The sequence below is a fragment of the Mycobacterium spongiae genome (assembly GCF_018278905.1).
Lineage (GTDB): Bacteria > Actinomycetota > Actinomycetes > Mycobacteriales > Mycobacteriaceae > Mycobacterium > Mycobacterium spongiae.
On record NZ_CP046600.1, the window covers coordinates 2,304,244 to 2,534,929 of the forward strand.

Here is a 230,686-nt window from a genome sequence, read left to right on the forward strand (position 1 = left end):
CCCGGCCGCGACAGCGTCATACGCGGTCACCGATTGCATTGGTGCCCAAAGCGATAGCGCGTCCAGCACGTCGTCGGGAGCCGCCTTGCCGGCGAGCCAGGCGTTGGCCCACATCGACAGCGAAACACTGGGGCACCACATGGTCTCGCAGTGTAGTTGCTCGCCGCGGGTTAGCGGATCACGCGTATCCTGTGCGCATGCCCGTCGCGCTGATTTGGTTGATCGCCGCCCTGGTGTTCGCCGGTGCCGAGGCGCTGACGGGCGACATGTTCCTACTGATGCTCGGCGGCGGTGCGCTGGCCGCGTCGGTGAGCAGTTGGTTGTTGAACTGGCCGGTATGGGCCGACGGGGCAGTTTTCCTGATCGTCTCGGTGCTGCTGCTAGCGCTGGTCCGGCCGGTGGTGCGGCGCCGGCTGAACTCGGGCAAGGCACCGGTCATGGGCATCAAAGCTCTGGAGGGGAGAAAGGCCCTGGTGCTTGACCGGGTTGCCCATGATGAAGGCCGGGTCAAGTTGGACGGCCAGGTGTGGACGGCGCGTCCGCTGAACGAGGGTGATGTCTACCAACCGGGCCAGTCGGTGACGGTGGTGCACATCGATGGCGCGACCGCGATGGTCTTTGGGAGCGAGTAGTCCGTCTGCAACACACTGCGAGAAAGGAATCTTGGTGGAAGATGCAGCTGTGGGTCTAGTGTTTCTGGGCGTTCTGGTGGTGTTCGCCATCATCGTGGTTGCCAAATCGATTGCGCTGATCCCCCAAGCGGAGGCCGCGGTCATCGAACGGCTGGGGAGGTACAGCCGCACGGTCAGCGGTCAGCTGACCTTGTTGATCCCTTTCATCGACCGCATCCGCGCACGTGTGGACCTGCGTGAACGGGTGGTGTCGTTTCCGCCGCAGCCGGTGATCACCCAGGACAACCTGACCCTGAACATCGATACCGTCGTCTACTTCCAGGTCACCGTTCCCCAGGCAGCGGTCTACGAAATCAGCAACTACATCGTCGGGGTCGAGCAGCTGGCCACGACGACGCTGCGCAACGTCGTCGGTGGCATGACGCTGGAGCAGACACTGACCTCGCGGGATCAAATCAACGGCCAGTTGCGTGGCGTGCTCGACGAAGCGACCGGCCGCTGGGGGCTGCGCGTCGCCCGGGTCGAGCTGCGCAGCATTGACCCGCCGCCGTCAATTCAGGCCTCGATGGAAAAGCAGATGAAGGCCGACCGGGAGAAGCGGGCGATGATCCTGACCGCCGAAGGCACCCGGGAAGCGGCCATCAAACAAGCGGAAGGACAGAAACAGTCGCAGATCCTGGCCGCCGAGGGTGCCAAGCAGGCCGCGATCTTGGCCGCCGAGGCCGACCGGCAATCTCGGATGTTGCGCGCCCAGGGTGAGCGTGCCGCCTCCTACCTGCAGGCGCAGGGGCAGGCCAAGGCTATCGAAAAGACATTCGCCGCGATCAAGGCTGGTAGGCCCACCCCCGAAATGCTGGCCTACCAGTACCTGCAGACGCTGCCGGAGATGGCGCGCGGTGACGCGAACAAGGTGTGGGTCGTGCCCAGCGACTTCAACGCCGCGCTGCAGGGGTTCACCAGACTTCTGGGCACACCCGGCGAGGATGGGGTATTCCGATTCGAGCCATCCCCGGTCGAGGACGTGCCCAGGCACGCCGCGGACGGCGATGATTCCGATATTGCGGAGTGGTTCTCCACCGAGAGCGATCCCGCGATCGCCCAGGCGGTGGCTCAGGCCGAGGCGATGGCACGCAAACCCGTCGAGGGTCCGTTGGGGACGCCGCCAGGATTGACCCAGTAGCGGTTCGGCATGGGTCTGACGTCCTCAAGAACCTACGTGGCGTTGGCGGCGCTGCAGGCCGGCGACGCGGTGGCGTGCGCCATCGGGCTGCCGGTGATCGCCAAGGCCTTGGACGACCTGGAGGTTCCCGATACCGTCCGCCCGGTCCTGCCAGTGGTCAAGGCCGCCGCGGCGGCCGGTCTACTCTCGGTGTTGCGCTACCCGGCCCTGGCACGGCTGACGACGGCGATGCTGACGCTGTATTTCGTGCTTGCCGTGGGTGCGCACATCCGCGTGCGGGATCGGGTTGTCAATGCGATCCCAGCGGCGGCGTTTCTGACGCTGTACGCGGTGATGACGCTGCGAGGACCGGAGCGCGCCTAGGACAGGCGCAACTCGACGATCGGCACCGGTGTGCCAGTATCGGTGACTTCGGTGTCGAGGGTCTGCTCGAGTATCGGCTTGAGCTTCTCCCACGTTCCGGCGTGGCGGCTTCGGTAGGCGGCCAGCGTGCGGTCGGCTTCGTCCTGGTCGAGGATGCGTGCGGTCGCCGCTGTGGGCGCACTGCTGCCGGCGTACACGCGGACCTCGGGGTTGGCCCGGATATTGCGGAACCACTGGGCCTTTCGGCCCAAACCGGACGCGATGAGATACGTGTCCGGGTCGGGATGATCGAGAACTTCCAACACGGCGTAGCGGCGTGCGCCGCTCTTGCGGCCGATGTGCTCGAGCATGAGCAGCCGGGAGCCCAAGAGTGCGCCCGCGCGGGCTTTGTAGATCCAGATCGGCGTCCGCATCAGCGCTCGGGAGCGCAGCATCCGTGCTCCGGCCCTGGCGAAGAGCGATCGGGATTGTGCTTCTGTCATCGTGGACATTCTCGCATCCATTTCTTGAGCCAGGCTGCTGGCAAGCCGTCGCAGGGTCAGCACGGTGACCCGTTTTCGGCGTAGATGGGTTGCGGCGCCATCGCGGCGAACCGGTGCGGCACGAAGATCTACGAATCCGCCGTCAAGATATACGCGAATCGATCGATGTTATAGCGCTCGAGTACCAGCAATGATTTCACGAACTCCATAGCGCACCACGTTCCGCTCGGCCGATTGTGTGGCGGTGATCCGACCTTCCCGGGGTCGCACTGGTCCATCGGATTGGTCATGACCAATGGGGAAGGTACAGCGATGTCGTTTGTAGTTGCCGCGCCGCAGGCGCTGGCGGCAGTGGCTGAAGACTTGGCGGGCGTTGCGGCCTCACTGAGTGCGGCGAATTCGGCAGCGGCGTCACGGATCACCGGGTTGGCGGCGGCCGGTGCGGACGAGGTGTCAGCGGCCATTGCCGCGCTGTTCAGCGGACACGCCCAGACCTATCAGACGATCAGCGCCCAGGCGGCAGGGTTTCACGAGCAGTTCGTCCAAACTTTGACCGCCGGTGCTGGCTCCTATGCCAGTGCCGAGGCCGCCAGCGCTTCTCCACTGCAGCAGGCGCTCAACTTCGTGAACGCACCCACACTGACGTTGTTGGGTCGCCCGCTGATCGGCAACGGCGTCGACGGTGTCCCGGGCACCGGGCAAGCCGGCGGAGCCGGAGGGATCCTGATCGGCAATGGCGGGAACGGCGGGTCCGGCGCGACCGGCCAGGCCGGCGGGGCCGGCGGGGCAGCAGGGCTGCTAGGTATCGGCGGGCGCGGCGGTACCGGGGGGCTTGGCTTTGCCGGAGACGGCTCGCCGGGCGGCGCTGGCGGCGCCGGCGGGCTGCTGTGGGGCCCTGGCGGCGCCGGCGGCGCCGGCGGGAACGGCGGGGCCGGCGGCTCCGGTGGGAACGGCGGCAGCGGCGGGGCCGGCGGGCTATTCGGTTCCGGCGGCACCGGCGGCACCGGCGGCGTTGGGGTCAACGGGGGTAACGGCGGCACCGGTGGTCGCGCTGGGCTGCTCGAGCTGTTCGGCGCTGGCGGTTCCGGCGGCGCTGGCGGGACCGGCACCGGTGTCGGTAACGCCGGTGGTACCGGCGGCGCCGGTGGGGCAGGAGGGCTGTTCAGTGCGGGCGGCTTCGGCGGTGACGGCGGCTTCGGTCTAGACACCGCGTCCGGCGGGGACGGCGGCGCGGGAGGAGCCGCTGGGCCGTTGGGCCAAGCCGGAGGCGGTGGCGACGGCGGGAATAGCATCACGGGCAGCGGCGGTGACGGCGGCACCGGCGGTGCCGCCTGGCTGTTCGGCTCCGGCGGGACCGGCGGAGCCGGTGGGACAGTCTTCGGCGGCGGCGGGGACGGCGGGGATGGCGGGGCCGGCGGTAGAGCCGGCATGCTGACCGGCGACGGCGGGGCCGGCGGGGCCGGCGGGGCCGGTGAGAACGGCGGGGCCGGCGGGGCAGGCGGCAATGCCGGCCTGCTCTTCGGCTCGGGCGGAACCGGCGGAATCGGCGGTTCCGCCAGCGTTATTGGAGGCAACGGAGGGGTCGGCGGCCTGGCCGGGCTAGTCGGCAACGGCGGCGGTGGCGGTGATGGCGGCAACGGCCTAGGGGGGGTCGGTAACGGCGGGGACGGCGGCAACGCGCAGGTGATCGGCAACGGTGGTAATGGGGGCAACACCGGGTCGGGCTTCGGTGCGGCCACGCCTGGGGTGGGTGGCGCCGGGGGACTGGTGGGCGCTAACGGGTTCAACGGGTTGACTTGATAGTGGTCCTATCTGCCACCGCCTCGCGCAGCGCACCGATCTCGGCCCCCCACTGCGCGTAGACGCGAACTGACCGATGGATTTCACCGACCAAAGCCTCGCAATCTGTGTTGGCAACGGAACTCAAGTCCACGCAGCGGTCTTTCGGTTGCCGGCCCAACTGCAATCGGGCTAGCGCACCACGCTGAGCGTTATCCGGTTGGCCTCGCTCGATGTAGCGTCGCTGGCCCTTGGTCAGGAGGCAACGGAGGCGCGTGAGCTGGCTGGAACCGGGTGGGCGGGGTGGCGCCGGGCGAACTGTGGTGTCTGCCTGCGCTCTCGGTTGTGTCCAACCTAGGTGAACGCAGCAGCTTTGTACTGGCGCCACCCCACCGCCTCGACAGGCTCAGGCACGAGCCCCTGGGGTTGCGGGTGCCGGAGACCCCGGGTCCCCTTGTGCGGCTGGACCCTGCGTCGCAGGCGGTTGCCCCGGGGCTGGTGCGCCGGGGGGTGGGCCACCTGGGAAGGGGTTGGCTCCTGGCGGCGGGGGTGGCGGGGGTGGCTGGTGCGGTCCGCCGGGCATGGGTGCCCTTGGGATGACCGGTCGCGCCAGAGGCCCATCTGGCCGGCCCATGGGACTCATGTGCGATGCCGCCGGCCCGTGCGGCACGTTCGGCGGCGGGGGTGGTCCCATGACAAAGGCCCAGATGAAGAGGGCAGCCCCCGCGCTGGTCACTGCACCGGCAACCAAGCCGAGCAGTCCGGCGCCAACCACCACCGGGGTGGAGTAGCGACGCGCATGCCCGTGCTGGGCGCTCGGTGTCGGTGCGGCGGCTGCGGCAGCGCTCTGGTCGCTCGCGTGGGCGCCGCTGTTCGGGCGGAAGTCATTGTCTTCGGTAGTCATGCTGATCTCCACTTCGTTTCTCGTCGGCCTATTGCTGATCGGTTGTCGCGACCGTAGTGACCGAACTTGAAGTGGATCTGAAGAAATGCGCCTGCTTCAGCCTGATCTCAGAACAGCACGCTAACAATGGGGCCATGACCGATTGCTCGCCTACGGACCGGACCGACCGCAAGGCGATCGGCTCGGCCGTTCGCGGCCGGACCGATCAGTTCAGCGTCGGTGCGCCCCGGGTCCTCGTGGTCGAGGATTCCGAGACGATCCGTGAGATGGTCAGCGAGGCCTTGACCGACGTTGGCTACCACACCGAGGCCCGGTGTGACGGTGACGGGTTGGAAGACGCTCTGGAGGGCTTGCGGCCGGACCTGGTGGTGCTCGACGTGATGCTTCCCGGCCGCGACGGATTCGCTCTCATCGACGTCATCCGGGAGTGGAGTGACATCGGCATCGTGCTGATCACCGCCCGCGATGGCCTGCCGGACCGGCTGCGTGGCCTGGACGGCGGGGCCGACGACTATGTCATCAAACCGTTCGAGCTTGCCGAACTGGTGTCGCGCGTCGGTGCTGTGTTGCGGCGCCGGGGTCGACTGCCCCGCGTCATTCAAGCGGGCGACCTGATGCTGGATGTGGATTCTGGCGTGGCCGCGCGCGATGGACACCGATTAGACCTGACCGCGACCGAGCTGCGATTGCTGGCCTTCCTTGTGGAGCAGCGCGGCCGCATCGTCAATGCCGGCCAGATCCTCAATGCAGTGTGGGGCTATGACGCCTACGACCCGAACCTGGTGCAAGTGCACATCAGTGGGTTGCGCCGCAAACTGGAAGCTCACGGTCCGCGCATTCTGCACACTGTCCGCGGGATCGGTTACCGACTTCAGCCGCAGCGCGCATGACCACCTCCACAGCGGGCTCGTCGACCGCGGGCAACGGCGCGACACCGACGCCGTCGCTGCAGCGCCGGGTGACTCTGCTCGTGGTGGCGCTGTTGGCGGTGCTTCTCGTCGTGCTGGGTGTCACCATCGACGTCAGCCTCGGACTGTCGGCCCGCCGAAATCTCCACGACCGGCTGGTCGGCGCCACCTCGCGGGCGGACGCGCTGGCGGCGGTGCACACGTCGCCGGATCTGCTCGCCGCCGAACTCAACGGCGGCAGCGTGCGCGCGCTGCTGGTCACCGCCGACGGTGCCACCTACGGTGACCGCGGGATTAGTCCCGACACCACTGTTGGACCGCCGCCCGGCCACCCACCCCCGCCGCCATTTGGCCCGCCGCCGGGGCCGCCGCCACCACCGCCGCCACCGGCTCCTCCGCCGGATTCCACAGCGACCGTGGTGGTACACCCGTTGCCTGGGGGCAGTCGGGTGATCCTCGTTGCCGACACCACCCAGACCACCCAAGTGACCCGCCGGCTGCGGCAACTGATGGTCGGTGCGGGCCTGGCGACGCTGGCGGTGGCGGCGCTCCTCCTCGTCGTGGTGAGTCGAGCGGCGTTGCGGCCGTTGGAGCGGCTCACGACGCTAGCCAAGGACATCACCACTGGCGATCGCGGCCGTCGGCTGCAACCGGATCGCGCCGATACCGAACTGGGGCGCGCAGCCAGCGCGTTCGACGGAATGCTGGATGCGCTGGAAGACTCCGAGCGGCGAGCCCAGCAATCCGCCGACGCCGCGCGGCGCGCCGAAAGTGCCACCCGCCAGTTCCTCGTGGATGCGGCCCACGAACTGCGCACCCCGATCGCGGGAATGCAAGTCGCTGCCGAACAGCTTGCAGCCAGCGCCAGCCAGCACGAAGCTGACCCGGTGGCCCGCGGCCAGTACCGGCGGGCGAGCCTGTTGCACTCCGACGCACGCCGGGCCGGGCGGCTGGTGGCCGACATGCTGGATCTGAGTCGGATCGACGCCGGACTTCGGCTCGACATCCGCGACACCGACCTAGCCCCCATCGCCGACGCCGAGGTCCACCGCACCGCACTGTTAGCGCCGCAGGTCAAGGTCATCCGGACCGGCCTTTCGGCGCTGCAGATCCAGGCGGATCCGACCCGAGTGGCCCAGATTGTGTCCAACCTTCTTGATAACGCGCGCAGGTACACTCCGGCCGGCGGAGCCATCACGATTGACCTGCAGCGCACCGAGCGCGAGGCCCAAGTCACCGTCACCGACACTGGCCTGGGCGTTCCCGATGCGGAGCGCGATCGCATCTTCGAGCGCCTGGTGCGGCTCGACGCCGGGCGTGCTCGCGACCACGGCGGCGCCGGTCTTGGCTTGCCGATCGCCAGAGCCCTGGCCCGCGCCCACGGCGGCACCCTGGTGTGCCTTTCGAACGACGGCGGCGCGCGGTTTCGGCTCAGCCTGCCGCTCATTCATGGCTGACGACCTCTGCTGAGGCCGCGGCCGGACCCCGGCGGTCAGCCGTGGCGTCAGGTGGCTGTCAACCGGTGATTGCGGTCTGGCCGTGCGTCGTGCCGAGGTTGCGCTGCCGCCGATAGTGGCGGATCTCGAACACGAGCCCAGCCAGGCCGACGGATGCGGTACACAGCGACACGAGAATCAATAGGGGATTGGGGTGACCGGTGAGCGCATCGCCCAGGATCACCACCGCGGCCGTACCGGGGAGTAGACCGCCCACTGTGGCCAGTGAGTAGGGCAGGACCCGCACGGCCGACGCGCCGGCCGCATAGTTGAGCGCCGCGAACGGCACCGCGGGAATCAACCGCAACGACACAATGGGCAGCCAGCCACGCTCACGCAGGCGCTCGTCCAGCCGGTCTACCGCCCGATGGCGAACGAGGCCGTTGAGCCGCCACCCGGCCGCGCGCACCAGCAGCATCGCGAGCACCGCACTCGTAGTACTGGCGAGCACCGCGATGACGACGCCGAACACCGGGCCGAACAGCAGTCCGGCGGCCAGTGTGAACGCCGTGCGAGGTAGCGGTACCACCGTCGCGACGGTGTGCGCCACCAAGAAGGTCAACGGGAACCAGGGGCCGACCGACGTAGCCCAGTCGCGAAGCTGCACGGCTGTGGGCAGCGGAACCAGCAGCGCCGCCACCACCAGAATTGTGATTCCCACCACTGCCCCGACCGCCCGCGGCAGCGATACTCCGCGCGCGGACATAACGCACGCCGCGGCAATACCGCGCAGCGTGCCGCTAGTTTTGCAGATGGCGGGCGCCGTCACGCTTGCCAAGCGTAAGGGGTGAACATGAATATCGCCTTTCCTCGGGCTTGGTGTTTCGTCACAGTCAGGAGGCCGATCGTCGCACCGGGATGCGGCTGTTTGGGTCGTCATCAACTAACCTGATTAGCACGTGGCAATCCCGGAGCAACCCGAAGAAACGTTGCCTATTGCTGGGAAAATAGGAGCAAGCGGTGTCCGTTGACGTACCCGAACTCGCCGACCTAGAACAGGTTCGCGCGAGTTGGCGCACTGCGGTTGCCGGCGTGCTGTCGAAGAGCGCCAGGCGCGATGCGGCCGAGCTCGGAGAGCGACCTGAGCAGCTCCTGGAGACTCCGACCTATGAAGGTTTCGCCATCCGGGCGCTCTATACCGCATTTGACGAGCTGCCGGAGCTGCCGCTGCCCGGCGAGTGGCCCTATGTGCGCGGGGGACCGCTATGCCCCGCATTACGCGATGTCAGTTCCGGCTGGAAGGTGGCCGAGGCTTTTCCCGCTGCCGCAGATGAGACGGTCGGCGACTCCAATGAGGCGGTATTGGCGGCGTTGGGCGAAGGGGCCAGCGCGCTGCTGGTACGGGTGGGAGGCACGGGTGTAGCGCCCGGGCAGCTTGAGCGGTTGCTCACCGGGGTTTACCTGGAGCTCGCGCCGGTGATCCTCGATGCCGGTGGCGACTATGCGGCCGCCGCCGATGCGATGTTGGCGCAGCTGGCGCAGCTGGAGCCGGACCGGCGTACAACACTGTCGATCGACTTGGGTGCCGACCCGCTCTCGGCGAGCCTGAGCGGCCGGCCCGCCCCTCAGCTCGAGGACGTTGTTGCGGTCGCTGCCCGGGTCGCCGCCGATTCGGGTGTGCGGGCCATCACCGTCGATGGACCCGCCTTCCACAATCTGGGCGCGACCGCAGCCTGGGAACTTGCGGCCAGCATCGCGGCAGCGGTGGCCTACCTGCGGGTGCTCACCGAATCGGGGATCGCGGTCGGCGAGGCGCTGCGGCAAATCAGTTTCCGGTTTGCCGCCGATGACGACCAATTCATGACCATCGCCAAGATGCGGTCGGTGCGGCGATTGTGGGCTCGGGTCGCCGAGGTCGCGGGTGACCCGGGTGCTGGCGCGGCGATCGTTCATGCAGAGACGTCGCTGCCCATGATGACCCAGCGCGACCCGTGGGTGAACATGCTTCGCAGCACCCTGGCCGCATTCGGCGCAGGCGTCGGCGGCGCCGATACCGTGCTCGTGTTTCCGTTTGACGTTGCCATCCCTGGCGGACTTCCCGGCATGTCGACCGCCTTCGCGCGCCGGATTGCCCGCAATTCTCAGCTGTTGCTGCTGGAGGAGTCGCACGTCGGACGCGTCCTCGACCCGGCGGCGGGGTCATGGTTCGTCGAGGATCTCACCGAGCAGCTGTCCGAGCAGGCCTGGCGGCATTTTCAGGACATCGAGGCCCGCGGCGGGTTCGTGGAGGCGCGTGACTACGTGGCCGCCCGGATCGCCGAGGTGCAGGCTCGCCGCGCGGACGACATCGCGCATCGCCGCACCGCGATCACCGGCGTCAACGAGTATCCGAACTTGGATGAACCGGCTCTGCCGCACAGCGATCCGGGTTTCTCGCCCGATGGCACCGGGCGCCTCGTACGCTACGCCGCGGCGTTCGAGGCGTTGCGCGATCGGTCCGATAACTACCTGGCGCGCACGGGTTCACGTCCGCGGGTGCTGTTGTTGCCGTTGGGTCCGTTGGCCGAGCACAACGTCCGAGTGACGTTCGCGGCGAACCTGTTGGCGTCCGGCGGCCTCGAGGCTGCCAATCCCGGAACGGTCGATGCCACGGGTGTAGCTGACGCCGTTGCCCAGGCAGGAACGCCGGCAGGGTCACCGACCGTGGCGGTTGTCTGTGGCACGGACAAGCGGTATCAGGAAGCGGCCTCCGGTGTTATCGAGGCAGCAAGAAACTGCGGGGTTTCGCGGATTTATCTGGCGGGGCCGCAGCAAGCACTGGCGCCCGACGGCAACCGACCCGACGACTTCCTGACCGCGAAGATCAATGCGGTCGATGCCCTGTCCGATCTTCTCACCCGGTTGGGGGCCTAGCCACGATGACGACGAGCACATCGGCTATCGGCAGCTTCGCCAACACCCCGCTGAAGGGTGGCCACGCCGCACCAGCGCCCACCGCTTCCGCAGCGCAGCAGTATGTTGCGGCTGCGGCCGACGCGCACGGGTATGAGCCCGAGCAGTTGCAATGGCACACGCCGGAAGGCATTGAGGTCAAACCGATCTATGTCGGTGCCGATCGGCGCGCGGCGGAAGCCGACGGCTACCCGCTGAACAGCTTCCCCGGCGAGCCGCCCTACCTGCGCGGACCGTACCCCACGATGTATGTCAACCAGCCATGGACCATCCGCCAATACGCTGGGTTCTCCACCGCCGCGGATTCCAACGCGTTCTACCGCCGCAACCTCGCCGCCGGCCAGAAAGGGCTGTCGGTGGCCTTCGATCTCGCCACCCACCGCGGCTATGACTCCGACCATCCCCGCGTCCAGGGTGACGTTGGAATGGCCGGCGTGGCAATAGATTCCATCCTCGACATGCGGCAGCTGTTCGACGGCATCGACCTGTCGTCGGTGTCGGTGTCGATGACGATGAACGGTGCCGTACTGCCGATCCTGGCGCTGTACGTGGTCGCCGCCGAGGAACAGGGCGTGCCGCCGGAAAAGCTGGCCGGCACCATCCAGAACGACATCCTCAAAGAGTTCATGGTCCGCAACACCTACATCTACCCGCCGCAGCCATCGATGCGGATCATCTCCGATATCTTTGCCTACACCAGCGCCAAGATGCCAAAGTTCAACTCCATCTCCATCTCCGGCTACCACATCCAAGAAGCAGGTGCCACAGCGGATTTGGAGTTGGCGTACACCCTGGCCGACGGTGTGGACTACATCAAGGCCGGGCTGGACGCCGGCCTGGACATCGATCAATTCGCACCCCGACTGTCGTTCTTCTGGGGCATCGGGATGAACTTCTTCATGGAAGTCGCCAAACTGCGGGCCGGTCGGCTGCTGTGGAGCGAACTGGTGGGTGAGTTTGCCCCGCGGAACCCAAAATCCAGCTCGTTGCGCACCCATTCGCAAACCTCCGGCTGGTCCCTGACCGCTCAGGACGTGTTCAACAACGTGGCGCGCACCTGCATCGAGGCGATGGCGGCGACTCAGGGCCACACCCAGTCGCTGCACACCAACGCGCTGGACGAGGCGTTGGCGCTGCCCACCGACTTCTCGGCCCGCATCGCTCGCAATACCCAGCTGCTGCTGCAGCAGGAGTCGGGTACTACCAGGCCCATCGACCCCTGGGCGGGCTCCTACTACGTCGAGTGGCTGACCCATCAGCTCGCGCAGCGTGCACGCGCGCACATCGCCGAGGTCGCGGAGCACGGCGGCATGGCGGCGGCCATCAGCGACGGCATCCCCAAGCTGCGCATCGAGGAGGCTGCCGCACGCACCCAGGCCCGCATTGACTCGGGTCGCCAGCCCGTGGTCGGGGTCAACAAATACCAGGTCGTCGAGGATCAGGAGATCGAGGTACTCAAGGTCGAGAACAGCCGGGTGCGTGCCGAGCAGCTGGCCAAACTGAACGAGCTGCGGGCGAACCGGAACCAGCCGGCGGTCGACGCCGCATTGGCCGAGCTGGCGCGCGCCGCTGCGGCCCACGAACGTGCCGGCGCCGACGGACTCGGCAACAACTTGTTGGCCCTGGCCATCGACGCGGCCCGGGCACATGCCACGGTGGGGGAGATCTCCGACGCGCTGGAGAAGGTGTACGGGCGCCACCAAGCCGAGATCCGTACCATCGCCGGGGTCTACCGAGACGAAGCCGGAGGAGGTGGCAGCATCACCCCGCTTGCGGAAGCGACGCAGCTGGTCGAGAAATTCGCCGAGGCCGATGGTCGCCGACCTCGGATCTTGGTGGCCAAAATGGGTCAGGACGGTCACGACCGCGGTCAGAAAGTGATTGCTACCGCCTTCGCCGACATCGGGTTCGACGTTGATGTTGGATCGCTGTTCTCCACGCCCGACGAGGTTGCCCGTCAGGCCGCGGACAACGATGTGCACGTGGTGGGGGTGTCGTCCTTGGCGGCCGGTCACCTGACGCTGGTGCCGGCTTTGCGCGAGGCGTTGGTGCAGGTGGGCCGACCCGACATCATGATCGTGGTCGGCGGCGTCATCCCACCCGGCGACTTCGACGAGTTGTACGCCGCCGGGGCGACCGCCATTTTCCCGCCAGGGACGGTGATCGCCGACGCCGCGATCGGCTTGCTCGGCAAGCTCGCCGAGCGGCTGGGGTACACGCTGGACTAGTGGCTGCCCAGATTCCTCGCGCGAGCGTGATGTCACGGCGAAATTTCTTGCTGACTTTCGCCGTGGCATCACCCTCGGCGCGTTCCATCAGGCGGGCGAGGTGACCACAGAGCAACTAGCGGAGGCCATCCGCAACGGTGATCGGGCCGCCTTACCGCGCGCCATCACATTGCTGGAATCCACTCGCGGCGATCATCGCGAGCAGGCGCAGGAGCTGCTACTGGCGTTGCTGCCGGATTCCGGGAACGCGCACCGGGTCGGCATTACCGGGGTTCCGGGTGTGGGTAAGTCCACCGCCATCGAGGCGCTTGGCATGTATCTGGTCGAGCAGGGACACCGCGTTGCGGTGCTGGCCGTCGACCCGTCGTCGACTCGTACTGGCGGATCGATTCTCGGTGACAAGACCCGCATGGCTCGGCTGGCCGTCCATGCCGACGCCTATATTCGGCCGTCGCCGACCTCGGGAACCTTGGGCGGGGTGGCACGGGCTACCCGGGAGACGGTCGTTCTGCTCGAGGCCGCCGGCTTCGACGTGATCTTGGTCGAAACCGTCGGCGTCGGCCAGTCCGAGGTGGCGGTGTCCAACATGGTCGACACCTTCGTATTGTTGACCCTGGCGCGCACCGGCGACCAGCTGCAGGGCATCAAGAAGGGCGTGCTGGAGCTGGCCGACATCGTGGTGGTGAACAAGGCCGACGGGGAACACCTCCAGGAGGCGCGGCGGGCGGCCCGCGAGCTGTCGTCGGCAATCAGACTGATCTACCCGCGTGAAACATTATGGCGACCTCCCGTCCTCACGATGAGCGCCATGCAGGGGACCGGTCTCACAGAGCTGTGGGAGACCGTCGAACGCCACCGGCAGGTGCTGACCGACGCCGGAGAGTTCGACGCCCGTCGACGTGCCCAGCAAGTCGACTGGACCTGGCAAATGGTGCGTGACGAGGTACTGGACCGGGTGCTGGCAAATCCGGGAGTGCGGGAGAATCGCGCGGAGATCGAGCGGCAGGTCCGCGCCGGGGAACTGACCCCCACGCTGGCCGCGCAGCAAATTCTCAAGTGGTCTGGACTAACGGAACGGTAACTTGACGATCGCTTGACCATGGACTCTGTGAAATCCATGTAAATTTAAAAGGGTGAAGGTTGACATCCGAGTCGATCGCCGCGCGGTTTCGATCCGCGATGACCCTGACGCGGGCCATCGCATGTCCGGCGCGGCGGACTCAAACTTTGGTTGCGTCGTGCGTTTCTTTGCCAGCATGTTCCCCGCGCGCCGGTTCGGCGGGGGCGCGCTGGCCGTGTACCTCGACGGTCAGCCCGTCGTCGACGTGTGGACGGGCTGGTCGGACCTAAGCGGCGAGGTGCCCTGGGCGGCGGACACCGCGCCGATGGTGTTCTCGGCGACTAAGGGCATGGCCTCGACCGTCATCCACCGGCTCGTCGATCGAGGACTGATCGACTATGACACCCCGGTTGCCGACTACTGGCCGGAGTTCGGTGCTAACGGCAAGTCGGACCTGACGGTCCGAGAGGTGATGCGACACCGGGCCGGTTTGTCCGGCTTGCGCGGCGCCACCTGGGACGACTTGCTGGATCACGTCGTCATGGAAGACCGGCTCGCGGCGGCCGCGCCAGGCCGCCTGCTGGGCAAGCCGGCATACCACGCGCTGACCTACGGCTGGCTGCTGTCAGGGCTGGCCAGGGCCGTCACCGGAAAGGACATGCGCGTCCTGTTCCGCGAAGAACTCGCCGAGCCGCTCGGCACGGATGGTTTCCACCTGGGCCGACCGCCGGCCGGCTCGCCCACCCGGGTCGCCGAGATCATCATGCCGCAGAACATCGTCGGCAGCGGGTTGGTCAATGCGCTCGCCCAGCGGGTCGCCATCGGGCTGTCCGGCGGATACCGCTCGCTGTACTTCCCGGGCATGATCGCCGCCGTCCAGGGGGACATTCCGTTGCTGGACGCCGAGATACCGGCGGCCAACGGAGTGGTGACGGCCCGCGCGCTGGCACGGATGTATGGAGCGCTCGCCAACGGCGGCGAGATCGATGGCACCCAGTTCTTGTCATCCGAGCTGGTTGCCGGCCTGACTGGCCAACCCAGCCTCCAGCCGGACCGAAACCTGGGCCTGCCGATGCCGTTTCACTTGGGCTACCACAGCATCCCGTTCCCGAACGTGATGCCGGGATTCGGCCATGTCGGGATGGGTGGCTCGGTCGGGTGGAACGACCCCGCGACGGGGCTGAGTTTCGCGTTGGTGCACAACCGGCTGCTCACACCGCTGGTGATGACCGACTATGGCGGGTTCGTCGCGCTCTACCGCCTGATACGACAGGCCGCTGAGCGGGTCCGCAAGCGTGGATTCCACCCGGTGACCGAGTACGGGGCGCCGTACTCCGAGCCGGGAGCCGTCGCTGGCTAGACCACGGCGGGCACCTTGCGCTGCTGCCGCTGCGCGTCGCGCCCAGCTCACGATTGTGGCTCCGAAGCCGATGGGGATTACGAATCTTCCAGGCGAAAGCCGACTTTCATCGTCACCTGGAAGTGTGCGACCGCGCCGTCCACCAGATGGCCGCGAACTGACTCGACCTCGAACCAGTCCAGGGCACGCATTGTCTGGGCTGCTCGTGCCAGACCGTTGCGGATAGCCGCGTCGACTCCATCGGGCGACGTCCCGACAATTTCGATTACGCGGTAAGTGTGATCGCTCATGGCATCCCCTTAGATTGGCCGCGGCGCCAGGATAGCTCGTCGGACAGCTGCGCTGAGGGTTCGCCTAGCTCCGACGACCATGTGCAGCGGACGAGGGATCTTATAGAGGAGCTGTCGAGACGATGTCGACCGCCGCATCGGGCGCCCGGGGGCAATTCGGGGTCGCCGGCGGCCGTTGCAGCCCGTTACGGGCCAGGCCCGGACTGCTGCCGGGGTTGCCCTGGCGACCTGAAGACAGCGCGGGAACCTCCAGATGCTGCCGTTGGTACCTCACATGCGCCCAGAGTGAATCATGGAATTCTCCCCACAACGTCGGCGCTATCTGCGAAACTTCGTGCGACGGGCACACTGTGGTGCACAGTCCGGTGCCTAATGTGTCCAGAGCCCGGGTGGACGACGAGAGGACCCGGGGTCGATGCGGTTCTTGGGTCATGCGCGGCCTGGAATGCGAGATCGGGGAGGTCTTGACTGTGACCACTTGCGCGAGTCGGTCAATCACCAAAGGTGACTTCTTCGCGCTCGCTAGGAAGACGCTCAAGGTCGGCCTCGCGTCCGAATAGTCATGTATCACGTGGTTGAGATCACCAGGGCGCTGTGGACCAGGCTGCGCAGCGAATCTGAGCGCGAGTCCTACCGCGCAGCAGCGCGTTACCGTCGAGATGGCGACGCCTTGAGCTTCATTTGCGAAACCCACCAGCAGCTACCAGCGCAGCCGCCTTCCGATCGGCGTTCACTTGTTTTGTTCGCCCACTTTGATGCTCAGGGAATTGTCGATCCGTACGTCGTCCACTACCTGGAGGCGCTGCACCGGCTGGGAGCCACCATCATCTTCGTCTCGTCCTCGCCGACTCTCACACCAGAGTCGGTAGTTCCGATCCGGCCCCTTTGTGCCGGTATCTATACCCGCCGAACGCTCTCGCTGGACTTTGGCTCGTGGCACCTGGCGTGGTGCATTATGCGAGAGCGAGGCTGGTCACTGGATCACTTCGACCGCTTGGTCATCTGTAACGACAGTGTGTACGGTCCACTGTTTCCCATCGAAGAGATGTGGAGCTCGTTCCGTGACGCAGATATGTACGGCGCGATCGAAAGTGGCGTGCAGAAAACCCATCTCCAGTCCTTTTTCCTCGCTTGGGATCTCAACGCGCGCACCCGCAGCTTTCTGAACGACTTCTGGAATGACTTCCAATACGTCGTCGACAAGCTCGTTCTTATCCGGCGATGCGAGGTCGCCATATCCACGCGTGCGCGCAAGGCAGGCCTGCGCATCCGACCGTTTCTCTCCATCGACGCTGTCAGGGCAGCCTATGAGCTCTCGCCGAACCATCAGTGGTTCAACATGTTGTCGAGGACGGGATCTCTCAACAACACCATCTACTATTGGGACGGTTTGATTGAGCACCTCCGGTTTCCGTTCCTCAAAACGAGCCTGCCCCGGTACAACGAGCCGTGGCACGACTCGATGCAACAGCTGCGCGAATTTATCGAGCGCCACACCCCCTATCCGTACGATCTCATTCAGTCCAACGTCGACAGACTTGGCCTCGGAGAGGAAACCTGGGTTAGACCAACTCCGGCGCGAAGATGGATCGACGCCCACAGGGTGTGACGGCCGCTCAATTCACAGTGTCGGGGCATGTGTTGTAGAACCGGCGTCGTGGGGCGGCATACTGCCGTCGTGCATCGGTAGGTTCGGTCACCGCCTTGGATAGGGCACACAAGAGCACTCCACGACGCACTCAAAGATCTATCGGGCGTTGATTGATGCGGGCTTGACCGCGGGATCTTGCTCGCCTCACCGTGAGATGTCATCGCTGACGTGGCTGGTCACGACTGGTAGCGCGTCAGCAGGTCCGTCGACCTTGCCAAACGCGCCATAGGGTGACGGCGATCGGGTTACGATCTGGCTAAGCAGTGTGGCGCCGGGGGGGCCGGGGCTGGCGTGTTCGAGGGAGGGCGCGGTGTCGTATGTGTTTGCGACCCCGGAAATGCTGGCGGCGGCGGCCGCCGATTTGATGAACATCCGTTCCGCGATTGCCGATGCCAACGCCGCCGCGGCCGCGCTGACTACCGAACTCATGCCCGCTGCCGCGGATGAGGTTTCCGCGGCCATCGCCGGGTTGTTCGATACCTACGCCCAGGAATACCAAGCCATTAGCGCGCAGGCCGCCGAGTTTCACGACCGGTTCGTGGCGGCTGTCAACGCAGGCGCCGACGCGTATGCCGCCGCCGAGGCCGCCAACGCGCCCCTGCTCCAGCAGGCTCAGCAGGACTTGCTCAACGCGGTCAATGGACCGACCCAGGCGCTGCTGGGGCGCCCGCTGATTGGCAACGGCGCCAACGGCGGGACCATCGATGGGGTGGGCCAGAACGGCGGGGCGGGCGGGATACTGTTCGGCAACGGGGGTAACGGGGGCAACAGCACCAATATCGGTGTTCCTGGCGGCAACGGTGGCGCCGCCGGACTCATCGGCAACGGCGGGGCCGGCGGGATGGGAGGGCCCGGCGGCAACGGCGGACTCGGCGGCAACGGCGGGCTATTCGGCATCGGTGGTGCGGGCGGAATCGGTGGGCCGGGGACCGCCTTCGCCCCGGCCGGTGCGGGCGGGCCCGGAGGCCAAGGCGGGCTGATCTTTGGCACGGGCGGAGCCGGGGGAACCGGTGGAACCGCCGAAGACGGCAGCATTGGTTTCGGCGGCCCCGGTGGGCTCGGCGGCAACGCCCGGTTATTCGGCACCGGCGGGGCGGGCGGCGACGGGGGTGACAACCTCGCGAACCCTCTCGGCGTCGGTGGCCGAGGCGAGACCGGCGGCAATGGCGGCATCCTATTCGGCGACGGCGGCGCCGGGGGGAATGGCGGCGCCGGTGGCGCTGAGGACGGTCTGGGCGGCGCGGGCGGCTCCGCCGTCGGCCTTTTCGGCGGAACTGGCGGCGTAGGTGGCACCGGAGGCCCCGGCAACGTGACCGCGCCCTCGGGCAGCAATGCTCCGATAGCCCTCATCATGGGCGGCAGCGGGTTAGACGGCGGATCGCTACGCTCCGGGCTGCCGACACCAGAGTTCTTTCAAGGAGTTGTCGACCGATTCATCAACCCCGCGTTCCCGGGATTCAATCCGATTGGCCTGGCAACTCCGGAGCAGTACGCGCAGGTGACCGGGCTCTTCGACCTGAGCCCCGCCCAGTCGATTGCCCAGGGCGTCTTGGCATTGCAGACTGCGATCACGCAGACCTTCTCAGGACAAGACCTCGTCGTGCTGGGTTACTCTCAAAGCGCCACGATCTCCACCCTGGTGATGAACTCGCTCGAACAGCTTGGCATAGATCCCACGGCGTTGAATTTCACGCTGCTTGGCAATCCCAACAATCCCAACGGGGGTATATTTGCCCGACAATTCGGAATGCCGGGCGTGCCGGACTTCTTCACGCCCACCAACCCGAATACCCCATTCAGCACGGACATCTACACGATTCAGTACGACGGCGTTGCAAACTTTCCCCGGTACCCAATCAACCTGCTGTCCGTCCTGAACGCGGGAATGGGGACGGCCTTTACTCATCTGAGCTACCCGTCGCTGACACCCGAACAACTTGCCGGCGCGGTACAACTGGCAACGTCGCCGGGCTACATGGGTAATACCAACTACTTCATGATTCCGGCCGAGGTCCTGCCGCTTCTGGAGCCGCTGAATCAGTTGCAAAAGGCGTTGCCCATTCTCGAGCCGGTCGTGCAGCCGATTATCGATTTGACGCAACCCACCCTGAAGTACCTTGTCGATTTGGGTTACGACGATCCTTTTGCTCCAACGACGTACGCAGACGTGGTGACCCCTTTCGGGTTCATCCCTAATCTCGACCCCATTAACGTTCTGGCTGGCTTGAGCGAGGCGAACGCCGCGGGGATCAACGCAGCACTGGGTGACTTCGGTTTGCCACAGGTTGCGCATGCTCAGCTGCCCATATTGATGAACGCGCTGACACAGCTTGATCCGAGTTTGGCGCAAGCGTGGGGTGAAGCTCGGGCCGAATTCTTTGCAACCGCGGGTACCGATCTCGGCAACTTGCTCAACGATGTGACAGGTGGTGCAGCCCAGTCATGGGTGATCAACAACGCTCTCTATACCTCCGCAATCACGAACCTCATCGCGAATCCATCGTGGGTGAAGGCAGTCTTGGCGTCGCTGATGTGATGCCGCTAATGGTGCGGAGGATTGGTGGGGAAGTGGGCGGCGCGTGCGTGCGCCGCTGACCGCGAGTCGCGCGCCGACAGGCCGCCCAACCATTCTCCTCAGCCGCACCGCGGTGGGATCAGGCCGCAGATGCTAGCCTTCTCGCACGGAAATGACAGGCATGGTCAACGCGGCCTGGATGTAGGTTCCGAGTGTGTTGGAGCACAAAGTAAGAGCCGCCGATACGGTGCACGAGTTCAACGGGGTGGGTGTGATGTCGGAGAGCCAGGGTCCTACTTTATGTTGAGGGCAATCGCGACCCTTCTCAAGAAGACTGATCGTGAACGGTGGACAGACCCCCGCAGTTTCCACGCGGCCTGGGAGCCTCGGACAAAAAGAATTGCGGCTCTTATTCCGAACAACAGTCGTGTGATCGAGTTCGGGGTGGGCAAACGACTCCTTGAGCGCTATCTCGACCCATCGTGTACCTACACGCCGTCCGACATCGTCGACCGTGGGCCAGGCACGATCATCTGTGACCTCAATGGGAGACCTTTACCGGATCTCGGCGCAGATGTTTATGACGTTGCCGTACTGATCGGGGTGCTCGAATACCTGCGCGATCTTCCTTCGGTGCTGGATTGGTTGACGGGCTCGGTCAAAGTCTGCGTGGTGACGTATGCTCCCGCGAAGACCGGCGGCTATTCGCCCGGTGCCATCCGCGAAACAATCGATCGCCTGAGGCACGGTTGGATGAACAACTATCGAATAGAGGATATCCAGTCGCTTTTCCGCGAACGAGGTTTCGACCTGGCTCACGACGAAGACTGGGAGCAGCAACGGGTGCTTGTCTTTTCCCAGAGCCCCCTGGGCCAGTGGTAGGCTTCGGCGATGTTCGACGAGATGTTTGCTGGGGCGCTGGCTCGTCGTATTCGACGGGACGACCTCACCTACCTGAGCTACGTCAGCCTTCGCAGTCTCCGCAAGTCCGCTCGCGAAGTACGCAAGATCAAGGGTGTGGTTGTGGAAGCTGGTATCGCACTGGGCGGTTCTGGCATCCTCCTTGCGACTGAATTGAGCGACCACGACTTCCACGGCTACGACGTATTCGCTGAGTTTCCACCTCCGGGTCCGGACGACACACCGGAATCCCATGAACGTTACGAGGTAATCGCATCGGGCCAGGCCGAAGGTATAGGGCGCCACACGTTTTCGGGATACATGACCGACCTGTACGGCCACGTGTCGGATACGTTCGGCCGTTATGGCCTGCCGGTGGGTGACCGCATTCATCTGCATAAGGGCCGCATCGAGGAGACGCTCAAGCCTGAGTGGCCGATCGCGTTGGCCCACATCGACTGTGACTGGTACGACCCCGTGAAGGTGTGCCTAGAGCGAGTCACACCGCACCTACAACCCGGGGCTCGGGTGATCCTCGATGACTACTACTACTACGGCGGCTGTCGGAAGGCCACCGATGAGTTCCTCGAGAGCACAGCGGGATTCGAGATCGTAAGAGACAAAGGGCATCTGGTGCTGGGCTACAGCCCCGCCAACAAATAGTCGACAGAACGCACCTGCACCGCGCGGGCGGGCGGGCCCTTGAGTATGCGGATGCCCGGTCAGATCGGGTTCAACACCGCTGTCACCGATACGTGTGTCAAGCGACGGCAAGACCCAATTGACGTCCGAGAGCGGCGTACTCAGCTTCGAGCCGCTGGCGAAGATGTGAGACAGCGGCATGTGTCTTGGTCCTGATGTCTTCGGAGTCCGCCAGCGCATCGGCGACACGCTCGACTACCACGACATGGTTCACTTTGTCAGTGCGGATGAGCGAGCGTTCAGCATCAATAGAGAGCGCGAAGTCTCGGCACTTCGGTTGATACTCAAGTGTAATGAGAGGCGTATCAGAAAGAGATGCCAAGATGCCCGCGTGCAGCCGGGTGACGATGGCCACAGAACACCGACCTAGCTCCCGCGCCGCGGCGGCCGCATCGACGGGGTGCACAATCTCGGCGGCGATACCGTTGAGTGCGATCTCGGTCCAGCGTCTATCCTCCGGATTCATCAGTACCCCCACGAACCGATGACCTTGCGATGACAGTTGCTTCACAGCGACGGACATCTCCTCGGCCAGCCTGGTTGGATCATGTCCCCAAAGATCATCGCCGAACCCAAGGTTCACTCCGATGAGGCCATCTTCTGCAACCACCTCGGGTCGCGGGAGTAGCAATGCCGGATCGCCGGAAACCTTCACATCCAGCCCGATGTCGGACAGGAGTTCAGCACTTCGGGGTCCCCGAACGGAAACGGTGCGGAATTCCGAAAGTATTGGTGCCCAGTGCTTCAACTCGTCTTCGGCTGATCCGCTATTGCGTCCGACGAACACCGGGTCCTCAACGCCAACGCCAATGGCGTGGCTTCCGCAATTTCTCATGAGCGCCATGCCTCGATTGATCAGCCGCCTCCACTGGATCCTTCCAACGATGGTGCCGCCACCCACGACTTGCGTGGTGCGTCGTAGCGACAAATTCAAACCTGTTGCTAAAGATCGGATCATCTCTCTTCGGGAAGGCGGCAGATCGAGGAAGGTGGCTCCAGGAAGTTGCGACCGGACCGCATCGTAGATCGCGTCGTCTCCGAGGTTGCCCATGCGATGCCAACCCACATAGGCGATCAGGGGGGCCTTGTGCCCATCACGTCGCGGCGTCACGCTAAGAAGCACGATCCGGGTAGTGTCATTCCGCCTGCCTCTCAACAATATCGGGCCTCTCGGGCAATCGCAGGCGATGCCGTCGTCCCGGCGGTGTTAGTCTTCGGCGAAGGTGCGGGGCCGAACGGCAGCCAGTCGGCACCGAGAGAATTGCCAGCGTGAACGGTCTCACGGGATCCGAGTAACGGTTCTTTCGCCAACCAGGCGTCGTCGCGAATGCCGAAGCCAGGTGGGTGGTCACGGGCTCAACACCCCATGCCGGGTAGTCGATTCGATGTTGGTGCCCACGGTGCCGGCTCGTTTGTGCATCTTGGCGACGACGGTCACCACGTCGCTATCGGCTACTCGGCTGGCCATGTGGAGACTCTCTGGCGGTTGTCATGGATTGTCTCAGGCTACACGCGACCACCAGCGACCATTGCTGCCCTGTCGAGCCCGGGAATGGGCACCGACATACAGCGCAGCCGGACATGCGAGAAGTTTCCGACATACGACAACTCCCTGACGTGCCAGGAGTTGCTGCCTCTTGGGTGATGACAGCAATACGTACCGGCTCGGAAGCCGGTCTGTAGTTGAATGGGACCCATGCGGACCTTTGACATCCAACGCCGCGCCGAGCGCCTCCGTCGTCGCGTGTTGTTCATCGGCCCCGGTGAGTGCAACGTGTGCGGGAGTCGCGTCCGTTTCCAGAGCGTCACTGAGATCATCGGCGGCCCGCTGGCGGCACACGGTTTCCCGTACACGATGGACGAGTTGGAGACCCTAAACCACCGGCGGTACCTGTGTCCGGTGTGCGGCGCCGCCGACCGAGATCGCCTCTACAAGCTCTACATGGACCGTTTCCTCGAGCCCGACGGTGTTTGCCGGGTGGTCGACTTCGCCCCGTCGGCAGCTCTTTCGGCGTCTTTGCGCAGCCGTGCCGACCTCGAGTACCGCACCGCGGATCTGATGATGCCTGGCGTTGACGACGTTGTTGATATCACCGACATGCCCACCTACGCCGACGGCTCGTTCGACTTCTTCATCTGCTCCCACGTTCTCGAGCACGTCTCGGACGACAGCCGCGCACTGCGCGAGTTGTACCGGGTGCTGGTGCCCGGAGGACGCGGCATCATCATGACCCCGGTGGCACCCGAGGGCAGCTTCGACGAGGATCCCTCGGTCACCGACGAGGAGGAGCGGTGGCGCCGCTTCTGCCAAGGCGACCACGTACGGCTCTACGATCGCTCGACGCTGTGTTCGCGGATCCGGCAAAGCGGGTTCGAGGTCTCCCTTTTTGGGTCAAGCACGTTCGGCGAGGAGACGTTCGAACGGCACGCCATCGCGCTCAATTCGTGGCTGTACATCGCGCACAAGCCAGACACTGACGCAGTCTGACGGTCGACTTGCACGCCTAGCGTGCTTCACCGATTGGCGTTGGGCTACGCCGGGCCTTTGTGGTCTGGTTCTTGAGTCGCGCGGAGTAGACATCCATGTTCGCCCGTGCTTTCCACATTCGGTTGGAGAGCCTGCCCTTGAATTGCCGCCAGGGTGTGTCCGTCCGTTGGTACTGCAGGGCCAACATCGCAAGCCGTGGGTGGCGCGCGATGCAGTCGAGAAGCGCGGCGCGGCCTTCCGTGCCCGGTACTTTCGCGATCTCGCCGAGCACCCAGTCGCACATCTTGCCGACCACGTGCTCGCGCGCGGGGTTGCCGATGATCAGGTCGATGACCGCGTCGAAGGTTGCCGCATGCGCAGCACCTTGTGCCAGCCAAAACTTGGACGGGTTCATGAGCGCGTCGTACCACATGCCTTCGGCGTGACGGCGGTAGACGGCCATCGTCTCGGGCAGCATCGCAACGTCGCCGCGGACCGCGTGCCGCAAATGCAAGTAGTAGTCGAGCGGCATGATGTCTGCGGGGATGTCGTCGTAGCGGGGGAGCCGACGGTACATGACCGAGTTGGTCTGAATGAAGGCTCTCTCGATCAGGGCCTCCACGCTGAAGTCGTAATGCCATTCGAGCGGCGGGTAGACCACGTCGTCGGCCCGTCCGTCATCCCAGACCACCCACACGGGATGGAAGCACACGGCCGCCTCAGGATGCCGGTCGAGGAAGGCCACCTGTTTGCTCAGCTTCAGTGGATCGATCCAGTAGTCGTCTCCCTCGCACAACGCGAGGTATTCGCCACGAGCTGTCGACATGGCCCCGATGAGATTCGCGTTGAGGCCGAGGTTCTCCGGCCGGAAGATCGGCCGGAACAACTGCGGGTAGCGGTCCGTGTACTCCCGGATTATGGCCGGCGTGCTATCGGTCGAGGCATCGTCGGCGACGATGATCTCCACCGGAAAGTCGGTCTGTTGGGCGACAAAGCTGTCATAGGTCTGACGAACGTAGGTCTCCTGGTTGTACGCGGTCGACACGATGCTCACTTTGGGTGGGTTCGCGGCCGTCGTTTCGGGCACTGTGAGCTTCCTTCCTGCGCGGCGCAGTTCCTGTCGTCCGTCACGTGCGGGGCGGGTTGGGTCTCCCGCGCGCGGCGACCTGCCCCCAACGGCGCGGTGACGACGGGTCGCTGTGCTCAAGAGGTTTACCCGGACACCTGCTAGCAGCTCCCCACGTGCATCCGAGCAAATCACGGAATTCGTATCACAACAACCGGCGTAATCTGCGACACTTCCTGCGACGGGAAGGCCACGGGGGTAGCGCGTCCGGTACCGTTTCATCGAGAGCAGGGGAGCAGGCAAAACCGAACCGGCCCTCGATGTGCTGCGTGGCGCGATCGCGGCCCTTCCGGGGACGGGCACATGCCTGCAGCCGCCCAGTCCGGGCGCAGCTATTAGTGGGCCGAAGACTGGTAGTGATGGGTGACGTTAGTGGTAAACCGCCGGAGGAATCGATAATCCGACTGAACGTTGTAATCGAATCGTCGTGGTCGTAAAGGAAAACATGGGACACGCAACAAAAAGGCTCGTGCCTAAATCGGCAGTCGACCTCTATTATACACTAAAGTATGCTCCGGGTCGATTGAATAGCCGCCGACAGTACCGGCAGGCCGTCGCGGACAAATACGGAATCGAGATCGGTGGCCCGAGCCTGCTATTCAAAACCGTGCTGCCGCTTTACTCATCCGTTGGGAAGTTGGACGGGGTCAACTTCGCCACTGACACCGTCTGGGAAGGCCGGATCGCAGCAGGGGATGCCTTCAATTACTATCATCGTAAATCCGGCCGCCAATACATCTCCGAAGCAACTGATTTGAGTGAAATCGAGTCCGGGCGTTACGACTTCCTGCTGTCGTCGAACTGTCTTGAGCACGTGGCTAATCCCATCAAGGCTCTTGCGGAATGGAAAAGAGTGATCAAGGATGGCGGCGTACTAATCCTCGTTCTTCCCAACAAGGGTAGCAATTTTGATCATCGACGCCCGTTTACTCAATTCGAACATTTGTTGGACGATTTCGCGAAGGACGTCGGTGAGGATGACCTCACGCATCTGGATGAAATCTTAACGCTTCACGACCTAGCGATGGATCCACCGGCTGGAGATCTCGAACATTTCAGGCAGCGCAGCCTGAAAAACTTCGAGAATCGAACTCTTCACCACCATGTGTTTGATCGGCAGTTGATTGAACAAACGCTGAACCATGTAGGATTCCAGATTACGGATTTGACGACTACGCACACTGACTTCTTCGCGCTCGCCACGAAGAATCGGGAGCCCGGTCCCGTTTCCGAATAACTGCATGGGGAACACGTGAGATCGTGCGGGTTCGCCGACTGGCCGGTGCGGCGAAGATCCGGCGCGCCGCTCCTCGAATGTCGCGCGTTGCGTGGCCGGAGCCGGGCGTTGAGCTGCGCCTGCCAGTCGGCTGGTGGCGGCGTCGGCTTGACGTTTGGGTGCCCCGTTGGACGACCCGGGTTCTGCTCTCGGGAATGCCTGGCACTTGGGCGATTAAAGCTGCCGAGGTCGCCGGTGCGTCGGCGCGGGCCCTGCTGCTCGCCAGGTTGTGCGCCAGCATCGGGTCGGACTCTGCTAAATTTCGGGAACACGCTGCGCAGCGTGAGCTATTTTGTTTCAAACGAGCCGCGAGCCGGCAGTGTCGCATGATGGAGGGGAAAGTTCCGTTGGAATTTACTGATCAGTTGCAATTCACCGCTCACAATATTCGCCTTGACGACGGAACTTTTACGAAACCCGATTATCCACATTCGATGGAGGATTATCCCTATTGTAAATCGGCGCGGGGAATTTTGGAAACGGTGTTCCCGGGCGATCGGAGCCAGCTTCGGCTGGCCGACGTGGGCTGCTTGGAGGGGGGGTACGCCGTAGAATTCGCACGCCTGGGATTCCAGGTCCTCGGCATCGAGGTGCGTGAGTTGAACATTGCGGCATGCAATTACGTAAAATCAAAAACCAACCTGCCGAACTTGAATTTTGTTCAGGACAACGCTCTGAACATCGCTGACCATGGCGTGTTCGATGGCGTTTTCTGCTCCGGTCTGCTGTATCACTTGGACTATCCAAAGCAGTACCTTGAAACGCTGTCGTCGGTGACCAAGAGACTCTTGATTCTTCAGACGCAGTTCTCCCTGGTAAGTCGTGCCGACGCTGCGCTGAGATTGCCCACCAGGGTCCGATGGGTGTTCGACAGGCTAGTGCGAAAGTCTGTGCCGACACATTTCACCTTGTCGGCACCCAGTGTGCACGAAGGCCTTGGCGGCAGATGGTTCACGGAGTTTCACACCGATCGGTCATTCGGCAAGCGCGAAACTGCGAGATGGGCTTCGTGGGACAATCGTCGATCATTCTGGATTCAGCGCGAGTACGTGCTGCAGGCGCTTCGCGATGTTGGATTTGATGTCGTGCTGGAACAGTTCGATCATATGCAACCGGACATCGCGAAGAGTTTGCTCGGAGGCAGCTACCAATCGGACCTTCGAGGGCTGTTCATCGGCATCAAGACCGGCGATTCGACGGACGGCGCGGCGCCTACCGACATGGCCTGAACATTGAGGCAACGCGCTACGAGGTGGTCTTGGAATTGCTGAGCAGGGTGCGCTCCGATGCCGGGCGGGGGTACCGCTACCTGGCGGCCGTGCCCTACCGGGTCAGCGGCAATGCTCTCCGCTTCATTCGTCAAACCCACGAGGAGCTGCCACCGCGGCCTCCGCCGGATCGCCGCACCCTGGTTCTCTTCGCGCACTTCGACCCCCAGCGCATGATCGATCCATATGTCGTCTACTACCTGAAGGCGCTGCACGACCTGGGCGCAACCATCTTGCTTGTGTCCGGTTCGCCCAAGCTCAAGCCAGAATCCGTTGCCTCCATCCGTTCCCTCTGTGCGGGTATCTACACCCGCCGCACGCTGTCACTAGACTTTGGCTCCTGGCACCTCGCATGGTCCATAGTCCAAGAGCGTGGTTGGTCGCTCGACCACTTCGACCGTCTTGTCCTGGCAAACGACAGCGTGTTCGGACCGGTCCTTCCGCTCGAAGAGATGTGGCGTTCGTTCCACGGCGCCGACATGTATGGCGCTATCGAAAGCGCGGAGTTCGGCCTGCACTTGCAATCCTTCTTCCTGGCGTGGGACCTCAACCCGCGAACTCGCCGGTTCCTCACTGACTTCTGGAGTGAGTTCGAATACGTAGTTGACAAGGTCAACCTCGTCGACCGCTACGAGATCGGATTGTCCACGAGGGCACGCGAAGCCGGGCTGCGCCTGAAACCCTTCGTGTCCGTCGACAGCATCAACCCAACCTATGCGCGTTGCCCGAACCACCAATGGGCCAGCAAGTTCTCCAGCGAACCGTTCAACCACACGCTGTACTACTGGGACGGCCTCATCCAGCACTGCCGGTTCCCCTTCCTCAAGACAATCCTGCCGCGGCACAACGACCCCTGGCACGACTCCATGGCGCAGTTGCGCGAATTCATCGAGCTCTACACCGAATATCCCTACGAGTTGATCCAATCGAATGTGGACAGGCTCGGCTGCGGAGTCTCCTCCTGGGTCAAGCCATCCAGCGCGCCGGCTTAACAGTGGGTGGTGATGGCGGTTGACGGCTCGCTGCGCAACCAGGAGCTACACCATCATCCAACGTTGTTGGCGAGAGTCACGTTTGCCCGCGGGTTCGCGGCGGCGCTAGTCGGCGTCTGGGTAACGCGGCTCGTCTTTGAGGCGGTCCGTAACGAAGCAACTAGGTTGGTGGCCAACGATTTCGCCAGCGAGCGGATGCGGGGCGCGTTCTCGACATGCCAAAAGCGCATTGTGGAGTTGAAGTTGCCGCCGACCAGGGGCCCGATGACGAAGAAATCGGGCGTGGCCTCGAAGGCGTCGTTCACAAGGAGGCCGCGGTTGGTGCGGTTGGGGCGGCCAAGCTTGTTGCACATGATGCTGACGAGGAAGGGCGAGGAACACTCGTCCAGTTCTTCGAAACCGGCACAATTCACCACGGCGGCAAACGGCAGGGGGTGGGTATGTTCAGCTCCCTCAGCGCGGTAGCTCAGGGTGGCAATCGGTTGGCCGGGGGCGCAAGCATGCACGCGCACTACCTCGCCGGCGAGCAGGCTGAGCGCGTCTTGGGCGGCCAGTTCGTCGGTTGCCTGACGGTAGTCGCGTCCCGCTCGCCGCACCAGCTTGGTGAAGTTCATGCCGTGCACGCAGAAGAACTCCTCCTGCTGCGGCAGCGTCATCCGTTGCAGCACTTGCCCGATCAGGGCGCCGATCGCGTGGTGGCAATCGGCCAGGTTCAGTGAGCGTTTCTGGGCGGTACCCAGGTCGTCGCGGATCGCCGACATGAGATCCGCCGCGTCAACCGTTTCCGCGGAGAGCAGCGCACGAATCCGCGGGAAGCCGTATTCCGGCGGCTGATCGCGGATCAGGTGGGGAAGCGCGCCCGACCGCGAGATCACGGTGATGGAGTTCACCTGCTGGCGGATGCGCGCGTGGTGGCGCATGAGGTAGAGCACCTCGAGCGAGGTGGCGTTGGAACCCACCACGAGCACGTTGCGCCGTTCGAGCGGTTCGACCTTGTTCAGCGCTTGGCACAACTGTTCCAGGTTTGTCTGCGCGCTCGGGGAGTAGAAATCGTTGACGTAGGCGAACGGGGGCTCGGAATCGTCGGCGAGGATCGTCCTCGCCGGGGGGCTACCGATGGCGACGATCACTTTGGCTGCTTCGATCGCGGTTGGACCATGTCCGGCCGGGTTGAGCCCGATCACGTGGCGGCCGTCGGTGTACCGCGCGCTCGTGGCCTCGGCGCGGATGGTGACGATTTCGGCCAGCTCGCGCTCGGCGAGCTGAGCGATGCCGGCATCGACTTGTTCGGAGATGAAGTCTCCGAAGAGAAAGCGCGGCAGGTACAGCTCGCCCCAACGGCCAGCGTCCAAAGCCGCGCGGTTGTCGCGGATCCAGCGTTCGGCGGCTTCGCCGCCCTGCCGCCGGAACAAGGCCAGCCAACGCGGCTTATGGCGCTCTAGCCAGGCGATGTAGGAGGATCTTTCCGGTTCGTGGACGAATTCGTCGAGCTTCTGAATGGCCAGCGAGCCGATGCTGGAGCGCCGGCCATAGGGGATTCCGCACCACAACTGGTCGTCGCGCTCCACCACCGCGATGCGCAGCTTGCCGATCTTGGGTGCGGCGCTCAGTAGAGCCTCGGCCAGCTCCAGCAGAGTCATGGAGCAGGCGATCCCGCTGCCAATAAAGGCGATGTCGAAGGTCGCCGCAGCGGCCTGCTCTTGCGCTAAGACATCGATCGGTCGCTGCCGGTCGTCTTGTGTCGGATCGGTCAAATCTTGGGTCCGCCAACTGATCCGGGCGTCGTCGAGAAGTCGCTGTCGGGGCTTGCTCTTGTCGTCGGCCCCGTGGGCAGCTGGGCGCGCGAGCTCACCCGCCAGCTGGTTGCTGAGACACCCAGCATGGGCACGTCGGGCATCTGCAGCGATCCCACCTCATTAGCTCGACAGCCTCGTGGCGATTATCTCGACGCCGCGTGGCGCCGCACTTTAGGGAAGGCTAACATAACCTACCGGCATTGATAGGGGCGTGATGGATAGTCTGACTCGAGACGACATTGTGTGGCCGACCCTGTCCAGATTCCCCTGGTCGGCTTCCCAAGCGGATCGACCGCCGCGTGCGGCGATCCCCTTCATCCGTCCGAGCTTTCCCGGTCCGGAGGACTTTGCCGAGGACTTGCGCGAGATAGCCCAGGCAAACTGGTACACGAACTTCGGGGCAAAGGAGCAGCAGTTCGCGCGAGCCCTGGGCCGGTATCTCGGGCACGATCTGCAGGTTGCCACTTTCGCCAACGGCACCCTGGCGCTCATCGCGGCACTGCACGCGACTTTCGGACCTGGAACCCGCGACCGCTATCTATTGATGCCGTCATTCACCTTCATCGCCGTGGCGCAGGCGGCTCTGTGGGCCGGGTACCGTCCGTGGTTCATCGACATCGACTCCGATACCTGGCAACCAAGCGCGCGCTCCGCCCGTGCTGTCCTCGAACGGTCTCGTGACCGCATTGCCGGCATCGTGCTTGCCAACGTGTTCGGTGTCGGCAACCCCCGGATCGACATGTGGGAACATCTCGGCGCGGAGTGGGAGGTACCGATAGTCCTCGACTCGGCCGCTGGCTTCGGCTCGGAGTATGCCGACGGCGAGCGCGTCGGCGCACGTGGCCGCTGTGAGGTCTTCTCTTTCCACGCGACCAAACCGTTCGGAGTGGGTGAGGGCGGCGCACTTGTATCTCGCGACCCACGACTGGTCAGGCAAGCGTACAACTTCCAGAATTTCGGCTTCGCTGAGTCGAGGGAGTCTGTTCAGCTCGGGCTCAACGGAAAGCTGCAAGAGATCAACGCCGCCATAGGCCTGCGACAACTCGTCGGACTCGACCGCCGCAGGGCAAGCCGCCGAGCCGTTTTCGAGCGCTATCGGATGAACCTCACCGGCGCCGGCCTCCGGTTCCAGCCCAATGCCGAGGTTTCGGCGCTGTGCTTCGGCAGCGCATGTACCGTGTCGGTCGACCATCGTGCCGCGGTGCTCACCAGCCTGCGCGCAGACGCGATCGAGGCCCGTGACTACTACAACCCACCCCAGCACCGACACCCGTACTTGATGGCGAACCCCGAGTTGACAGCGTCGACGGACTTGCCGGTCACCGAGGACATTTGCTCGCGAGTCGTCTCGCTGCCGATCCACGACTACATGGCATCCGATGATGTCGCTCGAGTCGTTGCCGCGGTGGAGGAAGGCAGGACCCGGATTGCCTGAGAGCGCACCCAGGGCGACGCCGAAAGTCAGCGTCGTGTCGATCACCTACAACCACCAGGCCTACATCCGAGAGTCGCTGGACGGCTTTGTCTCCCAGATGACGGACTTCCCCGTAGAGATCATCGTCGCTGACGACGCCTCCACCGACGCCACGCCAGCGATCATCCAGGAATACTCGGACCGCTATCCGCACCTGTTCCGGCCAATCTTGCGGCCGAAGAACGTCGGCGTCCACGCGAATCTGACGGATGCACTGTCGGCTGCACAAGGTGACTATCTTGCCTTGTGTGAGGGTGATGACTTTTGGATCGACCCGCTGAAGCTCAGCAAGCAGATCGCCTTCCTCGACCAACATCCTCAGACCACGGTGTGCTTCCATCCGGTACGTGTGACCTGGGACGATGGCCGCGCTCAGGATTCCGAGTTCCCGCCGAACTTCCTGCGCCGCGACCTTAGTGTGGAGGCATTGATCGCGCGCAACTTCATCCAGACCAACTCTGTTGTCTACCGCCGCCAGCCTTGCTACGACGACATCCCAGCCGGGATCATGCCGGTGGACTGGTATCTGCACCTGCGGCATGCGGTCAGCGGCGACATCGCGATGCTGACGGACACGATGGCGGTCTACCGCCGCCACGAGCAAGGGATCTGGCACTCCTCCTATGCCGACCCCCCTAAGTTTTGGCGAGAGCTCGGTCCAGGCTTGGTCGCGACCCTCGACGCCATGCTGAGTCTGGTCGCCGGTAACAGCGTGCGGGAAGAGATCATCGGCGAGGCCGCCTACTGCGCGCTGACCGAGATCGCCAAGGTCCCGGGCGCCGAGGGCCGCGGCGCGTTGGCCGAATGCCTAGCGCGGCATCCGGGAGTCGCGAGTTTGGCCCTGCGTCACCGCTGGCGGCAGACGCCCTGGCGGCGACTCAAAAGCAGGCTCTCGGCTGAAGTTTGGGGCTGGAGGGCGCACGCGGATCTCTACGCCGGCCGGGTCAAGCACGAGGCGCGCCGGGCGCGGCAATGTCTCACGGCCCACAGCCTCTCGAGCTAGGCGCCCCGCGGACCGTCACGTCGCACAAGTCCCCGGTCTCTGCACCCTTTCCAGCGCCGCGGCGGCCGGAATCCGCAGGGGCGCAACCATCACGAGACAGCCTTGGAGTGCGACAAGACGTTGTCGCGCCATCGCCGGGCGAACGCGAATTCGCTGACGGGAGCTCGAGCCAATGTCTTTAGGCGCGTCGTCCGCTGCGGTCCAAACGCCACGACCCGTACCGGTGCGACCAACCAGGTTAGGGACCACCCGACTGTGGCGATGACCCGAACCGCCCTGGGCGACATCGGGTCCACGATCAGCCAGGTCAGAATGCGCAGCTGATCCAGCCAGTTCTGCCCAGATTTCACGATGCGCATCGATTCGGTGCTCACGGCGTGTGTGCGCACCGACAGTTCCTGTGGCACAAAGCACACCACCGATCTCAGCATCAGGCGATACCAGAAATCCAAGTCGACGAGCTGATAGATGTCGGTGCGGAAGGCCCCCGCTTCCACAGCCAGCCGGCGGCGAAACATCACACAGGTCGGTTCACCTATCCAATTTCCGGCACCGCCGCGCAGCGCCATCTGCGCGACCAACCACGGTCCGCGGTTACGGTCGCGCAGCCTCCAAAAGTGTTTGTGGGCGGGTCCCACCCTGCGTCGCCTGGGCAGGTTGTCGTCCTGTACCACCCGCCGAGGCGCGAAAGCCATCCCGACCGCCGGGTCGTCGAAGCACGGGGCGAGTGTCCGCAAGGCTCCGGGAAGCAGCCAGTCATCGCCATGAACGAACTGGATCAGTCCACCCCGAGCGAGTTCCAGGCACCTGTTGTGGTTCTGATTCAGGCCGAGGCGGGATTCATTGCTGATCAGCCGATCCTCTGGCCTGAGCATTCTTGACGCAATCTTGACGGAGTCGTCTGACGAGCCATCGTCGACGACCACCACCTCGAAATCGGCGCCTTCCTGATCCAGGATGCCGCGTAGACAACGTGCGATGGTTGCAGCGTTGTTGTACATCGGCACGCACACCGAGATCGTGGGGTGCGCCGGCGCATTGTCAACACCGTTGGCGCGCATCGCTAGCCTGCTCGATTCGTTCTTGGTCAATCAATTCGGTAGCGCTCCCGAACAACCAGGCAGCCTTGCCCATCGCTAGCCTTCCTGTCCTGCCCGCGAAACCGCCTCAGCATAGCCGTGCGTCGCCGGTCTGGGCGGTTGCCGGGTACTCAAGCTCAGCCGCGACTCCTCCGCTGGCGGGTGTTGTTTCCGCAGCTAGACGCGTTTTCTAGGGGTGCTTGGCGGGGGTCTCGGCGGTGCGCGCGTGATATTTGCCAGCCTGCCCGGGCGAGGCAGCAACTGTACCGACGTTTGGGCGCTACCTGGGCAAACAGCCCGGCCTGCGTGGCTGCGTTGTGCGCTGAGGTCGGGTGGTCTGCCGCGCAAAACAGCTGCTAGAACGCGAATGTGACGGCCACCACAACGCTGACCATCGTGGTTTGACTGCGTCCGCGTGGGTTGTCTGCTCGGGATCATCTGCGGCCGGCGTCGCGACGGCAATAACTCTCGCAAGTGTTGGTGTTGGTCAGATGAGAAAACTCTCCAATTCTTCAGTAACGCCACGAGATACGCTGTCCCCTAGTAGCGTCCCCAGTGATGTGGACAATGGTGCTGATACTCGGGATGGGGATGGCCGTCGATCCCGTGCGCCTAGGGCTGGCCGTGGTCATGGTTTCACGGCGCAGGCCTATGGTGAATCTGCTGGCCTTCTGGCTCGGCGGCATCGTGGCAGGTATCGGCGTGGGGATCGCGGTGCTGGTGGTGATGCGCGAAGTCGCGTTGGCCGCTATGGAAAACGCCACATCTGCGTTCTCCAGCGTCACGTCCGAGTTCACAATCATTACAGGCGGGCGTCTCTATATCGCCCTCGGGCTGTTCGCTCTGCTCGTTGTCGCAGTCATATCCGCGCGGGCACGGATCGCCACACGGTTATCGGAACCAGTATTTACGCCGGCGACATCGCCCGTGCCCGTTGGCGGCAATGCGGCGACCCTGGTTGAAGAGCGGCCCACAGCGGAACCCCCAGCGGAAGTGGAGGAGCCGCCCTCGCGGAATTTGTTTGCGCGGCTCGGGGCATGCACTCACGACATGCTGAACCGCGACCGGGCCTGGCCGGCGTTCGTCGTGGGCCTCGCATCGTCATTTCCGCCGTACGAGGGCATAATTCTGCTGTCCATCATCATGGCTTCGGGAGCCGCCGTCGGCACCCAGTTCAGTGCTCTGATCGTGTTCGTCCTGATCGTGCTGGCGGTCATCGAGATCCCGCTGGTCGGGTACCTGGCAATGCCGGACAAAACCCTAGCCGTGATGCTGCAGATCCAGACGTGGCTGCGGACCTATCGCCGGCAGATTGTCCAGACCATTCTCACTGTGACCGGGGTACTCCTTCTCGTTCAGGGTGTGCTTGCTCTCTGAGCTGCTCCTGCTATGCCTGGTTGCCGGGTGCTGCATAAGGCGTGGTGTCGGTGAGCCCCGATGAGGTCGGTGATCTGCCCTCAGCTCCGCTGATCTCGGTGTGTGTGCCGGCCTACAACAACGGCGCCACGATCGCGCGTTGTCTGCGCAGCATCCTGGATCAGGAAGGTGTCGATTTCGAAATCGTGGTGGTCGACGACGCGTCGTCGGACGACTGCGTCGCCATAGCCGCGACAATGCTCAGAGCAAACGACCGGCTCGTGCGCAACGAACCTCGTCTGGGCCTTAACCAAAACCACAACAAGTGCCTGGACGTCGCCTCTGGGAGCTTGATTCAGTTCGTCCATGGCGATGACTGGTTGCTTCCCGGTGCCCTAAGGACAATGGCCGCGTGTTTCGAGGATCCGACAGTCGGACTGGCCTTCGCGCCCCGGCGGGTGGAGACTGACGATCCCGGATGGCAAAGGCGGTACGGACAGGTCCACACCCGATTCCGGAGACTGCGTGAACGCAACCACGGAGCATCACTAGTCCGGCAGATGGCGTTGCGTGGTGCCAAGGACAACTGGATAGGTGAACCGACCTGTGTGATGTTTCGGCGCCAGCTGGCACTGGACGCTGGAGGTTTTCGCACGGACATCTTTCAACTCGTCGACCTGGATTTCTGGATGCGCCTGATGCTGCGGTCGGCCGTATGCTTTGTTCCCCACAAACTTTCGGTGCGCAGCCACACAACAGCGACGGAAACGACCCGCGTCATGGCAACTCGCCGGAATCTGCTTGACCAGCAGCGCGTTCTCACCTGGATGGTCGTGGACCCAGTGTCGCCCATCGGGATTCGTCTGGTCGCAGCCCTCTGGTGGTTGCCGGCCTGGCTGGCGTTGGCCATCGAGGTCGCCGTGCTGGGGCCGCAGCGCTGGCTGCATCTGAAATCTTTGGCCTTGGCTCTTTTTCGCGAGTTTCGCCATGCTCGGCGGTTCCGTGATGACAACGGCATGCGCGCGATCGTCAGTCGATGAAATTTGACGCGCATCGGGTGGACGGTGATGGATTCCTGAACGAGGCCCCGCAGATTCAGCGTCGGCAGCATCGCGGGTAACAGTGGGTCCAAATGTGCGAGCGCTCACGGTAGGGTGGTGGACCATGGGCGGTTAGTGTGACTTCGGGCCTTGGGGGGCTCGGGTCCGGGGTAGGTAGGGCTCTGATCGGGCTGTTGCAGCTTCGGGAATCGTTACGAGAACAATTCTTAGCGAAGGTAGTCTGATGTCCGTGGTTGCATCTTCACTGCCTGCTGTGCTTCGCGAACGCGCCAGCATGCAGCCCAACGACGGCGCGTTCACCTATGTCGACTACGACCAGTCGTGGGACGGTGTTGAACAGACTCTGACGTGGTCGCAGTTGTATCGCCGAACGCTGAACCTTGCTGTCCACCTCAGAGAACGCGGGTCGACCGGTGACCGGGCGGTGATCCTGGCCCCGCAAGGATTGGACTACATCGTTAGTTTTCTCGCCGCGTTGCAGGCCGGACTGATTGCGGTTCCGCTCTCGGTTCCTTATGGCGGTGCCCACGATGAGCGCACGACGTCGGTGTTGGCCGATACGTCGCCAGCGGTGATCCTCACGGCTTCTTCGGTGATCGACAATGTGTCCGAGTATGCGCAACCGCAGTACAACCAAGACGTGGCCGCCATAATCGAGGTCGATCGACTGGAGCTCGATGGACGGCTAGCGGGCGCCTCTCGGGCTGTCAATCACGACTGGCCGGATACGTTGTATTTGCAGTACACCTCGGGGTCGACGCGGACGCCGGCCGGTGTCATGGTCTCGAACAAGAATCTCTTCGCCAATTTCGAACAGATCATGTCGACTTACTATGGCGGCTACGGAAAAGTCGCCCCGCCGGGCTCCACTGTGGTGTCGTGGTTGCCGTTCTATCACGACATGGGTTTCATATTAGGACTTGTACTTCCGGTTCTGTCCGGAATGCCCGCGGTGCTGACCAGCCCGGTGGGGTTCCTGCAACGACCGGCCCGGTGGATGCAATTGCTTGCCAGCAACACTCTGGCTTTTTCGGCCGGCCCGAACTTTGCCTTTGACTTGGCTTCGCGCAAGACGAAAGACGAAGACTTGGAGGGCCTTGACCTCGGTGGCGTCCACGGCATTCTCAACGGCAGCGAACGGGTGCAGCCCATAACCCTGCAGCGCTTCATCGATCGGTTCGCGCCGTTCAATCTTGATCCCAGGGCGCTGCGTCCGTCGTACGGGATGGCCGAGGCTGTCGTGTACGTGGCGACCCTCAAGACGGGGCAACCGCCAAAGATCGTCAATTTCGATGCCCAGAAGCTGCCGGATGGTCAAGCGGAACGCTCCGAAAGTGACGGCAGCACGCCGTTGGTGAGCTACGGCACAGTCGATACGCAGCTGGTGCGCATTGTCGATCCCGACACCAGGGTCGAGTGCTCGGAGGGCGCGGTTGGCGAGATCTGGGTGCACGGCGGCAACGTCGCGTGCGGCTACTGGCGGAAGCCCGAGGAATCTGCGCATACGTTCGAGGCAAGCATTGTCAACCCGTCGCAGGGGACACCTGAAAGCCCTTGGCTGCGGACGGGAGATTCGGGTTTCCTGTCAGACGGTGAGCTGTTCATCCTCGGTCGCATCAAGGACCTGTTGATCGTGTACGGACGCAACCACTCGCCCGACGACATTGAGGCGACCATTCAGGGGATCACGCCGGGCCGTTGTGCGGCGATCGCCGTTCCCCATGATGGCGCTGAGAAGCTGGTTGCCATCATCGAACTCAAGAAGAAAGACGAGTCCGATGAAGAGGCAATGCAGCGCCTCGGTGTCGTGAAACGTGAAGTCACCGCTGCGATATCGAAGTCGCACGGGTTGAGTGTGGCGGATCTCGTTCTGGTGCCTCAGGGTTCGATTCCGATCACGACGAGCGGCAAGGTGCGCCGAGCGCAGTGCGTTGAGTTGTACCGACAGGACGAGTTCACTCGCTTGGACGCCTAGGCATTGAGTTCAACCCGGCAGGGAATTCAACCCGGTTAGGGGGTTGGGCCGATTCGACGAGGTACGGATTCAGGCTGGAGTCGCGGTCGTCGTGCCGTTAATCAGTAGACCTGGGACTCACGTGCGGCAGCGGTTGGTCAGGCTCGTGGTCGATCGGGTGATGACCGTTGCCGTTGGGGGTGGCCTTGTCGCCATTGGTGTCGCCATTGGTGTCGCCGTTGGTAATGCCGTAGGTTGGCAGGCCGGCGAGGCCGAACAGGGGCAGCGGGTGGCCGAAGAGATGATCGACCCGTTCGTTTCCGTTGCTCGTGGCGATTGTTGGGGAGTCCAATGATTCGCCCAGGTCGTAGACCGGCAAGTCGATGAGGCCGAACAGTGGCAGGGAATGGCCGGGAAGCCGGTCGATCAGATGCTTGCCGTCGCCAGTTGCCGCGCTGTGCAACTCACCGTTGGAAACTCCCCGCGATTGCACCCTGATCGTTGCAGCTTTCTCGGTTGCCTGCCCATTGGTTCCGGGAGTGGTCGTGGCGACCTGCGGCGCGGGCACCGGCGCCGTTGCCTTGCGGCGGCCGATGCTTTTCACCTGGTCTAGCCATAGGTTGGCTTTCGTCGCTAGCTTGCCCGGCTTGCCCTGTCGGTAGGGGTCTTTGCCCAGCTGTGAAGGCCACCAGTTCGCGCGGCCAATCAATGTGGTTAAGGCCGGTACGGTAACGGTGCGTACCAGGAACGTGTCGAGAATGATCCCGACCCCGATGGTGAAACCGGCTTGGGCCATCGTGGTGATGCTGGCCGCCACCAGGCCGAACATCGACGCGGCGAAGATGAGACCCGCGGACGTGATGACTCCGCCGGTCGATCCCACGGTGCGGATGACTCCGAACCGTATACCATGTGGCGACTCGTCACGGATACGTGAAATGAGCAGCATGTTGTAGTCCGCGCCGACGGCAACCAAGAGTATGAACGACAGTCCGGGCAAGCTCCAATGCATTTCCTGTCCCAATATCAATTGGAACACGACAGTGCCGATACCCAGGGCTGACAAATAGGAAATCAGCACGGAGCCGATCAAATATATTGGGGCAACAATAGCGCGTAGCAGAATAACCAAGATCATGAACACGATGATGATCGTCGCGATGACGATGAATCGCATGTCGTTGTTGTAGTAATCGCGGATATCCCGTAGCCCGGTCGGGACACCGGCCAAACCAACCGTGGCATCCGCGAGCTCGGTGTTCGGTCGCGCATCGTCGGCGACACGGACGATCTCATTGACCTGATCCATCGCCTCGGTGGTGGCCGGATTGAGCGCGCTCTGCACGAAGTATCGCGCCGCATGCCCATCGGGCGACAGGAAAATCTGGGCGCCCTTTTTGAACTCGTCAGTCCCAAAAACCTCGGGGGGCAGGTTGAAGCCCGCCATCGACGGCTTCTCCGCGTCGCGTTTGATCCCCAGCAGGAAGTCGGCTGCCTGGTTGAGCCCGGAACCCATATTCCTCACCTGATCAACCAATTCCTGCACGCCCATCGCCAATGCGGCGCTGCCGTCGGCGAGGGCATCGGCACCTTGTGACAGTTGTGCCAACTTGCCCGCAAGGCCGTTGACGGCGTTGAGGGTGGCGACGACTTGTTTGAGCTGCTGATCCAGAGTGCGCACCGTCTGGGCCAGCGTCTGGTATCCCTGCGTCTGTTGCAGGGTTACCGCAAGCGATCTGATGGCGTTGAGCACTCCCTCGTTTTGGGCCTGGACAATCGCCGCCAACTGGGCGCGCGAACGACGGCAGGCGGGATCGCTGTTGCATACGGGGCTGGAGTTGAGTGCCCTTACCATCGGGCTGGCCCAGACGGCGGTTTGCTCGGCATCTGTGACGGTCCCGCTCAGATCGTCACCGAGTGCCCGCATACGCCCGACGTACTGGGATGCATTTTCGAGTTGTTGGATTGTTTTGTCTCCGCCCATCAGGTCGATCATGGCCTGCAGGGTGTTTACCATCCCGCTAGAGCTGACGATGGCCCCCTTGACTTGGTCGCGTACCTGCGCAAGAGCGTCGGCCAACTGGTGCGCACCTCCGGTGAGCTGGTCCAGTTCAGCGTCGTGCTCCGAGACCTGGCTGAGCGCTTCGTCGAGCTTGCTGCCAACTTCACCTGCCTGATACGAGACCTTGGTCTCTTTCAGCGGTTCCCCGTTCGGCCGGGTCAGGCCCCGCACCATGACGATGTCGGGCATTTCGGCGATGTCGCGGGACATCATCTCGATGTCGGCAAGGGCGCCAGGTGTCCGCAAGTCGCGGGGAGACTGGATGAAGAGCACCATCGGAGTCAGTCCGTTCAGCGGGAAGTGGCGGTTGAGTGCCTGGTACCCCTGAACGCTCTCGACGTCTTGCGGCACCGTTTTGAGATCGTCGTAGTTGAAGCGGATCAGCCCGGCGCAACTGGCCAGGATGACAAGCACGATGAGACTGGCGACCAGATGGATCTTGGGCCGGCGCACGATGCGAATGCCCGAACGCCGCCACATACGAGTGGTGAGGTCGCGTCGAGGCTTGATCCAGCCGCGACGTCCGGTAAGTACGAGGATGGCGGGAAGTAGGGTTACCGCGCCCAGCAGCGACACCATGATGGCTACCGAAATTGCCGGGCCGACTGCCGAAAACACTTCCAGCTTGGTGAACACCATCGCGAGAAAGGTGACGGCCACGGTGGCCGCCGACGCGGCGATCACCTTGCCGATGGACATCAAGGCTTTCTTGACCGCCACGTCCGACGTCTCGCCGTGGCGCATATAGTCGTGGTAGCGGCTGATCAGGAAGACGGCGTAATCGACCCCCGCCCCGATCATGACCGCGGTCATAAAGACAATGGCCTGCATGTTCACGGCCAGGCCGAACTCGGAGAGCCCGGACAGTGTGCCCTGAGCTGTCGCGATGGACGCACCGATGGTGACCAGCGGTAACAGCATGGTGACCAGGTTCCGGTAGACCAGGATCAGGATGATCAGCACGCTGATGATGGTGCCGATCTCGATGATCCGCACGTCTGCCTCACCACGTTCCTGCAGGTCGTGCATGGTGGCAACAGGGCCGCTGAGATGGGCGGTCAGGCTCGTGCCAGCGACGGTTTCCTCGACGATCGCCTTGACGTTTTGGAACGCCACGTGCGTCTCGGGGGCCATCCCGGTGCCAGGAAACTGGATGGGCAAGATCCAGGCTTTGCCGTCCTCGCTGGCCAACAGCTGCTTCATCTCGGGGACTTCAAGGAAGTCCTGAACCGTCATCTTGTCCTGCGTGTCCGCGCGCAGGTTTTCCACCAGTTTGCGGTAGACGGCCTCATCGGCAGGTCCCAGTCCGTTCTCGTTGCTCAGGACGACCATCAGGAGGGAGGCGGCCTCGGTTTTTTCCTGGAAGGCCTCGCCCATCTTCTGTTGCAGGACCATCGACGGGGAGTCGGGGGGCAGCGGAGCCTGTTCGCGCTTTGCGGCTTGCACCTGCAGCGGTGGAAGCAACAGTGTCAGCGCGGCCGCGACCGCGATCCAGGCAGCGATGACGAGCAGGGGCCAGCGCACGACGAAACCGCCGATGCGGTCGAAGAGCCCCCCGGCTTTGGCTTCGTCGTGCCCAGCCACCCAACAACCGTACAAGCCAACCACGGAAAGCGTGGGGGAATGACGATTCCCGGATTAACCGTGATATCACCGTTACCTTCGCCATGGCTCACCACGTCAACGAATGAAACTGCTGGTCAAAAGGCTACAAGTGCGCGTTTCCGGTATCGACGGACGGGTGGCGGGTGCCGGGATCTCGCGTCCAATCACGTAGCTCGCCGATCCGAAACTTGCACGGGCGTGCTGATCTGGAGCCAGGCTTTGGGCGGCCTTCCGGCGTGCCTTGTGGTCTCATGCGACACTCTCCCCGTGGCTCTCAGATACCGCCTGCAGTCCAACCCGATCGTCGGGAAGCTCACCACGAAGTACTTTCTGCCGCTCGGCACCCGCCAGGTCGGCGATGACGTGGTGTTCTTCAACTTCGGCTACGAGGAAGATCCGCCGATGGCGCTGCCATTGGATCCCGCGGACGAGCCGAACCGGTATGGCATTCAGCTCTACCACCAGACCGCGAGTCAGGTGGACCTCACCGGCAAGCGGGTGCTCGAGGTCAGCTGCGGCGCTGGCGGGGGAGCGTCCTACATCGTGCGCAACCTCGGACCTGCCTCCTACACCGGCCTGGACCTGAACCCGGCCAGCATCGAACTGTGCCGGGAGAAACACAAACTGCCAGGCTTGGATTTTGTCCAGGGCGACGCCCAGAACTTGCCGTTTGGTGACGAAACCTTCGATGCAGTGCTCAATGTCGAGGCCTCGCACCAATACCCTGATTTCCCGGGCTTCCTGGGTGAGGTGGCTCGGGTGCTTCGCCCCGGCGGACACTTCCTCTACACCGATTCCCGTCGGAATCCGGTTGTCCCCGAATGGGAAGCGGCGCTCGCGGCTGGCCCGCTCAAGAAGATCTCAGAACGTGATATCGACACCGAGGCAAAGCGTGGTCTGGACGCGAATACCAATCGCTCGCAGGAGGCGATCGGTCGGCGCACGGCGCTCCTTGCGCGTTTGACCCGCTATGCCGTTGGCGTGTTGGACTGGGACCTGCGTCGTGGCGGCGGGTTTACCTACCGGATCTACTTGTTCGTCAAGGAATGAGTTGGCGCTGTTGGATTTGATTGCTCCGTGAGTTAGCCCATGAAATTCGTTGTGGCGAGCTATGGAACCCGCGGTGACATCGAGCCGTGCGCGGCGGTCGGCGTAGAGCTGGCGCGTCGTGGGCATGACGTGCGTCTCGCCGTTCCGCCGAATCTGATCGACTTCGTCGAGTCGGCCGGGCTCTCGGCGGTGGCTTACGGGAACAGGGACTCCCAGAAGCAGTTGGACGAGCAATTCCTCCACAACGCGTGGAAAATCCAGAACCCGATCAAGCTGCTGCGCGAAGCGATGGCGCCGGTCACCGAGGGCTGGGCGGAGCTGAGCGCGATGCTGACACCGGTGGCCAAGGATGCCGACTTGCTCCTGACCGGCCAGATCTACCAGGAGGTCGTTGCCAACGTTGCAGAGCACTTCGACATTCCGCTGGCCGCGTTGCATTTCTACCCAATGCGGGCCAACGGTGAGATCGCGTTCCCGGCGCGGTTGCCAGCTCCGTTGGTCCGCTCCACGATCACGGCCCTCGACTGGCTGTACTGGCGCATGACGAAGGGCGTTGAGGACGCGCAGCGCCGCGAATTAGGCCTGCCCAAGGCCTCGAGCCCAGCGCCGCACCGGATGACGAACCGCGGATCAGTAGAAATCCAGGCCTATGACGAAATGTGCTTTCCGGGTCTGGCAGCCGAGTGGCGTGGTCGGCGGCCCTTTGTCGGAGCGCTGACCATGGGCTTGCCGACCGACGCTGACGACGAGGTCGCGGCATGGGTCAGCGCTGGTACACCACCGATCTACTTCGGCTTTGGCAGCATGCCGGTCGGAACTCTCGCAGATCGGGTGGCGATGATCGGTGCCGCCTGTCGGCAGCTTGGTGAGCGGGCCTTGATTTGCTCGGGCCCACGTGACTCCACCGACGGGATCCAGCTTTTCGACCACGTGAAAGTAGTTCCCAGGGTGAACCACGCGGCCATTTTTCCCGCCTGCCGCGCGGTCGTCCACCATGGTGGCGCCGGCACCACTGCCGCCGGTCTACGAGCCGGGATCCCTACCTTGATTCTGTGGGTCACGTCCGACCAGCCGATCTGGGCTGCCCAGGTTAAGCGGCTGAAAGTCGGCCGGGGGAGGCGCTTTTCGAGTACCACAGGTGAATCGCTGGCGACAGACCTCAGAGCGATCCTCGGGCCGGAATGCGTAGCTCGAGCCCGCGATGTCGGCGCCCGGATGACCAAGCCCGAAGCCAGCATTGCCGCTGCCGCCGATCTCCTCGAAGACACCGCTCAACGTGGCCACGCTGGGCCGTCCGCGGAAGGACCTTCGGGACGGCAGAGGCCGGTGTAGGCTCCGCCTGTGTCACTACTGATTACGGTGCCGGTATTCGGTCAGCACGACTACACGCATGCACTGGTGGCCGACCTGCAGCGCGAAGGTGCCGACTATCTGATCGTCGACAATCGTGGTGACTATCCCACGATCAGTGACGAGCGAGTCACCACGCCGGGACAGAACCTGGGTTGGGCCGGGGGTAGCGATCTCGGTTTCCGAATTGCTTTCTCCGAGGGTTACTCCCACGCAATGACGCTCAACAACGACACTCGGGTTTCGAAGGGATTTGTCGACGCGCTACTCGACCCTCGCTTGCCCGGCGATGCAGGCATGATCGGGCCGATGTTCGATCTGGGGTTCCCGTACGCGGTGGCTGACAACAAGCCGGACGCCGAAGACTACGTCCCTCGAGCGCGATATCGCAAAGCACCCGCTATCGAGGGTACCGCGCTTGCCATGTCACGTGAATGCTGGGATGCGGTCGGGGGAATGGACCTGTCCACTTTTGGACGCTACGGATGGGGGCTCGACCTCGATCTTGCGCTGCGGGCGCGAAAAGCTGGGTTTGGCTTGTACACAACCGAGATGGCCTACATCAACCACTTCGGACGCAAGACCGCCAACACACATTTTGGCGGCCGGAAATACCATTGGGGCGCTAGCGCAGCCATGATCCGTGGGTTGCGACGAACCCATGGCTGGCCGGCGGCCATGGGTATCCTGCGAGAGATGGGCATGGCGCATAACCGCAAGTGGCACAAGTCATTTCCGCTTTCTTATGCCACCAGCTGTTAGGCAGCCGGAAGCAGGCCGCTAGGCGTACGTGCGCACCGCTTTCTCCAAGAGGTCGGCCGCCGTGGCCACAGCGACTGCCGGCGTGGTCATCTGAGCAGAGATTTCGCGAGCTCGGGCGACGTAGTCCGGCGCCAAGATGGTGCGCAGCTCGGCGAGCAGCGACTTACGAGTGATGTGGGTAAAACGTTTGGCCGATCCGACTTTCAGGCGGCGGACGGCAGCTGCCCAAAGTGGCTGATCCGCCACATCCCACAGAATCAATGTGGGTTTCCCGGCCCGCAGGCCGGCCGCGGTGGTGCCGGCGCCACCGTGATGGACCACTGCGCGACAACTCGGCAGAAGTGCTGAATAGTTGACCAGACCAACGAATTTCACATGCTCTGCGTGCTTGATATCGTCAGTGGCGTTGACGGGCGAAAAAACCAAGGCTCGCTCGCCCAGCTCTGCGCAGGCATCCGAAATCATGGCGAGGGTCTCGGTAGGCGATTGCACCGGAGTGCTACCGAAACCGAAGTAGATCGGCGGCGTTCCGGCCGCAAGCCATGACGCGAGGTCCTCGTCGGGTTCGCTGTGCCGGTCCATCGTCAGCGCGCCGACAAATGGTCGCTGGCCGTCCCACTCGGCGGCGAGTCCAGGGAACAGAGCCTGTTCGTAGGCCTGAATCTCGGGCGCTCGGCCCTCGGCGATCCGTTGCGCCGCCGGGGTCGACGTCGGTGGCAGGCGCAATGCACGTCGTTGCGTGGAATCGGCGTCCTTGCTGACGTACGAATACAGTCGCCAGGACCCCTTCATCGCCGATCGCATCAACGCGGGGCGAAGTAGCGGCGTCGGTATCCACGGAATGGCGAGTTGGCCGTTGACCTGTACCGGGAAATGATGCAATGCCGCCAGCGGGATGTCGTAGTACTCAGCGACGTTGGCGACCACGCCGTGGTATGTCTGGCCGGTCATCAGCAGGTCGGCGCCATCGGCAAGCGCAGTCAGTGTCGTGCCCATGTCCGCCCAGCCCTCGACGAAGAGTTCTTTGCCCGCGCGCACGAGGTTGAGTGGATTCTGAGCTTTGGTGAGGTTTCGAATGAACGCTGCGACCGCGTTTATTTGTTCGCCCGAGTCCGGCCCATAGGCGACGCCGTGCAGCCCGGCCGATTCGACGAATCCAACAAGGTTGGGCGGCAACGCCATCCGGACTTCGTGCCCCCGGCGCGCGAGCTCCACTCCTACGGCGGCACAGGGTTCGACATCGCCACGGGTGCCGTGGACTGCCAGGACAAATTTCATCAGCGCGACCCGGTCTCCTGCAGCGCGGTGGACACTGGGCTTCAGGCAGGTGCTGGCGCGTCGCCGTCGGCCGCCAACTTCTCGCACATGAGATCCGCCAGGCCCCGTACCGTGGTGTTGATATCGGTGGCGTTGATGCGGATTCCCGTTTCGGCTGCGACCCGGGCGCGCAGTTCCTGGCTGCTCAGTGAGTCGAGGCCGTACTCGGTCAGCATGCGGTCGGCGTCGATGGTGCGGCGCAGGATGAGGCCGATTTGTTCGGACAGGAGGCGTCGCAGCCGGCCGGGCCACTCATCCTCGGGGAGTTTCTGCAGCTCGGCGAGGAACTTGCTCGTGCCCGAACGGTTGTGTCCTAGTGATCGGAACTTCTCAGCGAACGGACTGTGCTGGGCGAACGCTGTCAGCCAGGGGGATCCGATGATCGGGGCGTAGCCACTGTAGCCACGGTTGTGGCGCAGCAGCGTCTCGAACGCATAAGCGCCCTCATCGGGACCAATCGCGCCGCCAGATTCCTCGGCGAACGTGGTGGCGCGCCCCACCTCGCCCCAGGCACCCCAGGCGATCGAGGTGGCCGGAAGGCCCTGAGCCCGGCGCCACTGCGTGAAAGCGTCCAACCAGCTATTCGCCGCGGCATAAGCACCCTGACCGGGCGAACCCACCAACGCCGCCGCCGAGGAAAACGAACAAAACCAATCCAACGGCTGTCCCACGGTGGCCTGATGCAGCTGCCAGGCACCATGCACCTTGGGCGCCCAGTCACGCTCGATCAGCTCATCAGTGATGTTCACCAAGGTCGCGTCTTCCACGACCGCGGCCGCGTGCAGCACCCCCCGCAACGGCAACCCGGTCGCCGTGGCCGCGGCCACCAACCTCTCCGCCGTGCCAGCCTGCGCAATATCACCGCACTCGACCACCACATCAGAACCCATCGCACGAACAAGTTCGATGGTTTCCAACGCCTTTTGACTCGGCGCCGAGCGCGAGCTGAGCACAATCCGGCCCGCGCCGGCCCCATCGTTCGCCGAGGCCATCTTCTCGGCCAAGAACAACCCCAGCCCACCAAGACCACCGGTGATCACATAGGACCCGTCACCACGAAAGACCTGAGCCTGCTCGGGCGGCAACACCACACTGCTGCGCCCGGCATGAGGCACATCGAGGATGAGCTTGCCGGTGTGCTCGGCAGCACCCATCACCCGAATCGCGGTGGCCGCCTCGGCCAACGGGTAATGCGTGGATTCCGGCATCGGCAACACACCCTCAGCGGTCAACCGATACACCGTGCTCAACAACTCACGCACCGCCGCCGGATGACTGGCCGCCATCAAACCCAAGTCCAGGCCGTAGAAGGCAAGGTTCTGCCGGAACGGGAAGAGCTCCATTCGCGTATTCGCGTAGATGTCGCGTTTGCCGATCTCGATGAACCGTCCGCCCAGGGCCAACAGTTTGAGCCCCGCCAGTTGCGCGGCGCCGGTCAGCGAGTTGAGCACGATGTCGACCCCGTAGCCATCGGTGTCCTGGCGGATCTGCTCGGCGAACTGCACACTGCGCGAGTCATAAACATGCTCGATGCCCATCGCGCGCAACATCTCTCGACGCTTCTGGCTGCCCGCCGTGGCATAGATCTGAGCGCCCGCCGCACGGGCGATCGCGATCGCGGCCTGCCCCACCCCACCGGTCGCCGAATGGATCAGCACCTTGTCACCAGCCCGGATCCGCGCCAGATCCTGCAGCGCATACCACGCCGCGGAGCTCGCGGTGGTCACCGCGGCAGCCTGGCCCTCGGTCAGCCCCTCGGGCAGCTTCGTGGCCAGGCGTGCATCGCAGGTGACAAACGTTCCCCAGCAACCATTGGCGGACATGCCCCCGACGCGGTCGCCGACGGTGAGTTCGGTGACGTCGGGGCCGACCGCGGTCACCACACCAGCGAAATCGGTGCCAAGTTCCGGTTGCTGCCCGTCGAAGGTCTGGTAGCGGCCGAAGGCGACCAGTACATCGGCGAAATTGATGCTCGACGCGCTGACCGCGACCTCGATCTGCCCCGGCCCCGGCGTCGCGCGTTCGAACGATGCGAACTCCAGGGTCTCCAGGTCGCCTGGGGTACGGATCTGCAGGCGCATGCCTTGGTCCGCGTGTTCGACGACCATGGTTTGGCGCTCGTCGGGCAGCAGTGGAGCCGGGCACAACCGGGCCGTGTACCACGCACCGTTGCGCCACGCGGTCTCGTCTTCCTCGGTAGCCAACAGCAGTTCCCGCGCCAACTGCTCGGCGCCTGTCGCGTCGTCCGTGTGGTCGGGAAGGTCACCGGGAAGATCGACGTGAGTGACCTTCAGATGCGGGTGTTCCATGCCGATCACGCGGAACAACCCACGCAACCCGCCCTGTTCGAGGTTGGCTCGATCGTCGGACAGCACCGTTTGGGCGTTGCGCGTCACCACGTACAGCCTTGGTATCTGGGCCGCGATCTCGGGCAGCTCACGGGCGATGCGCACCAGGTGGCTGACGTAGTCACTACCGCGAACCCCGGACTCGGCGTCCGGGTCGCCAGTCTGCGGCCCGGTGAGTACCACCACGCCGGTGAATCCGCCGGTCTCCAGCTGGTCGCGCAGCCGCGCGGCCTGGAGCGCGTGGTCGGTGCGTCGGGGCCATGCCATCGTGGTGCATTGCGCGTCGTGCACCTTCAGCGCGTCGGTCAACTCCGTGGCCACCAGTTCCGCGGCATCGCAGGTGCTGATCAACAACCAGGTGCCCGGCTCGGCATGGCTCGTCTCGGGCAGCTCGCGCTGTTCCCATTCGATGGTCAACAACCGCTCACCCAAGAGGCGATCGCGTTCGCTGGTCGCGGAGACGCCAGTGCCCATCCGCAGGCCGCGCACGGCCAATACGACCGTGCCGTCCTCGTCTAACAGGTCGAGATCGGCTTCGAACTCCGAACCGCACTCGGTCACGGTCGTGTGGCAGTACCTGGCATGGTGGGTCGGGCCGTAGGCACGCAGTCGGTGCACACTCAATGGCAACAGTGAGTTGCTGCTAGCGAGGTCGTCAACAGCGGGGTGTGCCGCCACCGATTGGAAGCAGGCATCCAACAGCGCCGGATGCACGCCATAGGCGCGCCACTGTGAGCGGAGCGGACCGGGCAGCGCGACCTCCGCGAGCAGCGTGTCGCCGGCTCCGTCGGCGGTGTGCACGTCACCCAAACCTGCAAAGGCCGGCCCAAGCTGGCGACCACGCTGGTCCATCCACTGTCGAACCTCGTCGCCGTCGACCCCGCGTGGATGGCTGGCGAGGAGATTTGCGATGTCTTTGACCGCTGGTTGGTCTGCTTCCTCGACAGCGTGCAGGACCGCGGTCACCTCCCGCGCATAGTTCCCGTCCTGGGTGGTCTCCACGGCGAAGGTGACCACGCCGGGTGCCTCGACCGTTGCGGTGGCGCCGATGGGGGTTTCCTTGTCCAACAACAGTGGCTTGTCGAAGCGGATGTCGCGAACTTCGCAAGCCTCGCCCACAACGGTGCGCGCTGCGGCCAGGGCCATTTCGCAGTACGCGGCCCCCGGCAGAACAGCCGCATCGTCTACGTGGTGGTCGGCCAACCACGGCAATGCCGCAGTACCGACGTCCCCCTGCCACACGTGGCGCTCCGGCTCCTCTTGCAGCCGCACGTGCGGCCCCAACAAGGGATGTGCCGGCACCATGGAAGTACCGCGTGCGCGCGAATCCTGATCGCTCGGGGTCAAGATCAGCGAACGTTGACTCCACATGGGCAGGGGCGCGTCCACCAAGCGGCCGCCGGGGTAGAGCACCGAGAAGTCCACCGCGGCACCCGCGGCATACAAATCACCCAGCAGGCCACGCAGCCCATGGGGCAGTGGCTGCTCACGCCGCATACCGGCCAACGCGGCGACCGGCATGTCGACGCTGCGGGCGGTCTGATCGACAGCGTGGGTCAGCAGCGGGTGCGGAGACAGCTCGGTGAAGACCCGGAAACCGTCTTCGACCGCTGCCTGCACCGCCGCGGCAAAGCGCACCGTCTGACGCAGATTGTCCGCCCAGTAGTAGGCGTCGCAGTAAGGCTCCTCGCGCGGGTCGAACGAGGTCGCCGAATAGTAGGGAATTTCCGGCGACAGCGGAGTGAGGTCGGCCAACGCCTCGGAGAGGTCGTCGAGGATCGGGTCGACTTGTGGCGAGTGCGATGCCACGTCGACGGCTACCTCGCGGGCCATCACGTCGCGCTCTTCCCACGCCGCAACCAAGTCACGCACCGTTTGGGTTGCCCCGCCGATCACGGTGGATTCCGGTGAAGCCACCACCGCAACCACAGTGTCGTCGATGCCCCGGGTCATCAACTCCGTAATCACTTGCTGGGCAGGAAGTTCCACCGATGCCATCGCTCCAGAGCCGGCGATGCGGGTCATCAGTCTGGAGCGGCGGCAGATGACGCGCACCCCGTCTTCCAACGACAGCGCCCCGGCGACTACGGCGGCCGCGGACTCACCGAGCGAGTGGCCGATCACCGCACCGGGCGCTACGCCCAAGGACTTCATCGTCGCTGCCAGCGCGACCTGCATGGCGAACAGGGTCGGTTGCACCCGGTCGATGCCGGTTACTTTCTCGGGTGCGGTCATCGCATCGGTCACCGAGAAACCCGACTCCGCGGCAATCAACGGCTCGATCGCTGCGATCGTTGCGGCGAACACCGGCTCGTTGGCCAGTAGGTCGACACCCATTGCCGCCCACTGTGAACCCTGACCCGAAAACACCCATACGGGGCCTCGGTCGTCGCGACCGACCGCGGGTGGGTAGGGGATCTCACCGGTGGCGACCTCACCGAGCGCATCTGACAGCTCTGCGGCGGTGCTGGCCAGAATGGCCGTGCGCACGGGTCGATATCCGCGCCGGCGAGCCAGCGTGTAGGCGAAATCCGCGAGGGTCAGGTCGGTGTCTCGGGTGTCCACCCAGTCGGCGAGCCGCTGAGCGGTTTGGCGCAGGGCGTCCTCCGAGCTGGCCGACAGCGGAAACAACAGCGCCCCGTTGGTGGCGGCACTGGTTGGCGTGTCGGGGTCGGCAGTTTGGGTCGGCTCCAGCAGCTCAGCCTGCGGCGGGGCTTGTTCCAGGATGGCGTGCACGTTGGTTCCGGAGAACCCGTAGGACGACACCGCCGCCCGCCGGGGGCCATCCTGATCGCTGGTGGGCCACGGTGTGGTCACCTGCGGTACGAAGAGCTGCGTTTCGATGTCCGCGAACTCATCGGGTAGCTGGGTGAAGTGCAGATTCTGTGGAACCACCCCGTGCTGCAGCGCCAGGACCGCTTTCATCAGGCCGAGCGCTCCGGCGGCCGACTGAGTATGTCCGAAATTTGTCTTCACCGATCCGAGCACGCAAGGGCCGTCGGTGCCGTACACCTCTGCCAGGCTCGCGTATTCCACGGGGTCGCCTACCGGGGTGCCGGGGCCGTGGGCCTCGACCATGCCGATCGTGGCCGGGTCCACGCCGGCCGCATTCAGGGCAGTGCGATACGCCGCGACCTGTGCGGGCCGCGACGGGGTGACGATGTTGACGGTGCGGCCGTCTTGGTTTGCGGCCGTGCCGCGGATGACTGCCAGGATTCGGTCACCATCGGCCAGGGCGTCGGGTAGCCGTTTGAGCAGCAGTACGACGGAGCCTTCGCCGGACACGAACCCGTCGGCGCGGACGTCGAACGCATGACAGCGTCCGGTGGCGGACAACATCCCGATGGCTGACCCCGAGGCGGCTTTGCGGGGTTCGAGCATTACCGAGGCACCGCCGGTGATCGCGATGTCGCTCTCGCCGTCGTGCAGGCTGCGGCAAGCGAGGTGAATAGCGGCCAGGCCGGACGAGCAGGCGGTGTCCACCGTCATGGCCGGACCTTGCAGTCCCATGGCGTAGGCGATGCGCCCGGAACCCATGGCGAAACTGTTGCCCATGTATCCGTAAGGCCCACCCAACGTGTTTGCTTCGGCGTGCACGAATTGGTAGTCGTCGTGCATCAACCCCACGAAGACGCCGGTCTGCGCGCTGGCGAGGGTTTCACGAGTCAGACCTGCGTGCTCCATGGCCTCCCAGGACGTCTCCAGCAGCAACCGGTGCTGCGGATCCATCGCTGTCGCTTCCCTTTCGGTGATGCCGAAGAACTCGGCGTCGAAGTCGGCGACGTTGTCCAGGAACGCGCCCCACTTGCACACGGACCGACCAGGGACTCCCGGTTCTGGGTCGTAGTACTCCTCGGCGTCCCAACGGTCGGCGGGAATCTCTGTGACCAGGTCGTCGGCACGCAGCAACGCCTCCCACAACAGGTCGGGCGAGTCAATGCCCCCCGGCAGCCGGCACGCCATACCGATGACGGCAACCGGCGTAACACCTGCTTTATCCACGGTCGTTCACCTTTCCTACCCGTGTCCCAACCCGCGCTGGTAATTCCTATCAGTGGCTTCGATTTCGCATCCGCGATTCCGGGAAACCGTTTCGCGTTTCCGTCAGCGCTGGGGGGACACCGCCTCACCCCGAGCGACCCCACCTCGCGTCGAACCCAGCGCCAGTTTCTGGCGTGATCCGAGCGTAGCTGGTTGCGGCTTGACGCGCGGAATAATCGTGCGTACGTACAAGAAATGTGCGGCGGTCCGCGGTGGATTGACGCGGTGTGTCAGGAATACCCAGGTTGGCAGGCCGGCAGCAACCCCAGCGACCCGTCGTGGGTGTCAGTCGTGCCGCCTGCCAACGGTCCTTGGAGCCTGCGCGTTGCCCACTTGGGTGCCAAAGGTGCTGGTGAGAGAGTGTGCACGAGTCCGTGCATCACCTCGTCCGACGCCTTCGGCCGGACGGGCAATCCGATGGTCGATGCGATGACGGTGAAGACCAACCCTCCCGGTCCTCGGGCGTGCGGGCAGCCGGCGTGGATTCTGGCGTCTCGCGCCGCTCATGTGTTTGCCGAGCATCGTGGGGCTTCATGATTTCGGCACTAGCTTGATCCACGCGCGAGCATCACCTATTTTTGTACGTCCGCACGATTTTTCCGCGCGTGTGTAGTTGAGCCGCTAGGCTCTGATTAGGCCAAGAACTTGTGGTTGGCTTCGACGGGGGTCGCTGGGTTATGCGTGCTGGATGCTGCCGTTTTTCCAGCGTGTAACTAGTTTCAGCGATGTTCCTCGAACTGCCGATGCGAGTTCGAACCCGGTGCTAAGAACTGAAGCATATGTATGGAGAGAAGACGGACCGTGGATAAGACGCGCGCAACTCCCGTTGCCGTTATCGGTATGGCGTGCCGGCTACCGGGGGGCATTGACTCGCCCGACTTGTTGTGGGAGGCGTTGCTGCGTGGCGACGATCTGGTCACCGAGGTTCCGTTAGACCGCTGGGACGTTGACGAGTACTACGACCCAGAACCTGGCGTTCCAGGACGCTCACATTGCAAGTGGGGTGCGTTCCTGGACAACGTCGCCGATTTCGATCCGGAGTTCTTCGGGATCCCTGAAGCAGAAGCCACGGCTATCGATCCACAGCACCGCATGTTGCTGGAAACCTCCTGGGAGGCCATGGAACATGCCGGTCTCACCCCGGAAAAGATGGCCGATTCGTTGACCGGGGTGTTCACCGGATTGCTTCATACCGACTACGAGTTGGTGCAAGCCGATACGCAAGCCCTAGAAGGGCCATACGGCAACACTGGCACTAATTCCTGCATGGCGTCCGGGCGGGTTTCTTACGTGATGGGGCTGCGCGGTCCCGCGGTCACCGTTGACACGGCATGCTCGTCCAGTTTGTTTGCCGCACACCTGGCTTTCCGTAGTTTGAACGACGGCGAAAGTGACCTTGCCTTCGCGGGCGGCGTGTACGCGATGCTGGAACCGCGCCGCTTTGCCTCCGGGTCCGCGAATGGGATGCTGACCCGCACCGGACGCTGCCACACGTTCGACGTGGCGGCAGACGGGTTTGTTTGCGGCGAGGGCGCCGTCGTCCTCTTGCTGAAGCGGTTGGCGGATGCGCAGCGCGACGGTGACCGGGTTCTGGCTGTGATGCGTGGCACAGCCGCCAACCAAGATGGCCACACTGTCAACATTGTTACGCCCTCGCGGCCCGCTCAGGTCGCGGCTTATCGGGCAGCGTTGGCCGCGGCGGGTGTGGATGCGGCCACCGTCGGCATGGTGGAGGCACACGGCACCGGGACCCCGGTCGGTGACCCGATCGAATACAACAGCCTGGCCGAGGTGTATGGGACCGACGGTCCCTGCGCGCTCGGATCGGTGAAGACCAATTTTGGGCATACTCAGTCGGCCGCCGGGGCGTTGGGGCTGATGAAGGCGGTCCTGGCGCTGCAGCACGGGGTGGTTCCACAGAATCTGCACTTCACCCAGCTCCCTGATGAGCTGGCCGCGGTGGATACCGAACTCTTTGTGCCGCAAGAGATCACACCGTGGCCCACCGGTGATGACAAAGCGCCACGGCTTGCGGCGGTGTCGTCGTACGGCATGTCGGGAACCAATGTGCACGCCATCGTTGAGCAAGCTCCGGCGCAGGCCCCAGAAACCAGCACACCCGACGAGACGCCGAGCACTCCCGCCGTCGAGGGCGCGCTGCTTTTCCCGTTGTCGTCGAGCTCAGAGGACGGACTGCGCCACACCGCTGGGCGGCTGGCTGATTGGGTCGAGGCCCAAGGAACCGACCTGTCGACCACGGATCTGGCCTACACGCTGGCGCGACGGCGCGGGCACCGGCCAGTACGCACGGCGGTGCTGGCCAACACCGAAGCCGACCTGTGTGCGGCGTTGCGTGAGGTCGCCGACGGCGAGGCCCCGTATCCGCCGGTGGTCGGCCAGGACGATCGGGGGCCGGTGTGGGTGTTTTCCGGTCAGGGTTCGCAATGGGCGGCGATGGGTGCCGACCTGCTGGCTACCGAGCCGGTGTTCGCCGCGACGGTGGCTGCCGTGGAGCCGCTGATCGCCGCGGAGTCGGGTTTCTCGGTGACCGAGGCGATGACCGCATCCGAGGTTGTCACGGGTATTGACCGGGTGCAGCCGACCCTGTTCACGATGCAGGTCGCGTTGGCGGCCACGATGAAGTCCTACGGGGTGACCCCGGGTGCGGTGATCGGGCATTCGTTGGGCGAGGCTGCGGCGGCGGTGGTGGCCGGGGCGTTGTCGCTCGAAGACGGGGTGCGGGTGATCTGCCGCCGTTCCAAGCTGATGACTCGCATTGCCGGTTCCGGGGCGATGGCGTCAGTGGAATTGCCTTCCCAGCAAGTGCTTTCGGAGTTGATGGCACGTGGCGTCAGCGATGCAGTGGTGGCGGTGATGGCGTCGCCGCAGTCCACGGTGATCGGCGGGGCGACCCAGACGGTCCGTGATCTGGTAGCGGTGTGGGAAGAGCGTGACGTGATGGCCCGCGAGGTGGCCGTTGATGTGGCCTCGCATTCTCCGCAGGTTGACCCGATCCTTGACGAGCTGGGCGAGGTTCTGGCCGAGATCACGCCGTTGACACCAGAGGTTCCCTACTTCTCGGCGACATCGTTTGACCCGCGCGACGAGCCCTACTGCGACGGCTATTACTGGGTGGACAACCTGCGGCACACTGTGCGCTTTGCCGCGGCGGTGCAAGCCGCTATGGAGGACGGGTTCCGGGTCTTTACCGAGTTGTCGCCGCATCCGTTGCTGGTGCACGCGGTCGATCAGACCGCGCGCAGTCTGGATATGTCGGTGGCGGCGTTGGCCGGTATGCGGCGTGAGCAGCCGCTGCCGCATGGGGTGCGCGGATTGCTGGGTGATCTGTACGCCGCGGGGGCGGCGGTGGACTTCTCGGTGCTCTATCCCCGTGGGCGGTTGGTGGACGCGCCGTTGCCGGTTTGGTCTCATCGTCGGCTGCTTCTCGACGAGTCCAACGATCGCCTTGCGCACGCTAATACGGTCGCCGTGCATCCGCTGTTGGGTTCTCATGTTCGGTTGGCGGAGGAGCCGGAGCGCCACGTTTGGCAGGGCGAGGTCGGTACTGCGGCGTTGTCGTGGTTGGCCGACCACCAAATCCATGGCGCGGCTGCTTTTCCGGGGGCGGCGTACTGCGAGATGGCCTTGGCCGCGGCCGGCACGGTGTTGGGTGAGGCCGGCGAAGTCCGCGATGTGCGTTTCGAGCAGCTGTTGCTGCTCGATGAGCAGACCCCGGTCGGCGTCACCGCGACACTGGAAGTCCCCGGGCTGGTCTCGTTCGCGGTGGAGTCGGATCAGGATGGGCAACGCTTGCGGCGAGCCTCGGCGGTGCTGCACGCGGTCGAGGATGACGATCCGCCGGCCGCCCAGGACATCGCCGCTTTGCTGACGGCGCACCCCAACCCGGTCGCAGGCTATGAACTGCGTCAGGGTTTCGACCTGCGCGGAATTCAGTATGGTCCGGCGTTCAGTGGTCTGGCGACGGTGCATACCGCCCAGGAAGTTGGCGGCACCACGGTGTTGGCCGAGGTTGGCGTGCCGGGGTCGATCCGGGCCCAGCAGAGTGTCTATGGCGTGCATCCAGCGCTGCTGGACGCGTGTTTTCAGTCGGTGGCGGCGCATCCCAGTGTGCGCAATGCCGGCCATGGTGGTTTGCTGCTGCCGTTGGGTGTGCGTCGGCTGCGTGCCTACGGCCCCGCGCGGCATGCCAAGTACTGCTACACGACGGTGACCGAGTGCGGCTCGGAGGTCGAAGCCGACCTCGACGTGCTCGACGAGCACGGCACCGTGGTGTTGGCCGTGCGCGGCCTGCAACTGGGCACTGGTGCCCCGCAAGGCAGCGAACACGATCGGGTTTTGGGCGAGCGGTTGTTGAGCATCGAATGGCAACAGCGCCAGCTTCCCGAGACCAGTCATGCCGAGCCCGGTAGCTGGTTGTTGATCAGTACGTGCGATGCCACCGATCTGGTGGCTGCGGAGTTGACCGACGCACTGAAGGGTCACGACGGGCAATGCGCGACGATGTCGTGGTCGTTTCATGCCGACCATGTGGCCCAGGCCGCGCGGATGCGCGAGCAGCTCGAATCCGGCGGGTTCACCGGGGTGGTGGTGCTCACCGCGCCGGAAAACGGTGCTGGGGACGCCCATTCGTCTCAACGCGGCGGTGAGTATGTGCGGCATGTGGTGCGGATCGCTCGCGAACTTCCCGAGATCTTGGGTCAGGCTCCGCGGTTGTATGTGCTGACCCGTAATGCCGCGACGGTGTTGTCGGATGATCGGGCCAACCTGGAGCAGGGTGGGTTGCGGGGGTTGTTGCGGGTGATCGGTGCCGAGCATCCGCATTTGAAAGTCAGTTACATCGATGTTGATGAGCAGACCGGTACCGAGTCGGTGGCGCGTCAGCTGTTGGCGGCGACCGATGAGGACGAGACCGCCTGGCGTGGCGAGGAGTGGTATACCGCGCGGTTGTGCCCGGCTCCACTGCGGCCCGAGGAGCGTCAAACCATCGTTGTGGACCATGCCGAGGCCGGTATGCGCTTGCAGATTCGTACTCCTGGTGATCTGCAGACGTTGGAGTTCGCCGCCTTTGATCGGGTGGTGCCGGGGCCGGGGCAGATCGAGGTCGCGGTCGGCGCGTCGAGCATCAATTTCGCCGATGTGCTGGTCACCTTCGGCCGCTATCAGACTCTTGATGGGCAGCAACCGGAGTTGGGTACTGATTTTGCTGGTGTGGTGACTGCGGTCGGTGCGGGTGTGACCGAGCATGAGGTCGGCGATCGTGTCGGGGGGATGTCTCCCAATGGTTGCTGGGGAACGTTTGTGACCTGTGATGCCCGGATGGCGGTGGCGCTGCCGGAGGGGCTGACCGAGGGCCAGGCTGCCGCGGTGACCACCGCGTCGGCTACGGCGTGGTACGGGCTGCAGGATCTGGCGCGGATCCGGGCTGGTGACAAGGTGCTGATCCATTCGGCGACCGGTGGGGTGGGGCAGGCCGCGATCGCGATCGCCCGTGCGGCGGGCGCTCAGATCTATGCCACGGCGGGTAGCCAGAAGCGTCGAGAGATGTTGCGCGCGATGGGCATCGAGCATGTTTATGACTCGCGCAGTGTGCAGTTCGCCGAGCAGATCCGCCAGGACACCGATGGCTACGGGGTCGACATCGTGCTCAACTCGGTGTTCGGTGCCGCCCAGCGCGCCGGGCTCAAACTGTTGGCCCTGGGCGGACGGTTCATCGAGATCGGCAAACGCGATGTCTATTCCAATACGCGAATGGAGCTCTTCCCGTTCCGGCACAACCTGACGTTCCACTACTTGGATCTTGGGTTGATGGCGGCCAGTCATCCGGCGGCGGTGCGTGAGTTGTTGAGCACGGTGTATCGGTTGACCGCTGAGGGTGTGTTGCCGATGCCGGAATCCACGCATTACCCGTTGGCCGAGGCGGCCACCGCGATTCGGGTGATGGGTGCTGCCGAGCACACCGGCAAGCTCATCCTCGATGTGCCTCATGCCGGGCGCAGCAGTGTGGTGTTGCCGCCCGAGCAGGCTCAGGTCTTTCGTGGTGACGGGTCCTATGTGATCACCGGTGGTCTTGGTGGGCTGGGGTTGTTCTTGGCCGAGAAGATGGCCTCGGCGAACGACGGGGCCGGCGCGGGCCGGATTGTGCTCAGCTCGCGCTCGGCGCCGAGTCAAAAGGCGTTGGAAACCATCGAACTTGTTCGTGCGATGGGTTCTGATGTGGTGGTCGAGTGCGGTGATATCGCGCAGGCTGGCACGGCGGAGAGGTTGGTGGCCGCGGCCACGGCGACCGGGCTGCCGTTGCGGGGGGTGCTGCACGCGGCCGCGGTCGTGGAAGACGCGACCTTGGTGAACATCACTGATGAGCTGATCGAGCGTGACTGGGCGCCCAAGGTGCATGGTGCCTGGCAGCTGCATCAGGCCACCGTGGGACAGCCGTTGGATTGGTTTTGTTCGTTTTCCTCGGCGGCGGCGTTGGTGGGTTCGCCCGGTCAGGGTGCTTATGCCGCGGCGAATAGCTGGTTGGACGCTTTCACGCAGTGGCGCCGGGCTCAGGGCCTTCCGGCCACCTCGATCGCCTGGGGTGCCTGGGGCGAGGTGGGGCGCGCCACCACCTTCGCCGAGGAATCTGGCGGCGCGATTGGTCCCGATGAGGGCGCTTATGCGTTCGAGACACTGTTGCGTCATAATCGTGGCTATAGTGGCTACGCCCCGGTCATCGGATCCTCCTGGCTGACGGCGTTCGGACAGCGCAGTCCGTTTGCGGAGATGTTCAAATCCCTGGGCCAGCATCGTTCGGGGGCCAGCCAACTCCTCGCCGAGCTCGACGAGCTCCCCCAAGAGGAGTGGCCCGGCCGGCTCCGGCGTTTGATCTCGGAGCAGGTGGGCTTGATCCTGCGTCGCACCATCGACGCGGACCGCATGCTCGCCGAGTACGGCTTGGACTCGCTCGGCAGCCAGGAACTGCGTATCCACATCGAGGCGGAAACCGGGGTACGCATCAGTACCGCTGACATCTCGACCATCCGGGGTTTGGCGGACTGCATTTACGACAAATTGACGTCAAACCGCGACATTGCGGCACCGTCGTGAGGTAGGAATGGACACAAGCGCCGACTGCACTGCGGGGGCGGGAATCGAGGAGGGACCGTGTTGATCATAGGTGGGGGTTCAGCAGGCACGAGTCTTGGCGTGGGAATAGTCCATGACTGGGATCCGGGGCCAGGTTCGGTTGTGACGTGGCAGCCAACGCCTGCCTCAGCTGCAAAAGCCCGGCAAGCGCCAGTAGTTGATGCACCGCCGAGTTCCATGCAAGCTGCCCACATTCGTTGCTTTCTCGAGTTCGAGGAGCGGGGGCTTGATTTCTCCCGGCTGGTGATGGGTTCCTGGGAGCTACCCGGTAAGTGCGATATCCGGACCATGACTCACGTCATCAACACCCACCTTCGTCGCCATGAAACCTACCGCAGTTGGTTCGAGTACAAGGACGCCAAAAATATCCTGCGGCACCGAATCAGCAATCCCCGAGACATCCAGTTTGTCCCGGTTCGCCATGGTGAGTTGACCCAGACCGAATGGCGGGACTTGGTCTTATCGACTCCCAACCCACTGGAGTGGGATTGCTACCGGCTGGGCCTTATCCAGCACGAAGACCACTGCACTCTGTTTGCGATTGTCGATCATCTCCACTGCGACCCGGCGCTGATTACCGGGCTCTATGTCGAGATTCTGACCAACTACCAATCACTGGTCGCAGGCAAACCGCCCATTACGCTGTCGGCTACCGCCAGCCACGAGGAATTCTGCACGCGGGAGAAGGCGCACGCGGAAAGCATGACCCTGGATTCCCCCGAGGTCCGCAAATGGATTCAGTTCGCCGAGAGCAACGGAGGAAGCGGGCCCGAGTTCCCATTGCCGCTGGGTGACCAGTCGATACCCTGCGGTGGCGACATCATGGTGGTACCGCTGATGAATCCCGAGCAAACCGCGCGTTTCGAAGACGACTGCATCGCAGCGGGCGCTCGGTTCAGCGGCGGCCTGTTCGCCTGCGCAGCCCTAGCGCACTACGAATTGACCGGACAGGAAACCTACCACGGGCTTACTCCGATCGATAAGCGCAGAACGCCCGAGGAATACATGACGATGGGCTGGTTCACCGGGATAATTCCGTTCACCGTCACCGTCGACCCGAACTCATTCATCGAGACCGCACGGGCCACTCAGGCATCCTTCGACGAGAACATCGACCTCGCGCAGGTGCCCTACGACCGCGTCCTGGAATTGGCACCCTGGCTGAATCGGTATGGATCGCAGTTCTACATGATGAACTACATGGACGCCGGCCTTCCCCCACTTTCCGCGGTGGTCGCCACCGCATTAACAGGGTCGAATGCAACCGCCTACAACGACGGCCGGAGCCCGGCATACCTGTATATGTCGGTAATCCGCCTCTTCGACGAGGTTTCGCTCATGATTTCCTTCCCGAACAATCCCATTGCTCGGGAGTCCGTCACCCGTTACGGCGAGGTCCTAAAATCTGTATACAGCCGCGCGGCCGCAGGCCAGTACGCAGCACCCGCTGTTCAAGTATCCAGATAGAAAACCTAAACACCTATTCCCAGCCAAAACGAACAGATACGGAGCCCAAACACAGAACAACCAGGCCTCACATATCAAACGCGCACCAAACTTGAGGCGCTGAGTTCTGTCGGGCCCAAATGTGTCTTGGCGTTCGCGCCGGGCTAGGTGCTCCGTAAGGAGAGCCTCGGTGCCGTACCGGCTGCATTGTCCGTGTAACGGATGGTTGATCGGGTGCGCGAGGACTACTGGTTGGTTTTCGCGACTTTGACGTGGGTGGCGCTGAGAGCGGCACCCTGTTGGCACGGCGTTGCTTGATAGGGGATCAGCATCCGTCAGCCATCGCAAGGCCGCGGAGAACGGGTGGCGCCGCTTCGTCGGGCCGGTGGGAGCGGGGCTTGGCGGCGTGACCGCTCATGGTCTAGCGGCTAGACCCGTCCTCGCCATCCGATTCGACGAGTCACCGGAGAATCGTGTTTGCTGTGGCCGTGGTCGCGCACCCCGACGTTCCGATTTTCCCCCAGGGATCGCCGAAGATGCGCGATCCTGTGGCCGGCCGGCTTCGTTCTCATCGATGCTGACGACGTCGCTCGTGCTGCCGAGACGGTGTGATCTGCACCGCGGTCGCGCTTCGATGCGGTCTTCACGTCGCTGAGGTGGAAACCACCGCCGCCGCATACGGCGCGATTGTCGTGGGGCAAATCCTGTCTATCCGGGCACCACAACAGCAGTTGAACGACTGGTCACGACACCAACACCTAAAACGTGAGCGAACTCACATTCACAGAATCAGGCGATCGAGCATGCCTCCTGAGACCTCAAGTGCTTGATATGTGAGGCCTGGTTGTTCTGTGTTTGGGCTCCGTATCTGTTCGTTTTGGCTGGGAATAGGTGTTTAGGTTTTCTATCTGGATACTTGAACAGCGGGTGCTGCGTACTGGCCTGCGGCCGCGCGGCTGTATACAGATTTTAGGACCTCGCCGTAACGGGTGACGGACTCCCGAGCAATGGGATTGTTCGGGAAGGAAATCATGAGCGAAACCTCGTCGAAGAGGCGGATTACCGACATATACAGGTATGCCGGGCTCCGGCCGTCGTTGTAGGCGGTTGCATTCGACCCTGTTAATGCGGTGGCGACCACCGCGGAAAGTGGGGGAAGGCCGGCGTCCATGTAGTTCATCATGTAGAACTGCGATCCATACCGATTCAGCCAGGGTGCCAATTCCAGGACGCGGTCGTAGGGCACCTGCGCGAGGTCGATGTTCTCGTCGAAGGATGCCTGAGTGGCCCGTGCGGTCTCGATGAATGAGTTCGGGTCGACGGTGACGGTGAACGGAATTATCCCGGTGAACCAGCCCATCGTCATGTATTCCTCGGGCGTTCTGCGCTTATCGATCGGAGTAAGCCCGTGGTAGGTTTCCTGTCCGGTCAATTCGTAGTGCGCTAGGGCTGCGCAGGCGAACAGGCCGCCGCTGAACCGAGCGCCCGCTGCGATGCAGTCGTCTTCGAAACGCGCGGTTTGCTCGGGATTCATCAGCGGTACCACCATGATGTCGCCACCGCAGGGTATCGACTGGTCACCCAGCGGCAATGGGAACTCGGGCCCGCTTCCTCCGTTGCTCTCGGCGAACTGAATCCATTTGCGGACCTCGGGGGAATCCAGGGTCATGCTTTCCGCGTGCGCCTTCTCCCGCGTGCAGAATTCCTCGTGGCTGGCGGTAGCCGACAGCGTAATGGGCGGTTTGCCTGCGACCAGTGATTGGTAGTTGGTCAGAATCTCGACATAGAGCCCGGTAATCAGCGCCGGGTCGCAGTGGAGATGATCGACAATCGCAAACAGAGTGCAGTGGTCTTCGTGCTGGATAAGGCCCAGCCGGTAGCAATCCCACTCCAGTGGGTTGGGAGTCGATAAGACCAAGTCCCGCCATTCGGTCTGGGTCAACTCACCATGGCGAACCGGGACAAACTGGATGTCTCGGGGATTGCTGATTCGGTGCCGCAGGATATTTTTGGCGTCCTTGTACTCGAACCAACTGCGGTAGGTTTCATGGCGACGAAGGTGGGTGTTGATGACGTGAGTCATGGTCCGGATATCGCACTTACCGGGTAGCTCCCAGGAACCCATCACCAGCCGGGAGAAATCAAGCCCCCGCTCCTCGAACTCGAGAAAGCAACGAATGTGGGCAGCTTGCATGGAACTCGGCGGTGCATCAACTACTGGCGCTTGCCGGGCTTTTGCAGCTGAGGCAGGCGTTGGCTGCCACGTCACAACCGAACCTGGCCCCGGATCCCAGTCATGGACTATTCCCACGCCAAGACTCGTGCCTGCTGAACCCCCACCTATGATCAACACGGTCCCTCCTCGATTCCCGCCCCCGCAGTGCAGTCGGCGCTTGTGTCCATTCCTACCTCACGACGGTGCCGCAATGTCGCGGTTTGACGTCAATTTGTCGTAAATGCAGTCCGCCATACCTCGGACGGTTGTGACGTCAGCGGTACTGATGCGTACCCCGGTTTCCGCCTCGATGCGGGCGCGCAGTTCGTGGTTGGCTAGCGAGTCCAGGCCGTACTCGGTCAGTGGACGGTCGGCGTCGATGGTGCGGCGCAGGATGAGGCCGATTTGTTCGGACAGGAGGCGTCGCAGTCGGCCGGGCCACTCCTCTTGGGGGAGCTCGTCGAGCTCGGCGAGGAGTTGGCTGGCCCCCGAACGATGCTGGCCCAGGGATTTGAACATCTCCGCAAACGGACTGCGCTGGGCGAATGCCGTTAGCCAGGGGGATCCGATGATCGGGGCGTAGCCACTGTAGCCGCGGTTGTGGCGTAGCAGTGTCTCGAACGCATAGGCGCCCTCCTCCGAGGTGATCGAATCACCGGCTTGTTCGGCGAAGGTGGTGGCGCGTCCGACCTCGCCCCAGGCACCCCAGGCGATCGAGGTGGCCGGAAGGCCCTGAGCCCGGCGCCACTGCGTGAAAGCGTCCAACCAGCTATTCGCCGCGGCATAAGCACCCTGACCGGGCGAACCCACCAACGCCGCCGCCGAGGAAAACGAACAAAACCAATCCAACGGCTGTCCCACGGTGGCCTGATGCAGCTGCCAGGCACCATGCACCTTGGGCGCCCAGTCACGCTCGATCAGCTCATCGGTGATGTTGGGCAGCATGGCGTCTTCGACGACGGCGGCCGCGTGCAGCACCCCCCGCAACGGCAGCCCGGTCGCCGTGGCCGCGGCCACCAACCTCTCCGCCGTGCCAGCCTGCGCGATATCACCGCACTCGACCACCACATCAGAACCCATCGCACGAACAAGTTCGATGGTTTCCAACGCCTTTTGACTCGGCGCCGAGCGCGAGCTGAGCACAATCCGGCCCGCGCCGGCCCCGTCGTTCGCCGAGGCCATCTTCTCGGCCAAGAACAACCCCAGCCCACCAAGACCACCGGTGATCACATAGGACCCGTCACCACGAAAGACCTGAGCCTGCTCGGGCGGCAACACCACACTGCTGCGCCCGGCATGAGGCACATCGAGGATGAGCTTGCCGGTGTGCTCGGCAGCACCCATCACCCGAATCGCGGTGGCCGCCTCGGCCAACGGGTAATGCGTGGATTCCGGCATCGGCAACACACCCTCAGCGGTCAACCGATACACCGTGCTCAACAACTCACGCACCGCCGCCGGATGACTGGCCGCCATCAACCCAAGATCGACGCCGTAGAACGCGAGGTTGTGCCGGAAGGGGTAGAGCCCCAGCTTGCTGTCGCCGTAGATGTCGCGTTTGCCGATCTCGATGAACCGTCCGCCCAGGGCCAACAGTTTGAGCCCGGCGCGCTGGGCGGCACCGAACACCGAGTTGAGCACGATGTCGACCCCGTAGCCATCGGTGTCCTGGCGGATCTGCTCGGCGAACTGCACACTGCGCGAGTCATAAACATGCTCGATGCCCATCGCGCGCAACATCTCTCGACGCTTCTGGCTACCCGCCGTGGCATAGATCTGAGCGCCCGCCGCACGGGCGATCGCGATCGCGGCCTGTCCCACCCCACCGGTCGCCGAATGGATCAGCACCTTGTCACCGGCCCGGATCCGCGCCAGATCCTGCAGCCCGTACCACGCCGTAGCCGACGCGGTGGTCACCGCGGCAGCCTGAGCCTCGGTCAGCCCCTCCGGCAGCGCCACCGCCATCCGGGCATCACAGGTCACAAACGTTCCCCAGCAACCATTGGGAGACATCCCCCCGACACGATCGCCGACCTCATGCTCGGTCACACCCGCACCGACCGCAGTCACCACACCAGCAAAATCAGTACCCAACTCCGGTTGTTTGCCGTCCGCGGTTTGGTAGAGGCCGAAGGTGACCAGCACATCGGCGAAATTGATGCTGGACGCGCTGACCGCGACCTCGATCTGCCCCGGCCCCGGCGCCACCCGATCAAAGGCGGCGAACTCCAACGTCTGCAGATCACCAGGAGTACGAATCTGCAAACGCATACCGGCCTCGGCATGGTCCACAACGATGGTTTGACGCTCCTCGGGCCGCAGCGGAGCCGGGCACAACCGCGCGGTATACCACTCCTCGCCACGCCAGGCGGTCTCGTCCTCATCGGTCGCCGCCAACAGCTGACGCGCCACCGACTCGGTACCGGTCTGCTCATCAACATCGATGTAACTGACTTTCAAATGCGGATGCTCGGCACCGATCACCCGCAACAACCCCCGCAACCCACCCTGCTCCAGGTTGGCCCGATCATCCGACAACACCGTCGCGGCATTACGGGTCAGCACATACAACCGCGGCTCTCGGGCCGAGATTTCAGGCAGTTCGCGAGCGATCCGCACCACATGCCGGACATACTCAGCACCCTGGGTGGGGGATTCTTCATCCGGGTGTCCGTTGGGTGGGGCGGTGAGCACCACCACCCCGGTGAACCCGCCGGATTCGAGCTGCTCGCGCATCCGCGCGGCCTGGGCCACGTGGTCGGCATGAAACGACCACGACATCGTCGCGCATTGCCCGTCGTGCACCTTGAGCGCGTCGGTCAACTCCGTGGCCACCAGATCGGTGGCATCGCACGTACTGATCAACAACCAGCTACCGGGCTCGGCATGACTGGTCTCGGGCAGCTGGCGCTGTTGCCATTCGATGCTCAACAACCGCTCGCCCAAAACCCGATCGTGTTCGCTGCCTTGCGGGGCACCAGTGCCCAGTTGCAGGCCGCGCACGGCCAACACCACGGTGCCGTGCTCGTCGAGCACGTCGAGGTCGGCTTCGACCTCCGAGCCGCACTCGGTCACCGTCGTGTAGCAGTACTTGGCATGCCGTGCGGGGCCGTAGGCACGTAGCCGACGCACGCCCAACGGCAGCAGCAAACCACCGTGGCCGGCATTGCGCACACTGGGATGCGCCGCCACCGACTGAAAACACGCGTCCAGCAGCGCTGGATGCACGCCATAGACACTCTGCTGGGCCCGGATCGACCCCGGCACGCCAACCTCGGCCAACACCGTGGTGCCGCCAACTTCCTGGGCGGTATGCACCGTCGCCAGACCACTGAACGCCGGACCATACTGAATTCCGTGCAGGTCGAAACCCTGCCGGAGGTCGTCGCCGGCAATCGGGGTGGGGTGCGCCGTCAGCAAAGCGGCGATGTCCTGGGGGGCCGGCGGATCGTCATCCTCGACCGCGTGCAGCACCGCCGAGGCTCGCCGCAGGCGTTGCCCATCCTCATCGGACTCCACCGCGAAGGAGACCAGCCCGGGGACTTCCACTGTCGCGGTGATGCCGACCGGGGTCTGCTCATCGAGCAGCAACAGCTGCTCGAAACGCACATCGCGGACTTCGCCGGCCTCACCCAACACCGTGCCGGCCGCGGCCAAGGCCATCTCGCAGTACGCCGCCCCGGGAAGAGCCGCCGTGCCATGGATTTGATGGTCAGCCAACCAGGGCAGTGCGCCGGTGCCGACCTCTCCGTGCCAAACGTGGCGTTCCGGCTCCTCGGCTAAGGGCACGTGTGCCCCCATCAGCGGGTGCACCGATACCATGGAGGTGCCGTAGGTCCGCGAGTCTTGACTGCCGGGGGTCAGCAGCAGCCGACGCTGAGCCCAGGCTGGCAGCGGCGCGTCCACCAACTGCCCACGGGGATAGAGCACCGAGAAGTCCACCGCCGCCCCCGCGGCATACAGATCACCCAGCAATCCGCGCACCCCATACGGCAGCGGCTGCTCACGCCGCATACCGGCCAACGCCGCCACCGACATATCCAGACTGCGCGCGGTCTGATCAACCGCGTGCATCAGCAGCGGATGCGGCGACAGCTCGGTAAAGACCCGGAACCCGTCCTCGAACGCGGCTTGCACCGCCGCGGCAAAACGCACGGTCTGCCGCAGGTTGTCCACCCAGTAAGAGGCGTCGCAGTACGGCTCCTCGCGTGGGTCAAACGATGTCGCCGAGAAGTAGGGAACCTCTGGTGTCAACGGCGTGATCTCGGCCAGAACCTCGTACAAGTCGTCGAGGATCGGGTCAACCTGCGGAGAATGCGAGGCCACATCAACGGCCACCTCGCGGGCCATCACGTCACGCTCTTCCCACGCGGCAACGAAGTCGCGGACCGTCTGGGTTGCCCCGCCGATCACCGTGGACTGCGGCGACGCGACCACCGCCACTACGACGTCCTCGACGCCGCCCGCGACGAACTCTGTAATCACTTGCTGGGCAGGCAATTCCACTGACGCCATCGCCCCGGAACCGGCAATGCGAGTCATCAGCTTGGAACGGCGGCAGATCACCCGCACCCCGTCTTCGAGCGACAACGCCCCGGCCACCACCGCGGCCGCGGACTCACCCAAGGAATGCCCGATCACCGCACCCGGGGTCACCCCGTAGGACTTCATCGTGGCCGCCAACGCGACCTGCATCGTGAACAGGGTCGGCTGCACCCGGTCAATACCCGTGACAACCTCGGATGCGGTCATCGCCTCGGTCACCGAGAAACCCGACTCCGCGACGATCAGCGGCTCCACGGCAGCCACCGTCGCGGCGAACACCGGCTCGGTAGCCAGCAGGTCGGCACCCATCGCCGCCCATTGCGAACCCTGACCGGAAAACACCCACACCGGCCCCCGATCGTCCTGGCCGACCGCCGGCGGATACGGGGCCTCGCCGTCGGCGACCTCACGCAATGCCGCACACAGTTCTTCGGGGTTGGTGGCAGTGACCGCTGTGCGTACCGGCCGGTGCGTGCGCCGTCGCGCCAGCGTGTAGGCCAGATCCGTGGTCGACAGGTCGGTTCCTTGGGCCTCGACCCAATCAGCCAGCCGCCCAGCGGTGTGGCGCAGTCCGTCCTCTGAGCTCGACGACAACGGGAAAAGCAGCGCGCCCTCGACGGCGGGAGTGCTCGGCGTCTCGTCGGGTGTGCTGGTTTCCGGGGCCTGCGCCGGAGCTTGCTCAACGATGGCGTGGCCATTGGTTCCCGACATGCCGTACGACGACACCGCCGCCCGCCGTGGCGCTGTGTCATCACCGGTGGGCCACGGTGTGATCTCTTGCGGCACAAAGAGTTCGGTATCCACCGCGGCCAGCTCATCAGGGAGCTGAGTGAAGTGCAGATTCTGTGGAACCACCCCGTGCTGCAGCGCCAGGACCGCCTTCATCAGCCCCAGAGCTCCGGCGGCCGACTGGGTATGCCCAAAATTGGCCTTCACCGAGGCGAGCGCGCAGGGCCGGTCGATGCCGTACACCTCGGCCAGGCTGTTGTATTCGATCGGGTCGCCGATCGGGGTCCCGGTGCCGTGTGCCTCCACCATGCCGACGGTGGCCGCATCCACACCCGCCGCGGCCAACGCCGCCCGATAAGCCTCGACCTGAGCTTGCCGTGACGGCGTCGCGATATTGACCGTTCGGCCATCTTGGTTGGAGGCAGTGCCACGGATCACAGCCAGAATCCGGTCACCGTCGCGCTGCGCATCCGCCAACCGCTTCAGCAAGAGAACGACGCAACCCTCGCCCATGACGAACCCATCCGCCGCGACGTCGAACGCATGACAACGGCCGGTCGGAGACCCCATACCCAGTAGCGAGCCGGAGACGAACTTACGCGGATCCAGCGTCAGCGAGACGCCACCTGCTAGCGCGAGCTGGCATTCGCTCTCGTGCAGGCTGCGGCATGCCAGGTGGATGGCGGTCAGGCCAGATGAGCATGCGGTGTCGACCGTCATTGCGGGACCACGCAGCCCCAAGGCGTAGGAAATCCGCCCGGAGGCGAAGCTGTAGTTGTTGCCGGTGAATCCGTACGGCCCATCCAGCGCGTTGGCGTCGGCGGTTTGCAGCGTGTAGTCGCCGTGCGTCATTCCCATGAAGACACCGGTCTGCGAGTCGGCCATCTCGGCCTGGGTGCTACCGGCGTGCTCTATGGCTTCCCAGGAGGTTTCCAGCAACAGGCGGTGCTGCGGATCGATCCCGGTCGCTTCTTGCTCGCTGATTCCGAAGAAATCGGAGTCAAAGCCGGCAATGTCGTCAAGGAACGCGCCCCATTTCGATACCGAGCGGCCGGGTACGCCGGGCTCGGGATCGTAGTATTCATCCGCGTTCCAGCGGTCTTCCGGAACCTCGGTGACCAGATCGTCGCCACGCAGCAACGCCTCCCACAACAGGTCAGGGGAGTCAATGCCCCCCGGCAGCCGGCACGCCATACCGATAACGGCAACCGGAGCAACACGTGTCGTATCCACGGTCCTTCTTCTCTCCATACCCCATGTTTGTTCTTAGCATTGGCTCCGAGCCCTTATGAGCGCTTCGCAGAACATCACCGAAATATGTGGTGACTCGCGAACACACCGCAGCAGCCAGCACGCATACCCCAGCGACCCCCGTCGAAGCCAACCACAAGTTCTTGGCGTGTTCAGAGCCTAGCGGCTCAACTACACACGCGCGGAAAAATCGTGCGTACGTACAAAAAAGTTGTTGAAGCCAGCGTAGGCGATTGCCGGGACGCGCCGACAATTGATCCATCAGTCAATTGCATTTCACCAGGATGTAGGTGGTTTTTCGGCCGCGGGGACAAGGACGCTGGCCACACCGAATACCTGCCGTCCGAGGTTGACTTCCTGGCGCCGCCATCGGCAGACGACGCTTCGGTGCTGGCTTGCGGCGGGTGCGGGAATGGCCTGGCTGGTGGCCGCAGCGCACCAAGACGGAATGATCATCCGGGAAGGGTTCCCGAAGGTAGGCCACTTATCTAATCCGAATCTAATCTGAACGGTCCCGCGAGGCACCGAGAGCCACGGGCGAGGACGCCGTCATCTCCCGGGAAGCGTGCGAATCGATCGGGTGTCCAGCAAACTTTCGACGGGAACCGACCGAGAGCCGGATCAGAGCCGCTGGCGCTGCAGCGCAGCGGCGTTGCGCGGATACGCGATGTCGGCGCCACCATCGATGATGTCGAGGTAAACCGATTTCATCGTCTCCAGGTATAGCGCCACCGATTCGTGGGCGATCGGATTATTCGGAAAAGACGCGGTTATGGTCGTCTCGTTCTGAAACTTGTTGATCCACATGCACACTCGGGCAGCGATCCGGCCGTCGCTGAATACCCGCGCCTTCATTTGGCCTAAATGCATTGAGATCACCGCCGATAATGGAGGCACGCCTGCGTCGAGAAACGACAGCATGGGAAAGCCGCCTCGAGGCGGCGTCTTCGTCAGCCAGGGCGCCAACTCCAGTACGCGCTCAAAGGGGACGGTGGCCAGGTGGGCGCTTTCGTCGAAAGAGGCCTGTGCGCTGCGGGCGGTCTCACCGAACGACGACCCGACCGGGACGGCGAATGGGATGTGGCCGATGAACCAACCTGTGGTCACGAACTCCGCTGGAGTGCTGCGGGTGCTGGTGGGGGTGACAGCGTAATAGGTTTCCGAGCCGGCGAGCTTGTATTCGGTCAGGGCAGCGCACGCGAACACGCCGCCGCTGAACCGGACGCCCGCGCGGGTGCACGCCGCCTCGAATTGGGCGGTCTGCCGCGCGTCCATCAATTGCAGCGACAACAATTCGCCGGTGGCGACCAGCGATGTGTCGCCCAGCGGCAATGGGAACGAGGGAAGGGACCCCCGATTGCATTCGAAGAAATCGAGCCACTGCCGTATCTCTGGCGATTCCAACGTCAATGCTGACGTGTACGAGGACTCGCGCACGCAGTAGTCGGCGTAGCTGGCGACGTTCGGCAGTGGGACGGGGCCAGCACCGTCCATGAGCGCGTCGTACATCGCTTTGATTTCCCAGAACACGGCACCGAGAAACATCGCGTCGACGTGGAGGTGATCAACGCTGATGCAGAGGGTGAAGTGGTCGTCGCGCTGAATAATGGCGAACCTGAAGCAATCCCACTCCAATGGGCCCGGCGTGGCCAAGATGTAGTCTTGCCACTCCTTAGGCGTCATCTGGCCATGCTCAACCGGAATCAACTCGATATCGCCAGCATCGTCGATGGTATGCCGAACGATGTGCCCAGCATCGGTGAACTCAAACCAACTGCGGTATGTGTCGTGTCGGCGAAGGTGCGCGTTGATCACATATGTCATCGCGCGGATATCGCACTGACCACGAATATCGAGGGCAGAGACAACGAGTCGGGACATGTCGAGGCCGCGCGCCCCTTGGTCGCGATAGCCGCGTAGGTGCCGGGCTTGAATGTAGCTCGGTGGCACGCTGCTCACCGGTGCTTGCTGCGCCTTCGTCAGCGATTCAGGTGAGGCGTGCCAAAGCCAGACCAATCCAGGGGCCGGGACCCAGTTGCCCACGGTCTCTAGACCCAAATGGCCCAGGACAACCACTTTCGCTCCTTTGCCTTCGGCGCTGGATCTCAGGGTATTTCATGAAAGCGGCTTACCCTTGCATTGTCGCCCTGGCGTTTTCGGAAGGGGTCATCGATTCGCACAGGTGATCGGCCAGACCTCGCACTGTAGTGATGTCGGTCGAGTGGATGCGTATCCCGGTTTCCGTTTCGATGCGCGTGCGCAATTCGAGATTGCCCAGTGAGTCGAGGCCGTACTGGGATAGCGGCCGGTCGGGATCGACCGGACGCCGCAAGATCAGGCTGACCTGTTCGGCGATCAGACGCCTCAAGCGAGTTGGCCACTCGTCGGTCGGCAGCTCGGATAGTTCGGTACGGAACTTGCCGTGCTGGGATCGGCAAACAGCGGTGGATTGGAACACTTCCGCGAAGGGGCTACGCTGCGCCAGGCTGGTTAACCAGGGCGATCCGGCGACGGGGGAATAGCCGCTGTGGGTCCGGGTATGGCGCAGCAGTGTTTCGAAGGCATAGGCACCCTCGTCGGGGGTGATCATGGCGATATCTCCGCTGTCGGCCAAGCCGGCGCCGCGGCCGATCTCAGCCCACGCCCCCCAGGCGATCGCGGTGGCCGGAAGACCTTGTGCCCGTCGCCAGTAGGTGAAGGCATCCAGCCAGCTGTTGGCCGCGGCATATGCGCCCTGGCCCGGCGAACCCAGCAGCGCCGCCGCCGAGGAGAACGAGCAGAACCAGTCGAGGGGCGCAGATGCGGTGGCCTGGTGCAGATTCCACGCGCCATACACCTTGGGCGTCCAATCTCGCTCGATCAAATCGTCGGTGATGTTGGCCAGCGTGGCGTCTTCGACGACGGCTGCAGCGTGCAGCACACCGCGCAACGGAAGCCCAGTGGCGGTTGCGGCGCTCACCAGCCGCGCGGCGGTGTCCGGGTCCGCGATATCGCCGCACTGCACTACCACGTCCGAACCGGTAGACCTAATGAGCTCGATTGTCTCCATCACCTTTTGGTTCGGAGCCGAACGCGCGTTCAGCACGATGCGGCCAGCTCCGGTCCCGTCGTTGGCCGAGGCCATCTTTTCGGCAAGGAATAATCCGAGGCCGCCCAGACCGCCGGTGATGATGTAGGCGCCGTCGCGGCGGAAGACCGCCGCCTGCTCGGGAGGCATCACGACCTTGCTTGTGCCCGCTTGCGGGACATCGAGGATGAGCTTGCCGGTGTGTTCGGCAGCACTCATCACTCGGATCGCGGTCGCTGCTTCGGCCAGCGAGTGGTGCGTACTCTCGGGTATCGGCAGTGCGCCATCGGCGGTCAGCCGATACACCGTGCTCACCAGCTCGCGGACTTCGTCCGGATGGGTCATCGACATCAGCCACAAGTCGAGTGCGAAAAACGTGAGGTTGCGACGGAACGGAGAGAGCCCGAGCCGAGTGTCGCCGTAGATGTCGCGCTTACCGATCTCGACGAATCGCCCGCCGAAGGTGAGTAGCTCCACTCCAGCGCGCTGGGCGGCACCGGTAAGCGAGTTGAGGACGATGTCGACGCCCACGCCGTCGGTGTCACGGCGAATCTGCTCGGCGAATTCGGCGCTTCGCGAGTCATAGACGTGCTCAATGCCCATGTCAAACAACATCTCTCGGCGTTTCGCGCTCCCAGCGGTGGCGAAGACTTCAGCTCCCGCCCTGCGAGCGATGGCGATCGCCGCCTGGCCCACCCCACCGGTTCCTGAGTGGATCAACACCTTGTCACCGGCTTTGATCCGAGCCAGGTGGTGCAGTCCGTACCAGGCGGTAGCCGTTGCAGTAGTCACTGCTGCTGCCTGCGCATCGGTGAGGCCGGCTGGAATCTTGGCAGCGAGGTCCGCCTCGCAGATGACAAACGTTGCCCAGCAGTTGTTGCCGGACAGGCCACCGACACGGTCGCCGACCTTGAGTTCGGTGACATCGGGGGCGACCGCGGTCACCACACCGGCGAAATCGGTACCCAGCCCGGGTGCCGGTCCGAAGCTGCGATAGCTGCCGAACACGCCGAGCACGTCAGCGAAGTTGATACTCGACGCGGTGACTGCAACCTCGATTTGCCCTGGTCCGGGCGGAACCCGTTTGAATGCAACGGATTCCAGTGTTTGAAGGTCACCGCGAGCGCGAATCTGCAAGCGCATCCCGTCGCAATCATGTGTGACGACTGCGGTGGGTCGTTCTTCGGGTCTCAGCGGGGCTGGGCGCAAGCGTGCCGCATACCACTCATCGTTGCGCCAGGCCGTCTCATCTTCGCTTGACCGGCTCAGGAGTTGCTGCGTCAGCTGGTCGGCCTTGGTCACCGCGTCGATGTCGACGTGGCTGGTCCGCAGGTGTGGATGTTCGGCGCCGATCACGCGCAACAGACCACGCAACCCGGCCTGCTCGAGATTGAGGCGGTCGTCGGGCAGTACTGGCTGAGCATCTCTGGTTACCACGTACAGGCGCGGCGTGCTGCCTGGGACATCGGTCAGCTCGCGGGTGATGCGCACCAGATGCTGCACGCAATCGCTGGTCAAAATGCCGGGGCGCGCGGCCTCGGCGTCTGGGGTCTTCGGCCCGATCATGACGACCACGCCTGCCCACGGGCGGGCATCGAGCTGGCTACGAAACCGGTTGCCGTGGCCGTCGGAACGAGCCGCATGGTCGCCGGGCGAAGGCCAGCGCGTGGTGACGCATTCCGCACCATGTCGTGTCAACGCATCGGCCAATTCCGTCGCCAGCGGCTCCTCGCGGTCGACGAGGAGCAGCCAGGGGCCGGCTGCTTGCGCGTCCGGGTCCGGATCCGGTAGTTCTCGGCGTTGCCAGTCGATAGTCAACAGTCGGTCGCCCAGCAGGCGATCTTGGTCGGCTCTCTCGGAACGGCCCGTGCCCATCAGCAAGCCGCGGACGATCAGCACCACGGTTCCGTTCTCGTCGGTGACATCGATGTCGGCCTCGACGTTCGTGCCGCAGGCCGTCACCGTGGTCCGGCAGTAGCGCGCATTGCGAGTGGGCGCGTAGGTGCGCAATTGGCGCACACCCAAGGGGAGCAACAAGCCGCCGTAGGCCACGCCGCCCACCTCGTGGACGGCCGGGTGAGCTGCTACCGACTGGAAACACGCGTCCAGCAGCGCTGGGTGTACGTGGTAGCCGGTTTGGTGGGCTCGGATCGCACCTGGCAACGCGACCTCCGCCAGCACGGCGTCGATTGCTCCTTCCGGTGTGTAGGCTGCGGCCAGGCCGGTGAACGCCGAACCGAACTGAACACCGCGCGCATCGAACCACTCTCGAAGTTCGTTGCCGTCGAGGCGATATCCATGGGCCGTCAGAAGTGCGTCGATATCATGCGCGGGAGGGTGGTCGGTGTCGTCGCATGCGCATAGCTCCGCGGTGGCCCGTCGTACCTTTTCGCCGTGCTGCAGGGTCTCCACGTCGAAAGTGGCGAGACCAGCAGCCCGCACCGAAGCGACGGCTCCGACGGGAGTTTCGTCGTCCAGCAACAGCATCTGCTCGAAGCGGATGTTGCGGACTTCGGATTGCTCGCCGAATACGGTGCGGGCGGCGGCCAGCGCCATCTCGCAATAAGCGGCCCCCGGCAGCGCGGCTACCGCGTGAATCCGATGGTCAGCCAACCACGGCTGGGTGGCGGTGCCGACATCGGTCTTCCACGCGTGCCGCTCCGGATCTTCCATAAGCTGCACGTGTGAGCCCAATAGTGGGTGCACCGCAACGGTATTGGCGGCCGTGTGGTGACTGACGCCGTGAGATTCCAGCATTAGGCGGCGGTTTGACCAAACCGGCAGCGGCGCGTCGACCAGGTGTCCGCCGGGATACAGCGCCGAGAAGTCGATCGCGGCACCCGCGCAGTGCACCTCGGCCACCAGCCCGCGCAAACCGTATGGCAACCGTTGCTCGCGCCGCATTCCAGCCAGCGCCGCGACTGGGATGTCGAGGCTCGCCCCGGTCTGCATGACGGCGCGGGTCAGCAGGGGATGGGGAGACAGCTCGCCCAGCACCCGAAAGCCGTCTTCAAGCGCCGCGCGCACCGCGGCGGAGAACCGCACCGCGTGGCGGAGGTTGTCAACCCAATACCGGGCGTCGCAGACAAGCCGTTCGCGCGGGTCGAACGAGGTCGCCGAGTAGTAGGGAACTTGCGGTGTCATCGGGGTGATGTCGGCTAGCACCTGGGACAATTCATCGAGAATCGGCTCGACCTGCGGGGTGTGCGATGCCACCTCCACAGCGACCTCGCGGGCCATCACCTCACGTTGCTCCCATGCCGAGACGAGGTCGCGCACGGTCCGGGTCGCCCCACCGATCACGGTGGACTGCGGAGAGGCCACGACGGCAATCACGACATCTTTGACCCCGCGGCTCGCCAGCTCCTCGCGCACTTGCTGGGCCGGTAGTTCCACCGCGGCCATTGCGCCGATACCTGCGATCCGGGTGCATAGGCGGGAGCGGCGACAGATGACGCGCGCACCGTCTTCTGGCGACAGCGCGCCCGCCACGACGGCCGCCGCCACTTCGCCCAGTGAATGGCCGACGACCGCGCCCGGCGTAACGCCGTAGGACTTCATGGTGGCCGCCAACGCGACCTGCATCGCGAACAGTGTGGGCTGGATTCGGTCGATCCCGATTACGGTCTGCGGTGCTGTCATCGCCTCCGTGACCGAGAAACCGGATTCTTTCGCGATCGCGGGCTCGATGCCGGCAACGGTCGCGGCAAATACGGGCTCCGTGGCCAGCAAGTCCGCCCCCATGCCCGCCCACTGGGAGCCCTGTCCGGAGAAGATCCACACTGGTCCGCGATCATTCCGGTCGACTGCGGCCGGGAATGGCGTGTCACCGTCGGCAACGTCGCGTAGCCGCTGGATCAACTCCGTGCGGCCCGTCGCAATCACCGCGCTGCGCACCGGTCGGTGCCCGCGGCGGCGTGCCAGCGTGTAGGCCAGATCCGACAGTTGCACGGGGTCGCTGCCGGCGGGCTTGTCGACCCAGTCGGCTAGCCGGCCCGCGGTCTGGCGCAACGCCTCGGCCGAGGTAGCAGACAGCACGAACAGCTGGGGGCCGGCCGTCCGATGCGGGGCGGCCCCGTTGGGTGTGGTTGCGGGTTCCGGGGCCTGTTCGAGAACGGCGTGCACATTGCTTCCCGACATGCCGTACGACGACACCGCGGCACGGCGCAGCTCTCGACCGTCCCTCGGCCACGATGTAATCTGCTGCGGCACAAAGAGTCCGGTCTCGATCGCAGCGAGTTCATCGGGCAGCCGGGTGAAGTGCACCATTGGCGGCACCACCCCGTGCTGCAACGACAAGACCGCTTTGATGAGCCCCACCGCCCCGGCTGCGGCTTCGGTGTGCCCGAGATTGCTCTTGGCCGACCCGAGTGCGCATCGTTTCCCGCCTGCGCCGTAGACCTGTGCCAGGCTTCCGAATTCGTTGGGGTCGCCAACCGGGGTACCGGTGCCGTGCGCCTCGACCATGCCGACGGTGTCGGGGTCCACTCCGGCGGCCGCCAATGCCGCCCGGTAGGCGGCAACCTGTGCATCCAGGGATGGGGCGGTAATGGTTTCGGTGCGACCGTCTTGATTTGTTGCGGTGCCCCGCAACACGGCAAGTATCCGGTCGCCATCCGCGAGTGCGTCGGAGAGCCTCTTGAGAACGACGATGGCGCAGCCCTCGGACCGTACGAAGCCGTCGGCGCCGGCGTCGAATGGACGGCAGCGTCCGGTCGGGGAGAGCATGCCCAGCCCGGATGCGGACGCGAACATCTGCGGTTCCAGCATGACCATGCACCCGCCGGCCAAGGCCAGGTTGCTTTCTCGCTCATGCAGGCTGCGGCATGCCAGGTGCACGGCTAGCAGACTCGACGAGCATGCCGTGTCCACCGTGATGGACGGACCGCGCAGCCCCAGGGCATACGACACTCGCCCGGAAGCCATGCTGAAAGCGGTGCCGGTGAACCCGTAGGCGTCGCCCAGAGCGCCGGCCGCGTTGGTGACATGGGCGTAGTCGTCGTGGCACATACCCACGAAGGCGCCGGTCAGTGAGTTGGCCAGGGATTGTGGCGCCAGACCGGCGTGCTCCGCGGCCTCCCACGCGGTCTGCAATAGCAAACGGTGCTGTGGATCGATCGCGGTTGCTTCCCGCTCGCTGATGCCGAAGAACTCGGGATCAAACCCGGACACGTCGTCCAGGAAGCCACCCCACCGCGACACCGACCGACCGGGCACACCCGAGTCGGGGTCGTAGTACTCGTCGGCATCCCACCGGTCGGGGGGAATGTCCGTGATCAGGTCTTTGCCGGCTAGCAATGCCTCCCAGAGCCGCTCGGGGGAGTCAATGCCTGTGGGAAGGTGGCACGCCATGCCGACGACGGCGACCGGAGTGACACGTGGTTGATCCACCGTCGTCCGCCTCTCTTTCGGTGCTTGAGGGGAGACTTTGCGAACGCCGCGGGGCAATCGCGTCCAGAATCCCTTCCAGCACTAACTCACGACGTCATCCTTCCTGTTCAGGACCGTCCGGCCGGGGAGCAACGCGCCGATGTGTTGCCGTTGATTTTCTCCGTTCGAGCTGGCGCCCGTGACCGTGATCTTGCCTGGCTGGTCAACGGGAGCCGCGCCGGCGGCCAAACAGGTAGTGTTGCTGGACGTGGCCGGCTCTTCCATTCCCACTGTGCTGCGCGAGCGCGCCAGCCTGAATCCCAACGATGCGGCTATGAGCTACATCGACTACGAGCAAGATTGGGACGGCGTTGTCGAGACCCTGACGTGGTCGCAGTTGTACCGGCGGACGCTCAACGTCGCCGCGCAGCTCAGTGCCGTCGGGTCCACCGGTGATCGGGCAGTGATACTCGCACCACAGGGACTTGAATACATCGTCGGATTTCTCGGCGCGTTGCAGGCCGGACGTATCGCGGTTCCGCTGTCGGTTCCCTCTGGTGGCGCGCACGACGAGCGGACGATTTCGGTGCTCACCGACACTTCGCCGGCCGTCGTGATGACGACGTCGTCCGTTGTCGACAATGTCATTGAGTATGCGCATCCGCAGCCGGGAAAAGCCGCACCAGCAATCATGGAACTGGATTTGCTGGACTTAGATTCTCGGCAGCGATCCCGGGGCCCGGGCACTCGCTCCACGGCCAGCGAGCAGCCGGAAACGCAGTACTTGCAGTACACGTCGGGATCCACCCGTACGCCGGCCGGGGTCGCGGTCTCGAGCCCCAATGTCTTCGCCAATTTTGCGCAGATCATCTCCGACTTGTTTGCGCCCCAGGGGGGAGTCGTCCCACCGGACCTCACGGTGGTGTCCTGGCTGCCGCTCTACCACGACATGGGTCTATTGATGGGGATGATCATGCCGATTCTGGCGGGCATCCCCACCGTGCTCACGAGCCCGGCGGGATTCCTGGCGCGGCCGGCCCGATGGATGCAATTGTTGGCACGCAACGGTTGCACACTTTCGGCAGGCCCGAACTTCGCTTTCGAAGTGGCGGTGCGTAAGACGGCAGACGACGACATGGCCGGGCTTGATCTCGGGGGGGTGCACAGCATCCTCAACGGAAGTGAGCGGGTGCAGGCCGCCACTGTCAAACGATTCATTGACCGGTTCGCCCCCTTTAACTTTCCCCCGGATGCGATGCGCCCCGCCTATGGCATGGCAGAAGCGACGGTGTACATAGCGCTTCGGAGTACCGGTGAGCCACCCAAAATCGGTTACTTCGACGCGGAGAAGCTCACTGCCGGGCAGGCGAGCCCGTGCACAGACGGCAGCGGCACGCCGCTGGTCAGCTACGGCGAACCGACGTCACAGCTGGTGCGCATCGTCGATCCCGAGACGAACGCCGAGTGCCCTGGTGGAACGGTCGGCGAGATCTGGGTGCAGGGAGACCACGTCGCGTCTGGATATTGGCAGAAATCTGAAGAGACCAAGCGCACGTTCGGCGCAAAGATTGTCAACCCGTTGGCGGGTACACCCGAAGGTCCATGGCTGCGAACCGGAGACTCGGGATTCTTCCACGAGGGCGAGCTGTTCATCATCGGCCGCCTGAAGGACCTGTTGATCATCTATGGGCGCAACCACTCTCCGGACGACATCGAGTCGACCATCCAGGAGATCACCGGAGGACGCTGCGCGGCAATCGGGGTCCCGGATGCTGGCGCTGAGAAGCTCGTCGCGATAGTCGAGGTCAAGAAACGGGGCGACTCCGACGAGCAGGTGCTCGATAGGCTGCGGGAAATCAAGCGTGACGTCAACGCGGCGATCTATGAATCGCACGGGCTGAGCGCGGCCGATCTCGTTCTGGTATCACCGGGATCGATTCCGATCACCACCAGCGGCAAGATCCGACGTGCGCAGTGTGTCGAGCTGTACCGACAACGCGAGTTCACGCGGTTGGACGCCTAGCAGCACGCGGCTCACGAGGTGGGCGCCCACCAATCTTCGACGCTACCGACCACAACAATCGAAGTGTCGTCGAACGCGGATTCAACATCACATAACAATGGCGCGGGTTAGCCACCCGACACTGAGGAGACACGCCCTAGGTGGTTGTGGCCTTGATGAGGTCGCCGCCCACCGCCATGGTGCTGGGCTGGTGGGCGTCGACATGCGTCTTACCGGATAGGCGAGCGTAGCCGTGAATCCTCTGAATCCGGATCGCTCTGCACGCTGGCGCCGTCGTACCGGACGTGGGTTCGCGAGTTCTCCGCTGGTGACTGTGCGACCGCGGTTCCGGCGCCTAGAACGCCGAGGCTGGCAATGGCGGCGCCGACAGTGACAAGTTTCCAGGCTGATGGTCTTTTCACGGTTGCTCCTGTCGTGTGCGAGAGGGCGTATTCCGCTCTCGTGTTCAGGTTGCCCAGGCAACGTGAAACCTCAAGGAGCCGAAGATGAGCGGCCTCTCACTTTTCTGGCTTAGGGGACACGTCCTAGGATCGGGCGGTCGCACATCATCTCAGCCGGCTGGGCTACCGGCTGGGCAACCCGCGCAGCGTCGCCATTTGCTACCCGAAGAAGCCTGACTGGCCGTCCCCGGCACCGGGGGCTAGGCGTTGAGCGAAGGTTGGGCAAAGCTGCGCGTTCCGTTTGTTCTACGAGTACACGTCGCTGGTGCGTTCCGAGCCACCCGGGACGTACCCGGGGACCCACCCGTGCGGCAGGGCCGCAAGGCTGCTTTGCCGCCGCGTCCGCCGAAGCGGCGGAGATGTGCTGACTACCATGGCGGTGACCGCGACGGTGTCCCGCCCACCCATGGAGTGCTCACACCATGACCCCACCGATGAATCCGGCCCGAGTGCCCTTATTGCCGATAGGCGAAGCCAAGGCGGCCGCCGACGAAGCGGGCGTACCTGACTACATGGCAGAGCTCAGCATCTTTCAGGCGCTGTTGAACCATCCTCGGCTAGCGCGTGTCTTCAACGACCTGCTCGCGAGCATGCTGTGGCATGGTGCCCTCGATCCGAGGCTGCGCGAGTTGGTGATCATGCGGATCGGTTGGCTTACTGCCTGCGACTACGAATGGACCCAGCACTGGCGTGTGGCGTCAGGACTCGGGGTGGCGGCCGACGATCTGCTCGGCGTGCGGGATTGGCGGGCGTACGACGGGTTCGGTCCCACCGAGCGGGCCGTGCTGGCGGCCACCGACGACGTGGTGCGTGACGGATCGGTGAGTGCCGAGAGCTGGGCCGCCTGTGAGCGCGAGCTGCAGAGCGATAGCACCGTCCTCATCGAGCTCGTCACCGCGATAGGCGCGTGGCGGATGGTTGCTTCGCTGCTCCACAGCCTCCAAGTTCCGTTGGAAGAGGGTGTGTCGAGTTGGCCGCCCGACGGTAGATCGCCCGGATCTCAGACGATCCGGTAAGTCTGAACCGCGTGGGCAACGACGTTGCCGCCAGGATCGGTCGCGGTGATTTCGGTGAACGTCAGCTCTTTGCGCCGTCGCGCGGTGCGCGCATGGCACAGCAGGTCGCAGCGCTTGGCGGCACCGGTGTACTGGATGCTCATTGCCACCGTCGAGGCGCGCATGCCCTTGCCGAAGTCATGGTTTGACCAGGCGGCCGCGGCTCCGGCCGTGTCCATGACCGATGCGATCACCCCACCGTGAAAGTAGATGCCGTCGTTGGTGAGGTCGTCTCGGAACGGCAGCCGGAGTGTGACGTCGTCGGGCTCGTAGCGTTCGAACACGATCCCAAGCCCGCCGATGTACGGCGTCTTTTGCATCAGGTCGCGCACTGCCTGGCGCCGCTCGTGTTGCTGCTGAGCGGACAAGGAGGCGGTCGATGGCTCAGACATGGCAGGTAGACTACCGTATTCGATTGACATATCAATCAATAGCTCATAGCGTCATCACAATGCGAACCAGAGTCGCTGAGATGCTTGGCGTTGAGTTCCCTATCTGCGCTTTCAGTCATTGCCGCGACGTTGTGGCCGCTGTCTCCAACGCAGGCGGATTCGGCATCCTGGGCGCGGTCGCGCACGGCCCCAAGCGCCTGGAGAACGAGCTGACCTGGATCGAAGAGCAGACGGGCGGCAAGCCTTATGGGGTCGACCTGCTGTTGCCCCCCAAGTACGTCGGCGCCGAGCAGGGGGGGATCGACGCACGCCAGGTCGCCGAATTGCTGCCCGAAGATCACCGCGCATTCGTCGACGACATCTTGGTCCGCTACGGGATCGCCCAACCTGCCGAGGGGCAGTCACCGTCTATGCCGGGATCCGGGGGCGGGCTCAATGTCTCCCCGAAGGGTTATGAGCCGCTGCTCGATGTGGCCTTCGCTCACGACATCCGGCTCATTGCCAGCGCACTCGGGCCGCCTCCGCCCGACCTTGTGGAACGAGCGCACGGTCACGATGTGCTGGTCGCTGCCCTGGCCGGCACCACCCATCACGCACGCCGGCACGCGGCCGCGGGCGTCGACCTGATCGTCGCCCAGGGCACGGAGGCCGGGGGTCATACCGGCGAAGTCGCCACCATGGTTCTGGTTCCCGAAGTCGTCGACGCGGTCGCGCCGACGCCCGTTTTGGCCGCGGGTGGGATCGCTCGCGGCCGCCAGATCGCTGCGGCCCTGGCCTTGGGTGCCGAAGGCGTGTGGTGCGGCTCCGTGTGGCTGACCACCGAGGAAGCCGAGACGCCCCCAGTGGTCAAGGACAAGTTCCTGGCCGCCAGCTCCTCGGATACGGTGCGGTCCCGGTCTATGACTGGCAAACCGGCACGGATGCTCCATACGGCCTGGACCGACGAGTGGGACCGACCGGATAGCCCAGAGCCCCTTGGCATGCCGCTGCAAACGGCCCTGATCGCTGAGCCGCAAGTACGGATCAACCAGGCCGCCAGTCATCCGGGCGCGAAGGCTGGTGAGCTGGCCACCTACTTCGTCGGCCAAGTGGTCGGTTCGCTCGACCGGGTTCGGCCAACGCGCTCGGTCGTGCTTGACATGGTCGAGGAATTCATCGACACCATCGGGCAACTCGAGGCCCTCGTTGAGAGGTGACGCCAAGGTGAGCACCACCCGGCGGCGCCGGGCGGTCAGCGACGACGAGAAGTCACAACGGCGCGACGAGATCATGGCCGCGGCCAAAGAGGTCTTCGCTCGCAAGGGTCTGCACGCCACGACCATCGCCGACATCGCTAAACAAGCCGGTCTCGCGTACGGCCTGGTCTACTGGTATTTCGACTCAAAGGACGATCTGTTCCACGCTTTGATGGCGGTCGAAGAGACTGCGCTGCGCACCCACGTCGCGGCAACACTGGCCGCTGTCGATGGCGTCGAAAAGACCGGGGGAGAAGCGGCGTTCCGGGCAGCGGTGCGGGCGACATTCGAGTTCTTCGAAGCTGATAGGGCTGCCGTCAAGCTGTTGTTCCGCGACGCCTCTGGGCTCGGTGATCGTTTCGAACGGCACTTGGGTGGGATATACGAGCGTTTCATCGACGATATCGAGATTTTCGTCGTCGCCGCGCAGGACCGTGGGGAGGTGGTGGCCGCTCCGCCCCGAATGGTCGCATACACCCTGGCGGCGCTGGTGGGTCAGCTGGCACAACGGCGGCTGAGCACCGATGACGACGTCACGGCTGCTCAAGTCGCCGACTTCGTCGTGGCATTGGTTCTTGACGGGCTGCGCCCGCGCCCGGTGCCGACACGCGACTAGATCACATTGACCCAGCCGTCCCGGTCATGCATGATCGGGAAGGCACCTCGTTAGGTGAGGCGGCCACACGAACATAGGCCACTGACCCCGAACGTCGAAAGACGCCCCGGGTCAGGACAGCTCCTCCCGGCTTAAGGGTTGAGCCCAGGTGGCTTCCGGTTACCGGACACGTCGTGTGGTGCCAAAGCTCTGACGAGTGGGGTGCAGATTTCCGACAGTCGTCGGTGCTTCTGTACTCCTTTGTTGCGCATGGATCGTGCGGTATCCGCACGCGTCGCGAGCTAGAGGAGGTGAGGGACACATGAGTTCCAGTGATAGTCCGGACCGATATCCGGGCTTTGTTTCGTCCCGATCCGTCCTCCGGCGCGATGCTCTCGGCTGAGGCGTCAAACCCAGATGGCGTTCCTGAATCGGAACGGTGACGGGACGAGACCAAGTCATGTTCAGGTCAGTCCGTTAGTGCTCGTTTGATTTTCGTCCTCGATCGTTGAAGTTCACCCACATTTCTTGAACTCCATCCACGTTCTTGAATTCCAGTAGGAGGCGTCATGACCGCCGTTCTGTTTGAGGAAGTTGAAGTAGCAGCTGTGGCGCCCGCCCCCAAGCTGCAGCTAGTGCGCGATGGGTCCCCGGCCCCGGCGCCCAAGAAGGTTGCACGCCGGGCAGATGCCCAGCCGTTCGGCGGTGGCGGCGACCCGCTGGTCGATGGGGCAGCTCGTTTGCTGAGCATTCCCCTGCGGCACCTTTACGCTGCGCTGTGGCGTGCCGGTCTGATCGATGTCCAGGCGTAGTCGATGGATTGCGAGCAATCGTGGCTCCAAGGGACTACCCGACTGCAGGGATGTCCTGTGGCCCGGTAGTCCCTTGGAGCCAACTAGGGCCGCGATGCGGATTTGCGGCGCTTCAGTAGAATCGGCACAACGGCATCGATCCGGCTATCACCGGGGAGTCTTCGGAAGAACGGTCAGTCTGGCCCAGTAGAACCGAACGGGTTGGCCCGTGACAGCCATAGTTGAGCGGTCGCGCGTGAGCGTGGCAAGCGGGGTGGTACCGCGCCGTCTTCGCACCAGCGAAGCGTCGTCCCCGGGGCCTGAATCACAGGCACGCAGCGCCGAGAGGGCACACGCGCAATGTGTCCATACCGGCTACCGGGGCACAGGGAGACGACGCGCACAGTGACCAACACCGCATATCCGAAGCCTGCCGGCGGGCCGCCCGATTTTCCAGCCCTCGAACTCGACGTGCTCGACTACTGGACCCGCGACGACACCTTCCGCGCCAGTATCGCGCGTCGCGATGGCGCCCCCGAGTTCGTGTTCTACGACGGGCCCCCCTTCGCCAACGGCCTGCCGCACTATGGACATTTGCTCACGGGCTACGTCAAGGACATCGTTCCGCGTTACCGCACCATGCGCGGCTACAAGGTGGAGCGCCGCTTCGGCTGGGATACGCACGGGCTTCCCGCGGAGTTGGAAGTCGAGCGGCAGCTAGGTATCACGGACAAATCCCAGATCGACGGCATGGGGATCGCGGCGTTCAATGACGCCTGCCGAGCATCCGTGTTGCGGTATACCGACGAATGGCAGGCGTATGTGACCCGGCAGGCGCGCTGGGTCGACTTCGACAACGATTACAAGACGCTGGACTTGCCGTATATGGAGTCGGTGATCTGGGCGTTCAAACAGCTGTGGGACAAAGGTCTGGCGTACGAGGGCTACCGGGTGTTGCCCTACTGTTGGCGCGATGAAACACCTTTGTCCAACCACGAACTGCGGATGGATGACGACATCTACCAAAGCCGGCAAGATCCCGCGATTACCGTCGGCTTCAAGATCGCAGACGGCGACCCAGGCAACGAGCTAGCCGGTGCCTATCTGCTGGTGTGGACGACGACGCCGTGGACCTTACCGTCGAACCTGGCGGTTGCCGTTCATCCGGACGCGACCTATGTCCAGGTGAAGACCGGTGAACGCCGGTTCGTCGTGGCAGAGGCGCGGTTAGGTGCCTACGCTCGCGAGTTCGGCGAAGCCCCCGATGTGCAGGGCACCTATCGCGGCGCGGATCTGCTTGGGCTCCATTATGTTCCGCCGTTTGCGTACTTCATGGACTCGCCCAACGCTTTTCGGGTACTGGCCGGGGATTTCGTGACCACCGAAGACGGCACCGGGATCGTGCACATGGCACCGGCGTACGGCGAGGACGACATGTCGGTCGCGGAAGCCGCCGGTATTGAGCCGGTCACACCGGTTGACGCCAAGGGCCGGTTCGATGCAACCGTAGGTGATTACCAGGGCGAGCACGTCTTTGACGCCAACCCCACGATCATCCGTGACCTGAAGAATCGGGCCGGTCCGGCCGCGGCGAACGGCGCGGTGCTGGTTCGCCACGACACCTACGAGCACCCTTACCCGCATTGCTGGCGGTGCCGCAACCCGCTGATCTACCGCGCGGTCTCGTCGTGGTTCGTTCGGGTCGCCGAATTTCGAGACCGCATGGTGGAGCTGAACCAGCAGATCACGTGGTATCCCGAACACGTCAAAGACGGCCAGTTCGGTAAGTGGCTGCAAGGTGCCCGCGATTGGTCGATCTCCCGAAACCGATACTGGGGAACTCCGATTCCGGTATGGAAGTCCGACGACCCGGCCTATCCGCGCGTGGACGTCTACGGCAGCCTCGACGAGCTGGAGCGTGACTTCGGCGTGCGACCGACCAATTTGCACCGGCCCTACGTCGACGAGCTCACCCGACCCAATCCGGACGACCCAACCGGCGCCAGTGCGATGCGGCGGATCCCCGATGTGCTCGACGTCTGGTTCGACTCCGGCTCCATGCCGTATGCCCAGGTGCACTACCCATTCGAGAATGCGGATTGGTTCGATGGCGCCGATAGCGGGGACCACGGCGAGCGAATCGATCCGCACTATCCCGGCGACTTCATCGTCGAGTACATCGGGCAGACCCGCGGCTGGTTCTACACCCTGCACGTACTGGCCACCGCGTTGTTTGACCGCCCAGCATTCAAAACCTGTGTGGCGCACGGGATTGTGCTAGGTTCCGACGGCCAAAAGATGAGCAAGTCGCTCCGCAACTACCCGGACGTCGCCGAGGTGTTCGACCGGGACGGCTCCGATGCCATGCGATGGTTCCTCATGGCCTCGCCGATCCTGCGCGGCGGAAACTTGATCGTGACCGAACAAGGCATCCGCGACGGTGTCCGGCAGGTGTTGCTGCCGCTATGGAACGCCTACAGCTTCCTGGCGCTCTATGCACCGAAAGTCGGTACGTGGCGTACCGATTCGGCGCACGTCCTGGACCGCTACATCCTGGCCAAGCTTGCGGCGCTGCGCGATGCGCTCACCGAGGCCATGGATGTCTGCGACATCTCCGGGGCCTGCGAACACCTTCGCCAGTTCACCGAGGCACTGACGAATTGGTATGTGCGACGATCGCGTTCGCGATTCTGGGAAGAAGATGGCGATGCCATCGATACCCTGCATACCGTGCTCGAGGTGACCGCGAGGCTGGCTGCGCCCCTGCTGCCGCTGATCACCGAGATCATCTGGCGCGGTGTCACCGGCGAGCGGTCGGTACATCTGACGGACTGGCCGCACGCCGATGTGCTGGTGGCCGACAATGATCTGGTCGCGGCGATGGATCAGGTGCGCGAAGTGTGCTCGGCGGCGTCGTCGCTGCGCAAGGCCAAGAAGCTGCGGGTACGCCTGCCGCTACCTAAACTTACCGTGGCAGTGGATAATCCGTTGCGGCTGAAACCATTCACCGATCTGATTGCCGATGAGCTCAATGTCAAAGAGGTCGAGTTGACCGACGCGATTGACACATACGGGCGGTTCGAGCTCACCGTCAACGCCCGGGTAGCCGGCCCACGGCTCGGCAAGGATGTGCAGGCCGCCATCAAAGCCGTCAAGTCCGGCGACGGCATCGTGCACCCGGACGGCACCCTGTCGGCGGGTCCGGTGGTGTTGCAGCCCGACGAGTACAGCTCCCGGCTGGTGGCCGCAGACCCCGAGTTCACCGCGGCCCTGCCTGCCGGCGCCGGGCTTGTGGTGCTGGACGGTGCGGTGACCCCCGAACTAGAGGCCGAGGGCTGGGCTAAGGACCGTATCCGCGAACTGCAGGAATTGCGCAAGTCGACCGGGCTGGACGTTTCCGACCGTATCCGGGTGGTGATGTCGGTTCCCACCAAATACGGAGACTGGGCGCGTTCCCACCGTGATCTGATCGCCGGGGAAATCCTGGCCACCAGTTTCGAATTCGGCGAAGCCGACGATGCGGTGGAGATCGGTGAGGGGGTGCGGGTGGCGATCGCCAAATCTGGGTGAATCGAAATTCCGCATGCTAGCGCGCTGGTTTGACTGCCCGCCAGCGCTGCCGACCCGAGCGGACTTCGACGTCGACGTCATCAAATCCGGCTGCGCGCAAACGATTCGGCAGAGTCTCGGGCGGGATCGGATTGTAGGTGTCGCGGAAATGCAGTATCCGAAACAACATTGACGGCACACCATCACTGCCCGCGAACACCCCTCCCGGGCGCAACACCCGGAAGGCCTCCGTAAACAGCCGGTCCTGCAGGTCGGTGGTGGGGACGTGGTGGAGCATGGTGAAGGACACCACCGAGCTGAACTCGTCGGCAGGCAACCCGGTATCGGTGCCGTCACCGTTGATGATGCGCGCGCGCTCGCCGTAGCGGCGCTGCAGCCGCTGTGCCATCGGGGTATCGATCTCGACGGCGGTGAGCCTCGGCGTCATGTCGACCAATACCCGCAGGATCGCGCCGTAGCCGGGTCCGATCTCGAGGGCATTGTCGCCAAGGTCGACGTTGGCCAGACACCATGGCAACAGCTGGTTTTTCACTTCCGTTGCCCAGCGGTCGGAGTTGCAGCTCAGCCGGTGACACAGGTTCATGGCCATACGCCACGAGGTTAGCCGAATAGCATGAACAGCTGTGGAGTCCCGTTGGGTGCTGCACCTGGATATGGACGCGTTCTTCGCCTCCGTCGAGCAACTCACCCGACCCACCCTGCGCGGGCGGCCGGTGCTGGTCGGCGGCTTAGGGGGCCGCGGCGTGGTCGCCGGCGCCAGCTACGAGGCGCGGGCGTTCGGTGCCCGGTCGGCCATGCCGATGCATCAGGCTCGTCGCCTCATCGGCGTGACGGCCGTGGTGTTGCCGCCGCGTGGCGTGGTCTACGGTGCAGCCAGCCGCCGGGTCTTCGAGACCGTGCGGCGTGTCGTGCCCATCGTCGAGCAGTTGTCTTTCGACGAGGCCTTTGCGGAGCCGCCTCAACTGTTCGGGGCGTCGGCCGACGCCGTGCAGGCGTTCTGCGAGGACTTGCGACGGCGGGTGCGCGAAGACACCGGCCTGGTCGCATCGGTCGGCGCCGGTTCCGGCAAACAAATCGCCAAGATCGCGTCCGACCTGGCCAAACCCGACGGCATCCGGGTGGTGCGGCGCGCCGAAGAACGATCGCTGCTGGGCGGGTTGCCGGTGCGCCGGCTGTGGGGTATCGGCCCGGTGGCCGAGGAGAAACTGCATCGGCTCGGCATCGAGACGATCGGTCAGTTGGCCGCGTTGACCGACGCCGAGGTAGCCAACATCCTGGGCGCGACCATTGGCCCGGCATTGCACCTGCTGGCCCGCGGCATCGACGATCGACCCGTTGCCGAGCGTGCCGAAGCCAAACAAATCAGCGCCGAGTCCACGTTCGCGACCGATCTCAGCAGCCTGGATCAATTGCACGAGGCCATCGACCCGATCGCCGAGCATGCACATCAACGCCTCTTACGCGATGGCCGTGGCGCTCGCACCGTCACCGTGAAGCTAAAGAAATCCGATATGAGCACCCTCACCCGCTCGGCCACACTGCCCTATGCGACCGCGGAGGCCGGTGCACTGATTGCCCTAGCCCATCGGCTCCTGCTCGATCCGCGCCAGATCGGGCCGATACGCTTGCTCGGCGTCGGGTTTTCGGGTCTGAGCGATGTTCTGCAAGAGTCGCTGTTCCCGGATTTGGAACTGTTCGCGCAGACCTCGGAGGCCCAGGACCTCGCCGCTGCGCCGGCGGTGGCGACGGGAGCATCGGTAGCGCCGAGCGAGAGCGATATGGGTTGGCGGGTGGGAGACGACGTCGTACACCGAGATCTCGGCCACGGCTGGGTACAGGGTGCGGGCCACGGTGTGGTGACTGTACGTTTCGAGACCCGGGGGTCCGGTCCGGGCCCCGCACGCACCTTCCCGACCGACGCCAACGACCTGACCAGCGCCAACCCGATTGACAGCTTGGACTGGCCGGACTACGCGGATGACCCTGCGGCGCTGCGCAACGAGGACCAGACGGCCACCTCACCCCCAGCGGCCGATGATGTCAGCGGCCGGTAGTTCCGCGGCCAGCGCCGCCATGAGCAGGACCCGCGCTTGAGGCGGTGCCAGCTGCGGCACCATCAGCGCTCCGGCGTCGAGCAGCTCGTGGCCGGGCCCGTACCCGGCAGCAACCCGTCCGCCGGAGACCCGGGTGGACACCGCGATGACGACTCCCTCGCGGCAGTGGCGACGTACCCCCTCGATCACCGCAGCCCCGACATTGCCCGAGCCCATCGCCTCCAGCACGACGGCCCGCGCGCCGGCGGCCACACACGCATCCAGCGCCACCGAGTCACTTCCCAGATATGCCGAGACGATGTCGACCCGGGGTGCCCCGGTGGCGCTGAGCTCGCCCACGTAGGGGCGGATCTTGTTGTGCGTCATTGCCACATCGCCGTCGACTGTGCCCACGACTCGGCCGGAAAAGCCGCTCAGGTCCGCGGTGGCCACCTTGCGCAAGCTCAATGGCTGCAACACCCGACCCGCGAAACTCACCAGCACACCGAGGGCACGCGAAGCGGGGCTGGCTGCCAGCGCCAGCGCGTCGCGCAAGTTAGCGGGTCCGTCGGCGTCAGGAGCGTCGGCGCTGCGCATGGCACCGGTCAAGACAACCGGGACTTCTCCGGCATAGGTGAGGTCGAGCCACAGCGCGCTTTCTTCCATCGTGTCGGTCCCATGGGTGACCACCACACCCTCGGCACCCGCGCGAATCGCGGCCCGGATCGCGGCGCTCATCCGATCCCAATCGGCGGTCGTCAGCTCTGAGCTGTCGACTGAGATCAGGTCCACAACGTCCACGGGTGGTGCGATAGCGAGGCCCGCGCCGATATTGGCCGTCAGTTCCACCCCGCTCCGGGACGGTCGGCGTACCCCATCGGCGCCGGTGCTGGTCGAAATCGTCCCTCCGGTGGTAATGACGGTCAGGCGGCCCATTAAGGAATCATCCCGCACGTTTTCCGGCGCCGGGTGCGGCGAGGCCGCACCGGAGGCAGGGACCGCGCTAGGGGATGATGGAGGAGTGCCTGACGAACCAACGGGATCGGCCGATCCACTGACTTCAGCTGGGGATGCCGGGGAATCCGACGCGCCCGCCGCGCGGAGGCCGCCGAGGCGGCTGCGCCTTCTGCTGTCGGTCGCGGGAGTGGTGCTCGCGCTGGACATCGTGACCAAGGTGCTGGCAGTGCGGCTGTTGCCTCCGGGCCAGCCCGTATCGATCATCGGCGACACGGTGACGTGGACGTTGGTGCGAAACTCGGGCGCCGCGTTCTCGATGGCGACCGGATACACGTGGGTGTTGACGCTCATCGCCACGGGTGTGGCGGTCGGCATCTTCTGGATGGGCCGGCGGCTGGTATCGCCCTGGTGGGCGCTCGGCCTGGGGATGATCTTGGGCGGCGCGATGGGCAACCTGGTCGATCGCTTCTTCCGGGCGCCCGGACCGCTTCGGGGCCACGTTGTGGACTTCCTGTCGGTCGGCTGGTGGCCGGTATTCAACATCGCCGACCCGTCGGTCGTGGGTGGCGCAATCCTGCTTGTGGTCCTCTCCATTTTCGGGTTCGACTTCGATACCGTGGGCCGGCGCAAGGCCGACCAGCGCTGATGCCCGCCGGCGACGATGCAGAGCGTAGCGATGAGGAGGAGCGGCGCATTGGGCCCGCCGGCGACGATGCAGAGCGTAGCGATGAGGAGGAGCGGCGCATTGGGCCCGCCGGCGACGATGCAGAGCGTAGCGATGAGGAGGAGCGGCGCATTGGGCCCGCCGGCGACGATGCAGAGCGTAGCGATGAGGAGGAGCGGCGCATGGGGCCCGCCGGCGACGATCAGACGGTGGCACCGCCCGCTGTGCCCGGGCGCGCGGCGCGTGTGACTGACCGCACGATGCCGGTCCCGGAAGGATTGGCGGGCATGCGCGTTGACGCCGGTCTGGCCCGCCTGCTGGGCCTATCCCGAAGTGCCGCGGCGGCCGTGGCCGAGGATGGCGGAGTCGAATTGGATGGCGTGCAGGCAGGAAAGTCCGAGCGGCTGACCGCCGGTGCCTGGTTGCAGGTGCGGTTGCCGGAGGCCCCGGCGCCGCTGGAGAACGCGCCAGTGGAGATCGAAGGCATGACGATCCTGTATTCCGACGACGACATCGTCGCAGTGGACAAACCGGCGGCGGTCGCTGCCCACGCGTCGGTGGGGTGGACTGGGCCGACGGTGCTGGGGGGGCTCGCGGCCGCCGGTTACCGGATCACCACGTCTGGTGTGCACGAGCGCCAAGGCATCGTGCACCGCCTCGATGTCGGTACCTCCGGAGTGATGGTGGTGGCGATCTCCGAGCGCGCATACACGGTGCTCAAGCGTGCGTTCAAACAACGCACCGTTGACAAGAAGTATCACGCACTGGTGCAGGGACACCCCGACCCGTCCAGCGGGACGATCGACGCGCCGATAGGCCGCCATCGCGGACATGAATGGAAGTTTGCGGTCACCAAGAACGGCCGGCACAGCCTCACTCATTACGACACGGTAGAAGCATTCGTCGCTGCTAGCCTTCTCGACGTTCATTTGGAAACCGGCCGCACCCATCAAATCCGGGTGCATTTTGCGGCGCTGCACCACCCGTGTTGTGGCGACCTGGTCTATGGAGCCGACCCGACGCTAGCGAAGAAGCTCGGCCTTCAACGCCAATGGCTGCATGCGCGGTCCTTGGCATTCGCTCATCCGGCCGACGGCCGACGTATCGAGATCGTCAGCCCGTACCCCGCCGATTTGCAGCACGCGCTGGACGTATTGCGGACCCCGAGGTGACTGGCCGGCGTCGGTTGACTGGCTTGTGCGGGTCGTGATCGCGCTCATGTCGTTGTGCATGCGAACGTGGTGCCGTTGATTTTGAGCCTGACTTCGCCTTGGTGCTCCCAGTATTCAACCCCCTGGCGGCCGTAGCGGGCGCCACTGCCGGATGGCTGGACGAACAGGATCTGTTGGTCGCCTTTCCAATTCAGTACGGCCGATGGCGGGTCCAGCTGGTTGTAGAATCGCGCGGTCAACGGGCTGTCCTGCGGGGGGCATTGATAGGTGACCAGCGGTGGCGTCGGGGTCGCCGGATCGTCGATGGTCAACCGGACCAAGCGGGTTTGGTAGGCCTCAAGCAGGCAGGTATGGGGATCGGCGGTCTGCGGGCACGTGTCACGCTCGGTCGTCGCCCAGGTGCGCTGCGCGGATGCCAGTGCGGAGGTGTCAGCGCCGCGACGGGACAGCGCTTGCTGGTAGGCGGCTTCGACCCGGTTGTCGAGATCGATCAGCCGCGAGTCCGCGCACACGAGCCGTTGCGCGGCGGTTGCAGGCCTGGTGCAGTCGAGCGATGACCCGGTGGCCAGCGAAGTGGTGCTGGCCCGTGTGCCAGGTGCGGTGCTACCGGCCGCCGGTTGCGGTGTTGTGGAGGCGCACGCGCTCACGGTCAGGGCTGCCGCGAGGATGGCGATCAGTTTCATAGATGCTGACTACCGGCCATGAGCAGCTAGGGGCACACGACACGCCCGCGGCAGCCGAAGTTGTTTCGCCCGCGAGGGCGTGGTCTTCGCCCGGGGGCCACTCCCACGCGGATTATCAGCTCTAACAAGCCGATTGCCGGGTTCGTGGTTCCGGTCTTGCCGACGGCGCGCACCGGGTGGTGATAGCAATGTGCATCTATTCATTGACCGATGTCCTAGGTTGGCTTCATGACCTGTGTCACACCAAACTCACCACCGTCAGGAGCGACCGCCCAATGAACCTTGGTGATTTAGCAAACTTTGTGGAGAAGCCGTTGGCGGCGGTGTCCAACGCCGTCAACACGCCTAACTCAGCCGGGCGATATCGCCCGTTCTATCTGAGGAATCTGCTCGATGCGGTGCAGGGCCGCAAACTCAGCGACGCGGTCGAAGGCAGAACCGTCCTCATCACCGGCGGGTCGTCGGGCATCGGCGAGGCCGCCGCGCACAAGATCGCGGAAGCCGGCGGGTCGGTGGTGTTGGTGGCGCGCACCTTGGAAAACCTCGAACGGGTTGCCACCGATATCAGCACTAACGGCGGTACGGCCCACGTCTACTCATGTGATCTGTCCGACATGGATGCCATCGCGGCGATGGGCGACCAAGTGCTTGCCGACCTGGGCGGCGTCGACATCCTGATCAACAACGCGGGGCGGTCAATTCGGCGCTCGCTTGAGTTGTCCTATGACCGAATCCACGACTACCAGCGGACCATGCAACTGAATTATCTGGGGGCGGTCCAGCTCATTCTCAAGTTCATCCCCGGGATGCGGGAACGTCGCTTTGGGCACATCGTGAATGTCTCGTCGGTCGGAGTGCAGACGCGCGCACCGCGCTTCGGCGCCTACATCGCCAGCAAGGCCGCGCTGGACAGCCTGTGTGACGCCTTGCAGGCGGAAACCGTGAGCGACAATGTGCGATTCACGACCGTGCATATGGCGCTGGTGCGGACGCCGATGATCAGCCCCACCACGATGTACGACAAGTTTCCGACCCTGACGCCGGATCAGGCTGCCGGCGTGATCACTGACGCGCTGGTACACCGGCCGCGGCGGGCCAGTTCGCCCTTCGGCCAGTTCGCTGCCATGGCCGACGCGGTCAATCCGGCGGTCATGGACCGGGTACGCAACCGGGCCTTCGGCATGTTCGGTGACTCCGCGGCGGCCCAAGGAGGCAAAACCCACACCGACACAACAGAACTCGACAAGCAAAGCGAAACGTTCGTGCAGGCGACCCGAGGGATACATTGGTGACATCATGAGCCTTCCCAAACCGAGTGAGCAGACCCCTGTTGTTATCACCGGCGCGTCGTCGGGGATCGGTGTCGAATTGGCGCGTGGCTTGGCCAGCCGCGGTTTCCCGCTGATTCTGGTGGCGCGGCGCCGCGAGCGCCTCGAGGAACTGGCCAGTGAATTAGGCAGCGCGTTCTCGGTCGCGGTCGAGGTCCTGCCCCTGGATTTGGCCGATGCGCACGGCCGGGAGCAGCTGGCCGAGCGGCTTCGTAACGAGGAAATCGCTGGTCTGTGTAATAGCGCAGGCTTTGGCACCAGCGGCCGGTTCTACGAGCTGCCGCCCGAACGCGAAAGCGAGCAGGTCACCGTCAACGTGCTGGCGCTGATGGACATGACTCGCGCGGTCCTGCCGGGCATGGTTGAGCGGGGCGCCGGTGCGGTGCTGAACATCGCATCGATCGCAGGTTTCCAGCCGATTCCGTTTATGGCCGTCTATTCGGCGAGCAAGGCATTCGTCCTGACGTTCTCGGAAGCTGTTCAGGAGGAGTTGCATGGAACCGGTGTGTCGGTCACCGCGCTCTGTCCGGGCCCGGTGCCCACCGAGTGGGCCGAGATCGCCAGCGCCGAGCGGTTCAGCATTCCTCTTGCCCAGGTCTCCCCGCATGACGTGGCCGAAGCGGCGATCGCGGGCATGCTCGCCGGCAAGCGCGGCGTGGTGCCCGGCTTGGTCCCCAAGTTCGTCTCCACCAGCGGCAGACTCGCACCACGCAGCTTGCTACTGCCCGCGATCCGGATCGGCAATCGACTGCGTGGCGGACCCAGTCGGTAGGTTCGCTCGGCGATGTCCCGCGGTTTAGGCTCGGGTGATGGCCGCCGTTGAGATGACCGCTGATGTCCCAATCACGCCGCAGGACACGTGGGACCACGTTTCTGATCTGTCAGAGCTGGGGGAGTGGCTGGTCATGCACGAAGGGTGGCGTTGCGAGTTGCCCGATGAGCTAGCCGAAGGCATCCAGATCGAGGGTGTCGCGCGCGCTAAAGGGATGCGCAACCGGGTGGCGTGGACCGTGACCACGTGGGACCCACCCAACGAGCTTGCCCTGTCCGGCTCGGGGAAGGGTGGCACGAACTACAGCGTCACGCTTACCGTGCACCCTGCTAACGACGGGTCCACACTTGGTCTGCGTCTCGAGTTGTCCGGGCGAGCACTCTTCGGTCCAGTGGGTTCTGCGGCGGCGCGTGCGGTCAAGGGGGACGTGCAGAAGTCGCTGAAGCAGTTCGTCGAGCGGTACGGGTAGCCGACTCACGGCACAGTCGCCGCACAACCATCGCGGGCAACACGCCGGCACCAAGAAAACGCCGGAGACGGCGGTAGTGTCGCAGGATGTCCCGCGGTGACGACCACCCCGGGCGCCAGCTGCCAGTCGGAATGGCTGAGCAGCTCGCGCCCCATTCGGGAATGGCTTCCTTTGGAAAGCGATCATTCCTGACCGAGACCGACCAGCTTGAGGGATGGCGGCCGGACGTGGCGATCGTCGGCGCACCGTTGGCCAGGTGAACGGGTTACTGCATGAATGGATCGCGGTATGTTCGGCAGTGTCGGCGCTGGGTAGGTAGCGAGAGACACACTCGCCGACACGCCGGGAACCCGTCGGCACTCGGTCATAGACTGGCGTCCCTATGAGCGGTTCTGTTTCGCGGTCCTTTGTGCACCTGCATAACCACACCGAGTATTCGATGCTGGACGGTGCCGCGAAGATCACCCCGATGCTCGCCGAGGTTGAGCGGTTGGGAATGCCCGCGATCGGGATGACCGACCACGGAAACATGTTCGGCGCCAGTGAGTTCTATAACGCGGTGACAAAGTCCGGGATCAAGCCGATCATCGGGGTGGAGGCGTATATCGCGCCCGCGTCTCGTTTCGATACCCGGCGCATCTCCTGGGGCGACCCCAGTCAAAAGGCCGACGATGTCTCCGGTAGTGGGTCCTACACACACCTGACGATGCTGGCCGAGAACGCCACCGGACTGCGCAACCTGTTCACGCTGTCCTCGCTGGCCTCCTTCGAGGGCCAGCTCAGCAAGTGGTCGCGCATGGATGCCGAGCTCATCGCCGAACATGCCGAGGGCATCATCATCACCAGCGGCTGCCCGTCGGGGGAAGTGCAGACGCGTCTTCGGCTCGGCCAGCACCGTGAAGCTCTCGAGGCGGCCGCCAGGTGGCGCGAGATCGTCGGTGCGGAGAACTACTTTCTGGAACTGATGGATCACGGGCTGACCATCGAACGACGGGTTCGGGAGGGGCTGCTCGAGATCGGTCGCGCGCTCAACATTCCGCCGCTGGCCACTAACGATTGCCACTACGTCACCCGCGAAGCCGCTCACAATCACGAGGCGCTGTTGTGCGTGCAGACCGGCAAGACGTTGTCAGATCCCAATCGCTTCAAGTTTGACGGCGACGGTTACTACCTCAAGTCGGCCGCCGAAATGCGCGAGATCTGGGACCACGAAGTTCCTGGTGCTTGTGATTCCACGCTGGTGATCGCCGAACGGGTCCAGTCCTACGCCGACGTATGGGCGCCGCGTAACCGGATGCCCATTTTCCCGCTGCCGGATGGGCACGACGAGGCGTCGTGGCTGCGTCACGAGGTGGATGCCGGGCTGCGCCGTAGGTTCCCAGGCGGTCCGCCCGATGTCTATCGCGAGCGCGTCGCCTACGAGATCGACGTCATCTGCGCCAAGGGCTTCCCGTCATACTTCTTGATCGTCGCCGACCTGATCAACTACGCGCGGTCGGTGGGCATCCGGGTTGGCCCGGGCCGAGGCTCCGCGGCGGGCTCGCTAGTGGCCTACGCGCTTGGCATCACCGACATCGACCCGATCCCACACGGACTGCTCTTCGAGCGGTTTCTCAATCCGGAGCGCACGTCGATGCCCGACATCGATATCGACTTCGACGACCGCCGCCGTGGCGAGATGGTGCGCTACGCCGCCGACAAGTGGGGCCACGACCGGGTCGCCCAGGTCATCACCTTCGGCACCATCAAAACGAAGGCGGCGTTGAAGGATTCGGCACGCATCCACTACGGCCAGCCCGGGTTCGCGATCGCCGACCGGATCACCAAGGCGCTGCCGCCGGCGATCATGGCCAAGGACATCCCACTGTCCGGCATCACCGACCCGGACCACGAGCGGTACAAGGAGGCCGCCGAGGTCCGCGGGCTGATCGAAACGGATCCCGACGTGCGCACCATTTACCAGACGGCGCGCGGTCTGGAGGGTCTGATCCGCAACGCCGGCGTGCACGCGTGCGCGGTGATCATGAGCAGCGAACCGTTGACGGAGGTCATTCCGCTGTGGAAGCGGCCGCAGGACGGGGCCATCATCACCGGTTGGGACTATCCCTCGTGCGAGGCGATCGGCCTGCTGAAGATGGACTTCCTGGGTCTGCGCAATTTGACGATCATCGGCGACGCCATCGACAACATCAAGGCCAACCGGGGTATCGACCTGGACCTGGAGTCGCTGCCGCTCAACGATCCGGCCACCTTTGAGCTGCTGGGCCGTGGTGAGACGCTGGGTGTGTTCCAACTCGACGGCGGGCCGATGCGCGACCTGCTGCGCCGAATGCAGCCCACCGGGTTCGAGGACATCGTCGCGGTGCTCGCGCTGTACCGGCCCGGACCGATGGGCCAAAACGCGCACAACGACTACGCCGACCGTAAGAACGGCCGCCAAGCGATCAAGCCGATCCACCCGGAGCTGGCCGGACCGCTTGAGGAGATTCTGGCCGAGACCTACGGCCTGATCGTTTACCAAGAGCAGATCATGCGTATCGCGCAGAAGGTGGCCGGCTACTCGCTGGCTCGAGCCGACATTCTGCGCAAGGCGATGGGCAAGAAGAAGCGCGAGGTGCTCGACAAAGAGTACGAAGGCTTCTCGGAAGGAATGCAGGCCAGCGGTTTTTCGGCGGGAGCTATCAAAGCGCTCTGGGACACCGTCCTGCCGTTCGCGGACTACGCCTTCAACAAGTCGCACGCCGCCGGCTATGGCTTGGTCTCCTATTGGACTGCCTACCTCAAGGCCAACTACCCGGCCGAGTACATGGCCGGTCTGTTGACCTCGGTTGGCGACGACAAGGACAAGGCGGCGGTCTATCTCGCCGACTGCCGCAAGCTGGGCATCACGGTGCTGCCGCCGGACGTCAACGAGTCGGGACTGAACTTTGCCTCGGTGGGTAACGACATCCGTTACGGCTTGGGTGCGGTGCGCAACGTCGGTGCCAACGTTGTCGGTTCGTTGATCCAAACCCGCAACGACAAGGGCAAGTTTGCTGAGTTCTCGGACTACCTGAACAAGATCGACATCTCGGCGTGCAATAAGAAGGTCACCGAGTCCCTGATCAAGGCGGGCGCGTTCGATTCGCTCGGGCACGCACGCAAGGGCCTCTTCTTGGTGCATACCGACGCCGTCGACTCTGTGCTGGGCACGAAGAAGGCCGAGGCCATGGGCCAGTTCGATCTGTTCGGTGGTAGCGATGCCGGCGCGGACGCGGTGTTCACGATCAAGGTGCCTGACGATGAGTGGGAGGACAAACACAAACTGGCCCTGGAGCGCGAGATGCTGGGGTTGTACGTGTCCGGGCATCCACTGAACCGGGTCGCGCACTTGCTGTCCGCTCAGGTCGACACCGCGATCCCGGCAATCCTCGATGGTGACGTTCCCAATGAGACCCAGGTGCGGGTCGGCGGCATCCTGGCTTCGGTGAACAGACGAGTCAACAAGAATGGGATGCCTTGGGCATCAGCGCAATTGGAAGACCTCACCGGTGGTATCGAGGTCATGTTCTTTCCGCATACCTACTCTAGCTACGGTGCCGACATCGCCGATGACGCGGTGGTGCTCGTCAACGCAAAGGTGGCCGTCCGTGACGACCGCATCGCGTTGATCGCCAACGAGCTAGTGGTGCCCGATTTCTCCGGAGCCCGCGCCGACCGGCCGCTGGCCGTGAGCCTGCCCACCCGCCAATGCACTGTCGACAAGGTCAGTGCACTCAAGCAGGTGCTGGCCCGCCATCCCGGCACCTCGCAGGTGCATTTGCGGTTGATCAGCGGGGACCGCATCACCACGCTAGAGCTTGATCAGTCGCTGCGAGTCACACCGTCACCGGCGCTCATGGGGGACTTGAAGGAGCTGCTGGGTCCGGGGTGTCTTGGCGGCTAGTTCGCGGCAATGATCGCTATCTGCGCCACCGCTGCTGGATGCACGGTCGCGGCTCTCGCGGCATCGAACGTCGACGCCATCACACCGGCTTGACCAGCCGCATGCCCAGCCCGAGCCGCGGCCGCGTTGAGCCGCCCGATGTAGGACTCGGCCACACCCGCCATTGCCGCCGACGCCGGACCTTGCCATGCCGCGCCCGCTGACCCCGAGGTCACCGTCGCGAATGAGGTCGCCGCGAGCTCAGTTCGCCGGCTAGGCCACTGCAGGCTGACGCCGCGTCCAGCATCGGCATTGACCCGCACCAGCGAACATCGGCGCCGAATTGACCTCCGGCGGCAGTACGGAGAAATTCAGCACGATTTCGTCCTCGCGGGGATCACACTCGGCAGGCGGCGACGGTGCAGCCGGCCACGACAGGAGGGGAGTTTAGGACAGCGGTCGGCAGCAGTTCGTCGAATCGGCGCATCCCGCGGCAAAATGTCCAGCCGTTGGCCAGCGGGGCCTTGGCGGTCGCCGCTGGTGAGTGTTCGCGGTGAGATCTCAGGCGCCGATGCCGAGGCGGGATTGCGCGTACTCGGCGTAGTTTCTGCGATCCCAGACCAAGTGGCCCGAACCCACGCTCATGTCGCGGTAACAGCGTTGCAGCCGGCTGGGATTTCGTATCGCAGCGCTGCCGGCGGCTTCCCAGGCGAACGTGGTGGCCCGTTTGGCCATGTCCACGACGAAGCTGCCGGTGGACTTGACCAACGCGGTCGCCGTGGCGATCTCGTCGGTGCCCAACTGCCGGGCGTGCGCGTCGATCGCGCCGTTTGTTGCTGCAGCAAAGGCGTCCCGAGCCGCTGCGAGCGCGGTCGCGTGTGACCCCCACTGCTCGAGAAAGGCCGGTTGCTCGACGAGCCGGATGCTGCCCATCCGGGTCCGGCCGGCCTTGGCGACCAGCGCCATCTCGGCGAGCGCGCGCTCGGCGACGCCGAGCGCCCAGGCGGTCGACGGGACGCCTGCCAAGACGATGGGGCCGAGCTGATAGAAGGGACCACCGGTGATGACCTTGGCCGCCAGCAGCGAGAACGTCTGGCCTGCCGCGACGCGCTGGCGGGGTACGTGGAAGTCGAAGCTCCCCGTTCCCCGCAACCCCATGACGTCCCAGTTGCCGAGTAGTTCGACACGGTCGGCGGGCACAAGGAAACCGCGGAGGAATTCCAGCGGATCGAGCCCGTTGGCCTCGGCGTCTTCCACGAAAACCGCACCGCCGATGTGGTCGGCGTACGAGGAGCCGCTGCCGAACGGATACCTGCCTTCGACCATGAAGTCGGGGTCGGCGAGGCTGGCCTTGCCGATCGGTGCGAACATTCCCGCCGCGGCAGTAGCCCCGGCCACCTCGTCGGCGAAGTTGCGGGCCAAATAGGCGCTGAACGACATGACCGTGATGTTTTGTGCGTAGCACCAGCCGACCGATCCGTCAGCGAAAGCGAGCGCTTCGGTCGCGGCGAGGATCGTTTCCACGGGGGCTTCGGCGCCGCCGAGGTCGGCCGGGACCGCGAGGTGAAAGAGCCTGGCCTCATCAATCGCGGCGACGATGGCGGGCGTCATGCTGTCGTTTCGCGACTCGTCGGCCGTTTCGGACTCGATCAGCGGCTGCAGGGACCGTGCCGCCGCGATCGGATCTGTACCTGCGGACCGGTCTGTAGGGGAGGCGGCGGCCGCCGGCGCCGAACTCGATCCGGCGTCGGCGATGAGAGGCGGAGTGGCGGGCATGTCCCGCACCCTACCAGAAAAGGTTAACGTGCTATAACTTTATTCGGGAGGTGTGAACATGAGCGACGACGTGCGCGGGGTCCGCCGAGCCAGTGGGGTGATTGCCGCTCAGATTCTCGACACCGCGGAGCGCCACTTCGCCGTACGCGGCTATGCGGCCACGTCGGTCTCGGAGATCGCCGCCGAAGTGGGGGTGCGCGCACCGGCCGTCTACAAGCACTTTGATGGGAAAGAGGATCTTTACGAGGCCGTGATCGATAGGCTCCTAGCCCCAATACAGGACTTGGTCCGTCAAGCTGAGACAGCGATGCAACCTGAGGACATGGTCGGGCCGCTGTTGCGCCAGAATGTCGCCAATCCCAACCTTGCGCGGCTTCTCATGCACGCCAGTCTCGCCGGGGGGATGCAGATGCGGGCTCTCGTCCAGCGGCGGTGGCGTCCGGTCGTCCGCGAGGCGCTGGGCTTGGTGGGTAGGGGCGAATCGGACGACGCCGCGTCCAAGGCGGCGCTCATGGCGTTCAACAACCTCATGCTCGGTTATGTGGCAATGACGCCGTTGCACGCCGCGGTGCTCGACACTGACCCGACGTCCCCTGAACTCCTCGACGCGCAGGTAGCGCTCCTCGAGAGATTCGCCGCCAAGGCCGACATCGGCGCCTCGCCGTAGTCGGCGCTCACAACTGGGTCACGTCGCGGCCCACGGGGAATAGCCGAAAACCGATGCGGCGGTGTCCGGTTGGTCTGCGGCCCAGTGTCCTGGTGCCGTCGGCAGCGGGTGGGTGCGTTGCGGCCAGCGCGTGGTCCGGTCGTGGGCGGGTGCGGAGTTTCGGGTCGATCGCAGGAGCGGGCGTGGTCTTCCGTGCTCCGTGACCGCCGACGTACGCTCACCGATGTGAGGTTGGCGATCCGGTGCTAAGGAGAACGGACATGACCACAACCGAGCGTCCCAACACCATGTGCGAGGCATTCCAGCGCGTCGCGGCGATCGATCCGGACGCTGTCGCCCTTCGGACGCCCGGCGCCACCCAGACGTTGACGTGGCGGCAATATGCAGAGCAGGTGCGTCAGGTCGCCGCGGGCCTGGCCGGATTGGGCGTGCGACGTGGCGACACGGTTTCGTTGATGATGGCGAACCGGGTCGAGTTCTACCCACTCGAGGTCGGTGCTCAACACGTCGGTGCCACTTCGTTTTCGGTGTACAACACCTTGCCCGCTGAGCAGCTGACCTATGTGTTCGACAATGCCGGGACCAAGGTGGTGATCTGCGAGGAACAGTACGTCGACCGGATCCGCGCCAGCGGCAGGGACTTTGAGCACATCATCTGCATCGACGGTGCGCCCGCTGGCACGCTATCGGTGGCCGACCTCTATGCCGCCGCCTCCGACGATTTCGACTTCGAGTCGACATGGCGCGCGGTGGCCCCCGACGACGTCGTCACGCTGATTTACACATCCGGCACCACCGGAAACCCCAAGGGTGTGGAGATGACTCACACCAATCTGCTGTTCGAGGGCTACGCCGTTGACGACGTGTTCGGGATGCGCTTCGGTGATCGGGTGACATCATTCCTGCCATCAGCCCACATCGCCGACCGGCTGACCGGCCTGTACCTCCATGAGATGTTTGGCACCCAGGTCACCGCGGTGTCCGACGGCCGCGCGATCGCGGCCGCACTGCCTGACGTGCGGCCCACCGTCTGGGGTGCGGTGCCCCGAGTATGGGAAAAGCTGAAGGCTGGAATCGAATTCGCGGTCAGTCAGGAAACGGACGACGTGAAGCGGCAGGCCTTGGCATGGGGGATGTCAGTAGCCGCCAAACGCTCGGCTGCCCTGCTCGCCGGCGAACCGATGTCGGAACAGGTGGCCGCCGAATGGGCCAAAGCCGACGACGTGGTGCTGTCTGAGTTGCGTGAGCGGCTCGGCCTGGATCAGGTTCGATGGGCGATATCGGGGGCGGCGCCCATCCCGAAGGAAACGCTGGCTTTCTTCGACGGCATTGGCATCTCGATCGCCGAGATCTGGGGCATGTCGGAGCTCAGTTGCGTCGCTAGCGCGAGCCATCCTCATGATGCGCGCCTCGGTACCGTAGGCAAGCTGGTTCCCGGATTGGAAGGCAAGATCGCCGATGACGGCGAGTACCTGGTTCGCGGCCCGCTGGTAATGAAGGGTTACCGCAAGGAACCGGCCAAGACCGCGGCGGCGATCGACGCCGACGGCTGGCTGTATACGGGCGACATAGTCGAGGTCGACGCCGATGGGTATCTGACGGTGGTCGACCGCAAGAAGGAGTTGATCATCAATGCGGCCGGGAAGAACATGTCTCCGGCCAACATCGAGAACACCATCCTGGCGGCATGCCCGATGATCGGCGTCATGATGGCGATCGGTGACGGCCGACCCTTCAACACCGCCCTTCTGGTCTTCGATGCTGACTCGGTCGGACCTTACGCGGCCCAGCATGGCCTCGGCCAGGCCTCGCCCGCGGCGCTGGCAGCCAACCCGGAGCTGATCGCGCGGATCGCCGACGGTGTTGCGGCGGGCAACGCCAAGTTGTCCCGCGTGGAACAGATCAAGCGGTTTCGGGTGTTGCCGACGTTGTGGGAGCCCGGCGGTGATGAGATAACACTGACCATGAAACTCAAACGTCGGCCTATTGCCACCAAATACGCTGCAGAGATCGAAGAGCTTTACCAGCCCGAGCCCGGACCCGACGTTCACGAGCCGGCGGCCGCACCGTCGACGCAACCGGCATGACGGGGGTTGGCTGATGACTGCTCGAGAGGTCGGCCGTATCGGAGCGCGAAAGGTGCTGCAGCGCACCGGCATCGTGGCCGAGTCGACGACGCCGCTCACGATCGACCCACCCGAGGTCGCCCGACTCATGGAGGCGTCGTGGTATGACGAGCGGCTGACTGCACTGGCCGCCGACCTCGGACGTGACCCGGACAGTGTGCGCGCCGAAGCTGCTGGCTATCTCCGCGAGATGGCGGCCTCGCTGGACGAGCGCGCGGTGCAGGCGTGGCGCGGTTTCAGTCGCTGGCTGATGAGGGCCTATGACGTGCTCATCGATGAAGATCAGATCGCGCAGCTGCGCAGCTTGGACCGCAAGGCCACGCTGGCGTTCGCTTTTTCCCATCGCTCGTATCTAGATGGAATGTTGTTGCCCGAGGCGATCCTGGCCAATCGTCTCTCGCCCGCGCTCACGTTCGGCGGGTCGAACTTGAACTTCTTCCCGTTGGGTGGTTTCGCCAAACGCACTGGGGCGATCTTCATCCGCCGCGACACCAAGGACATTCCGATCTATCGGTTTGTGCTGCGGGCGTACTCAGCGCAGCTGGTGGGAGACCACGTCAACCTCACCTGGTCGATCGAAGGGGGTAGGACGAGGACCGGTAAGTTGCGGCCTCCGGTCTTTGGGATCCTGCGCTACATCACCGACGCTGTCGACGAAATCGACGGCCCTGAGGTGTATTTGGTTCCGACGTCGATCGTCTACGACCAGCTCCACGAAGTGGAGGCGATGACCACCGAGGCCTACGGTGCCGATAAGCGGCCTGAGGACTTCCGGACCATGATCCGGCTGGCTCTGCAACAACGCGAGCGACTCGGCCGGGCCTACCTCGACTTCGGCGAACCGCTGCCACTGCGCAAGCGCCTGGAGGAAATGCGCGCAGACGAATCGGGCACCGGAACCGAAATCGAACGCATCGCGTTGGATGTCGAACACCGGATCAATCGCGCCACCCCGGTGACTCCTACGGCCGTGGTGAGTCTCGCGCTATTGGGCGCAGACCGCTCGTTGTCCATCAGCGAGGTGCTGGCCACTGTGCGACCGCTGGCAACCTACATCGCGGCGCGCGACTGGGCCGTTGCCGGTGCGGCGGACCTGACGAATCGCTCGACGATCCGGTGGACATTGCACCAGCTGGTCGCTTCCGGTGTCGTCAGTGTCTTCGATGCCGGCACCGAGGCGGTGTGGGGCATCGGCGAGGACCAGCACCTGGTTGCGGCCTTCTATCGCAACACTGCAATTCACATCTTGGTTGATCGTGCCATCGCCGAAATGGCGTTGCTGGCGGCCCTGGAGAGCGCGGAGCGCGCAGACAATGGCTCGGTCTCGCCGGCGACGGTGCGCGACGAGGCACTGCGGCTGCGCGAGTTGCTCAAGTTCGAATTTCTGTTCGCCGGCCGTGCGCAATTTGAGAAAGACCTCTCCGACGAAGTACGCCTCATCGGGCCAGTCGAAGACACCACCAAGGCGGCGAGTACGGCTGATGTCCGGCGGCTGCTGGAATCGGCGGATCTGCTGTTGGCGCACCTAGTGCTGCGCCCCTTCCTCGACGCGTACCACATCGTCGCTGACCGGCTGGCGGCGCATGAAGATGAGTCGTTCGACGAGCAAGCCTTCCTCGCCGAATGCCTGCAAGTGGGCAAACAATGGGAACTGCAACGCAGAATCGCCAACGCCGAGTCGAGGTCGATGGAACTGTTCAAGACCGCCCTGCGACTGGCCCGCCACCGCGAGCTCGTGGACTCGTCCGCTGGCGAAGACCCGAATTGTGACGTCGCTGGGCGAAGACGGTTGTTCGCCGACGAGATCGCGACGGCGATCAGGCACGTCAACGCGATCGCGGAGCTGGCCAGAACGCGGTAAAGGTTTGTCCGGGGGATCTGGTCGTGCGTAGCGCCTCTGCCAGAAGCCGGGTGCGGCCTAAGGTGATGGCATGGCCCTTTCAGGTGAATATGCGCCCAGCCCGCTCGACTGGTCGCGCGAGCAAGCCGATAAATACATGGGATCAGGGGGAACCGAAGGCACCGAACTCAACGGAAAGCCCGTCGTTCTGCTGACCACTGTCGGAGCCAAGACCGGCAAGCTCCGTAAGACCCCGTTGATGCGAGTCGAGCACAACGGCGAATACGCAATCGTGGCATCCCTGGGCGGGGCACCCAGAAATCCCGTCTGGTACTACAACGTCGTGGCAAACCCACGCGTCGAGCTGCAGGACGGTACCACCACGGGTGACTACGACGCCAGACAAGTATTCGGCGACGAGAAGGCCAGCTGGTGGGAGCGCGCGGTGGCGGTCTGGCCGGACTATGCCGGCTACCAAGCCAAGACGGACCGCCAGATTCCGGTATTCGTGTTGACCCCAGTGCGCTAAGGCGCCTAGGCAGGCAGCCACGACGGCGTGGCACCATTGACCGGTGTCCGCCGAACTGAGCCAAAGCCCGAGCAGATCGCCCCTGCCTCGACTTTCTGGGGCTGACATTGACGGCGCGGCAACCCGCATTGCCCCGGTGGTCACGCCCACGCCCTTGCAGCCAAGCGACCGGCTGTCGGCGATAACTGGAGCGAGGGTCTACTTCAAGCGCGAAGACCTGCAGATAGTCCGTTCCTACAAGCTGCGCGGCGCCTACAACCTGTTGGTACAGCTTTCGGATGAAGAGCTGGCCGCTGGTGTGGTGTGTTCCTCGGCGGGTAACCATGCGCAAGGGTTCGCGTATGCGTGTCGCGCATTGCGGGTGCGCGGGCGCGTCTACGTCCCCGCCAAGACTCCGAAGCAGAAGCGTGACCGGATCCGCTACCACGGGGGAGAGTTCATCGAGCTGATCGTTGGTGGCAGAACCTACGATCATGCCGCCGCGGCGGCTCTCGAGGATGTCGAACGTACCGGCGCGACGCTGGTCCCGCCCTACGACGATCTGCGCACCATTGCTGGCCAAGGCACGATCGCCGTCGAGGTGCTCGCCCAACTCGACGAGGAGCCCGATCTGATCGTGGTGCCCGTCGGAGGCGGCGGCTGCATCGCTGGCATCACCACCTACTTGGCGGAGCGGACGACGAACACCGCGGTGCTGGGTATCGAACCGGCCGGGGCCGCCGCCATGATGGCCGCACTAGCTGCCGGCCAGCCGGTGACCCTGGATCACGTGGACCAATTCGTCGACGGTGCCGCGGTCAACCGGGCGGGCACGCTGACCCACGCTGCCCTGGCCGCCGCCGGCGACATGGTGTCGATCACGACCGTCGACGAGGGTGCGGTCTGCACGGCGATGCTTGACCTGTATCAGCACGAGGGCATCATCGCTGAACCGGCGGGCGCGCTATCGGTCGCCGGCCTGTTGGAGGCCGACATCCGACCCGGATCCACGGTGGTCTGCCTGATCTCGGGTGGCAACAACGACGTGTCCCGCTATGGCGAGGTGCTGGAGCGCTCGCTGGTCCACCTCGGCCTGAAGCACTATTTTCTGGTCGACTTCCCCCAGGAGCCGGGAGCGTTGCGCCGATTCCTCGATGATGTCCTTGGCCCCAACGACGACATCACCTTGTTCGAGTACGTCAAGCGCAACAATCGAGAAACCGGTGAGGCGCTCGTGGGCGTCGAACTCGGGTCGGCAGCCGATCTGGACGGCTTGCTGGCCCGGATGCGCGCCACGGACATTCATGTCGAGGCCCTCGAGCCGGGGTCGCCGGCCTACCGCTACCTGCTGTAGCCGTCCAAGCGCGTCGTGACAGCCTCACGCCGGCGCGTCATTCGGAGAGTGGGTGGCGGCGTCATCGCAGATAGGCCGGCAGCGGGGTAGCGCCACCGAGGTCGCTGGCTGGCTCCGGTGTTCCGGCGGTCAGGCTCAGCGGCACCACTCCGGCCCAGTGCGGCAACGCCCTGTCTTCGAGGTCGTCGGAGGGGCCCCCGTTGCGCACCTTGGCGGAGACCTCGACGAGGTCGAGCGCAAGCACTCCGGTAGCTGCTAGCTCGCGCGTGTTCGGGGCTCGGCAGTCGGCGGAGCGACCGGGTCGGATGTGATCGAGCAGCGCCTGCAGCGCCCGCCGCTTCTCCGCTTGGTCGTCGACCAGCCGCGCGGTACCCACTACGACCACCGAGCGGTAGTTCAGCGAATGGTGCATCGCCGCGCGGGCCAGGACCAGCCCGTCGAGGAGGGTAGCGGTGACGCAGATGGGTAGGCCCGGCGATGGTGCTGTCCTGGCTGCGAGCATGGGCCCGCTCCCGGTGGAGCCGTGGAGGTACAACGTTTCGCCGAGCCGGGCGTGCGTGGTCGGCAAGACTACTGGGCTTCCGGAATTGACATAGCCCACGTGGCAGACCAGCGCTTCATCGAGGATGTCGTGAACGGATTGTCGGTCGTAGCGGGCGCGTTCCGCGTAGCGGGTCGGGGTAGTCCGGAGCGTGGGTCGGTATGCAGCTTCCACGGAGGTTGGCCTCCAATATTGTAATAGTACATAATAGATGCTGTGCCAGTACAGATCGTACAACGGAGCATAGCGGGAACGGGTGCAGAGTCCATCGCGGCTAGCGTCGAAGAGGCCATTTCCCGAGGCGATCTGGCGCCGGGCGACGCACTGCCCTCCATACGCGGCCTGGCCAACCAACTCGGCGTGAATGCCAACACCGTCGCCGCCGCCTACCGCCTGCTGCGCGATCGCGGGGTAGTCGCCACCTCGGGCCGGCGCGGCACCCGGGTGCGTGACCGGCCGGCGAGCACGCCCCGTTCGCTGCGTGGGCTTGACGTCCCCGCCGGCGTGCGCGACCTGTCAACCGGGAATCCGGACCCCGCGCTGCTACCGATCGCTGCCGCCCGATTCGCGCCGGCCAAACCAGCCCGCCCAATCATGTACGGCGAGCCGGCGATGTCAGCGGAGTTAGTCGAATCAGCTCGCGGTGACCTGGCCGCCGACGGTGTGTGTGCCGATGATCTCGCGGTAACCAGTGGCGCGTTGGATGGTATCGAGCGCGTACTCGCCACCCACGTCCGTCCGGGCGACACGGTGGCCATTGAGGATCCGGGTTGGGCAAACCTGCTTGATCTTCTTGCCGCACTTGGTCTTTCGGCCGAGACCGTTCGGGTTGACGACGACGGCCCCCTGGTTTCGGACGTGGCTTGGGCTTTGGACCGGGGTGTGCGGGCACTGATCGTCACCAGCCGTGCGCAGAACCCGACCGGGGCGGCCCTGTCTGCGCACCGTGCCGGCTTGCTGCACAGCCTGTTGGCGGAGCGCTCCGACGATCTGCTGCTCGTTGAAGACGACCATGGCGCGGGCATCGCCGGCGAGCGGCTGCACACACTCGCCGGGACCACCCGCCGCTGGGCCTTCGTGCGGTCGGCCTCCAAGGCGTACGGCCCCGACCTGCGGCTGGCCGTCCTTGCCGGCGACCGCCGCACCGTTGAGCGGGTACACGGTCGCCTTCGGCTGGGGCCGGGCTGGGTGAGTCATGTGTTGCAAGACCTGGCCGTCGGCTTGTGGACCGATGAGGCGGCGAGGCGCCTTGTCCGCAAGGCCGAACAGCGCTACGCGGAGAACCGTACGCGGCTCTGCGCGGCCGTGGCCGAGCGCGGTGTCACCGCCTACGGGCGATCGGGACTCAATGTGTGGATCCCGGTACTGGACGAGACGGTGGTCATCACCCGCCTGCTCAACGCGGGCTGGGCCGCCGCGCCCGGAACGCGGTTCCGGGTTCGCACCCCGCCCGGAATCCGCATCACCATTGCTGACCTCGCTGGCCACGAAATCGATCCGCTGGCCGACGCCGTGGCCGCTGCCATGCATTCGACCGGCCCCGCGAGCGTCTGAGGCCGCGTGTGGACGATGAATGTTCGGTCTTCGTTCGCCCAGAGTGCCGCGAGGGTTGGGGCCGGGCGGGGGTGAGCAACCGCTGGCGCAATGTGGGCGCGGCCTACGGGGTTGCTGCCGTTTCCGGGTCCTGCCAGAACTGTCGTGACAGCCGGCGTCGCCGTTGGCGGGCGTCTCGATTCGTGAAGTCAGCGATGCCGTCCCTACCCGCCAATGGCGTGATCGGCACTTCAAAGGCGAGCGCTCCCGACACGTGCAGATCGATACCTTTGTTCATGATGAACTTCGTGCGGCGCACGGTGAGGGGATGCTTGGCGAGCATGACCTCGGCCAATGCGTCGACCTCGGCATCGAGCTCGTCAGGGGTGACGATGCGGTTGACGAGGTCGTAGCGTTCTGCTTTCTGGGCGCCGAATAGGGCACCGATCAGGTTCCATTCTTTGGCCTTGCGACGACCGGCGTAGCGGGGCAGCCGCGAGGTGCCGCCCCAGCCCGGTGTGATGTCCCAGTCGATCTCGGGCATGCCCCACCGTGACCGGTCGGTAGCGATGACGAAATCGCAGACCAGGGTGAGTTCCAGACCGCCGCCCGTGCAGACGCCGTCCACTGCGGCGATCGTGATGGCCGTCAGATCCTCAAGGATTTGCACGGTTTCCTGGTAAAGCCGCACTTGCCAGTAGGCGTCGTCCGCGCCCCAGGTGTTGAACTCTGTGATGTCGTCACCGGCGCAAAACGTATCGCCGGCACCGCGCAAGATCAGAATGCGACAGTCCCGGTCGTCGCGAACTTGTCGCACAGCGCGATTCAGCTCCGTGGACAGTGCCCGATCGAGGGCATTGTGGCGGTGGGGACGGTTCAGCGTGATCGTCGTTCGAGGGCCGGTTCGCTCGAAGATCAGATCTTGGTAGTCGGTCTCAGACATCGCGGGCTCTTTCAGGCGGCGTAACTTGCGTAACGAGACTATAGGCCTCGAAGTCTCGTTACGCAAGCAACTACCGCTAGTCTGGTTCCATGCCCGAAACAGCTCGGCGCGCATTCGCGAATTGCTCGGTGTTCGGCGCCATCGAGACGGTGGGTGACGCCTGGTCCTGGCTGCTGCTCAGTGAGGCGATCATCGACGGCATCACGCGGTTCGCCTCCTTTCAGAGTCGTCTTGGGATTGCACGGTCGACGCTGAGCGCGAGGCTATCGTCGCTCTGCGTCAATGGGCTGATGGACCATGACGAGCGGGGCTACCGTCCCACCGAAATGGGCGCGGATTTCTTTGGTTGCATCATGGCCGCCATGGCGTGGGCCGACCGCTGGAATACGGCGGACCGGCACATCTCGCGACGAGTCGCCCACATCGGATGCGCTCAGTCAATCCACGCCGAACTGCGCTGCGCCGCCTGCGGTGAGCTGGTCCGAGCCCGCGACGTCAGCTTCGACCGGCGGCCAGATCCCGCCGTCGCGCTATCCGGCGTAGTGACCCGTCGTCGTGCACCTGGGCTTGACCTGTTGCAACGTGTCCGCCCTAATCCGACTGCTGCGACGTTGCAGGTCATCGGTGATCGTTGGAGTGCGCTGCTGATTCGCGAATGCTTCTACGGCTCACACCGTTTCGACGAATTCCAGCAGCGCCTTGGGATCGCTCCCAATATCCTTTCCCACCGCCTTCGGCGGTTCGACGAGCTGGGTATCCTCACCAGAACGGCATACCAGCACCGGCCGCTGCGACACCAGTATCGGCTCACCGAGAAGGGGCTGGCGCTGTATCCGGTGCCGCTCGCAATGCTCGCGTGGGGTGATCGCTGGGTGGCCGACGGCAGGCCTCCGGTGCGGCTCACGCACGAGAACTGTGGGCGGCGACTTGCTCCGGTTCTCAGTTGTAGCGCGTGCGCCGCCCCAATCGCGCGGTCCGACACAGCGTTTGAGGACAATTAGCCAATCCAACTAGTGTCGCCGAGCGGATAACGGTGTGGGCGCGGTGCCCTAGTCGGCGGGGTTGGTGAGACGGTGACCTTCTGCAGCTCGCCTTTGCACTCTGTGCCGCCAGGCGGTAGCGTCTGCATCAGAATGACCGTTCTGATGGTGGCAGGCCGATGCTCTCTGATGTGATGCGACTCTTCTGGCAGAAGGGCTACGAGAAGGTCTCTATGGAGGAGATCGTCCAGGTCAGTGGGCTCAACAGGTATGCGATCTATCAGAACTGGGGCGGCAAGGCCGAGCTCTACGCCATGTGCCTGCGGCAATACAGCGAGATGTTCATCGAGACCGCGTTTGCTCCTCTTGCCAGTGGCTCGGGCGGGCTCGACGACATCCGGGCGGCCTTCGATACGAGCTTGGCGTTGTTCGATACGGGCGACTCAGCTAACGGGTGCATGGCGTGCCGCGCCCTCGTCGAGCCCGTGTACGAGGCGCCGGCGATCACCGAGCAAGTTGAAACCCATTTCTCGACGATCAAGACGCTGTTCGCGCAGGCGCTTGCACGGGCGCGTGAACGCCGGGAGATAGCAGAAGACGCCGACATCGACGCGCTGGCCGAATACCTGGTTGGCATCGTCCAGGGAGCGCAGTTATTTGGGCTACGGGGCGTCGACAAGTCCACAGTTGATAGTTACTTCCGGATCGCGGTAGCGGCTCTACAGAGCCGACCATCAGTTGTCGCCGCGATCGGCCATGGCAAGAAGAGACACCAGGACGGCTAGGAGGGCATTGATGACAGAGACCGAACTTACGTTGGTGGAGAGTGCTGGTCGCTTTCCCAAAGTTGATCTGGTGGAGCCGAATTCCTTCGGCTACCTACTGGCCACCGCGCTCGTCGACCGACGTCCGCCGTTGGGGTATGGCTTCGAAAGCCGTACCAAGCGACGACTGCTTGACGCTGTGCATTCCGCCGTGGCTGAGCTGAAGGCTCTACCGGGTGTGCGGGAGGTTGTCCGCCTCAAGGCGTTGCTTCGACCGCCGGGCCGCTCGGCGTTCCTCAGACGGCGCCCCGCTGTGCACCACGCGCGCTACGACGTCGCCGTGTGGGTGGAGACCGATGATCCCGATGCCGCCACGCAATTGCGCACCAGCCCAGCGTGGCGCCAGATCGAAACATTGCTGCAGCAGGCGTCGACCGACGTCCAGGTAATCACCGGCCATAACGCCCGCCGGATGGGCGATGTGGACCATACCCGCAATGGCGTCTTTCTCCTCAACTTTTTCTACGCCGACAGCGCGGCTGTGAATCTCGCGGTCTGGGAATACACGGCGGGCTGGTTCCAGGACCAGACCGGCCTGCGCAATTCCACCCTCCTGCGACCGGACAGCGCCACTGACTACACGGTGATCAACCACTGCCGCTGGGATCGGCTTCGCGATATCCTGCCTTCGCTGATCTTCAAACCGAGTTTTCGACGCTATGTCTTAGCGCACTTCGAAGCCAACAACACCGGCGCAATGCCGATGCTTTACCATTTGGCGTGATCAACCTGCGGTAGGGAATCGCTATCGACGCGCAGTATCGCGAACGAATGTGGCGGTAGCGCCGTGGTGTTGCTGTCGATGTGCGGTGAGCTCCAGGCAAGCATCAACTCACCGCTGATCGGTACCCGTACCGTGTCGGCGGCGAGGTTGCAAACGATCGCTAGTCGGCCGCGGCGCATCATGATCCAGCGATGGTATTCGTTGTAGTCGACCGTGAGGTGGTCAAGGCAAGCGTCGGAAAAGTCAGGATCGTTGTGCCGCAATGCAATCAGATCGCGATACACGCAGCGCAACCGGGCGTGCTCGCCGGATCCGGCTTCGTCCCAGTTCAGCTTGGAGCGCTGGAATGTCCGGGGATCTTGCGGGTCCGGAACATCGCCGGGCTCCCAACCGTGTTCGGCGAATTCCGCCTTGCGTCCCTCGGCAGTCGCGCGAGCCAGTTCGGGTTCGGGATGCGAGCTGAAGAACAGAAACGGGCTCGAGGCGCCCCATTCTTCTCCCATGAAAAGCATTGCGGTATAGGGTGATCCTAGGACCAGCGCGGCCTTGACGGCCAGTTGACCGCACGTCAAGCTCTGGGAGGGGCGATCTCCGAGAGCGCGGTTGCCGACCTGATCGTGGGTGCAGGTGTAGGCCACCAGCCTGGTTGCGGGGACTGTCCGCGTGTCCAACGGACGCCCGTGGCGCCGCCGTCGGAACGACGAGTACGTTCCAGCGTGAAAGTAGCCACGCCGTAGTGTGCGTGCGAGGGTGGCCAGCGATCCGAAGTCGGCGTAATAGCCTTGACGTTCGCCGGATACCGCGCTGTGTAGTGCGTGATGAATGTCGTCGTCCCATTGGGCGGTGATCCCATAGCCACCGGCCCCGGGTGGCGTGATCAGGCGCGGATCGTTTTGGTCACTCTCGGCGATCAGCGACAACGGACGGCCCAACTGCCGCGACAGCCAACGCGTCTCCCGGGCCAGCTCCTCGAGGATGTGGACCGCGGTAGTGTCTACCAGGACTTGCACCGCGTCCAGTCGCAGTCCATCGGCATGAAAGTCCCGCATCCAGCGCAGCGCGCACCCGACGATGTAGCGTCGCACTTCGTCGGAGTCAGCATCGCAGATATTGATTCCCGGCCCCCACGGGTTGGTCGTTGACGACAAGTACGGGCCGAACCTAGGAAGGTAGTTGCCCGAAGGGCCGAAGTGGTTGAACACCGCGTCAATCACAACACCCAGGCCACGGGCGTGGCATGCGTCGATGAACCGGACCAGCCCATCGGGGCCACCGTAGGGTTCGTGCACGCTGTACCACAGCACCCCGTCGTATCCCCAGCCGTGGGTGCCGGCAAACGAGTTGATTGGCATTACCTCGACGAATTCGACTCCGAGATCGACTAGTAGGTCAAGCTTTTCGATGGCCGAGTCGAAGGTTCCCGCCGCGGTGAAGGTGCCGACGTGCAGTTCGTAGATCACCGCGCCCTCCACCGACCGGCCGGGCCAGTCGGCGTCGGTCCCGGTGGTACCACGCGGGCCGGGCGGCTCCCAGAGCGCCGAACGCGCGTGGACCCCGTCGGGTTGGCGGGCCGATCGCGGGTCGGGTAGCACCGTCGGGTCGTCATCGAGGAGGTAGCCGTAGCGGGCTCCGGCGGGTGCGGCCACGACCGCATGCCACCACCCGTCCTCGGATCGTTCCATAGCGTGTACGACGCCCTCGACGTCGAGGCGGACCAGCGTGGGTTTGGGTGCCCACACTCGGAATTCAGGCATGCACGCGCTCCAGCAAGACGACCGGCAGGTCCGCGAACAGTTCGATGGCCTGCGCCGGATCGCGCACTAGGCGTTCGGTAAGGGTGTCTCTCCAAGAACCGTGCGGCAGCGGCAGCACGGTGTCGCCCCAGCCCGTGTTCGCGAGGCGTACCGTCCAGCGGGTCACTGCGACGACGACGTCATTGCCGCGGCGGAACGCAACGATGTGATCGCAGGCTGGGCCGGTGGCGAGCACCGCAGAGTATTCGCCGTCGAGGAAGCAGTCGGGATGGGCTCGCCGCACGCGGAGTGCTGCGGCAACGACTCGTATTTTTCGGTGTTGCAAGGCCTTCAGAGCGGCGCGCCGAGCAGCGTAGTCGACCGGACGGCGGTTGTCCGGGTCAACCAGGCTGTCGTCCCAGAGCTCGGTGCCCTGGTACATGTCCGGGATTCCGGGCACGGTCAGCGCGAGCAGTTTCTGTCCCAGGGCGTCGCTTTCGGCGTGCGAGTTGACGTGGGCGACAAGTCGGGTCAGTTCTTTGCCGGCTGGACCGTCAAGGATGGTGTCGATCCAGCGGTGCACGGCACTCTCGAAGGCGGCGTCCGGGTCGCGCCATGAGGTATGTCGTGCCGATTCCCTGATGGCTTTGTCGGCATAGGAGTGCAGCCGGCTTCGTAGTTGCTCGCCAACCTGGCCGTGCACCGGCCACACGCCGAAGATGTTCTGCAACAGAAAGTGCCCGGTCGTGATGTCCGGGCAGGGCGCTACCGTCTCGGCGTGTGAAACGAACTGCGCCCACAGCGATGGCAGCTGCGACAGCACTCCAATACGGGCGCGCACGTCTTCGCTACGTTTGGTGTCGTGTGTGGACAGCGTCGTCATGGTGTGGGGCCACAACCGAGCCCGGGTCGCGGCGCGGTGGTGGAATTCTGAAAGGCCGACACCAAAGCGATCGGGGTTGCCACCGACCTCGTTGAGCGACACGAGCCGAGAATCGCGATAGAACATGCAATCCTCAACGGCCTTGGCCGTCACCGCCCCGCACAGCTGCTGCAGCCGGGTCGCCGGCTCGCCGCCGCCGGCTATAGCTGCGGCAATCAGCTGCAAACCGGGCGCAAGTTGGGGCGCCGCGGAATTGGTTTGCGCAAGAGCAGTAGGCAGGGTCGCGGCCTGGCCCGGATAGTCGCACCGATACACCGTGATGTGGCTGAGCAGGGCCGCGATTGCGTTGGGTAACAGCCGATGATCGGCGCCGGCACTGGCTGCGATGCACCGCCGTAACCTCGTGAGTTCGGTCGCTAGCGCGTCCACGGCCGCGTCGATCTTGAGTTCGGCCACCCTCGCGGGCCCAGCGCGATGGCCCGGGCCCGAGGATTCGGCGAGTGTTGTGAGCGCGGCCTGCCCGGCCGGATCAACGAAGACGCCGCCCACCTCGCGCAACGCGTCATAACCGGTCGTACCGTCGACGGGCAGTGTCGGGTCCAGCGCCTCGTCTACGGCCAGGATCTTTTCGATCACGACCCACGCGTGCGGGCCGAGTAGCTCGCGCAGCTGCGTCAGATACCCGACGGGATCAGACAATCCGTCAGGGTGGTCGATCCGCACACCGTCGACGATGTCCTCCGCAACCCAGCGAGCTATCTCGGCGTGGCTGGCCAAGAACACTGCTCGGTCTTCCTGACGGAGTGCGGCCAGGGAATTGATGGAGAAGAACCGGCGGTAGCCGCAGAGTCCGCGCCGCCAGGAGACCAGCCGATAGTGTTGGCGGTCGTGGACCTGGCAGCCGGTGCCGTGGCCGGTGCCGGGCGCGATCGGTAGGGCCACATTTCCGAGTCGAAGCACGTCACCGTCGACGCGGAGATTGCTGACGGCATCGTCTGAACCTAGCAGCGGCAGAATTATTCGGCCGTCGCCGAGCTCCCAATCGATATCGAAGTAGCTCGCATAAGCGGAGGACTGACCGAATTGCAGGACATCCCACCACCACGCGTTCTGGTCGGGAACCTCGACCCCTACATGGTTGGGCACGATGTCGACGATCAGCCCCATGCCGCGCGCCCGCGCGGCCTCCGACAGCCGGGCCAAACCCTCGGGGCCGCCCAGTTCCGTGGAGATCTTTGTGGTGTCGGTGACGTCGTATCCGTGGCTGGATCCGCGGACCGCAGTCAGTATGGGGGACAGGTAGAGATGCGACACCCCGAGGTCATCGAAGTAGTCGAGGAGGCTCTCCGCGTCGGCGAACGTGAACCCGTACCCGCTCGACGGGCCGCGTAGCTGCAACCGGTAGGTGGCGAGAACCGGAAAAGCCATATCCTACAGGGTCTTACGGAGAACAAGCAGCGAGCGGGCGGAGACGGCGATCTGTGCGCCGGCAGCCGCGGTCAGGTCAGTGTCACCGCTGGGATGGTTGGTATCCAGGTCTGCAGTCCATTCTTGGGCATACTCGCGGTTCGGCATCACGAACGTCACATCACCGTCGTGGGCGTTGAAACACAACAAGAATGAGTCGCCAACCACCCGCTGGCCCCGTACATCGGGCGCGGTAATGGCCGCTCCGTTCAGGAAGACCGCCACACACTCGCGGAAGCTTCGGCCCCAGTCCTCGTGTGTCATCTCCCGGCCGTCGGGCGTCAGCCAGGCGATGTCGCGTATCTCGTCGCCGCTTCGGATCGGTTCGCCATCGAAGAACCGGCGTCGTCGGAACACCGGATGCCTCGTGCGCAACGTCGTCGCTTTTCGGGCAAAGGCCAGCAGCTCGGCGTTCTTGTCAAGCAAAGTCCAGTCCATCCAGGACAACTCGGAGTCCTGGCAGTAGACATTGTTGTTGCCGTGCTGGGTGCGCCCGACCTCGTCGCCGTGCGAAATCATCGGTGTGCCCTGGCTCACCATGAGCGTGGCCCAGATATTGCGCATCTGTCGGGCACGCAACGCCAGGATGTCGGGGTCGTCGGTGGGGCCTTCGACGCCGCAATTCCACGATCGGTTGTGGCTCTCGCCATCGCGGTTGTCCTCGCCGTTGTCCTCGTTGTGTTTCTCGTTGTAGGACACCAGATCGTTGAGCGTGAAGCCGTCGTGCGCGGTGACGAAGTTGATGCTGGCGCTCGGTCTTCGGCCGGTCGTCTCGTAGAGATCTGACGACCCGGTCAGGCGCGAGGCGAACTCGCCGAGTGTGGCCGGCTCGCCGCGCCAGTAGTCTCGGACCGTGTCGCGGTACTTGCCGTTCCACTCCGTCCACAGTCCCGGGAAATTGCCAACCTGATAACCGCCCTCGCCGACATCCCATGGCTCGGCGATCAGTTTGACCTGGCTCACCACCGGATCCTGTTGCACCAGATCGAAGAACGCCGACAGCCGGTCGACGTCGTGCAGCTCGCGGGCCAGCGTCGCGGCCAGGTCGAAGCGGAACCCATCGACGTGCATTTCGGTCACCCAGTAGCGCAGGGAGTCCATGATCAGCTGGAGGGTGTGTGGGTGCCGGGCATTGAGGCTATTGCCGGTGCCCGTGAAGTCTTTGTAAAGCCGCAGGTCCTCGTCGACGAGCCGGTAGTAGGCAGTGTTATCGATGCCGCGGAAATTGATGGTCGGACCGAAATGATCGGACTCCGCGGTGTGGTTGTAGACCACATCGAGGATGACTTCGATCCCGGCCTCGTGCAGGCTGCGCACCATCATCTTGAACTCGGCTACCGCACTGCCGGCTCGACGGGTGGATGCGTACCTGTTATGCGGCGCGAAGAACCCAAATGTGTTGTAACCCCAGTAGTTTCGTAAGCCGAGATCGAGTAGCCGAAAGTCGTGCAGGAATTGGTGCACCGGCATCAGTTCGATGGCAGTGACGTTGAGCTGCTTGAGGTGGTCGATGATCACCGGGTGGGCCAGCCCAGCGTAGGTGCCTCGCAGCTCTTGCGGCACCCCCGGATGAGTCTGCGTCATGCCTTTGACGTGTGCCTCGTAGATGACCGTTTCGTGATACGGAGTCAAGGGCGCCCGATCGAAGGCCCAGTCAAAGAATGGGTTGATCACCACACTGGTCATGGTGTAACCCAGAGAGTCGACCATAGGGGGAGTGCCGGTGTCGGCCCCACTGCCCTCGGGATCAACGGCATTCATGTCGTAGGAGAACAGCGCCTGATCGAAGGTGAAGTCGCCGTCGAATGCCTTTCCATACGGGTCGAGCAATAGCTTGCTGGGGTCACAGCGATGGCCCGCCGCGGGGTTGAACGGACCGTGGACGCGAAACCCATAGCGCTGGCCGGGGCTGACATTGGGCAGATAGGCATGCCAGACGTATCCGTCGATCTCGTCAAGCGGGACCCGAGCCTCGGTGCCGTCATCGCCGATCAGGCATAGCTCCACCTTCTCGGCGATCTCGGAGAAGAGCGAGAAGTTCGTGCCAGCTCCGTCGTAGGAAGCCCCAAGCGGGTAGGCGTTGCCCGGCCACACCGTGGGCAAGGTGGGCGCGCCCGAGTCCGCAGCCGGGTTCGACGACATCACATGACTCTAGCCAGTTTCGGTGCGTGCCCGGTCGCGACGCCACGCGGCTTCTCGGTGCCGTTCGTGTTGTCAGGCTAGTTGGCTGTGGCTTACCACCAGCCGGTTTGGGCGGCGATCTGCCGGCCGAGCTCGCCAGTCATCGTCCGCACATAGGTGCGAGACAGATGATGGGAGTCGCGGTAGACCAGGACATTTCCCTCAACCGGGCGACAGACGTCGTGGCGGCATACCGCGTCGGACATATCGAGCGGCTTCAACAGTGGGAAGCGCTCAACAAAGTCAAGCGTGGGGTTGCGGTCGACCAGCACTTTCGAACGCGCCAGGCTGCACGACTGCGCGGTGCCGCCCTTGGCCAAGCAGTCGGCAGGGATCAGCGGCTTGCGGTCTTTGACCAGCCATGGGGTGTCGCGCATCGCAAGGACGGGAATGTTGTTGTCGGAGAACGTTTGCCAGATTCCGATGTAGGTGGCCGGCATCACGTCGCCCGGCTTGATGTTCCACGGTCGAGTCGAGGTGGTGAACACGTAGTCCGGGCGGTCGTTCACCAGCTTGCGCATCGCCCTTTGCACCCAGGTATGACACTGCGGATAGGCGGCGTTGCTGCCCATAATCAGCGGGACTTGCTCGGTGGACAACGGGCAGCCCATCTTGAGATACGTCACCACCTTGAAATGGTGCATGCGGCCCAGCAGATCCAGCGCGGTCAGCCAGTGTTCCGCATGCGAACCGCCGGCCAGTGCGATAGTCCTAGCTGCGTTCACGTCGCCGTAGGTGCAGTTGACCACCGCCGGGTTGTGGAAGTCGCTGATGCATCCGTCCTTGGTGGACGCCGGGAGATCGTTCTTGACCTCTAGCACGGTCGGCCGCATCCGCAGTTTGGGCACCCTGACGTGGTGGATCAGCGCGCGTGCGCCGGGGTAGTCGCGCGAGCTCAGGCCGCTGAGTTCCTTGCCGTTGGCGCGCTGAACGATCACGTGCTCACGCCAGGTGAACGAGGTCGCAGTGAGTGCAACCCCAAGCAGAGCCACGATGGATCCCAGAACGATCGTGGGTCGGCGCAACCGCAGCCGCCACGGAATCGGCGGAACGGCCGTCAGCGACGCCGTCTGGGCCGATGCGCGATATCGCAGGGGGTCTTCGACGAGCCGGGTCGTCAGATACGCCAACACCCCGGAGATCAGCAGCACTGCGGTGCCTTCGAGGAAGTTGGCGCGCCGGTGGCCGGTATAGGAAAGCCAGAAGATGAGCAGTGGCCAGTGCCACAGGTAGAGCGAGTACGCCATCGCTCCCAGCGCCACTAGCGGCCCGGTTGCCAGCAGTCGGTTGGGCAGCGGCATCCGGTCGCGGGTGCTGGGGTGGCTGTGCCGGTTCGCCCCCGCGAGGATCATCAGCATGGTGGCCCCGACGGGCACCAGCGCCCAGGGACCCGGAAATTCTTTGACGCCATCAATGAGGGCCCCGCACGACACAATCGCCGCTAGCGCGACGGTGGCGACCACGGTGCGTAGCCACATCGGCCACCGTACGTAGGGCACCAGCGCACCGACCAGTGCCCCCAACAGCAGTTCCCATGCCCTGGCGAAGCTGTTGTAGTAGGCGGTCGATTGGTCGGCCTGATGAGCAATGATCGCGTAAACGAACGACGCCACGGTCAATGCGCTCAGTAGCACGATGAAAGTGGTCCGCATGTTTGCGCGGAGCTTGCCCCGTAGCAGGTAGGCGCAGCCGGCAACGAGCAGGAGGAACGCGATATAGAACTGGCCCTGCACCGACATGGACCAGATGTGCTGCAACGGGCTCACCGCTTCGCCAGCTCGTAGGTAGTCCGACACGGTGTTCGCCAGTTCCCAGTTCTGGTAGTAGCCGAGGCTGGCCAGGCTCTGATTGGCGAAGGTCTCCCAGCGAGTCTGGGGCTGTATAAGGATGGTGAGTAGCGCGCAGCTGGCCAGCACGACGACGAGTGCCGGAAGCAGGCGGCGCACCAGCCGGACCACTTCGGCTACCGGCGACAGGGACACAGTGGGGTTGAGGGCGGCGCGCAGCAATTTTCCGCCGAAGAAGAACCCGGACAGCGCCAGGAACACATCGACTCCGCCGGAAACCCGGCCGAACCAGACGTGGAACATCGCCACAAGCGCGATCGCAATACCGCGCAGGCCGTCGAGATCGTGGCGATAGAACCCGGTTTTACGGGTCCCCATCGTGGCCGGTGCGGCCGGTTCCGCGGTGGCCGCGGGTGAGGGAGGTGGTGACAAGGTCAGCATGATCGACCGCTAATTTACCCAAAACCCGCCGCCTGCTCTCCCCACTGATCCGTTGGGGGGCTGGCGGCGGGTGAGGCCCAGGGGGTATCGGGGTGGCTACCCGGTGGTGACGGCGGGTGCTGGCTGCGTGGGCAGCTGCTGCGCCGGTGCTTGCTGGACGGGTGCTTGCTGGACGGGTGCTTGCTGGACCGGTGCTTGCTGGACCGGTGCTTGCTGGACCGGTGCTTGCTGGACAGGCGCTTGCTGGACAGGTGCTTGCTGGCCTGGTGCTTGCTGGCCTGGTGCTTGTTGGACCGGCGCTTGTTGGACCGGCGCCGGCGTCCGCCGCAGGGGTACTTGCGGGGTGCCGAGAACCCGGACCAGATATGGCGTCATGTCGCGGGTGCGAACCTGCGAGACCTGGACGGAGTCGCTGACCTCCAGCATTTTCCCCTTGCCCAGGTACAACGCGACGCTTTGCGTACCTTCTGGCCCATAAAAGATCAGGTCGCCCATGCGTGCCTGCTGTGGCAGGACCTTCTGGCCGACTTTGTACATCTCGCCGGAGGAACGGGGCAGTTTGATGCCGGCACCAGCGTAGGCGTACTGGACCAGGCCTGACGCGTCGAATCCGACCGTATACAGACCCCGGCCTTTGCCGCGGCTGGGACCATCGACGCCGCCGCCCGCCCAGGAGAAGGGCACGCCCCGTTGTGAAAGTCCGCGCGCGATCACCACGTCGGTGACACGCTGGTAGTCCATCGGCCGGATGCCCGGGTCCGCTGCCGCGACACCGGTGAAGGCCACCAGTGGGGCCACCATCATCACCAGGCCGATCGCTAAGGCGTAGATGCGTTTCATGGCGATTCCAATCTCTTGCGATCTGTGGAGCCCGAGTGTGGGCCCCATAGGGTCGTGCGCCTCAGCGCGGTGGTGCGCGCATCCGCTGCCGTTTCATGACTGGTGTGACGGCCCCATCGTGGAACTCTGCGCCGTCGAGTGACACCAAGAAATGTGAACCAATCGGCGAGCCGCTGTATTCACACCAGTCACAAAAGCCACTTTGACAACAGGGAGTGAGGACCGCCAGAGGTTTGAGAGATTTTTTGTAGGAACGTGATCAGACAGTGACGGGAGCGCCCAATCATGTATGCGCAGTTGTGATTTCGGTCTCACCCCGGCGCAGGGCGGTCAGGCCAACAGCCTCAGTGCCAATACTGCTCGCTGAAGCCGGTCATCGCATAGCCGGCGACCGATGTGAGGGTGATGACGGCGATCGCCCCGATTGGCCAGAAGGACATGTACCAGCCCCGCAACATCGAAACGAAGGGGCCCACCACAGCGGCGGCTACAGCAACGCCGATGCCGCCCCACATCACCGGGTAAATCCAGTAGTCAACACCGAAGGGCACTGGTAGGCAGGTTTCCGGTGGGCAGATGCGTTCGGTGAAGGCGAAGAGCCTCGATGCCCAGCTGGTCATCGTGACCAAAAAGACGAGCACCCCCGATGTCGCGACGGTGACGAAGGCATCCCAGGGGACTATCCGCAGCCGCAGGACCGCCGGTTGCCGGTCGGTGGAGTCGTCGCGCACCCCGACGGCGTCCGTGTTCGATTCGGGTTGCGCATTCTCGGGCTGATCGGGCGACGGCATGCATGCATGCTCCCCGATGGCCACGATTTGCGCGACTTGGCTGCTCAGGTCGTGCGTTCGATAGCGTGAAGATTCGTAAGCTCCACCTCGGCCGGGCCTGGACTCCGCCCACGGAATCCGGCAGCTAGCCGCGTCTTGGGACGGACGTCCTGCTCCGGGTCTGCATTACCCTCTGTCTCCATGGCTGCGGCGACTCCAGGCTTGACGCCCGAGCAGGTCAGCGCAATCGATGTCGCCCACGTGTGGCACCCATACAGCACTATCGGCAGCCCGAAACCGCAGGGGCCCGCACCGAACCTCGTTGCCGTGGCCGCTCGCGGCGCGTGGCTGACGCTGATCCGCGACGGCAAGCCGATCGACGTGCTCGACGGCATGAGCTCCTGGTGGACCGCGATCCACGGTCACGGCCACCCGGTCCTCGACGCGGCGTTGACAACGCAGCTTGGCGCCATGAATCACGTCATGTTCGGTGGTTTGACCCATGAGCCGGCGGCCCGGCTGGCAAAGCTGCTTGTCGATATCACCCCGGCCGGCTTGGAGACGGTTTTCTTCAGTGACTCCGGTTCCGTCTCGGTAGAAGTCGCGGTGAAAATGGCGCTGCAGTATTGGCGCAGCCGTGGCAAGTCGGGCAAGTACCGGCTGATGACCTGGCGGGGCGGCTATCACGGCGACACTTTCACGCCGATGAGCATCTGCGACCCCGTCGGCGGCATGCACTCCTTGTGGACCGACATTCTGGCTCGCCAAGTGTTCGCCGAGCAGGTGCCGCGAGATTACGATCCCGCCTACATCGCGGCGTTCGAAGCCCAGCTCGCCCAGCATGCGGCCGAACTGGCCGCCGTGGTTGTCGAACCCGTCGTGCAGGGTGCCGGTGGGATGCGTTTCCACGACCCGCGGTATCTCCGTGATCTTCGCGACATCTGCCAACGTCACGAGGTGCTACTGATCTTCGACGAGATCGCGACCGGCTTCGGCCGGACCGGCGAACTCTTCGCCGCCGATCACGCGGCGGTGAGCCCGGACATCATGTGCGTCGGCAAGGCGCTCACCGGGGGATACCTCAGCTTGGCCGCCACTTTGTGCACGGCCGACATCGCGCACACCATCAGCGCCGGGACAGCCGGCGCGCTGATGCACGGGCCGACATTCATGGCCAACCCGCTGGCCTGCGCGGTGTCGGTCGCCAGCGTTGAGACGCTGCTGGCCCAGGACTGGCGGTCGCGAATCGCCGGGTTGGCCGCCGGGCTGACCGCGGGCTTGGACGCTGCCCGCGCCTTGCCCGGGGTAGCCGAGGTGCGGGTGTGTGGCGGTATCGGCGTCATCGAATGCATCCAGCCCGTCGACCTGGCAGTCGCAACGCCGACGGCGCTGGATGGCGGCGTGTGGTTACGTCCGTTTCGCAACCTTGTCTATGCGATGCCGCCCTACATCTGCACACCTGACGAGATCGCGCAGATCACCTCGGCGATGGTCGAGGTCGCGCGCCTCGTAGGCTGAGGCACCATGAACGCCCCCTCGCAGGCACCCATCGACACATGCACGCGAGCGGGTAGCGCCCCGACAGCCTTGGCTTGGCTGGAAGCGGTGGAGCTAGAGCGTCGTCAGGCGGGGCTACGCCGTTCACTGCGGCCGCGATCTGCGGTCGCCACGGAGCTGGATCTGGCTTCCAACGACTACCTCGGCCTCTCCCAACACCCCGACGTCATCGAACGTGGCGTTCAGGCGTTGCGCGTCTGGGGTGCCGGTTCCACCGGTTCGCGTCTCGTCACCGGCGATACCGAGTTGCACCAGCAATTCGAGTCGGAGCTTGCCGAGTATGTCGGGGCCGCCTCGGGCTTGCTGTTCTCGTCGGGCTACACGGCGAACCTCGGAGCCGTCGCTGGCTTGACTGGCCCGGGGTCGCTGCTGGTGTCGGACGCCTATTCACACGCTTCCCTGGTTGATGCCTGCCGGTTGTCACGGGCCAGAGTGGTGGTGACGCCGCATCGAGACCTGGACGCGGTCGACACGGCACTGGGATCGCGCGACGAGGAGCGCGCCGTCGTCGTCACCGATTCGGTGTTCAGCGCCGACGGCGTCTTGGCCCCGGTTCGCGAATTGCTCGACGTGTGCCGGCGGCATCGGGCGCTGCTCATTGTCGATGAGGCCCACGGTCTTGGCGTGCGCGGCGGCGGGCGCGGGCTCCTCCATGAACTTGGGCTTGCGGGCGCACCCGACGTGGTCATGACCACGACCTTGTCGAAGGCGCTGGGCAGCCAGGGCGGAGTGGTGCTCGGGCCTTCGGCGGTACGGGCACACCTGATCGACGCCGCACGGCCATTCATCTTTGACACCGCCTTGGCGCCCGCTGCGGTCGGCGCCGCGCTGGGCGCGCTGGGCGTCCTGAAGGCCGAGCCGTGGCGGCCGGACGCGGTACTCCGGCATGCCCGCGAACTGGACCAGATCTGCAGAGCGCGCGGCAACGATGCTGGCCGCGGCGCGGCCGGGCGAGGAGCGGCCGGGCAGTGTGGGATCTGCCCGCCCGAATCGGCGGTGGTGTCGGTGATCTTGGGGGATCCGGAGGTAGCGCTCGCCGCCGCGATGGCCTGCCTGGACGCCGGGGTGAAGGTCGGCTGCTTCCGGCCTCCGGCGGTACCCGCCGGGACGTCACGGCTGCGGCTTACTGCGCGCGCATCGTTGGATTCCGAGGACCTCGAGCTGGCCCGCCGAGTCTTGACAGACGTACTTGGTCGGGCTGCCGGGGCGCGCCCTTGACCGTCCTGTTCGTCACGGGTACCGGCACCGGGGTAGGCAAGACGGTCACCACCGCTGCCCTGGCGTCCCACGCACGGCAGGCCGGCATGGACGTGGCGCTGTGTAAGCCCGTGCAGACCGGGATTGACATCGGCGATGACGACCTGGCGGAGCTGGCTCGGCTGTCTGGGGTCAGCGAGCTGGCCGGGTTGGCGCGCTTTCCGCTGCCCATGGCACCGGCCGCCGCGGCCGAGCAGGCCGGGCGGCAGTTGCCCACTCGCGAGCAGGTGTTGCAGGTCATCGTTGGCCTGGACCGCCCCGGGCGGCTGACCCTTGTCGAAGGCGCCGGCGGGCTGTTGGTGCAACTGGCGGACCCGGACGTGACCCTGCGTGATCTCGCTGCCGACTTGCGCGCCGCGGCGATTGTCACCGTTGCCGCGGAATTGGGCACTCTCAATCACACCGCGCTGACTCTGGAGTCGCTTGCTGGGCAGGGGGTTTCGTGTGCGGGTCTAGTGATCGGCAGCTGGCCGGCCCGACCCGGGTTGGTGGAGATTTCGAATCACGCTGAGCTGGCTCGGTTGGCCCCGGTGCGGGCTTCACTGCCCGCCGGGGCTGGATCGATGGATTGTGCCGGCTTCGCGGCCATGAGCGCGGCCGCGTTCGACCGCGACTGGGTAACCGGTCTGGTGCGGTGATGGTGCATTCCATCGAGCTGGTCTTCGACCGCGACACCGAGGCGGCAGTTCGTCATATCTGGGACGGCTTGGCCTCCGTGGGGATACCCAGCCAGGCGCCGGCTAGCCGTCCGCATGTGACCCTCGCCGTTGCCGACCGGGTCGCCCCCGAGGTCGACGACCTGCTGGGTCCCGTTGCCGACGGGCTGCCGCTGGCCTGCGCGATCGGTGCCCCGGTGTTCTTCGGGCGGGGGAACCTCGTCCTCGCGCGGCTGGTGGTGCCGACTCGTGATCTGCTGGCGCTGCACGCCGAGGTGCATCGGCTATGTGCTTCCCATCTGATGCCGGGCCCCATGTCCAATAGCCTGCCGGGTCAGTGGACCGCACATGTCACATTGGCTCGCCGGGCCGGGGGCGCCCAGTTGAGCCGGGCGCTGCGTATCGCGGGACGGCCGGCACAGATCGACGGGCAATTCGCAGGCTTGCGCCGCTGGGAGGGCAACAAGCGCGTCGAGCATCTGATCCGCTGAGATGGGCCAGGAGGCCAGCCGGGCCGTCCGAATGGGCGCCGGCGGGTGGATCGGTGCGGTTGACCCAACGTCGGCCCGGCGCACGCGCGAAGGCGAATTGTCGAGAACGTAGCTGGGAGAGCTCCTGACGGGGCTACGATTTCTACGGCTGATTCTTCGATGACGACGAGACATTTGGCCTCGTCGGTTGCGCGCAGATGGAGATGGTCGGCATGTCACTTGTGATGGTGGCCCCGGAGCTAGTTGCGGCGGCAGCGACCGATCTGGCCGGTATCGGTTCCGGCATCAGCGCGGCCAATGCGGCAGCGGCGGCCCCGACGACGTTAGTACTGGCCGCGGCCGAGGATGAGGTGTCTGCAGCTCTGGCGGCGTTGTTTGGGGGGCACGGCCGGGCCTATCAGACGCTCAGTGCCCAGGCGGCGGCCTACCAGGTCCGGTTTGTGCAGGCGTTGACCGCGGGCGCGGCCGCGTATGTGGGTGCCGAGGCGGCCGCAGCGACGCCGCTGCAGGTCCTGCAGCAGGACGTGCTCAATGCGATCAACGGCCCCACCCAGGCGTTGTTGGGGCGCCCGCTGATCGGCAATGGCGCCAACGGGGCGCCGGGCACCGGGGCCAACGGTGGGGACGGCGGGATCTTATTCGGCAACGGCGGCAACGGCGGGTCGGGCAGCAGCGCAGGGGGGCCGGGCGGCAACGGTGGGGCCGCCGGGCTGTTCGGCAACGGCGGCGCCGGCGGCGCCGGCGGGAGTGTCAGCGGGGTTGGCCCGGCCGGGGCCGGCGGCGCCGGGGGCACCGGCGGCATCCTGGTCGGTAACGGCGGCGGCGGCGGGGCCGGCGGCATAGCTGGCGCGATGGCCGGGGTCAGTGGGTCGGGCGGGGTTGGCGGTAACGCTATCGGGCTGTTCGGTCACGGTGGGGCTGGTGGGCTAGGCGGTCAAGCCGCGAGAGACGGCTTTGGCGGGGCCGGTGGGGCCGGCGGGCATGCCGGGCTGTTCGGCGACGGTGGTATGGGTGGGAGCGGTTCTACCGGCGGCGCTGACGGCTTTGGTGGGGCCGGTGGGGCCGGTGGGGCAGGAGGCATGATTGCCGGAATTGGCGGGGCCGGGGGCGCCGGCGGCAGTGGTGGTACCGGCGGCATCGGGGGAGCCGGTGGGGCCGCCGGGTTGTTCGGCGACGGCGGCGCCGGCGGCGCCGGCGCGCAGGGCACCGCGGCCAGTGGCGACGGCGGAGCCGGCGGGACAGGTGGCCTCCTCGCCGGGGACGGCGGGGCCGGTGGTAACGGTGGCAATAACCCCACTGGCGCTGACGCTGCCGGGGTCGCCGGGGCCGGCGGCGCGGGCGGGACCGCCATCGGGCTGTTCGGCAACGGCGGTGCCGGTGGGGCCGGTGGACAGGGCGCCTTCGGCACCGGCGGCACCGGCGGCAGCGGCGGGGCCGGTGGCCGCGGCGGGCTGCTGATTGGCGACGGTGGCACCGGTGGTGGCGGCGGGGTCGGCAGGCTGGTCGCTGGTGACGGCGGGTCCGGCGGCATGGCCGGGCTGTTCGGTAGCGGCGGCGCTGGCGGAGTCGGTGGGCAGAACCTCGACCCGGCCAGTCCGGGAGGTGACGGCGGCAACGGCGGCAACGCGCAGCTGATCGGCAACGGCGGCGCCGGGGGGAACCCCGGGATCGGGGGCGCCGGCGACGGTAGCCGCGGTACCGGCGGTGCCGGTGGACTCCTGTTGGGTTTGCCCGGTGACGCGGCCAACGCCACTCCGCTGCAGATCGTGCAGCAGGACGTGCTCAACGCGATCAACGCACCCACCCAGGCATTGTTCGGGCGTCCGTTGGTCGGCGACGGCGCCGACGGGGCGCCGGGAACCGGAGCCAATGGCGGCGATGGTGGCATCTTGTTCGGCAACGGCGGCAACGGCGGATCCGGCACGAGTGCCGGCGGGCCCGGCGGCAATGGTGGGGCCGCTGGGTTGTTCGGCAACGGTGGTTCCGGCGGCGTCGGCGGGAGTATCGACGGGGCTACTACAGCCGGGGCTGGCGGCGCTGGTGGTGCTGGCGGCATCCTCTTCGGCAACGGCGGGGGCGGTGGTAGCGGAGGGGCCAACGCCGACGGCGCCGCCGGGGCCGGCGGGGCCGGCGGGGCCGGCGGCAACGCCACCGGGTTATTCGGTCACGGTGGCGCAGGCGGGCAGGGCGGTGTCGGGGGTGGCGGTGGCGGCACCGGTGGAGCGGGTGGCCGCGGTGGCCTGCTCATTGGTGACGGCGGGGCGGGCGGCGCTGGCGGTACCTCCGGCGCCGGCGGGGGGGCCGGCGGGGCCGGCGGTCACGCCGTCGGACTGTTCGGCAGCGGAGGGGCCGGCGGCGCCGGCGGCCAGGGGGGCGGCACCGGCGCCGGCATCGGCGGGGCCGGCGGCAATGCCGGCCTGTTCGGTAACGGAGGGGCCGGCGGCACGGGCGCCAACGGCGGCACGCCGGGTGTCGGCGGGGCTGGTGGGGCCGGCGGCATTGTCGCTGGCGACGGCGGGGCTGGTGGGGCCGGCGGCAACAATCAGAGCTTCAGCGGCAACGTCGCCGCGGACGGCGGGGCCGGCGGGGCCGCTATCGGGTTGTTCGGCAATGGTGGTGCCGGTGGGGCCGGTGGACATGGCGCCCTTGGTGTCAATGGCACCGGTGGGGCCGGCGGGGCCGGCGGTCGCGCCGCGCTGCTGATCGGTGACGGCGGCATCGGCGGTAGCGGCGGAGCTGGCAGCGACGTCGCCGGTGACGGCGGTGCCGGCGGGACTGCCGCGCTCATCGGCGGCGGCGGGGCCGGCGGCGTCGGCGGGCAGAATTCGAACGCCGCCGGTACAGGCGGTAGCGGCGGTGACGGCGGCAGCGCCCAGCTGATCGGCAATGGCGGTGCCGGCGGTGACGCCGGGGTTGGGATTGTTTCCAACGGTACCGGCGGTGCGGGCGGTGTCGGTGGAACCGTGTTGGGCTTGCCTGGGGTGAACGGTCAGACGTAGCCGACGGGCGCGCAGTCGATCTTCCGCTGTCATACCGCGCAACATGCGAGCAGGCCAACAGGCCCGCCGCGGCCACCTGGCGTTTGTGCGCATGCGGACCGCTACCCTAGCCTGAACACCGTTTTATCGCGGCTGCCGAGCACGCGGCAGATTGCATTTGCTTGCTCGAACACGACACGACACGAGATTGTGGGGGAGTACCTGGTGACACAGGCGACGACTCGACCGGCCACCGGCGCAGACGGCTATTCAGACATTGTGGGAGTGGCCCGCCAGCAAGTGCTTGAGCGTGGTGAGGGATTGTCCCAGGACCAGGTGTTGGAAGTGCTGCAGCTGCCCGACGACCGCCTCGAGGAACTGCTGGGGCTGGCACACGAGGTGCGGATGCGGTGGTGCGGGCCAGAGGTCGAGGTGGAGGGCATCATCAGCCTGAAAACCGGTGGCTGCCCCGAGGATTGTCACTTCTGCTCCCAGTCGGGGCTCTTCGCCTCGCCGGTGCGTGCGGCCTGGCTCGATATTCCCAGCCTGGTCGAGGCGGCCAAACAGACCGCCAAGTCGGGGGCTACCGAGTTCTGCATCGTGGCCGCGGTCCGTGGGCCCGATGAGCGGTTGATGGCCCAGGTCGCGGCGGGAATCGAGGCGATCAAGAACGAGGTCGAGATCAACATCGCGTGTTCGCTGGGGATGCTGACGACCGAGCAGGTGGACCGACTCTCAGCGATGGGCGTACATCGCTACAACCACAACCTTGAGACCGCCCGGTCGTTTTTCACCAACGTCGTCACCACTCACACGTGGGAAGAGCGTTGGCAGACTCTGTCCATGGTGCGTGACGCCGGCATGGAGGTGTGCTGCGGCGGGATTCTGGGGATGGGAGAAACGCTCGAGCAGCGTGCCGAATTCGCCGCTAACCTGGCCGAGCTGGGTCCCGACGAGGTCCCGTTGAATTTTCTCAACCCGCGACCCGGTACTCCGTTCGGCGACTTGGAGGTGATGCCGGCCAGCGAAGCGCTGAAGTCAGTAGCTGCCTTCCGGCTGGCCCTGCCGCGCACAATGCTGCGGTTCGCCGGTGGGCGCGAAATCACCCTGGGTGATCTCGGTGCTAAGCGGGGCATCCTCGGCGGCATCAACGCCGTGATCGTCGGGAACTACCTGACCACGCTCGGCCGGCCGGCGGAGGCCGATCTTGAATTGCTCGACGACTTGCAGATGCCGCTCAAGGCGCTCAACGCCAGCTTGTAGGGAAACCGGGTTAGGACTAGTTGGAGCTGGGAACCGTGGTACGAGATCTGGGCGCTCCGGTTAGTGCCGGTGGCTACAACGTCTACACCGGGGAGTCAGCGGGTGCCCGCACGCCGACGGCGGCACAGTTGGGCCTGGAGCCGCCGCGGTTTTGTGCCCAATGTGGACGCCGGATGGTCGTGCAAGTTCGACCTGATGGCTGGTGGGCTCGATGCTCGCGACACGGATCGGTGGACTCGGCCGATCTGGAGGCGCAGCGGTGACCCAACCGTCCGAGCCCGAGCTTTCGGTGCAGCCGCTACCGCCGGGACCTTCTGGTGAGCCGCGCACACCGCGGGCGCGCGCGCTGGTGGCTGTAATGCTCGGCTTGGTGGCCGCGGGTCTGGTGGTCGGTGGGCTGTGGGCCTGGCTGGCGCCGTCGATCCATGCGGTGGTGGCGATCAACCGCGCGGGTGAGCGCGTGCATGACTATCTGGGCACTGAATCGCAGAACTTCTTCGTCGCACCATTCCTGCTGCTCGGGCTGTTGAGTGTGCTAGCCGTGGTGGCGTCGGTGTTGGTGTGGCAATGGCGAGAGCACCGCGGACCCGGCATGGTCGTGGCGCTGTCGATCGGATCGATGGCCGCGGCCGCCGCGGCGGCGGCGCTGGGGGCGCTGTTGGTTCGGCTGCACTACGGCGTCTTGGACTTCGACACCGTCCTGCTCGCCGCGAGCGACCACTCGTTGACTTACGTCACTCAGGCGCCACCGGTGTTCTTCGCCCACCGGCCACTTCAAATGGTGGCCACCGTGGTGATGCCGGCCGCGATTGCTTCGCTGGTGTACGCGCTGATTGCGGCCGGGACGGCGCGCGACGACCTAGGCGGCTATCCGCCTGCCGAGCCGCCGTCGGACAAGACTCCCGCGGAGCCGGAGGCTTCGCAACCCGCGGTGCAGTAGCGCGTTGCAGGGCGCTTTACAGCCTTATAGGGGGCGCCGGTGCAGCTTCCCGCCGGTGACGACCCTGGCTGCGATCTTGAGCAGTCGCGCCATGCCGACGTAGGTCATCGGATTGAACATCGTGGGCCATGTGGTCCGCCTGAGGTGTTCAGTCAAGGGCCGCCGCTCGAATCGGTCGATCAGCCAGCGGAGCGCCATGGGCGCAGATAGCGGGTGCAGGAACATATGTTCGTTGAAGGCGTCGCGATGATAAGTCACCTCGGCGCCGCCAGCCGAATAGGTGTCGGCCAATGCGTCGATGTCGTCGACGTCGATCAGGTAGTCATGCACCGCCTGCACTATCAGCACTGGTGGTGTGGGCACCGCCGCCCCTAGCTTGATGTCGTCGAAGACGTGAGAAACCTCGGGTGTCGACAGGATGTCCTCAAGCGGTTCATCGAGGAATTCACTCATATCCCTGCCGGCCATCTGGATGACCGCTCCGGCCGTCGTCATTTTTTCCAGCCGCTTCAGCAGCGCGAGGCCCTCGTCGTTGGTGTGTTCTTTGATCACCCGGTCCAGGCCGGGGTAGGCGTAGACGAGCGCGGCCACCACCAATGCGGGCAAACCGGCTAGCAACGTGCCGTTGAGCCGGCGGAAGGTATGGCCCAGGTCGCCGACGGGTGATCCCAGCACTGCCCCGACGATGTTCAGCTCAGGCGCGTACTCGCCACACATTTCGGCAGCCCACGCGCTTGCAAGCCCGCCGCCGGAATAGCCCCAGAGGCCGATCGGCGCGGACGGGGACAACGCGACGCGGTCCGAACTCAGGCTGGCCCGGATCCCGTCCAGGACGCGGTAGCCAGGCTCGTACGGCGCGCCCCAGATACCCCGTAAGCCTTCATGGTCCGGCACGGATACCGCCCAGCCTTCGGCGAGCGCCGCCGCAATAAGCAAGAGTTCTAGCTGAGTCAATGACCCCACTGCGTGCGCCCGGCGGCGTAGCGCATACGACGGAAAACACCGGGAGGATATGGCGTCGATCGCGCACTGATACGACAGCAGGGGGCAGGTCTGTCCGGGGGCAACCTCTTCCGGCACGATTACCGTGGTCACCGCAGCCTCAGGATTGCCGTGGAGATCCGTGGTCCGATACAGCAGTTGGGTAGCGGTGATCTGCTGCGGAACTAGACCCAGAAATGCCAGCTCGACGTCGCGTGACCGCAATACGGTCCCGGGCGCGGCGTGGTGATATCCAGTGGGGGGAAGGCAAAAGGGATCGTCTGTCGGCAGCAGCGGACGAGCCTTGGGTTGCAAGTTCTCATGCGGTGGTCGGGCGATCCACTTCGCATCCGTCGCACCAGCCAGATTGCCGAGCTGCTCCATTGAGGCTCCCTTCGTGGCCAAATCGGCATTCGTGCGCATTGCAGACCCCGAACAAAGGTATGGCAGCGCAGTTAGCCAGCCGCACAATGCCAGCATCCGCTGGCGCCCAACGATCTCTTAACGACGTCTTATCCAACTTATTGGGCTCTTATGCAACGTACCGGAACCCGCGGCGCCACGGCGACAAGACCCGCCGTGTCGCTTGTCACACCATGGACCACGGGACAACTCCGGGCCAAGTTCGGTGTCGCCGACGGCGGAGGCCGCCGCGAAATCCAGGACGCATGGCGGATCCGTTGTCGGCTACCCGTCGCGGATTACAGCTCGATCTCGGACGCCTACCGTTACGCACACAAACAAAGGGAGGCAACCACTTTCGGTGAGGGGAATCACTCGCACGTGGGGTAAATGACCAGTACCGTGAAGCTGGTGCTCCTGGTGTCCAGGAGGCAAACGTGACTGACGTGATCACTGAGAATCACCGAGAATTCGGTCGCGTTAGCTGCGCGAGACGGCCCTCTGGTGCCTGGCGCAACGTCGACGAAAGGGGCGGGCCATGACTTCTCGAGTCACAGTCACCGTGACCTTGCACGATGGGCAGGTCATCACATTCGATACGAGCAATACCGACCAAGAGGCGGGCACGTCGTACTCCGTAGATGCCGCTGGGGTGTTGACGATTGAGTCCAAACAGCCAATGCCGGCCGGGGAACTGGTAGTCACGCGCCAGCTGTACAGCCCGGCCGCCTGGCACCGTGTCGACGAAGCCAACTCGACAACGCTGTGTGCCGTGCCTGCGTGGGTCTCTGGCGTGATCGGCTCGTCGATCTAGAGCGGACACATGTGATCCGCCGGGCGTCGCGTCGGCCACCCGGGGCCGGGTCTAGCCGGGAGGCCGTAGCGCGGCGAACTCGTCGGTGACCCGCAGCTGGGAGTCGGTAAATCGGTATAGCGCGGCCGGTCGCCCGCCGCTGCGGCCGGACGCGGCGATCGTGCCCGTCTGGGTGATGACCTTGCGGCGCGCCAGAACCCGCTGCAGGTTGGTGGCATCCACCTGATAGCCCAGCGCGGCGCCGTAGATATCGCGCAGCGTCGAGAGAGCGAATTCTTTTGGTGCCAAAGCAAATCCGATATTGGTGTACGACATCTTGGCGACCAACCGGGTTCGGGCGTGCGCCACCATCGGGCCGTGATCGAACGCCATCCGCGGCAGCGAACTCACCGGCTGCCAGTGAGTGTCGGGCGGCAACTCGGGGTTCGCGGGGGAGGGTACGAGCCCGAGGAATGTCGACGCAATCATCCGGCTGCCGGGCACGCGATGGGGATCGGAAAACACAGCTAGCTGCTCCAGATGAGCGAGTTCGCGAAGATCGACCTTCTCGGCGAGTTGACGACGAACTGACGCGGTCATGTCTTCGTCGGCCCGCAGCCGGCCACCCGGCAACGACCAAGCGCCGCGTTGTGGGTCCCTGGCCCGTTCCCACAGCAGCACGTTGAGCTGTGGTTTTGCTGTCCCTCGGGCCGTTCCCACTCCGCCGACCTGGAATACGACGGCGAGCACTTCATGATCGGTGTTACCATAGGCCATGTTTTCGATTATAAGTCGAAAACCTCTTCGGGTGCGGAAGGAGCGGTAATGGCGGTGCTGAATCGCGCAGAAGCGCTCACCGATGACACTGCTGAGATGACCGCTCGCATCAGCAATTCGCCACACGGCTACGGAGGTGTCGATGGCGACCAGCGGTGGGCGGCCGAGGTTCGGCGACTGGCGAAATTGCGCGGGGCTACCGTGCTTGCCCACAACTACCAGCTACCGGCAATCCAGGATGTAGCCGATCACGTCGGGGATTCGCTGGCCCTCTCGCGGATCGCGGCCGACGCCGCCGAGGACACCATCGTGTTCTGCGGCGTGCATTTCATGGCGGAGACCGCGAAAATTCTCAGCCCCGACAAGACCGTGCTGATTCCCGACCAACGGGCCGGTTGCTCGTTGGCTGATTCGATCACTCCCGATGAACTGCGTGCCTGGAAGGAGGAACATCCCGGTGCCGTCGTGGTGTCGTACGTCAACACCACTGCGGCGGTGAAAGCGCTTACCGACGTCTGTTGCACGTCATCCAACGCGGTCGACGTGGTCGCGTCCATCGACCCAGACCGTGAGGTGCTGTTCTGCCCGGACCAATTTCTGGGCGCACACGTGCGCCGGGTGACGGGGCGCAAGAACGTCCACGTGTGGGCCGGCGAATGCCACGTGCATGCCGGCATCAATGGTGACGAGCTCACTGACCAGGCTCGCCTACATCCCGATGCCGAACTTTTCGTGCATCCGGAGTGCGGATGTGCCACCTCGGCGCTCTACCTCGCCGGCGAAGGCGCGTTCCCGTCGGACCGAGTGAAGATCTTGTCCACCGGCGGCATGCTTGACGCCGCTCATGAGACGCGCGCTCGCAAGGTTCTGGTTGCCACTGAGATCGGCATGCTGTATCAACTCCGCCGGGCGGCGCCCGATGTCGAGTTCCGCGCGGTCAACGACCGGGCGTCATGCAAGTACATGAAGATGATCACCCCGGCGGCTCTGCTGCGTTGCCTGGCGGAGGGCGCGGATGAAGTCCATGTCGACGCTGAAATCGCGGCAGCGGCCCGGCTCAGCGTGCAGCGGATGATCGCAATTGGGCAGCCGGGTGGTGGCGAATGAAGGCCGGCGTCGCCTGGCGAGATGCGGCCGATGTGGTCGTCATCGGTACCGGGGTGGCTGGATTGGCCGCTGGTCTGGCAGCCCATCGCGCGGGTCGGCGCGTCGTTGTCCTCAACAAGTTCGCCACGACGTACGGGTTGACCGCCACGCACTACGCCCAAGGTGGAATAGCGGTGGTGCTGCCGAACACCGACGACTCGGTTGAGGCGCACGTCAGCGACACTCTGGCCGCGGGCGCGGGCCTGTGCGATCCGGTCGCGGTCCGCTCGATCGTCGCCGACGGGTACCGCGCGGTTACCGACCTCGTTGGAGACGGAGCGCGGTTCGACGAATCGGCCCCCGGTCGGTGGGCGCTCACGCGTGAAGGCGGGCACTCGCGGCGTCGCATCGTTCACGCGGGCGGGGACGCCACTGGCGCGGAAGTTCAGCGCGCGCTCGACCAGGCCGCCCGCCTGCTGGACATCCGCACCAGTCACATGGGCATCCGGGTATTGCACGACGGCACCGCGGTGACCGGGGTGTGGGTGGTCAATCCGGATGGGTGCGGCATCATCAGTGCGCCCTCGGTGATCCTGGCCACCGGCGGTCTCGGGCAGCTCTACAGCGCGACCACCAATCCCGCCGGCTCCACCGGCGATGGCATTGCGCTGGGTTTGTGGGCCGGCGTCGCGGTCAGCGATCTCGAGTTCATCCAGTTCCACCCGACGATGCTTTTCGCTGCCGGTGATGGCATCGCCACACCCAACAGCGTCAGCGGCCGGCGCCCGCTCATCACTGAAGCCATCCGCGGCGAGGGTGCGATATTGCTGGATAGGCAAGGCAATTCGGTGACGGCAGGCGCTCATCCGATGGGCGACCTGGCACCCCGCGACGTCGTCGCGGCCGCCATCGAGGCGCGGCTGACAGCGACCGGAGATCCGTGCGTATACCTTGACGCCCGCGGCATCAAGGGCTTCGAGTCCCGCTTCCCGACGGTTACCGCATCGTGCCGTGCCGCTGGTATCGACCCCGCCCGTCAACAGATCCCGGTTGTACCGGGAGCGCACTACAGCTGCGGTGGCCTCGTCACCGATGTATACGGCCAGACAGAGCTGCCGGGTCTGTACGCCGCCGGTGAGGTGGCTCGGACCGGGATGCACGGTGCCAACCGACTGGCCTCTAACAGCCTGCTGGAAGGGTTGGTTGTCGGCGAACGTGCCGGGAAGATGGCAGCCGCGCATGCGAGAGCAGTGGGGCGTTCACACGCAGCCTCGCCCGACCCGCTAGTCCACAACGCCCCTGATCGCACCGAACTGCAGCGTGCGATGAGCGGCTGCGCCGCCGTGGTGCGTGACGCCTCCGGACTTCAGCACGTGTCGGACCTACTGTCGGCCGCGCCGGTCCGCGACGTCGCTTGCCGACGTGATTTCGAGGACGTGGCGTTGGCGGTGGCAGCGTCGACGGTGACGATCGCCGCTCTGGCTCGCACTGAGAGCAGGGGATGTCACCACCGTGTGGAATACCCGAATACCGTGGCGGACCAAGCCCGCAGTGGCGTCGTCCGATATGCCGAGGACCACAACGCGGTGTGCGTGCAGACCCTGGCCGCGGTCGGCTGATGAGGCTCTCCGACGGCGAGCTGGCCGCGATTCGAGAAACCATTCGGCGCGGTCTTGACGAGGACCTCTGCTACGGACCGGACGTCACGACACTCTCCACGGTTCCCGAAGGCGCGATGACGACGGCGGCGATGGTTCCCCGCGAACCCGGTGTGATCGCCGGCGTTGACGTCGCCTTGTTGGTGCTCGACGAGGTGCTGGGAAACGCGGGCTATCAGGTAGTTGACCGCGTCGAAGACGGGGCACGGTTGACGTCGGGTGAACCGCTGTTGACGGTGCGGGCCGAAACGCGTGGTCTTTTAACCGCGGAGCGCACGATGTTGAACCTGGTCTGCCATATGTCGGGTATCGCCACCGTGACGGCGGAATGGGTGCAGGCGGTGTGCGGCACCAAGGCCAAGGTTCGCGATACCCGCAAGACTCTGCCAGGCATGCGCGCGCTACAGAAATACGCCGTGCGCGTCGGTGGTGGCGTCAACCATCGATTGGGGCTGGGCGACGCGGCCTTGATCAAAGACAACCATGTCGCTGCGGCGGGATCGGTGGTCGCGGCCCTGCGGGCGGTGCGAGACGCCGCGCCCGACCTGCCCTGTGAGGTCGAGGTGGACTCGCTGGAGCAGCTCGACGCCGTGTTGGCCGAGAAACCCGAGTTGATTCTGCTGGACAACTTTCCGGTATGGCAGACGCAGATGGCCGTACAACGTCGGGACGCTAGGGCGCCGGCCGTTCTCCTCGAGTCGTCCGGCGGGTTGGTCCTGGAGAACGCGGCTGCGTACGCCGCAACGGGCGTCGATTTCCTCGCCGTGGGTGCACTGACTCACTCCGTCCGTGTCCTCGACGTTGGCCTGGATTTGTAGTCTGGCCCGGATCTTCTCGTCGACGGCATCTCTCAGTTAGTGACGGTGATGCGGCGAGCAGGTTCGTCGATCCGGAGCGCTGGGAGTCGACCGTGAACGTGTGGCGAGATTTTGGCCAGGATTCGACCCTAGGGACACACTGAACGCCCTAGGCGCACACTCGTCAGCCGGTTCAGGCGATGTTGGCGACGAAAACCCCCATCCGGCCCACCTGCATGCGCGCCATCCGCGGCAGCCCCTGGCCGTCGGAGCCGGCGGGCACAATCCGGGGGTTAACGATGTGCACGTCGCTGCGGGTGTAGTGGACGTCGGCCTCGCCGGCCGCGAGCACATTCTTGACCCAATCGGTCTTGCCATGGGCGAGTGCGATCGCCAGCACGTCGCCTTTGCGGTAGGTGGTCACGATGGTCTTATAGGGCTTTCCCGACTTGCGACCGCGGTGCTCGATGGTCGCGGTTCCCGGCAGATAACGCGCGATTGGCTTGAGAGCTGGATTGATGTACCTAATTTGGAAGCGCTCGAACCAGGGAGGAAACACCATGGGCACGCCTGGGGCGTTGTTCGGATGATCCTTTGCCGACATCGTGGCTCCCTACTAAAACTCGGCGAGTGCGGGTAATGGCCCTGCATCCGAACTGTACCGGTCGGAAATCCGGTTGATCTGCTCTGGGACAATGGCAGCTGTGAGCACGCAGTCGCCTGGGACGAAACCTGTGCTGGCCCGTATCGACTTACGGGGTGCGGAATTGACGGCTGCCCGGCTGCGGGCGGCGCTGCCGCGTGCTGGTGCCGATGTGGAGAGCGTGTTGCCGAAAGTGCGGCCGATCGTGGCTGCCGTGGCCGAGCGCGGGGCCGAAGCCGCATTGGAGTTCGGCGCCTCATTCGACGGGGTGCGCCCGCCGGCTGTCCGGGTGCCGGGTGCGGCGCTTGACGCCGCGCTGGGCCGATTGGACCCCGACGTGTCTGAAGCGCTGCAGGTGATGATCGCACGGACCCGGGCCGTGCACGACGACCAGCGCCGCAGAGACGTCACCACGACACTCGCTCCGGGCGCGACCGTAACCGAGCGATGGGTCCCCGTCGAGCGGGTTGGTCTGTATGCGCCCGGCGGTGCTGCGGTGTACCCCTCCAGCGTGGTGATGAACGTCGTGCCTGCTCAGGCCGCTGGTGTCGACTCGCTGGTCGTGGCCAGCCCGCCGCAGCCGGACTTCGACGGATTACCGCACCCGACAATCCTGGCCGCGGCCCGGCTCTTGGACGTCGACGAGGTGTGGGCAGTCGGCGGTGCGCAGGCGGTGGCCTTGCTGGCCTACGGGGGAACGGATACCGATGCCGAAGAGCCGGGCGCGGGGTCCGAGCTGGTGCCCGTCGACATGATCACGGGGCCCGGCAACATCTACGTTACCGCCGCGAAGCGAGTGTGCCGATCCCAGGTCGGCATCGACGCGGAAGCGGGGCCCACCGAGATCGCCATCCTCGCCGACCACACGGCTGATCCAGCGCACGTCGCGGCCGACCTGATCAGCCAGGCCGAGCACGACGAGATGGCGGCCAGCGTGCTGGTCACCCCGAGCATCGACTTGGCCGAGGCCACCGACGCCGAGGTGAGTGCCCAGCTGCGGACTACGGTGCATCGTGAGCGAGTGACAGCTGCATTGTGTGGACGTCAATCGGCCATCATTCTGGTCGACGATCTGGATTCGGGCGTCAAGGTCGTGAATGCTTACGCCGCAGAGCACTTAGAGATTCAAACGGTTGACGCGCCGCAGGTTGCCGGCCAGATCCGCTCGGCTGGTGCGATTTTCGTCGGCCCGTGGTCCCCGGTGAGTCTCGGCGACTACTGCGCGGGGTCCAACCATGTGTTACCGACCGCGGGTTGCGCCCGGCACTCGAGCGGTCTGTCCGTGCAGACATTCCTGCGCGGGATCCATGTCGTCGACTACACCGAGGCGGCCCTCAAAGATGTCTCCGGGCATGTGATCACGCTGTCGAAGGCTGAAGACCTGCCTGCGCACGGTGAGGCGGTACGCCGGAGGTTTGAGCGATGACCGAATCCGCGCGGCGGGTCACCACCGACGACTTGCCGCTGCGCGACGACTTGCGCGGCAAATCGCCTTATGGGGCGCCGCAATTGGCCGTTCCGGTCCGGCTGAACACCAACGAGAACCCCCACCCTCCCACCAAGGCGCTGGTCGACGACGTCGCGCGGTCGGTGCGCGAAGCGGCCGTCGATCTGCATCGCTACCCCGAACGCGACGCGGTCGCGCTGCGAAGCGATTTGGCTGCCTACCTGAGCGCCCAGACCGGCAACCGGGTTGACCTCGAAAACGTTTGGGCTGCCAACGGTTCCAACGAGATTCTGCAGCAGCTGCTGCAGGTCTTCGGAGGCCCGGGGCGCACCGCAATCGGTTTCGTCCCTTCCTACTCGATGCACCCGATCATCTCGGACGGCACCCACACCGAGTGGATCGAAACGGTGCGCGCTCGCGATTTCAGCCTCGACGTCGAGGCCGCCGTGGCCGCCGTTAACGATCGCAAACCTGACGTAGTCTTTGTCACTAGCCCCAACAATCCATCCGGGCAAAGCGTTTCGCTAGCGGATTTGCGCTCACTGCTCGATGCGGTGCCGGGAATCATGATCCTCGACGAGGCCTACGGCGAATTCTCCTCCTCGCCCAGCGCGGTTTCACTGATCGAGGAGTATCCGACCAAGCTCGTCGTCACCCGCACCATGAGCAAGGCGTTTGCCTTCGCCGGCGGCCGACTCGGCTATCTGATCGCCACACCCGCGGTGATCGACGCGATCCTGTTGGTGCGACTGCCGTATCACCTGTCGTCGGTCACCCAAGCAGCCGCCCGGGCGGCGCTGCGGCACGCAGATGACACGTTGAACAGTGTCGCAGCGTTGATCGTGGAACGGGAACGGGTGGCAACGGCATTGACCGGGATGGGTTTCAGCGTTGTCCCGAGTGACGCCAACTTTGTGCTCTTCGGCGAATTCGCCGACGCACCCGTCGCCTGGCAGCGATACCTGGATTCCGGGATCCTGATCCGTGATGTCGGGATTCCGGGCTACCTGCGCGCCACCATCGGGCTGCCAGAGGAGAACGATGCGTTTCTTCGGGCAAGCGCCGGCGTTGCCGCTCAAGACCTGGCCTCAGCTTCCGTCAGCCCCGTAGGAGCACCGTGACCACCACATCAGCAAGCCCCGGAATTCGCTGTGCACGTATCGAACGCCGCACGCGCGAATCCGATATCGTCATCGAGCTGGACCTCGATGGAGCGGGACAGGTGCACGTCGACACAGGCGTCCCGTTCTACGATCACATGCTCACCGCCCTGGGCAGTCACGCCAGCTTCGACCTGTCTGTGCGCACCAAAGGTGACGTCGAGATCGAAGCGCATCACACTATTGAGGACACCGCGATCGCCCTAGGCCAGGCACTCGGGCAAGCGCTCGGCGACAAGAAAGGCATCCGACGGTTCGGCGATGCGTTCATTCCGATGGACGAGACGCTGGCCCACGCTGCTGTCGACGTGTCCGGCCGGCCCTACTGCGTGCACACCGGTGAACCCGATCACCTACAGCACACCACCATTGCCGGCAGTGCGGTGCCCTACCACACCGTCATCAACCGTCATGTCTTTGAAACTCTGGCGGCCAACGCTCGTATCGCGCTGCACGTGCGCGTGTTGTACGGACGCGATCCACACCACATCACCGAAGCGCAGTACAAGGCGGTCGCGCGTGCGTTGCGTCAGGCTGTCGAGCCCGATCCCCGGGTTTCGGGTGTGCCCTCCACCAAAGGTGTTTTGTGAGTAGCACTTCCCGGCAGAATTTGCGTCGAAAGTCTGTGGTTGTGCTCGACTACGGGTCGGGTAATCTGCGGTCCGCGCAACGGGCGCTCGAGCGGGTCGGTGCCAGCGTGGAGGTCACGGCCGACTCTGCTGCCGCGGCGGCCGCCGACGGATTGGTGGTGCCCGGAGTAGGCGCGTTTGAGGCGTGCATGACGGGACTGCACAAGATCGACGGGCAGCGAATCATTGCCGAGCGAGTGACCGCCGGCCGCCCGGTGCTCGGGGTCTGTGTGGGTATGCAGATATTGTTTGCTCGCGGTGTTGAGTTCGGCGTGGAGACTCAGGGTTGCGGCCAATGGCCTGGTGCCGTTACCCGGTTGGACGCCCCCGTGGTCCCGCACATGGGCTGGAACGTAGTGAACCCGCCTGCGGACAGTGCGCTCTTCGGGGGTGTGGCCGCCGATGCCCGGTTCTACTTCGTGCACTCCTATGCTGCTCAACGCTGGCAAGGCGCTACCGACGCGCTGGTGACCTGGGCCACGCACCAAGTGCCGTTTGTTGCTGCCGTGGAGGACGGTGCGTTGGCCGCTACCCAGTTCCACCCAGAGAAGAGCGGGGATGCCGGCGCGGCCATACTGAGCAATTGGGTTGAAGGACTATGAACATTCCGCTGATTCTGCTGCCTGCCGTTGACGTGGTCGAGGGTCGTGCCGTGCGCCTCGTCCAGGGGAAAGCCGGCAGTGAAACCGAGTATGGTTCCGCGGTGGACGCCGCGCTGGGATGGCAGCGCGACGGCGCCGAATGGATCCACCTCGTCGACCTGGATGCCGCGTTCGGCCGCGGCTCGAACCGTGAGCTACTCGCCGAGGTGGTGGGCAAACTCGACGTAAAGGTAGAGCTGTCCGGCGGGATTCGTGATGACGATTCCCTTGCTGCTGCGCTGGGCAGCGGCTGCGCACGGGTGAACCTGGGCACTGCGGCCCTGGAGAACCCGCACTGGTGCGCGCGGGTGATCGCCGATCACGGTGACAAGGTCGCCGTCGGCTTAGATGTCAAGATTGTCGACGGTGGACACCGATTGCGCGGACGCGGCTGGGAAACCGATGGCGGCGACCTGTGGGAGGTGCTGGACCGCCTGGCCAGCGAAGGATGTTCGCGATTCGTCGTTACCGATGTCACAAAGGACGGCACGTTGGGCGGTCCGAATCTTGACTTACTGACCCGGGTCACCGAGCGGACAGCCGCGCCCGTCATCGCTTCCGGTGGCGTCTCCAGCCTCGACGATCTGCGCGCCATCGCCTCCCTCGCCGGCCGCGGGGTCGAGGGCGCGATCGTCGGCAAGGCGCTCTACGCGGGCCGGTTCACGCTGCCGCAAGCGCTGGCCGCGGTGCGAGAGTAGACCGGCCGTGGAGCTGAGCGCGGCAGCACTGGACTCGCTGGTAGCTAGAGCGTCGATAATTCTCGACTCAGCGACAGAACCGTTTGTCGCCGGCCACCGCGCCGATTCGGCAGTCCCGAAGAAGGGCAACGACTTCGCCACTGAGGTCGATCTGGCGATTGAGCGGCAGGTGGTCGCTGCGTTGGTCGCGGACACCGGAATCAGCGTGCACGGCGAGGAGTTTGGTGGCCCGGCCATCGATTCCGGATTGGTGTGGGTACTCGACCCCGTTGACGGCACATTCAACTACGCTGCGGGATCGCCGATGGCTGCGATGCTCTTGGGCTTGCTGCACCACGGCGATCCAGTGGCCGGCCTGACCTGGCTGCCCTTCACTGACCAGCGCTACACCGCGATCGCCGGTGGTCACCTGGTGAAAAACGGTGCACCACAGCCGCGCCTTATTCCCTCCGAGCTCGCCGCTACGCTGGTCGGCGTCGGCACTTTCAGCGCCGACTCGCGGGGGCGGTTCCCCGGACGCTATCGGCTGGCGGTACTGGAAAACCTTAGCCGGGTGTGTTCCCGGTTGCGCATGCACGGTTCCACAGGCATCGACCTAGTCTATGTAGCTGACGGAATCCTTGGTGGTGCAATAAGTTTCGGTGGTCACGTCTGGGACCACGCTGCCGGGGTTGCGTTGGTGCGGGCGGCTGGCGGTGTCGCCACCGACCTGGCCGGCGAGCCATGGACCCCAGAATCGTGTTCCGTCCTCGCGGCGGCGCCGGGTGTACACGACGAGATCATCGAAGTCCTGCGCAGCACAGGGAAACCGGAGGACTACTGACATGTACGCGGGGAACGGTCTTGCGGTACGTGTGATCCCATGCCTGGACGTCGACGACGGACGTGTCGTCAAGGGAGTCAATTTCGAGAACCTCCGTGACGCCGGGGATCCCGTAGAGCTGGCCGCAGCCTATGACGCAGAGGGTGCAGACGAGCTGACGTTCCTCGACGTGACGGCGTCGTCGTCGGGCAGAGCCACCATGTTGGAGGTGGTGCGCCGGACGGCCGAGCAGGTGTTCATCCCGCTCACGGTCGGCGGCGGGGTGCGCGCCGTCGCCGACGTCGATGTGTTGCTGCGCGCCGGTGCCGACAAGGTTGCGGTCAATACCGCCGCCATCGCCCGCCCAGACCTGTTGGCCGACCTGGCCGCGCAGTTCGGCTCCCAGTGCATCGTATTGTCTGTCGACGCCCGCACCGTGCGTCCGGGCTCGGCCCCGACGCCGTCGGGCTGGGAGGTCACCACCCATGGCGGTCGTCAGGGCACCGGGATCGACGCCGTGGAGTGGGCAGCGCGCGGCGCCGAACTCGGGGTGGGGGAGATCTTGTTGAACTCGATGGACGCTGACGGCACCAAGGCCGGATTCGACCTACCAATGTTGCGTGCGGTCCGGGCTGCGGTCACGGTGCCGGTGATCGCCAGCGGCGGTGCCGGTGCCGTGGAGCACTTTGCGCCCGCGGTTGCCGCGGGTGCCGATGCGGTATTGGCGGCCAGCGTCTTTCACTTCCGGGAGCTGACAATTGGTCAGGTGAAGGCTGCCATGGCCACCGAGAAGATCACAGTGAGGACTACCGCGCGATGACACTTGACCCAGCGATCGCCGCGCGCCTGAAGCGCAACGCCGACGGGTTGTTTGCGGCCGTCGTGCAAGAGCGCGATAGTCGCGACGTGCTGATGGTCGCCTGGATGAACGACGAAGCGTTGGCCCGCACCCTGCGAACCCGTGAGGCCACCTACTATTCGAGATCGCGTGGCGAACTGTGGATCAAAGGCGCGACGTCTGGGAATCGCCAACGGGTGCACTCGGTGCGCTTGGACTGTGACGGCGATACGGTGTTGCTGGAGGTCGACCAGGTCGGCGGTGCTTGCCATACCGGCGATCACAGCTGCTTCGACGCCGATGTGCTGCTGGCCCAACAGAACTAGCGCGATACTGGTCCGGTCGAGCCGCTTGGACTATCCCGGTGTTGCACCCAGTCCATTCGCTGCGGCAATGGCCGCCCGCGCCCACTCGCGGCTGAGCACGGCCGGCCTGATGCGCTCTCTGCGTATCAGCTCGACCTTGATGACTTGTCGGGTGACGAGCGCGTCGGGAACCCGGAACACGAAGTCCGGCTCGTCGGTGGCAATTGCGAGTATCGCGTCGGTGGCAGTGAAACTGTTGGCACGCATGGTGTTCTGTGCCCAAATGAGCGGGATGCTGCCGCCAAAATTGTTCACGTACACCACCCAGAGCCGGATGCCGCGCTCGTCGTAGAGCCTGGTCAGGGCTCTGTGTACGGCGGCGCGTTCAATCGGACCCAACACCCCCGATTCATCGGTGATGTACCCCGATAGCCGCAGAGCCGGGGTCGTCGGTGGGGCAGTGGCGCTGGTGGGCTGCGCTGTCGGTGAAGGCGGGCTACCGGGCTGGCTGGTGTCTTTCCTGAGCAACGTGACACCGAGTACCACCGCGACAGCCAGCAGCGCCACCGCGAGCAACGCCGCGATCAGCAGCGCTGGTCTCAGCGAGCGAGGGCGTTCTGCCTCCGATGTCGACTGTGGCGCCGCGACCGCCGCCGTCGGTGTGGCGATGATTGCTGTCGGGCCTTCAGGCACTGTCGAACCAGGGCTCGCCTGGCCCTTGAGCGCGGCGGCAAAATCCGTACAACTCGCATAGCGCTCGTCAGGGTTCTTGGCGAGCGCTTTGGCGATTACTGCGTCGAGGTCTGCTAAGTCGGGTCGCTGCGCGCTGACCGGGGGTGCTGGCATCGACAGGTGCTGGCTGATCAGCACTGCCGGATTGGAGTGCTGAAACGGGGCGGAGCCGGTCAGCAAATTGAAGGCGGTACACCCGAGCCCATATTGATCAGCACGCCCGTCGGGATCCAAGCCCTGGAGTTGCTCAGGAGCGCAGTACGCGGTCGTCCCAACCAGCATATTTGTCGCCGTCAACCCACTTATCTCGCCGAGCTCGCGGGCGATGCCGAAGTCGGCAAGCAGGATGCGCCGCCGTGGATCGGCGTCTCCCAGCAAGATGTTGGCCGGTTTGACGTCACGATGCAGCAACCCGCGCGAATGCGCGTAATCGAGCGCGTCTGCGACGGCGGAGACGATCTCGACCACGTCTGCCCGGGGCATCCCGGACGGGTACCTGCCGCGCAGCAGTCGGGCAGCATCGGTTCCCTCCACGTAGTCCATGGAGATCCACAGTCGTCCGTGGAATTCGCCGCGGTCATAGATCCCGACAATGTGCTGGTTGGATAGGTTCGCGGCCAAATCCGCTTCTCGGTTGAAACGTTGGCGAAACTCCGGGTCGGCGGTCAGCTTGGCGGGCAGTACCTTGAGAGCATCGCGCCGGGGCAGCCGTGGGTGCTGCGCCAAATAGACTTCGCCCATTCCGCCGGCCCCGAGTCGGCGCAGGATGGTGTATCCGGCGAAGACCTGACCTTCGTGGAGTACTTGCCCGACTCCGTCGGGCAAACCTTCTTGTTGGCCATCGTATGGCGGCATGTGAGCATGCTACTGGCGCCCACAATGCGGGGTCGGGGCCACCTGGCACGACCGTGCTCCGGTGAGTCCCAGTCACGTACGCAGGTCAGAATGCACCGCCGTCCTCTCCATGGGGCCGTAGCCTGCGCGCCTTCCGTGGAATTCGTGTGTGGGCTAACGCGATTGAAAACCGTTCGCAATTGCCGACTTTTCTGGCCTGGATCAGGCCTGCTGCCATGGTGCAACTCGTTTCGCGCTTTGTGGATTCATCATCGTGCAGCGAAGCGAGGGCGGCCCAAGTTGTCTTGGCCCTCGGGTTTCCGCAAAGGGTCCGGCTGCCTAAAGAGAGCGGGCGCGCAGCGCCTCGAGTGCCTTGTCGGCGTGGCTGTCCATGCTGATCTCGCTAGAGATCACCGCAAGCACCGTGCGGTCGGTGCCGATGACAAAGGTCGTGCGTTTGACCGGCATCAGCTTGCCCAGCAGACCGCGTTTGACACCGAACTGTGTGGCGACCGCGCCTTCGCTGTCCGACAGCAGCGGATAGTCGAAATGCTGCGTGTCGGCGAACTTGGCCTGCTTTTCCACCGGATCGACGCTGATGCCCACCCGGGTGGCCCCGACGTCGGCGAATTCTGCGGCCAAGTCACGGAAGTGGCAGGCTTCCTTGGTGCAGCCAGGTGTCATCGCCGCCGGATAGAAGAACAGCACCACCGGCCCGTCGGATAGCAAGGCGCTGAGCTTGCGTGGTGTGCCCGTCTGGTCGGGAAGTTCGAAGTCGGATACGGAATCACCAGTCTTCATGGCCGTCAGGCTACGCCGTATGGCGTGCGGAGGAGTCAGGGTGGGCGGGGGCTGATCAGCACATCTGCGAGGATGCTTGGGTGCACACCAACCTCGCAGCTACTACCTCGCGTGCGGATTTTCGGGTGCTGGCGGCCGAACACCGGGTAGTGCCGGTGACTCGCAAAGTGCTGGCCGACAGCGAGACCCCACTATCGGCCTATCGCAAGCTCGCTGCCAACCGCGCGGGAACTTTCTTACTGGAGTCCGCGGAGTGCGGCAGGTCATGGTCGCGCTGGTCGTTCATCGGCGCCGGTGCGCCGACAGCGTTGACCGTGCAAGACGGCGAAGCGGCATGGTTGGGTACGGTGCCGAACGACGCTCCCGGCGGTGGGGACCCGCTGGCGGCCCTACGGGCCACCCTGGAGCTGCTCGCAACCGCAGCCCCCAGTGGGTCTGATCTGCCGCCGCTGTCCGGCGGCATGGTCGGCTTCTTCGCCTACGACTTGGTGCGGCGTCTTGAGCGCTTGCCAGAATTGGCCGCGAATGACCTCCAGCTACCGGATATGACGCTGTTGCTGGCCACAGACCTAGCCGCGGTGGATCACCACGAGGGCACGATCACCTTGATTGCCAACGCGGTGAACTGGAACGGCACTGACGAGCGGGTCGACTGGGCCTATGACGACGCCGTCGCACGGCTCGACGTGATGACTGCCGCGCTGGGGCAGCCGCTGCCGTCGACAGTGGCCACGTTCAGTAGGCCGGATCCGAAGTACCGAGAGCAACGTACGAGTGAGGAATACGGCAAGATCGTTGAATACCTGGTCGAGCAGATCGCGGCCGGTGAAGCCTTTCAGGTGGTGCCCTCGCAGCGGTTCGAGATGGATGCCGATGTCGATCCGATCGATGTGTACCGCGTGCTGCGAGTCACCAACCCAAGCCCCTACATGTATCTGCTCCATGTACCGGATAGGCATGGCGCGATTGACTTTTCGATCGTCGGATCCAGTCCGGAGGCGCTCGTCACCGTGCACGACCGCCAAGCCACGACCCATCCGATCGCGGGCACCCGTTGGCGGGGTCAGACCGACGAAGAGGACCTGCTGCTTGAAAAGGAGCTGCTTGCCGACGACAAGGAACGCGCCGAACACCTGATGCTGGTCGACTTGGGACGCAACGACCTCGGTCGGGTCTGCACGCCGGGAACCGTTCGAGTCGAGGATTACAGCCACATCGAGCGCTACAGCCACGTGATGCACCTTGTGTCCACGGTGACCGGCGTGCTCCGTGAAGGCCAGACTGCCGTGGACGCGGTGACCGCCTGCTTCCCCGCCGGCACATTGTCGGGCGCGCCGAAGGTGCGGGCCATGGAGCTTATTGATGAGGTAGAGCAGACCCGTCGCGGCCTCTACGGGGGTGTAGTCGGCTACCTAGACTTCGCCGGTAACGCTGACTTCGCTATTGCCATCCGCACCGCGCTGATGCGCGATGGCAAAGCTTACGTCCAAGCCGGTGGTGGAGTCGTCGCCGATTCCAACGGGCCCTATGAGTACAACGAGGCCCGAAACAAGGCCCGCGCTGTGTTGAATGCCATCGCCGCCGCCCAAACTCTTGAAGCTCCGGATTCGCGCCTTGGCTGATGCCCGGCCCGACCGCCGACGCGGGTTGACCAGTCACCGCGCGATCGGTGCCGCCCAGCTGCTGCTGGTGGTCGCCGCGGGGGCATTGTGGATGGCATCGCGGGCGCCGTGGGTTGTTATTCGATCGTTCGACGAGCTTGGGCCGGTGAAGGTGACGACCCTGTCGGGCGCATCGTGGTCGACTGCCCTGGCGCCGTTGGCGCTGCTGATGCTGGCCGCGGCCGTCGCGGCGCTCGCTGTGCGTGGCTGGCCGCTGCGGGTTCTGGCTGTCTTGCTGGCAGTGGCCAGTCTCGCCGCCGGCTATCTTGGCGTCAGTCTGTGGGTGATTCCGGACGTCGCAATGCGTGGCGCCGACCTCGCGGGGGTACCGGTGGTAACACTGGTGGGAAGTTCCCGGCATTACTGGGGTGCGGCGGCCGCTGTGCTGGCAGCGATCTGTGCCCTGATCGGCGCTTTAGTGTTGATGCGGTCGGCTTCGCACGCCGGGTCTGCCCGCGACAGCGCCGCCAAATATGCGTCGCCGGCCGCCCGGCGTTCGCGGGCTCGGGGGGCGGACGCAGACGTGGGGTCTGCGCAGACCAATCTCGAGACAGAGCCCGAGATATCGGAGAGAATGATGTGGGATGCCCTTGACGAGGGTCGTGACCCCACCGATCGGCCACGCGGGGCTGACACCGAGGGTCGGTGACGGAGGGCGCCCCGACGGTCGCTACCCTTCATGAACGTCGTCGAAATCGGCTGCGGAACCGTGAGCCGGTAGAAGGGGAAACGGCAGGCATGAGTCCGGCAACCGTGCTTGACTCCCTCCTTGAGGGAGTCCGGGCAGATGTTGCCGCGCGTGAAGCTCGTATCAGCCTGTCGGAGATCAAAGCGGCCGCAGCTGCCGCACCGCCGCCACTCGACGTGATGGCTTCCTTGCGTGAGCCTGGTATCGGTGTCATCGCAGAGGTCAAGCGTGCTAGCCCCTCGAAAGGCCCGCTGGCGCCTATCGCTGATGCAGCGAAACTAGCCCGGGCGTACGAGGATGGCGGTGCCCGCATCATCAGCGTTTTGACCGAGGAGCGGCGTTTTCACGGCTCGCTCGATGACCTTGACGCGGTACGGGCGTCGGTGTCGGTTCCGCTTTTGCGCAAAGACTTTGTGGTGCAGCCGTATCAGATTCACGAAGCGCGCGCGCACGGTGCGGACATGTTGTTGCTCATCGTTGCCGCTTTGGATCAGTCGGCGTTGGTGTCGATGCTGGATCGCACTGAATCGCTGGGTATGACAGCCCTTGTTGAGGTCCACACTGAGCAGGAAGCTGACCGGGCGCTGAAAGCCGGAGCCAAGGTAATCGGCGTCAACGCTCGTGATCTCATGACGCTGGCGGTCGACCGTGACTGCTTTGCGCGTATCGCGCCTGGGCTACCCAGCAATGTGATCCGGATTGCTGAATCCGGCGTGCGGGGCACCGGCGATCTCTTGGCGTATGCCGGTGCGGGTGCAGATGCTGTCCTGGTCGGTGAGGGTCTGGTGAAGAGCGGCGACCCGCGCGCCGCAGTTGCCGATCTGGTGACCGCGGGCACCCACCCGTCCTGTCCGAAACCGGCTCGCTAGTTATCGGTGAGTCGCGTGCGCGTCGAGTCTTGGTGATGGCAGATCTTTCCCGCCCGGGTATTCCACGCACGAGTGCTGCGATCGCCGAGCCCACAAGACACGACCCGGATCCGCGCGGGCATTTCGGCGTCTACGGCGGTCGTTACGTTCCGGAGGCCCTGATGGCTGTCATCGAAGAGGTGACGGCGGCCTACGAAAAAGAACGTGTGGACCCGGATTTCCTAGAGACCCTCGATCATCTGCAAGCGCACTACGCCGGCCGGCCATCCCCGCTCTATGAGGCGACTCGGCTCAGCGAGCACCTCGGGTCGGCGCGGATCTTCTTGAAGCGAGAAGACCTGAACCACACCGGTTCTCATAAGATCAACAATGTTCTTGGTCAGGCGCTGCTGGCGCGCAGGATGGGCAAGACTCGCGTGATCGCGGAGACGGGTGCCGGCCAGCACGGCGTGGCCACGGCCACCGCGTGTGCGTTGCTCGGTCTGGACTGTGTCATCTACATGGGTGCCGTCGACACTGCGCGCCAGGCGCTCAACGTGGCGCGGATGCGACTACTTGGGGCCGAAGTGATCTCGGTGGAGACCGGCTCGAAAACGCTCAAAGACGCTATCAATGAGGCGTTTCGGGATTGGGTAACCAACGCGGACGACACCTACTACTGCTTTGGTACGGCGGCCGGACCACATCCATTTCCCACCATGGTGCGCGATTTCCAGCGGATCATCGGCATGGAGGCCCGGGTGCAGATCCAGCATCAGGCCGGTCGACTGCCTGATGCTGTAGTGGCATGTGTGGGCGGTGGATCCAACGCGATCGGAATCTTTCACGCATTTCTCGACGACCCTGGTGTTCGTTTGGTCGGATTCGAGGCGGCCGGCGACGGTGTCGAGACGGGTCGGCACGCGGCGACATTTACCGGCGGCTCACCCGGGGCTTTTCAGGGGTCGTTCTCGTACCTGCTGCAAGATGCGGACGGCCAGACAATCGAATCCCATTCGATCTCAGCCGGTCTCGATTACCCCGGAGTGGGGCCCGAGCATGCTTGGCTCATGGAAAGCGGGCGCGTCTCCTACCGACCGATCACCGACTCAGCAGCCATGGAAGCGTTTGGCCTGCTATCTCGCATGGAGGGCATCATCCCGGCTATCGAATCGGCGCATGGGGTTGCCGGTGCCCTCGAGTTGGGTGCGGAACTAGGTAGCGGTGCGGTCATTGTGGTGAATCTGTCGGGCCGCGGCGACAAGGACGTTGAGACGGCCGCCAAATGGTTCGGCCTCCTGACGAACGACGCCGACGCGGACAATTCGGATTGATGATGAGTGTGGAGCAACGCGAAGTTAGCAGGCTTGCGCCTGTTTTCCAGTCGTGCCGAGCTGACAATCGCGCGGCGCTCATCGGCTATCTGCCGACTGGATTTCCCGATGTGCCTACGTCGGTGGAGGCCATGGTCGCGTTGGTCGAATCTGGTTGCGACATAGTTGAAGTCGGCGTGCCCTATTCGGATCCCGGAATGGACGGCCCGACAATTCAGCGAGCCACGGAGATGGCTCTAGCGGGTGGAGTGCGAGTCCGGGATACGCTGGCGGCTGTTGAGTCGATCGCCGCGGCCGGTGGACGTGCGGTAGTGATGACGTACTGGAATCCTGTGCTGCGCTATGGGGTTGATGCGTTCGCGAGGGATCTGGCATCAGCTGGCGGATCTGGACTCATCACCCCCGACCTTATTCCAGACGAGGCGCAACGGTGGCTTGTAGCATCCGACGAAAACCGGCTCGACCGGATTTTCCTGGTGGCACCATCGTCGACGCCCGAACGACTGGCGGCAACGGTGGAAGCTTCACGCGGATTCGTCTACGCGGCGTCGACGATGGGAGTGACCGGGGCACGTGACGCGGTGTCCCAGAGAGCTCCCGAATTGGTGGGGAGAGTGAAAGCCGTGTCTGAGATTCCCGTTGGAGTTGGCTTGGGTGTGCGGTCGCGCGAGCAGGCCGCACAGATCGGCAGCTATGCCGACGGAGTCATTGTCGGTTCGGCGTTGGTGTCTGCGTTGGCCGACGGCCTGCCTAAACTGCATGCGCTGACCGCGGAACTTGCCGTCGGGGTGCGCCAAGGGACGTCAGTATGAAGACGACCTTGCTGGCGTACTTTCCCAGTCCGCCACGCGGGGTGTGGGAGCTTGGGCCGTTGCCTATCCGTGCCTACGCCGTCTTCATCATTACCGGGATCATTGTCGCGCTGCTGATTGGCGATCGACGTTTTGCGGCCCGCGGTGGTGAGCGCGGCGCGATCTATGACATCGCATTGTGGGCGGTCCCTTTCGGTTTGATCGGTGGCCGTCTCTATCACCTAGCTACCGATTGGCAAACATACTTCGGCCAAGATGGCGCCGGATTCGCTGCGGCGTTGCGAATCTGGGATGGGGGCTTGGGCATCTGGGGCGCAGTAGCCCTTGGTGTGGTGGGCGCATGGATTGGCTGTCGGCTTCGCCGGGTTCCACTACCGGTGTTCATGGACGCGGTCGCGCCCGGACTTGTGCTGGCGCAAGCCATAGGCCGGCTCGGGAACTATTTCAATCAGGAGCTTTACGGCCGGGAGACAGTGATGCCGTGGGGCTTGGAGATCTTCTATCGTCGTGATCCGGCCGGATACATCGATGTTCACTCGCTCGAGGGTGTCTCGACCGGGCAGGTGGCCCTCGTCGTGCAGCCAACCTTCCTCTATGAGCTGCTGTGGAACGTGCTGGTATTCGTCGCATTGCTCTACATCGATCGCCGATTCACTATCGGCCACGGGCGACTGTTCGGGCTGTACGTCGCTTTGTATTGCCTTGGCCGATTCTTTGTGGAGCTGTTGCGTGACGACGTCGCCACGCACATTGCGGGTATCCGGATCAATTCGTTCACATCAACGTTCGTGTTCATCGGAGCCATGGTCTACGTCATCCTGGCTCCGAAGGGCCGTGAGGATCCACGCACGGTACGTGGCGACTATGGCTCCGAGGAACCGCCGGAACCAGAGTCCGCACCCGAACTCGCTGCTGTCGCGGCGGCTTCTGGTACGACCGTGGTGGCTACGGTGGCCGCAGGCGTCGACGACGATCTAACCGATTCGACGCAGTCCCGACAATCCACCGAAGTCGCCGAGCTGGACACCGTGACGACCGAAGTCGCGGAGCCCGAAACCGTCGCGGCTGAGGTCGCCGAGCCAGCAGATCAGGCGGTGCCCGACGGGATTGAGGCTGTCGAGGCTGGAGCCGAAGAGGCTCATGCCCACGAGGCTGAGGGCGGCGAGGTTGAGGCTGCGGTGGCTGAGCGCGAGGAGGCTGAAGTCGGGGAGGGTGAAGTCGAGGAGATTGCGGACGGGGACGGTGAGGGCGGCGAGGTTGAGGCCGCGGCGGCTGAGCGCGAGGAGGCTGAAGTCGGGGAGGGTGAAGTCGAGGAGATTGCGGCCGAGGAGGGTGAGGGCGGCGAGGTTGAGGCCGCGGCGGCTGAGCCCGAGGAGGCTGAAGTCGGGGAGCGTGAAGTCGGGGCGGGTGAAGTCGAGGAGATTGCGGCCGGGGACGGTGAGGGCGGCGAGGTTGAGGCCGCGGCGGCTGAGCCCGAGGAGGCACAAGTCGGGGCGGGTGAAGTCGAGGAGATTGCGGCCGGGGACGGTGAGGGCGGCGAGGTTGAGGCCGCGGCGGCTGAGCCCGAGGAGGCACAAGTCGGGGCGGGTGAAGTCCAGGAGGTTGCGGCCGGGGAGGTTGACGGCGAAGTTGACGCCGCCGTTCCTCCGGCCGCGGAGGCTGAAGTCGACGAGGCCGAGGCCAGCGAGGGCGCGGCCGAAGAGGCCGAGCTCGAAGAGTCTGCAGCGGAAGCAGCTGAAGTCGCCGAAGCTGAAGTCGAAGACTCTGAAGTCGGCGAGGTTGCGGCCGAAGAGGCTCAACTCGCGGATCTTCACGTCGCGGAGGCTGGAGTCGCGGAGGCTGACCTCGCGGAGCCGGAGTCAGAAGCGGAGCCGGAGTCAGAAGCGGAGCCGGAGTCAGAAGCGGCCGAGGCCGCAGACACTCCAGGACAAGCCTCGGCTGCGCTCACCGAGCCCGAGGCGGTCGACACGCAACCCAAAGCGGCGGACACTATCGAACCAAGCGTTGACGCGGCCAAAACGGAAGTTGCGGAGTCGGCAGCCGCGGAACCGAACGATGCTGAGCCCGAAGCGACTGATACTGCGTCCGTAGAAGCCGCTGCCGAGACGGCGGCTGACGCGACGTCCCCCGACGGTGGCGATGAGGAGGCAACTCCAACGCCGGTCCCCGATGTGCAACAGGGGGGTAGCGGCTCAACGCGCCGGCGTTGGCGGCTGCGGCTGAGACGTGGCCAGGGGCCAGGTCGGTAGTCGCTGTGGTGCCCCGCTAACCACGGATAGGCTTACGCGGGGCCGATTGGATCTGGCATGCTGACGTGGATCTGGCATGCTGACAATGTGACTGATCAGCCCTGGCGCGACGCTGCAGAGTCCAGCCCGCCACCACCGCAATCGGGCCATCCTCCGCCATACCCCCCGAATCAGCACTATGCGCCAGTCGGCGGCTACTACGACCCGTCTGCACCTTTTGGCCGGCATCCTGTTACTGGACAACCCTTTTCGGACAAGTCGAAGACGATCGGTGGTTTGTTGCAGCTGCTCGGCCTGCTCGGCATCGTTGGGATCGGTCGCATCTATCTCGGGCACACGGGGTTGGGTATCGCGCAGCTGCTGGTGGGCTGGCTGACACTGGGGTTGGGCGCTGTCATCTGGGGTGTGATTGATGCGTTGTTGATATTGACCGACCAGGTAAGCGACCCGTGGGGTCGCCCCTTGCGCGATGGAACCTAATCGAGCCACCGGGGCGCCGGCGGATTGGGCTCGGCCCGCGCCGTCTCGTCGCTACGGCACAGTGGGTGCGGTCGCGCTGCTGGCGGGGGCGCTCGGCTACATCGCGCTCGCGGACCCGCACAACACCACATCGTTGTACCCAGCGTGTCCTTTCAAATTCCTCACCGGTTGGGACTGCCCGGCGTGTGGGGGCCTGCGAATGACACATGATCTGCTCCACGCCGATCTCATGGCTGCCGTCAACGACAATGTTTTCCTGCTCGTTGGGCTTCCGCTGGTCGCCGGTTGGGTGTTGCTGCGCCGTCGCCTAGGCCGGTCCATGCTGCCGACGGCGGCGCTGGCTGTCGTTGTGGTCACGACGATCGCCTGGACCGTGCTGCGCAACCTGCCCAGTTTCCCGTTGGTGCCGTCCATCAGCGGATAGTTGGCGCCATGCGCCGGACACATGCCCGGCGACCGCACCGTCGAGACTATGCTTTGTCGTCGTGACAAGACGCGGAAAGATCGTCTGCACTCTCGGGCCGGCCACGCAGCAAAGCGACTTGGTCCTGGCGCTAGTCGAAGCCGGAATGGACGTCGCCCGAATGAACTTCAGCCATGGTAACTATGGCGACCACGAGGCCGCCTACGAAAGGGTTCGCGCGGCCTCTGACGCTACTGGCCGCGCAGTAGGTGTGCTTGCCGACCTACAAGGCCCCAAAATCCGGCTGGGGCGGTTCGCCAGGGGACCCACCTACTGGGCCGACGGTGAAACGGTCCGGATCACGGTCGAGGCCTGCGAAGGCAGCCACGACAGGGTCTCGACTACGTACAAGCGGCTAGCCGAGGACGCAGTAGCCGGTGACCGGGTTCTGGTCGATGACGGCAAGATCGGCCTTGTGGTCGACCACATCGACGGCGATGATGTGGTCTGCGTCGTCACCGAAGGCGGCCCGGTCAGCGACAACAAGGGGATCTCGCTGCCGGGGATGAACGTGTCGGCACCGGCCCTGTCCGACAAGGACATCGAGGATCTGACCTTCGCGCTGAATCTGGGCGTCGACATGGTGGCCCTTTCCTTCGTTCGCTCACCGTCTGACGTCGAGCTGGTCCACGAGGTGATGGATCGGATCGGGCGGCGGGTCCCGGTGATCGCCAAGCTGGAGAAGCCGGAAGCCATCGACAATCTGGAAGCTATCGTGCTGGCTTTCGACGCCGTCATGGTTGCGCGCGGCGACTTAGGCGTCGAGCTGCCGCTCGAAGAGGTGCCGCTGGTTCAGAAGCGGGCCATCCAGGTGGCACGCGAGAATGCAAAGCCGGTCATCGTGGCGACCCAGATGCTGGACTCGATGATCGAGAATTCGCGGCCCACCCGTGCGGAGGCTTCCGACGTCGCAAACGCCGTACTCGATGGCGCTGACGCGCTGATGTTGTCCGGGGAAACCTCGGTGGGGAAGTATCCGCTGGCGGCAGTCCGGACGATGTCGAACATCGTCTGCGCGGTTGAGGAGAATTCCACGGCCGCACCGCCGTTGACGCACATACCCCGAACCAAGCGTGGGGTGATCTCGTATGCCGCCCGGGATATCGGCGAACGACTCGACGCAAAGGCGCTGGTGGCATTCACTCAATCCGGTGATACGGTGCGCCGACTGGCCCGCCTGCATACCCCGCTGCCGTTGCTCGCATTCACTGCATGGCCCGAAGTGCGCAGCCAACTAGCCATGACCTGGGGAACGGAGACGTTCATCGTCCCGGAGATGCAGTCCACTGACGGCATGATCCGCGAGGTCGATAAGTCGTTGCTCGAACTTGGCCGCTACAAACGTGGTGACCTGGTTGTCATCGTCGCGGGTGCGCCGCCGGGCACCGTAGGCTCGACCAATCTGATACACGTGCATCGGATCGGGGAAGACGACGTCTAGGCGGCCAACCGGGTCGGGCCCCGACGAGAGCATGCTCCTGTCCGCCCGCACTCAGGCGAACCTGGGAAAAGAGCCCTGAAGCATTGATGTCCGATTTCACAACAAGCATGTCCGATTTCGAGGAACTCTTGGCGGTATTGGATCTCAAGGCCGCCGCGGATGATGTATTCATCGGGTCCCATCCCAGCAAGAATCCGATGCGGACATTCGGTGGACAGCTCATAGCGCAGTCGTTTGTCGCGAGCACCCGCACGTTGACCCGGGATGACCTTCCGCCCAGTGCGCTGTCCGTGCACTTCGTCAACGGCGGTGATACGACCAAGGACATCGAATTCCAGGTGGTACGCCTGCGTGATGAACGGCGCTTCGCCAACCGGCGGGTCGACGCGGTGCAGGACGGCGTGCTGTTGTCCTCGGCGATGATCTCCTACATGTCTGGAGGTCCGGGGCTTGAGCACGCCGTGGAGCCGCCGACGGTAGCCGAGCCCGATACGCGGCCGTCGATCGGCGCACTATTGCGTGGCTATGAGGAGACCGTTCCGCATTTCGTCAACGCGCTGCAACCGATCGAATGGCGCTATACCAACGATCCGGCCTGGATAATGCGGGACAAGGGTGATCGGCTTGCCTACAACCGGGTCTGGGTCAAAGCTTCGGGCGCGATGCCGGCCAGCACGATGCTGCACACGGCGGTGATGCTGTACTCCTCGGATACGACCGTGCTGGACTCGGTCATCACCACCCACGGTCTCTCCTGGGGTTTCGATCGTATCTTTGCGGCATCGGCGAATCACTCGGTCTGGTTTCATCGCCAGGTCAACTTCGATGACTGGGTGTTGTATTCGACGTCCTCCCCGGTCGCCGCGGATTCACGCGGGCTGGGTGCCGGCCATTTCTTCGATCGCTCCGGGGAACTGATCGCCACGGTCGTCCAGGAAGGCGTATTGAAGTACTTTCCCGCCTCCCGCCGATAGACAAAGCCGGACACCGGCGGTGATTTCGGCTCAGCATGGTGGTGACCAGGCGTAACGTTCCTGTTAGCCGGGTATCGGCCGGCGCCCGACGATGATGAGGCGGACGCCGCCAACTTCGGAGCGCAAGTGGGGAGGTGGCAGGCGGTGGCGGGAAACGAGTCCTTAGTCGATGTCGCGCCGAAGGTGCCTGCGCTCGACCGCCTGGAGGAAATCGTCGTCGTTCACGTCGATTCGCTCACCGTCCGCTGCATCGGCGCTGTGGCGTTGCTGTCCTCGACGTGCTGGTTGATCGCGCTGCTTGCGCGTGACTACCAAGACGGCGCCTGGGAAGCCGCGGGCCGGTTGGGTTGGTCGCTCACCGTTTTGGCCGCGGTTGCGCTGATCGCCCGGGGGATCTTCCTGGGTCGTCCGGTGACCGCTCTGCACGCCGCGGGAGCGGCATTGGTACTGATCGCGGGTCTAGGCGCCCATGTGGTGTCTCTCGATGTGTTCGGCGATGTGCTCATCGTCGGGTCTGGGCTGGTGTTGATGTGGCCGACGTCGGCGCGGCCCCGGCCCGAAGACCTGCCGCGCGTGTGGGCGCTGATCAATGCCACCGCCGAAGACCCGCTGGCGCCCTTCGCGATGCAGGCGGGTAAGAGCTACCACTTCAGCCCGGCCGGTACCGCGGCGCTGGCGTACCGCACCAGGATGGGGTTCGCCGTAGTCAGTGGTGATCCGCTCGGGGAGGAGAAGCAGTTCGTCGGGCTGGTCGCCGACTTCGCCGCCATGTGTCATACCCGTGGTTGGCGGATCGCGGTTGTGGGTTGCAGCGAGCGCCGGCTCCCGCTGTGGAACGACCCCGGCGTTCTCGGACAGTCGCTGCGGCCAATACCTTTCGGTCGCGATGTCGTCATCGACGTGACCAGCTTCACGATGATGGGTCGCAAATTCCGCAATCTGCGTCAAGCGGTTCAGCGCACCCACAACTTCGGCATCACGACCGAAATCGTGGCCGAGCAGGCTCTCGACGACATTCAGCGCGCGGAGCTCGCCGAGGTGCTGTCGGCCTCACCCAAGGGGTCGCGCACCGATCGCGGGTTTTGCATGAACCTGGACGGCGTGTTGGAAGGCCGCTACCCCGGGGTCGAGCTGATCGTTGCCAGAGACGCCTCGGGGCGGGTGCTGGGCTTCCACCGGTTCACGACGGCAGGTGGCGGTAAGGAGGTCTCCCTGGATGTCCCTCGGCGTCGACGCGGCGCGCCCAATGGAATCGACGAACGACTGAGTATCGACATGATCGCCGCAGCCAAAGAGGCTGGGGCACTGCGAGTATCGCTAGCATTTGCGGCCTTTCCGGAGATCTTCGACCAACCAGACCGTAGCCGGCTGCAATACTTCTTCTACATATTGATTCATCTTCTCGACCCGCTGATCGCGCTGGAGTCGTTGTACCGGTACCTGCGCAAGTTCCATGCTTTGGACGCCCGGCGCTATGCGCTGATTTCCCCGACTCATGTCATGCCGTTCGCGCTTGTGCTGCTGTCGCTGGAATTCTTGCCGCGCCGCCGACACCTCTAAGCCGAGTCAATACGCAACTCGGCACAGCCAGAATCGTTGGGCAAGTGGTGCGTCGCCACTACCACGGTTCGTCCCGCGGTCATCAGGTCGGAGGTGGGGGCCAACAGATCGCGCAGCACATCCTCGGCCTCAGCGGCCTCCAGGTGCTCGGTGGGTTCGTCGAGCAGCACGATCCTGGCGGGGGAGAGCACCGCCCGCGCGAGGAGCAGTCTTCTGCGTTGGCCCGCCGAGACCGCCTGTGCTCCTCCGGTGAGCACCGTCGACAGGCCGACGGGCAGATTGTTAAGCCATTCGCCGAGGCCCACCCGGTCCAGCGCCCTGGCCAGTTCGTCGTCTCTGCAGTCGCCCCGCGCGACAAGCAGGTTATCGCGGACTGTCGTAGCGAAGAGGTGTGCGTCCTCAGCGAAAAAGCTGACAGTGCTATGCAATTCATCGCTATCGAAGTCACTCAGGGCGACTCCGTCCAACCTCACCTGCCCGTGCAACGCCGGCAGGAGTCCCGCGAGGGTCATCAGCAACGTGGTCTTACCGCCGCCGGTGGGGCCTGTGACTGCCAGCCGGGAGCCGGGTGGTAGGTCAACCGTCACCAGGTCCGAGCGCGTCTGCCGGTGGCCCACGCATACGTCGGCGGATAGCCGCCCAGGGCCGGCGGGGAGTGAGACCGGTTGGGCGGATCCAGTGACGCCGACGCCGTCTGGCGTGGTCAGATCGAGCAGGCGAAGCGCCGCCATCCGCGACCGAGTCAGCTGGACGGCCGCGGCCGGTAGGGGCACTGTCGCCTCGAATGCCGACAACGGCAACAGCATCAGCACGGCCAACGTGGTGGGGGCGGCCGTCGGGGCCAGGGCGATGCCGGCCGCCACGGCGCCCAGAACGCTGATCCCGATCGCAGCGGTGGGCATTGCTTGCGAGATGGCCGCGGGTCGTGCTGCCGCGTCGAGGGCGTGGCCCCAAGCAATCTGCCGCCGGTGGGCTTCGGCGACGACATGGGGCAGAATCCCCGCAACACGCAGCTGCGGGGCGTAGTCAAGCGCCAGCATCGCCGACGTATCGCGCCCGGAGTGATGGTGCCGCGCCATCGCTTCCTGGGACGCGGCGGCCTTCGCGGCGAGAGCGGGTGCAACGACGCCGGCCAGAAATAGGCAGCTGGCTAGTATGGCGCCCGCCGAGAGCGAAATGACCGCAACTACTGCGGTCGCCGTCACCGCAAGTACCCCGGCGACGCCAATCGGTACCACAGCACGGACCAACACATTGGCCAGTTCATCCACGTCGGCACCGACGCGGGCCACCAGTTCCCCGCTCGGCAAGCGGGCGGCAGTCGCCGCAGGGCCGCTGGCAAGCCGGCGGTAGATCTGCGTGCGGACAGTACTAGCAGCCCCGAGAGCGGTGCTATGGGTGGCCAATCGCTCGCAATAGTGCAGAACACCCCGCGAGATCGCGAACGTCCGTACCGCCACGACCGCGATGGACAAATCCAGCACGGGCGGCATCTGCCAGGCTCGGGTGATCAGCCACGCCGACACCCCGGCCAGTGCCAGGGCACTGCTCAGCGACAGCACTCCGAGCGCGATGGCCGCCAGGAGCCGTCGCAATCGTGGACGCAACAGGGCAGCCGCGGTGAGGAGGACCCGCTCTTGGCGGCGACCTGGGGGTACCACCCGCTTGCGGGGGACTGCGCCCGGCTCCGCCGCGCTTGCGATCGCGTCGGCCATGTGGCGGCGACCTGGGGGTACCACCCGCTTGCGGGGGACTGCGCCCGGCTGCGCCGCGCTTGCGATCGCGTCGGTTGTTTGGCGGCGACCCGCTGCGCCCGGCTGCGCCGCGCTTGCGATCGCGTCGGTTGTTTGGCGGCGACCCGCTGCGCCCGGCTGCGCCGCGCTTGCGATCGCGTCGGTTGTTTGGCGGCGACCCGCTGCGCCCGGCTGCGCCGCGCTTGCGATCGCCGCAGCCGCGGGATCAGGTTGGCGCATGATTCGCTTCACGATCCGTCGATAATGAGGTCACCTCGACGACCCGGTCGCCAATGGCCTTGACTCGCTTGCGGTGGCCGACCACCACCACGGTCGCGCCGGTGTGGGCGCGCGCCACGATGGACCGCAATACGCGCTGCTCGGCTTCGGCATCAAGGTGGGCGGTGGGCTCATCGAGCAGCAGCACCGGAGCCCGGGATCCAAGCGCGCGGGCCAAGCCCAATCGTTGTCGCTGCCCCAGGGACAATCCGACGCCGCCGCCGCCTAGCCGGGTATCCAGACCTCCGGGCAACTCGGCCAGCACGCGATCAAATCCGGATGCCACACAAGCTCTTTCGACATCATCCAACTCGCCGAGCAGAATCAGGTTGTCATAGACGGTTCCGGGGACCAACACCGGACGTTGCGGCAGCCAGGACAATTGGCGCCACCACGCGGCAGGCTCCAAGTCGCCGACATCGACCCCGTCCACGGTGATTCGGCCTACCGACGGGACGGTGAGGCCGGCGATCGCGTGCAGCGCGGTACTTTTGCCCGCGCCGTTTGGCCCGGTCAGCACCGTTACCTGTCCGGGTTGGATCTCCGCCGTCAGATCATTCGGGGCTCGGCCGTCTCGGCCGGCGACACCGAGTTGCTCCAGGCGAATCGTCGCACCGCGCGCGGCTACGGTCTGTAGCGGAGCCCGCTGACTGGGTGGGGCGGCAATCGGCTCGCCGACAAGCTCAAACGCCTTGTCCGCCGCAGCTTTGCCGTCCTGTGCGGCATGGAATTCCACTCCTATGCGCCGCATGGGCCAGTACACATCCGGCGCAAGAAGTAAGACTGTCAAACCAACAGTGAGGCTCATTTCGCCGAACACCAGCCGAAGACCGATGCCAACCGCGATCAGAGCGACACTGAGGCTGGCGAGCAGTTCAAGGACCAGCGCCGACAGGAACGCGATTCGCAGCGACGCCATCGCCGACCGCCGATGCGCGGCAGCCAATTCCGTGATCCGCCGCTCCGGGCCGGCTGCGCGGCCAACCGCCCGTAGGGTGGGGATACCGGCGATCAAATCCAGCACGCGCGCCTGCAGAGTAGTCATCGCGGTCAGCGCGGCCGCTGAGCGTTCCGCCGTCGCCAGCCCGATCAACACCATGAAGATCGGTATGAGCGGCAGCGTAATCAGCACAATCGCCGTCGATTTCAGGTCGTACGCGGCGATCACGACGACGGTGCCCGGGGTGAGGATGGCGGCGAGCAGCAGTGCCGGCAGGTACCCGGTGAAGTAGGGCCGCAAGCTGTCAAGGCCACGGGTGACCAGCACCGCAGCCGCATCGCGCTGTTGTGCAAGTTCGTTGGGCGGGCGGCCGGTCACCGCGGTCAGCACCTGACCGGACAGATCCGCGATCACCGCGCTGGCCCCGCGTTGGCCTAGTCGTGCTTGCAGCCAATGCGTCACTGCGCGCAGCCCCCAAAGAGCCCCCAGCATGGACAGCGGTCTCAGCCAGTAGTCCAGGTTGGATATCGCGGGGTTTGCGGGATCGCTGACGACGTGAGCGACGATGCCTGCGAGCACAATTGCCGAGCCGATCGCGCAGCCGGCAATCACGAGTCCGCTTGCCACCGCCGAGATCAGGTAGCCGCGGACCGCGGTCGACGCTCGCCACAGTCGGGGATCGATGGGCCCCCGCGCTCTCGAACCTGGTGGTGTGTCGGTCGCGCTCAGGATGTGCGCCTCGCCAAGCCGATCGGCGGCGGTATCCGCTCGGCTGAAATGCGTTGCCGGAAAACCCAATACGTCCACGCCTGGTAAACCACCGTCAGGGGAGCGAAGATCGCGGTCACCCACGTCATGATCTTGAGGGTGTACGCGGTCGACGACGCGTTGTAGATCGTCACATTCCATTGGCTGCCCAGCGTCGACGGCAGCAGGTTCGGGTAGAGCACGCCGAACAACAGCACCACCACCGTCGTAACAACCACCACAGTGCACACGAAGGCCCAACCATCGGATGCTCGCCGCCACACCAGGAGGACCGCGGCCAGCTGTGCGACCACCGCCAACCCCAGAACCGCTGCGGTCCAATCCTTGCCGTGTGCCAGTTGGGTCCAGACTCCGAACCCCGCAACCAATCCCGTCACGGGAAGCGATAGCCATCGGGCCACGCGGTAGGCGTCGTCCCGGATCGGGCCGGCGGTCTTCAGCGCGACGAACACCGCGCCGTAGAACAAGAACAGGCCGGCCGTCGCCAGCCCGCCCAGCAAGGTGTAGGCGTTGAGCACATCGCCGATCGACAGGTGGATCTGGCCGTTGGCGTCCACCGGCAGGCCGCGGACCAGAATCGCGAACGCCACCCCCCACAACACTGCCGGCAACCAGGACCCGGCGGCGATACCGAAATCGGCCAGGGCTCGCCACTTCGGGTCGTCGACCTTGCCGCGCCATTCGATGGCTACGGCGCGCACAATCATCCCGAACAAGATCACCAGCAGCGGCAGATACAGGGTGGAGAAAACGATCGCGTACCAGCCGGGAAATGCGGCGAACATGGCGGCACCCGCGGTGATCAGCCAGACCTCGTTGCCATCCCAGACCGGACCGATGGTGTTCAGCGCGGTTCGCCGGCGGTTTTCCGGATCGCCGGCGCCGAGGCGAGCGAACGGCTCCATCAACATCCCCACGCCGAAGTCGAAACCCTCGAGGATGAAGAAGCCGACAAAAAGCGCAGCGATGACGCCGAACCACAACTCTGCCAGTTCCACCGGTCAACTCCTTTCCGGGTGCTGCTGCGGCATGGCAAGCAGGTCAATAGGCAAAAGACAGCGGCGCCACTTCGTCGTCGCTGGACGCGACCGCGGCAGCGGGTTCCGCGTCATGTTCCAGCGGCCCTTCGACGATGTAGCGCTTGAGCAACCAGAACCAGATCACGGCGAGCACCGCGTAGACCACGGTGAACGTCACCAAGGATGCGAGGACCATGCCGGGAGCGTGGCCTGAGACGCCCTCTCTGACGGTGAGTCGAACCAGCTGATCGCCGGTCGGGTTGGGAACCACGACCCACGGCTGGCGTCCCATCTCGGTAAACACCCACCCGGCAATGTTGGCCAGGAACGGCGCCGGAACGGTCAGCAGCGCCAGCCCGGAGAACCACCGTTGATTGGGGATGCGGCCGCCACGAGTGAGCCACAACGCAACGAGGGCGAACAGCACCGGGATTGCCAGCAGCCCGATCATGGCGCGAAACGACCAGTAGGTGACGAACAGGTTGGGCCGGTAATCGTTGGGGCCGTAACGTTGTTCGTAATCCCGCTGCAGATCGCGGACACCCTGCAGCGTGACGTCGTTGATTCGGCCTTCGGCGAGGAACGGCAGCACATAGGGAACATCGATGACCCGGGTGAGGCCGTCGCAGTTGTTCTGTCTGCCGACGGTCAGGATAGAGAAGTCAGGATCAGTCTCGGTGTCGCACAACGATTCCGCCGACGCCATTTTCATCGGTTGCTGCTGGAACATCAGCTTGCCTTGGTGGTCGCCGGTGAAGAACAAGCCGACCGTTGCCAGCAGCGCGACCCAGCATCCCAGGATAGTTGCGGGGCGATACATGGTGCGCGGATCGGATTCGGTACCGGGGGTGGCGGTTGCCGGATTGCGGGAACGGACCAGCCACCAGGCGCTGATCGCGGCCACGAACGTCCCCGCGGTCAGCAACGAACCGGCCACCGTGTGCGAGAACGCCGCTAGTGCGGTGTTGTTGGTGAGCAACGCGACGATGCTGCTCAACTCGGCGCGCCGGGTCTCGGGGTTGTAGTGCGCGCCGACCGGGTGCTGCATGAACGAGTTCGCCGCAATGATGAAGAACGCGGATACGTTGACCGCGATCGCGACGATCCAGATGCACGCCAGGTGCACCAGCCGGGGTAGCCGGCTCCAACCGAAGATCCATAGCCCAATAAAGGTGGATTCGAAGAAGAAGGCGGCCAACCCCTCCATCGCCAAGGGCGCGCCGAAAATGTCGCCGACGAACCGCGAGTACTCGCTCCAGTTCATGCCGAACTGGAACTCCTGCACGATCCCGGTCGCCACCCCAATGGCGAAGTTGATCAGGAACAACTTGCCGAAAAACTTGGTAAGGCGGTACCAGGCCGTATTACCTGTGGCTACCCACACCGTCTGCATGATGGCCACCAGGGGAGCCAGACCGATGGTGAGGGGAACGAAGATGAAGTGGTAGGCGGTGGTGATACCGAACTGCCACCGTGAAATGTCGACGACATTCATCGGTCATCTCCCGAGACTGCGGGGCACTGCGCGGGACTGCTGCTTTTACGACGTAACTACGACTTGTAGGACGTAATTACGACGAAGTGTAGTAGCCGCAGGCGCGCTGTGCCAGTGCTGTCACGTGGGGCGTGCCATTACTCCCTTTCGCGTATCCCCTTCGCGCCCTCAGCGGCCCAGTGCTTGCGACGCCTTGCGGATGCCGAATGACGACGCGATCTCGCATGCGCCGATCACCACGAGCCAGACCCCGACGACCAGGGCCAGAATCCAGATGGACTCGAACGGTGATGCCATCACCACGACGCCGGCGATGAGGCTGATCACACCGATGAAGATCGACCACCCGCGACCGGGCAGTGTCGGATCGTTGACCGCGGAGATCGTTGTTGCAACGCCGCGGAAGATGAACCCGATGCCGATCCAGATGGCCAGCAACAGGACGGCGTCACCAAAATGCCGGAAAGCCAACACGGCCAGGATCAGCGCTGCCGCGCCACTGATGAACAGCAGAATCCGACTGCCGGCCGAAACTTCCAGACTGAACGCGAACATGACCTGGGAGATACCGGCAATCAGCAGATAGACGCCGAAGGCTATGGCCGCAACCAAGATGGATATTCCCGGCCAGGCCAGCACCAGGACACCCAGAATCACCGAGAAAATTCCCGATATCAGCGTTGATTTCCACAGATGCGGCAACAAGCTTGGCGGGGGCGGCACAGGGCTCGAGGTGGGGCTCGGTGCGGGGCTTGGTGCTGGGCTCTGTTCCATGGCCGCAGTGTTACACACCCGCCGGTTCCGGCATAGTTCCGGGGGTGGTCGTGTCCGGTGTGTCGGCGCTCAGACGCGCGCCGTGTGTGGCTGCGCTGCGGCTGGGGTCTCGGAATCATCGGCCGCCTTGCGGCCCAGCAGATACCAGGTCCGCATCACGCCCTTGCCCTTGACATTGATATGGCCGCGCTCGCGCAGCACGAAGTCGTCCTTCAGGCGTTCGTAGACGTCATCGGGAACCTGGATCTGCCCGACCGAGTCCGTGGACTCCATCCGCGAGGCGACGTTGACCGCGTCTCCCCACACGTCGTAGAAGAACCGGCGCGAACCGACGACGCCCGCGACGACCGGGCCTGCGGCCAAGCCCACCCGCAAGGGCACCGAGCGCCCATGGGGATCCTTGAGTTCGGCCGCCGCGCCCACCATGTCGAGCGCAAAGTCGGCCAGGTTCTCAACGTGGTCCGGACGCGGACGTGGCACCCCACTGACCACCATGTACGAGTCGCCGCTGACCTTGATCTTCTCCAGCCCGTGGCTATCCACCAGCTCGTCGAAGGCGCTGTAGAGGCGATCCAGGAGTCGCACCAAATCGGCGGGGGTGGTGCTGCTGGCTCGCTCGGTGAAGCCGACGATATCGGCAAACAGCACCGAGGCATCGTCGTACTTGTCCGCGATGATCGGGTGGTCAGGATCTTTCAGTCGCTCCGCGACGCTGGCCGGCAACATATTGGCCAGCAGGGCCTCGGAGCGCTCGTGCTCGGCTTCCATGGCCGCCTCGGCGCGGGCGGTGTCGCGCAGCGCGTACCACACGGTCGCCACCACAATCACGCACGCGGAGACGGTGGTGAGGACGAAACTGGCCGACACCACTCCGGGGGGCTGCAGGCCAGTGTCGCGGGGGACGAGGAACTCCAGCGCGATCACCAGCCCGGCGGCGACGCCCGCCAGTCCCGCTGCCAACGCAATGTGCTCCACGCCCACCAGCAGCACTACCAGACACGCTCCCACTAGGAAGAAGAGCTGGGCACCCGCACCGGTGCCGGCGGTCCAACCAATCGTGAAGATCGACACATACGCCGCGCTGATAAACGTGAGCGGCGCGACGAGTTCGCCGAAGCGGTGGAGGAGCGGGACAGTCATGAAGATCGTCGCCGTGACGAAGTTGATCAGCAGAATCTGCCAAACCCCGGTTGCGGCGAGGAGTTGCACGACTACGAAGCTGCCGTTCACCATCACCGAAAGCCAGGCTGTGATGCTGAGCACGCGCTGTCGTCGCGCGATGCGCTCGGCATAAAGCTGGTTGGGTGCACGCGTGTGCGAGCGCACCGCCGCAACACAGTCGGGGCGTCGCGCCGCGCTCTCCGCCGCTGGTGGGGCGCCGCATTTCTTAGCCGCCACGTTAGCAGCCTAACTGTATAGCTCGGCGTTTACCGATTCGAGCAATCTCGCGCCGCGTCGCTCGGTGCCCTCGGTGGGATTCGAACCCACACTGGACGGGTTTTGAGTCCGTTTCCTCTGCCAGTTGGGATACGAGGGCTTCGTCGGAGCCGTTCCGGCCTCCCACCTTAGAGCAGCGGTCTAACGACTCACCGCCCCCCAAGGTTCCCGAGCGACACCGCTCACGACACAATGTCGATCATGACCGGCCCCACCGCTGATGCTGATGCCGCCACTCCTCGCCGGGTGTTGATCGCTGAAGACGAAGCGCTCATTCGCCTGGACCTCGCCGAGATGTTGCGGGAGGAGGGGTACGACATCGTCGGAGAGGCTGGTGACGGCCAGGAAGCCGTCGAAATGGCTGAGCTGCACAAACCGGATCTGGTGATCATGGATGTGAAGATGCCGCGCCGCGACGGCATCGACGCTGCCTCGGAGATCGCCGGCAAACGGATCGCGCCCATCGTGATTTTGACGGCCTTCAGCCAGCGCGACCTGGTCGAACGCGCACGCGACGCCGGAGCGATGGCCTACCTGGTCAAGCCCTTCACGATCAGCGACCTGATCCCGGCCATCGAATTGGCGGTCAGCCGGTTCAGCGAGGTCACCGCGCTGGAGGGCGAAGTCGCGACGTTGTCTGACCGACTAGCGACCCGAAAACTCGTGGAACGCGCCAAAGGTGTGCTCCAGGCCAAACAGGGCATGACTGAGCCGGAAGCGTTCAAATGGATTCAGCGTGCCGCCATGGATCGGCGAACCACCATGAAACACGTGGCGGAGGTCGTCCTGGAAACCCTGGGCGCCCAGGGGGACGCCTGACCGCGAGCAGACACACGGGTCGCGGGTAGTCGGCCAGCAACCCGTGTTCGTTCAACAGACTGCGATTTTGTGGCTGGTCGGCGACGGTCAGCGCGCCACGATCACTGACGAGCCATGCCCGAACAGGCCCTGGTTGGCGGTAACGCCTACCTTCGCGTTCTCGACTTGGCGGCCGGTGGCCTGGCCGCGCAACTGCCATGTCAATTCGCAAACCTGGGCGATCGCCTGCGCGGGGATAGCCTCGCCGAAGCACGCCAGCCCGCCGGATGGGTTGACCGGGACGGTACCGCCGATCGCGGTGGCGCCGCTGCGTAACAGGGCTTCGGCTTCGCCCCTGGCGCACAATCCGAGGTGCTCGTACCAGTCGAGTTCCAGCGCCGTGGACAGGTCATAAACCTCGGCCAGGCTCAGGTCTTCGGGCCCGATGCCTGCCTCCGCGTAAGCGGCGTCGAGGATCTGATCCTTGAACACCCGGTCCGGTGCGGGCACCACCGCGGTGGAGTCTGTCGCGATATCGGGTAGTTCCGGTAGATGCTGCGGATACTTCGGCGTGACCGTGCTGACCGCGCGCACCGAGGGCACCCCGCTCAGGGAGCCCAGGTGTTCGCGGGCGAACTTGGTGCTGGCCACGATCAGTGCCGCGGCGCCGTCGGAGGTGGCGCAGATGTCCAGCAGCCGCAACGGATCGGCCACCATCGGGCTGACGAGCACATCGTCGACCGACGTCTCTTTGCGGAACCGGGCATTCGGGTTCTGCAAGCCATGCCGGGCGTTTTTGACCTTGACCTGGGCGAAGTCCTCCAAGGTGGCGCCGTAGAGGTCCATCCGCCGTCGCGCCAGCAGCGCAAAGTACACCGGATTGGTGGCCCCGATCAGGTGGAACCGCTGCCAATCGGGATCGTTGCGGCGCTCGCCGCCGACAGGGGCGAAGAAGCCTTTCGGGGTGGTGTCGGCCCCGATGACCAGCGCAACGTCGCAGAAACCGGCCAAGATCTGAGCCCGCGCGCTCTGCAAGGCCTGGGAACCGCTGGCGCATGCTGCGTAGCTCGAGCTCACCGGCACGCCGTTCCAGCCGAGCTTCTGGGCGAACGTAGCGCCGGCGACGAACCCTGGATACCCGTTACGGATGGTGTCCGCGCCGGCGACCAATTGGATCTGACGCCAGTCCAAACCCGCTTCAGCGAGGGCGGCGCGGGCGGCGACAACCCCATATTCGGTGAAGTCGTTACCCCACTTGCCCCATGGGTGCATGCCGGCGCCGAGAATGTAGACCGGCTCGGGTGCGCTCGTCATCAGCGCTGCTCCTCTTCATCGCTTCGCTCTGCATCGCCGCCTGCAGTCCTCCAGCCATAGACGATGCGCTCCACGCCGTCATCGTCGGTGAACAGCGGCAGGGTAGTCAGCTCCATCTCCATGCCAACCTTCAACTCGGCCGCCCGCGTGCCTTCGACCACCTTGCCCAGCACTATCAGCCCCTCGGTGGCCAACTCCACCGCCGCAACGGCGAATGGCTCGAAGGGGTCCGGTGCGGGATAGGGCGGCGGCGGGGCGTAGCAGTTTTCGGTGTAGCTCCACAGCTTGCCGCGCCGGGACAAAGCGACAGACTCCAATACGTCGCCGGAGCAGGCGGGATTGGGGCAATTGTTCTCACGGGGAGGGAACACGTAGGTGCCGCACAGGGGGCACTTGCTGCCGATCAGATGGGGCTTACCGGCGTCATCAGTAGCAAACCACCCGTCAATCGCCGGTTGTTGGCTGGTGACCTCTAGCACTGGGCCAGCCTACCCAGCCCGGGCGCAAAACTGAAACGTGTTGCAGTTCCGTCGCCGGAGTCGGGGTGGGGTGGACGTCAGCCCGGATGCCTAGAGTGTGAGCCGTGAGTGCCGCGCAAACCACTAGCGAGGATCAAGCCAGGCCCACATTGATGCTGCTGGACGGCAACTCCCTGGCATTTCGCGCGTTCTACGCTCTGCCTGCGGAAAACTTCAAGACTCGTGGCGGATTGACCACCAACGCGGTGTACGGCTTCACCGCCATGCTGATCAACCTGCTGCGCGACGAAGCCCCAACGCATGTCGCAGCGGCGTTCGACGTGTCTCGGCAGACCTTCCGGTCGGAGCGCTATCCGGAATACAAGGCCAACCGATCGTCGACCCCCGACGAGTTCCACGGTCAGATCGATATCACCAAAGAAGTCCTCGGTGCACTGGGCATCGAGGTGCTCGCCGAGCCGGGCTTCGAGGCCGACGACCTCATCGCAACGTTGGCCACCCAGGGCGAGAACCAGGGCTATCGGGTGCTGGTGGTCACCGGTGACCGCGATTCGCTGCAGTTGGTCAGCGACGACGTGACGGTGCTCTACCCGCGTAAAGGCGTCAGTGAACTCACTCGGTTCACTCCGGATGCCGTGGTCGAGAAGTACGGGCTTACCCCCCAGCAGTACCCGGACTATGCGGCGCTGCGGGGTGACCCCAGCGACAACCTGCCGGGCATTCCCGGGGTAGGGGAGAAGACCGCCTCCAAGTGGATTGGCCAGTACGGCTCGCTGCAATCGCTGGTCGACAACGTCGACTCCGTGCGCGGCAAGGTCGGCGACGCGCTGCGAGCCCACTTGGCCAGCGTGGTTCGCAATCGGGAGCTCACCGACCTGGTCCGCGATGTGCCGCTGGCGAAGACACCGGACGCGCTGCGGTTGCAGCCCTGGGACCGGGACCACATCCATCGGCTCTTCGACGACCTGGAGTTCCGGGTGCTGCGCGACCGGCTCTTCGACACGCTGGCCGCCGTCGAGCCCGAGGTCGACGAGGGATTCGACGTCCGCGGTGGCGCGCTGGAGCCCGGCACGGTCGCGCCGTGGCTGGCTGAGCACGCCAGCGACGGGCGCCGTTGCGGCCTGACGGTGGTGGGTACCCATCAGCCCTACGGCGGCGACGCCACCGCCGTCGCGATCGCCGCTGCCGACGGCGAAGGCGGCTACCTCGATCCCGCTACGTTGGGCACCGACGATGACGCCGCGCTAGCGGCCTGGCTGGCCGATCCCGCCATGCCCAAAGCCCTGCACGAGGCGAAGCTGGCCATCCATGCCTTGGCGGGCCGAGGGTGGACCCTCAACGGTGTTACCTCCGACACGGCCCTGGCGGCCTACTTGGTGCGGCCGGGACAGCGCAGCTTTGCCCTCGACGATCTCTCACTGCGCTACCTACGCCGCGAATTGCGGGCGGAAATTCCTGAACAACAACAGCTTTCACTTCTGGACGACGTTGATGGGGTGGACGAGCAAGCGGTCCAGACCGCGATACTGCGAGCCCGTGCCGTTGTCGATCTCGCCGAGGCGCTTGACACCGAGCTGGCGCGCATCGATTCCACCGCATTGCTGAGCGACATGGAGCTGCCGGTCCAACAGGTGCTGGCCACCATGGAGAACGCCGGCATCGCCGTCGACGTGCGGTTGCTGACCGAGTTGCAAAGCCAGTTCGCAGACCAGATCCGCGACGCCGCCGAGGCCGCATACGCGGTGATCGGCCGGCAGATCAATCTGGGGTCACCCAAGCAGTTGCAGGTGGTGCTCTTCGATGACCTTTCCATGCCGAAGACCAAGCGGACCAAGACCGGCTACACCACCGATGCCGACGCCCTGCAGACGCTCTTCGACAAGACGGGGCACCCGTTTCTCGAGCATCTGCTCGCACACCGCGACGCCACTCGGCTGAAAGTCACCGTCGACGGCTTGCTGAAATCGGTGGCCACGGACGGCCGCATTCACACGACGTTCAACCAGACCATCGCCGCGACGGGGCGTCTTTCCTCCACCGAACCCAACCTGCAGAACATCCCGATCCGCACCGACGCTGGCCGGCAGATCCGTGACGCGTTCGTCGTCGGCGCGGGTGAGGGTGGCCGGTACAGCGAGCTGATGACCGCCGACTACAGCCAGATCGAGATGCGGATCATGGCGCACCTATCCGGAGACGACGGCCTCATTGAAGCTTTCAACACCGGCGAGGACCTGCACTCGTTTGTCGCGTCGCGCGCGTTCGGGGTGCCGATCGACGAGGTCACCGGTGAGTTGCGCCGCCGGGTCAAGGCAATGTCGTATGGGCTGGCCTACGGCCTCAGCGCATATGGGTTGGCTTCCCAACTGAAGATCTCGACCGAGGAGGCGAAGGTCCAGATGGACCAATACTTCGCCCGGTTCGGCGGGGTGCGCGACTACCTGTTGGATGTCGTCGAGCAGGCGCGCAGGGACGGCTATACCTCCACCGTGTTGGGGCGTCGCCGCTATCTTCCCGAGCTCGATAGCAGCAATCGGCAGGTGCGCGAGGCCGCCGAGCGGGCGGCGCTCAACGCCCCGATCCAAGGCAGCGCGGCCGACATCATCAAGGTAGCGATGCTCGAGGTCGACAAAGCGCTTACAGCCGCCGGGCTGGCCTCTCGCATGCTGTTGCAGGTTCACGACGAACTCCTGTTCGAACTCGCAGACGGTGAACGGGAGCCGGTCGAAGCGCTGGTGCGCGCCAAGATGGGCGCCGCCTACCCGCTCGACGTTCCCTTAGAGGTGTCCGTGGGCTACGGTCGTAGCTGGGATGCTGCTGCGCACTAGGCGGCCAGGTGCGGCCGTCGTGGCGGCGCGTCCGGGCCCGCAACGTCGCAGCTGCTTTGCCCTCGTGGCGTAGCGGCGGCGGCCGAGTTTGGCCAGCCTGTAGGCCGTCGAGTAGCCTCGATGGGTAAATCCCGTTTGTCCCTACGACCTAACCCTGTCCGGAGCAACCCAACAATATGTCGAGTCCCGCCGTCACCTCGCCGCAAGTAGCCGTCAACGACATAGGCTCTTCCGAGGATTTTCTTGCCGCAATAGACAAAACGATCAAGTACTTCAACGATGGCGACATTGTTGAAGGCACGATCGTCAAAGTGGACCGGGACGAGGTGCTCCTCGACATCGGTTACAAGACAGAAGGGGTCATCCCCGCCCGCGAACTCTCCATCAAGCACGACGTCGACCCCAACGAGGTCGTGACCGTGGGCGACGAGGTCGAGGCCTTGGTGCTCACCAAAGAGGACAAAGAGGGCCGCCTCATCCTCTCCAAGAAGCGTGCGCAGTACGAGCGCGCCTGGGGCACCATCGAGACCCTCAAGGAGAAGGACGAGGCCGTCAAGGGCACGGTCATCGAGGTCGTCAAGGGCGGTCTGATCCTCGACATCGGGCTTCGCGGCTTCCTGCCCGCCTCGCTGGTCGAGATGCGGCGCGTCCGCGACCTGCAGCCGTACATCGGCAAAGAGATCGAAGCCAAAATCATTGAGCTGGACAAGAACCGCAACAACGTCGTGTTGTCGCGGCGGGCCTGGCTGGAACAGACGCAGTCCGAGGTGCGCAGCGAGTTCCTCAACCAGCTGCAGAAAGGCAGCATCCGCAAGGGCGTGGTGTCCTCCATCGTCAACTTCGGCGCTTTCGTCGATCTCGGCGGTGTCGACGGCCTGGTGCACGTCTCCGAGCTGTCGTGGAAGCACATCGACCACCCGTCCGAGGTGGTCCAGGTTGGCGACGAGGTCACTGTCGAGGTGCTCGACGTCGATATGGACCGGGAACGGGTTTCGTTGTCACTCAAGGCGACCCAGGAAGACCCCTGGCGGCACTTCGCGCGCACCCACGCCATTGGGCAGATCGTGCCGGGCAAGGTCACCAAGCTGGTTCCGTTCGGCGCTTTCGTCCGCGTAGAGGAGGGCATCGAGGGGCTGGTGCATATCTCCGAGCTGGCCGAGCGTCACGTCGAGGTGCCCGACCAGGTGGTTGCTGTCGGCGACGATGCGATGGTCAAGGTTATCGACATCGACCTGGAACGTCGCCGAATTTCGTTGTCGCTCAAACAGGCCAACGAGGACTACACCGAGGACTTCGACCCGGCGAAGTACGGCATGGCCGACAGCTACGACGAGCAGGGCAACTACATCTTCCCCGAGGGCTTCGACCCCGAATCCAACGAGTGGCTGGAGGGATTCGACGCTCAGCGCGCCGAATGGGAAGCCCGCTACGCGGAGGCCGAGCGTCGGCACAAGATGCACACCACCCAGATGGAGAAGTTTGCCGCCGCCGAGGCGGCCGGGCATGGCGGCGGTGATTCGTCGCCGGCCAATGGTGCGCCATCGGGCAACACCGCCGGCGGGTCGCTGGCCAGCGATGCTCAGCTGGCAGCGCTGCGGGAAAAGCTCGCCGGCAGCACATAATCCCGGTCGCTGTTCACGGATGCTGCGTATCGGGCTGACCGGCGGCATTGGGGCCGGTAAGTCGGCGTTGTCTGCCACGTTCGCACAGTGCGGCGGGATCATCGTCGATGGGGATGTCCTGGCGCGCGAGGTGGTCGAACCGGGTACCGAGGGACTAGCAGCGCTGGTCGACGCGTTCGGTTCCGACATCCTGCGTGACGACGGAGCGCTGGATCGCCCAGCGTTGGCTGCCAAGGCTTTTCAGGATGACTCTGCACGGGGTGTCCTGAACGGGATCGTTCATCCGCTCGTCGCCCGCCGCCGTGCGGAGATCATCGAGGCGGTGGCGGCGGACCCGGGGGATGCCGTCGTGGTCGAAGACATTCCCCTACTGGTGGAATCTCAGATGGCCCCGCTCTTCCCCCTGGTGGTCGTCGTGCATGCCGATGTTGAAGTGCGAGTGCGCCGGCTCGTTGATCAGCGGGGTATGGCCGAAGCCGACGCCCGGGCTCGGATCGCCGCTCAGGCGACCGACGAGCAGCGCCGTGCTGTCGCGGATGTCTGGCTGGATAACTCAAGCAGCCCCGAGGTTTTGGTGCAGCGCGCCCGCGATGTGTGGAGTCGCCGGATCCTGCCGTTCGCGCACAACCTGAGTGCGCGCCGGATCGCGCGGGCCCCGGCGCAGCTGGTGGCGGCAGATCCGACCTGGCCAGAACAGGCGCGGCGCATTATCGCTCGGCTCCAGACTGCGTGCGGCCACCAGGCGTTGCGGGTAGATCACATCGGGTCTACCGCAGTGCCGGAATTCGACGCCAAAGACGTCATCGACATTCAAGTCACCGTCGAATCACTCGCGGTGGCCGACGACCTCGCCGCCTCCTTGCTGTCCGCCGGCTACCCGCGCGTTGACCACGTCACCCAGGACGTCGTCAAGACCGGCGCCCGCAGCACTATTGGTCAGTACGACCGCAGTCACGATCAAGAGTTGTGGCACAAGAGGTTTCACGCCTCGGCAGATCCTGGGCGCCCGACCAATGTGCATATCCGGGTGGCGGGCTGGCCCAACCAGCAATTCGCGCTGCTGTTCGTCGACTGGTTGCGCGCCAATGCTGCGGTCCGGGCTGACTACCTCGAGGTCAAGCGCGAAGCCGAGAAGCGAGCCGCACTCGGGGCCGACGCTATGGAGCACTACGTCGCCGCCAAGGAACCCTGGTTTCTCGACGCCTACCGGCGGGCGTGGGAGTGGGCCGACTCAGTCGGATGGCAACCCTAGCCGATCCGGTCATTGCGACCCGAGCCACGTAATCGACATACCGTGGGTGGCCAGCCACGCATGCAGGTCATAGTCATGTCGGGCCAGACCGTCGATGGCGGTGACGGCCCGGTGCAGTGCGAGTTCGGCAACGTTGACGGCCAACAGGGCATGGGTGACCGCGTGGAGCAGTTCGTCGACGTCAGCTAGTGTCGCCCCGCTGCCGGTGCGCACCTCGATATCGAGGTAGTGGTCTTCGGAACGCCACACAGCCGGGCCGGGAGTGTATTCGCCCACGTCGAGGTAGTAGTCGTGGTCGCGTTCGTGCCCCGGATTGGCGTGGAAGACCGTAGCGCGCAACCCCAGCGACGGCAACAACCATGACTCGAGGTAGTGGAACTGTGCTCGACCTGGTGTGGGCCGGGCGAGGTAGAGCCCCCACGGGTGCACGACGTACTCATCGACCGCGCGCACGATGCCCTTCGGATCGGTATTGGTGCGGGCGACCAGGTCGAACGCTTCGTGCTTCGGTGAATGGATGACGTCACCCCATCGGGTCAACGAGCGAGCCGGATCTTCCACCGAACAAAGCCACCATAGAGCAGCGAGAGCGCGACCAGCATGCTCATGTCCAGCAGCCACACGCTCGATGTGTGCTGCCACAACTTATCGTCCGGGATCAGCGCATCGGGCACCAAGGTGTTCAGGTCGACCGTCGATGCCGCCGCCGCGTAGCCCCAGCGCGAGGGCACAGCGATCGACATCTGGTCTAGTCCGAACCGGTCGGTAACCGGGACCGTGCCGCCGCACAAGACCAGCTGGGCCATGACCGCCACGACGAACAACGGCATGATCTGTTCGCTGGAGCGGACCAGCGATGAGATGGCGAGGCCTAGGAGCGCCGACGCTACGCAGGTCGCGGCGACCGCCATAAACAGCTCGAACGTGGCCGCGAAACTGGAGTGGCCGAGCACCACCGCGCCTTGGGTCGGGGCGCCCCTGTCGATCACGACGATCGCGGTGACGATCGCCGATTGCAGGATGGCAAATCCACAGAAAACCGAGGTTTTGGCCAGCAGGTAGGCCGTCGTCGAGAGACCGACCGCCTGCTCACGCTGGAAGATTGCGCGTTCGCCGACCAGATCGCGGATCGTGAGCGCGGTGCCCATGAAGCCCGCGGCGGGCAGCAGCAGGGCCAGCAGCTGCGCGGATTCGTCGGGCGGTAGGGCATCGGGGGCCGCTATCTGGAATCCGCCCGAGCCGGGGACGGTCAACGCCAGCGCGCCCATGATGAACGGGAGCAGGGCAAGGAACACGAAGTAGGCGCGGTCGGAGATGACCAGGCGAACCTGTCGGCGGGCGATCGTTGAAATCTGGCGCCGCAGGCTGGTGTGCACCGGTTCGCCAAGGTGGGCGGGTTCATCGGCCGGTGCCGCGGATCGTTGGCGGCGCCCCTGTGCTTTGCTGCGGGCCAAGAACCGGCGGTTGGCTTCCTCGGGGTCGGCGCCCACCTGGGTAAAGATCTTGGCCCAATTGGTGGTCCCCATCGCCTCACCAATCTGGTCAGGCGGGCCACAGTAGGCGGTCTTGCCGCCGGGTGCCACCAATAACAGCTGGTCGCAGACATCGAGATAGGACAGCATGTGCGTGACCACGATCACCACCCGACCGGCATCGGCCAGTCGGCGCAGTATCGTCATTACCTGGCAGTCGAGTGCTGGGTCCAGACCAGAAGTGGGCTCGTCAAGGATCAACAGGGACGGCCCGGTGAGCATTTCCAGGGCCACCGAAGCGCGTTTGCGCTGTCCGCCGGAGAGCTTGTCGACCCGGGTGTCGGCGTGCTTGGTCAGGTCGAGTTCTTCAAGTACGTCGGCGACGACTTTGGCGCGGTCAGCTTTGCTGGTGTCCGGCGGCAGGCGCAGTTCAGCCGCGTAACTCAGCGCCTGGTTGACCGTCAGCTGTCGGTGAACCACGTCGTCTTGTGGGACCATGCCAATCCTGCTGCGCAGGGAGGCGTAGTCGGCGTGAATGTCGTGGCCCTCGAAGCTCACCGAGCCGGAGGTGGGCGTCGCGTATCCGGCGATCAGCCTGGCAAGGGTGCTCTTTCCGGCGCCGGATCCACCGACGATAGCGGTGAGGGTGCCGGGACGCGCGGTCAACGAGATGTCGTCCAGCAATTGTTTGCCGTTGTCGACGACGTATCTGACGTCGCGCACCTGAAGGCCGCCGGTCCTAGTCGCGGCCTCGCTGCTCCTGACCAGGGTGCCGTCGCGGAAGATGAAATCGACGTTGCCGATAGTGACCTCGTCATCTTCGGTCATGATCGCCGACCCGACCCGGGTGCCGTTGACGAACGTCCCGTTGATGCTGTTGTCCCGTATTTCGGTGCCCAGCGGAGTCCGAACCAAAGTCGCGTGCTGGCGCGAGGCCAAGACGTCGGAGACGACGATGTCGTTGTCGGCGGCGCGGCCGATCGTGGCAACAGCGGCCGCGTTGATCTGTGTGGATGAGCGAGGCTTGACGAAGTCCACGAATCTCGTCGCGAGATTCGACACGGCGCCCGTCGTACTGCCGATCACGGTGGGTGGCGTCGCCTCGGGGCGGGCAGTGGGCCTAGCGTCGTCCCCGGCGTGCGGCGTCGAACGGGACCGGGCCGGTGACTGCGGGTGGACCACGGTTCGCTGCTCGGGTGGTGTGCCCAGCGGCAAGGCTGAGGTCGGTGTCCGGGGTGGCGGGGTGCGCGGCTGGTCAACGGGATGCGCGGGTGGGGCTGGAGTCCGCAGTTGGGTTGTTGGCTGCGGTGGCTTCGGCGTGGGCGGCAGCGGGCGCGGTGGCGCGGTGGTGGCCCCACCCGGCGCAGGGCTCTTCGTCGGCTGTCGGGTCGGCCCGTGCCGCGGCGACGGTGGCTGACCCTGGTTCGGTGGTGCTTCGGCCGCTGACAACGCCTGTGTCGGCGAATGGGCGTCCCGCATCGACCTCATCTGGGGTGGACAGTTGGTCTCGGCCTGCTGCGGTTCGATCTCGAAGGTCAGCAGCGGACCTTCCGGATTCCCGACATTGATGCTCTGGCCGTCGTGGATATCGAAGACCGGCGTCCGGTAGCCGTTGACGTAGGTGCCGTTGACCGAACCGTTGTCGATGGCCAGCCATCGGTCTTGATCGAAGCGCACTATCAAGTGCGTGCGTGAGATTCGTGGGTCAGGGATGAATACGTCGGCGTTGATGTCGCGTCCGATGACCACCTCACGGCTGGCCGCGAAGGAGAGTTGGGAGCCGTCGTGGCGAATTGTCAGGACGGGCGCAGCGGGTCGCCTCACTACTCAAGTATCGGTCCGGTGGGTGATGGTCTCCGCTGATCTCCCTGTGATTTTCCTGTGTTTTTAGATTGCGTCAATACAGTTCACTACTGTTCACGACCGCCACTCACAGCTGCTTCATAGCGTGCTGAGGCGAATTACCCATCGAAGCCCAGCACCATTCGAACGTGGGCCAGCATTCGACAGTGGTGCTCCGGACACACCGCGAACACCGCCCAGCGAACCGAAGGTGTTGAGGGAGCGCCGGCCCCATGGCCACCGGTTCGACCTCCAGGTTGCCACTGTGCGGCAGGTGGTGCCCACAGTTGCTGGGGAGAAATGGGGGGCACTGAGATGGACGAGCACCAGGGAAACACCCGGCGTTTCGGCGCCCGGCGACGGCTTGGGAAGAATACGCACAATCCGAGCACTCCGGACAATCCGCGGCCAACCAGGCAGGCACTGCGCGCGCGCTTTCACCGGCGGCACTCACCGACCATCACGCAAAGCGGCCAGCCTCGGGCTGCAGAGCGCCACGGCGAGGCCGCCGCATCGTGCCCTCTGATAAGCAATGGAGCCGCGTTTGCCGGCTATACGATCTTGCGGCGGCTGGGTGTTGGCGGCATGGCCGAGGTCTATCTGGCTTTGCACCCCAGGTTGCCTCGTCGCGACGTGATCAAGGTCCTCGCCGAGGCGCTCAATGGCGATGGGGAGTTTCGCGAGCGGTTCAACCGGGAGGCCGATCTGGCCGCGCCCCTGTGGCACCCGCACATCGTCGGAGTCCATGATCGCGGCGAGTTCAATGGTCGGCTGTGGCTCTCTATGGACTATGTCGAAGGCACCGACGCCGCCCGGCTGGTCAACGAGCGCCACCAAGACGGGGTTCCGATTCATGAGGTGTGCGCCATCGTCCACGCCGTGGCCAGTGCGCTCGACTACGCACACGCGGGCGGCTTGCTGCACCGCGACGTGAAACCGGCGAACATCCTGCTGACATATCCCGAGGCACAGGAACACCGAATCCTGTTGGCAGACTTCGGTTTAGCTCGACACCTCGGCAACGTTATCGGTGTCACCAAGACCAATGTCGCGGTCGGGACAGTGGCCTACGCCGCGCCCGAACAGTTGATGGGGTCCAGCATCGATGGGCGAGCTGACCAGTATGCGTTGGCGGCCACGGTTTTTCATCTGCTCACTGGGGTGCCACCGTTTCGCGACTCCAACCCGGTTGCGGTAGTCGGTCAGCACCTGAACGCGGATCCGCCTCGGATCAGCGGACTCCGGCCGGATCTGGCGCACCTCGACGAGGTGTTCTTCAAAGCCCTTGCCAAACAACCCGACGAGAGGTTCGAGCGGTGTCGCGCGTTCGCCGCGGCCATCGCCGGCGAACTCGACGCCGCTGTCGTGCTGAGTCGGAGCACGCAGTCTTGCGCTGTGGTCGAGCGGCCGCGGTCGACTGGACCCCTCGGCGCCATTGCCGCCATGAGCGTCAGGTGTTCGTCGGGGACCCGGTGGGCGACCGCGCTGGTCTGTGCGGTGCTGACCGCAGTGTCGTTGACCTGGTCGGTCGTGTATTCCGTTCGACCAGACGGTCCGCAGTCCAACCGCGAGCCCGCTGCGAGCCCGCAGGCTCCTGATCCCGGCGCCGCTCCCACCATCTCTGGACCGGCGCTCAACGGCACCTACAAATTGGACTACGACAAGACCAATCTGACGGCTGACGGTGTGTCGGTCCGTCGTGGCGGACCCAGCTCGAACTGGTGGGCTTTCCGATCCGTGTGCACCACCAATGGTTGCGCGGCCACGGGCACTCTGCTGGATGATGCTGTCCACCGCGTGGCCAGCTCCAAGGACGGGGGCCAGGTCGATACCCTGCGGTTCGTCGGCGGATATTGGCAAGGTGCGCCGCAACGGGAGCGGGTGCGCTGTCGGCAGCCGAACGCGGACGTCAGGGTCACCCAGCAGGAGATGGTCGCGTGGTCGTTGGCGCCCCAGGCTGACGGCACCCTACTCGGTACGCAGATAGAGACCATTGTGTCCAATGAGTGCGGCGCCCAGGGAGCGGTTGTGCGAGTACCCGTGGTCGCCACTCGGGTCGGCGGTGTGCCGGCTGGGGTGACCTTGGCCGATCCCACCGGGCTCGCAAATGCGACGAACCCACCGTCTACGTCGCCGTCGCCGCCGGTCCTCGGCGCGTTCTGCAGCGACGTCGACAGGGTCGCCTACGGCCCGACCACCAGCGAGCAGATTGTCTGTGAGGGCAACACCTGGGCCAGAGCCCCCGTCACGGTGGGCGTTCATACCTCCGGAAGCTCATGCGATCGTCCGGGCACCTCCGTGTTCGCGATGTCCACCTCGGACGACGGCTACCTGCTGCAATGCGATCCGGTCACCCGGACGTGGACTCGCCCGGCCGGCTAGCGAGGGTTGCTGCAGGCATCGAGACAGTTGTCGGTGCACGGTTCTACTCTGTTGCCATGGCTTTCGCCACTGAACATCCGTCCACACCTGCCCCGGTCGCCCATTCGGAATATCGCGCTGTCGAGGAGATCGTGCGGACCGGCGGCCGGTTCGAGGTGGTCAGCTCCTACCCGCCCGCCGGAGACCAGCCGTTCGCTATCGGCGAGTTGGAGCGGCGGATTCTGGCAGGGGAGCGTGACGTGGTGCTGCTCGGCGCCACCGGCACCGGGAAGTCGGCGACCACCGCGTGGCTGATCGAACGCCTGCAACGGCCCACCCTCGTCATGGCGCCGAACAAGACATTGGCTGCGCAGCTGGCGAACGAGCTTCGAGAGATGTTGCCGCACAACGCAGTCGAGTACTTCGTGTCGTACTACGACTACTACCAACCCGAGGCGTACATTGCCCAGACCGACACCTATATCGAAAAGGACAGCTCCATCAACGACGATGTGGAGCGGCTGCGCCACTCCGCGACGTCGTCCCTGTTGTCACGTCGCGACGTGGTGGTGGTGGCGTCGGTGTCCTGCATCTACGGTCTGGGCACGCCGCAGTCGTACCTGGATCGCTCGGTTGAGCTGACGGTCGACAGCGAGGTGCCGAGGGATGGGCTGCTGCGGCTGCTCGTCGACGTGCAGTACACCCGCAATGACGTGTCGTTTACCCGCGGTTCGTTCCGGGTGCGCGGTGACACCGTGGAGATCATTCCTTCGTACGAAGAGCTGGCGGTTCGCATCGAGTACTTCGGCGATGAGATTGAGGCGTTGTACTACCTGCACCCGCTCACCGGTGAAGTCATCCGTCAGGTTGACTCGTTGCGAATCTTCCCCGCCACCCACTACGTGGCCGGTCCGGAGCGGATGGCGCACGCCATCTCCACCATCGAGGCGGAGCTCGCCGAGCGGCTCGCCGAATTCGAGACCCAGGGCAAGCTGCTGGAAGCTCAGCGGCTGCGCATGCGTACCAACTACGACATCGAAATGATGCGCCAAGTCGGGTTTTGCTCCGGCATCGAGAACTACTCCCGCCATATTGACGGCAGAGGGTCGGGCTCGCCGCCGGCGACCTTGCTTGACTACTTCCCGGAGGACTTTCTGCTGGTCATCGACGAGTCGCACGTCACCGTGCCGCAGATCGGCGGTATGTACGAGGGGGACATCTCGCGCAAGCGCAATCTCGTGGAGCACGGGTTCCGGTTGCCCTCGGCCTGCGACAACCGCCCGCTGACGTGGGAAGAGTTCGCGAGCCGGATTGGGCAGACGGTGTACCTGTCAGCCACCCCGGGGCCGTATGAGCTCAGCCAGTCTGAGGGCGAGTTCGTCGAGCAGGTGATCCGGCCAACCGGTCTGGTCGACCCGAAGGTGGTGGTCAAGCCGACGAAGGGCCAGATCGACGACCTGATCGGCGAGTTGCGCAAACGCGCCCAGGTTGACCAGCGGGTGCTGGTGACGACCCTGACCAAGAAGATGGCCGAAGACCTCACCGACTACCTGTTGGAAATGGGAATCCGGGTGCGCTATCTGCACTCCGAGGTCGACACGTTGCGTCGGGTTGAGCTCCTGCGCCAGCTGCGGCTGGGCGACTATGACGTCCTGGTCGGCATCAACCTGCTGCGGGAGGGGCTGGACCTGCCCGAGGTGTCGCTGGTGGCGATCCTCGACGCCGACAAAGAGGGTTTCCTGCGCTCGTCGCGCAGCCTGATCCAGACCATCGGCCGCGCCGCCCGCAACGTTTCCGGTGAAGTCCACATGTATGCCGACACGATCACCGACTCGATGAAAGAAGCCATCGACGAAACCGAACGTCGACGGGCAAAGCAGATCGCGTTCAACGAAGCCAACGGGATCGATCCGCAGCCGTTGCGCAAGAAGATCGCCGACATCCTCGACCAGGTGTACCGAGAGGCCGCTGATACCGACGCCGAATCCATCCCAGTAGGCGGGTCCGGGCGCAATGTGTCACGCGGTCGGCGCGCCCAAGGCGAGCCCGGACGCGCGGTGAGCGCCGGTGTATTCGAGGGTCGCGATACCTCCGCCATGCCGCGCGCCGAGCTGGCCGACCTCATCAAGGACCTCACCGCGCAGATGATGGCCGCCGCGCGGGACCTGCAGTTCGAACTAGCTGCCCGATTCCGCGACGAGATCGCCGACCTCAAGAAGGAATTGCGCGGTATGGACGCCGCCGGCCTGATGTGACGGCTCGCCACCGGGCATCACCTCCTACGGTGTAGAGGTGACGGACACAACCAGCGAGACCGGCAGTTGGCGTGAGCTACTGACCAGCTATCTGGGACCGTCCACGGTGCTGGCGGGTGGCGTCGGGATGTACGCCACCAACGAGTTTCTGACGATCAGCCTGCTGCCGAGCACGATCGCCGATATCGGCGGCGCCCGGCTGTATGCCTGGGTAACCACGCTCTATTTGGTCGGGTCCGTGGTTGCGGCAACCACGGTCAACTCGGTCTTGCGCCGCTTGGGCGCCCGTTCGTCATTTCTGCTTGGCTTGGCAGTCTTCGGTGCGGCAAGCCTGGTGTGCGGGGCAGCGCCCACCATGGAGGTGCTGATCGCGGGACGCGCCCTGCAGGGCGCGGCCGGCGGCCTGCTGGCGGGTTTGGGCTATGCGCTTATCAACACGGCACTGCCGCGCTCATTGTGGACCCGCGGCTCGGCTCTGGTATCGGCGATGTGGGGGGTCGCAACGGTGGTCGGGCCCGCCATGGGTGGCGTTTTCGCGCAGCTGGGGATGTGGCGATGGGCGTTCGCTGCGATGGCCATTCTGGCTGCGCTGATGGCGATATTGGTGCCGATGGTGCTGGCGGCCGGGCCGCCGACGGCAGTCGGCGAGGCGGTGGCGGCCCAGCCGTTGCGGGTTCCGGTGTGGTCGTTGGTGCTGATTGGCGGTGCGGCTCTGGCAGTCAGCGTGGCCTCGCTTCCGCGCAGCGGCGCGGCCACCGCCGCGCTGATGATCGTCGGTACCTTGCTGGTGGTCGCGGCTGTAGTCGTTGATTGGCGCAGCGACGCAGCGGTGCTGCCGCTCAGCGTTTTTGGCTCAGGGCCGCTGAAATGGATCTATCTCGCGATGTCGGTGCAGATGATGGCGGTGATGGTCGACACCTACGTGCCGTTGTTCGGTCAGCGACTCGGGCATCTGACGCCGGTCGCGGCCGGATTCCTGGGCGCGGCGCTGGCGATCGGGTGGACCGTCAGCGAAATCGTCAGCGCGTCGCTGACTAGTCCCCGGCTCATTGCACGGGTGATAGTCGCTGCGCCGCTGGTCATGGCGTCTGGTCTAGCGCTGGGCGCCGTCACTCAACGGGCCAACGCGGCGCTCGGAGTCGTCGGCCTCTGGGCAGCGGCATTAATAGTCGCCGGAGTCGGCATCGGGATGGCCTGGCCGCATCTCACCGTGCGTGCCATGGTTTCCGTCGATGATCCTTCCGAATGCGGCGCGGCGGCCGCGGCGATCAATACAGTGCAGTTGATCGCGGCGGCTTTCGGGGCCGGGCTGGCTGGCGTTGTCGTCAACACCGCCGAAGGCGGAGGAGTGGCGGCGGCTCGCTGGCTGTACACGGCTTTTGCCGTGGTGGCAGCCGTCGGTGTGATCGCTTCCTACCGAGCGACACGGCGCGACCGCAACTCACCGCGTTGACTTGACGACCTGCGAATAGTGGAATTGCCAGCGCTCCACAATCCGGAAGCCGAGATAGCTCGGGAACCGGTATACGGCCGTACGCGCTAGGGCCGGACCCGGTGATAACCGCTGTCCGACTTGATGATCGGGCAGTGACCGGTCACGGTTGGCGATGGTCCACAACGTGGGGCATTCGTTGATCTTGGCTGTGGTCAACCACACGGCCACGTGGCCGTCCCACAGCGCGCCCACCTTGGGTCCGTAATAGCCGCGCTCAACGTCAATCAGCGATCGGAAGGCCCCCGGCCTGGTGGCCAGTAATGCGCGGATCGGTCCAGGCTTCCAACCCACGGTGTTGTCGACGAGGAGGCAGTCCCCGGGTGCGGCGTGGGCGCTGATGACATCGGCCACCTGGCTGTAGTCCCAGCCCTCTTTGGCGTAAGGGCCACGCTGGGTGAACAAGTAGTTCGGGAACGCGGCCAGGGCGAAGAGCACCACGACAGCGGTGACGATCGACGCTTTGCGGGCCATCGTGACGATGCAGACCGCCAGGACGACGGCCGCCGCGGGGGTAGTGAGTATCAGGTAGCGCGGGTAGTAGATCGGTTCGACGGTCGCCGAATAGATCAGGACGACGGCGGTGGGAATGACGATCCAGGCTGCGCTGGCGAGCAATAGCCGGCGGGTGTCACCCCTGGGGCACTTCGCCCCGGTCAGACGGGCCGCGACGGCGGCAACAAGTGTTAGGCCCGCCAGGATGGCGAAGGGAACGCTGTGATCGAAATACTGCCGATGCACAACGTCGAGAAAAAGGTTTCGGTTCAGTCCCGAAATCCATCTGACCTGCCAAACCTGGCCGTGGGCGAACATGATGAACGGCGTCATGGCCCCCAGCGCGGCCGCCGTGGTGATCGCCCACCAGATGACCGGAGATTTCCGGGCCCCGCGATTGGCCAGCAGCGGCATCATCGCGGCGTGCACCAGGACCAAGAGCACCAGGTTGATGCTGACCAAGATGGACAGCATTAGCACCAGCGCATACAGCGGCCACCGCCACAGCCGGTGGTGCCTGACCGCAACGACCAGCAGCACGGTCAGCCAGACGGCTGCCGCGACCGACAGCGCAGAAGAGCGTGCTTCGATACCCGCCCACGTCACCCGGGGCAAGATGGCAAAAATGGCCCCCGCGCACAGCGCCGTAGGCCGTCCGGAGAACTGCCTGGCGAAAACCACAACCCCGGCCGCTGCGCCACCAATCGCCAGAGCGCTTGGAACCCGCGACCAGAATTCCGTTGGCGGAAAGATAGCGAACCAGCCGTGCATGAGCAGGTAGTAGAGGCCGTGCACGGCGTCGATGTGGCCCAGCAGTCGCCACAGCTCGGGCAAGGTTCGGCTGGCCGAAGCCGAAATCGTCGCACCCTCGTCGAACCACAGCGATGGCCGGCCTGCCCATGCGCCGCTGATGACGGCGGCCAGTACTGCGATTGCTAATGGGTCGAGCAGCCTGCGGTATCGCTGCGGGGGAACCGGCTTCACGACGGGCGCCGAGGCCTGACCCGCGACGGGCGCCGCCGCGGGCTGGTCAACGGTAAGGCCAGGCATGATGCTTGTCACTGTAGGACCCGCCCAATGAAGCTGGTCACGGATGGTTTTGTGGGCGCGAACCCCGTCGGTGGCCGAACTGGCGCGACAATATGCCCCATGGCCGCGAAAAGCCTTGCGCAACAAAGCTTTCCATATCTATTCGGGGAATGCGATCGTAGTGTCATCGGCACCATTGTCGGCTGTGTTGCGGCCGGCGGGCAAATGAGGGGTATGTCAGGGTTGCGCCACGCCGTTGCTGTGTGGTTAATCTGAGCCATCTTTGTCCGGCAACAAGTTACTGTTTTGGGTTGGCTGATCAACCGACACTTGGAGGGTAAATGAGCGCCTATCAAACCGTGGTGGTGGGGACGGACGGTTCGGATTCGTCGATGCGCGCGGTGGATCGGGCAGCAAAGATCGCGGGCGAAGACGCCACGCTGGTCATTGCCTCGGCGTACCTTCCCCACCACGATGACGCCCGCGCCGCCGACGTCCTCAAGGACGAGAGCTACAAGGTGACCGGCAGCGCCCCCATCTACGAGATCCTGCACGACGCCAAGGAGCGAGCACACAACGCCGGCGCGAAGAATGTCGAAGACCGTGCGGTCGAGGGTGCTCCGGTCGACGCGCTGGTCAACCTCGCCGAAGAAGTCAAAGCAGACCTGCTGGTGGTCGGCAACGTCGGTCTCAGCACCATCGCGGGCCGGCTACTGGGATCGGTGCCGGCCAACGTCTCGCGGCGGGCAAAAGTCGACGTGTTGATCGTGCACACCACGAACTAAGCGTCTCCCAACGCGGATAGGCACGCGAGGGCCTACCAGCCTCGATCACGCCATTCGCCCAGATTCGGGCGTTCGGCACCTAGTACGGTGTCGTCGCCGTGGCCGGGGTAGACCACGGTGGAGTCCCCGTAGACGTCGAACACCCGGGTGGTGACGTCCTCGATCAGCTGGGTGAAGTCTCCGGGTTGCCACGTTTTGCCGACGCCTCCGGGGAACAGGCAGTCGCCGGTGAACAGCTGCGTGACGTCGCCGGTCGCGGGTCCGTCCAGGGCAAGGGCGATCGATCCCGGGGTGTGTCCGCGCAGGTGAATAACGTCGAGTCGCAGCTCGCCGATTTGCACGGTATCGCCGTTGGCCAGAAAGCGATCCGGTTTGACTGGCAGCGGTTCGGCGTCGATCTGGTGAACGGCGGTCGGCGCACCGGTCGCCGACGCCACCGCTTCGAGAGCCTGCCAGTGATCGAGGTGCTGATGGCTGGTCACAATCAAGGACAGCTTCGGCGCGTAGCGCCGGATCAGGTCGAGCAGGAGGTCGGCGTCGTTGGCGGCGTCGATCAACAGCGTTTCTCCAGTCGCCGAACACGTCACCAAGTAGGCGTTGTTGTCCATGGGGCCCACCGACGCCTTCACAATGGTGGCGCCAGGCAGGACACGACGGGCAGCCGTTCCGGGGTCGACGTGTCCGGTGTAGTCGTCGTCGACGGTAGTCATTTGCGCCACTCCTCCATCCCGGCTGCGCCGGCATCATCGTCGCCGGCGGTAGTCATTTGCGCCACTCTCCCCCGCAAGCGGGCGGTACCCCCACCATCCCGGCTGCGCCGGCATCATCGTCGCCGGCGCTAGGGTCAGGCTACTTGGTCAGGGTTGGGCACCATGCTTGTCATGCTTGTCGGTAGCGCCGCTTAGCATGGAATACGGCCTGTGCCATAGCCCGTTTGTTATGGCCGAGATGTGGTCAATCTCGATAAGCGAAAGGGGCAGCGTGGCAGAACGCCTGATCGTCAAGGGTGCCCGCGAGCACAACCTGCGCGGCGTCGACCTCGACCTTCCCCGTGACGCGTTGATCGTCTTCACCGGATTGTCCGGGTCGGGCAAGTCTTCGTTGGCTTTCGACACCATCTTCGCCGAAGGGCAGCGACGCTACGTGGAATCGCTGTCGGCCTATGCCCGACAGTTCCTCGGGCAAATGGACAAGCCGGACGTCGACTTTATCGAGGGTCTTTCGCCAGCGGTGTCCATCGACCAAAAGTCGACCAACCGCAACCCCCGCTCGACGGTTGGCACCATTACCGAGGTGTACGACTATCTGCGACTGTTGTACGCACGCGCGGGCACTCCGCATTGCCCGGTCTGCGGCGAGCGAATTGCCCGCCAGACACCGCAGCAAATCGTCGATCAGGTGCTGGCGATGCCGGCCGGCACCCGATTCCTGGTTCTTGCGCCGGTGGTACGGACGCGCAAGGGGGAGTTTGCTGACCTATTCGAGAAGCTCAACGCTCAGGGTTACAGCCGCGTGCGAGTCGACGGCGTAGTGCACTCGTTGACCGATCCGCCGAAGCTGAAGAAACAGGAAAAGCACGACATTGAGGTGGTGGTGGATCGTCTCACCGTCAAGGCCAGCGCCAAGCAGCGACTGACCGATTCAGTGGAGACAGCACTGAACCTCGCAGACGGCATCGTGGTGCTCGAGTTCCCCGACGACCGAACACCTGAGCACGACCGAGCTGGCGAGCAGCGATTCTCGGAAAAGCTGGCCTGCCCGAATGGACACTCCCTGGCCGTCGACGACTTGGAACCGCGGTCGTTCTCGTTCAACTCGCCCTACGGCGCCTGCCCCGAATGCAGTGGCTTGGGAATTCGCAAAGAGGTTGACCCAGACTTGGTGGTACCAGATCCGGATCGAACGCTGGCCGAGGGCGCGGTGGCGCCGTGGTCGACGGGCCAGACCGCGGAGTACTTCACCCGGATGATGGCCGGGCTCGGTGACGCGTTGGGCTTCGACGTCGACACGCCTTGGCGCAGACTGCCGGCCAAGGCCCGCAAGGCGATTCTGGAAGGCTCAGCCGAGCAAGTGCATGTGCGCTACCGCAACCGGTACGGCCGCACCCGGTCGTACTACGCCGACTTTGAGGGCGTGCTCGCCTTTCTGCAACGCAAAATGGCGCAGACCGAGTCCGAACAGATGAAGGAACGCTACGAGGGCTTCATGCGGGACGTGCCGTGCCCGGAGTGTGCGGGCACCCGCCTCAAGCCGGAGATCCTGGCGGTGACTCTGGCTGCGGGGGAGCGGGGCCCTAAGTCCATCGCCGAGGTCTGTGAACTGTCCATCGCAGACTGTGCCGACTTTCTGAACGCGCTCACCCTCGGCCAGCGCGAACAGGCCATCGCTGGCCAGGTGCTCAAAGAGATCCAGTCACGGTTGGGTTTCTTGCTTGACGTCGGGCTGGAGTACTTGTCGTTGTCGCGGGCGGCGGCGACGTTATCCGGCGGTGAGGCGCAACGGATTCGACTGGCTACTCAAATTGGCTCCGGCCTGGTGGGCGTGCTCTACGTGCTCGACGAGCCGTCGATCGGGCTGCACCAGCGTGACAACCGTCGTCTCATTGAAACGCTGACCCGGTTAAGGGATTTGGGGAACACCCTGATCGTCGTGGAGCACGACGAGGACACCATCGAGCATGCCGACTGGATTGTTGACATCGGACCAGGAGCCGGCGAGCACGGCGGCTGCATCGTGCACAGCGGGCCGTACCAGGAGTTGCTGCGCAACAAGAAGTCGATCACGGGCGCCTACCTGTCGGGCGCGCACCGCATCGAGATGCCTGCGATCCGGCGTCCGGCCAACGCGCGGCGTCAACTCACCGTCGTCGGCGCGCGCGAGCACAACCTGCGAGGGATCGACGTGTCTTTCCCCCTCGGTCTGCTGACCTCAGTGACCGGGGTATCCGGCTCCGGCAAGTCGACCCTGGTCAACGACATACTGGCCGCGGTCCTGGCCAACAGGCTCAACGGCGCCCGGCAGGTCCCGGGTCGGCACACCCGCGTCACCGGGCTCGATCACCTGGACAAGCTGGTACGGGTGGATCAGTCGCCCATCGGTCGCACGCCGCGGTCCAACCCAGCCACCTATACCGGGGTCTTCGACAAGATCCGTACCCTCTTCGCCGCCACTACCGAGGCCAAGGTGCGTGGCTATCAACCCGGCCGGTTCTCGTTCAACGTCAAGGGCGGTCGCTGCGAAGCCTGCACCGGCGACGGCACGATCAAGATCGAAATGAACTTCCTGCCTGACGTCTACGTGCCGTGCGAGGTGTGCCAGGGTGCCCGCTATAACCGCGAAACTCTAGAGGTGCATTACAAGGGCAAGACCATCTCGGAGGTCCTGGACATGTCGATCGAGGAAGCGGCGGACTTCTTCGAGCCGATCACCGGCATTCACCGCTACCTGCGAACCCTGGTTGACGTCGGGTTGGGCTATGTCCGGCTCGGCCAGCCTGCGCCGACGCTGTCCGGTGGTGAGGCGCAGCGCGTCAAACTGGCGTCTGAATTGCAGAAACGATCCACTGGACGCACCATTTACATCCTCGACGAGCCGACGACCGGGTTGCACTTCGACGACATCCGAAAGCTCCTCAACGTCATCAGTGGGCTTGTCGACAAGGGCAATACGGTAATCGTCATCGAACACAACCTGGACGTGATCAAGACAGCGGACTGGATCGTCGACATGGGACCGGAAGGTGGTGGTGGCGGCGGCACTGTAGTGGCCGAGGGGACTCCGGAGGACGTCGCCGCGGTGCCGGAAAGCTATACCGGGAAGTTTCTTGCCGAAGTCGTCGGCAGTAACGAATCATCACGTCGCGCGTCGGCAGGAGCGCCGCGGCGATCCAGTCGGCGGCGCAGAGTCAGCGCTTGAGGCAACTGGCCTGACGGGTAGCCGTGGCGAGAATGTCGCGCGGCGCCAGCGAGTTCGGCGCTGCTTCACTCCTCCGGGCGCATTGACTCCCTGATTTGCGCCAGGCGTTCAGCCGCGGCGCGCTGGCGCTTTTCGTACTGCTCCTCGGCGAGCCTGCCATCGGGTGATTCAGCGTCGAGTTCCGCGGCGCCGAGCGCACTCGCATACCGGTTCTCGATCTTCTCGCGAACGGATTCGAAAGTCGGCACACCGGCTTGGTCATATCCCGCCTCGTACTCGGGTTTGGGTTCGGCAGGCTCGGTAGCGTCGGGAGTCCTTGATTCGTCGGACATGTCCCAACGCTACTGCCAAGTCGAGCCTCTCGAGCAACGACCACTCTCTGGTTGCGACGTTCCGGCCGTCGTCGCGACGTCAGCGTTCGACTTCGCGACGACACTTAAACGCGGGCGGCGACACGCCGAAAAGCGTAGTCGCAGATTAAGTTTCGCGGCCCTGGTCACCGGTTCGGCCCACCCGCTCGCGCTAGTGCGGCTTGGCCAGCGGAAAGGGCAGCGTCTCGCGGATGCTGTGCCCGGTGATCAGCATGATGACCCGGTCCACGCCCATGCCAAGGCCCCCGGTCGGCGGCATCGCGTACTCCATGGCTTGCAGGAAGTCTTCGTCGAGCTCCATCGCATCGGGATCTCCACCGGCGGCAAGCAGCGACTGTTCTTGCAACCGTCGCCGCTGTTCCACCGGGTCAGTGAGTTCGCTGTAGGCGGTGCCCAGCTCCATACCCCACGCCACCAGGTCCCACCGCTCGGCGACACCGCGCTTGCTGCGGTGCGGCCGGGTCAGCGGCGACACCGACGTCGGAAAATCGATGTAGAACGTCGGTTCCTCGGTGCGGGATTCGACCAGGTGCTCGTAGAGCTCCAGCACCACGGCGCCGGCGTCCCACTGGGGCCGGTAGGCAACTCGGACAGCCTCGGCTAGCTTGCGGAGTGTTGCCAAGTCGGTGTCGGCATCGACGCGTTCACCCAGCGCTTCGGAAACAGCGTGGTGCACCGTCTTGACCGGCCACATACCGGAGATGTCGACCGGTTCGAGGCGGCCACTGGCAGCCGACCGATCGTTGGCTCGGGGCCGCATTACCGTTGGCGCGCCGTTGGCGGCTTGCGCGGCATTCTGGATCAGCTCGCGGCAGCCGTCGATCCACACCATATAGTCGGCGTGCGCTTGATACGCCTCGAGAAGGGTGAACTCCGGGTTGTGACTGTAGTCCACACCCTCGTTGCGGAACGCCCGACCAAGTTCGAAGACCCGCTCCACACCGCCGACGCACAGGCGTTTGAGGTAGAGCTCCGGAGCGATACGCAAGAACAGGTCCATGGAATAGGTGTTGATGTAGGTGGCGAACGGCCGCGCCGCGGCCCCGCCGTGCACCCGCTGCAAAATCGGGGTCTCGACCTCGATGAAGCCCTTGCCGAAGAGCGTTTCCCTGATCGAGCGAAGTACGCTGCTGCGGGCGGTGAGCAGCTCACGGGAATCGATGTTGACGGCCAGATCGACATAGCGGGTCCGCAGCCGCGCCTCCGGGTCGGTCAGGCCCTTCCACTTGTCGGGCATAGGTCGCAAGCACTTGCCGATCAGCCGCCAGCTGCTCACGATCAGCGATCGAGTTCCGATCTTGCTCCAACCCATGTGCCCCGCGGTCTCCACCAGGTCACCGAGATCGATCGCCGCGTTGAAGTCCGCGGCCCGGCCTTGGTCCAAGTGGGAATTGTCCAGCAGCACTTGCATTTCGCCAGACCAGTCGCGCAGCTGCGCGAACAACACGCCCCCATAGTTGCGCACGCGCAGAATGCGTCCAGATACCGACACGACGGCTTCGTCATCGGCATCTAGCGCCGCTGCAACCGTGTGGCTGGGGGCGCGGCCGACGGGGTAGGCGTCAATGCCGCTGCTGCGCAGCTTCTTTAGTTTGGCCAGCCGGACTCGCACCTGTTCGGGCAGCCGGCGGATGCCGTCATCCTCCTGGGGGGAGCCCGCTTGTTGTAGCTCATCCATGTCCGGCGCGGTGCCGTCGTGATGCAGCGCGCCGGTAGCTGCCAACCGCTCGGGTACGGCGGAATGATGCCCGGTGTGCACTTTGTCACGCCGGCTGAACGGCAGCACTAGGAAACCCTCGGCGATCACCGAGGCGACCCCCACCCGGGGAATCAGTCGGGCGTCCTCGTAACAGGCATAGCGGGGAACCCATTCGGGTTGGTACTTCATGTTCGAGCGGTAGAGCGTCTCGAGCTGCCACCACCTCGAGAAGAACACCAGTAAGCCCCGCCACAGCCGAGCGACCGGGCCCGCGCCCAGCTGGGCACCTTGTTCGAAGGCGGACCGGAACATCGCAAAGTTCAGTGAAATACGGCTTATACCAAGGGTGTCAGCGTGCAAAGCCAGTTCGCTGACCATGAGCTCGATGGTGCCGTTGGGCGATTGCGGAGAACGCCGCATCAAATCCAGCGAGGCGCCGGTCGTGCCCCATGGCACCAGCGACAGCATGGCGACTACCTGGTTGTCCGGAGTTGTCGCCTCCACCAGCAGGCATTCCGCGTCCGCCGGATCACCGAGGCGACCCAGCGCCATCGAGAAGCCGCGTTCGGACTCGGTGTCGCGCCAGGCGTTTGCGCGCGCCATGGTATACGCCATCTCCTCGTCGGAAATGTCGCGGTGCCGCCGGATCCGCACCGTCAGCCCGGCACGGCGCGCCCGCGTCACGGCCTGGCGCACTCCGCGCATCTCCGGTCCCGACAGCGTGAAGTCGGCGGTTCGCAGGATGGCCTCATCACCCAGTTCGAGCGCGTTGAGACCCGCTTCACGATATGTCCTAGCTCCTTGGGAACTGGCGCCCATCACGCCCGGCGCCCAACCGTAGGTCTGGCACAGCCGCAGCCATGCGTCGACCGCCTGTGGCCATGCCCTGGGGTCACCCAGGGGGTCACCGCTGGCCAGGCATACCCCGACCTCGACGCGATAGGTGATAGCAGCGCGGCCGCTGGATGCGAATACCACCGACTTGTCGCGACGGGTCGCGAAGTACCCGAGTGAGTCGTCCTTCCCGTACAGCTCGAGCAGCCCGCGGATCGCGGATTCGTCTTCTCCGGTCAGCGCATTCTCGGCGCGCTGGGATAGGAACAACACGATCGCCGCCGCGATCAAAGCGAAGGCGCCGAACAACCCAAAAATCGCGTTGAGGAAAACGTGCGGTCTGCCGGTGAACAAATCGGGATCCGCCAAAGCGAACCCCATCACCCGGTCAATCACATAGGGCAGCCGTTCTTGTCGCGCCAGTGACCCTGGGAAGAGTTCCACGAGGCCCCAGGAGGCCAGAATCCCGATCAACCCGCCGACAAGCAGCACCATGGTCGCCCTGAACAGCGCGCCCCTGCGGGCCTTCGCCCAGAACTCGCGATAACCGAGCACCAGCAGGACAATCGCGATGACGTGCACCGCGAACCCGAGGTTTTCGCCGAAGGTCTGGGCCGCGGTGTTGTCGCCCGCGGCGATATCTGCGACATTCAGTGCGGCGGCGATGACCAGATTTCCGAGCAGGACCAACCACGCGATGCGTTTGCGTGCCATGAGGGCCGCGGCCAGCAATACCAGCACAAACGACCACGCGAAGCTCGTATCGGGGAAGTTGAACAGGTAGCTGTTGATGAATTGCCGCGGAACCTTGATGATCCACCGGATCAACGGCGACAGACTCGCCAGCAGCGACAGGGTCGCTATCACGCCGACGCTCCAGCCGGCCGCCGCGGGGACCCACGAAAACCGGGAGGTTGGTCGGCGCCCGGAGCGTGGCTTAGTGAGGGTCACAGACCGCGAGGATATTCAATTGGACCAAGAAATTCCTGCCGCGCGGCGGGCTGGTCGGACATCTAGGCTGCGCGGCGCTCGCCGCGCAGGTGGTCGGCTTAGGTGGTCCTTGCCTGGCTGACGCGTCATGGCTGTTAGACTGTCGCCTGCGACCATCCCGGCGAAAGCCCGGGACAGTTAAGTGGAGTCCCAAACTCCCACCGCTAGCCACGAGATCGGTGCGAAGCTGCAGAACGCCTCAGCGGGCTTTCTCGAAGCTTTCCGAGAGTTTTCTCAAGGCCTAGCGGTCCGGTCACGGGCGTCTCAAGAACGCCTGTTTGCGCATGGCGCGGGCGGTTTATACCGCGATCGGTCGGCATTGGGCCCTGCTTGTGCAGGGCCTTTCTGCTGATGGTTGGGCGAGCTTCCACCGCTGATTCCGGCTGGGTCCAGGCTTGGTGGCGACGGAACGGAAGCCAACGAGGGAGGCCCCATCAGCACTGAGACCCGCGTCAACGAGCGCATTCGCGTACCTGAAGTCCGATTGATTGGCCCAGGGGGGGAGCAGGTAGGCATTGTGCGTATCGAAGACGCACTCCGCGTCGCCGCGGATGCCGATCTCGACCTTGTCGAAGTTGCTCCCAACGCCAGACCTCCGGTCTGCAAGATCATGGACTACGGCAAGTACAAGTACGAGGCAGCGCAGAAGGCACGCGAATCCCGTAGGAACCAGCAGCAGACCGTGGTCAAGGAGCAAAAGCTGCGACCCAAGATCGACGATCACGACTACGAAACCAAGAAGGGTCACGTGGTCCGCTTCTTAGAAGCGGGGTCGAAGGTCAAGGTGACGATCATGTTCCGGGGACGGGAGCAGTCGCGGCCAGAGTTGGGCTATCGATTGCTGCAGCGGCTAGGCGCGGACGTCGCCGACTACGGATTCGTCGAAACGTCCGCCAAGCAAGATGGGCGCAATATGACGATGGTGCTGGCGCCGCACCGCGGCGCAAAGACCCGCGCCAAGGCGCGGCACTCCGGCGAAGCCGCGGCCCGCCCGGCCAGCGACCCCAACGCGGGCGGCAACACCAACCCGTCGCCGAACTAGCCGGTAGCAGACCGCCGGAACTCGACAGGACTTGCAAGAACGTGCAAGAACTCGAAAGAGCTTGAAAGAACCTGAAAGAACCTGAAAGAACTGAGGAAACATGCCCAAGGCCAAGACCCACAGCGGGACCTCGAAGCGGTTCCGGCGCACTGGTACCGGGAAGATCGTGCGGCAACAAGCCAACCGGCGGCACTTGCTTGAGCACAAACCCACGAAGCGCACCCGGCGGCTCGACGGGCGCAAGGTCGTTGCGGCCAATGACACCAAGCGGGTCAAGTCGCTGTTGAACGGCTGACCGTCGCACTGGACCGCCACCGGCATCGGGGCCGGCCCTGACCGATTACGTTCGAACGAGAGTAGGAACATCCATGGCACGCGTGAAGCGGGCGGTCAACGCCCACAAGAAGCGGCGCAGCGTACTCAAGGCCTCGAAAGGCTATCGAGGCCAGCGGTCCAGGCTCTACCGCAAAGCCAAAGAGCAGCAGCTGCATTCGCTGAACTACGCCTTCCGTGACCGGCGCGCGCGTAAGGGCGAGTTCCGCAAATTGTGGATCTCGCGGATCAATGCGGCAGCGCGGGCCAACGACATCACCTACAACCGCCTGATCCAAGGCCTCAAAGCGGCCGGCGTCGAGGTGGACCGCAAGAATCTCGCCGACATCGCCATCAGCGATCCGGCCGCGTTCGCCGCGCTGGTTGACGTCGCGCGAGCGGCGCTGCCTGAGGACGTCAACGCTCCTTCCGGAGAGGCTGCCTAGCCGAAACCGGTTTTGCGGTGCTCACCGAACGCTCGGCCAAAGTGGTCGCCGCGGTCAAGCTGCACCGTCACGTGGGCCGGCGGCGCGCCGGACGTTTTCTCGCAGAAGGCCCCAATCTGGTTGCGGCCGCATCTGCGTGCGGACTGATCCGGGAGTTGTTTGTCACGGAGTCGGCGGCGCGGCGATACGCGTCGCTGTTGGGCGCGCAGCAGGCCCCGGTACATGTGGTGACCGAGCGCGCCGCAAGGGCGTTGTCCGATACCGTGACGCCCGCGGGGTTGGTCGCAGTCTGCGACATGCGGGCGACTCGGCTCGAGGACGTGCTCACCGGTTCACCCCGGCTAGTCACTGTCGCGGTCGACGTCGGCGAACCAGGCAACGCCGGGACACTCATTCGTATCGCCGAGGCCATGGGCGCCGCGGCTGTCGTCCTCGCCGGCCACAGCGTCGATCCGTACAACGGCAAGTGTTTGCGCTCGTCGACAGGCAGCATCTTTTCGATTCCCGTCATCGTTGCCCCCGATCCCCACGCGGCGATCGGCGCGATGCGCGCCGCTGGGCTCCAGGTGCTGGCCACGGCGGTGGATGGTGAGCTGCCCCTCGATCAGGCCGACCATGTGCTCGACCGGCCTACGGTGTGGCTGTTCGGGTCGGAATCGCATGGGTTGGCGCCGGCGATCGCGGACATGGCAGACCACCGGGTACGCATTGCGCTGTCAGGCAGCGTCGAGAGTCTGAACGTGGCTGCCGCCGCGGCAATCTGTCTGTACCAGAGTGCGCGCGTACTGGGCGTCCTCGGGCGTCCCTAGGCAGCCGGAGTCCGGCCCCGGGCGGGTCGCAGGCCGGCAATCGTGAGCGTGCTGTGGACGAGCGATCCGGCACGCTCAAAAAGCGCCTTAGCAGGGTTGGACCGAGGTGGGAAGTAGTGCATCGGCAGGCCGCGGCGATCGTGCGGCGGCGCCATGAAGGAGGGTGCTTCGACCAAGGGCGCGTCGCTTCGGCCGCGGCCGTCGGCGCGCCGGTACGCGGCCAGTGCGCGCGGGTGCAGGCGGATTTCGTCGGGCACCGCGATGAACGCCAGCTCGACCAACTTCCCGAACAGCCGCAGCAACACCTCGTCGCCGGGTGTCCAGCGCATACCGGCCTTCTCCCGAACGGCCGGCTCGAACAAGCCGGCCGCAATCCAGCGCTGGCCAGCAACGAGCGGCTTGAACAGTTGGTCCCAGACGGGCGTCGGCATGAGAACGAACTTCGGCTTCGGGATCCGCATGTCGAGTATGTCGAGGGTGGCGCGGTTGATCTCGAGTTTGTCGCGGCCGATCCGGTCCCAGTACTCCAGGAAGTCCTCCCACGACTGAGGTACGGGACGCATGCTCATCCCGTACATCCGATACCACTGAACGTGCTCGTCGAACAGCTGGCGTTTCTCGGCCTCGGTCAATCCGCCGCAGAAGTACTCGGCCACGTTGATGACCAGCATGAAGAATGTCGCGTGCGCCCAGTAGAACGTGTCGGGGTTCAGCGCGTGATACCGGCGCCCGTCGGCGTCAGTTCCTTTGATGGTGCGGTGGTATCCCTTGATCTGCTGCCCGGTCTGCGCGGCCCGGTCGCCGTCATAGACCACACCCATGATCGGGTACACCGAACGACTCACCCGCTGTAGCGGCTCGCGCAACAGGATCGAATGCTCCTCGACGCCAGCACCCAACTCCGGATACATGTTTTGGATCGCGCCAATCCACACGCCCATCATCGCTGTGCGCAGGTCACCGAAGTACTTCCAGGTGAGCGAGTCCGGTCCGAGTGGATCAGTGGATGTCGTTGCTGCGGCAGTCATTACACCCTCCAGCTCCCAAGCTGCGCTCACGATAATCCGTGACAACGAACGTTGTCTACAATCTTGCCAGATAGTCGACCAAGGTGTTACCGAGTTACCGCGAGGCTGTGGCGGTGTTGTGGCGGGGTTGTCGCATAGGCGTGATCCGGCTGTTTGTCGCTCGATGTCACCTTCGCCGCGCGTCTGAGAGTCCACTGGTACGAGTTCGCGAGACCGCGGAGAAGAATGCTCCCAGAATAGGTCGTCGCGCCGTAAACTAATTCTTCGAAAAAGATTCCCTGGAGATTTCTTCGGCCAGTCAAAGGAGACGGGCGATGTCATTTCTCAGCGTAGTCCCAGACACGGTGGCGGCGGCGGCCGGGGAGTTGGAGAGTCTTGGCTCCGCGATTCTGGCGGCCAATGGGGCGGCGGCGACCCCCACGACCGGCCTCGCGGCCATGGCATCCGACGAGGTGTCGACGGCCCTTACGGCAGCGTTCGCGACCCATGCCCAGCAATATCAAGCCTTCAGCGCCGAAGCGGCGGCGTTTCATGAGCAGTTCGTGCGCATGTTGAACGGCGGCGCGGCAGCATATGTCGGCGCGGAGGCAGCCAACGCGCAGCAGGCTGTGCTGAACGCCGTGAATGCGCCCACCCAGGCGTTGCTAGGGCATCCGCTAGTCGGAACCGGCCCGGCTGGCGCTGCCGCTGCCATGGCGGAAGAAATCACCCCTAACACCCAAAACTTTAATATTCCACTAGGTCCGTTCCAGGTCTCGGCGAGCTTCACGGGCCCGTTCTTCGGCGAAAACTCGCTCTTCATATCCGCCAATGCCGCGGCGACCCTAACCACTCCTTTTGGTCCCGTAGCGTTGTTGGCAGGGAGCGGGACCGCGAACCTGGGAATTGATGGATCGGTTTTCATCGGCGCTAACGGGACTTCCCCGTTGGGTCCCCTCGGGGCGTCGCTGACGGGGAACTCGGTGAGCATTCCAGACGGGCAGGCAATCCAATTCACCGGGGGGACACTGAACCTGCCCTCCGCGATCCCGTTGCTGGCCGCTCCGGCGGGTCCCTTCGTCACTGGCGGGGCCTCGCTGCTAAACAGTGGCGGAACGTTTGTCACCGCGCTGGGTGGTGGGGACGTGCTGGGGGCCGCCAACACCGCCTTTGGCGCACCCGTCAACTTCGCCGACGCCGTTCTGTTTGGTCAGACCCCGGTCACGGTGCCGGACACGTCGCTCGCATCAGCCTTGGGCCTAACATCAGCTGTGCCCCAAGTACACATTCCCTTTGGCGGGGTGTTCGCTCCGCTCGAGCCCCTATCGGTGACCGTGCCGCCAGTGGGCGAGGGCACAGGGGCCGTGCTCGGTTCGCAATTTCCGCTTCAAGGAACCCAATTCGGCGGCCTTGTTCCCGTCCTGATGAAGACACTCGGGTTGCCACTGTAGGCACATGTAATCGCCGCGTTCTCGGCCCCGGAACCGACGAGTCCCCGGATTGGCGACGCGCCATCAACGGAGCTGGGTCGTGTGCGGTTCGTCCGCAGCGGACGGCCGTTGCGCGGGATCCCGAGTTCGGCCAGGTCACGGTGTCGCTGAGACCACGGAGCCGTCCCCGAGAGGTCCGGAGAGCTATTGACCAGAGCGGATTGTTGCACCGTAAACTGATCCCGCGAATAGCCTCGCGATTTCGTCGGTCGGTTAGGGGAGACGGTTTATGTCATTTCTCAGCGTGGCGCCGGACATTGTGGCGGCGGCAGCAGGGAATTTGGAGAACATCGGCTCTGCACTGAGCGCGGCCAATGCGGTGGCGGCACCGCCGACCACGGGGCTCGCGGCGCCCGCCGCGGACGTGGTGTCGACGGCTGTTGCGGCGATGTTCGGAACCCATGCTCGGGAGTTCCAAGGCCTGAGCGCCCAAGCCGCGGCCTTTCATGACCAACTTGTCGGCGTGTTGAGACTCGGCGCGGCGGCATACGAACGCGCCGAGGCCGTCAATGTCCAACAGGTCCAACAGGTCCAACAGGTCCAACAGGCCGCGCTCAACGCGGTGCACGCACCTGCCCGAGCGCTGTTGGAGCAGCAGGTGGCCAAGAATGGAACTGCTCTGCGCAGCGCCCGCTCGGCTATCGACACGGCGGTCGCCGGCGGCGCTGCCCCGCTGGCCGCCGGTGGGCGCGCCGCGTTGGTCGTCGACGAAGGCATTCCCATCAGCTTCCCCGTCCTGAACACCGACACTCCGCTGGGCCCGCTGGCGCTGACGCTCAATGGGTCGATATCACCGATGACCCAAGAACTGGTCCTTGACTCCGGGTCACTGGCCGCCCCCGAGTCGCTTGTGTTCGGCCTTAACGCGGTAGGTCCCTATGTCACCGGGCTGACGGCGCTGCAGAACAGCAGCACGGCATTCGCCGCCGCGGTGCAAGGCGGGGACCCGCTCGGGGCCGCGGGCGCCCTGCTCAATGCCCCTGGCAACCTGGTAAATGGTTTTCTTTTTGGCCAGACGGCGATAGCACAATCTATCGCTGCGCCGGAGGGTTCGGGCTACACATCGGTGGGGATCAGCGTTCCGGTCGGCGGGCTGCTGGCTCCGCTGCAGCCGGTCTCGGTGACGTTGACGCCCGACGCAGGGGCGTCGACAGTCATTCCGTTGAGCGGTCCAAGGATCGGTGGTTTGGTTCCCGCCCTCCTCGAGGGAGCAATCCCCGGATTCTAGTCGGCTGCGAACGTTCGGGCGTCGGTCGCGTCGTCGCCGGTCCGTCCGGCCGGCCCGCCCGCATCGGCGCGACTCCACCAGGACGTCCACCAGCCAATACTGTGACCAGCGTGTTGTTGGGATCTGGGACAGATGTGGCGTGATCGTCGTTGCCGGGCTCGGTCAGCTCCGCCTACCCTGGCCGGGTGGAGGTCGGGGCTGGCGATGTGGGGTCCGGCGTGCCCGAAGAAGCGCCGACCGCCCTGGTGCCGCCGCCCCCGCCGCGTTCTGCGCTACGGTGGCTGCACGCCACCAACCACAGCTCGGCTCTTGTGTCGTTTGTCCGCCGCGCACGACGGCTGTTGCCTGGCGATCCTGAATTCGGAGATCCACTGTCCACCGCCGGTGACGGCGGTCCGCTTGTCGCGGCACGGGCCGCCGACCGGCTCCTGGGGGATCGCGACGCTGTGTCGCGCGAGCTCAGCCTGAGTGTCCTGCAGGTGTGGCAGGCGTTCGCCGAGGCCGTTTCCCGCCGGCCGGCTAACCCGGAAGTGACGCTGGTATTCACCGACCTGGTCGGTTTTTCGACATGGGCGTTGCGGGCTGGCGACGATGCGGCCCTCACATTGCTGCGACAAGTGGCGCGGGCCGTTGAGTCGCCGCTGCTGGACGCGGGCGGACACATCGTCAAGCGGATGGGCGATGGGATCATGGCGGTATTCGGCGATCCGATCGTTGCCGTCAGGGCCGTGCTGGCCGCCCGCGATGCCCTGAAATCAATTGAGGTGGAAGGCTATAAGCCACGAATGCGGGTCGGCATCCACACCGGTCGACCGCAGCGGCTCGCCGCCGACTGGCTCGGCGTCGATGTCAACATCGCCGCTCGGGTAATGGAGCGCGCCACGAAAGGTGGCATCATGGTGTCGAGCCCGACCCTGGACCTAATACCGCAAAGTGAGTTGGACGTGTTGGGCGTGGCGGCCAAGCGCGTGCGCAGACCCGTGTTTGCCAGCAGACTGACTGGCATTCCCCCGGACCTGGCGATTTATCGCCTCAAGACGCGGAGGGAGTCTTCACCCTCAGATGAGAATTCCGACGCAGACGTGCAGTGATAGCAGGCGCCGATGATGTACCGACTGCTGTATGGCCTCGCCCGGATTCGGTTCACCGTGGGGTATCTGGCAGTTCTTGTCTCAGTCAGCGTCGCGATCTTGTTGCTTGGCCCGGAGGCGCATGAGCGGGTGGTTCACAATGCCAGCACGAATCTGCACAACCTGACGCATGGGCATTTGGCAACGCTATGGAACAGTGCATTTGTCATCGACAAGGGCCCGCTGCTGTTCTGGTTGCCTGGCCTGGCGTGTCTGCTGACACTCGCCGAACTGCAGTTACGCAGCCTTCGGCTAACCGTGGCGTTCATAGTCGGCCATATCGGCGCGACACTGCTGGTGGCGGCTGTTCTTTTGGCGGCCGTTCAGTTTGGCTGGTTGTCCGGGTCTATCACCCGGGCCAGCGACGTCGGAATGAGCTACGGCGCCCTTGCCGCCCTGGGAGCGTTGACTGCCGCCATTCCGCGGCGCGCACGGCCGGCGTGGATCGGGTGGTGGCTGGCGCTGGCCTTGACGACAGCGGTCGTTGGTGGGGATTTCACCGACGCTGGCCACGCGGTGTCGTTGTCACTGGGCATGGCTTTAGCGGTGCGATTCGCCCGGCCGATCCGTTGGACACCGATGCGCTACATGTTGCTCGTGGCGTCGTCCGGTTTCGGCTTCGTGCTGATGGCGCATACCGGGTGGACGCTGGCGAGTGGGGTCGTTGTCGGTGCCATGGGTGCAATGGCAGGCCAGATATTGGCGGTGCGGGGGAGGCCGCGCAGCTTGCGGTCCCCGGGGAGGCCGCTCAGTGTCCATCGGACAGTGCCGGGCCTCTGATCGTTCTACCGACCAAGCTGGCGAGCAGGAGCCGAATGGGGGCCGAATGGGGTCCGAATAGGTTTGTCCCGCGCCCAGACACGTGCCACGAAGCGTGCACAGCGGCGCAGATCGGATCACCTATGATCGGCAAGTCGAGTCCCGCCCGGCGACGATGCGGGTAGCCCTACCAGCCTCGTGAGCAAGGAGAGTGCCGCCGCGTGGGTGATCAACCCGTCGAGTCGATGTTGTCGGCGCAGGGATTGGCCGATGCGGTCAGCGCCGCCCAGAACGCCATAGCACTGGCGGCCGATCTGGACGCATTGGCGCGCGTCAAGACCGAGCACCTTGGGGATCGGTCGCCGTTGGCGCTGGCACGACAGGCCCTTGCCACACTCCCCAAGAAGGACCGCGCCGACGCCGGCAGGCGGGTGAACACCGCTCGGGCAGACGCCCAACGCAGCTACGAACAGCGCCTGTCAGCGTTGCGGGCAGAACGCGACGCGGCCGTACTGGTCGCTGAACGTATCGATGTGACGCTGCCGTCGACTCGGCAGCCGACCGGAGCCCGGCACCCGATCACGATATTGGCCGAGCGCGTCGCCGATACCTTCATCGCCATGGGGTGGGAACTGGCTGAGGGTCCAGAGGTCGAAACGGAGCAGTTCAACTTCGATGCGCTCAACTTCCCAGCCGACCACCCCGCGCGCAGCGAACAAGACACCTTCTACATCGCGCCGGAGGGTTCGCGGCAATTGCTGCGCACCCACACCTCGCCGGTGCAGGTGCGCACCCTGCTGGCACGGGACCTGCCGGTCTACATCATCTCCATCGGCCGCACGTTCCGGACCGACGAGCTCGATGCCACCCACACGCCGGTGTTCCATCAGGTCGAGGGCCTGGCGGTGGACCGCGGGTTGACCATGGCACACCTGCGCGGAACGCTCGACGCGTTCGCGCGCGCCGAGTTCGGGCCTTCCGCGCGCACCAGGATCCGGCCGCACTTCTTCCCATTCACGGAACCGTCCGCCGAGTTCGATGTCTGGTTTGCCAATAAGAAGGGCGGCGCCGACTGGGTCGAGTGGGGCGGCTGCGGGATGGTGCACCCAAATGTGTTGCGAGCCGCGGGAATTGACCCAGGGGTCTATTCTGGCTTCGCATTCGGAATGGGCCTTGAGAGAACCTTGCAGTTCCGCAACGGTATTCCTGATATGCGTGACATGGTCGAGGGCGACGTGCGGTTCTCACTGCCATTCGGGGTGGGGGCCTGATGCGTGTTCCCTACAGCTGGCTGCGCGAGGTCGTCTGTGTTGGCGCCCCAGACTGGGACGTTGCCCCGGACCATCTCGCGCAAACGCTGGTCGGGATCGGCCACGAGGTCGAGGAGGTCATCACGCTCGGCCCGGTGGACGGGCCGCTGACCGTCGCGCGGGTGGCCGGCATCGAAGAGCTCACGGGCTTCAAGAAGCCAATCCGGGCCTGCACGGTCGACATCGGTGACGGTGAGCAGCGCGAGATCATCTGTGGTGCGACAAATTTCGTGGTCGACGATCTGGTTCTCGTGGCGCTTCCCGGGACCACGCTGCCCGGTGGGTTCGCTATCACGGCCCGCAAGACCTATGGCCGCAACTCCGACGGGATGATCTGCTCAGCAGCGGAACTCGGATTGGGCGCAGACCATTCCGGGATCCTGGTGCTGCCGCCCGCGACCGCCGATCCTGGGGCCGGCGGCGCCGGTGTACTCGGCCTCGACGACGTGGTCTTTCACCTGGCCATCACCCCCGACCGGGGCTACTGCATGTCGGTGCGCGGTCTGGCCCGCGAAATCGCGTGCGCCTACGATCTGGACTTCGTCGACCCTGCCGGCCAGTCGCGGGTGCCGCCACTGCCGGTCGAGGGACCGGCCTGGCCGGTGACGGTGCACCCAGAAACCGGGGTCCGGCGGTTCGCGCTGCGCCCGGTCGCCGGGATTGACCCGGCTGCGGTCTCGCCCTGGTGGCTGCAGCGTCGGCTGCTGCTCTCCGGAATCCGCACGACATCACCGGCCGTGGATGCGACCAACTACGTCATGCTCGAACTGGGCCATCCGATGCATGCCCACGACCGCGACCGGATCTCTGGGGGCTTCGGAGTGCGATTTGCCCGGCCTGGTGAGAAGGTCGTCACCCTCGACGACGTCGAGCGTCGCCTCGATGCGGTCGACGTCCTCATTGTCGATGACGTTGCGATCACCGCGATCGGTGGCGTGATGGGTGCCGCCAGCACCGAAGTGCACGCCGATTCTGTCGATGTCCTCCTTGAGGCCGCGGTGTGGGACCCGGCGGCGATATCGCGCACCCAGCGGCGGTTGCACCTACCCAGCGAGGCCGCCCGTCGCTATGAGCGTGCGGTGGACCCGGCCATTTCGGTTGCCGCTCTCGACCGATGTGCGGCGCTTCTGGCCGAGATCGCCGGAGGTAAAGTTTCGCCGACCCTGACCGATTGGCGGGGCGACCCGCCGCGAGATGACTGGTCACCGCCGGCGGTCGAGATCGCCGCCGACCTGCCAGACCGTGTCGCCGGGGTGACATATGCCCCGGGCACGACCGCCCGGCGCCTGGCCCAAATCGGCGCCCACGTGGTCCACCTGGCCGATCCCGCCGAGGCGTTGACGGCGTTGGCGGTGACCCCGCCGAGTTGGCGGCCCGATCTCTTGGCGCCCGCCGACCTCGTCGAGGAGGTGCTGCGACTCGAGGGCCTTGGGGTAATTCCGTCGGTGCTGCCATCGGCACCCGCGGGGCGGGGACTCAGCGCCACGCAGAAGCGGCGTCGTGCGATCAGCAAGTCGCTGGCACTGTCCGGCTACGTGGAGATCCTGCCTACGCCGTTCTTGCCCGCGGGGGTGTTCGACCTTTGGGGACTGCCGCCCGAGGACCGGCGACGCACGACGACACACGTGCTCAACCCGTTGGAGGCCGACCGTCCGGAGCTAGCCACGACGATGCTGCCGGCATTGCTGGAAGCGTTGGTCCGCAACGTGTCCCGCGGTATCGCCGACATTGCCTTGTATGCGATCGCGCAAGTGGTCCAGCCGACCGAGCGGACTCGCGGTGTCGAACTCATCCCCGTCGATCGCCGACCGACCGATGATGAGTTCGCGTTGCTGGATGCATCCTTGCCGCGGCAACCGCAGTACGTCGCAGCGGTGTTGGCCGGGTTGCGCGAACCCCGCGGACCATGGGGGCCGGGTCGCGTGGTCGAGGCGGCCGACGCTTTCGAGGCCGTGCGAATCATCGCGCGTGCCAGCGGCGTCGACGTGAACCTGCGCACCGCCCAGTACCTTCCGTGGCACCCGGGCCGGTGTGCGGAAGTGCTGGTCGGAGAGGCGATCGTGGGTCACGCGGGGCAGCTGCACCCGGCGGTGGTCGAGCGCACCGGCTTGCCGAAGGGCACCTGCGCCCTGGAGCTGAATCTCGATGAGATTCCCATCGTCGATGCGTTGCCGGCTCCGCGCGTGTCTCCGTTTCCCGCGGTGTTCCAGGACCTCAGCCTGGTGGTGGCCGCGAACGTGTCCGCTGCGACGGTGGCCGACGCCGTTCGCGAGGGAGCCGGTGAGTTGCTGGAGGACGTTCAGTTGTTCGACGTTTTCACCGGCCAGCAGATTGGCGCGGAACGCAAGTCACTGACCTTCGCGCTGCGATTCCGCGCGCCGGACCGGACGCTGACCGAAGACGACGCCAGTGCGGCTCGCGACGCGGCGGTGCGATGTGCTGCTGAGCGGGTCGGTGCCGTGCTGCGCAGCTGAGCCCACGTTTTCCGATCACGCTGGGTACCGGCAGAGCGGCGCGCGGTGACCGGCTTGCTTGCCCACGATGCGGCTCCCGCGCGGGCTCCATAACTTGCGTAGACGATGGGGCTAAGGTGATGTCACAATGTAACGTGGTAAAACCCTGGTTTTGCTGCGCTCGAAGGGCGTGCGAGATTAGGCTCAATTTGCCCCGATGACCACTCCATGGCCGTCGCGCTAAGTCGAGGGGAGATCGACCGTGTCGTTCGTAAGGATGTCACCGGATCTGGTGACCGCGGCGGCAGGGGACTTGGCAGGCATTCGCTCTTTACTCGGTGAAGCCAACGCGGCCGCGGCCGCGCTCACGACGGGGGGATTAGCCCCGGCCGCCGACGGGGTGTCCATGATCGTCGCAGAAGTATTCGGCGCGCACGCCCAGGAGTATCAAGGCCTCAGCGCCCAAATGGGCGCGTTTCACGACGAGATCATCAGGCTGATGAACGGCAGCGTGGCCGCGTATCTGAGCACCGAGCTCGCCAATGCTGAGCAAGCTGTGGTGAACGCGGTGAATGCGCCCGCCCAAGCGCTGCTGGGCAGCCCGTTGATCGGTGGGGCTGCCAGCGCGGCCGTCGAACCCGCCGGCGCAGCGGCCAGCCCGGTAGCCGGTGGCCCCGTAGCAGCCGGCAGCGCGGCCGCCGCCGCGCCCGTCGCTGGCACGCCCTTGACCGCTGCCTCTGTTGCCGGGGCGGCAGCCCGGGGCGCGCTCGGTGCCGAGGGTGGTGTCGCGCCGCTCCTGTCGGCTCGCGCCGTCGACGGCGTGCCCGCCGCCGCGGAGGCCGTCGCCGCACCCGCTGCCATCAACCCCGCACCCGCTGCCCTCAATCCCGCGCCCGAGGCGCTCGGTCCCGCGCTCGCGGCGCCTGCGCTTGCGCAACCGGCAGCCAGCCACGCACCTGCCACGACCGGCAGTGTGTATGGAGCCGGTCAGGCCGGCGCCGCCGCGGCAGCTGAGGCCGTCCCGGCCGCCCAAAGTTTTAGTCTTCCACTAGGTCCTTTGCAATTGTCGGCGAGCTTCACTGACCCGACCTTTGGCGACGGTTCCTTCAGTGCAGCCGGGAATGTAGCGGCGACCCTCACCACTCCGTTTGGTCCTGTGGCGTTGTTGTCGGCGAGCGGGACCGCGAACGTCCCTCTCACTGGCGAGATTTTTGTCGGCGCGAATGGAACGTCTCCGCTAGGTGCTGTCGGGGCGTCGCTGAGTGGGACCGCCGTGATGACTCCCGAGGGGCCGGCAATCCAAATCACCGAGGGAACGCTCAACCTGCCTCCCTCGATCCCGTTGATGGCCGCTCAGGCAGGTCCGTACGTCACTGGCGGGGCCTCGCTTCTCAATAGCGCCGACACCGTCTTCACCGAACTGACCAGCGGGAACGTGCTCGGGGCCGCCAACGCGCTGGTGAGCGCCCCCCTCAACTATGGCGAGGCCGTTCTGTTTGGTCAGACGACCGTCGCGCTGCCCGGCCCCTTGCTCACATCAGCTCTGGGCCTACCAGCCACGCCTCAAGTGCATATTCCCTTTGGCGGCGTTTTCGCTCCTCTTGAGCCGCTGACGATTTCCTGGCCGACATTTGGCGATGGCGCAGGGGCCATCATAGGTTCAGAAATTGAGCTGCAAGGTACCGGATTCGGTGGCCTTGTCCCCCTCTTCCTGAACTCAGTCGGTTTGACGACCTAGTCGCAGCCTGCCTCGGTCGTCAACCAGCAGGGGACGCCTGCGCAATCGGCTCGTCTCTCACAGCTCTCTCACAGCGCCGTCGACGTTACGGCGGGGAAAACACTCGTTTTCCCGCGAGTGACCTAGGACACAAATACGCTTACTATCGCCTGGCGTTTCTCACGTCCTGCAGGCACGGGTGACTCGAGGGGAGACAATGATGTCGTTCTTGGTTGTGCAACCGGAAGTGGTGACGGCGGCGGCCGCAAATCTGAGCGGGATTCGGTCAGCGTTGTCGGAAGCGGCGGCCGCCGCATCGGCCCCCACGACCGGGCTGGCGGCGGCAGCCGCTGACGAGGTGTCGGCGGCTGTCGCGCAGTTGTTCGGCGCTTACGGCCAGGAATTCCAAGCGCTCAACGTCCGAGCGGCGGCATTTCATGCCGAATTCGTGAGTTTGATCGAGGGAGGCGCGGCTGCGTACGCCAGCGCCGAAGCCAGCAGCGCATCGCCGCTCGGGCAGCTACTCGGTGCCGTGAATGCACCGGCCCAGTCGCTACTGGGGCGCCCCTTGATCGGCAACGGTGCCGACGGTACCGCCGCGTCACCGAACGGCGGAGATGGCGGAATATTGTTCGGCAACGGTGGTAACGGTTTCACGCAGACCGCGGACGGGGTCGCCGGCGGGTCAGGCGGCTCGGCCGGGCTGATCGGCAACGGCGGAAACGGCGGCGGCGGCGGTGGCGGTGGCGGTGTTGGCGGAGCCGGTGGCATCGGCGGCGCCGGGGGACTGTTGTATGGCAGCGGCGGAAACGGTGGCAGCGGCGGGGTCGGTGTGGGGGGCACCGGCGCCGGTGGTGCCGGCGGCAGCTCTGTGCTGTTCGGCAACGGCGGGAACGGCGGAAGCGGGCCGTCTGGCGGCACCGCGGGTCGGGCCGGGTTGTTCGTCGGCAACGGTGGCGACGCGGGCGTTGGGTCCGGGCTGGCCGGCGCGAGTGGCGGGGTGTTCGGTGACGGCGGCAACGGTGGGTCCAGCGACACGGCCGCCGGCGGCAACGGCGGTAATGCCTTCTTCGGGAACGGCGGCGACGGCGGCTCAAGCCTCGCGGGTGCCGGCGGTGCCGGTGGGAGCGCCATGATCGGCAACGGCGGCGACGGCGGCGCGGCCGGCGGCGCTGCCAGCGCGGCCGGCGGCAAAGGCGGCAGTGCCGGGATCTACGGCGACGGCGGGGCCGGCGGGGCTGGCGGCGCCGGCGCCGAGGTGCCAGTCGCCGGATTTGAAGTTGGCCTGGCGGGCGGTTTCGGCGGTGCGGGCGGTAGCGCTGGGCTATTCGGAGGTAACGGTGGCTCCGGCGGGGACGGTGGGGACGGTGGGTCCACCACTTTTCCTCTCATTGCTGGCGGTAATGGCGGCAACGGCGGGGCTGGCGGCACCGCCAGCCTGTTCGGCAACGGTGGCGCCGGCGGTAACGCCGGCGCCGGCGGGACCGGTGGCGATGGTCCCACCGGCACAGGCGGTGTTGGCGGCGCCGCTGGTAACGGCGGCAGTGCTGGGCTGCTCTTCGGCGACGGTGGGGCCGGTGGGACCGGAGGGGCCGGTGGGACCGGTGGTGACCTCGGCAAAGGCGGTGCGGGCGGGACCGCTGGTAACGGCGGCAACGCTGGGGTTGTCTTCGGAAATGGAGGGGACGGCGGGGACGGCGGAGCGGGCGGGCCCCGCGGGAGCATAGGCGCTTCAGGTGGGGACGGGGCTAACGGCGGCAATGGTGGCAACGCCACGTTATTCGGTACCGGCGGGGCCGCTGGCGCAGGTGGGGCCGGTGGAGAACCCGGCGCAGGCTCACCCGGGGGTCCGGGCAACCCCGGCACCAACGGGCTGTTCGGGACCGGCGGCGCACTCGGCGCGGCCGCGGTCGCTCCCTCTGCCGCGAGCACCGAAACGGTGCTGGGGCCGTACGAGAATCTCATCACCAACACGGTCACCAACCTGCAGGACATCGGCGATACCTGGCTGGCCAACCCGTCGCCCTTCCTGGGGCAGTTCGTTGCCAACCAGTTCGGCTACGGGTCGCTGACCTTCGATGCGTTGTTGAGTGCCACTCGGGACTTCACGATCGGGCTGGCCGGTATACCGCCGAGCCTGTTGTCGGGTGACGTGTTGTCTGCGTTGGTAGGTCTCTTCGTCAGCGGTATTGACGCCAGTGACCTGTCGAACATCATGCTGCTCGGCACCGTGGGAGATCTGCTACCCATCGGGACGATCCCCGGAGACATTTCGCAGAACTTCACCAACCTGGTCAGGACGGTTCTGGACACCAGCATCTCCTTCACGCTCGATACCACGACGTTGGATGGGGTGGCGACCGTCGGATTGCCGCTGGCGATAACCCTCAACGCTGTGGGTTCGCCGATTACGACGGCGCTGGCGACTGCCGATAGCGCGACGGCGATTGTGACTGCCTTGCAGGCAGGCAACCTCGAGGCGGCAGCGACCGCACTGATCGGCGCTCCCGCCAACATCGCCAACGGCTTCCTCAACGGCGAGGCGACATTGCCGCTGGCGTTGCCGCTGTCTCAGACGGCGGGGGTTCCGGTGGCTCTGGATATTCCCGTGGGAGGCATTCTTTCGCCCCTCCGGCCGTTGGTGGCCAACGTAGATGCCCCGGGCATAGGGCCAGTGTCCATCACGCTCGAAGGGACGCCGGGCGGTGGCATCATTCCCGCGCTAGTCAATTTCGCGCCGGCACAACTCGCGGCGGCAATCGCCTAGTCGCTGTCCTGATCGCGGGGCTAGGCCGCCGTTGGCCCGACGGTGGCCCGGCGCCGTGTTGTGCCAGCTCGCCGGCACCTTAGAGAATCTATTTGCAAAAACGTGCATAACCATGCAAAGTTTGCGGAATGGCCAAGCAGATCACGGTGGCGGTTGCGGGCGCCAGCGGTTACGCCGGTGGCGAGATCCTTCGCCTGCTTCTCGGGCACCCGGCCTATGCCGACGGCCGGCTGACGATCGGCGCGCTGACCGCGGCGACCAGTGCAGGCAGCACGTTGGGCGAGCAACATCCCCATCTGCTGCCGCTGGCTCCGCGGATCCTCGAACCCACTGAGCCCGCCGTGCTGAACGGTCACGACGTCGTCTTCCTTGGTCTGCCGCACGGGTATTCGGCCGGACTGGCCGATCAGCTCGGCCCGGACACGGTCATCATCGACTGCGGCGCCGACTTTCGGCTTACCGACGCCGCGGCCTGGGAGCGGTTCTACGGATCGCCGCATGCCGGGAGCTGGCCGTACGGGCTGCCGGAGTTGCCGGGTGCGCGGGAGCGGCTGCGCGGCGCACACCGCATCGCGGTTCCCGGCTGCTATCCGACTGCGGCGCTGCTGGCGCTGCTGCCCGCGATGGCCGAGGACCTCATCGAGCCGGCGGTCACTGTGGTGGCGGTCAGCGGCGCTTCTGGGGCCGGTCGGACGGCCAAGGCCGACTTGCTCGGCTCCGAGGTGATGGGGTCGGCCCGGGCGTACAACATCGCTGGTGTCCACCGGCACACCCCGGAGATCGCGCAGGGCCTACGGGCCGTCACCGACCGTTCGGTCACCGTGTCCTTCACCCCGGTCCTCATCCCGAGCTCGCGCGGCATCCTGGCCACGTGCACCGCGCGTACCCACGCGCCCCTATCGCAGCTACGGGCGGCCTACGAAAAGGCATATGGTTGCGAGCCGTTCATGTACCTGATGCCGGAGGGGCAGCTGCCCCGCACCGGCGCGGTGATTGGGAGTAACGCGGCGCACATCGCCGTCGCCGTGGACGAGGACGCCGAGACTTGCGTGGCCATCGCCGCGATCGACAACCTCGTCAAGGGCACCGCCGGGGCCGCCGTGCAGTCGATGAACCTGGCGCTGGGCTGGCCGGAGACCGAAGGGCTTTCGGTGGTCGGGGTGGCGCCATGACCCGAGCTGAGGATGTTCGCGCCGGCTTGCGGGGGAGGGTGGCGCAGGTGAGCCCCGCCGGGGACCACAGCGTCGCGGCAGGGCGGCTGCTGCGCACTCAGGGAGTTACTGCCGCGGCTGGATTCCGGGCCGCCGGCATCGCCGCGGGGATCAAGGCATCGGGGGCTTGCGACCTCGCCCTGGTTTTCAACGAGGGCCCCGACTATGCGGCCGCCGGAGTCCTTACCCGCAACAAGGTCAAGGCCGCGCCTGTGCTGTGGACGCAACAAGTGCTGACCACCGGGCAGCTGCGCGCGGTGATTCTCAACTCGGGCGGTGCCAACGCCTGCACCGGACCGGCGGGATTTGGCGACACTCACGCGACTGCCGAAGCGGTCGCCGCCGCGTTATCGGACTGGGGAACCGAGACGGGGGCCATTGAGGTTGCTGTCTGCTCTACCGGTCTGATCGGCGACCGGCTGCCGATGGACACGGTGCTCGCCGGCGTTACCAACGTGGTGCATGAGCTGCATGGTGGCTTGCAGGGCGGCGACGACGCCGCCCACGCCATCATGACCACCGACACCGTGGCCAAACAGGTTGCGCTGCATCATCAGAACAAGTGGACGATCGGTGGGATGGCCAAAGGTGCCGGGATGCTGGCGCCGTCGCTGGCGACCATGCTCTGTGTGCTGACCACCGACGCCGCCGCCGACCCGGCTGCCCTCGATCGCGCCCTGCGCCGGGCCACCGCTCGCACCTTCGACCGACTCGACGTCGACGGCAGCTGCTCCACGAATGACACCGTGCTGTTGCTGGCCTCGGGCGCCAGCGAGATCGCCCCGCCCCAAGCTGATCTCGACGACGCCGTGCTGCGGGTTTGTGACGACATGTGCGCCCAGTTGCAAGCCGACGCCGAGGGCGTCACCAAGCGTGTCACCGTGACGGTGGCCGGGGCCGCGAGCGAGGACGACGCGCTGATCGCCGCCCGGATGATCGCCCGTGACAGCCTCGTCAAGACCGCGATATTCGGGTCTGACCCCAACTGGGGTCGAGTTCTAGCGGCCGTCGGAATGGCGCCGATCACCCTAGATCCCGACCAAATCACTGTGTCGTTCAATGGTTCTGCGGTGTGTGTTGCCGGAGTTGGGGCTCCGGGTGCGCGCGAGGTGGATCTATCCGGCGCCGATATCGACGTTGCGGTCGATCTCGGGGTCGGCAACGGCCAGGCGGCCATCCGGACCACCGATCTGTCGCATGCCTACGTCGAAGAGAATTCGGCCTACAGCTCATGAGCCGCGCCGGCGACGATGCAGAGCGAAGCGATGAGGAGGAGCGGCGCGTATGAGCGTTGACGCGGTGCCGACCCAGGTCAAGGCGCAGGTGCTAGCCGAAGCCCTGCCCTGGCTCAAGCAGCTGCACGATGAGATCGTCGTCGTCAAATACGGCGGCAACGCGATGACCGACAACGAACTGCGGCATGCCTTTGCGGCGGATATGGCGTTCTTGCGCAACTGTGGCATCCATCCCGTGGTGGTCCATGGTGGCGGACCCCAGATCAGTGCGATGCTGCGACGGCTGGGCATCGAGGGCGACTTCAAGGGCGGATTCCGGGTCACCACACCGGAAGTGCTCGATGTGGCGCGCATGGTGTTGTTCGGTCAGGTGGGCCGCGAGTTGGTCAACTTGATCAATGCGCATGGGCCCTATGCCGTTGGGGTCACAGGCGAGGATGCGCAGCTGTTCACCGCGGTGCGGCGCAGCGTCACCGTCGACGGCGTGGCGACCGACATCGGGCTGGTGGGGGACGTCGATCGGGTCAGCACAGCGGCATTGCTCGATCTGATTGCGGCTGGACGGATCCCGGTGGTGTCTACGTTGGCCCCGGATGCCGACGGCGTCGTGCACAACATCAACGCCGATACCGCGGCGGCGGCGCTCGCCGAAGCTCTGGGCGCCGAAAAGCTCTTGATGCTGACCGATATCGAAGGTTTGTACACCCGTTGGCCGGAGCGCGACTCGCTGGTCAGCGAAATCGATACCGCCACACTGGCGCAACTGCTACCGACCTTAGAGTCGGGCATGATCCCCAAGGTTGAAGCATGTCTGCGGGCTGTCGAGGGAGGCGTACCCAGTGCGCATGTCATCGACGGGCGGGTCAAACACTGCGTATTGGTCGAGCTGTTCACGAACGACGGGACCGGGACCAAGGTGGTAGCCGCATGACGCACCCACAAGGCAATACCGCCGCGCTGCGGCAGCGCTGGCAAACCGCGATGATGAACAACTACGGCACCCCATCAGTGGCGCTGGCCAGCGGAGATGGTGCGGTGCTCACCGATGTGGACGGCAAGAGCTACCTAGACCTGCTGGGCGGGATCGCGGTCAACGTCTTGGGCCATCGGCATCCGGCGCTCATCGAGGCCGTCACGCAGCAGATGTCGACGCTGGGCCATACCTCCAATCTGTATGCCACCGAGCCGGGTATCGAGCTGGCCGAGGAGCTGGTCGCCTTGCTGGGCTCCGAGGCCCGCACACGAGTGTTCTTCTGCAACTCGGGGACTGAGGCCAACGAGCTGGCATTCAAGTTGTCTCGCCTTACCCGACGCACGAAGTTGGTTGCCGCGCATGACGGCTTCCACGGCCGAACGATGGGTTCGCTGGCACTGACGGGTCAGCCGGCCAAACAGGCCCCGTTCGCGCCGCTGCCCGGCGATGTCACCCATGTCCGCTATGGAGACGCCGACGCATTGGCCGCCGCCGTTGACGACCACACCGCGGCGGTGTTCCTCGAGCCCATCATGGGGGAGTGCGGTGTCGTTGTGCCGCCCGAGGGGTACCTGGTGGCTGCCCGCGAGATCACGGCGAAGCACGGCGCCCTGCTGGTGCTCGACGAAGTGCAGACGGGAGTGGGGCGCACCGGCGCCTTCTTCGCCCACCAGCACGACGGGATCACTCCGGACGTGGTCACTCTCGCCAAGGGCCTCGGCGGCGGGCTGCCGATCGGCGCGGTCCTTGCCGTTGGAGCTGCGGCGGAGCTGCTGGAACCCGGCTTGCATGGCAGCACGTTCGGCGGCAACCCGGTCTGCGCCGCGGCGGCGCTGGCGGTGTTGCGGGTGCTGGCCGCCGACGGCTTGGTCCGGCGTGCCGAGGTCCTGGGCAAGTCACTGCGCCACGGCATCGAGGCGCTTGGTCACCCACTGATCGATCGGGTGCGTGGCCGCGGGCTGCTTGTGGGCATCGTCCTGTCGGCGCCGCATGCCAAGGATGCCGAGGCGGCCGCCCGCGACGCCGGCTATCTCATCAATGCACCGGCGCCCGACGTGATCCGGTTGGCGCCGCCGCTGATCATCGCCGAACCTCAGCTCGAGGACTTCGTCGACGCGCTGCCGCGCATCTTGGACGCTGCAAGAGAGCGGCGCATATGACCCGGCACTTCCTGCGCGACGACGACCTATCCGCGGCCGAACAGGCCGAGGTTCTCGAGCTGGCCGCCGGCGTGAAAAGGGACCCACTGTGCCGCCGTCCCCTGGAGGGTCCCCGGGGCGTTGCGGTCATTTTCGACAAGAACTCCACGCGCACCCGGTTCTCCTTCGAGGTCGGGATTGCGCAGCTTGGCGGACATGCCGTCGTCGTCGATGGCCGCAACACCCAGCTCGGCCGCGACGAGACTCTGCAGGACACCGCACGCGTGCTGTCCCGCTACGTCGACGCCATCGTCTGGCGGACCTTCGGCCAGTCACGGTTGGACGCCATGGCATCGGCCGCGACAGTGCCGGTGGTCAACGCGCTTTCCGACGAATTCCATCCCTGCCAGGTGTTGGCCGATCTGCAGACGATCGCCGAACGCAAGGGGGCGCTGCGCGGCGTGCGGCTGTCCTACTTCGGTGACGGTGCCAACAACATGGCCCACTCCCTGATGCTGGGCGGGGTGACCGCTGGGGTCCATGTCACCATCGCGGCTCCCCACGGCTTCCGGCCGGACCCGGTGGTCCTGGCCGCGGCCGAGCGGCGCGCGGCGCTCGCCGGCGCGTCGGCGACCGTAACCGCCGACGCCGATGCGGCCGCTGCCGGCGCCGACGTGCTGGTGACCGACACGTGGACGTCGATGGGGCAGGAAGACGACGGGCTGGACCGGGTCCAGCCATTCCGGCCGTTTCAGGTCAACGAACGACTGCTGAGTCTTGCCGATCCGGAAGCCATCGTGCTGCACTGCCTGCCCGCGCATCGTGGAGACGAGATCACCGACGAGGTGCTGGACGGTCCGGCCAGCGCAGTGTGGGACGAGGCCGAAAACCGGCTGCACGCGCAAAAAGCGCTGCTGGTGTGGTTGCTGGAGCGGTCTCGATGACCCGCGCCGGCGACCACGCAGAGCGTAGCGCTAGGGAGGAGCGGCGCTCATGAACAGCGAAGCGTCCAAGGCCCGAGCCGTCAGCTGGCCCGAAGTCAGCACGAACCGGGCGGGTCGCCAGGCGCGCATCGTGGCAATTCTGTCGTCGACCGAGGTGCGCAGCCAAAGCGAACTTGCGGCGCTGCTGGCCACGGAGGGCATCGAGGTCACCCAGGCCACTCTGTCGCGCGACCTTGAGGAGATCGGTGCCGTGAAGCTGCGTGGCGCTGACGGCGGGTCGGGTGTCTACGTTGTGCCGGAGGATGGCAGCCCGGTGCGCGGGGTTTCCGGTGGTACGGACCGGATGTCGCGCCTGCTCAATGAGCTGCTGGTGTCCAGCGACGCGAGTGGGAACCTCGCTGTGTTGCGCACGCCACCGGGCGCAGCGCACTATCTCGCGAGCGCGATCGACCGCGCCGCCCTGCCCCAGGTTGTGGGCACCATCGCCGGAGATGACACCATCCTCGTGGTTGCCCGCGAGCCGATAACCGGCGCGGAACTGGCCAGCATGTTCGAGAACACTCAGTAAGGAGTTGGTTCATGTCCGAACGCGTCATTCTGGCGTACTCCGGCGGTCTGGACACCTCGGTGGCGATCAGCTGGATCGGTAGGGAGACCGGCCGCGAAGTCGTGGCGGTGGCAATCGATCTCGGCCAGGGTGGCGAGGATATGGAGGTCGTGCGTCAGCGGGCACTGGACTGCGGTGCGGTGGAGGCTGTCGTCATTGATGCTCGCGACGAGTTCGCTGAAGGCTACTGTTTGCCGACTATCTTGAACAACGCGCTGTATATGGACCGCTATCCGCTGGTGTCAGCGATCAGCCGGCCACTGATTGTCAAGCATCTGGTCGCGGCGGCGCGCGAGCATGGCGGCGGCATCGTTGCGCATGGGTGCACCGGCAAGGGAAACGATCAGGTCCGGTTCGAAGTCGGGTTCGCGTCGCTGGCGCCCGATCTCGAGGTGCTGGCGCCGGTCCGTGACTACGCCTGGACGCGCGAGAAGGCGATCGTGTTCGCAGAAGAGAACGCCATCCCCATTGATGTCACCAAGCGTTCGCCGTTCTCCATCGACCAGAACGTGTGGGGCCGCGCGGTGGAAACTGGGTTTCTCGAGCATCTGTGGAATGCGCCCACCAAAGACGTCTACTCCTACACCGAGGACCCCACGGTCAACTGGAACACACCCGATGAGGTGATCGTCGGTTTCGACCAAGGCGTCCCGGTGTCGATCGACGGAAACTCGGTTTCCATGTTGGGCGCCATCGAGGAACTCAATCGCCGCGCGGGTGCGCAGGGTGTCGGACGTCTCGACGTTGTCGAGGACCGGCTGGTGGGCATCAAGAGCCGCGAGATCTACGAGGCGCCGGGGGCGATGGTGCTGATCACTGCCCATACCGAACTGGAACACGTCACCCTGGAGCGTGACCTGGGTCGGTTCAAACGTCAGACCGACCAGCGCTGGGCTGAGCTGGTGTACGACGGGCTGTGGTATTCGCCGTTGAAGGCCGCCCTGGAGAGTTTCGTCGCCAAGACTCAGCAGTACGTATCCGGTGAGGTCCGAATGGTGCTGCACGGCGGCCGCATTGCGGTCAACGGCCGTCGGAGTGCCGAGTCGTTGTACGACTTCAACCTCGCCACCTACGACGAGGGCGACAGTTTTGACCAGTCCGCGGCCCGCGGGTTCGTCTATGTGCACGGCATGTCGTCGAAACTAGCGGCGCGCAGGGATCTACGGTAGCCGGTGAACACCAACGAGGGTTCGCTGTGGGGCGGGCGGTTCGGCGAGGGTCCCGCCGATGCGCTGGCCGCCCTGAGCAAGTCCACCCACTTCGACTGGGTGTTGGCTCCCTACGACATCGTCGCGTCGCGGGCGCATACCGCGGTCCTCTTCCGGGCCGGGCTGCTCACCGAAGACCAGCGCGACGGGCTGATAGCGGGACTGGACCGCTTGGCGGCCGACATCGCCGACGGCAGTTTCGGCCCACTAGCCACCGACGAGGATGTGCATGGCGCACTGGAGCGCGGGCTCATCGACCGGGTGGGGTCGGAGCTGGGTGGTCGCCTGCGAGCCGGGCGATCGCGCAACGACCAGGTGGCCGCCCTGTTCCGGATGTGGTTGCGTGATGCGGTGCGTCGGGTCGCTGCGGGCGTGCTCGAAATCGTCGGTGCGTTGGCCACCCAGGCGGCAGCTCATCCGCACGCCATCATGCCCGGCAAGACCCACCTGCAGTCCGCCCAGCCGATCCTGCTGGCCCACCATCTGCTCGCGCACGCCCACCCCTTGCTGCGCGACGTGGACCGGATCGTCGACCTTGACAAACGCGCTGCGGTGTCCCCGTATGGTTCAGGTGCGCTGGCTGGCTCGTCCCTAGGCCTGGATCCCGACGCGATCGCCGCGGATCTGGGATTCTCGGCTGCCGCGGACAATTCTGTCGATGCGACGGCAGCACGAGATTTCGCTGCCGAGGCGGCCTTCGTCCTCGCCATGATCGCCGTGGACTTGTCCCGGCTCGCAGAGGACGTCATCATTTGGAGCTCGACGGAATTCGGCTACGTCACGTTGCACGACTCGTGGTCGACCGGTAGTTCGATCATGCCGCAGAAGAAGAACCCCGACATCGCGGAGCTGGCCCGCGGCAAGTCCGGTCGGCTGATCGGAAACCTCGCCGGGTTGCTGGCGACGCTGAAAGCCCAGCCCCTGGCCTACAACCGCGACTTACAGGAAGACAAGGAGCCGGTGTTCGATTCCGTGGCTCAATTGGAGCTGCTGCTGCCGGCAATGGCGGGGCTGGTGGCGAGTCTGACATTCAATGTCGATCGGATGGCCGCCCTGGCCCCAGCCGGTTACAGTCTGGCCACGGATATCGCTGAATGGCTGGTGCGGCGCGGTGTTCCATTTCGGTCCGCTCATGAGGCGGCCGGCGCCGCGGTGCGCGCCGCCGAGGAGCGCGGCGTCGGGTTGGGAGAGCTGACCGACGACGAGTTGGCCGCCATCAGCACCGAGCTCACGCCGCGGGTTCGCGACGTGTTGACCGTCGAAGGCTCGGTTTCGGCGCGCGATTCGCGGGGTGGCACCGCGCCGAGTCAAGTTGCCCGACAATTGGATGTGGTCGCAAAGAGCACCGAAGGGCTCCGCCAGCTCCTGATGGGCTGAGAGGAGCAGCAGTGGAGCGGTGAAATTGCTCCAGGACGGGTGCCTCGCCTTCGGTGTTGGCGCCGACTCATGGGTCCCGGAAGAAGGCTATGCGACAACACAATTGCCAGGTACTGATCGTCGGAGGCGGCCCAGTGGGGCTGATGCTGTCGATTCTGCTGTCACGGTGGGGTGTTGAGCACGTGTTGGTTGAGGCCCGCCCGGACACTTCCACTCATCCCAAGGCTCGGGGCATTTCGGCGCGGTCAATGGAGATTCTGCGCAGCGTTGGGCTCGAAGGTCAGGTCCGCGAAGCGGGCTTGCCCACTGAGCAGGTGGCGCTATATCGCGGGGCGAGTCTGGTCGACCCTGACTTCGTGCGAACCAGGTCAGCCGAGGGCCCCGATGCGCACCGACCTGCGGTCACCCCGTCGCCGGGGGTGATCTGTTCGCAGGATGCGCTCGAGGCAATCTTGGTCGTCGCGGCCCGCCAGCGGGCGGGTGACCACATGATCTGGTTCGGGCACCGTCTGAAGTCGTTGGGCCAATGCGACGACGGAGTGTTATCCGTGGTGGTGTCTGGCGGCGCAGAGCGGATCGGTTGGCAGGTCAAGTCCCGGTACGTCGTCGGCTGTGACGGCGCAGCCAGCACGATTCGGCAGCAGTGCAACATCACCATGGCCGGCCGGACGGGGCTGCGGCACTACGCAAGTGTGCGCTTTTGTGCCCCACTGGGCGCCGTGGTTGCCGATCGGGCCAGCGCGTCTTACTTTCTGACTCCACCTGCTCGTGGGGGATTTATGGCCATCGACAACGACACCCGCTGGATCTACCAGTACCCCTTCGACCCGGACACCGAAAACCCCGCCCGTTTCGACGAGGCGCAGTGGGCAGCATTGATCCGCGCCGGTGTCGGTATCGAGGACCTCGATGTCACCGTGGTTGACACCATGGAGTGGCGGATGGATGCCTGCCTGGCCAGCACCTACCGCCGCGAGTCGGTGTTTGTGGCCGGCGACGCCGCCCATCTGACTCCGCCCACCGGGGGTCATGGCATGAATCTGGGCATTGGCGACGTCGACAACCTCGCCTGGAAACTGGCCGCGGTGCTTCATGGCCAGGCTGGCGAACCCCTGTTGAACACCTACGAGCACGAACGTCGCCCCATTGCAGCACAGGTCATTGGGATCGCCGCCGACATCGCCACCGACAATGCCCGCTCTCGCGGGCGCTACCGCATTGATGACCGACTGCTGCTCAGCGCCACCTACGCCTCGGCAGCGATCATGCCCACCGCAACACGCGGTCTATCGCGGATTCACCCCGATGGCCAGCTGCTCGCCGCTGAGCCTGGCCGACGTCTCCCACACCTCTGGCTCACCGGCGACGAATGGCTCACCGGCGACGAAGGGCTCACCAGCGACGATCGACGCCAATCCACTCTTGACCTTCTCGGCCCTGGCTTCACCCTGCTGCACGGTCCAGCGGCCGCCGAGCATTGGCGAGATGAGGCCATCAACGCACGACAAGCAGGCCTTTCGGTCACTGCCCGCACGTGGTCTGCTCCGGTGCCGTCCCCGACGCACCGTTCGGCGTTCGAGGACATGCTCTCACTGCCGAAGACGACGGCACTGCTGGTCCGACCCGACGGCCACATCGCCTGGCGTGCCGATACGACGTCTCCCAGAGGCACCTTGACCGCCGTTCTCAACACGCTGCTAGCCCGCTAGCACGCTCTGAATCCGATGCCCACCTGAGGAGAATCGGCCTAGCACTTCCCGAATTGCCCGCCACCGGCCAGCAACCCTGCCAAATCGGAACGACACATCAACGACTCTCATTGGCTGTGGACCAGTTTTTCGGCCGGCTCGGCCGCCTGGGGGAAATGAGGCTAGCAAGGCTTGGCGGGGCGTCTGCGATAGCGAAATCCCTGGACGGCGAGCCGCAGCTGACAGGCCCAATCTGCAGGCATTGATCGTGATCGCGTTTCAGCACTGACGTCGTCGCTCGCTAATCCACGCGGCTCACCCGTCGCAGTATCGGAGGCGCGGTCGTCCGGCCGCCGCGTCCTTAGGGCTTCTGTTGCGGGGCAATAGGTTTGATGTGTCACCGCGGTTGTGGCGGCCGAGTGTCCGTCGGCGTGACGGACCAACGCCGGGGATTCGAGCGAAAAGCCAGTACCGGAGCCGTCATCGACTTACGATTTTAACGGGTGCGCAATCCGCCAGATGGACACGCACCTGTGCTGAACGTCACATAATCAAATTTGCAAGTAACTGCTGGTCAGCTAGACTTTGAGGTCAAAGCGATCCGGTTGAACTGTTTGGCCGTGATATTCGTGTCCAGAGGGTGGGACCAAGACCAATGAGCGTCATTGCAGGCGTATCCGGGGTGTTGCCGCCCTTTCGCTATTCCCAGAAGGAACTCACCGATACCTTTCTGAGCATCCCGGATTTCGCGGGCTACGAGGACATCGTTCGCCAGCTACACGCCAGTGCCAAAGTCGACAGTCGCCACGTTGTCATGCCGCTGGAGAATTACCTGAAGTTGAACGACTTCGGCGAGGCAAACGAGATTTTCCTCGAGAAAGCCACCGATCTTGGTGTTGAGGCCTTGACGGGCGCGCTTGACGAGGCAGGGCTGCAACCCGAAGACCTCGACATGCTCATCACGACCACGGTCACCGGCCTCGCGGTGCCATCGCTGGATGCCCGGATCGCCGGGCGGCTGGGGCTGCGCTCCGACCTGCGCCGGGTGCCGCTGTTCGGCCTGGGCTGTGTGGCCGGAGCGGCCGGGGTGGCCCGCCTGCACGACTATTTGCGAGGTGCCCCCGACGGCGTTGCCGCCCTGATCGCGGTGGAGCTCTGCTCCCTCACCTACCCGGGGTACAAGCCCTCGCTAGCCGGTTTGGTCGGGAGCGCACTCTTTGCTGACGGGGCCGGCGCGGTGGTGGCCGTCGGCGAACGTCGCGCTGACCAGGACCGGGAAATCCGTGCCAGTGGGCCCACCATCATCGATTCGCGGAGCACTCTCTACCCCGATTCATTGCGCACCATGGGCTATGACATCGGGTCTGCAGGGTTCGAGCTGGTTCTCTCGAAAGACCTGGCCGAGACCATCGAGCAATACCTCGGCAACGACGTCAGCGCTTTCCTGGCCGAGCACGGCTTGAGCACGACCGATATCGGCGCCTGGGTAAGCCATCCCGGTGGCCCCAAGGTCATCAATGCCATCACCGAAACTCTTGACCTGCCACCAGACGCACTCGAGCTGACCTGGCGGTCCCTCGGCGAGATCGGCAACCTCTCGTCAGCGTCGGTGCTGCACGTGCTGCGTGACACCATCGCCAAACCGCCGCCCAGCGAAAGCCCGGGGTTGATGCTCGCCATGGGCCCCGGATTCTGTTCCGAACTCGTGCTGCTGCGTTGGCACTGATACGTCGTGAACCATTTCTCGTGCCCCGGGACATCGCTTATTGGGCCTTGAGGACGTGAGGGCGATGGGACGAGACGAGCTTCGGCGGGGTTCCACACGCTGTTGGGCTCTCATGCTGACCCGTTCGTCTGAGTAGCAGGTGAGACCGGATGGACAGCAGTCGAGACGAGCTCATCAAGGCCCTGCGGGCCTCGCTCAAAGAAAACGAGCGACTCAAGCGAGAAAATCGCGACTATCTGGCTCATATCAGCGACCAGAACAGCGAACCGATCGCGGTGGTGGGGATGGGTTGCCGCTATCCCGGTGGGGCAGACACGCCGGAAGCGCTCTGGCAGATCGTGGCCGACGGCCGCGATGTGGTGTCGGAATTTCCCAGCGACCGCGGCTGGAACCTGGAGGGGCTGTGTGACCCGGATCCGGATGCCGTGGGCAAGTCGTACACGAACTCCGGCGGGTTCTTGGCAGGCGTGGCCGACTTCGACGCGGAATTCTTCGGAATCGCTCCCAGCGAGGCGCTGGCGATGGATCCACAGCAGCGGCTGTTGCTCGAGGTGTCGTGGGAAGCGTTGGAGCGCGCGGGGATTGACCCGACTACGTTGCGTGGTTCGGCGACAGGCGTGTTCGCCGGGATATTCCACGGTTCCTACGGGGGCCAGGGCAGGGTGCCCGGCGACCTCGAGAGGTACGGGCTCCGCGGCTCGACGTTGAGTGTGGCATCGGGCCGGGTCGCCTACGTGCTGGGCCTGGAAGGCCCAGCGGTGTCGGTGGATACGGCGTGTTCGTCGTCTTTGGTGGCGTTGCACTTGGCGGCGCGGTCGTTGCGGACGAGGGAATGCGCCCTGGCGATCGTAGGCGGCGTGACCGTGATGGCCACCCCCGCGATGTTCATCGAATTCAGCCGGCAGCGTGCACTGGCCGCCGACGGGCGCTGCAAGGCATATGCCGGTGCGGCCAACGGGACAGGTTTCTCTGAGGGCGCGGGGGCGTTGGTGGTGGAACGGCTCTCTGATGCCCGGCGTTTGGGACATCCGGTGTTGGCGGTGGTGCGGGGGTCGGCGGTCAACCAGGATGGCGCGTCCAATGGGCTGGCGACGCCGAACGGTCCCTCGCAGCAGCGGGTGATTCGGGCCGCGTTGGCCGATGCGCGGCTCAGTGTGACCGACGTGGATCTGGTCGAGGGGCATGGAACGGGCACCACGTTGGGTGACCCCATTGAGGCGCAGGCGATTCTGGCGACCTATGGACAGGATCGTCTTCCCGGTCGGCCATTGTGGCTGGGGTCGATCAAGTCGAACATGGGGCATACGTCGGCTGCCGCTGGCGTGGCAGGCGTGATGAAGATGGTCCTGGCAATGCAGCACGGGGTGATGCCGAAGACGCTGCATGTGGATGCGCCTACGCCGCACGTGGACTGGTCGGCCGGTGCGGTGTCGCTGCTGACTGAATCGCGAGTCTGGCCGGATGACGAACGGCCGCGTCGCGCGGGAGTGTCGTCATTCGGCATCAGTGGGACCAACGCCCATGTGATCGTGGAACGGGCACCCGGGCAACCTCCCGAAGCAGTGGAATGCGTTGCTCCTCAAGGGGGTAACGATCCTGCGGTGGCCGTTGCGTGGGTGGTGTCGGCCCGATCGGCGCCGGCGTTGATCAATCAGGCGCAGCGCCTATTGACCTGGGTGGATGAGCGTCCGGAGCTCGGTGTTGCGGATGTGGGTTGGTCACTAGTGAACACCCGCTCGTTGTTTGAGCACCGGGCGGTGGTGGTGGGCGGCAATCGCGCAGAACTCCTCGAAGGATTGTCGGGGTTGGCCGGTGGTGACCCTGGTGCGAATGTGGTGGTAGGGCGCGCCCGCCCAGTGGGCAAGACCGTATTGGTGTTTCCGGGTCAAGGCTCGCAGTGGATGGAAATGGGAGCGCAACTGCTCGACACCTGCCCTCCGTTCGCCGACCAGATGCATCGATGCGACAAGGCGCTCGGTGCGCACGTGGAGTGGTCATTGATCGACGTGGTGCGGGGGGCGACGGGAGCACCGGGCCTGGATCGGGTCGATGTCGTGCAACCAGCTCTGTGGGCCATGATGGTGTCGTTGGCCGGACTATGGCGTTCGATCGGGGTGGTTCCCGATGCGGTGATCGGCCATTCCCAGGGTGAGATCGCGGCGGCCTATGTAGCGGGGGCGTTGACACTGGAGGATGCTGCGCGGGTAGTGGCGCTGCGTAGCCGGTTGTTGGTGCGACTGTCTGGCGCGGGCGGGATGGCGTCGTTGGCGTGTGGGAGGACGCAGGCGGAGGAACTGCTGGCTCCGTGGGGTGACCGCCTGAGTATCGCTGCAATCAACGGTGTTTCAGCAGTAGCCGTTGCCGGCGACGTGGACGCACTCGCGGAGCTGATACAGCGATGCGAGGCATCCGACGTTCGTATCCGGCGGATCGATGTCGACTACGCGTCACATTCGGCTCACGTTGACGGGATCCAGGCAGACCTGGCCGACGCGCTGGCCGGCATCGCGCCGCGTTCGGCGGATGTTGCCTTCTTCTCGACGGTCACCGGCGAACTTATGGATACCGTCGATCTGGACAGCGACTATTGGTATCGCGGTATTCGTCAGACAGTGCAGTTCGAACGCGCGGTACGTAGCGCCGCCGACGGCGGCTACAACGTGTTCATCGAATCCAGTCCCCATCCGGTGCTGGTTGCCGGCATCGAAGAAACGTTGGCAACCGTGGCCGACCAGAACAGTGCCGGCGAAGCGATTGTCGTCCCGTCGCTAGGTCGCGGCGACGGTGGCCTCGACCGATTCTGGCTATCGGCCGGACAGGCCCATGTTGCTGGTGTGAAGGTGGATTGGCGCGCCAGCTACGACGGATTGGACGGCCAGCGGGCGCAGTTGCCGACGTATGGCTTTGCGCGGCGGCGGTTCTGGCTGGCAGAGGCGGGGGCTGGGCCAGCGCATGTGGGTGGTTTGGGATTGCTCGGAGCTGAGCATGGCCTGTTGGGTGCCGTGGTGGAGAGGCCCGACTCCGGCGGGGTGGTGCTTACGGGTCGGCTGTCGGTGACTGCCGAGCCGTGGCTAGCCGATCATGCGGTGGCTGGGACCGTGTTGTTTCCGGGCGCGGGGTTTGTGGAACTAGCTATCCGGGCAGGCGATGAGGTCGGTTGCCCGGTAGTGGAGGAGTTGACGCTGTCGACTCCGTTGCTGTTGCCCGCTAGCGGTGGGGTGCGGGTGCAGGTGCTGGTGGGTGCCGTTGGTGAAGCCGGGCGTCGGGCGGTATCGGTGTATTCGCTGCCCGACCAATCGGATTCGGAATGGGCGTTGCATGCCGAGGGCATGTTGGGGGTTGGGGCGTTCGCTCCGGACGCGGACTTGTCCGTATGGCCACCGGCCGGAGCCTCGGTCGTGGACGTGGGTAACGCCTATGAGCGACTGGCTGCTCTTGGTTATGACTATGGTCCGGCGTTTCAAGGCCTGCGGCAGCTGTGGCAGCGGGGAACTGAGATCTTCGCCGAAGTTGTTCTCGCCCACGATGCTGGGTTGACGGTCGGCGGGTTTGGGATACACCCGACCCTGCTGGACGCGACGTTGCACGCGTTCGGGCTGGCCACCGATCAGTCTCGCACGGTCTTGCCCTTCTCCTGGCAAGGGGTGTCACTGCA

At 65.0% G+C, this 230,686-nt stretch carries 159 protein-coding genes, 1 tRNA gene, 4 pseudogenes and 1 riboswitch (2 of these 165 running past the window's edge); of the genes and pseudogenes, 114 read left to right on the forward strand and 50 right to left on the reverse strand.

What is annotated here, in order from left to right; genetic code table 11:
• A protein-coding gene (locus F6B93_RS09520; RefSeq protein ID WP_211698878.1) for a hypothetical protein crosses the window boundary here: on the reverse strand, positions 1-141 show its beginning. 816 nt of this gene lie to the left of the window's left edge; 141 of the gene's 957 nt are visible here — the first part of the coding sequence; its start codon is at positions 139-141; its stop codon lies beyond the left edge, outside the window.
• 56 nt (positions 142-197) lie between these two features.
• Here F6B93_RS09520 and F6B93_RS09525 point away from each other — a divergent pair, with 56 nt between their 5' ends.
• The 3 genes from F6B93_RS09525 to F6B93_RS09535 are packed head-to-tail and all read left to right on the forward strand — an operon-like array spanning position 198 to position 2,175.
• The gene (locus F6B93_RS09525) at positions 198-632 is read left to right on the forward strand and encodes an NfeD family protein (protein WP_211698879.1); all 435 of its coding nucleotides are present in this window, start codon (positions 198-200) and stop codon (positions 630-632) included.
• Positions 633-666: 34 nt separating this feature from the next.
• On the forward strand, positions 667-1,812 hold the full coding sequence (locus tag F6B93_RS09530) for an SPFH domain-containing protein (RefSeq protein WP_211698880.1): 1,146 nt from the start codon (positions 667-669) through the stop codon (positions 1,810-1,812).
• Between the two features lie 9 nt (positions 1,813-1,821).
• Positions 1,822-2,175 carry a DoxX family protein gene (locus F6B93_RS09535; RefSeq protein WP_211698881.1) on the forward strand — a complete coding sequence of 118 codons (354 nt, stop codon included), beginning with the start codon at positions 1,822-1,824 and terminating at the stop codon, positions 2,173-2,175.
• On the opposite strand, the gene F6B93_RS09540 is transcribed toward F6B93_RS09535, so the two are convergent.
• Positions 2,172-2,666, reverse strand: coding sequence for a nitroreductase family deazaflavin-dependent oxidoreductase (locus F6B93_RS09540; RefSeq protein ID WP_211698882.1), 495 nt, complete (start codon positions 2,664-2,666; stop codon positions 2,172-2,174). The two genes, F6B93_RS09535 and F6B93_RS09540, sit on opposite strands and share 4 nt — an antisense overlap.
• 303 nt (positions 2,667-2,969) lie before the next feature.
• On the opposite strand from F6B93_RS09540, the gene F6B93_RS09545 reads away from it, so the two are divergent.
• From F6B93_RS09545 to F6B93_RS09555, 3 genes are all read left to right on the forward strand, one after another.
• Positions 2,970-4,457 (forward strand): PE family protein, encoded by a 1,488-nt coding sequence (locus tag F6B93_RS09545; RefSeq protein ID WP_211698883.1) that lies wholly within the window; start codon positions 2,970-2,972, stop codon positions 4,455-4,457.
• Between the two features lie 1,017 nt (positions 4,458-5,474).
• Positions 5,475-6,230: a response regulator transcription factor gene (locus tag F6B93_RS09550; RefSeq protein WP_211698884.1), complete on the forward strand. Its 756-nt coding sequence runs from the start codon at positions 5,475-5,477 to the stop codon at positions 6,228-6,230.
• On the forward strand, positions 6,227-7,705 hold the full coding sequence (locus F6B93_RS09555) for a sensor histidine kinase (protein WP_211698885.1): 1,479 nt from the start codon (positions 6,227-6,229) through the stop codon (positions 7,703-7,705). The genes F6B93_RS09550 and F6B93_RS09555 overlap by 4 nt, the downstream gene beginning before the upstream one ends.
• Positions 7,706-7,763: 58 nt before the next feature.
• Here the strand turns inward: F6B93_RS09555 and F6B93_RS09560 are convergent, their stop codons facing one another.
• On the reverse strand, positions 7,764-8,513 hold the full coding sequence (locus tag F6B93_RS09560; RefSeq protein ID WP_246541049.1) for a TVP38/TMEM64 family protein: 750 nt from the start codon (positions 8,511-8,513) through the stop codon (positions 7,764-7,766).
• 191 nt (positions 8,514-8,704) lie between these two features.
• Here F6B93_RS09560 and mutA point away from each other — a divergent pair, with 191 nt between their 5' ends.
• The 4 genes from mutA (at position 8,705) to lipL (ending at position 15,284) form a co-directional block, all read left to right on the forward strand.
• Positions 8,705-10,597, forward strand: a complete 1,893-nt coding sequence (gene mutA / locus F6B93_RS09565; protein WP_211698886.1) for a methylmalonyl-CoA mutase small subunit — start codon at positions 8,705-8,707, stop codon at positions 10,595-10,597.
• A 5-nt stretch (positions 10,598-10,602) separates the two neighbouring features.
• Positions 10,603-12,864, forward strand: a complete 2,262-nt coding sequence (scpA, locus tag F6B93_RS09570) for a methylmalonyl-CoA mutase (RefSeq protein ID WP_211698887.1) — start codon at positions 10,603-10,605, stop codon at positions 12,862-12,864.
• Between the two features lie 100 nt (positions 12,865-12,964).
• A complete protein-coding gene (meaB, locus tag F6B93_RS09575) occupies positions 12,965-13,945 on the forward strand; it encodes a methylmalonyl Co-A mutase-associated GTPase MeaB (protein WP_211698888.1) in 981 nt (326 codons plus the stop codon).
• Positions 13,946-13,997: 52 nt separating this feature from the next.
• On the forward strand, positions 13,998-15,284 hold the full coding sequence (gene lipL / locus F6B93_RS09580) for an esterase/beta-lactamase LipL (protein ID WP_211698889.1): 1,287 nt from the start codon (positions 13,998-14,000) through the stop codon (positions 15,282-15,284).
• Positions 15,285-15,361: 77 nt separating this feature from the next.
• Here the strand turns inward: lipL and F6B93_RS09585 are convergent, their stop codons facing one another.
• Positions 15,362-15,574, reverse strand: coding sequence for a dodecin (locus F6B93_RS09585; RefSeq protein ID WP_211698890.1), 213 nt, complete (start codon positions 15,572-15,574; stop codon positions 15,362-15,364).
• A 571-nt stretch (positions 15,575-16,145) separates the two neighbouring features.
• On the opposite strand from F6B93_RS09585, the gene F6B93_RS09590 reads away from it, so the two are divergent.
• The 4 genes from F6B93_RS09590 (at position 16,146) to F6B93_RS09605 (ending at position 21,303) form a co-directional block, all read left to right on the forward strand.
• On the forward strand, positions 16,146-17,183 hold the full coding sequence (locus tag F6B93_RS09590) for a rhamnan synthesis F family protein (RefSeq protein WP_211698891.1): 1,038 nt from the start codon (positions 16,146-16,148) through the stop codon (positions 17,181-17,183).
• Between the two features lie 352 nt (positions 17,184-17,535).
• Complete coding sequence (locus tag F6B93_RS09595) at positions 17,536-19,761, forward strand: PE-PPE domain-containing protein (protein WP_211698892.1); 2,226 nt, start codon at positions 17,536-17,538, stop codon at positions 19,759-19,761.
• A gap of 279 nt (positions 19,762-20,040) precedes the next feature.
• Positions 20,041-20,622 (forward strand): class I SAM-dependent methyltransferase, encoded by a 582-nt coding sequence (locus tag F6B93_RS09600; protein ID WP_211698893.1) that lies wholly within the window; start codon positions 20,041-20,043, stop codon positions 20,620-20,622.
• Positions 20,623-20,631: 9 nt separating this feature from the next.
• The gene (locus F6B93_RS09605) at positions 20,632-21,303 is read left to right on the forward strand and encodes a TylF/MycF/NovP-related O-methyltransferase (protein WP_211698894.1); all 672 of its coding nucleotides are present in this window, start codon (positions 20,632-20,634) and stop codon (positions 21,301-21,303) included.
• Between the two features lie 97 nt (positions 21,304-21,400).
• Here the strand turns inward: F6B93_RS09605 and F6B93_RS09610 are convergent, their stop codons facing one another.
• Positions 21,401-22,465 (reverse strand): polysaccharide pyruvyl transferase family protein, encoded by a 1,065-nt coding sequence (locus tag F6B93_RS09610; RefSeq protein WP_343232729.1) that lies wholly within the window; start codon positions 22,463-22,465, stop codon positions 21,401-21,403.
• Positions 22,466-23,038: 573 nt separating this feature from the next.
• On the opposite strand from F6B93_RS09610, the gene F6B93_RS09615 reads away from it, so the two are divergent.
• Positions 23,039-23,830 (forward strand): class I SAM-dependent methyltransferase, encoded by a 792-nt coding sequence (locus F6B93_RS09615; protein WP_246541051.1) that lies wholly within the window; start codon positions 23,039-23,041, stop codon positions 23,828-23,830.
• Positions 23,831-23,846: 16 nt separating this feature from the next.
• Here the strand turns inward: F6B93_RS09615 and F6B93_RS09620 are convergent, their stop codons facing one another.
• Positions 23,847-24,863, reverse strand: a complete 1,017-nt coding sequence (locus F6B93_RS09620; RefSeq protein WP_246541114.1) for a glycosyltransferase — start codon at positions 24,861-24,863, stop codon at positions 23,847-23,849.
• Between the two features lie 499 nt (positions 24,864-25,362).
• Here F6B93_RS09620 and F6B93_RS09625 point away from each other — a divergent pair, with 499 nt between their 5' ends.
• The 3 genes from F6B93_RS09625 (at position 25,363) to F6B93_RS09635 (ending at position 28,471) form a co-directional block, all read left to right on the forward strand.
• Positions 25,363-26,172 (forward strand): class I SAM-dependent methyltransferase, encoded by an 810-nt coding sequence (locus tag F6B93_RS09625; protein ID WP_211698895.1) that lies wholly within the window; start codon positions 25,363-25,365, stop codon positions 26,170-26,172.
• A gap of 365 nt (positions 26,173-26,537) precedes the next feature.
• Positions 26,538-27,440 (forward strand): class I SAM-dependent methyltransferase, encoded by a 903-nt coding sequence (locus F6B93_RS09630; RefSeq protein ID WP_211699380.1) that lies wholly within the window; start codon positions 26,538-26,540, stop codon positions 27,438-27,440.
• A gap of 29 nt (positions 27,441-27,469) precedes the next feature.
• Positions 27,470-28,471: a rhamnan synthesis F family protein gene (locus tag F6B93_RS09635; protein ID WP_211698896.1), complete on the forward strand. Its 1,002-nt coding sequence runs from the start codon at positions 27,470-27,472 to the stop codon at positions 28,469-28,471.
• 146 nt (positions 28,472-28,617) lie between these two features.
• Here F6B93_RS09635 and F6B93_RS09640 read toward each other — a convergent pair.
• Positions 28,618-30,189, reverse strand: a pseudogene (locus F6B93_RS09640) (FAD/NAD(P)-binding protein); the annotation flags it as partial.
• A 292-nt stretch (positions 30,190-30,481) separates the two neighbouring features.
• On the opposite strand from F6B93_RS09640, the gene F6B93_RS09645 reads away from it, so the two are divergent.
• Together F6B93_RS09645 and F6B93_RS09650 are read left to right on the forward strand one after the other, a co-directional pair.
• A complete protein-coding gene (locus F6B93_RS09645) occupies positions 30,482-31,702 on the forward strand; it encodes a DegT/DnrJ/EryC1/StrS family aminotransferase (RefSeq protein WP_211698897.1) in 1,221 nt (406 codons plus the stop codon).
• Positions 31,650-32,744: a glycosyltransferase gene (locus F6B93_RS09650; RefSeq protein WP_211698898.1), complete on the forward strand. Its 1,095-nt coding sequence runs from the start codon at positions 31,650-31,652 to the stop codon at positions 32,742-32,744. Before F6B93_RS09645 ends, F6B93_RS09650 begins: the two co-directional genes overlap by 53 nt.
• Positions 32,745-32,833: 89 nt before the next feature.
• Here F6B93_RS09650 and F6B93_RS09655 read toward each other — a convergent pair whose 3' ends face one another.
• Positions 32,834-33,805: a glycosyltransferase family 2 protein gene (locus tag F6B93_RS09655; RefSeq protein ID WP_211698899.1), complete on the reverse strand. Its 972-nt coding sequence runs from the start codon at positions 33,803-33,805 to the stop codon at positions 32,834-32,836.
• Positions 33,806-34,381: 576 nt separating this feature from the next.
• Here F6B93_RS09655 and F6B93_RS09660 point away from each other — a divergent pair.
• The 3 genes from F6B93_RS09660 (at position 34,382) to F6B93_RS09670 (ending at position 38,215) form a co-directional block, all read left to right on the forward strand.
• Positions 34,382-35,200 (forward strand): GAP family protein, encoded by an 819-nt coding sequence (locus F6B93_RS09660; RefSeq protein WP_211698900.1) that lies wholly within the window; start codon positions 34,382-34,384, stop codon positions 35,198-35,200.
• Positions 35,201-35,241: 41 nt separating this feature from the next.
• Positions 35,242-36,219 (forward strand): glycosyltransferase family 2 protein, encoded by a 978-nt coding sequence (locus F6B93_RS09665; RefSeq protein WP_211698901.1) that lies wholly within the window; start codon positions 35,242-35,244, stop codon positions 36,217-36,219.
• 244 nt (positions 36,220-36,463) lie between these two features.
• On the forward strand, positions 36,464-38,215 hold the full coding sequence (locus F6B93_RS09670; protein ID WP_211698902.1) for an AMP-binding protein: 1,752 nt from the start codon (positions 36,464-36,466) through the stop codon (positions 38,213-38,215).
• A gap of 97 nt (positions 38,216-38,312) precedes the next feature.
• On the opposite strand, the gene F6B93_RS09675 is transcribed toward F6B93_RS09670, so the two are convergent.
• Complete coding sequence (locus F6B93_RS09675; protein WP_211698903.1) at positions 38,313-41,840, reverse strand: MMPL/RND family transporter; 3,528 nt, start codon at positions 41,838-41,840, stop codon at positions 38,313-38,315.
• A gap of 39 nt (positions 41,841-41,879) precedes the next feature.
• Between F6B93_RS09675 and F6B93_RS09680 the strand changes: the two genes are divergently transcribed.
• From F6B93_RS09680 to F6B93_RS09690, 3 genes are read left to right on the forward strand one after another with little or no spacing between them, the layout of a single operon-like run.
• Positions 41,880-42,911, forward strand: a complete 1,032-nt coding sequence (locus tag F6B93_RS09680) for a phthiotriol/phenolphthiotriol dimycocerosates methyltransferase (protein ID WP_211698904.1) — start codon at positions 41,880-41,882, stop codon at positions 42,909-42,911.
• Between the two features lie 39 nt (positions 42,912-42,950).
• Positions 42,951-44,243, forward strand: coding sequence for a glycosyltransferase (locus F6B93_RS09685; protein WP_211698905.1), 1,293 nt, complete (start codon positions 42,951-42,953; stop codon positions 44,241-44,243).
• Between the two features lie 9 nt (positions 44,244-44,252).
• A complete protein-coding gene (locus tag F6B93_RS09690) occupies positions 44,253-45,023 on the forward strand; it encodes a glycosyltransferase family protein (protein WP_211698906.1) in 771 nt (256 codons plus the stop codon).
• 18 nt (positions 45,024-45,041) lie between these two features.
• Here F6B93_RS09690 and F6B93_RS09695 read toward each other — a convergent pair whose 3' ends face one another.
• Both F6B93_RS09695 and pks2 (F6B93_RS09700) read right to left on the reverse strand, forming a co-directional pair.
• Complete coding sequence (locus F6B93_RS09695) at positions 45,042-46,301, reverse strand: glycosyltransferase (RefSeq protein ID WP_211698907.1); 1,260 nt, start codon at positions 46,299-46,301, stop codon at positions 45,042-45,044.
• Positions 46,302-46,342: 41 nt separating this feature from the next.
• Positions 46,343-52,690: a sulfolipid-1 biosynthesis phthioceranic/hydroxyphthioceranic acid synthase gene (gene pks2 / locus F6B93_RS09700; protein ID WP_211698908.1), complete on the reverse strand. Its 6,348-nt coding sequence runs from the start codon at positions 52,688-52,690 to the stop codon at positions 46,343-46,345.
• A gap of 822 nt (positions 52,691-53,512) precedes the next feature.
• Between pks2 (F6B93_RS09700) and pks2 (F6B93_RS09705) the strand changes: the two genes are divergently transcribed.
• Complete coding sequence (gene pks2, locus F6B93_RS09705) at positions 53,513-59,836, forward strand: sulfolipid-1 biosynthesis phthioceranic/hydroxyphthioceranic acid synthase (protein WP_425518517.1); 6,324 nt, start codon at positions 53,513-53,515, stop codon at positions 59,834-59,836.
• Positions 59,837-60,052: 216 nt separating this feature from the next.
• Positions 60,053-61,342, forward strand: a complete 1,290-nt coding sequence (locus F6B93_RS09710) for a condensation domain-containing protein (protein ID WP_246541054.1) — start codon at positions 60,053-60,055, stop codon at positions 61,340-61,342.
• A gap of 883 nt (positions 61,343-62,225) precedes the next feature.
• Here F6B93_RS09710 and F6B93_RS09715 read toward each other — a convergent pair.
• The 4 genes from F6B93_RS09715 to pks2 (F6B93_RS09730) form a co-directional block, all read right to left on the reverse strand.
• The gene (locus F6B93_RS09715) at positions 62,226-63,515 is read right to left on the reverse strand and encodes a condensation domain-containing protein (RefSeq protein WP_246541054.1); all 1,290 of its coding nucleotides are present in this window, start codon (positions 63,513-63,515) and stop codon (positions 62,226-62,228) included.
• Between the two features lie 216 nt (positions 63,516-63,731).
• Positions 63,732-70,061: a sulfolipid-1 biosynthesis phthioceranic/hydroxyphthioceranic acid synthase gene (gene pks2, locus F6B93_RS09720; RefSeq protein WP_211698909.1), complete on the reverse strand. Its 6,330-nt coding sequence runs from the start codon at positions 70,059-70,061 to the stop codon at positions 63,732-63,734.
• Positions 70,062-70,682: 621 nt separating this feature from the next.
• Positions 70,683-72,119, reverse strand: coding sequence for a condensation domain-containing protein (locus tag F6B93_RS09725; protein WP_281426160.1), 1,437 nt, complete (start codon positions 72,117-72,119; stop codon positions 70,683-70,685).
• A gap of 70 nt (positions 72,120-72,189) precedes the next feature.
• A complete protein-coding gene (gene pks2, locus F6B93_RS09730; RefSeq protein WP_211698911.1) occupies positions 72,190-78,519 on the reverse strand; it encodes a sulfolipid-1 biosynthesis phthioceranic/hydroxyphthioceranic acid synthase in 6,330 nt (2,109 codons plus the stop codon).
• Between the two features lie 247 nt (positions 78,520-78,766).
• On the opposite strand from pks2 (F6B93_RS09730), the gene F6B93_RS09735 reads away from it, so the two are divergent.
• Together F6B93_RS09735 and F6B93_RS09740 are read left to right on the forward strand one after the other, a co-directional pair.
• Positions 78,767-80,521: an AMP-binding protein gene (locus tag F6B93_RS09735; protein ID WP_211699384.1), complete on the forward strand. Its 1,755-nt coding sequence runs from the start codon at positions 78,767-78,769 to the stop codon at positions 80,519-80,521.
• An 874-nt stretch (positions 80,522-81,395) separates the two neighbouring features.
• Complete coding sequence (locus F6B93_RS09740) at positions 81,396-81,977, forward strand: carboxymuconolactone decarboxylase family protein (protein ID WP_211699385.1); 582 nt, start codon at positions 81,396-81,398, stop codon at positions 81,975-81,977.
• On the opposite strand, the gene F6B93_RS09745 is transcribed toward F6B93_RS09740, so the two are convergent.
• Complete coding sequence (locus F6B93_RS09745; RefSeq protein ID WP_211698912.1) at positions 81,962-82,408, reverse strand: PaaI family thioesterase; 447 nt, start codon at positions 82,406-82,408, stop codon at positions 81,962-81,964. The two genes, F6B93_RS09740 and F6B93_RS09745, sit on opposite strands and share 16 nt — an antisense overlap.
• A 59-nt stretch (positions 82,409-82,467) precedes the next feature.
• On the opposite strand from F6B93_RS09745, the gene F6B93_RS09750 reads away from it, so the two are divergent.
• The 4 genes from F6B93_RS09750 (at position 82,468) to ileS (ending at position 88,599) form a co-directional block, all read left to right on the forward strand.
• The gene (locus F6B93_RS09750; protein WP_211698913.1) at positions 82,468-83,604 is read left to right on the forward strand and encodes a nitronate monooxygenase; all 1,137 of its coding nucleotides are present in this window, start codon (positions 82,468-82,470) and stop codon (positions 83,602-83,604) included.
• A gap of 7 nt (positions 83,605-83,611) precedes the next feature.
• Positions 83,612-84,259 carry a TetR/AcrR family transcriptional regulator gene (locus tag F6B93_RS09755; protein WP_211698914.1) on the forward strand — a complete coding sequence of 216 codons (648 nt, stop codon included), beginning with the start codon at positions 83,612-83,614 and terminating at the stop codon, positions 84,257-84,259.
• A gap of 39 nt (positions 84,260-84,298) precedes the next feature.
• Positions 84,299-84,467: riboswitch (M-box (ykoK) riboswitch) on the forward strand.
• A 340-nt stretch (positions 84,468-84,807) separates the two neighbouring features.
• Positions 84,808-85,050 carry an Rv1535 family protein gene (locus F6B93_RS09760; RefSeq protein WP_211698915.1) on the forward strand — a complete coding sequence of 81 codons (243 nt, stop codon included), beginning with the start codon at positions 84,808-84,810 and terminating at the stop codon, positions 85,048-85,050.
• 384 nt (positions 85,051-85,434) lie between these two features.
• Positions 85,435-88,599, forward strand: a complete 3,165-nt coding sequence (ileS, locus tag F6B93_RS09765; RefSeq protein ID WP_211698916.1) for an isoleucine--tRNA ligase — start codon at positions 85,435-85,437, stop codon at positions 88,597-88,599.
• A 16-nt stretch (positions 88,600-88,615) separates the two neighbouring features.
• On the opposite strand, the gene F6B93_RS09770 is transcribed toward ileS, so the two are convergent.
• The gene (locus tag F6B93_RS09770) at positions 88,616-89,188 is read right to left on the reverse strand and encodes a class I SAM-dependent methyltransferase (protein ID WP_211698917.1); all 573 of its coding nucleotides are present in this window, start codon (positions 89,186-89,188) and stop codon (positions 88,616-88,618) included.
• A 64-nt stretch (positions 89,189-89,252) separates the two neighbouring features.
• On the opposite strand from F6B93_RS09770, the gene F6B93_RS09775 reads away from it, so the two are divergent.
• Complete coding sequence (locus tag F6B93_RS09775; RefSeq protein ID WP_485020627.1) at positions 89,253-90,653, forward strand: DNA polymerase IV; 1,401 nt, start codon at positions 89,253-89,255, stop codon at positions 90,651-90,653.
• On the opposite strand, the gene F6B93_RS09780 is transcribed toward F6B93_RS09775, so the two are convergent.
• The gene (locus tag F6B93_RS09780) at positions 90,618-91,568 is read right to left on the reverse strand and encodes an asparaginase domain-containing protein (RefSeq protein WP_211698918.1); all 951 of its coding nucleotides are present in this window, start codon (positions 91,566-91,568) and stop codon (positions 90,618-90,620) included. The genes F6B93_RS09775 and F6B93_RS09780 overlap by 36 nt on opposite strands.
• 85 nt (positions 91,569-91,653) lie before the next feature.
• Between F6B93_RS09780 and lspA the strand changes: the two genes are divergently transcribed.
• On the forward strand, positions 91,654-92,235 hold the full coding sequence (gene lspA, locus F6B93_RS09785; RefSeq protein WP_211698919.1) for a signal peptidase II: 582 nt from the start codon (positions 91,654-91,656) through the stop codon (positions 92,233-92,235).
• A gap of 263 nt (positions 92,236-92,498) precedes the next feature.
• Entirely contained in the window at positions 92,499-93,425 is a 927-nt protein-coding gene (locus F6B93_RS09790) for an RluA family pseudouridine synthase (protein ID WP_211699387.1), read from the forward strand.
• 44 nt (positions 93,426-93,469) lie between these two features.
• Here F6B93_RS09790 and F6B93_RS09795 read toward each other — a convergent pair whose 3' ends face one another.
• Positions 93,470-94,108, reverse strand: a complete 639-nt coding sequence (locus F6B93_RS09795; protein WP_211698920.1) for an MliC family protein — start codon at positions 94,106-94,108, stop codon at positions 93,470-93,472.
• 275 nt (positions 94,109-94,383) lie between these two features.
• On the opposite strand from F6B93_RS09795, the gene F6B93_RS09800 reads away from it, so the two are divergent.
• The 5 genes and pseudogenes from F6B93_RS09800 (at position 94,384) to dnaE (ending at position 100,602) form a co-directional block, all read left to right on the forward strand.
• Entirely contained in the window at positions 94,384-95,400 is a 1,017-nt protein-coding gene (locus tag F6B93_RS09800) for an SDR family NAD(P)-dependent oxidoreductase (RefSeq protein ID WP_211698921.1), read from the forward strand.
• A gap of 4 nt (positions 95,401-95,404) precedes the next feature.
• Complete coding sequence (locus F6B93_RS09805; RefSeq protein ID WP_211698922.1) at positions 95,405-96,208, forward strand: SDR family NAD(P)-dependent oxidoreductase; 804 nt, start codon at positions 95,405-95,407, stop codon at positions 96,206-96,208.
• 37 nt (positions 96,209-96,245) lie between these two features.
• On the forward strand, positions 96,246-96,677 hold the full coding sequence (locus F6B93_RS09810) for a type II toxin-antitoxin system Rv0910 family toxin (protein ID WP_211698923.1): 432 nt from the start codon (positions 96,246-96,248) through the stop codon (positions 96,675-96,677).
• A gap of 131 nt (positions 96,678-96,808) precedes the next feature.
• Positions 96,809-96,925: pseudogene (locus F6B93_RS09815) on the forward strand (agmatinase); the annotation flags it as partial.
• 134 nt (positions 96,926-97,059) lie between these two features.
• Positions 97,060-100,602, forward strand: a complete 3,543-nt coding sequence (gene dnaE, locus F6B93_RS09820; RefSeq protein ID WP_211698924.1) for a DNA polymerase III subunit alpha — start codon at positions 97,060-97,062, stop codon at positions 100,600-100,602.
• A 23-nt stretch (positions 100,603-100,625) separates the two neighbouring features.
• On the opposite strand, the pseudogene F6B93_RS09825 reads toward dnaE, so the two are convergent.
• Both F6B93_RS09825 and F6B93_RS09830 read right to left on the reverse strand, forming a co-directional pair.
• Positions 100,626-100,956: pseudogene (locus F6B93_RS09825) on the reverse strand (PPE domain-containing protein); the annotation flags it as partial.
• 186 nt (positions 100,957-101,142) lie between these two features.
• Positions 101,143-102,357 carry an acyl-CoA dehydrogenase family protein gene (locus F6B93_RS09830; RefSeq protein ID WP_211698925.1) on the reverse strand — a complete coding sequence of 405 codons (1,215 nt, stop codon included), beginning with the start codon at positions 102,355-102,357 and terminating at the stop codon, positions 101,143-101,145.
• Positions 102,358-102,415: 58 nt separating this feature from the next.
• Here F6B93_RS09830 and F6B93_RS09835 point away from each other — a divergent pair, with 58 nt between their 5' ends.
• From F6B93_RS09835 to ilvA, 5 genes are all read left to right on the forward strand, one after another.
• Positions 102,416-103,024, forward strand: coding sequence for a TetR/AcrR family transcriptional regulator (locus tag F6B93_RS09835; RefSeq protein WP_211698926.1), 609 nt, complete (start codon positions 102,416-102,418; stop codon positions 103,022-103,024).
• A 260-nt stretch (positions 103,025-103,284) separates the two neighbouring features.
• Entirely contained in the window at positions 103,285-105,111 is a 1,827-nt protein-coding gene (gene fadD11 / locus F6B93_RS09840; RefSeq protein WP_211698927.1) for a fatty acid--CoA ligase FadD11, read from the forward strand.
• Between the two features lie 13 nt (positions 105,112-105,124).
• Positions 105,125-107,011, forward strand: a complete 1,887-nt coding sequence (locus F6B93_RS09845) for a lysophospholipid acyltransferase (RefSeq protein ID WP_211698928.1) — start codon at positions 105,125-105,127, stop codon at positions 107,009-107,011.
• Positions 107,012-107,081: 70 nt separating this feature from the next.
• Positions 107,082-107,519: a nitroreductase family deazaflavin-dependent oxidoreductase gene (locus tag F6B93_RS09850; RefSeq protein ID WP_211698929.1), complete on the forward strand. Its 438-nt coding sequence runs from the start codon at positions 107,082-107,084 to the stop codon at positions 107,517-107,519.
• Positions 107,520-107,562: 43 nt separating this feature from the next.
• The gene (gene ilvA, locus F6B93_RS09855; protein WP_211698930.1) at positions 107,563-108,852 is read left to right on the forward strand and encodes a threonine ammonia-lyase; all 1,290 of its coding nucleotides are present in this window, start codon (positions 107,563-107,565) and stop codon (positions 108,850-108,852) included.
• Positions 108,853-108,913: 61 nt separating this feature from the next.
• On the opposite strand, the gene F6B93_RS09860 is transcribed toward ilvA, so the two are convergent.
• Positions 108,914-109,567, reverse strand: a complete 654-nt coding sequence (locus F6B93_RS09860; protein ID WP_211698931.1) for a pyridoxamine 5'-phosphate oxidase family protein — start codon at positions 109,565-109,567, stop codon at positions 108,914-108,916.
• Positions 109,568-109,609: 42 nt separating this feature from the next.
• Here F6B93_RS09860 and F6B93_RS09865 point away from each other — a divergent pair, with 42 nt between their 5' ends.
• The gene (locus F6B93_RS09865; protein WP_246541055.1) at positions 109,610-110,947 is read left to right on the forward strand and encodes an aminotransferase class I/II-fold pyridoxal phosphate-dependent enzyme; all 1,338 of its coding nucleotides are present in this window, start codon (positions 109,610-109,612) and stop codon (positions 110,945-110,947) included.
• A gap of 103 nt (positions 110,948-111,050) precedes the next feature.
• On the opposite strand, the gene F6B93_RS09870 is transcribed toward F6B93_RS09865, so the two are convergent.
• Positions 111,051-111,983, reverse strand: coding sequence for an enoyl-CoA hydratase/isomerase family protein (locus tag F6B93_RS09870; protein ID WP_343232730.1), 933 nt, complete (start codon positions 111,981-111,983; stop codon positions 111,051-111,053).
• On the opposite strand from F6B93_RS09870, the gene F6B93_RS09875 reads away from it, so the two are divergent.
• The 3 genes from F6B93_RS09875 to F6B93_RS09885 all read left to right on the forward strand — a co-directional run bounded on the left by F6B93_RS09875 (position 111,959) and on the right by F6B93_RS09885 (position 114,397).
• A complete protein-coding gene (locus tag F6B93_RS09875) occupies positions 111,959-112,870 on the forward strand; it encodes a winged helix-turn-helix transcriptional regulator (RefSeq protein WP_211698933.1) in 912 nt (303 codons plus the stop codon). The genes F6B93_RS09870 and F6B93_RS09875 overlap by 25 nt on opposite strands.
• 158 nt (positions 112,871-113,028) lie before the next feature.
• The gene (locus F6B93_RS09880; protein WP_211698934.1) at positions 113,029-113,634 is read left to right on the forward strand and encodes a TetR/AcrR family transcriptional regulator; all 606 of its coding nucleotides are present in this window, start codon (positions 113,029-113,031) and stop codon (positions 113,632-113,634) included.
• Positions 113,635-113,644: 10 nt separating this feature from the next.
• Complete coding sequence (locus tag F6B93_RS09885; protein WP_211698935.1) at positions 113,645-114,397, forward strand: hypothetical protein; 753 nt, start codon at positions 113,645-113,647, stop codon at positions 114,395-114,397.
• Here the strand turns inward: F6B93_RS09885 and treZ are convergent.
• From treZ to F6B93_RS09915, 6 genes are all read right to left on the reverse strand, one after another.
• Complete coding sequence (gene treZ / locus F6B93_RS09890; RefSeq protein ID WP_211698936.1) at positions 114,382-116,151, reverse strand: malto-oligosyltrehalose trehalohydrolase; 1,770 nt, start codon at positions 116,149-116,151, stop codon at positions 114,382-114,384. The two genes, F6B93_RS09885 and treZ, sit on opposite strands and share 16 nt — an antisense overlap.
• Positions 116,144-118,441 carry a malto-oligosyltrehalose synthase gene (treY, locus tag F6B93_RS09895; RefSeq protein ID WP_211698937.1) on the reverse strand — a complete coding sequence of 766 codons (2,298 nt, stop codon included), beginning with the start codon at positions 118,439-118,441 and terminating at the stop codon, positions 116,144-116,146. Before treY ends, treZ begins: the two co-directional genes overlap by 8 nt.
• 3 nt (positions 118,442-118,444) lie before the next feature.
• A complete protein-coding gene (glgX, locus tag F6B93_RS09900) occupies positions 118,445-120,622 on the reverse strand; it encodes a glycogen debranching protein GlgX (protein ID WP_211698938.1) in 2,178 nt (725 codons plus the stop codon).
• A gap of 92 nt (positions 120,623-120,714) precedes the next feature.
• Complete coding sequence (locus tag F6B93_RS09905) at positions 120,715-122,889, reverse strand: acyltransferase family protein (RefSeq protein ID WP_211698939.1); 2,175 nt, start codon at positions 122,887-122,889, stop codon at positions 120,715-120,717.
• A 96-nt stretch (positions 122,890-122,985) separates the two neighbouring features.
• Positions 122,986-123,729, reverse strand: coding sequence for an NlpC/P60 family peptidoglycan-binding protein RipD (gene ripD, locus F6B93_RS09910; protein ID WP_211698940.1), 744 nt, complete (start codon positions 123,727-123,729; stop codon positions 122,986-122,988).
• Positions 123,730-124,073: 344 nt separating this feature from the next.
• The gene (locus F6B93_RS09915; RefSeq protein ID WP_211698941.1) at positions 124,074-124,520 is read right to left on the reverse strand and encodes a hypothetical protein; all 447 of its coding nucleotides are present in this window, start codon (positions 124,518-124,520) and stop codon (positions 124,074-124,076) included.
• A 180-nt stretch (positions 124,521-124,700) separates the two neighbouring features.
• Between F6B93_RS09915 and F6B93_RS09920 the strand changes: the two genes are divergently transcribed.
• From F6B93_RS09920 to F6B93_RS09955, 8 genes are all read left to right on the forward strand, one after another.
• Complete coding sequence (locus F6B93_RS09920; protein WP_211698942.1) at positions 124,701-126,017, forward strand: adenosylmethionine--8-amino-7-oxononanoate transaminase; 1,317 nt, start codon at positions 124,701-124,703, stop codon at positions 126,015-126,017.
• Between the two features lie 6 nt (positions 126,018-126,023).
• Complete coding sequence (locus tag F6B93_RS09925) at positions 126,024-127,274, forward strand: 8-amino-7-oxononanoate synthase (protein ID WP_211698943.1); 1,251 nt, start codon at positions 126,024-126,026, stop codon at positions 127,272-127,274.
• The gene (gene bioD / locus F6B93_RS09930) at positions 127,271-127,951 is read left to right on the forward strand and encodes a dethiobiotin synthase (protein ID WP_211698944.1); all 681 of its coding nucleotides are present in this window, start codon (positions 127,271-127,273) and stop codon (positions 127,949-127,951) included. The genes F6B93_RS09925 and bioD overlap by 4 nt, the downstream gene beginning before the upstream one ends.
• Positions 127,951-128,460, forward strand: coding sequence for a 2'-5' RNA ligase family protein (locus F6B93_RS09935; RefSeq protein WP_211699389.1), 510 nt, complete (start codon positions 127,951-127,953; stop codon positions 128,458-128,460). Before bioD ends, F6B93_RS09935 begins: the two co-directional genes overlap by 1 nt.
• A 212-nt stretch (positions 128,461-128,672) precedes the next feature.
• Positions 128,673-131,459, forward strand: coding sequence for a PE family protein (locus F6B93_RS09940; RefSeq protein ID WP_211698945.1), 2,787 nt, complete (start codon positions 128,673-128,675; stop codon positions 131,457-131,459).
• 204 nt (positions 131,460-131,663) lie between these two features.
• A complete protein-coding gene (bioB, locus tag F6B93_RS09945; RefSeq protein ID WP_211698946.1) occupies positions 131,664-132,701 on the forward strand; it encodes a biotin synthase BioB in 1,038 nt (345 codons plus the stop codon).
• 35 nt (positions 132,702-132,736) lie between these two features.
• Complete coding sequence (gene bsaP, locus F6B93_RS09950) at positions 132,737-132,964, forward strand: biotin synthase auxiliary protein BsaP (RefSeq protein WP_211698947.1); 228 nt, start codon at positions 132,737-132,739, stop codon at positions 132,962-132,964.
• Positions 132,965-133,059: 95 nt separating this feature from the next.
• Entirely contained in the window at positions 133,060-133,641 is a 582-nt protein-coding gene (locus F6B93_RS09955; protein WP_246541117.1) for a DUF2567 domain-containing protein, read from the forward strand.
• Positions 133,642-133,665: 24 nt separating this feature from the next.
• On the opposite strand, the gene F6B93_RS09960 is transcribed toward F6B93_RS09955, so the two are convergent.
• Positions 133,666-135,006 (reverse strand): lipase family protein, encoded by a 1,341-nt coding sequence (locus F6B93_RS09960; RefSeq protein ID WP_211698949.1) that lies wholly within the window; start codon positions 135,004-135,006, stop codon positions 133,666-133,668.
• 556 nt (positions 135,007-135,562) lie between these two features.
• On the opposite strand from F6B93_RS09960, the gene F6B93_RS09965 reads away from it, so the two are divergent.
• The gene (locus F6B93_RS09965; RefSeq protein WP_211698950.1) at positions 135,563-135,838 is read left to right on the forward strand and encodes a hypothetical protein; all 276 of its coding nucleotides are present in this window, start codon (positions 135,563-135,565) and stop codon (positions 135,836-135,838) included.
• 51 nt (positions 135,839-135,889) lie between these two features.
• Here the strand turns inward: F6B93_RS09965 and F6B93_RS09970 are convergent, their stop codons facing one another.
• Entirely contained in the window at positions 135,890-136,594 is a 705-nt protein-coding gene (locus F6B93_RS09970; protein WP_211698951.1) for an NUDIX hydrolase, read from the reverse strand.
• A 48-nt stretch (positions 136,595-136,642) separates the two neighbouring features.
• Between F6B93_RS09970 and nadA the strand changes: the two genes are divergently transcribed.
• Genes nadA through nadC form a run of 3 tightly spaced genes read left to right on the forward strand, consistent with a single transcriptional unit; the run spans position 136,643 to position 140,156 of the window.
• Positions 136,643-137,701, forward strand: coding sequence for a quinolinate synthase NadA (nadA, locus tag F6B93_RS09975; RefSeq protein ID WP_211698952.1), 1,059 nt, complete (start codon positions 136,643-136,645; stop codon positions 137,699-137,701).
• Positions 137,698-139,299 (forward strand): L-aspartate oxidase, encoded by a 1,602-nt coding sequence (locus F6B93_RS09980; RefSeq protein ID WP_211698953.1) that lies wholly within the window; start codon positions 137,698-137,700, stop codon positions 139,297-139,299. The genes nadA and F6B93_RS09980 overlap by 4 nt, the downstream gene beginning before the upstream one ends.
• On the forward strand, positions 139,299-140,156 hold the full coding sequence (nadC, locus tag F6B93_RS09985; RefSeq protein WP_211698954.1) for a carboxylating nicotinate-nucleotide diphosphorylase: 858 nt from the start codon (positions 139,299-139,301) through the stop codon (positions 140,154-140,156). Before F6B93_RS09980 ends, nadC begins: the two co-directional genes overlap by 1 nt.
• A 172-nt stretch (positions 140,157-140,328) precedes the next feature.
• Here the strand turns inward: nadC and F6B93_RS09990 are convergent, their stop codons facing one another.
• Positions 140,329-140,739 carry a nitroreductase family deazaflavin-dependent oxidoreductase gene (locus F6B93_RS09990; RefSeq protein WP_211698955.1) on the reverse strand — a complete coding sequence of 137 codons (411 nt, stop codon included), beginning with the start codon at positions 140,737-140,739 and terminating at the stop codon, positions 140,329-140,331.
• 130 nt (positions 140,740-140,869) lie between these two features.
• On the opposite strand from F6B93_RS09990, the gene hisD reads away from it, so the two are divergent.
• Genes hisD through hisI form a run of 8 tightly spaced genes read left to right on the forward strand, consistent with a single transcriptional unit; the run spans position 140,870 to position 147,319 of the window.
• A complete protein-coding gene (hisD, locus tag F6B93_RS09995) occupies positions 140,870-142,204 on the forward strand; it encodes a histidinol dehydrogenase (protein WP_211699390.1) in 1,335 nt (444 codons plus the stop codon).
• On the forward strand, positions 142,201-143,346 hold the full coding sequence (locus F6B93_RS10000; protein ID WP_211698956.1) for a histidinol-phosphate transaminase: 1,146 nt from the start codon (positions 142,201-142,203) through the stop codon (positions 143,344-143,346). The genes hisD and F6B93_RS10000 overlap by 4 nt, the downstream gene beginning before the upstream one ends.
• A complete protein-coding gene (gene hisB, locus F6B93_RS10005) occupies positions 143,343-143,975 on the forward strand; it encodes an imidazoleglycerol-phosphate dehydratase HisB (RefSeq protein ID WP_211698957.1) in 633 nt (210 codons plus the stop codon). The genes F6B93_RS10000 and hisB overlap by 4 nt, the downstream gene beginning before the upstream one ends.
• 20 nt (positions 143,976-143,995) lie before the next feature.
• Positions 143,996-144,616, forward strand: a complete 621-nt coding sequence (hisH, locus tag F6B93_RS10010; protein WP_211699391.1) for an imidazole glycerol phosphate synthase subunit HisH — start codon at positions 143,996-143,998, stop codon at positions 144,614-144,616.
• On the forward strand, positions 144,613-145,353 hold the full coding sequence (gene priA / locus F6B93_RS10015; protein ID WP_211698958.1) for a bifunctional 1-(5-phosphoribosyl)-5-((5-phosphoribosylamino)methylideneamino)imidazole-4-carboxamide isomerase/phosphoribosylanthranilate isomerase PriA: 741 nt from the start codon (positions 144,613-144,615) through the stop codon (positions 145,351-145,353). The genes hisH and priA overlap by 4 nt, the downstream gene beginning before the upstream one ends.
• Before the next feature lie 28 nt (positions 145,354-145,381).
• Positions 145,382-146,176, forward strand: a complete 795-nt coding sequence (locus F6B93_RS10020) for an inositol monophosphatase family protein (RefSeq protein ID WP_246541118.1) — start codon at positions 145,382-145,384, stop codon at positions 146,174-146,176.
• Position 146,177: 1 nt separating this feature from the next.
• Positions 146,178-146,975: an imidazole glycerol phosphate synthase subunit HisF gene (hisF, locus tag F6B93_RS10025; RefSeq protein ID WP_211698960.1), complete on the forward strand. Its 798-nt coding sequence runs from the start codon at positions 146,178-146,180 to the stop codon at positions 146,973-146,975.
• Complete coding sequence (gene hisI, locus F6B93_RS10030) at positions 146,972-147,319, forward strand: phosphoribosyl-AMP cyclohydrolase (RefSeq protein ID WP_211698961.1); 348 nt, start codon at positions 146,972-146,974, stop codon at positions 147,317-147,319. The genes hisF and hisI overlap by 4 nt, the downstream gene beginning before the upstream one ends.
• Positions 147,320-147,349: 30 nt before the next feature.
• On the opposite strand, the gene F6B93_RS10035 is transcribed toward hisI, so the two are convergent.
• Together F6B93_RS10035 and F6B93_RS10040 are read right to left on the reverse strand one after the other, a co-directional pair.
• Entirely contained in the window at positions 147,350-148,885 is a 1,536-nt protein-coding gene (locus F6B93_RS10035) for a serine/threonine-protein kinase (protein WP_211698962.1), read from the reverse strand.
• Between the two features lie 318 nt (positions 148,886-149,203).
• Positions 149,204-149,665 carry a peroxiredoxin gene (locus F6B93_RS10040; RefSeq protein ID WP_211698963.1) on the reverse strand — a complete coding sequence of 154 codons (462 nt, stop codon included), beginning with the start codon at positions 149,663-149,665 and terminating at the stop codon, positions 149,204-149,206.
• An 80-nt stretch (positions 149,666-149,745) separates the two neighbouring features.
• Here F6B93_RS10040 and F6B93_RS10045 point away from each other — a divergent pair, with 80 nt between their 5' ends.
• The 11 genes and pseudogenes from F6B93_RS10045 to F6B93_RS10095 all read left to right on the forward strand — a co-directional run bounded on the left by F6B93_RS10045 (position 149,746) and on the right by F6B93_RS10095 (position 162,175).
• Positions 149,746-151,287: an anthranilate synthase component I gene (locus tag F6B93_RS10045; protein WP_211698964.1), complete on the forward strand. Its 1,542-nt coding sequence runs from the start codon at positions 149,746-149,748 to the stop codon at positions 151,285-151,287.
• A 91-nt stretch (positions 151,288-151,378) separates the two neighbouring features.
• Entirely contained in the window at positions 151,379-151,975 is a 597-nt protein-coding gene (locus F6B93_RS10050) for a TIGR02234 family membrane protein (protein ID WP_246541119.1), read from the forward strand.
• A gap of 89 nt (positions 151,976-152,064) precedes the next feature.
• A complete protein-coding gene (gene trpC / locus F6B93_RS10055; protein ID WP_211698966.1) occupies positions 152,065-152,883 on the forward strand; it encodes an indole-3-glycerol phosphate synthase TrpC in 819 nt (272 codons plus the stop codon).
• A gap of 35 nt (positions 152,884-152,918) precedes the next feature.
• Positions 152,919-154,196, forward strand: coding sequence for a tryptophan synthase subunit beta (gene trpB / locus F6B93_RS10060; RefSeq protein WP_211698967.1), 1,278 nt, complete (start codon positions 152,919-152,921; stop codon positions 154,194-154,196).
• Complete coding sequence (gene trpA, locus F6B93_RS10065; RefSeq protein ID WP_211698968.1) at positions 154,196-155,008, forward strand: tryptophan synthase subunit alpha; 813 nt, start codon at positions 154,196-154,198, stop codon at positions 155,006-155,008. The genes trpB and trpA overlap by 1 nt, the downstream gene beginning before the upstream one ends.
• Positions 155,005-156,393, forward strand: a pseudogene (locus tag F6B93_RS23735) (prolipoprotein diacylglyceryl transferase); the annotation flags it as partial. The gene trpA and the pseudogene F6B93_RS23735, both read left to right, overlap by 4 nt.
• A gap of 951 nt (positions 156,394-157,344) precedes the next feature.
• Complete coding sequence (locus F6B93_RS10075) at positions 157,345-157,737, forward strand: NINE protein (RefSeq protein WP_246541056.1); 393 nt, start codon at positions 157,345-157,347, stop codon at positions 157,735-157,737.
• Positions 157,727-158,161 carry a DUF2752 domain-containing protein gene (locus tag F6B93_RS10080; protein WP_211698971.1) on the forward strand — a complete coding sequence of 145 codons (435 nt, stop codon included), beginning with the start codon at positions 157,727-157,729 and terminating at the stop codon, positions 158,159-158,161. The genes F6B93_RS10075 and F6B93_RS10080 overlap by 11 nt, the downstream gene beginning before the upstream one ends.
• 61 nt (positions 158,162-158,222) lie before the next feature.
• Positions 158,223-159,641 carry a pyruvate kinase gene (gene pyk / locus F6B93_RS10085; RefSeq protein WP_211698972.1) on the forward strand — a complete coding sequence of 473 codons (1,419 nt, stop codon included), beginning with the start codon at positions 158,223-158,225 and terminating at the stop codon, positions 159,639-159,641.
• A 107-nt stretch (positions 159,642-159,748) separates the two neighbouring features.
• The gene (locus F6B93_RS10090; protein WP_211698973.1) at positions 159,749-160,615 is read left to right on the forward strand and encodes an acyl-CoA thioesterase II; all 867 of its coding nucleotides are present in this window, start codon (positions 159,749-159,751) and stop codon (positions 160,613-160,615) included.
• 183 nt (positions 160,616-160,798) lie between these two features.
• A complete protein-coding gene (locus F6B93_RS10095; protein WP_246541120.1) occupies positions 160,799-162,175 on the forward strand; it encodes a bifunctional lysylphosphatidylglycerol flippase/synthetase MprF in 1,377 nt (458 codons plus the stop codon).
• On the opposite strand, the gene cydC is transcribed toward F6B93_RS10095, so the two are convergent.
• From cydC to F6B93_RS10135, 7 genes are all read right to left on the reverse strand, one after another.
• The gene (gene cydC, locus F6B93_RS10100) at positions 162,172-163,890 is read right to left on the reverse strand and encodes a thiol reductant ABC exporter subunit CydC (protein ID WP_211698975.1); all 1,719 of its coding nucleotides are present in this window, start codon (positions 163,888-163,890) and stop codon (positions 162,172-162,174) included. The two genes, F6B93_RS10095 and cydC, sit on opposite strands and share 4 nt — an antisense overlap.
• Before the next feature lie 244 nt (positions 163,891-164,134).
• The gene (gene cydD, locus F6B93_RS10110) at positions 164,135-165,766 is read right to left on the reverse strand and encodes a thiol reductant ABC exporter subunit CydD (protein ID WP_425518538.1); all 1,632 of its coding nucleotides are present in this window, start codon (positions 165,764-165,766) and stop codon (positions 164,135-164,137) included.
• 86 nt (positions 165,767-165,852) lie between these two features.
• Positions 165,853-166,893 (reverse strand): cytochrome d ubiquinol oxidase subunit II, encoded by a 1,041-nt coding sequence (gene cydB, locus F6B93_RS10115; RefSeq protein WP_211698976.1) that lies wholly within the window; start codon positions 166,891-166,893, stop codon positions 165,853-165,855.
• A gap of 43 nt (positions 166,894-166,936) precedes the next feature.
• A complete protein-coding gene (locus tag F6B93_RS10120) occupies positions 166,937-168,409 on the reverse strand; it encodes a cytochrome ubiquinol oxidase subunit I (RefSeq protein ID WP_211698977.1) in 1,473 nt (490 codons plus the stop codon).
• A 168-nt stretch (positions 168,410-168,577) separates the two neighbouring features.
• The gene (locus tag F6B93_RS10125; RefSeq protein WP_425518518.1) at positions 168,578-169,201 is read right to left on the reverse strand and encodes an HdeD family acid-resistance protein; all 624 of its coding nucleotides are present in this window, start codon (positions 169,199-169,201) and stop codon (positions 168,578-168,580) included.
• A gap of 51 nt (positions 169,202-169,252) precedes the next feature.
• On the reverse strand, positions 169,253-170,581 hold the full coding sequence (locus tag F6B93_RS10130; RefSeq protein WP_211698979.1) for an adenylate/guanylate cyclase domain-containing protein: 1,329 nt from the start codon (positions 170,579-170,581) through the stop codon (positions 169,253-169,255).
• Positions 170,582-170,646: 65 nt separating this feature from the next.
• Positions 170,647-170,720, reverse strand: a tRNA-Leu gene (locus F6B93_RS10135).
• 101 nt (positions 170,721-170,821) lie between these two features.
• Here F6B93_RS10135 and F6B93_RS10140 point away from each other — a divergent pair.
• Positions 170,822-171,439 (forward strand): ANTAR domain-containing response regulator, encoded by a 618-nt coding sequence (locus F6B93_RS10140; RefSeq protein ID WP_211698980.1) that lies wholly within the window; start codon positions 170,822-170,824, stop codon positions 171,437-171,439.
• An 87-nt stretch (positions 171,440-171,526) separates the two neighbouring features.
• Here the strand turns inward: F6B93_RS10140 and F6B93_RS10145 are convergent, their stop codons facing one another.
• Positions 171,527-172,735 carry a lipid-transfer protein gene (locus F6B93_RS10145; protein ID WP_211699393.1) on the reverse strand — a complete coding sequence of 403 codons (1,209 nt, stop codon included), beginning with the start codon at positions 172,733-172,735 and terminating at the stop codon, positions 171,527-171,529.
• Positions 172,732-173,211: a Zn-ribbon domain-containing OB-fold protein gene (locus F6B93_RS10150; RefSeq protein ID WP_211698981.1), complete on the reverse strand. Its 480-nt coding sequence runs from the start codon at positions 173,209-173,211 to the stop codon at positions 172,732-172,734. Before F6B93_RS10150 ends, F6B93_RS10145 begins: the two co-directional genes overlap by 4 nt.
• Positions 173,212-173,363: 152 nt before the next feature.
• Here F6B93_RS10150 and polA point away from each other — a divergent pair, with 152 nt between their 5' ends.
• From polA to coaE, 3 genes are all read left to right on the forward strand, one after another.
• Positions 173,364-176,039 carry a DNA polymerase I gene (gene polA / locus F6B93_RS10155; protein ID WP_211699394.1) on the forward strand — a complete coding sequence of 892 codons (2,676 nt, stop codon included), beginning with the start codon at positions 173,364-173,366 and terminating at the stop codon, positions 176,037-176,039.
• A gap of 176 nt (positions 176,040-176,215) precedes the next feature.
• Positions 176,216-177,661, forward strand: coding sequence for a 30S ribosomal protein S1 (gene rpsA, locus F6B93_RS10160; RefSeq protein WP_211698982.1), 1,446 nt, complete (start codon positions 176,216-176,218; stop codon positions 177,659-177,661).
• A gap of 19 nt (positions 177,662-177,680) precedes the next feature.
• Positions 177,681-178,913 (forward strand): dephospho-CoA kinase, encoded by a 1,233-nt coding sequence (gene coaE, locus F6B93_RS10165; protein ID WP_211698983.1) that lies wholly within the window; start codon positions 177,681-177,683, stop codon positions 178,911-178,913.
• 9 nt (positions 178,914-178,922) lie between these two features.
• Here coaE and F6B93_RS10170 read toward each other — a convergent pair whose 3' ends face one another.
• A complete protein-coding gene (locus tag F6B93_RS10170) occupies positions 178,923-179,366 on the reverse strand; it encodes a ribonuclease FAU-1 family protein (RefSeq protein WP_211699395.1) in 444 nt (147 codons plus the stop codon).
• A gap of 83 nt (positions 179,367-179,449) precedes the next feature.
• Positions 179,450-182,209: an ATP-binding cassette domain-containing protein gene (locus F6B93_RS10175; protein ID WP_211698984.1), complete on the reverse strand. Its 2,760-nt coding sequence runs from the start codon at positions 182,207-182,209 to the stop codon at positions 179,450-179,452.
• A 333-nt stretch (positions 182,210-182,542) separates the two neighbouring features.
• Between F6B93_RS10175 and F6B93_RS10180 the strand changes: the two genes are divergently transcribed.
• Genes F6B93_RS10180 through F6B93_RS10190 form a run of 3 tightly spaced genes read left to right on the forward strand, consistent with a single transcriptional unit; the run spans position 182,543 to position 188,296 of the window.
• Positions 182,543-184,609, forward strand: coding sequence for a serine/threonine-protein kinase (locus F6B93_RS10180; RefSeq protein ID WP_211698985.1), 2,067 nt, complete (start codon positions 182,543-182,545; stop codon positions 184,607-184,609).
• Positions 184,610-184,665: 56 nt separating this feature from the next.
• A complete protein-coding gene (uvrB, locus tag F6B93_RS10185) occupies positions 184,666-186,843 on the forward strand; it encodes an excinuclease ABC subunit UvrB (protein WP_211698986.1) in 2,178 nt (725 codons plus the stop codon).
• Between the two features lie 37 nt (positions 186,844-186,880).
• The gene (locus F6B93_RS10190) at positions 186,881-188,296 is read left to right on the forward strand and encodes an MFS transporter (protein ID WP_211698987.1); all 1,416 of its coding nucleotides are present in this window, start codon (positions 186,881-186,883) and stop codon (positions 188,294-188,296) included.
• Here F6B93_RS10190 and F6B93_RS10195 read toward each other — a convergent pair.
• Complete coding sequence (locus tag F6B93_RS10195; protein WP_246541057.1) at positions 188,285-189,880, reverse strand: mannosyltransferase; 1,596 nt, start codon at positions 189,878-189,880, stop codon at positions 188,285-188,287. The genes F6B93_RS10190 and F6B93_RS10195 overlap by 12 nt on opposite strands.
• A gap of 320 nt (positions 189,881-190,200) precedes the next feature.
• Between F6B93_RS10195 and F6B93_RS10200 the strand changes: the two genes are divergently transcribed.
• A complete protein-coding gene (locus tag F6B93_RS10200) occupies positions 190,201-190,644 on the forward strand; it encodes a universal stress protein (protein ID WP_211698989.1) in 444 nt (147 codons plus the stop codon).
• Positions 190,645-190,676: 32 nt separating this feature from the next.
• Here F6B93_RS10200 and F6B93_RS10205 read toward each other — a convergent pair whose 3' ends face one another.
• Entirely contained in the window at positions 190,677-191,354 is a 678-nt protein-coding gene (locus F6B93_RS10205; RefSeq protein WP_211698990.1) for an MBL fold metallo-hydrolase, read from the reverse strand.
• 271 nt (positions 191,355-191,625) lie between these two features.
• Between F6B93_RS10205 and uvrA the strand changes: the two genes are divergently transcribed.
• A complete protein-coding gene (uvrA, locus tag F6B93_RS10210; RefSeq protein ID WP_211698991.1) occupies positions 191,626-194,559 on the forward strand; it encodes an excinuclease ABC subunit UvrA in 2,934 nt (977 codons plus the stop codon).
• Between the two features lie 65 nt (positions 194,560-194,624).
• Here uvrA and F6B93_RS10215 read toward each other — a convergent pair whose 3' ends face one another.
• Positions 194,625-194,891, reverse strand: coding sequence for a hypothetical protein (locus F6B93_RS10215; protein ID WP_211698992.1), 267 nt, complete (start codon positions 194,889-194,891; stop codon positions 194,625-194,627).
• A 190-nt stretch (positions 194,892-195,081) separates the two neighbouring features.
• Positions 195,082-198,414, reverse strand: a complete 3,333-nt coding sequence (gene lysX, locus F6B93_RS10220) for a bifunctional lysylphosphatidylglycerol synthetase/lysine--tRNA ligase LysX (protein ID WP_211698993.1) — start codon at positions 198,412-198,414, stop codon at positions 195,082-195,084.
• Positions 198,415-198,886: 472 nt separating this feature from the next.
• Between lysX and infC the strand changes: the two genes are divergently transcribed.
• The 4 genes from infC to F6B93_RS10240 all read left to right on the forward strand — a co-directional run bounded on the left by infC (position 198,887) and on the right by F6B93_RS10240 (position 201,062).
• Positions 198,887-199,495 carry a translation initiation factor IF-3 gene (infC, locus tag F6B93_RS10225; protein ID WP_211699396.1) on the forward strand — a complete coding sequence of 203 codons (609 nt, stop codon included), beginning with the start codon at positions 198,887-198,889 and terminating at the stop codon, positions 199,493-199,495.
• Between the two features lie 100 nt (positions 199,496-199,595).
• Positions 199,596-199,790, forward strand: a complete 195-nt coding sequence (gene rpmI / locus F6B93_RS10230; RefSeq protein ID WP_211698994.1) for a 50S ribosomal protein L35 — start codon at positions 199,596-199,598, stop codon at positions 199,788-199,790.
• 73 nt (positions 199,791-199,863) lie between these two features.
• Positions 199,864-200,253 carry a 50S ribosomal protein L20 gene (gene rplT / locus F6B93_RS10235; RefSeq protein ID WP_211698995.1) on the forward strand — a complete coding sequence of 130 codons (390 nt, stop codon included), beginning with the start codon at positions 199,864-199,866 and terminating at the stop codon, positions 200,251-200,253.
• A 17-nt stretch (positions 200,254-200,270) separates the two neighbouring features.
• On the forward strand, positions 200,271-201,062 hold the full coding sequence (locus F6B93_RS10240; RefSeq protein ID WP_211698996.1) for a TrmH family RNA methyltransferase: 792 nt from the start codon (positions 200,271-200,273) through the stop codon (positions 201,060-201,062).
• Here F6B93_RS10240 and F6B93_RS10245 read toward each other — a convergent pair.
• Complete coding sequence (locus F6B93_RS10245) at positions 201,059-202,090, reverse strand: oxygenase MpaB family protein (protein ID WP_211698997.1); 1,032 nt, start codon at positions 202,088-202,090, stop codon at positions 201,059-201,061. The two genes, F6B93_RS10240 and F6B93_RS10245, sit on opposite strands and share 4 nt — an antisense overlap.
• Positions 202,091-202,404: 314 nt before the next feature.
• On the opposite strand from F6B93_RS10245, the gene F6B93_RS23385 reads away from it, so the two are divergent.
• The 19 genes from F6B93_RS23385 to F6B93_RS10340 form a co-directional block, all read left to right on the forward strand.
• The gene (locus F6B93_RS23385) at positions 202,405-203,520 is read left to right on the forward strand and encodes a PE family protein (protein WP_211698998.1); all 1,116 of its coding nucleotides are present in this window, start codon (positions 202,405-202,407) and stop codon (positions 203,518-203,520) included.
• A 268-nt stretch (positions 203,521-203,788) separates the two neighbouring features.
• Positions 203,789-204,787, forward strand: coding sequence for a PE family protein (locus tag F6B93_RS10255; protein ID WP_211698999.1), 999 nt, complete (start codon positions 203,789-203,791; stop codon positions 204,785-204,787).
• A gap of 218 nt (positions 204,788-205,005) precedes the next feature.
• Positions 205,006-205,878, forward strand: a complete 873-nt coding sequence (locus F6B93_RS10260) for an adenylate/guanylate cyclase domain-containing protein (RefSeq protein WP_425518539.1) — start codon at positions 205,006-205,008, stop codon at positions 205,876-205,878.
• Positions 205,879-205,890: 12 nt separating this feature from the next.
• Entirely contained in the window at positions 205,891-206,697 is an 807-nt protein-coding gene (locus F6B93_RS10265) for a rhomboid-like protein (protein ID WP_246541058.1), read from the forward strand.
• Between the two features lie 200 nt (positions 206,698-206,897).
• Positions 206,898-207,947 (forward strand): phenylalanine--tRNA ligase subunit alpha, encoded by a 1,050-nt coding sequence (pheS, locus tag F6B93_RS10270; protein WP_211699001.1) that lies wholly within the window; start codon positions 206,898-206,900, stop codon positions 207,945-207,947.
• Entirely contained in the window at positions 207,947-210,460 is a 2,514-nt protein-coding gene (pheT, locus tag F6B93_RS10275; protein ID WP_211699002.1) for a phenylalanine--tRNA ligase subunit beta, read from the forward strand. Before pheS ends, pheT begins: the two co-directional genes overlap by 1 nt.
• 241 nt (positions 210,461-210,701) lie before the next feature.
• On the forward strand, positions 210,702-212,177 hold the full coding sequence (locus tag F6B93_RS10280) for a PE family protein (RefSeq protein ID WP_211699003.1): 1,476 nt from the start codon (positions 210,702-210,704) through the stop codon (positions 212,175-212,177).
• 199 nt (positions 212,178-212,376) lie between these two features.
• Positions 212,377-214,923, forward strand: coding sequence for a PE family protein (locus F6B93_RS10285; RefSeq protein WP_211699004.1), 2,547 nt, complete (start codon positions 212,377-212,379; stop codon positions 214,921-214,923).
• Between the two features lie 128 nt (positions 214,924-215,051).
• Positions 215,052-216,095 (forward strand): N-acetyl-gamma-glutamyl-phosphate reductase, encoded by a 1,044-nt coding sequence (argC, locus tag F6B93_RS10290; protein WP_211699005.1) that lies wholly within the window; start codon positions 215,052-215,054, stop codon positions 216,093-216,095.
• Complete coding sequence (gene argJ, locus F6B93_RS10295) at positions 216,092-217,369, forward strand: bifunctional glutamate N-acetyltransferase/amino-acid acetyltransferase ArgJ (protein ID WP_211699006.1); 1,278 nt, start codon at positions 216,092-216,094, stop codon at positions 217,367-217,369. The genes argC and argJ overlap by 4 nt, the downstream gene beginning before the upstream one ends.
• 49 nt (positions 217,370-217,418) lie before the next feature.
• Positions 217,419-218,300, forward strand: a complete 882-nt coding sequence (gene argB, locus F6B93_RS10300) for an acetylglutamate kinase (RefSeq protein WP_211699007.1) — start codon at positions 217,419-217,421, stop codon at positions 218,298-218,300.
• Positions 218,297-219,502 carry an acetylornithine transaminase gene (locus F6B93_RS10305; RefSeq protein ID WP_211699008.1) on the forward strand — a complete coding sequence of 402 codons (1,206 nt, stop codon included), beginning with the start codon at positions 218,297-218,299 and terminating at the stop codon, positions 219,500-219,502. Before argB ends, F6B93_RS10305 begins: the two co-directional genes overlap by 4 nt.
• The gene (gene argF / locus F6B93_RS10310) at positions 219,499-220,425 is read left to right on the forward strand and encodes an ornithine carbamoyltransferase (RefSeq protein ID WP_211699009.1); all 927 of its coding nucleotides are present in this window, start codon (positions 219,499-219,501) and stop codon (positions 220,423-220,425) included. The genes F6B93_RS10305 and argF overlap by 4 nt, the downstream gene beginning before the upstream one ends.
• A gap of 49 nt (positions 220,426-220,474) precedes the next feature.
• Positions 220,475-220,993, forward strand: coding sequence for an arginine repressor (locus F6B93_RS10315; RefSeq protein WP_211699010.1), 519 nt, complete (start codon positions 220,475-220,477; stop codon positions 220,991-220,993).
• 11 nt (positions 220,994-221,004) lie between these two features.
• Positions 221,005-222,201 carry an argininosuccinate synthase gene (locus tag F6B93_RS10320; RefSeq protein WP_211699011.1) on the forward strand — a complete coding sequence of 399 codons (1,197 nt, stop codon included), beginning with the start codon at positions 221,005-221,007 and terminating at the stop codon, positions 222,199-222,201.
• Positions 222,202-222,204: 3 nt separating this feature from the next.
• Positions 222,205-223,617 (forward strand): argininosuccinate lyase, encoded by a 1,413-nt coding sequence (gene argH / locus F6B93_RS10325; RefSeq protein ID WP_211699012.1) that lies wholly within the window; start codon positions 222,205-222,207, stop codon positions 223,615-223,617.
• An 89-nt stretch (positions 223,618-223,706) separates the two neighbouring features.
• Complete coding sequence (locus tag F6B93_RS10330; protein ID WP_211699013.1) at positions 223,707-225,326, forward strand: FAD-dependent monooxygenase; 1,620 nt, start codon at positions 223,707-223,709, stop codon at positions 225,324-225,326.
• A 634-nt stretch (positions 225,327-225,960) separates the two neighbouring features.
• Entirely contained in the window at positions 225,961-227,031 is a 1,071-nt protein-coding gene (locus tag F6B93_RS10335) for a type III polyketide synthase (RefSeq protein WP_211699014.1), read from the forward strand.
• A gap of 149 nt (positions 227,032-227,180) precedes the next feature.
• A protein-coding gene (locus tag F6B93_RS10340; protein ID WP_211699015.1) for a type I polyketide synthase crosses the window boundary here: on the forward strand, positions 227,181-230,686 show its 5' portion. The gene runs 2,911 nt beyond the window's last position; 3,506 of the gene's 6,417 nt are visible here — the first part of the coding sequence; the start codon lies at positions 227,181-227,183; the stop codon falls past the right edge of the window.

Coding starts and splice junctions, on each gene's coding strand:
- F6B93_RS09525 (WP_211698879.1), top strand. CDS start 198: ATGCCCGTCGCGCTGATTTGGTTGATCGCCGCCCTGGTGTTCGCCGGT.
- F6B93_RS09535 (WP_211698881.1), top strand. CDS start 1,822: ATGGGTCTGACGTCCTCAAGAACCTACGTGGCGTTGGCGGCGCTGCAG.
- F6B93_RS09540 (WP_211698882.1), bottom strand. CDS start 2,666: ATGTCCACGATGACAGAAGCACAATCCCGATCGCTCTTCGCCAGGGCC.
- F6B93_RS09545 (WP_211698883.1), top strand. CDS start 2,970: ATGTCGTTTGTAGTTGCCGCGCCGCAGGCGCTGGCGGCAGTGGCTGAA.
- F6B93_RS09550 (WP_211698884.1), top strand. CDS start 5,475: ATGACCGATTGCTCGCCTACGGACCGGACCGACCGCAAGGCGATCGGC.
- F6B93_RS09555 (WP_211698885.1), top strand. CDS start 6,227: ATGACCACCTCCACAGCGGGCTCGTCGACCGCGGGCAACGGCGCGACA.
- scpA (WP_211698887.1), top strand. CDS start 10,603: ATGACGACGAGCACATCGGCTATCGGCAGCTTCGCCAACACCCCGCTG.
- F6B93_RS09585 (WP_211698890.1), bottom strand. CDS start 15,574: ATGAGCGATCACACTTACCGCGTAATCGAAATTGTCGGGACGTCGCCC.
- F6B93_RS09600 (WP_211698893.1), top strand. CDS start 20,041: ATGTTGAGGGCAATCGCGACCCTTCTCAAGAAGACTGATCGTGAACGG.
- F6B93_RS09605 (WP_211698894.1), top strand. CDS start 20,632: ATGTTCGACGAGATGTTTGCTGGGGCGCTGGCTCGTCGTATTCGACGG.
- F6B93_RS09615 (WP_246541051.1), top strand. CDS start 23,039: ATGCGGACCTTTGACATCCAACGCCGCGCCGAGCGCCTCCGTCGTCGC.
- F6B93_RS09630 (WP_211699380.1), top strand. CDS start 26,538: ATGATGGAGGGGAAAGTTCCGTTGGAATTTACTGATCAGTTGCAATTC.
- F6B93_RS09645 (WP_211698897.1), top strand. CDS start 30,482: ATGGATAGTCTGACTCGAGACGACATTGTGTGGCCGACCCTGTCCAGA.
- F6B93_RS09650 (WP_211698898.1), top strand. CDS start 31,650: ATGTCGCTCGAGTCGTTGCCGCGGTGGAGGAAGGCAGGACCCGGATTG.
- F6B93_RS09655 (WP_211698899.1), bottom strand. CDS start 33,805: ATGCGCGCCAACGGTGTTGACAATGCGCCGGCGCACCCCACGATCTCG.
- F6B93_RS09660 (WP_211698900.1), top strand. CDS start 34,382: ATGTGGACAATGGTGCTGATACTCGGGATGGGGATGGCCGTCGATCCC.
- F6B93_RS09670 (WP_211698902.1), top strand. CDS start 36,464: ATGTCCGTGGTTGCATCTTCACTGCCTGCTGTGCTTCGCGAACGCGCC.
- F6B93_RS09680 (WP_211698904.1), top strand. CDS start 41,880: ATGACGATTCCCGGATTAACCGTGATATCACCGTTACCTTCGCCATGG.
- F6B93_RS09685 (WP_211698905.1), top strand. CDS start 42,951: ATGAAATTCGTTGTGGCGAGCTATGGAACCCGCGGTGACATCGAGCCG.
- F6B93_RS09695 (WP_211698907.1), bottom strand. CDS start 46,301: ATGAAATTTGTCCTGGCAGTCCACGGCACCCGTGGCGATGTCGAACCC.
- pks2 (WP_425518517.1), top strand. CDS start 53,513: ATGGAGAGAAGACGGACCGTGGATAAGACGCGCGCAACTCCCGTTGCC.
- F6B93_RS09710 (WP_246541054.1), top strand. CDS start 60,053: ATGCAAGCTGCCCACATTCGTTGCTTTCTCGAGTTCGAGGAGCGGGGG.
- F6B93_RS09715 (WP_246541054.1), bottom strand. CDS start 63,515: ATGCAAGCTGCCCACATTCGTTGCTTTCTCGAGTTCGAGGAGCGGGGG.
- pks2 (WP_211698909.1), bottom strand. CDS start 70,061: ATGGAGAGAAGAAGGACCGTGGATACGACACGTGTTGCTCCGGTTGCC.
- F6B93_RS09740 (WP_211699385.1), top strand. CDS start 81,396: ATGAATCCGGCCCGAGTGCCCTTATTGCCGATAGGCGAAGCCAAGGCG.
- F6B93_RS09745 (WP_211698912.1), bottom strand. CDS start 82,408: ATGTCTGAGCCATCGACCGCCTCCTTGTCCGCTCAGCAGCAACACGAG.
- F6B93_RS09750 (WP_211698913.1), top strand. CDS start 82,468: ATGCGAACCAGAGTCGCTGAGATGCTTGGCGTTGAGTTCCCTATCTGC.
- F6B93_RS09760 (WP_211698915.1), top strand. CDS start 84,808: ATGACCGCCGTTCTGTTTGAGGAAGTTGAAGTAGCAGCTGTGGCGCCC.
- F6B93_RS09770 (WP_211698917.1), bottom strand. CDS start 89,188: ATGGCCATGAACCTGTGTCACCGGCTGAGCTGCAACTCCGACCGCTGG.
- F6B93_RS09775 (WP_485020627.1), top strand. CDS start 89,253: ATGGACGCGTTCTTCGCCTCCGTCGAGCAACTCACCCGACCCACCCTG.
- F6B93_RS09780 (WP_211698918.1), bottom strand. CDS start 91,568: ATGGGCCGCCTGACCGTCATTACCACCGGAGGGACGATTTCGACCAGC.
- F6B93_RS09795 (WP_211698920.1), bottom strand. CDS start 94,108: ATGAAACTGATCGCCATCCTCGCGGCAGCCCTGACCGTGAGCGCGTGC.
- F6B93_RS09800 (WP_211698921.1), top strand. CDS start 94,384: ATGAACCTTGGTGATTTAGCAAACTTTGTGGAGAAGCCGTTGGCGGCG.
- F6B93_RS09805 (WP_211698922.1), top strand. CDS start 95,405: ATGAGCCTTCCCAAACCGAGTGAGCAGACCCCTGTTGTTATCACCGGC.
- F6B93_RS09810 (WP_211698923.1), top strand. CDS start 96,246: ATGGCCGCCGTTGAGATGACCGCTGATGTCCCAATCACGCCGCAGGAC.
- dnaE (WP_211698924.1), top strand. CDS start 97,060: ATGAGCGGTTCTGTTTCGCGGTCCTTTGTGCACCTGCATAACCACACC.
- F6B93_RS09830 (WP_211698925.1), bottom strand. CDS start 102,357: ATGCCCGCCACTCCGCCTCTCATCGCCGACGCCGGATCGAGTTCGGCG.
- F6B93_RS09835 (WP_211698926.1), top strand. CDS start 102,416: ATGAGCGACGACGTGCGCGGGGTCCGCCGAGCCAGTGGGGTGATTGCC.
- fadD11 (WP_211698927.1), top strand. CDS start 103,285: ATGACCACAACCGAGCGTCCCAACACCATGTGCGAGGCATTCCAGCGC.
- F6B93_RS09845 (WP_211698928.1), top strand. CDS start 105,125: ATGACTGCTCGAGAGGTCGGCCGTATCGGAGCGCGAAAGGTGCTGCAG.
- F6B93_RS09850 (WP_211698929.1), top strand. CDS start 107,082: ATGGCCCTTTCAGGTGAATATGCGCCCAGCCCGCTCGACTGGTCGCGC.
- F6B93_RS09875 (WP_211698933.1), top strand. CDS start 111,959: ATGCCCGAAACAGCTCGGCGCGCATTCGCGAATTGCTCGGTGTTCGGC.
- F6B93_RS09870 (WP_343232730.1), bottom strand. CDS start 111,983: ATGCGCGCCGAGCTGTTTCGGGCATGGAACCAGACTAGCGGTAGTTGC.
- F6B93_RS09880 (WP_211698934.1), top strand. CDS start 113,029: ATGCTCTCTGATGTGATGCGACTCTTCTGGCAGAAGGGCTACGAGAAG.
- F6B93_RS09885 (WP_211698935.1), top strand. CDS start 113,645: ATGACAGAGACCGAACTTACGTTGGTGGAGAGTGCTGGTCGCTTTCCC.
- treZ (WP_211698936.1), bottom strand. CDS start 116,151: ATGCCTGAATTCCGAGTGTGGGCACCCAAACCCACGCTGGTCCGCCTC.
- treY (WP_211698937.1), bottom strand. CDS start 118,441: ATGGCTTTTCCGGTTCTCGCCACCTACCGGTTGCAGCTACGCGGCCCG.
- glgX (WP_211698938.1), bottom strand. CDS start 120,622: ATGTCGTCGAACCCGGCTGCGGACTCGGGCGCGCCCACCTTGCCCACG.
- F6B93_RS09905 (WP_211698939.1), bottom strand. CDS start 122,889: ATGCTGACCTTGTCACCACCTCCCTCACCCGCGGCCACCGCGGAACCG.
- ripD (WP_211698940.1), bottom strand. CDS start 123,729: ATGAAACGCATCTACGCCTTAGCGATCGGCCTGGTGATGATGGTGGCC.
- F6B93_RS09915 (WP_211698941.1), bottom strand. CDS start 124,520: ATGCCGTCGCCCGATCAGCCCGAGAATGCGCAACCCGAATCGAACACG.
- F6B93_RS09920 (WP_211698942.1), top strand. CDS start 124,701: ATGGCTGCGGCGACTCCAGGCTTGACGCCCGAGCAGGTCAGCGCAATC.
- F6B93_RS09925 (WP_211698943.1), top strand. CDS start 126,024: ATGAACGCCCCCTCGCAGGCACCCATCGACACATGCACGCGAGCGGGT.
- F6B93_RS09935 (WP_211699389.1), top strand. CDS start 127,951: ATGGTGCATTCCATCGAGCTGGTCTTCGACCGCGACACCGAGGCGGCA.
- F6B93_RS09940 (WP_211698945.1), top strand. CDS start 128,673: ATGTCACTTGTGATGGTGGCCCCGGAGCTAGTTGCGGCGGCAGCGACC.
- F6B93_RS09955 (WP_246541117.1), top strand. CDS start 133,060: ATGCTCGGCTTGGTGGCCGCGGGTCTGGTGGTCGGTGGGCTGTGGGCC.
- F6B93_RS09960 (WP_211698949.1), bottom strand. CDS start 135,006: ATGGAGCAGCTCGGCAATCTGGCTGGTGCGACGGATGCGAAGTGGATC.
- F6B93_RS09965 (WP_211698950.1), top strand. CDS start 135,563: ATGACTTCTCGAGTCACAGTCACCGTGACCTTGCACGATGGGCAGGTC.
- F6B93_RS09970 (WP_211698951.1), bottom strand. CDS start 136,594: ATGGCCTATGGTAACACCGATCATGAAGTGCTCGCCGTCGTATTCCAG.
- nadA (WP_211698952.1), top strand. CDS start 136,643: ATGGCGGTGCTGAATCGCGCAGAAGCGCTCACCGATGACACTGCTGAG.
- F6B93_RS09980 (WP_211698953.1), top strand. CDS start 137,698: ATGAAGGCCGGCGTCGCCTGGCGAGATGCGGCCGATGTGGTCGTCATC.
- nadC (WP_211698954.1), top strand. CDS start 139,299: ATGAGGCTCTCCGACGGCGAGCTGGCCGCGATTCGAGAAACCATTCGG.
- F6B93_RS09990 (WP_211698955.1), bottom strand. CDS start 140,739: ATGTCGGCAAAGGATCATCCGAACAACGCCCCAGGCGTGCCCATGGTG.
- F6B93_RS10000 (WP_211698956.1), top strand. CDS start 142,201: ATGACCGAATCCGCGCGGCGGGTCACCACCGACGACTTGCCGCTGCGC.
- priA (WP_211698958.1), top strand. CDS start 144,613: ATGAACATTCCGCTGATTCTGCTGCCTGCCGTTGACGTGGTCGAGGGT.
- hisF (WP_211698960.1), top strand. CDS start 146,178: ATGTACGCGGGGAACGGTCTTGCGGTACGTGTGATCCCATGCCTGGAC.
- hisI (WP_211698961.1), top strand. CDS start 146,972: ATGACACTTGACCCAGCGATCGCCGCGCGCCTGAAGCGCAACGCCGAC.
- F6B93_RS10035 (WP_211698962.1), bottom strand. CDS start 148,885: ATGCCGCCATACGATGGCCAACAAGAAGGTTTGCCCGACGGAGTCGGG.
- F6B93_RS10040 (WP_211698963.1), bottom strand. CDS start 149,665: ATGAAGACTGGTGATTCCGTATCCGACTTCGAACTTCCCGACCAGACG.
- F6B93_RS10050 (WP_246541119.1), top strand. CDS start 151,379: ATGGCATCGCGGGCGCCGTGGGTTGTTATTCGATCGTTCGACGAGCTT.
- trpC (WP_211698966.1), top strand. CDS start 152,065: ATGAGTCCGGCAACCGTGCTTGACTCCCTCCTTGAGGGAGTCCGGGCA.
- trpB (WP_211698967.1), top strand. CDS start 152,919: ATGGCAGATCTTTCCCGCCCGGGTATTCCACGCACGAGTGCTGCGATC.
- trpA (WP_211698968.1), top strand. CDS start 154,196: ATGATGAGTGTGGAGCAACGCGAAGTTAGCAGGCTTGCGCCTGTTTTC.
- F6B93_RS10080 (WP_211698971.1), top strand. CDS start 157,727: ATGGAACCTAATCGAGCCACCGGGGCGCCGGCGGATTGGGCTCGGCCC.
- F6B93_RS10090 (WP_211698973.1), top strand. CDS start 159,749: ATGTCCGATTTCGAGGAACTCTTGGCGGTATTGGATCTCAAGGCCGCC.
- cydC (WP_211698975.1), bottom strand. CDS start 163,890: ATGGCCGACGCGATCGCAAGCGCGGCGGAGCCGGGCGCAGTCCCCCGC.
- F6B93_RS10120 (WP_211698977.1), bottom strand. CDS start 168,409: ATGAATGTCGTCGACATTTCACGGTGGCAGTTCGGTATCACCACCGCC.
- F6B93_RS10140 (WP_211698980.1), top strand. CDS start 170,822: ATGACCGGCCCCACCGCTGATGCTGATGCCGCCACTCCTCGCCGGGTG.
- polA (WP_211699394.1), top strand. CDS start 173,364: ATGCTGCTGGACGGCAACTCCCTGGCATTTCGCGCGTTCTACGCTCTG.
- rpsA (WP_211698982.1), top strand. CDS start 176,216: ATGTCGAGTCCCGCCGTCACCTCGCCGCAAGTAGCCGTCAACGACATA.
- coaE (WP_211698983.1), top strand. CDS start 177,681: ATGCTGCGTATCGGGCTGACCGGCGGCATTGGGGCCGGTAAGTCGGCG.
- F6B93_RS10180 (WP_211698985.1), top strand. CDS start 182,543: ATGGACGAGCACCAGGGAAACACCCGGCGTTTCGGCGCCCGGCGACGG.
- uvrB (WP_211698986.1), top strand. CDS start 184,666: ATGGCTTTCGCCACTGAACATCCGTCCACACCTGCCCCGGTCGCCCAT.
- F6B93_RS10195 (WP_246541057.1), bottom strand. CDS start 189,880: ATGCCTGGCCTTACCGTTGACCAGCCCGCGGCGGCGCCCGTCGCGGGT.
- F6B93_RS10200 (WP_211698989.1), top strand. CDS start 190,201: ATGAGCGCCTATCAAACCGTGGTGGTGGGGACGGACGGTTCGGATTCG.
- F6B93_RS10205 (WP_211698990.1), bottom strand. CDS start 191,354: ATGACTACCGTCGACGACGACTACACCGGACACGTCGACCCCGGAACG.
- F6B93_RS10215 (WP_211698992.1), bottom strand. CDS start 194,891: ATGTCCGACGAATCAAGGACTCCCGACGCTACCGAGCCTGCCGAACCC.
- rpmI (WP_211698994.1), top strand. CDS start 199,596: ATGCCCAAGGCCAAGACCCACAGCGGGACCTCGAAGCGGTTCCGGCGC.
- rplT (WP_211698995.1), top strand. CDS start 199,864: ATGGCACGCGTGAAGCGGGCGGTCAACGCCCACAAGAAGCGGCGCAGC.
- F6B93_RS10245 (WP_211698997.1), bottom strand. CDS start 202,090: ATGACTGCCGCAGCAACGACATCCACTGATCCACTCGGACCGGACTCG.
- F6B93_RS23385 (WP_211698998.1), top strand. CDS start 202,405: ATGTCATTTCTCAGCGTAGTCCCAGACACGGTGGCGGCGGCGGCCGGG.
- F6B93_RS10255 (WP_211698999.1), top strand. CDS start 203,789: ATGTCATTTCTCAGCGTGGCGCCGGACATTGTGGCGGCGGCAGCAGGG.
- F6B93_RS10265 (WP_246541058.1), top strand. CDS start 205,891: ATGATGTACCGACTGCTGTATGGCCTCGCCCGGATTCGGTTCACCGTG.
- pheT (WP_211699002.1), top strand. CDS start 207,947: ATGCGTGTTCCCTACAGCTGGCTGCGCGAGGTCGTCTGTGTTGGCGCC.
- F6B93_RS10285 (WP_211699004.1), top strand. CDS start 212,377: ATGTCGTTCTTGGTTGTGCAACCGGAAGTGGTGACGGCGGCGGCCGCA.
- argC (WP_211699005.1), top strand. CDS start 215,052: ATGGCCAAGCAGATCACGGTGGCGGTTGCGGGCGCCAGCGGTTACGCC.
- argJ (WP_211699006.1), top strand. CDS start 216,092: ATGACCCGAGCTGAGGATGTTCGCGCCGGCTTGCGGGGGAGGGTGGCG.
- argB (WP_211699007.1), top strand. CDS start 217,419: ATGAGCGTTGACGCGGTGCCGACCCAGGTCAAGGCGCAGGTGCTAGCC.
- F6B93_RS10305 (WP_211699008.1), top strand. CDS start 218,297: ATGACGCACCCACAAGGCAATACCGCCGCGCTGCGGCAGCGCTGGCAA.
- argF (WP_211699009.1), top strand. CDS start 219,499: ATGACCCGGCACTTCCTGCGCGACGACGACCTATCCGCGGCCGAACAG.
- F6B93_RS10315 (WP_211699010.1), top strand. CDS start 220,475: ATGAACAGCGAAGCGTCCAAGGCCCGAGCCGTCAGCTGGCCCGAAGTC.
- F6B93_RS10320 (WP_211699011.1), top strand. CDS start 221,005: ATGTCCGAACGCGTCATTCTGGCGTACTCCGGCGGTCTGGACACCTCG.
- F6B93_RS10330 (WP_211699013.1), top strand. CDS start 223,707: ATGCGACAACACAATTGCCAGGTACTGATCGTCGGAGGCGGCCCAGTG.
- F6B93_RS10335 (WP_211699014.1), top strand. CDS start 225,961: ATGAGCGTCATTGCAGGCGTATCCGGGGTGTTGCCGCCCTTTCGCTAT.